Annotated in this window: 171 protein-coding genes and 6 tRNA genes (1 of these 177 running past the window's edge); 95 read left to right on the forward strand and 82 right to left on the reverse strand. The window is 44.6% G+C overall.

What is annotated here, in order from left to right; genetic code table 11:
* Positions 1-217 precede the first annotated feature (217 nt).
* The 5 genes from FKX85_RS08940 to FKX85_RS08960 all read left to right on the forward strand — a co-directional run bounded on the left by FKX85_RS08940 (position 218) and on the right by FKX85_RS08960 (position 6,521).
* Positions 218-1,483 carry a 3-deoxy-D-manno-octulosonic acid transferase gene (locus FKX85_RS08940; RefSeq protein ID WP_141614399.1) on the forward strand — a complete coding sequence of 422 codons (1,266 nt, stop codon included), beginning with the start codon at positions 218-220 and terminating at the stop codon, positions 1,481-1,483.
* Positions 1,462-2,391 (forward strand): ribosome small subunit-dependent GTPase A, encoded by a 930-nt coding sequence (gene rsgA / locus FKX85_RS08945; RefSeq protein WP_141614400.1) that lies wholly within the window; start codon positions 1,462-1,464, stop codon positions 2,389-2,391. The genes FKX85_RS08940 and rsgA overlap by 22 nt, the downstream gene beginning before the upstream one ends.
* Positions 2,392-2,514: 123 nt before the next feature.
* Positions 2,515-3,018 (forward strand): phosphoribosyltransferase family protein, encoded by a 504-nt coding sequence (locus FKX85_RS08950; RefSeq protein ID WP_141614401.1) that lies wholly within the window; start codon positions 2,515-2,517, stop codon positions 3,016-3,018.
* A gap of 85 nt (positions 3,019-3,103) precedes the next feature.
* Positions 3,104-3,925, forward strand: coding sequence for a 3-methyl-2-oxobutanoate hydroxymethyltransferase (gene panB, locus FKX85_RS08955; protein WP_141614402.1), 822 nt, complete (start codon positions 3,104-3,106; stop codon positions 3,923-3,925).
* 352 nt (positions 3,926-4,277) lie between these two features.
* On the forward strand, positions 4,278-6,521 hold the full coding sequence (locus tag FKX85_RS08960) for an NADP-dependent isocitrate dehydrogenase (RefSeq protein ID WP_141614403.1): 2,244 nt from the start codon (positions 4,278-4,280) through the stop codon (positions 6,519-6,521).
* Positions 6,522-6,594: 73 nt separating this feature from the next.
* Here FKX85_RS08960 and FKX85_RS08965 read toward each other — a convergent pair whose 3' ends face one another.
* From FKX85_RS08965 to FKX85_RS08980, 4 genes are all read right to left on the reverse strand, one after another.
* Positions 6,595-7,353 (reverse strand): 3-keto-disaccharide hydrolase, encoded by a 759-nt coding sequence (locus tag FKX85_RS08965; protein WP_141614404.1) that lies wholly within the window; start codon positions 7,351-7,353, stop codon positions 6,595-6,597.
* Between the two features lie 53 nt (positions 7,354-7,406).
* The gene (locus tag FKX85_RS08970) at positions 7,407-7,832 is read right to left on the reverse strand and encodes a c-type cytochrome (protein WP_141614405.1); all 426 of its coding nucleotides are present in this window, start codon (positions 7,830-7,832) and stop codon (positions 7,407-7,409) included.
* Between the two features lie 27 nt (positions 7,833-7,859).
* Positions 7,860-8,912 (reverse strand): sugar phosphate isomerase/epimerase family protein, encoded by a 1,053-nt coding sequence (locus FKX85_RS08975; RefSeq protein ID WP_141614406.1) that lies wholly within the window; start codon positions 8,910-8,912, stop codon positions 7,860-7,862.
* A 189-nt stretch (positions 8,913-9,101) separates the two neighbouring features.
* Positions 9,102-10,271 (reverse strand): Gfo/Idh/MocA family protein, encoded by a 1,170-nt coding sequence (locus FKX85_RS08980; protein ID WP_141614407.1) that lies wholly within the window; start codon positions 10,269-10,271, stop codon positions 9,102-9,104.
* A 282-nt stretch (positions 10,272-10,553) separates the two neighbouring features.
* On the opposite strand from FKX85_RS08980, the gene FKX85_RS08985 reads away from it, so the two are divergent.
* The 5 genes from FKX85_RS08985 to FKX85_RS09005 all read left to right on the forward strand — a co-directional run bounded on the left by FKX85_RS08985 (position 10,554) and on the right by FKX85_RS09005 (position 15,924).
* The gene (locus tag FKX85_RS08985; protein WP_141614408.1) at positions 10,554-11,786 is read left to right on the forward strand and encodes a nucleoside permease; all 1,233 of its coding nucleotides are present in this window, start codon (positions 10,554-10,556) and stop codon (positions 11,784-11,786) included.
* Positions 11,787-11,829: 43 nt separating this feature from the next.
* On the forward strand, positions 11,830-12,663 hold the full coding sequence (locus FKX85_RS08990) for a hydroxypyruvate isomerase family protein (protein ID WP_394345012.1): 834 nt from the start codon (positions 11,830-11,832) through the stop codon (positions 12,661-12,663).
* Positions 12,664-12,698: 35 nt separating this feature from the next.
* Positions 12,699-14,378 (forward strand): GMC oxidoreductase, encoded by a 1,680-nt coding sequence (locus FKX85_RS08995; protein ID WP_141614410.1) that lies wholly within the window; start codon positions 12,699-12,701, stop codon positions 14,376-14,378.
* Between the two features lie 18 nt (positions 14,379-14,396).
* Positions 14,397-14,948: a gluconate 2-dehydrogenase subunit 3 family protein gene (locus FKX85_RS09000; RefSeq protein WP_141614411.1), complete on the forward strand. Its 552-nt coding sequence runs from the start codon at positions 14,397-14,399 to the stop codon at positions 14,946-14,948.
* A gap of 67 nt (positions 14,949-15,015) precedes the next feature.
* Positions 15,016-15,924, forward strand: a complete 909-nt coding sequence (locus FKX85_RS09005; protein ID WP_141614412.1) for a sugar phosphate isomerase/epimerase family protein — start codon at positions 15,016-15,018, stop codon at positions 15,922-15,924.
* Positions 15,925-16,464: 540 nt separating this feature from the next.
* On the opposite strand, the gene FKX85_RS09010 is transcribed toward FKX85_RS09005, so the two are convergent.
* On the reverse strand, positions 16,465-17,079 hold the full coding sequence (locus FKX85_RS09010; protein WP_317130677.1) for an SH3 domain-containing protein: 615 nt from the start codon (positions 17,077-17,079) through the stop codon (positions 16,465-16,467).
* A 294-nt stretch (positions 17,080-17,373) separates the two neighbouring features.
* Between FKX85_RS09010 and FKX85_RS09015 the strand changes: the two genes are divergently transcribed.
* The 4 genes from FKX85_RS09015 to FKX85_RS09030 all read left to right on the forward strand — a co-directional run bounded on the left by FKX85_RS09015 (position 17,374) and on the right by FKX85_RS09030 (position 17,914).
* Positions 17,374-17,446, forward strand: a tRNA-Lys gene (locus FKX85_RS09015).
* A gap of 135 nt (positions 17,447-17,581) precedes the next feature.
* Positions 17,582-17,656, forward strand: a tRNA-Pro gene (locus tag FKX85_RS09020).
* A gap of 28 nt (positions 17,657-17,684) precedes the next feature.
* A tRNA-Arg gene (locus FKX85_RS09025) sits at positions 17,685-17,758 on the forward strand.
* Positions 17,759-17,841: 83 nt separating this feature from the next.
* A tRNA-Lys gene (locus tag FKX85_RS09030) sits at positions 17,842-17,914 on the forward strand.
* A gap of 628 nt (positions 17,915-18,542) precedes the next feature.
* Here FKX85_RS09030 and FKX85_RS09035 read toward each other — a convergent pair.
* From FKX85_RS09035 to FKX85_RS09055, 5 genes are all read right to left on the reverse strand, one after another.
* Positions 18,543-19,415, reverse strand: coding sequence for a glycoside hydrolase family 16 protein (locus FKX85_RS09035; protein ID WP_141614414.1), 873 nt, complete (start codon positions 19,413-19,415; stop codon positions 18,543-18,545).
* Between the two features lie 13 nt (positions 19,416-19,428).
* Positions 19,429-20,781, reverse strand: a complete 1,353-nt coding sequence (locus tag FKX85_RS09040; RefSeq protein WP_141614415.1) for a glycoside hydrolase family 5 protein — start codon at positions 20,779-20,781, stop codon at positions 19,429-19,431.
* Positions 20,782-20,848: 67 nt separating this feature from the next.
* Positions 20,849-22,372, reverse strand: coding sequence for a RagB/SusD family nutrient uptake outer membrane protein (locus tag FKX85_RS09045; protein ID WP_141614416.1), 1,524 nt, complete (start codon positions 22,370-22,372; stop codon positions 20,849-20,851).
* A gap of 21 nt (positions 22,373-22,393) precedes the next feature.
* Positions 22,394-25,504 (reverse strand): SusC/RagA family TonB-linked outer membrane protein, encoded by a 3,111-nt coding sequence (locus FKX85_RS09050; RefSeq protein ID WP_141614417.1) that lies wholly within the window; start codon positions 25,502-25,504, stop codon positions 22,394-22,396.
* Between the two features lie 208 nt (positions 25,505-25,712).
* Complete coding sequence (locus tag FKX85_RS09055; RefSeq protein ID WP_141614418.1) at positions 25,713-28,643, reverse strand: triple tyrosine motif-containing protein; 2,931 nt, start codon at positions 28,641-28,643, stop codon at positions 25,713-25,715.
* 862 nt (positions 28,644-29,505) lie between these two features.
* On the opposite strand from FKX85_RS09055, the gene FKX85_RS09060 reads away from it, so the two are divergent.
* A complete protein-coding gene (locus FKX85_RS09060) occupies positions 29,506-30,435 on the forward strand; it encodes a M20/M25/M40 family metallo-hydrolase (RefSeq protein WP_229239809.1) in 930 nt (309 codons plus the stop codon).
* Between the two features lie 67 nt (positions 30,436-30,502).
* Here the strand turns inward: FKX85_RS09060 and FKX85_RS09065 are convergent, their stop codons facing one another.
* The 3 genes from FKX85_RS09065 to FKX85_RS09075 are packed head-to-tail and all read right to left on the reverse strand — an operon-like array spanning position 30,503 to position 34,504.
* Complete coding sequence (locus tag FKX85_RS09065; RefSeq protein ID WP_141614420.1) at positions 30,503-31,258, reverse strand: SDR family NAD(P)-dependent oxidoreductase; 756 nt, start codon at positions 31,256-31,258, stop codon at positions 30,503-30,505.
* 10 nt (positions 31,259-31,268) lie between these two features.
* A complete protein-coding gene (locus tag FKX85_RS09070; protein WP_141614421.1) occupies positions 31,269-33,431 on the reverse strand; it encodes an alpha-glucuronidase family glycosyl hydrolase in 2,163 nt (720 codons plus the stop codon).
* A 35-nt stretch (positions 33,432-33,466) separates the two neighbouring features.
* Positions 33,467-34,504 (reverse strand): LacI family DNA-binding transcriptional regulator, encoded by a 1,038-nt coding sequence (locus FKX85_RS09075; RefSeq protein ID WP_141614422.1) that lies wholly within the window; start codon positions 34,502-34,504, stop codon positions 33,467-33,469.
* A 474-nt stretch (positions 34,505-34,978) separates the two neighbouring features.
* Between FKX85_RS09075 and FKX85_RS09080 the strand changes: the two genes are divergently transcribed.
* From FKX85_RS09080 to FKX85_RS09110, 7 genes are all read left to right on the forward strand, one after another.
* The gene (locus FKX85_RS09080; RefSeq protein ID WP_141614423.1) at positions 34,979-37,042 is read left to right on the forward strand and encodes a glycoside hydrolase family 2 protein; all 2,064 of its coding nucleotides are present in this window, start codon (positions 34,979-34,981) and stop codon (positions 37,040-37,042) included.
* 61 nt (positions 37,043-37,103) lie between these two features.
* Positions 37,104-38,270: a mannonate dehydratase gene (gene uxuA / locus FKX85_RS09085; RefSeq protein WP_141614424.1), complete on the forward strand. Its 1,167-nt coding sequence runs from the start codon at positions 37,104-37,106 to the stop codon at positions 38,268-38,270.
* A gap of 88 nt (positions 38,271-38,358) precedes the next feature.
* Positions 38,359-41,277, forward strand: coding sequence for a glycosyl hydrolase 115 family protein (locus FKX85_RS09090; RefSeq protein WP_141614425.1), 2,919 nt, complete (start codon positions 38,359-38,361; stop codon positions 41,275-41,277).
* Positions 41,278-41,378: 101 nt separating this feature from the next.
* On the forward strand, positions 41,379-43,331 hold the full coding sequence (locus FKX85_RS09095; RefSeq protein ID WP_141614426.1) for a sialate O-acetylesterase: 1,953 nt from the start codon (positions 41,379-41,381) through the stop codon (positions 43,329-43,331).
* A gap of 551 nt (positions 43,332-43,882) precedes the next feature.
* Positions 43,883-45,526, forward strand: coding sequence for a sodium/sugar symporter (locus FKX85_RS09100; RefSeq protein ID WP_141614427.1), 1,644 nt, complete (start codon positions 43,883-43,885; stop codon positions 45,524-45,526).
* 199 nt (positions 45,527-45,725) lie between these two features.
* Positions 45,726-46,421, forward strand: a complete 696-nt coding sequence (locus FKX85_RS09105) for a formylglycine-generating enzyme family protein (RefSeq protein WP_210416920.1) — start codon at positions 45,726-45,728, stop codon at positions 46,419-46,421.
* Positions 46,422-46,548: 127 nt separating this feature from the next.
* Positions 46,549-47,310: an NERD domain-containing protein gene (locus tag FKX85_RS09110; RefSeq protein WP_141614428.1), complete on the forward strand. Its 762-nt coding sequence runs from the start codon at positions 46,549-46,551 to the stop codon at positions 47,308-47,310.
* Between the two features lie 265 nt (positions 47,311-47,575).
* Here FKX85_RS09110 and FKX85_RS09115 read toward each other — a convergent pair whose 3' ends face one another.
* On the reverse strand, positions 47,576-48,415 hold the full coding sequence (locus tag FKX85_RS09115) for an AraC family transcriptional regulator (protein ID WP_141614429.1): 840 nt from the start codon (positions 48,413-48,415) through the stop codon (positions 47,576-47,578).
* A gap of 494 nt (positions 48,416-48,909) precedes the next feature.
* Here FKX85_RS09115 and FKX85_RS09120 point away from each other — a divergent pair, with 494 nt between their 5' ends.
* Positions 48,910-50,403: a xylulokinase gene (locus FKX85_RS09120; protein ID WP_141614430.1), complete on the forward strand. Its 1,494-nt coding sequence runs from the start codon at positions 48,910-48,912 to the stop codon at positions 50,401-50,403.
* 118 nt (positions 50,404-50,521) lie between these two features.
* Positions 50,522-51,835, forward strand: coding sequence for a xylose isomerase (gene xylA, locus FKX85_RS09125; protein WP_141614431.1), 1,314 nt, complete (start codon positions 50,522-50,524; stop codon positions 51,833-51,835).
* A 427-nt stretch (positions 51,836-52,262) separates the two neighbouring features.
* Here xylA and FKX85_RS09130 read toward each other — a convergent pair whose 3' ends face one another.
* From FKX85_RS09130 to FKX85_RS09160, 7 genes are all read right to left on the reverse strand, one after another.
* The gene (locus tag FKX85_RS09130) at positions 52,263-52,523 is read right to left on the reverse strand and encodes a hypothetical protein (RefSeq protein WP_210416921.1); all 261 of its coding nucleotides are present in this window, start codon (positions 52,521-52,523) and stop codon (positions 52,263-52,265) included.
* Between the two features lie 216 nt (positions 52,524-52,739).
* Complete coding sequence (locus FKX85_RS09135; RefSeq protein WP_229239810.1) at positions 52,740-53,867, reverse strand: glycoside hydrolase family 43 protein; 1,128 nt, start codon at positions 53,865-53,867, stop codon at positions 52,740-52,742.
* Positions 53,868-54,423: 556 nt separating this feature from the next.
* Entirely contained in the window at positions 54,424-55,926 is a 1,503-nt protein-coding gene (araA, locus tag FKX85_RS09140; RefSeq protein ID WP_141614433.1) for an L-arabinose isomerase, read from the reverse strand.
* 35 nt (positions 55,927-55,961) lie between these two features.
* The gene (locus tag FKX85_RS09145) at positions 55,962-57,836 is read right to left on the reverse strand and encodes a sodium/sugar symporter (protein ID WP_141614434.1); all 1,875 of its coding nucleotides are present in this window, start codon (positions 57,834-57,836) and stop codon (positions 55,962-55,964) included.
* A 114-nt stretch (positions 57,837-57,950) separates the two neighbouring features.
* A complete protein-coding gene (locus tag FKX85_RS09150) occupies positions 57,951-58,664 on the reverse strand; it encodes an NUDIX hydrolase (RefSeq protein ID WP_141614435.1) in 714 nt (237 codons plus the stop codon).
* Between the two features lie 321 nt (positions 58,665-58,985).
* The gene (locus FKX85_RS09155) at positions 58,986-59,426 is read right to left on the reverse strand and encodes a VOC family protein (RefSeq protein ID WP_141614436.1); all 441 of its coding nucleotides are present in this window, start codon (positions 59,424-59,426) and stop codon (positions 58,986-58,988) included.
* A gap of 63 nt (positions 59,427-59,489) precedes the next feature.
* Entirely contained in the window at positions 59,490-61,169 is a 1,680-nt protein-coding gene (locus tag FKX85_RS09160) for a S41 family peptidase (RefSeq protein WP_394345002.1), read from the reverse strand.
* A 165-nt stretch (positions 61,170-61,334) separates the two neighbouring features.
* Between FKX85_RS09160 and FKX85_RS09165 the strand changes: the two genes are divergently transcribed.
* Genes FKX85_RS09165 through FKX85_RS09180 form a run of 4 tightly spaced genes read left to right on the forward strand, consistent with a single transcriptional unit; the run spans position 61,335 to position 63,916 of the window.
* On the forward strand, positions 61,335-62,093 hold the full coding sequence (locus tag FKX85_RS09165) for a hemerythrin domain-containing protein (protein ID WP_141614437.1): 759 nt from the start codon (positions 61,335-61,337) through the stop codon (positions 62,091-62,093).
* On the forward strand, positions 62,094-62,507 hold the full coding sequence (ruvX, locus tag FKX85_RS09170) for a Holliday junction resolvase RuvX (protein WP_141614438.1): 414 nt from the start codon (positions 62,094-62,096) through the stop codon (positions 62,505-62,507). It abuts the gene before it with no gap.
* Positions 62,504-63,058, forward strand: coding sequence for a peptide deformylase (gene def / locus FKX85_RS09175; RefSeq protein WP_141614439.1), 555 nt, complete (start codon positions 62,504-62,506; stop codon positions 63,056-63,058). Before ruvX ends, def begins: the two co-directional genes overlap by 4 nt.
* 57 nt (positions 63,059-63,115) lie before the next feature.
* Positions 63,116-63,916, forward strand: coding sequence for an amidohydrolase (locus FKX85_RS09180; protein WP_141614440.1), 801 nt, complete (start codon positions 63,116-63,118; stop codon positions 63,914-63,916).
* Positions 63,917-64,170: 254 nt separating this feature from the next.
* Here FKX85_RS09180 and FKX85_RS09185 read toward each other — a convergent pair whose 3' ends face one another.
* Positions 64,171-66,297 carry a T9SS type A sorting domain-containing protein gene (locus FKX85_RS09185; RefSeq protein WP_141614441.1) on the reverse strand — a complete coding sequence of 709 codons (2,127 nt, stop codon included), beginning with the start codon at positions 66,295-66,297 and terminating at the stop codon, positions 64,171-64,173.
* A gap of 228 nt (positions 66,298-66,525) precedes the next feature.
* Between FKX85_RS09185 and FKX85_RS09190 the strand changes: the two genes are divergently transcribed.
* The 5 genes from FKX85_RS09190 (at position 66,526) to FKX85_RS21900 (ending at position 70,331) form a co-directional block, all read left to right on the forward strand.
* Positions 66,526-67,821 (forward strand): UDP-N-acetylmuramoyl-tripeptide--D-alanyl-D-alanine ligase, encoded by a 1,296-nt coding sequence (locus FKX85_RS09190; RefSeq protein ID WP_141614442.1) that lies wholly within the window; start codon positions 66,526-66,528, stop codon positions 67,819-67,821.
* A gap of 446 nt (positions 67,822-68,267) precedes the next feature.
* Positions 68,268-68,510, forward strand: coding sequence for a hypothetical protein (locus FKX85_RS09195; protein WP_141614443.1), 243 nt, complete (start codon positions 68,268-68,270; stop codon positions 68,508-68,510).
* A gap of 244 nt (positions 68,511-68,754) precedes the next feature.
* A complete protein-coding gene (locus FKX85_RS09200) occupies positions 68,755-69,492 on the forward strand; it encodes a helix-turn-helix domain-containing protein (RefSeq protein WP_229239811.1) in 738 nt (245 codons plus the stop codon).
* A 113-nt stretch (positions 69,493-69,605) separates the two neighbouring features.
* Complete coding sequence (locus FKX85_RS09205) at positions 69,606-69,968, forward strand: cupin domain-containing protein (protein WP_141614445.1); 363 nt, start codon at positions 69,606-69,608, stop codon at positions 69,966-69,968.
* Positions 69,969-70,052: 84 nt separating this feature from the next.
* Positions 70,053-70,331, forward strand: coding sequence for a HepT-like ribonuclease domain-containing protein (locus FKX85_RS21900; RefSeq protein ID WP_394345013.1), 279 nt, complete (start codon positions 70,053-70,055; stop codon positions 70,329-70,331).
* A gap of 181 nt (positions 70,332-70,512) precedes the next feature.
* Here the strand turns inward: FKX85_RS21900 and FKX85_RS09215 are convergent, their stop codons facing one another.
* The 12 genes from FKX85_RS09215 to nirB all read right to left on the reverse strand — a co-directional run bounded on the left by FKX85_RS09215 (position 70,513) and on the right by nirB (position 84,422).
* Complete coding sequence (locus FKX85_RS09215; protein WP_141614446.1) at positions 70,513-71,700, reverse strand: molybdopterin molybdotransferase MoeA; 1,188 nt, start codon at positions 71,698-71,700, stop codon at positions 70,513-70,515.
* Between the two features lie 128 nt (positions 71,701-71,828).
* Positions 71,829-72,911 (reverse strand): HesA/MoeB/ThiF family protein, encoded by a 1,083-nt coding sequence (locus tag FKX85_RS09220; protein WP_141614447.1) that lies wholly within the window; start codon positions 72,909-72,911, stop codon positions 71,829-71,831.
* On the reverse strand, positions 72,911-73,507 hold the full coding sequence (locus tag FKX85_RS09225) for an NTP transferase domain-containing protein (protein WP_141614448.1): 597 nt from the start codon (positions 73,505-73,507) through the stop codon (positions 72,911-72,913). Before FKX85_RS09225 ends, FKX85_RS09220 begins: the two co-directional genes overlap by 1 nt.
* Positions 73,491-73,967 carry a cyclic pyranopterin monophosphate synthase MoaC gene (moaC, locus tag FKX85_RS09230; protein WP_141614449.1) on the reverse strand — a complete coding sequence of 159 codons (477 nt, stop codon included), beginning with the start codon at positions 73,965-73,967 and terminating at the stop codon, positions 73,491-73,493. Before moaC ends, FKX85_RS09225 begins: the two co-directional genes overlap by 17 nt.
* Entirely contained in the window at positions 73,964-74,941 is a 978-nt protein-coding gene (gene moaA / locus FKX85_RS09235; RefSeq protein ID WP_141614450.1) for a GTP 3',8-cyclase MoaA, read from the reverse strand. Before moaA ends, moaC begins: the two co-directional genes overlap by 4 nt.
* A 10-nt stretch (positions 74,942-74,951) precedes the next feature.
* A complete protein-coding gene (locus FKX85_RS09240; protein WP_141614451.1) occupies positions 74,952-75,368 on the reverse strand; it encodes a molybdenum cofactor biosynthesis protein MoaE in 417 nt (138 codons plus the stop codon).
* 9 nt (positions 75,369-75,377) lie between these two features.
* A complete protein-coding gene (locus FKX85_RS09245; RefSeq protein ID WP_141614452.1) occupies positions 75,378-75,617 on the reverse strand; it encodes a MoaD/ThiS family protein in 240 nt (79 codons plus the stop codon).
* A 271-nt stretch (positions 75,618-75,888) separates the two neighbouring features.
* Entirely contained in the window at positions 75,889-76,569 is a 681-nt protein-coding gene (locus FKX85_RS09250; protein WP_141614453.1) for a response regulator transcription factor, read from the reverse strand.
* A 20-nt stretch (positions 76,570-76,589) separates the two neighbouring features.
* Positions 76,590-78,404 carry a sensor histidine kinase gene (locus tag FKX85_RS09255; protein WP_168196240.1) on the reverse strand — a complete coding sequence of 605 codons (1,815 nt, stop codon included), beginning with the start codon at positions 78,402-78,404 and terminating at the stop codon, positions 76,590-76,592.
* 64 nt (positions 78,405-78,468) lie between these two features.
* Positions 78,469-80,358, reverse strand: a complete 1,890-nt coding sequence (locus tag FKX85_RS09260) for a DUF4153 domain-containing protein (RefSeq protein ID WP_141614454.1) — start codon at positions 80,356-80,358, stop codon at positions 78,469-78,471.
* A gap of 1,095 nt (positions 80,359-81,453) precedes the next feature.
* Entirely contained in the window at positions 81,454-81,831 is a 378-nt protein-coding gene (nirD, locus tag FKX85_RS09265) for a nitrite reductase small subunit NirD (protein WP_141614455.1), read from the reverse strand.
* A 95-nt stretch (positions 81,832-81,926) separates the two neighbouring features.
* Positions 81,927-84,422 carry a nitrite reductase large subunit NirB gene (gene nirB / locus FKX85_RS09270; protein ID WP_141614456.1) on the reverse strand — a complete coding sequence of 832 codons (2,496 nt, stop codon included), beginning with the start codon at positions 84,420-84,422 and terminating at the stop codon, positions 81,927-81,929.
* A 154-nt stretch (positions 84,423-84,576) separates the two neighbouring features.
* Between nirB and cobA the strand changes: the two genes are divergently transcribed.
* On the forward strand, positions 84,577-85,344 hold the full coding sequence (cobA, locus tag FKX85_RS09275; protein ID WP_141614457.1) for a uroporphyrinogen-III C-methyltransferase: 768 nt from the start codon (positions 84,577-84,579) through the stop codon (positions 85,342-85,344).
* 136 nt (positions 85,345-85,480) lie between these two features.
* Here the strand turns inward: cobA and FKX85_RS09280 are convergent, their stop codons facing one another.
* On the reverse strand, positions 85,481-86,638 hold the full coding sequence (locus FKX85_RS09280; protein WP_141614458.1) for a DUF4221 family protein: 1,158 nt from the start codon (positions 86,636-86,638) through the stop codon (positions 85,481-85,483).
* A gap of 294 nt (positions 86,639-86,932) precedes the next feature.
* Between FKX85_RS09280 and FKX85_RS09285 the strand changes: the two genes are divergently transcribed.
* From FKX85_RS09285 to FKX85_RS09295, 3 genes are all read left to right on the forward strand, one after another.
* Complete coding sequence (locus FKX85_RS09285) at positions 86,933-87,523, forward strand: DUF4202 domain-containing protein (RefSeq protein WP_141614459.1); 591 nt, start codon at positions 86,933-86,935, stop codon at positions 87,521-87,523.
* A gap of 441 nt (positions 87,524-87,964) precedes the next feature.
* On the forward strand, positions 87,965-91,579 hold the full coding sequence (locus FKX85_RS09290) for a DUF1592 domain-containing protein (protein ID WP_229239812.1): 3,615 nt from the start codon (positions 87,965-87,967) through the stop codon (positions 91,577-91,579).
* A 116-nt stretch (positions 91,580-91,695) separates the two neighbouring features.
* The gene (locus FKX85_RS09295) at positions 91,696-93,048 is read left to right on the forward strand and encodes a DUF1552 domain-containing protein (protein ID WP_141614461.1); all 1,353 of its coding nucleotides are present in this window, start codon (positions 91,696-91,698) and stop codon (positions 93,046-93,048) included.
* A 67-nt stretch (positions 93,049-93,115) separates the two neighbouring features.
* On the opposite strand, the gene FKX85_RS09300 is transcribed toward FKX85_RS09295, so the two are convergent.
* From FKX85_RS09300 to FKX85_RS09310, 3 genes are all read right to left on the reverse strand, one after another.
* On the reverse strand, positions 93,116-93,856 hold the full coding sequence (locus tag FKX85_RS09300) for a GNAT family N-acetyltransferase (protein WP_141614462.1): 741 nt from the start codon (positions 93,854-93,856) through the stop codon (positions 93,116-93,118).
* Positions 93,857-93,858: 2 nt separating this feature from the next.
* Positions 93,859-94,308, reverse strand: a complete 450-nt coding sequence (locus tag FKX85_RS09305) for a DMT family transporter (RefSeq protein WP_141614463.1) — start codon at positions 94,306-94,308, stop codon at positions 93,859-93,861.
* Positions 94,309-94,371: 63 nt separating this feature from the next.
* On the reverse strand, positions 94,372-94,968 hold the full coding sequence (locus tag FKX85_RS09310) for a Crp/Fnr family transcriptional regulator (protein WP_141614464.1): 597 nt from the start codon (positions 94,966-94,968) through the stop codon (positions 94,372-94,374).
* A gap of 202 nt (positions 94,969-95,170) precedes the next feature.
* Between FKX85_RS09310 and FKX85_RS09315 the strand changes: the two genes are divergently transcribed.
* The 4 genes from FKX85_RS09315 to FKX85_RS09330 all read left to right on the forward strand — a co-directional run bounded on the left by FKX85_RS09315 (position 95,171) and on the right by FKX85_RS09330 (position 103,574).
* On the forward strand, positions 95,171-95,836 hold the full coding sequence (locus FKX85_RS09315) for a GIN domain-containing protein (RefSeq protein WP_141614465.1): 666 nt from the start codon (positions 95,171-95,173) through the stop codon (positions 95,834-95,836).
* A gap of 140 nt (positions 95,837-95,976) precedes the next feature.
* Positions 95,977-96,636 (forward strand): ROK family protein, encoded by a 660-nt coding sequence (locus FKX85_RS09320; protein ID WP_141614466.1) that lies wholly within the window; start codon positions 95,977-95,979, stop codon positions 96,634-96,636.
* A gap of 1,003 nt (positions 96,637-97,639) precedes the next feature.
* A complete protein-coding gene (locus FKX85_RS09325) occupies positions 97,640-100,903 on the forward strand; it encodes a PKD domain-containing protein (RefSeq protein WP_141614467.1) in 3,264 nt (1,087 codons plus the stop codon).
* Positions 100,904-100,955: 52 nt separating this feature from the next.
* Positions 100,956-103,574, forward strand: a complete 2,619-nt coding sequence (locus tag FKX85_RS09330; RefSeq protein WP_141614468.1) for a PKD domain-containing protein — start codon at positions 100,956-100,958, stop codon at positions 103,572-103,574.
* Between the two features lies 1 nt (position 103,575).
* Here FKX85_RS09330 and FKX85_RS09335 read toward each other — a convergent pair whose 3' ends face one another.
* From FKX85_RS09335 to FKX85_RS09350, 4 genes are all read right to left on the reverse strand, one after another.
* Positions 103,576-103,971 (reverse strand): DUF7009 family protein, encoded by a 396-nt coding sequence (locus FKX85_RS09335; RefSeq protein ID WP_141614469.1) that lies wholly within the window; start codon positions 103,969-103,971, stop codon positions 103,576-103,578.
* A gap of 9 nt (positions 103,972-103,980) precedes the next feature.
* The gene (locus FKX85_RS09340) at positions 103,981-105,414 is read right to left on the reverse strand and encodes a rubredoxin (protein WP_141614470.1); all 1,434 of its coding nucleotides are present in this window, start codon (positions 105,412-105,414) and stop codon (positions 103,981-103,983) included.
* 200 nt (positions 105,415-105,614) lie between these two features.
* Positions 105,615-109,136 (reverse strand): nitrate reductase, encoded by a 3,522-nt coding sequence (locus FKX85_RS09345; protein WP_141614471.1) that lies wholly within the window; start codon positions 109,134-109,136, stop codon positions 105,615-105,617.
* 18 nt (positions 109,137-109,154) lie between these two features.
* Positions 109,155-110,510, reverse strand: a complete 1,356-nt coding sequence (locus tag FKX85_RS09350) for an MFS transporter (protein ID WP_141614472.1) — start codon at positions 110,508-110,510, stop codon at positions 109,155-109,157.
* 824 nt (positions 110,511-111,334) lie between these two features.
* On the opposite strand from FKX85_RS09350, the gene FKX85_RS09355 reads away from it, so the two are divergent.
* Positions 111,335-112,015: a DUF2461 domain-containing protein gene (locus tag FKX85_RS09355; protein ID WP_141614473.1), complete on the forward strand. Its 681-nt coding sequence runs from the start codon at positions 111,335-111,337 to the stop codon at positions 112,013-112,015.
* 150 nt (positions 112,016-112,165) lie between these two features.
* On the opposite strand, the gene FKX85_RS09360 is transcribed toward FKX85_RS09355, so the two are convergent.
* The 3 genes from FKX85_RS09360 to FKX85_RS09370 are packed head-to-tail and all read right to left on the reverse strand — an operon-like array spanning position 112,166 to position 113,733.
* Positions 112,166-112,990: a Cof-type HAD-IIB family hydrolase gene (locus FKX85_RS09360; protein WP_141614474.1), complete on the reverse strand. Its 825-nt coding sequence runs from the start codon at positions 112,988-112,990 to the stop codon at positions 112,166-112,168.
* A 3-nt stretch (positions 112,991-112,993) separates the two neighbouring features.
* On the reverse strand, positions 112,994-113,263 hold the full coding sequence (locus FKX85_RS09365) for a hypothetical protein (protein WP_141614475.1): 270 nt from the start codon (positions 113,261-113,263) through the stop codon (positions 112,994-112,996).
* A 38-nt stretch (positions 113,264-113,301) separates the two neighbouring features.
* Positions 113,302-113,733 carry a hypothetical protein gene (locus FKX85_RS09370; protein WP_141614476.1) on the reverse strand — a complete coding sequence of 144 codons (432 nt, stop codon included), beginning with the start codon at positions 113,731-113,733 and terminating at the stop codon, positions 113,302-113,304.
* A 331-nt stretch (positions 113,734-114,064) separates the two neighbouring features.
* Here FKX85_RS09370 and FKX85_RS09375 point away from each other — a divergent pair, with 331 nt between their 5' ends.
* Both FKX85_RS09375 and FKX85_RS09380 read left to right on the forward strand, forming a co-directional pair.
* Positions 114,065-116,212, forward strand: a complete 2,148-nt coding sequence (locus FKX85_RS09375; protein ID WP_141614477.1) for an FUSC family membrane protein — start codon at positions 114,065-114,067, stop codon at positions 116,210-116,212.
* Positions 116,213-116,331: 119 nt separating this feature from the next.
* On the forward strand, positions 116,332-117,438 hold the full coding sequence (locus tag FKX85_RS09380) for a Gfo/Idh/MocA family protein (RefSeq protein WP_141614478.1): 1,107 nt from the start codon (positions 116,332-116,334) through the stop codon (positions 117,436-117,438).
* Between the two features lie 68 nt (positions 117,439-117,506).
* Here the strand turns inward: FKX85_RS09380 and FKX85_RS09385 are convergent, their stop codons facing one another.
* The 5 genes from FKX85_RS09385 to FKX85_RS09405 form a co-directional block, all read right to left on the reverse strand.
* Positions 117,507-118,763 carry a hypothetical protein gene (locus tag FKX85_RS09385; RefSeq protein WP_141614479.1) on the reverse strand — a complete coding sequence of 419 codons (1,257 nt, stop codon included), beginning with the start codon at positions 118,761-118,763 and terminating at the stop codon, positions 117,507-117,509.
* Between the two features lie 37 nt (positions 118,764-118,800).
* Positions 118,801-120,240 (reverse strand): SusD/RagB family nutrient-binding outer membrane lipoprotein, encoded by a 1,440-nt coding sequence (locus FKX85_RS09390; protein ID WP_141614480.1) that lies wholly within the window; start codon positions 120,238-120,240, stop codon positions 118,801-118,803.
* 20 nt (positions 120,241-120,260) lie between these two features.
* Positions 120,261-123,764 (reverse strand): SusC/RagA family TonB-linked outer membrane protein, encoded by a 3,504-nt coding sequence (locus FKX85_RS09395; protein ID WP_141614481.1) that lies wholly within the window; start codon positions 123,762-123,764, stop codon positions 120,261-120,263.
* A gap of 72 nt (positions 123,765-123,836) precedes the next feature.
* The gene (locus FKX85_RS09400) at positions 123,837-124,772 is read right to left on the reverse strand and encodes a FecR family protein (RefSeq protein ID WP_141614482.1); all 936 of its coding nucleotides are present in this window, start codon (positions 124,770-124,772) and stop codon (positions 123,837-123,839) included.
* A 97-nt stretch (positions 124,773-124,869) separates the two neighbouring features.
* Positions 124,870-125,451: an RNA polymerase sigma factor gene (locus tag FKX85_RS09405; protein WP_141614483.1), complete on the reverse strand. Its 582-nt coding sequence runs from the start codon at positions 125,449-125,451 to the stop codon at positions 124,870-124,872.
* Between the two features lie 1,323 nt (positions 125,452-126,774).
* Here FKX85_RS09405 and FKX85_RS09410 point away from each other — a divergent pair.
* The 4 genes from FKX85_RS09410 (at position 126,775) to katG (ending at position 129,891) form a co-directional block, all read left to right on the forward strand.
* Positions 126,775-126,851: transfer RNA gene (locus FKX85_RS09410), tRNA-Ala, on the forward strand.
* Between the two features lie 40 nt (positions 126,852-126,891).
* A complete protein-coding gene (locus FKX85_RS09415) occupies positions 126,892-127,155 on the forward strand; it encodes a GIY-YIG nuclease family protein (RefSeq protein WP_141614484.1) in 264 nt (87 codons plus the stop codon).
* A tRNA-Pro gene (locus FKX85_RS09420) sits at positions 127,137-127,207 on the forward strand. Before FKX85_RS09415 ends, FKX85_RS09420 begins: the two co-directional genes overlap by 19 nt.
* A 461-nt stretch (positions 127,208-127,668) precedes the next feature.
* The gene (gene katG / locus FKX85_RS09425; protein ID WP_394345014.1) at positions 127,669-129,891 is read left to right on the forward strand and encodes a catalase/peroxidase HPI; all 2,223 of its coding nucleotides are present in this window, start codon (positions 127,669-127,671) and stop codon (positions 129,889-129,891) included.
* 236 nt (positions 129,892-130,127) lie between these two features.
* Here katG and FKX85_RS09430 read toward each other — a convergent pair whose 3' ends face one another.
* Together FKX85_RS09430 and FKX85_RS09435 are read right to left on the reverse strand one after the other, a co-directional pair.
* Entirely contained in the window at positions 130,128-130,550 is a 423-nt protein-coding gene (locus FKX85_RS09430; protein WP_141614486.1) for a DUF2141 domain-containing protein, read from the reverse strand.
* 13 nt (positions 130,551-130,563) lie between these two features.
* Positions 130,564-131,793, reverse strand: a complete 1,230-nt coding sequence (locus tag FKX85_RS09435) for a hypothetical protein (RefSeq protein ID WP_229239813.1) — start codon at positions 131,791-131,793, stop codon at positions 130,564-130,566.
* Positions 131,794-132,060: 267 nt separating this feature from the next.
* Here FKX85_RS09435 and FKX85_RS09440 point away from each other — a divergent pair, with 267 nt between their 5' ends.
* The 4 genes from FKX85_RS09440 to FKX85_RS09455 are packed head-to-tail and all read left to right on the forward strand — an operon-like array spanning position 132,061 to position 136,153.
* The gene (locus tag FKX85_RS09440) at positions 132,061-133,338 is read left to right on the forward strand and encodes a DUF4270 family protein (RefSeq protein WP_141614488.1); all 1,278 of its coding nucleotides are present in this window, start codon (positions 132,061-132,063) and stop codon (positions 133,336-133,338) included.
* A 15-nt stretch (positions 133,339-133,353) separates the two neighbouring features.
* The gene (locus FKX85_RS09445) at positions 133,354-134,334 is read left to right on the forward strand and encodes a Kelch repeat-containing protein (protein ID WP_394345003.1); all 981 of its coding nucleotides are present in this window, start codon (positions 133,354-133,356) and stop codon (positions 134,332-134,334) included.
* 17 nt (positions 134,335-134,351) lie between these two features.
* Positions 134,352-135,413 carry a sensor histidine kinase gene (locus tag FKX85_RS09450; RefSeq protein ID WP_141614490.1) on the forward strand — a complete coding sequence of 354 codons (1,062 nt, stop codon included), beginning with the start codon at positions 134,352-134,354 and terminating at the stop codon, positions 135,411-135,413.
* Complete coding sequence (locus FKX85_RS09455) at positions 135,410-136,153, forward strand: LytR/AlgR family response regulator transcription factor (RefSeq protein ID WP_141614491.1); 744 nt, start codon at positions 135,410-135,412, stop codon at positions 136,151-136,153. Before FKX85_RS09450 ends, FKX85_RS09455 begins: the two co-directional genes overlap by 4 nt.
* A 174-nt stretch (positions 136,154-136,327) precedes the next feature.
* Here the strand turns inward: FKX85_RS09455 and recR are convergent, their stop codons facing one another.
* Both recR and FKX85_RS09465 read right to left on the reverse strand, forming a co-directional pair.
* Positions 136,328-136,948, reverse strand: coding sequence for a recombination mediator RecR (recR, locus tag FKX85_RS09460; RefSeq protein WP_141614492.1), 621 nt, complete (start codon positions 136,946-136,948; stop codon positions 136,328-136,330).
* A 13-nt stretch (positions 136,949-136,961) separates the two neighbouring features.
* Entirely contained in the window at positions 136,962-137,255 is a 294-nt protein-coding gene (locus FKX85_RS09465; RefSeq protein ID WP_141614493.1) for an ATP-dependent Clp protease adaptor ClpS, read from the reverse strand.
* 54 nt (positions 137,256-137,309) lie between these two features.
* On the opposite strand from FKX85_RS09465, the gene FKX85_RS09470 reads away from it, so the two are divergent.
* Positions 137,310-138,776, forward strand: coding sequence for a sodium:solute symporter (locus FKX85_RS09470; protein ID WP_141614494.1), 1,467 nt, complete (start codon positions 137,310-137,312; stop codon positions 138,774-138,776).
* 61 nt (positions 138,777-138,837) lie between these two features.
* On the opposite strand, the gene FKX85_RS09475 is transcribed toward FKX85_RS09470, so the two are convergent.
* The 3 genes from FKX85_RS09475 to FKX85_RS09485 all read right to left on the reverse strand — a co-directional run bounded on the left by FKX85_RS09475 (position 138,838) and on the right by FKX85_RS09485 (position 140,963).
* Entirely contained in the window at positions 138,838-139,206 is a 369-nt protein-coding gene (locus FKX85_RS09475) for a helix-turn-helix domain-containing protein (RefSeq protein WP_141614495.1), read from the reverse strand.
* A 550-nt stretch (positions 139,207-139,756) separates the two neighbouring features.
* Positions 139,757-140,095 (reverse strand): MGMT family protein, encoded by a 339-nt coding sequence (locus FKX85_RS09480; protein WP_141614496.1) that lies wholly within the window; start codon positions 140,093-140,095, stop codon positions 139,757-139,759.
* Entirely contained in the window at positions 140,085-140,963 is an 879-nt protein-coding gene (locus FKX85_RS09485) for a mechanosensitive ion channel family protein (protein ID WP_141614497.1), read from the reverse strand. The genes FKX85_RS09480 and FKX85_RS09485 overlap by 11 nt, the downstream gene beginning before the upstream one ends.
* Positions 140,964-141,051: 88 nt before the next feature.
* Between FKX85_RS09485 and FKX85_RS09490 the strand changes: the two genes are divergently transcribed.
* The 3 genes from FKX85_RS09490 to FKX85_RS09500 are packed head-to-tail and all read left to right on the forward strand — an operon-like array spanning position 141,052 to position 142,926.
* Positions 141,052-141,732 (forward strand): SDR family NAD(P)-dependent oxidoreductase, encoded by a 681-nt coding sequence (locus FKX85_RS09490; RefSeq protein WP_141614498.1) that lies wholly within the window; start codon positions 141,052-141,054, stop codon positions 141,730-141,732.
* Positions 141,733-141,744: 12 nt separating this feature from the next.
* Positions 141,745-142,440: a head GIN domain-containing protein gene (locus FKX85_RS09495; protein ID WP_141614499.1), complete on the forward strand. Its 696-nt coding sequence runs from the start codon at positions 141,745-141,747 to the stop codon at positions 142,438-142,440.
* Between the two features lie 12 nt (positions 142,441-142,452).
* Complete coding sequence (locus tag FKX85_RS09500; protein WP_141614500.1) at positions 142,453-142,926, forward strand: nuclear transport factor 2 family protein; 474 nt, start codon at positions 142,453-142,455, stop codon at positions 142,924-142,926.
* A gap of 81 nt (positions 142,927-143,007) precedes the next feature.
* Here FKX85_RS09500 and FKX85_RS09505 read toward each other — a convergent pair whose 3' ends face one another.
* Positions 143,008-143,205, reverse strand: coding sequence for a hypothetical protein (locus FKX85_RS09505; RefSeq protein ID WP_141614501.1), 198 nt, complete (start codon positions 143,203-143,205; stop codon positions 143,008-143,010).
* 59 nt (positions 143,206-143,264) lie between these two features.
* On the opposite strand from FKX85_RS09505, the gene FKX85_RS09510 reads away from it, so the two are divergent.
* Complete coding sequence (locus FKX85_RS09510) at positions 143,265-143,717, forward strand: hypothetical protein (protein ID WP_141614502.1); 453 nt, start codon at positions 143,265-143,267, stop codon at positions 143,715-143,717.
* An 8-nt stretch (positions 143,718-143,725) separates the two neighbouring features.
* On the opposite strand, the gene FKX85_RS09515 is transcribed toward FKX85_RS09510, so the two are convergent.
* Positions 143,726-144,055 (reverse strand): META domain-containing protein, encoded by a 330-nt coding sequence (locus tag FKX85_RS09515; protein WP_229239814.1) that lies wholly within the window; start codon positions 144,053-144,055, stop codon positions 143,726-143,728.
* 400 nt (positions 144,056-144,455) lie between these two features.
* Here FKX85_RS09515 and FKX85_RS21770 point away from each other — a divergent pair, with 400 nt between their 5' ends.
* The 7 genes from FKX85_RS21770 (at position 144,456) to FKX85_RS09545 (ending at position 151,599) form a co-directional block, all read left to right on the forward strand.
* Positions 144,456-144,581: a hypothetical protein gene (locus FKX85_RS21770; RefSeq protein WP_262711630.1), complete on the forward strand. Its 126-nt coding sequence runs from the start codon at positions 144,456-144,458 to the stop codon at positions 144,579-144,581.
* 94 nt (positions 144,582-144,675) lie between these two features.
* Positions 144,676-147,123, forward strand: coding sequence for a bifunctional aspartate kinase/homoserine dehydrogenase I (gene thrA, locus FKX85_RS09520; protein ID WP_141614504.1), 2,448 nt, complete (start codon positions 144,676-144,678; stop codon positions 147,121-147,123).
* Positions 147,120-148,055: a homoserine kinase gene (locus tag FKX85_RS09525; protein ID WP_141614505.1), complete on the forward strand. Its 936-nt coding sequence runs from the start codon at positions 147,120-147,122 to the stop codon at positions 148,053-148,055. Before thrA ends, FKX85_RS09525 begins: the two co-directional genes overlap by 4 nt.
* Position 148,056: 1 nt before the next feature.
* Entirely contained in the window at positions 148,057-149,346 is a 1,290-nt protein-coding gene (gene thrC / locus FKX85_RS09530; RefSeq protein WP_141614506.1) for a threonine synthase, read from the forward strand.
* Between the two features lie 253 nt (positions 149,347-149,599).
* A complete protein-coding gene (locus FKX85_RS09535; RefSeq protein WP_141614507.1) occupies positions 149,600-149,788 on the forward strand; it encodes a hypothetical protein in 189 nt (62 codons plus the stop codon).
* Positions 149,781-151,169: a hypothetical protein gene (locus FKX85_RS09540; protein ID WP_141614508.1), complete on the forward strand. Its 1,389-nt coding sequence runs from the start codon at positions 149,781-149,783 to the stop codon at positions 151,167-151,169. The genes FKX85_RS09535 and FKX85_RS09540 overlap by 8 nt, the downstream gene beginning before the upstream one ends.
* A 19-nt stretch (positions 151,170-151,188) precedes the next feature.
* Positions 151,189-151,599 carry a hypothetical protein gene (locus FKX85_RS09545; protein WP_141614509.1) on the forward strand — a complete coding sequence of 137 codons (411 nt, stop codon included), beginning with the start codon at positions 151,189-151,191 and terminating at the stop codon, positions 151,597-151,599.
* A gap of 229 nt (positions 151,600-151,828) precedes the next feature.
* Here the strand turns inward: FKX85_RS09545 and FKX85_RS09550 are convergent, their stop codons facing one another.
* Both FKX85_RS09550 and FKX85_RS09555 read right to left on the reverse strand, forming a co-directional pair.
* Entirely contained in the window at positions 151,829-153,673 is a 1,845-nt protein-coding gene (locus FKX85_RS09550) for a M56 family metallopeptidase (RefSeq protein WP_141614510.1), read from the reverse strand.
* Entirely contained in the window at positions 153,673-154,047 is a 375-nt protein-coding gene (locus tag FKX85_RS09555; RefSeq protein WP_141614511.1) for a BlaI/MecI/CopY family transcriptional regulator, read from the reverse strand. Before FKX85_RS09555 ends, FKX85_RS09550 begins: the two co-directional genes overlap by 1 nt.
* 318 nt (positions 154,048-154,365) lie before the next feature.
* Between FKX85_RS09555 and FKX85_RS09560 the strand changes: the two genes are divergently transcribed.
* Both FKX85_RS09560 and FKX85_RS09565 read left to right on the forward strand, forming a co-directional pair.
* Positions 154,366-155,127, forward strand: a complete 762-nt coding sequence (locus tag FKX85_RS09560) for an NRDE family protein (RefSeq protein ID WP_141614512.1) — start codon at positions 154,366-154,368, stop codon at positions 155,125-155,127.
* Positions 155,128-155,221: 94 nt separating this feature from the next.
* Positions 155,222-156,202 carry a YpdA family putative bacillithiol disulfide reductase gene (locus tag FKX85_RS09565; RefSeq protein WP_141614513.1) on the forward strand — a complete coding sequence of 327 codons (981 nt, stop codon included), beginning with the start codon at positions 155,222-155,224 and terminating at the stop codon, positions 156,200-156,202.
* A 4-nt stretch (positions 156,203-156,206) separates the two neighbouring features.
* Here FKX85_RS09565 and FKX85_RS09570 read toward each other — a convergent pair whose 3' ends face one another.
* The gene (locus FKX85_RS09570; RefSeq protein ID WP_229239815.1) at positions 156,207-157,487 is read right to left on the reverse strand and encodes a sensor histidine kinase; all 1,281 of its coding nucleotides are present in this window, start codon (positions 157,485-157,487) and stop codon (positions 156,207-156,209) included.
* Between the two features lie 157 nt (positions 157,488-157,644).
* Positions 157,645-159,282 carry an adenine deaminase gene (gene ade / locus FKX85_RS09575; protein WP_141614515.1) on the reverse strand — a complete coding sequence of 546 codons (1,638 nt, stop codon included), beginning with the start codon at positions 159,280-159,282 and terminating at the stop codon, positions 157,645-157,647.
* A gap of 185 nt (positions 159,283-159,467) precedes the next feature.
* On the opposite strand from ade, the gene cmk reads away from it, so the two are divergent.
* The 8 genes from cmk to FKX85_RS09615 all read left to right on the forward strand — a co-directional run bounded on the left by cmk (position 159,468) and on the right by FKX85_RS09615 (position 166,533).
* Entirely contained in the window at positions 159,468-160,151 is a 684-nt protein-coding gene (gene cmk / locus FKX85_RS09580; protein ID WP_141614516.1) for a (d)CMP kinase, read from the forward strand.
* A gap of 6 nt (positions 160,152-160,157) precedes the next feature.
* On the forward strand, positions 160,158-161,054 hold the full coding sequence (locus FKX85_RS09585; protein ID WP_141614517.1) for a 4-hydroxy-3-methylbut-2-enyl diphosphate reductase: 897 nt from the start codon (positions 160,158-160,160) through the stop codon (positions 161,052-161,054).
* A gap of 127 nt (positions 161,055-161,181) precedes the next feature.
* A complete protein-coding gene (locus FKX85_RS09590; RefSeq protein ID WP_141614518.1) occupies positions 161,182-162,546 on the forward strand; it encodes a Na(+)-translocating NADH-quinone reductase subunit A in 1,365 nt (454 codons plus the stop codon).
* 5 nt (positions 162,547-162,551) lie between these two features.
* Complete coding sequence (locus tag FKX85_RS09595) at positions 162,552-163,754, forward strand: NADH:ubiquinone reductase (Na(+)-transporting) subunit B (protein ID WP_141614519.1); 1,203 nt, start codon at positions 162,552-162,554, stop codon at positions 163,752-163,754.
* The gene (nqrC, locus tag FKX85_RS09600; protein WP_141614520.1) at positions 163,741-164,490 is read left to right on the forward strand and encodes an NADH:ubiquinone reductase (Na(+)-transporting) subunit C; all 750 of its coding nucleotides are present in this window, start codon (positions 163,741-163,743) and stop codon (positions 164,488-164,490) included. The genes FKX85_RS09595 and nqrC overlap by 14 nt, the downstream gene beginning before the upstream one ends.
* A 46-nt stretch (positions 164,491-164,536) precedes the next feature.
* Positions 164,537-165,220, forward strand: a complete 684-nt coding sequence (locus FKX85_RS09605) for an NADH:ubiquinone reductase (Na(+)-transporting) subunit D (RefSeq protein WP_141614521.1) — start codon at positions 164,537-164,539, stop codon at positions 165,218-165,220.
* A gap of 14 nt (positions 165,221-165,234) precedes the next feature.
* Positions 165,235-165,846 carry an NADH:ubiquinone reductase (Na(+)-transporting) subunit E gene (gene nqrE, locus FKX85_RS09610; RefSeq protein ID WP_015265830.1) on the forward strand — a complete coding sequence of 204 codons (612 nt, stop codon included), beginning with the start codon at positions 165,235-165,237 and terminating at the stop codon, positions 165,844-165,846.
* Positions 165,847-165,966: 120 nt separating this feature from the next.
* The gene (locus FKX85_RS09615; RefSeq protein ID WP_141614522.1) at positions 165,967-166,533 is read left to right on the forward strand and encodes a DUF502 domain-containing protein; all 567 of its coding nucleotides are present in this window, start codon (positions 165,967-165,969) and stop codon (positions 166,531-166,533) included.
* Between the two features lie 344 nt (positions 166,534-166,877).
* Here FKX85_RS09615 and trxA read toward each other — a convergent pair whose 3' ends face one another.
* Positions 166,878-167,198 (reverse strand): thioredoxin, encoded by a 321-nt coding sequence (gene trxA / locus FKX85_RS09620; protein WP_137402371.1) that lies wholly within the window; start codon positions 167,196-167,198, stop codon positions 166,878-166,880.
* A gap of 117 nt (positions 167,199-167,315) precedes the next feature.
* On the reverse strand, positions 167,316-171,602 hold the full coding sequence (gene dnaE / locus FKX85_RS09625; protein WP_141614523.1) for a DNA polymerase III subunit alpha: 4,287 nt from the start codon (positions 171,600-171,602) through the stop codon (positions 167,316-167,318).
* Positions 171,603-172,250: 648 nt separating this feature from the next.
* On the opposite strand from dnaE, the gene FKX85_RS09630 reads away from it, so the two are divergent.
* Positions 172,251-174,419: a bifunctional alpha,alpha-trehalose-phosphate synthase (UDP-forming)/trehalose-phosphatase gene (locus tag FKX85_RS09630; protein ID WP_141614524.1), complete on the forward strand. Its 2,169-nt coding sequence runs from the start codon at positions 172,251-172,253 to the stop codon at positions 174,417-174,419.
* A 1,247-nt stretch (positions 174,420-175,666) separates the two neighbouring features.
* Positions 175,667-176,749: a 6-bladed beta-propeller gene (locus FKX85_RS09635; protein ID WP_141614525.1), complete on the forward strand. Its 1,083-nt coding sequence runs from the start codon at positions 175,667-175,669 to the stop codon at positions 176,747-176,749.
* 8 nt (positions 176,750-176,757) lie between these two features.
* On the opposite strand, the gene FKX85_RS09640 is transcribed toward FKX85_RS09635, so the two are convergent.
* From FKX85_RS09640 to hflK, 9 genes are all read right to left on the reverse strand, one after another.
* The gene (locus FKX85_RS09640; protein WP_141614526.1) at positions 176,758-180,870 is read right to left on the reverse strand and encodes an AAA family ATPase; all 4,113 of its coding nucleotides are present in this window, start codon (positions 180,868-180,870) and stop codon (positions 176,758-176,760) included.
* Positions 180,871-180,978: 108 nt separating this feature from the next.
* The gene (locus FKX85_RS09645; RefSeq protein ID WP_141614527.1) at positions 180,979-182,415 is read right to left on the reverse strand and encodes a sodium:solute symporter; all 1,437 of its coding nucleotides are present in this window, start codon (positions 182,413-182,415) and stop codon (positions 180,979-180,981) included.
* Positions 182,416-182,486: 71 nt separating this feature from the next.
* A complete protein-coding gene (locus tag FKX85_RS09650; RefSeq protein WP_141614528.1) occupies positions 182,487-184,034 on the reverse strand; it encodes a glycoside hydrolase family 10 protein in 1,548 nt (515 codons plus the stop codon).
* A 7-nt stretch (positions 184,035-184,041) separates the two neighbouring features.
* Positions 184,042-184,866: an N-acetylmuramic acid 6-phosphate etherase gene (murQ, locus tag FKX85_RS09655; protein ID WP_141614529.1), complete on the reverse strand. Its 825-nt coding sequence runs from the start codon at positions 184,864-184,866 to the stop codon at positions 184,042-184,044.
* Between the two features lie 4 nt (positions 184,867-184,870).
* Entirely contained in the window at positions 184,871-185,731 is an 861-nt protein-coding gene (locus FKX85_RS09660; protein ID WP_141614530.1) for a BadF/BadG/BcrA/BcrD ATPase family protein, read from the reverse strand.
* 133 nt (positions 185,732-185,864) lie between these two features.
* Positions 185,865-186,758: an N-acetylmuramoyl-L-alanine amidase gene (locus FKX85_RS09665; RefSeq protein WP_141614531.1), complete on the reverse strand. Its 894-nt coding sequence runs from the start codon at positions 186,756-186,758 to the stop codon at positions 185,865-185,867.
* Between the two features lie 494 nt (positions 186,759-187,252).
* Entirely contained in the window at positions 187,253-187,888 is a 636-nt protein-coding gene (locus FKX85_RS09670) for a response regulator (RefSeq protein WP_141614532.1), read from the reverse strand.
* A 389-nt stretch (positions 187,889-188,277) separates the two neighbouring features.
* Positions 188,278-189,216 (reverse strand): protease modulator HflC, encoded by a 939-nt coding sequence (hflC, locus tag FKX85_RS09675; protein WP_141614533.1) that lies wholly within the window; start codon positions 189,214-189,216, stop codon positions 188,278-188,280.
* On the reverse strand, positions 189,213-190,190 hold the full coding sequence (hflK, locus tag FKX85_RS09680; RefSeq protein WP_141614534.1) for an FtsH protease activity modulator HflK: 978 nt from the start codon (positions 190,188-190,190) through the stop codon (positions 189,213-189,215). Before hflK ends, hflC begins: the two co-directional genes overlap by 4 nt.
* A gap of 322 nt (positions 190,191-190,512) precedes the next feature.
* Here hflK and FKX85_RS09685 point away from each other — a divergent pair, with 322 nt between their 5' ends.
* The 8 genes from FKX85_RS09685 to FKX85_RS09720 all read left to right on the forward strand — a co-directional run bounded on the left by FKX85_RS09685 (position 190,513) and on the right by FKX85_RS09720 (position 205,952).
* Entirely contained in the window at positions 190,513-193,761 is a 3,249-nt protein-coding gene (locus FKX85_RS09685; protein ID WP_229239816.1) for a SusC/RagA family TonB-linked outer membrane protein, read from the forward strand.
* 11 nt (positions 193,762-193,772) lie between these two features.
* Positions 193,773-195,476: a RagB/SusD family nutrient uptake outer membrane protein gene (locus FKX85_RS09690; protein ID WP_141614536.1), complete on the forward strand. Its 1,704-nt coding sequence runs from the start codon at positions 193,773-193,775 to the stop codon at positions 195,474-195,476.
* A 389-nt stretch (positions 195,477-195,865) separates the two neighbouring features.
* The gene (locus FKX85_RS09695) at positions 195,866-196,237 is read left to right on the forward strand and encodes a hypothetical protein (protein WP_141614537.1); all 372 of its coding nucleotides are present in this window, start codon (positions 195,866-195,868) and stop codon (positions 196,235-196,237) included.
* Between the two features lie 394 nt (positions 196,238-196,631).
* A complete protein-coding gene (locus FKX85_RS09700; protein ID WP_229239817.1) occupies positions 196,632-197,438 on the forward strand; it encodes a polysaccharide deacetylase family protein in 807 nt (268 codons plus the stop codon).
* Positions 197,439-197,445: 7 nt separating this feature from the next.
* Complete coding sequence (locus tag FKX85_RS09705; RefSeq protein WP_141614538.1) at positions 197,446-199,230, forward strand: glycoside hydrolase family 9 protein; 1,785 nt, start codon at positions 197,446-197,448, stop codon at positions 199,228-199,230.
* 225 nt (positions 199,231-199,455) lie between these two features.
* The gene (locus FKX85_RS09710; RefSeq protein ID WP_141614539.1) at positions 199,456-202,425 is read left to right on the forward strand and encodes a glycoside hydrolase family 3 N-terminal domain-containing protein; all 2,970 of its coding nucleotides are present in this window, start codon (positions 199,456-199,458) and stop codon (positions 202,423-202,425) included.
* 341 nt (positions 202,426-202,766) lie between these two features.
* Positions 202,767-204,602 carry an outer membrane protein assembly factor BamB family protein gene (locus FKX85_RS09715; protein WP_141614540.1) on the forward strand — a complete coding sequence of 612 codons (1,836 nt, stop codon included), beginning with the start codon at positions 202,767-202,769 and terminating at the stop codon, positions 204,600-204,602.
* A gap of 54 nt (positions 204,603-204,656) precedes the next feature.
* On the forward strand, positions 204,657-205,952 hold the full coding sequence (locus FKX85_RS09720; protein WP_141614541.1) for an exo-beta-N-acetylmuramidase NamZ family protein: 1,296 nt from the start codon (positions 204,657-204,659) through the stop codon (positions 205,950-205,952).
* A 1,369-nt stretch (positions 205,953-207,321) separates the two neighbouring features.
* Here the strand turns inward: FKX85_RS09720 and FKX85_RS09725 are convergent.
* From FKX85_RS09725 to FKX85_RS09745, 5 genes are all read right to left on the reverse strand, one after another.
* Positions 207,322-207,906 (reverse strand): serine O-acetyltransferase, encoded by a 585-nt coding sequence (locus tag FKX85_RS09725; protein ID WP_141614542.1) that lies wholly within the window; start codon positions 207,904-207,906, stop codon positions 207,322-207,324.
* Between the two features lie 76 nt (positions 207,907-207,982).
* Positions 207,983-209,773: a glycoside hydrolase family 15 protein gene (locus FKX85_RS09730; protein ID WP_141614543.1), complete on the reverse strand. Its 1,791-nt coding sequence runs from the start codon at positions 209,771-209,773 to the stop codon at positions 207,983-207,985.
* Between the two features lie 389 nt (positions 209,774-210,162).
* Complete coding sequence (gene rsmG, locus FKX85_RS09735) at positions 210,163-210,807, reverse strand: 16S rRNA (guanine(527)-N(7))-methyltransferase RsmG (RefSeq protein ID WP_141614544.1); 645 nt, start codon at positions 210,805-210,807, stop codon at positions 210,163-210,165.
* A 107-nt stretch (positions 210,808-210,914) separates the two neighbouring features.
* Positions 210,915-211,526, reverse strand: a complete 612-nt coding sequence (locus tag FKX85_RS09740) for an RNA polymerase sigma factor (RefSeq protein WP_141614545.1) — start codon at positions 211,524-211,526, stop codon at positions 210,915-210,917.
* The gene (locus tag FKX85_RS09745; protein ID WP_141614546.1) at positions 211,517-212,647 is read right to left on the reverse strand and encodes a glycosyltransferase; all 1,131 of its coding nucleotides are present in this window, start codon (positions 212,645-212,647) and stop codon (positions 211,517-211,519) included. Before FKX85_RS09745 ends, FKX85_RS09740 begins: the two co-directional genes overlap by 10 nt.
* 133 nt (positions 212,648-212,780) lie before the next feature.
* On the opposite strand from FKX85_RS09745, the gene tgt reads away from it, so the two are divergent.
* From tgt to FKX85_RS09760, 3 genes are all read left to right on the forward strand, one after another.
* Positions 212,781-213,911 (forward strand): tRNA guanosine(34) transglycosylase Tgt, encoded by a 1,131-nt coding sequence (gene tgt / locus FKX85_RS09750; RefSeq protein ID WP_141614547.1) that lies wholly within the window; start codon positions 212,781-212,783, stop codon positions 213,909-213,911.
* A complete protein-coding gene (locus FKX85_RS09755) occupies positions 213,911-214,984 on the forward strand; it encodes an LptF/LptG family permease (protein ID WP_210416931.1) in 1,074 nt (357 codons plus the stop codon). The genes tgt and FKX85_RS09755 overlap by 1 nt, the downstream gene beginning before the upstream one ends.
* A gap of 233 nt (positions 214,985-215,217) precedes the next feature.
* Positions 215,218-216,453, forward strand: coding sequence for an IS4 family transposase (locus FKX85_RS09760; RefSeq protein WP_262711632.1), 1,236 nt, complete (start codon positions 215,218-215,220; stop codon positions 216,451-216,453).
* An 80-nt stretch (positions 216,454-216,533) separates the two neighbouring features.
* On the opposite strand, the gene ispE is transcribed toward FKX85_RS09760, so the two are convergent.
* Positions 216,534-217,340 carry a 4-(cytidine 5'-diphospho)-2-C-methyl-D-erythritol kinase gene (gene ispE, locus FKX85_RS09765; RefSeq protein WP_141614549.1) on the reverse strand — a complete coding sequence of 269 codons (807 nt, stop codon included), beginning with the start codon at positions 217,338-217,340 and terminating at the stop codon, positions 216,534-216,536.
* Between the two features lie 654 nt (positions 217,341-217,994).
* Here ispE and ilvD point away from each other — a divergent pair.
* From ilvD to leuB, 8 genes are all read left to right on the forward strand, one after another.
* Positions 217,995-219,677, forward strand: a complete 1,683-nt coding sequence (gene ilvD, locus FKX85_RS09770) for a dihydroxy-acid dehydratase (protein ID WP_141614550.1) — start codon at positions 217,995-217,997, stop codon at positions 219,675-219,677.
* Positions 219,678-219,730: 53 nt separating this feature from the next.
* A complete protein-coding gene (gene ilvB, locus FKX85_RS09775; RefSeq protein WP_141614551.1) occupies positions 219,731-221,425 on the forward strand; it encodes a biosynthetic-type acetolactate synthase large subunit in 1,695 nt (564 codons plus the stop codon).
* A gap of 66 nt (positions 221,426-221,491) precedes the next feature.
* Complete coding sequence (ilvN, locus tag FKX85_RS09780; protein ID WP_015265869.1) at positions 221,492-221,995, forward strand: acetolactate synthase small subunit; 504 nt, start codon at positions 221,492-221,494, stop codon at positions 221,993-221,995.
* Between the two features lie 11 nt (positions 221,996-222,006).
* Positions 222,007-223,050 carry a ketol-acid reductoisomerase gene (gene ilvC / locus FKX85_RS09785; RefSeq protein ID WP_141614552.1) on the forward strand — a complete coding sequence of 348 codons (1,044 nt, stop codon included), beginning with the start codon at positions 222,007-222,009 and terminating at the stop codon, positions 223,048-223,050.
* 163 nt (positions 223,051-223,213) lie between these two features.
* Positions 223,214-224,611: a 3-isopropylmalate dehydratase large subunit gene (leuC, locus tag FKX85_RS09790; RefSeq protein WP_141614553.1), complete on the forward strand. Its 1,398-nt coding sequence runs from the start codon at positions 223,214-223,216 to the stop codon at positions 224,609-224,611.
* A gap of 18 nt (positions 224,612-224,629) precedes the next feature.
* Positions 224,630-225,223: a 3-isopropylmalate dehydratase small subunit gene (gene leuD, locus FKX85_RS09795; RefSeq protein ID WP_141614554.1), complete on the forward strand. Its 594-nt coding sequence runs from the start codon at positions 224,630-224,632 to the stop codon at positions 225,221-225,223.
* A gap of 102 nt (positions 225,224-225,325) precedes the next feature.
* Positions 225,326-226,909, forward strand: a complete 1,584-nt coding sequence (locus FKX85_RS09800) for an alpha-isopropylmalate synthase regulatory domain-containing protein (protein ID WP_141614555.1) — start codon at positions 225,326-225,328, stop codon at positions 226,907-226,909.
* A complete protein-coding gene (gene leuB, locus FKX85_RS09805; protein ID WP_141614556.1) occupies positions 226,878-227,945 on the forward strand; it encodes a 3-isopropylmalate dehydrogenase in 1,068 nt (355 codons plus the stop codon). The genes FKX85_RS09800 and leuB overlap by 32 nt, the downstream gene beginning before the upstream one ends.
* 801 nt (positions 227,946-228,746) lie before the next feature.
* Here leuB and FKX85_RS09810 read toward each other — a convergent pair.
* On the reverse strand, positions 228,747-229,562 hold the full coding sequence (locus FKX85_RS09810; protein ID WP_141614557.1) for an enoyl-ACP reductase FabI: 816 nt from the start codon (positions 229,560-229,562) through the stop codon (positions 228,747-228,749).
* A gap of 836 nt (positions 229,563-230,398) precedes the next feature.
* Positions 230,399-230,686, reverse strand: the 3' portion of a protein-coding gene (gene recN, locus FKX85_RS09825) for a DNA repair protein RecN (protein WP_141614558.1). The gene runs 1,365 nt beyond the window's last position; only the last 288 of its 1,653 coding nucleotides appear in the window; its start codon lies beyond the right edge, outside the window; it ends in the stop codon at positions 230,399-230,401.

Consider the following 230,686-nt stretch of genomic DNA (forward strand, 5'->3'; position numbering starts at 1 on the left):
ATTGAGTTTTTAACTCAACACCACCAACTGAAGTTATTTTTCGCACATGATTTGACGTTAAGCACAGAGGAGCATAGAATACGATTGGTGTGAATACATTAAATACGGATGTCAGTATCCGTGATATTTCCAATGTAGGGAACTAGTGGCATATCCGCTTGATCAGAAAACTTCCGTCCATATAAGGTCGTTTACCTGCTTCTTGCTATTTTTGGGCATGAAGGTGATATATGATTTTTCGGTTTGGGCCTTTTCCGGAATGCTAAGGTTGGCCAGTGGCGGGGATTCGAAATTGGCCCGGCTGGTGAAGGGCAGAAGGCCTGTGTTCGATGAGGTGGCCGCTTTTAGGGCGAAGTTCCCTGGGAAAGTGGCGTGGTTTCATGTGGCCTCTTTGGGGGAATATGAACAGGCCAAGCCAGTAATAGCTAAATTGAAGAAGGAGCAACCTCCGCTGGCCATTTTGGTGACTTTTTTCAGTCCCAGTGGTTATGAAAATGTCATCAAGAAGCCCCAGCAGAACGTCGATGGCGTGACCTATTTGCCTTTTGACACGCAGGGAAATGCGCGGCAGTTTTTGGAAGTAGTAAAGCCGTCAGTGGTGTTTTTTGTGAAATATGACCTATGGGCCAATTTCATCTTTGAAGCCAAGAAAAGGGATGTGCCTTTATTTCTGTTTTCAGCTTCACTGCGGAAGGAGCAAGTTTACTTTCAATTTTATGGAGGGTTTTTCAGAAAGGTACTCAAGTGTTTTGATCATATATATACCCAGAATCACCAGACGCAGCAATTGCTACAGGAAATAGGCATTTCCCAGACTACCGTGACTGGTGATACCCGTTATGACAATGTCCAGGCCATTAGTCGGTCTCCCAATAAGTTTCCGGAAATCGAAGCACTTTTTACGGACAAAAAGGTGATGGTGGTAGGGAGTGCCTGGCAGGAAGACATGGAAGTGATCTTGCCTTTTGTGAATAGCCATGTTGATTATCATTACATCATCGCACCACATAATATTGATGCGGGGCAAATAGCCGGCTGGCAAAAGCAAATCAAACACAAATCACTCAAATATTCTGAGTTGGCCGAAAATCCCTCAGCAGGAGTCAACGTGCTTTTTATCGATAATATTGGCATGCTGTCCTCTCTTTACCAGTACGCCAAGGTCGCTTATGTAGGCGGCGCATTTGGCAAAGGCCTGCATAATATTTTGGAACCCTTGGCTTTTTATATTCCTGTCTTTTTTGGCAAGCTCAAGAAGGTTAATAAATTTCCGGAAGCTGGGATTAGCCAGCAATACGGCTGTGGCTTTGAGGTGGGAAATGCCGAAGCATTTGAAAAAATAGTCTTAGCTTTGGAGGAGCAGGAAGCTTACACAAAGGCTGTGAATGCGGCGGAGAAACTGGTCACAGATAACCTTGGCAGCGCGGATAAAATCATCAAAGGGGTATTAAATAACGTCCAATGGAACAAAAAGGAAGGGTAATAAAGTCCACGGGCAGTTGGTATGAAGTAGAAACAGATTCCGGGCTGGTGAAAGCTCGCTTGAGGGGCAAGTTTAAGCAGGACGACCTGAAGCTTACCAATCCCATTGCGGTGGGCGACTTTGTGTTGTTGGCCAAAGAGGAAAACCAAGAGAGTGCGGTGATTTCAAGCATACTGCCCCGGGAAAACTATATCATTCGAAAGTCCACTAGGAAGAACAATTTTTCGCATATTTTGGCTTCCAATATTGATCAGGCTTTTTTGGTGGTGACGCTGAAGCAGCCTCGGACTTCATTGGGTTTTATCGATCGGTTTATTGTCAGTACGGAGAGCTTCAGGATTCCTACTACGATTGTGGTAAACAAGATGGATCTTGTAAAAAAAGAAAAGGATAAAGAATTTCTTCAGGATATCCATGAGATTTATGAGCCGTTAGGTTACCCAGTGTTGGAGATATCGACCCTCAGTGACGAAGGGCTCCAAGGGAAGTTTCTGCCCAGTCTGGAAGGCAAGGCCACCTTGCTCAGTGGGCATTCCGGTGTGGGGAAATCCTCCCTGCTGAATAAGGTCGTCCCTGAAGCATTACAGTCCACCAAGGAGATTTCTACTTTCACCTCAAAAGGGGTGCATACCACTACGTTTGCAGAAATGTTCCCATTGGCAGGTGGAGGATACCTGATCGATACTCCTGGGATCAAGGAGTTTGGGATTTTGGATATTGACGACCAGGAGCTCTCACATTATTTTGTGGAGATGAGAAAATACCTTGGGCAATGCAAGTACAATAATTGCAAGCACATCAATGAACCTGGATGCAAGGTCTTAGAAGTGTTGGAAGAAGGATATATCCATCCATACAGGTATGACAGTTACGTTAAGATTTTAAATGAGGAAGATACTTTCAGGTAAGGGTAAGGCTCCTGTTTCCATTTAGGTGAAAATCCTAAATCTTTCAATTTTCAAATGCTTAATCTTTGAATCCATTTCCAATTGCAGTATTTTTCGCAGGCAAAAACGATTGATAAGATCATCATGAGTGAGATAAAGACATTAGTACTGAATCATAAGCAAATCCACCAAAAGATCGTCCGCATCGCCTATGAAATATATGAAAGGAATGCCGGAGAACAGGAGCTGGTTTTTGCAGGTGTGACGGGAATGGGCAGTGTTCTGGCGGGTATTTTGGCGGAGAAAGTCAGGGAGATTTCTAGTTTGGAAATACAGCAGGTGGAAGTTTCCTTGGATAAGTTTACCAAAAAACAACCAGCAATAAACGTCAATCCTGAAGTGGACCTGACGGATAAGTGCCTGCTGATCGTGGATGATGTGCTGAACTCTGGTCGCACGCTTACCTATGTAATGGAGCCTTTTGTGAAATATGCCGTAAAGAAGATCGAAATAGCCGTTTTAGTAAACAGAAGCCATAAAAAATTCCCTGTTTCTGCAGATTATACAGGTTATGAACTGGCTACGACGCTAAGCGAGAATATTGAGGTGCACTTGGATGACCATGATTCCACTGTTTACCTACAATAGTAATAGTCAGCCTGGCCATTGCCCTAAGGCAATTTGCTCAATACTACATACCCAATACTAAAACATTACTTTATACCCAGCGACCATGTCCGTACATCAATCCTCCAATATCAAGAGAATCACGACCCACGTCTTGCAGGAAATGAAGACGCGCGGTGAAAAAATATCCATGCTGACCGCTTATGATTTTTCCATGGCAGGGATTTTGGATGCAGCGGGTCTTGACATCATACTGGTGGGCGATTCTGCTTCCAATGTAATGGCTGGTCACGAAACTACACTGCCTATTACGCTGGATCAGATGATCTATCATGCTTCATCTGTGGTACGCGCAGTAAAACGGGCATTGGTAGTGGTGGACATTCCCTTTGGTTCGTATCAGGGTAATTCCTCAGAGGCACTTCGCTCAGCGATCAGGATCATGAAAGAATCTGGAGCGCATGCGGTGAAGGTGGAAGGAGGGGCCGAGATCAAGGAGTCTGTCGTGCGGATATTGAGTGCCGGTGTGCCAGTGATGGGGCATTTGGGGCTTACGCCACAATCCATTTATAAGTTTGGTACCTATACGGTCAGGGCAAAAGAAGACGACGAAGCAGCTAAATTGATCGCTGATGCCAAGGTGCTGGAGGAGTGTGGCTGCTTTGCGATCACACTGGAGAAGATTCCTGCACAGCTCGCCAAAAAAGTGGCTGAAACCGTGTCCATTCCCGTGATCGGTATTGGAGCGGGGCCTTATGTGGATGGTCAAGTGCTGGTCGTGCACGACATGTTGGGGATTACGCAGGAATTCAAGCCGCGGTTTTTACGGCAATATGCAGATCTAAGGAACATTATGACAGAAGCTGTGGAGGGCTATATCAAAGATGTCAAATCCAAAGATTTCCCTAATGATAAAGAGAGCTATTAAAAGTGCAAGGCATTAAGTATAATGTAAGTGGTCCAAGTCTAAAGATTTGGACCACTTTATTTTAGTTTAAAATATCATGTATAATATATAGGGAGGGGATTTATGGTGAATGGGAAAGTATTATTCCGTAAATCAAAATGAAGTTTTGTCCGGTGTGCCGGGCTGTCATGCTTACAACTTGCTGTGATCCTGTATATTCACATACAAACCTTTGAATACGCGATATTTTGCGTAATTTAGCGGCAAAATCAAGTGCTTAGGCATTTAAGAGAGAATTTATTGTTTAGCTAAATACAGCAAGGTTGACGAGCAAATTGCGCGAGTCTTGTTGTGTCCAAATTTTAAAATAGAAATGACCACTACAAAAACACCGAAGATCCTTTATACGCTGACCGACGAGGCACCAGCTTTGGCGACCTATTCTTTGTTGCCGATCATCAAATCATTTACAGATTCAGCTGGTGTGGTAGTAGAGACCAGGGATATCTCCCTTTCCGGCAGGATCATCGCCAATTTTCCAGAATACCTGAAAGAGGATCAGCGCATTGGTGACGCCTTGGCAGAGTTGGGTCAAATCGCCAAAACACCTGAGGCGAATATTGTGAAGTTGCCCAATATCAGTGCGTCTATTCCACAGCTGAAAGCAGCGATCAAGGAATTGCAGGGAAAAGGATATGCGTTGCCTGACTACCCTGATGAGCCCAAAGACCAAGAAGAAAAAGGTGTAAAAGCCAAGTACGATAAAATCAAGGGCAGTGCGGTAAACCCTGTTTTGAGGGAAGGGAATTCTGATCGCAGGGCTCCGCAGGCCGTGAAGCAGTTTGCACGGAACAATCCCCACAGCATGGGAGAATGGAGTGCCGATTCAAAATCCCACGTGGCCAGCATGTCAGAGGGAGACTTCTATGGCAGTGAGCAATCATTGACCATGCCGGAAGCAGGAACAGTAAAAATCCAACTTGAAGCAAATGATGGCTCGGTAACCGTGCTCAAGGAAGGACTAGCACTTCAAGAAGGGGAGGTAATCGACTCTTCGGTCATGAGTGTCAAAAAACTACAAGCATTCTTGGCAGAGCAAAAAGAAGACGCCAAAGCCAAGGGCATTTTGTTTTCACTGCACATGAAGGCGACCATGATGAAGGTGTCTGATCCGATCATTTTTGGCCATGCGGTGAAAGTGTTTTTCGCCCCTGTTTTTGAAAAACACGCGGCCACGATCAAAGAACTTGGCGTGGACGTAAACAACGGTTTTGGGGATTTGGTAGGAGCATTGGACAAGCTTCCTGCTGATAAGCGCCAAGAAATCGAAGCAGATATCGAAGCATGTTTGGCTGATAGCCCGGACTTGGCAATGGTCAATTCCCACAAAGGTATCACGAATCTTCATGTGCCAAGTGATGTGATCATCGATGCATCCATGCCGGCCATGATCCGTACTTCTGGCCAGATGTGGAACAAGAATGATGCACTTCAAGATACCAAAGCGATTATTCCAGACCGCTCTTATGCGGGAGTTTATCAGGAGACGATTGATTTCTGTAAGAAACACGGTGCATTTGATCCTACTACCATGGGAAGTGTACCGAATGTGGGTTTGATGGCTCAGAAAGCGGAGGAGTATGGTTCTCACGATAAAACATTCGAAGCAGCAGCCGATGGGGCGATTAAAGTGCTGAATGCAGCAGGGGAGACCTTGATGGAACACAAGGTAGAGAAAGGTGATATCTTCAGAATGTGCCAGACCAAAGATGCGCCAATCCAAGACTGGGTAAAATTGGCCGTGAACCGTGCCAGATCCAGTAAAATCCCAGCCATATTCTGGTTGGATGAAAACAGGGCGCATGATGCTCAGTTAATTCAGAAAGTAAATAGCTACTTACCTCAGCATGATACAGCGGGATTGGATATCCGTATTCTTTCTCCCGTAGAAGCTACCCGATTCTCATTGGAGCGTATCAAAGAAGGTAAAGACACCATCTCTGTAACCGGTAATGTCCTACGGGATTACTTGACCGATCTTTTCCCTATCTTAGAACTGGGAACTTCTGCAAAGATGCTTTCCATTGTGCCATTGATGAATGGTGGAGGATTGTTTGAAACAGGTGCAGGAGGATCTGCGCCAAAGCATGTTCAGCAGTTTGTGGAAGAAGGACACTTGCGATGGGATTCCTTGGGTGAATTTTTGGCTCTGGCCGTGTCATTGGAGCATCTTGGTGAGACTTTTGATAACAATAGGGCGATTGTACTGGGCAAGACCTTGGATACTGCGACCGGCAAATTCCTGGAAAATGGAAAATCGCCTTCTCGTAAAGTCAATGAGCTTGACAACCGCGGAAGCCATTTCTACCTGGCCATGTATTGGGCGGAAGCGCTTGCCAAGCAAGATGACGATGCCGCCCTGAAGGAAATCTTTACCAAAGTGGCCAAAGCCATGGAAGAAAAAGAAGACCAGGTCATCGCAGAACTTAACGGTGCACAGGGAAGTGCTGTGGATATCGGTGGCTACTTCAAGCCGGAGGAAGATAAAACTTCCAAGGCCATGCGACCAAGCGAGACCTTGAATGGGATTTTGGAAATGATCGTGGCAAGTGTTTAAAACCTGGCATGATATATTTAACAAAAAAAGGGCTCCATTTTGGAGCCCTTTTTTTATCAAATAGCAGAATGTTTTACAGCTCCTTGATCATGATATTTTTAAACCAGATATTGTTTCCGTGATCTTGTAGGGCGATTTTTCCTTCTTGGTACTGGCCAAAGCCCTCGGTGTTTTTGAACTTGCTGTTGGCAATAAGCGCTTTCCAGCTGTCGTCCCATAAGGTGGTTTCTACCGTCGTTACGCCGTTCAGTTTAAAGGTCAGTTTGCCTTGGTTTATGATGATTTCGGAAGTGTTCCACTCCCCGACAGGATTCTCGGCTTCCTCTGTGGCTTTGATCAGGTCGTAAAGATCCCCCGTACGGTGTTTTTCGATTTTACCGTCCGGATGGCCGTCGTTATCCAGCAACTGGTATTCTGGGCCTGTATTCCAAGGATACTTGTACTCATCTAATTCCTGCACCAAGAACATGATACCGCTGTTGCCGTTTTCGGAAATCTTCCAATCCAGTTTCAAGTGGAAGTTGTCATATACTTTTTCAGTAACAATGTCTCCACCGCCATTTACTTGCCAGTTTTCTTTATTGGAAGCATCCAGGAAGAGTACACCGTCTTCTACTTTCCAAGCAGGACCTACTGTCTCTTTATTGTAATTGGTCCATCCATCTAGGTTTTGGCCATTGAAGAGCTTGGTCCATTCTTCTTCTGTGGTTGTTTCAGCTTTTACAGTGACTTCTTCTTTGACCGATTCGCTTTCAGTGTCACCCTTTTCAGCAGAACCGCAAGCTGTGGCCATAAGACCGAGTGCGGATAGGGATAATATGACTTTTTTCATAGAAATTGAGTTATAAAAAGAGGGCTGTTAAAAGCCCTCTTTAAGGTTTAGGGTTATTTCTTGAGCAATAAGATATATTTGATCATTTTTTTTGCATCGTCTTCAGAAAGGCCAGGGTGAGCAGGCATAGGCACTTGTCCCCAGACGCCATTATTGCCTTCAACGACTCTTTTGGCAAGGGTTTCGATGTTTTCATCAGTACTTTCGTATTTTTCAGCTACATCTTTATAGGCCGGACCTACGATTTTTCTTTCTACCATATGGCAGCTAGGGCAATCTGACTCTTTGACCAAAGCGAGGCCATCCACATAATCAGGATTGTCTTTGTGCATTTCGTCAAAGCTCATGTCCTTTTTTGGGGCTGCAGTCTCGGTCGTAGTGGTTGTCTCTTCTGATTTAGTGTCTGACCCGCCGCCGCATGCGTAGGCCATTCCTGCAAGTGCGATGACACCTACGCTGGCTAATTTACTTAAGTTCATTGGTTCTATAGGTTTGTTTGTATTTAATTAAATTCCTAGCACTTTTTTGTTGAGCGCATCATCAGTGCCTGCTGAGGCAAAATCATCAAAGGTTTTTTCTGTCACCCTGATGATTTTTTCACTGATGAATTTAGCTCCTTCGATGGCTCCTGCCTCAGGATGCTTGATGGCACATTCCCATTCCAAAACTGCCCAGCCATCAAAGCCATATTGGGACAATTTACTGAATATAGCATTGAAATCCACTTGGCCATCTCCCAGCGAGCGGAACCTTCCTGCTCTATTGATCCAGCTTTGGTAACCACCATAGACCCCTTGTTTTCCCGTAGGATTAAACTCCGCGTCTTTGACATGGAACATCTTGATCCTGTCATGGTAGAAATCAATAAACTGCACATAATCCAAGCACTGCAATACAAAGTGGCTTGGGTCATAAAGGATATTGGCCCTGGGGTGATGGTTTACTTTTTCGAGAAACATCTCAAAAGTGACGCCATCGTGCAGGTCCTCTCCGGGATGCAGTTCGTAGCATAAATCTACACCATTTTTGTCAAATTCATCGAGAATAGGAGTCCACCTTTTGGCCAATTCCTCAAAACCTGCATCTACCAATCCCGCCGGACGTTGGGGCCAGGGGTAAACGGTGTGCCACATTAAAGCACCACTGAATGTGCCATGCTTGGTGAGTCCCAGGTTTTTGGATGCTTTTGCAGCATACATGAGTTGCTGGGTAGCCCATGCTGATTTGCCTTCGAGGTCTCCCTTGAGTTCCTCAGGAGCGAAGGCATCAAACAATTCATTATATGCAGGATTGACGGCTACGAGCTGCCCTTGCAAATGGGTGCTAAGTTCCGAAATAACTACACCTGCAGTTTCTGCCGTTTTTTTGATCTCATCCGCATAGTCTTGGTCCTCGGCAGCTTTTTTTAAATCCATGAACCTGCCGTCCCACGAAGGTATCTGAACAGCCTTGTAACCTATGCTTGCTGCCCATTCACAAATGCTTTTGAGACTGTTAAACGGTGCTTGGTCATCTGCAAATTGCGCTAAAAACAGCGCCGGGCCTTTGATGGTCTTCATACGATAGGGTTTTTTTAAGTTTATTAAATTAATCGTTTTAGCAAATGAAATGAGAATGCAAAATACATTCTTTCATGCTATTCTTTAAATATTTCGATGGCTTTTTATTACCAATGTTCCACAAAGGAGTCATTTTAGGGCTGAACGGTAGTCGCTCTTTCTTGTTTTTTAAGGAAAGGCTAGAATAGCCTAAACCTCAAATTTTGTCCATTTTTGATCAGACTGGCCGCTTTTTACGACTTGCTCGATAAAGGCCATGCCTCTGACACCATCTTCTGTACCTGGGAAATCCAGCCATTCCTTTTCTGGTGTTTGACCTTTAAGTTTGGCCATAAGGGTTTTGGCAAAATTGTTATAATGATTGGCAAAAGCCTCCAGGTAACCTTCAGGGTGGCCTGCGGGAGTTCTGGTGTTGGCCAGGGCATAGCTGGAAAGATACGGTACGTTACCTCCTGCCCGATAGATTTGGTCGGGTTGTTCAGGATGGCGGACGATCAGGGAGTTGGCATCTTCTTGTTGCCATTCCAGCCCGGCTTTATCACCATAAACCCTGATTTTAAGGTTGTTTTCGGCGCCTGTGGCCACTTGGCTGGCCATAAGGACTCCAGAGGCACCGTTGTCAAATTTCAGCAAAACGATGCCGTCATCATCCAAGGTTCGTCCTGGCAAGGAGGTGTTCAGGTCAGCGCAAAGTCTGTCGAGTTTCAGTCCACTGACATATTCAGCAAGGTTCATGGCGTGCGTGCCAATGTCTCCCATGCAGCCCGCTACGCCACTTTTTTTAGGGTCTGTCCTCCAAGCCGCTTGTTTGTTTTCTTCTTCTGAAAAATTGGTCCATAGCCATCCTTGCGGATATTCCACATATACTTTTCTGATCTTTCCCAACGTGCCATTTGCAATGAGCTGCCGGGCTTCTTTCACCATTGGATAGCCTGTGTAGGTATGAGTGAGACAAAAAAGCATGCCGGTTTCCTGAATGACCTTGTCCAGCTGCTTGGCTTCATCCAGTGTGAGGGTCATGGGTTTGTCCAAGACTACATGAAAGCCATTTTGGAGGGCCTTGATGGTAGGGTCAAAGTGGACATGGTTTGGCGTGACGATGCTCACAAAGTCTATTCTTGCTTCCTCAGGAAGTTGCTTTTCCTTTTCAAACATCTCATCATAGGACTGGTATACCCGCTTGCTGTCCAGAAAGAGCTCCTTTCCGGCCTGCTCGGATTTTTCAGGTTTGCTGCTGAATGCTCCCGCTACCAGTTCTATTTGCCCGTCAATGTTAGCTGCGATCCGATGTACAGCTCCGATAAAGGAGCCAGGACCGCCGCCTATCATACCCATTCGGAGTTTACGATGGTTCATCATTATGCTTGGATTTTATACTTTTTAGAGATTTGATACAATAATGTGTTTTCAGCCTTACCGGCTCAGGATGGGCCGGATTGGCCACTAAAATAAATGATAAAGTGCAATATACTAATGTGAATAGCAATGATTGTTAAAACGGAACTGCTATACTTACATCTTTGTCTCGGCAAAAATAAAATTAAGCGAAAAACACTAAAATTTAAATTATTATTTAAGTAGTTTGGCTTTTTCTTTTTAAGTTGGGAATTAAAATAAAAATAAAAAAACCTATTAAAACCTATGAATTTCAATACGAAGTTTAAACTGTCCTTTATGATGTTCCTCGAATTTTTCATTTGGGGAGGTTGGTTTGTCACTTTGGGATTATTTCTTGGCAAGAACCTGGGGACAAATGGAGCACAGGATGCAGCTGTGTTTTCGACACAATCACTGGGGGCGATTATCGCTCCTTTTGTCATTGGACTGATCGCGGACAAATACTTTAATGCAGAGCGGATTTTAGGTGTCTTGCATCTGATCGGTGCAGTGCTGATGTTTCAGATGTTCAATGCGCAGGACTTTGAATCCTTTTACCCATATGTGTTTGCTTATATGGTAGCCTATATGCCTACGTTGGCATTGGTGAATTCTGTGTCCTTTAATCAAATGACCAATCCTGAAAAGGAATTCGGTGTCATTCGCGTTTGGGGGACAATCGGGTGGATTGTGGCTGGTTTGGTGATCAGTTTGGTGTTTGCCTGGGATTCTACGGAAAATGCAGCCGCAGGTATGTTGAAATATACGTTCTTGATGACTTGTATCGCATCGCTTGTGTTGGGGATTTACAGCTTTATGCTTCCTAAGACACCACCAAAAATTGCCAAAGGGGAGAAGAAATCCATATCCGAGATATTGGGATTGGATGCTTTTACCTTACTGAAGGACAGAAATTACCTGGTCTTCTTTTTGTCTTCGGTACTGATTTGTATTCCACTTGCATTTTACTACCAAAACGCCAGTAAGTTTTTTGGTGAAATCGGCATGACTAATCTTACCAGTAAAATGGCCTTGGGACAAGGTAGTGAAGTACTCTTTATGCTTTTGCTTCCTATATTCTTTGGGAAATTCGGAGTGAAGAAGACACTGTTAGTGGGAATGTTTGCTTGGGTTGTCCGTTACGCCCTATTTGCATTTGGAAATGTGGGAGAGCTTTCATTTATGCTTTTGACAGGGATAGCACTTCACGGGATTTGTTATGACTTTTTCTTTGTCTCTGGTCAAATTTATACGGATTCCAAAGCAGGAGAGAAGTTCAAGAGTGCTGCACAGGGCATGATTACATTGGCCACCTATGGTGTGGGGATGCTGATTGGCTTCTGGGTGGCCGGTTGGGCATACGACGCTTATGCTATTGGTGAAAAGGCCCATGATTGGGAGACCATCTGGCTGATTCCTTCAGGTATTGCGGTGTTGGTTGCACTGATTTTTGCCGTCGCATTTAAGAAACAGAACCCCAAACCAGTAGAAGCCTAATTAGTTCGTGGATATGAAGCAGCGTAGATCAGCTTTAAAAAAAATGATTGTAGGGTCTGCAGCAATCAGCAGCTTGCCCTACTTACATCTAAATGCAAAAAATAAAGACATGTTGAAAGGAAATATAAACCATTCCGTGTGCCGGTGGACGTATGGCCATTTGTCACTGGATGAATTATGTGTACTGATCAAAGATATTGGATTTAGTGCCATCGATTTGATGGGACCAAATGACTGGCCTACTGCTCAAAAACATGGTGTTTACAGCTCCATGTGCAATGGTGCAGAGATCAGCCTTGAGGAAGGCTTTAACCATACCGAATACCATGATACCCTGATAAAGAATTATACCGAAATGATTCCGCTAGTGGCAAAAAACGGTTATAAAAACCTGATCTGCTTTAGTGGAAACAGAAATGGTATGGATGATGAAACCGGCCTGCAAAACAGTGTGAAGGGATTGCAGAAATTGTTGCCTTTGGCAGAAAAGCATGGGGTTACCCTGACCATGGAACTGCTGAACAGTAAGGTCGATCACCCGGATTATATGTGTGATAAGAGCGTGTGGGGTGTAGAACTGTGCAAGCGACTGGACAGTGGAAATTTCAATCTTCTTTATGATATTTACCACATGCAAATCGATGAAGGAGATGTAATCCGTACGATTGGAGAAAATCACCAATACTATGGGCATTATCATACAGCGGGGAATCCAGGTAGAAATGAAATCGATGATACCCAGGAGTTAAACTATCCCGCGATCATTAAAGCCATTGCGAAAACAGGCTTTAAAGGGTATATTGCTCAGGAATTTATTCCTAAGGCCGATGACAAGGCCGCGTCACTCAGAGAGGCCATTGCCTTATGTGACATATAAACCAGAATAACCTAATACAAACCTATAGATGAATTATGGCAAATCAAGAGTATGATGCAATTGTCGTCGGCTCGGGAATTAGCGGCGGTTGGGCTGCTAAGGAGTTGACAGAGAAAGGGCTCAAGGTTTTGCTGCTTGAACGAGGGCAAAACGTAGAGCACGTAAAAGATTATAAGAATGCGACCTTGCCGCCATGGGAAATACCCCATAGAGGAAGAGCGACTACTGAAATGATCGAAAACCACCCCAACCTAAAACGTGATTATGTACTGAACGAATTGGTGCTGGACTGGTGGGCGCATGAAGATACTTCTCCTTATGTGGAAGAAAAACCCTTTACTTGGTTCAGAGGCTACCAGGTGGGGGGCAGGTCACTGCTTTGGGGGAGACAGAGTTACCGCTGGTCAGATCTGGATTTTGAAGCCAACCTAAAGGAAGGCATTGCCGTGGATTGGCCTATCAGGTATAAGGATATTGCTCCTTGGTATGACTATGTTGAGAAATTTGCTGGGATTGCAGGGAGCCGTGATGGTCTTGATGTATTGCCCGACGGGCAGTTCATGCCGCCTTTTGCAATGAACTGTGTGGAGAAGGACGTGAAGGAGCGGATAGCAAAAAGCTTCGAAGGAAAGCGTCACCTGATCAATTCCAGAGTGGCCAATATTACCGAGCCACTTCCTGGGAGACCTGGTTGTCAGGCAAGGAACAAGTGTTGGTTGGGTTGTCCTTTTGGTGGATATTTCAGTACCCAAGCATCCACATTACCTGCAGCCATGGCCACAGGAAACCTTACTTTGAGACCGTATTCAATTGTTCACCGTGTAGTGTACGATAAAGATACTAAGAAAGCTACCGGGGTAGAGGTGGTAGATGCCGAAACCATGGAGACCGTCGAGTACAAGTCCAAGATTGTATTCCTTTGTGCATCGGCACTTAATTCAGCGCATATATTGATGCGTTCAGCCACTGATATATGGCCGGAAGGACTGGGCAGTAGCTCTGGTGAGCTCGGTCATAATGTGATGGACCATCATTTTAGACTGGGGGCCAGTGGGACGGTAGAAGGCTATGATGATAAATATTACTTTGGCAGAAGACCGGGTGGGATTTATATCCCGAGGTACCGAAATGTAGGAGACGATAAGCGGGACTATGTGCGCGGATTTGGCTATCAGGGAGGTGCCAGTAGAAGTGGATGGGGCAGAAATGTCGCTGAAATGAATATCGGTGGCCCGCTTAAGGAAGCCCTTACTGAGCCAGGACCATGGAGTATGGGGATGATGGCCTTTGGCGAGATTCTTCCGTACCATGAAAATACGATCAAGATAAGCAAAGATGTGAAGGACAAGTGGGGGATGTATGCGCTGGTAATGAATGCTGAGATCAAAGATAACGAGGAGAAAATGCGTAAGGACATGATGAACGATGCAGCAGAAATGCTAGAAGCAGCCGGTGTCAAGAATATCCATACGTATGATTCCGGATATACCTTTGGGCAAGGCATCCATGAGATGGGAGCCGCCCGAATGGGAAGGGATCCCAAATCCTCTGTCCTGAATGGTAATAACCAGGTATGGGATGCCAAAAATGTGTTTGTGACTGATGGGGCTGCGATGACTTCTGCCGCTGCAGTAAATCCGTCACTGACCTATATGGCGTTGACGGCCCGAGCAGCAGATTTTGCAGTGAAGGAGCTCAAAAAAGGAAATCTTTAACCCAAAACGACACAAATTATGGCAATGAACAGAAGAGATGCGCTGAAGAGCTTTGTGCTTATGATGGGCGGTACCATGGTCGGTGCCAATGCGCTACTTACCGGATGTACGCCTGATAAGCAGATAGAAGGCCTGGACTTTAGCCCAGAGGAAATCGCCTTTCTCGATGAAATCGGCGATACCATTATCCCGACCACCGATACCCCTGGGGCCAAAGCGGTTGGGATTGGGTCCTTTATGGTAATGATGGTAAAGGATACATATTGGGAAGAAGAGCAAAAGCAGTTTGTGGATGGCTTAAACAGCCTCAGGAAGGGCTTCAAAGAGGAAGTAGGAAAAGACTTTATGGATGCCACACAAGAAGAGAGAACTGCTTTCCTCAATAAACTGAATGCAGCGTCCAAAGATGATGATGGGCCGAAGTATTTTAATATGCTAAAAGACCTCACCGTGCTGGGGTATTTTACTTCCGAAATTGGTGCTTCCCAAGCGTTGAATTACGTGGAAGTTCCTGGGAAGTGGGAGCCATGCATCGACTACAAAAAAGGGGATAAAGCATACGCTATTTAAGTCCTGCAAACGGAACAACGTCTTTGCGCTGTTCCGTTTTTTTATAATCACTAATCAAAACCTTATTATGAACAAAAGAAGGAAGTTTTTAAAGCTGGGAGCAGCTTTTACTGCGGGATCATTTTTGCCATTGCAGTTTTGTTCTTCTCCCAAAAGTGGAAGTGAAACTACCGTTGTAGAGGAAGCGGTAAAAGAATCCGTTAAGGAAAAGTTGGAAAGCTTCGGTATCCAATTGTACTCCGTAAAAGGAGATATGGCAGAGAACGCCCAAGAAGCCATTAAGAAAATAGCAGGATATGGCTATAATCAGATCGAAGGGTTTGATGGCGGTAAAGGGATCTTTTGGGGAATGAAAAATACGGAGTTCAAGTCGTTTACGGCGGACTTGGGATTGGATTTTGTGGCTTCCCATGCCAATGTTTTTGAGAACACAGAAAAGCTGGCTGCCGAAGCTGGCGAGATTGGTATGAAATACCTTATTGCTCCATATGTAGGCGCTCAAAAATCCATGGAGGAGTGGAAAAAGATGGCAGATAGCTTTAATAAAGTAGGAGAAATATGTAAGTCAAATGGGCTGCGGTTTGCTTACCATAATCATGGTTATACGTTTGAAGCGTTGGAAGGCCAAATGCCACAAGACTTTTTGCTGGAAAATACAGACCCTGAATTGGTAGATTTTGAGCTTGATATCTATTGGGCCGTGGCAGCAGGGGCGGATCCACAGGCGTATTTCGAGAAATATAAAAACCGTTTTAGGCTCTGCCATGTGAAAGATCGTGAAAAAGGAGCACCAGCTGGAGAACATAATGCTTCCACGGTGCTTGGTACGGGTACTATTGATTATGGCAAAGTCCTGAGAACAGCAAAGGATAATGGTATGGAGTATTTTATTGTCGAGCAGGAGAAATTCTCTGGAGTCACACCAATGGAGGCTGCTGAAAAAAATGCCACATACCTGAAAGGACTGGAAATTTGACCATCCGGCCAGTTGAAGAATTGAAAAGGCAGCTCATAAGGGTTGCCTTTTTTTGTGTGCTATACGAGTAAGTTGATAAAGGATGGCGCCCTGCTGAGACTGCTGGAATTGAATAGATATTACGATGATGGTATAAACTGCCGCTACGGACGGTTTAAGGCTAAAGGCCTTCGAAAATCCCCTTTATAAAGAAAAACGTTATGCTTGTGGTGAGGTGGGGCTGCCGGAAATCAACAAAACGATTTGCGGGCCCTTGTACAGAGGGGTTGAGGTCTATTTGGGAAATTGCCTGCGCTAACGCAAGTAGAGGCTCCTGAGGCTTCGTAAGAGGTCGATGCTTACCTGTTAGCATATGAGCTCGGTCTCAAACTTGGAGAATAGTATCAATTGCTGCCCAAGGAGCATGTGCCTGATAGAATAGCATTTTTAACTGTTCCTTTGCAGCCGGAGTTCCTATTGGCAAAGAGATTAAAAAGACCAAAGAAGGAACCTTAATGATTGGACATTTTAAGGCTTTTGATCCATTGGCTTTTTAGTTTTTTAGAGCTTTGATACGGCATTCTTTTTTACATAGGCATCTTGCCCTTCCCATTCAATTCGATACCACATGTCTTCCGAAGACTTGATAATTACCCTGTGTCCAGGATTGACCTTGTCGATGAATTTCCCCGCGGCGGTAGGCTGTCCCATGATGATGGTTGGGCTTTCTTTGATGATCCCTGACTGGGGAGCTATAAGGAGGTTGTTGCTCAGGAATGCAAGGATGATGATGATGGCGGAGGGAATCATGTATTTTGGCTGTCGGGTCTTGTGTTTTACAAAGACAAGGATCAATGAAATGACCAATAACAAAGCAAAAGTTCCCGTGATGGGCTGTTGGTAATCGGTGAGAAACTTGAAGAATTGCGCTCTGTCAGAAATGGTGTATCCCTTCAGGTCGGGTTGATCGGTGAGCGACTTGATTTTACTGATTACTTTTTGGGAAGGATTGTGGTCATAGTATTTTGAGAGATACAGTGAGGCGTCTTCGTAGTTTCCCATGCCTTCGGTGATGTAAGCCATTTTAAGAAGCATGGCTGGAGAGTATGCTTCTTCATTTTGAAGGAGGTCAGTATAGTGACTGTAGGCCTCTTGATAGCTTTTGGCATTAAACAAAGAATCTGCTAAAATAAGCTTGTCGTTATTTGCCTGACAATTAATACTTTGCAGGATAACGAATAAAAAGACTGAAAATTTTATAATAAAGTTTCGTTTGATGTTTGGCATTTTTAAAATAGTCTCTTAAATTTGCAGTCCAATTACGACAAAGATATAACAAAAAGCAAGTCGAAATTGACAAAAAAGCAAAAACCAAAAGAGGTTTTTAAGATTTGAAAAAAGCATAATCCCTTATATAGAACGCATCGAGATAGCAGTGCATTACACACTATTTAAGGGAAAAGAAAATATGATTCCGTAGCTCAGCTGGTAGAGCAATACACTTTTAATGTATGGGTCCTGGGTTCGAGCCCCAGCGGGATCACATTGCTTGTCCGACTAGGAGAGCAGTTTTATGCTGTTGCGATACGACTCGTCAACTCCCGATTTAGGATCGGGAAGTTTGGATGTTCGAATTCGCAAAAGAGAGTTGTTCCAAATGAGGAATAGGGAAAAGTCACGGGGTGTAGCGTAGCCCGGTCATCGCGCCTGCTTTGGGAGCAGGAGGTCGCAGGTTCGAATCCTGCCACCCCGACTATCACTACTTTGAAATATAAGTATAAGGTCCTGTAGCTCAACTGGATAGAGCAACTGCCTTCTAAGCAGTAGGTTAAAGGTTCGAGTCCTTTCAGGATCACAAGAAGCGGAAAGCAATTTCCGCTTATTTATTGAATGATTATGCTGTTCTTAAAAGAAGAACTAAAGGTAAATAAAATAAATGATTCCGTAGCTCAGCTGGTAGAGCAATACACTTTTAATGTATGGGTCCTGGGTTCGAGCCCCAGCGGGATCACTTAAAGCCTGACTTTCGAGTCGGGCTTTTTGCGTTTATATGGGCTTGTGAAAACGTAGAGGCTGTGCGTGGCGCATGCGGAATAGTGGATCAAACGAAAAAGTTGGGGGGATTAGGGTTGGTTTCGATAGCACGCAGATGATGCAGGTTAATAAGATTTACGCTGATTTTTTTTGCTGGAGCACACATTCTTATTGGTAAAATAAAGAAATGCTTACCAAAACCACCTAAAAATCCCTCGTATTTCAGAAAGATTGCTTGATCCGAATCAAAGTGGTACAGAAAAGCTGGGGCTAAGTGTAGGCGTTTTTTTAAAACGAAGCACTGATCATGCTGATTTTCGCAGATTAGTATTACTGCTATCAAGGCTCGAAGGAATTTATTTCTTAAGATAAAGATATCAGTGTTTCATCACCGCAGAATTGAGTACTGTAGCGACCTGCGGATTGCATAGCTCCTGGTAGAAATATTTTTTAGCCTATCTACGCCACGGTGTACGAGTGTTGATACCTGCAATTGTTTCATAATCAGCCGTAAATATCCAATTCACGTAGGTAGGGTATAATAAAAACCCCTCACTCCATAGAAGAATGAGGGGCTGAAAGAGGGGGGAGAAAATAATGTCCGGTTATTTTTCAATCATCCTGTACACCCTTACGTAATCAATACTGAAAGAGGCAGGAAAGGCTTCTTGATCCACTCCCTCTGCACCTCCCCAGTCACCTCCTACGGCAAGGTTAAGAAGTACATGAAAGGGCTTGTCAAAGGGCCAGGAAGCGTACCCTTTTCCGTCATTGGTGAAAGTGAAGAGCAATGCATCGTCGATGTACCCTCTGATGGCGTATGGCGTCCAGTCTACCCGGTAGGTATGGTAAGCTTTACTGACATGTTCTACCTTGCGGTTTTTGCCTACTTGGGTGCCCATTTTATGGTTAAAGGCCTCCGTATGTACGGTGATGTGGACAGTGCCTTGGTCATACCCTACGTGCTCCATGATGTCGATTTCTCCAGATGCTGGCCATCCACCATATTCCCAATCGGTGGGGAGCATCCAGATTGCTGGCCAGGTGCCTTTTCCTTTTGGCAGACGGGCTTTAACTTCGATTCGACCATAAAGAAAATCACCCTTGCCTTTACTGACCAATCTAGCAGAGGTAAAATCGTTGGCTTCTTTGGCTTCGTTTTTTGCCGTAATGGTCAATACGCCATTTCCGACCTTGGCATTTTCTAAGTCTTCGGTATAGAATTGGAGTTCGTTGTTGCCCCAGCCGTGTCCACCGGTGTCATAGCCCCACTTTTCAGGATCAGGATACCCGTCATAGTCAAATTCATCCTGCCAAATCGGTGTGTTTTCAAATTCCCACCCGAGGTCTGTTGGTGGTGATGGTGCAGGGATGTTGGGGGCAGGGCCTTCTGACTGGCCAGAACAGGCAGTAGGGAAGAATCCCATCACCAAGAGAGCCAATGGGGGGTGAAATAGGTCTGATAGTATTTTTTTCATAAATCAATAGCTTTTAAGGTGTCGGGGCGACAGTTTGAATGGTTTTGGTATTCGGGATTGTATTGCTGAACTGGATGTTTTTTAGGACTTTCTGCATTACTGATATGCCTTCTGTCAGATAAGGTGGCTGGATCCTTCTCAGCGCAGCATTTTCGTTTTTGTCAAATCGCTTATACGTCCAGTGGCACCAACCGATATTCGCCTCTTCCATTTTTTCGATATTTTGCTTCAGCCAGGCGTTGTTGTTTTCTCCAGTTTCGCCTACCCATACAGGTACTTGATGTCGGTCTCTGAAAGCGGTTAAGTTGACGATCCTGTTAATTTGATTTGGATTAGGGTCCAGTATGGTATCTTCCTCGGCTGGTATCCAGTAGCGATGGGCATTGTAGATCAGGTTTTCTGGATGGGCAAAAGTGGATGGTTCCATAAGGTCATAATTGTTCCCCCAACCATTGCCTTCCACCATGATCAAATGGCTGTCTTCCATTTCCCTGATCGTCGTGATAAGACGGTCAAATAAGGCATGGATGGGGCCGTTTGAAGGGACGTTATTAGGCTCGTTGATCAGGTCGTACCATGCAATTCTATTGTCATCAATGTATTTTCCGGAAAGCATTTTCCAAAGTTCCACTGTAACCTCTTGATAGATGTGTCGTCCTTGTTCATCTTTTCTGTTCCAAAGGTCATTTTTGACCAAAATGTCGGCGATATTGGCGTCAGTACCTTGGCCTCCTGGGGCGGCATGTAGGTCTAAAATTACATACATGCCATTGGCTTCACACCAGCCCAAAAGCTTGTCCAGGATTTGAATGCCTTCAAGTTCGCCAGGATGGGCAAACAAGCTGCCTTCATCCAGCCATTTGGAAAGTCCATTGATATAATTGTTTAGTTGGGTGGTGTCTATGATCGCCTTATTCCTCATTGATCGTTGAGTGGAGGTGAGAAACAGCTCATAGTGCATGGGGATTCTAATCGCGTTGAACCCAAGTGAGGCAATATTATCAATGTCTTTCTTGGTGATGAATTTATCCCGCCATTCTTGGTAAAAGGCTTCCACTTCTTCCATGGATAGTCCTTGGTCGTAAAGGGCCTTTTTCATCTGCCATTGCGTGCCGATTTTGCTTCCTTTTGGATTGAGCATATAGCCTTCCTGAAGCAGCCAGCCTCCTAAGCCGATAGCTCTCAATATCACTTCCTCTCCCTGCTCGTTGACGACTTTCGTTTTGTCCGCAGAAAGTTTGCTCATTGAGCTGTCCGGCAAGTGGGACGTGGTATTGTGGCTATTGTTCCCGGAAGTGCATCCGGGAAACAATAAAATACCACAAATACTCAACAATAGAAATAATAGGTTGGATAGTTTGGTCATTATAATAGGTTTTTGGGAAAGCCCCCATGCCTGGAATAGCAGGTCAAGAGGGCCGTTGGGCATAGGGTTATTTTGTGCCTCCGTATTCTTGGTTTTGCTCGATAAGTGTATTGTCAAGTTCGAGTAATGGGATGGGGAGGATCTCATGTTTTCCAGCCATAAAACCACGGTCGGACAGGACGTCTGCTGCCAATCCATTTCGGATGAGGTCAAACCATCTGTGCCCTTCTCCTGCGAGTTCGATTCTTCGTTCGTTCAGGATATTTTCCAGGGTGGCAGGTATAGGGGAAAGCCCTACTCTCGCACGAATAGCATCCACCAGTTGCTGGGCACGTCCAGCATCTCCGCCTCCTCTTACGAGGGCTTCGGCTTCTAGCAGGTAGGTGTCTGCTAACCTGATTTCATACATGTTTTGGCGGAAATTAAGTTCCATGACTCCACCACCAGTGGAGCGATCCGCTTCTCTTCCTGCGAATTTTTTCAGGAAATATCCCGTATTCATATAGCCTTTTTCATAGGTTACCGCCCCGGCTTTTTCGAGGCTGTCCAGATTGGCTACTGTGGCATAGGATCGAGGATCACCTTGGATGGTGCTGAAGAAGTTTTCCGTAAAGGGCAAGAAGCTCCAGCCGGAAACAAAGTCAGGAGCATCCGGGCTGATGGCGTTGTATCCCCTTGGGCCGACCATGATGTTGAGTACGTTGCCTTCTGTGCAGCTTACGCATCCCCATTCGCCATTGGATTGGCTGGTGAAGTTGATTTCAAATATGGATTCGCTGTTGAACTTATTGTCAACCACCCACAAGTCGGCAAATTTGTCCAGCAGCTTATATCCATATTGACTGGTCTCTCCCGGAATGCCGTTGACAGCTGCAAATTCCTGTGCAGCCAAATCAAACTTTTCCTGACGGAGATATACTTTTCCAAGCAGTGCCCTGGCCATGCCGATCGTGGCTCTTCCTGCTTCGGTGGCCATGTCCACTGTGGTTGGTAGCGTTTGAATGGCGGCTTTAAGGTCGCTTTCTATTAGCTGGTACACCGCTGAAGGGTCAGCTTGTGGTACATCATACATCTCACTGGTAGGGACAGGTGATGTCAGCAACGGAATGTTTTCAAATAGCCTCACCAGATCAAAGTAGAAATAGGCCCTTAGAAATTGTGTTTCGGCAGCATACCTTGCCTTTAGGCTTTCGTCCATAGGAATTTCAGGGAGCTTCTGCAGCAATACATTGGCCCTGAATACACCAGAGAAACCTTTACGCCATAATTCACTCTGGGGGCCAGTAGCGGGGTCAAGGGTGTAGTTTGACCAAACCTGCAAGGCGGTAATGTCCGTGGGGCCTCCTCCGCCAGCATAGTGGTCATCGGAAGCAGCGTTTAAAGTATTTTGCTTAGTGACAAAGCCATTGCCTGTCCATCCCACTACATCGTAAACAGCTACCAGTCCATTATAAGCTTCTTGTTGGTTTTGGTAGTAGTTGGCTTCGAGATTGGTGCCTTTTGGCTGGATTTCCAGAAAGGAATCAGCGCAGGCCCCTAAGGTAAGTAGGGCGACCGCTGAGGCGATAATATTGGTTTTATATAATTTCATGATTGATCGTATTTTGGGTTTTTAAAAGCCGATTTGAACACCTAACATGTAAGATCTTGCCTGAGGATAGATGCCCCGGTCGATACTCATCACACCACCGCCAATCTCAGGGTCGTATCCAGTGTACTTCGTGAACGTGGCGAGGTTTTCGCTCATGACGTAGATCCGTGCGCGGTTCATACCTGCTTTTTGGGTGATGCTTTTAGGAAGTGTATAGCCCAATTGAAGGGTTTTGATCCGGAAGTAGTCACCATCTTCAAGGTAAAAATCAGAAGGGTTGTTGAAATTTTTGTTTGGATCACCTTCTACGATCCTCGGGTGGTCATTGGAGGTGCCTGGGCCTGTCCAGCGGTCCAGGACTTCCGTTTGCCAGTTGGCATTGCCTATGTCCAGCCGTCTTAAGCCTTGGAAGATCTTATTTCCCGCTACACCTTGACCAAAGAATACCAGGTCAAAATTATTCCATTGGACACTGGCAGTGAAGCCGTAGGACCAAGTTGGGGTGGGGTTGCCGATAAAAGTACGGTCGGCTTCCGTTATTTGGCCATCCTCGTCCAGGTCTGCCCAGATAAAGTCCCCAGGCTGGGCGTCGGGCTGGATCATTTCGCCGTCTCCATTGGTGTAGTTTTCGACATCTTCCACAGTTTGGAAAATGCCTTGTGTTTGGAATCCGTAGAAGGAATTCATGGATTGGCCCACTGCTGTACGGGTGATGGGATAGGAGCTTGCCTGGAAGCTTTGCCCTCCAGAAAGGTAAGAGATCTCCGTCCCTAGATTGGTCACTTCGTTTTGCAGGTAAGAAACATTTCCGTTTAGGGAGAGCTCCACCTCACCCAGTAGCTTTCTGTATCCTAATTCCAATTCTACCCCTGTGTTTTCCATGTCAGCAATATTGGCTGCGGGGTTGGAAATGGCTCCGACATACCCTGGTATCCTGGGGTTTTGAAGTATGCCTTTGGTGACTTTTTTATACCAGTCAAAGGTGATGTTAAAGTCACCGAAAAGGGTTGCTTCAAAGCCAATATTGGCCTGGCTGGTCTCTTCCCACTTTAGGTCAGGATTGGAGGGGGCATTAGGACTGTAACCAATGGCGTAACTTCCTGTATTGCCAATGGTGTAGTTTCTCCCGCTTCCTATAGTGGAAAGGAAGGCAAAGTCACCAATGTTGTCATTCCCTACGATGCCGTAGCCGCCTCGAACTTTCAGAAAGTCCACTACGGCGTTGGTAGGCCAGAAGGCTTCTTGGGAAACGACCCATCCTGCAGAGAAGGAAGGGAATATGCCGTAGCGGTTGTTTGGGCCAAATCGAGAGGAACCGTCTCTCCTTACCAATGCCTCCAAAAGGTATTTTTCCGCATAATTGTAGTTGGCCCGTGCAAACAGTGAGCTTACCGTATGCCCAGCTCCTTCTGAGCCGTCTGCACTTCGCTGGTCATTGGGGACTTTGAAGTTCAGGGACGCATCGTCAAAGTTATCTGCAGGGACATTGAAGAACGTTACGCTAGTGCTCCGGCCTCGATTGTCCAGGTAGGCACCTTGTCCCAGGAGTATCGTGAAGTTGTGCTTGTCAATCGACTTGGTGTAGGAAATGGTGTTTTCCAAGTTCCAATCGAATCTTCTGTTTTGGCCACGGGTAAAATTGGTTTGGTTAGAAACATTGGTAGCGTTCAAATAGAAGATAGGCGTAAACGATTCGCTTCCCCAATAGGAGAGTTTTGCACCTAAAGTCGATCGCAGTTTCAGTCCTTTGATCGGTTCTGCTTCTGCATAAACATTGCCAACAAAATTGTCTGACCAGCTATAGTTGCCCAGGCGTGTTTGGGTGTAGGCAAGGGGGTTGGTCATTTCCTGTGCGACGATGGTAGAGATTCCATAAGGCCTTCCCATGGCATCCCGGATCACTGGATTGGTGCTGTATGGCGGCTGATTGGCAGCAGTGGGATCAGTGATGACCACAGGCGTGATCGGATCCAGGTTGATCGCAGAGCTTAGTGGTCCGCCGAATTCACTGTTGGTGTTGCCCAGTCCGATGGACTTGTCATGTGCATAGCCAAGGTTCTGGCCCACTTTCAGCCACTTGGCAAGTTGATGCTCTGAGTTCAAGCGGAAATTGGTTCTTTTGTACCTGGAAATGTCACTGGCGACGATGCCTTCTTGGTCCAGATAGCCAAATGAGGCATAAAAAGTGGATTTTTCATTTCCTCCGCTGATGCTTAATTCATGGTTTTGCCGTTTGGCACTGTTGTTAAAGATCAGGTCCTGCCAATCCGTGCCCTTACCATAGCTTTCCGGGTCGGCGAATGGCGCGGTATTACCGGCATTGGTAGCGGCTTCATTTCTGATCATGGCGTATTGGCTCGCATCGAGCAGGCCCAGCTTTTGTGCTGGTGCCGAGGTGCCATAGAAGCCATTATAGTTGACGCGCATTTTTCCGGCTTCACCTTTTTTGGTGGTGACCAGGATCACACCTGCTGCTGCCCTAGCTCCATAGATGGCTTGTGAAGCGGCATCTTTCAGTACTTCAATGGATTCGATATCGGATTGATTTAAGTATCCAATGCCGCCATTGTCGACCACGACGCCATCGACTACCCATAGCGGGTCGTTATTGCCAAAGGTCGTGAGCCCTCGGACTCTAACAGTAGCACCAGCGCCAGGTTGGCCGGAGCTGGAGGCAATGGTGAGCCCTGAGGTCCGTCCTTGGAGTGCCTGTTCCACTCGGTTGATAGGCATGCTCTCCAGGTCACTGGCTTTTACACTGGAGATGGCACCGGTAACGACACTTTTTTTCTGGACTCCATATCCTACGACGACGACTTCTTCGAGCGCACTGAGATTTTCTTCCAGTTGGACGTTAAGGGTGGTTTGGTTGCTGATAGTGATTTTTTGGGGCTCCATGCCCAGGAGGCTGAAGACCAATACATTGCCTTGGGATGCTTGGATGGTATAATTTCCATCTACACCTGTAATGGTTCCGGTGCCGGAACCTTCGATCATTACTGCTACACCGGGGAGTGGCTCCCCGTCACTTTTGAGTGTTACGTTACCTGTGATCTCATTGTTTTGCGCATGACTTAGCATGGGCAGGAGGAGAAGACAGGAAATGAAGAAAATAGTAATTCTTCTTTCCATAGGTTTTTGGGTTAGGTTATTTTGATTTTAATTAACTGATTTTTAAGGCCTGATTTTTAGACCAAAATCTTTGGTCAAAGATAGGTAGGGACTGAGGTGTCAGTGAAATTAATCACCCCTACATAGCCCCTACAGGAAATTAAAAAATAGCCTTTATGATCATTTTGAGCCACTACATGTGTACTACACTTGGCTTATCAGTAAAAGATTATGGTTTTGGGAGGTTGGTAGTGTCTGTCTGGTCGGACCCACTAGTGGTCTGGATTAGAAAATCAAATAAGTTGGTATCCGGGGAAAGTTGAAGTTTTTTACGTAGACGGTACCTGCCTACCTCCACCGCTTTAGGTGAGATGCTGAGCAATTGGGCGATTTCTTTGGAGGAAAGGTTCATCTTCAGAAAAGCGCAAATCTTGAGCTCGTTTGGTGTCAGTTCTGGGTATTTTTCCTTTAAGGTGCTTAAAAAATTAGAGTGGACATGGTCAAAGTGCATCGAGAAACGATCCCAGTCACTATCGCTTCGTTCCACTTCGCTGATCAGCTTTAGAAGACGTTTGAAATCGGTAGATTCATTTTCCAGCTTATGGTTTTTTCCCAATACCATAAGTTCTTCTTTGATTTTTGTGAGGACCTTGCCTCGCTGGACCAAGTGCATGGTGGTGGAGGCCAGTTCTTGGTTTTTATAATTGATGTCCGCCTGAAGCTTTTCGTTTTTTAGGTTTACGATTTCTTTTTCATTTCTGTCCAGCTCAAGCTGGTGGAAATGCTTAAGGTGAGATTGCTCTTTCAAGTGCTTTTTCTTTTGCCATTTAAGAATAAGATAAATGGCACCGCTTAATATAAGCAGGTAAACACAGTAGCTCCAGAAGGAATTGTACCAAGCTGGTAGGACCGTAAAGTGATAGGTGTTGATTGGAGATTCATTGCCCAGGTTATTCCTTGATTTTACCTTGAAGGAATAATTGCCTGCGGGCAAGTTGGTATAGTCTTTTTCGCTTTTACTGCTCCATGCGGACCAAGATCGGTCAAAGCCCTCCAGCATATAGCTGTATTCTAAGTTGCTAAACTGACCAAAGATTGTACTCGAGTATTCAAAGTGGAAGGAGTTCCATGAATACGGTAGAGACGGCTCATCCGGAGATTGGGAGGGCAGGGTTGGCTTGTGCCCTCCAAAGAGCACACTGTCTTTCTTTCCAAATAAGGTTACCTTACCGATAAGGACATCGGGTTGGGTGATGTTTTTGCGATACTTGTCATAATTGATGTGAAAGAATCCTTTATTGGCACCTATAAAGATGTTTTGCCGGTCTAAGGGGTAGATGCTTTCGTGCCCACCGACGACTTTTCCTGATAGTTCCGGAAGGTGGGTGATCGTAAACGGGGTGTCGTTATGGGGCTGGTTAAAATCAATGACACTTACATTCTTGTTGGAGACATACCAAATATTCCCTTCGCGATCTTCTTTCAGGTGCTGTATGCTGACGCCTTTTAGGTTTCGGTTGACGATGTTGGATGGGATAAACAGGTCTTGCTGCTCATTATATTCGTAAATGCCATCTTCTGTGGCCACTACGATCCTGTTCTTGATTCGGAAGATATAATTGTATAGATCCGATGGAAGTCCGTTTTTAGCGGTATAGATCTTAGTAGCGGAGATCCGGGATTGGTCAGCTGAAAGGTCAAGCCTGAAGATCCCACGGTAGGGGTGGGAACCCCATATACGATTGTTTTGGTAGTCCATTACCATGAACCGCAGTGATTCCGACAGCCCATTTAGATGCTGATGGTGTCCGAAAGCCCCCGATTCATAATCAATATTGTATAACCCAGTGTAGGTTCCAATAAATACTTTGTTGGAGGGAAGAATAGGAGAGGCAGGCTGGAAAAGCCAAGTGCCCGGAGCGGGATATACCTGAAAGGCAGTGGTGTTTTCGATAAAGAAAGCACCTTCTTCATGGGCCATAAGCAAATGGTCATTGATGGTTTGTAGGTTCCATACCTGGCCTGTGCTGGACTTGACAGTAGAAAACCTGCCCTTGCTGAAACTGAGGTCATCCTCTTTTTCCGTGAAATCAAATTGGTATAGCCCGTCAGCCGTGCCGATATATAAATGGTCTTGGTGGTAAGCAGCAGCATAGCCCGTGACCCTTTTATTTTTGTCCGGATGGATTTGTTTGATGGCTCCATTGATTGCGATATAGTCAATGCCGTCATCCAGGCCTAGCCAGAGACCTTTGTTTCTATCCACAAAAATACTGCGGACATTATTGGTTTGCATGCCTTCCCTGTAGGAGTAGTGTTGAACCAATTTGCCTGAGTTATCCATGATCAGTAGCCCTGAAGATTTGGTTCCCAGCCCGATCCATCGGTCATTGATTCGGGAAATGCAATTGAGGCGTTGGCTGGTCAGTAAAGAGTCGAAGTTAGTTTTTAGTTTGGTGATTTTTCTGTTTTGGATTAAGAATAGTCCGCGATCGGGCGAAGAAACCAAAAGGGAATCTTCCCCGGCTTTGATGATTCCATTGATGTCAGGAAGGTCGGAAGTGGCTTTGTCGAGGACAGGTTGCCAGACCTCCCCATTAAACCTGAGCAATCCATGGCCTTCTTCATGGGCATATACCTGTCCATCAGCAGCGCCTAAATATTTCCATTCTGTGTTTGACTTATAAACTCGGATGCTATTTCCTTTATAGTGTAGGATTTTAGTAAACTCCATGAAGTACACCTCGTCATTATGGACCACGATGTTCCATATGTCTGCAAAATCCCTGTCCTCTTCAGGGATAAGGTTCTTGAGAGAGGTGAATTGGAGTGTTCCATTGGCTTGTGGAGAGAAATAGCCAATGTCGTCTTGTCCACCTACGAATATTCTCCCGTCCTTGTCCAACTTTACCGACCTGATGATGGTTTGATTAGGGAGTTGGTGGAGGTTCCAGTAGCGGCCGTTAAAAGTGAGCAGCCCTTCATTGTTTCCAAAGTACAGGATCCCTTCTTTATCCTGGGCGGTAGACCAATTTTGGAGTCCAGCTTGGTAGGCCAGGTTGTTATAATTGATGATGTTGGGAGCGGCCAATTGTCGCTGTCCCAGGCTGTAATGGCCTAGCATCATCAATAAAACTATGGACAGTAAAGCACTTCGCATCGACTAATTTTAGGTTTTGTGGAATTATTATAAACCTAATAATAGTAAAATATTTAAGATAAACGGGGAATTATCCGTAGAAGTCTACTAGATGGATAGTGTAAATTACTCAGCGGTAAATAGGAGGCAAGCCTTTGAATCAGGGGAAGAGACCTTGCCACGGCTTTTTAGTTTAATTTCGGGAATAGGGCTTTTGATATACAAAATCTTCCTTAAATTATGTCATGGTTTATCTAAACTTTACTTTCAATGCCTGTTAACTTGAGGAGGATTATTGTGGGACTGAAGGAAGATCTGACTACCTGGGGCTATGCCGGTATTTACAGCCAAAAAAATGTTTCATGAAATCAATTTAATCATGAAAATAGCCTTCTTACATTCTTTTTGTTCCAGTGATTTTCATGTTGAGAAGCGATACAGATGGTGAGCTGTAAAATCCGTCGCCAAGGAAGTGTGTTCGTATATTTGGAGTATTGAATTTGCGCAGGTAGTTGATTTTGTACGGGGAGGGATTGGCGGATTTTTTTTGAAGCTAATGTTTGTGATAAGGGAATAATTACTCTAAACAGGTGGTTTGTTCGTTTTTCTGTATTAAAAAAGAGTGTTTGTTATGGGTAATTTGTGTTTTGATAAATTTTTCGTTAAAAAATTTGGATATGTTGGTTGGATATATTTAATCTTGCAGAAAGTTTAAGCAGCGCCTTGAGTTAGACGATAGCACGAGTCATCCAATAGTTAAGAGTAACTTTTCTGCTTTGGGCCTCGTTTTTACTTTTATTATTGACGAGACACACCACATAAAATTATTAAAGTGAGGAGATTATTTATTAATACCATAGTTTGTGCAGTTTATAGCTGTTTTATGGGATGTACGGTAGCAGCCCAAATAAGCGATACCAGAATTACGGAGGATGAGATTGAGCAACATTTGACGTTTTTAACATCATCCAAAACAAAAGGCAGATATCCAGGTACTGCCGGAAACCGTAGAGTAGTAAAGTATATTAGGTCTGAATTTGAGCAATATGGTCTTAAAAGTTTCAATGGAGACTATCTACAGAAATTTAATGCCAAGCTAAGGACTGCTGATGGAGAGGAGTCCAGCAAGGAGGTGAAGACATGGAATGTGGTAGGTTATATTGAAGGCAATGATAATCATTACAAAAAGGAGTATATCGTGATCGGTGCCCATTATGATCATTTGGGGTATGGCGGCCCTTCTTCAAAGAAGCCAGGGAGTGAGGAGATTCATCCTGGTGCCGATGACAATGCCAGCGGAGTTTCTGCCTTATTGGAAATTGCTGAAAAGATGGCAAGAAATAGGTATATGCTGGATAGGAGTGTGATATTTGTTTCTTTTGGAGCAGAAGAACAAGGCCTTTTGGGATCCAAATATTTTGTGGAGCATCTTCCTGTGGATAAGGAGAAAGTAAAACTCATGATCAATATGGATATGATCGGCAGGTTAAATACCGAGAAGCAAATCTATATGGGCGGAGCCGGGACTTTTCCTGGTGGGGTTAAACTCATGAAAGAACTGGGGATTCAGATGGGGTTAAACCCTGTCGTGCATGCTGGCGAAGTAGGTGGATCTGATCACGTTTCTTTTTACAAAGAAGGGATATCAGTTGTAGGCCTTCATACCGGTGGACATTCAGAGTACCATCGTCCCGAAGACACCATGGATTTGATCAATATTGGTGGGGAAAGGACAATTGCGGAGTATATTTACAAGGTGTTGATACGTGTAGTCAATGAAAATTATGAGCTGACTTTTATTAATCAGGATTAGGATGGTCCAAGGCAGCAAAAAATCCCAAAGGCTTAAAAGTGCCTTTGGGATTTTTTTGTTAGAATCGTCAAAAACCAATAGAATTACCCCCGTCCACAGGCAGTACTGTTCCTGTGACATAACTAGCACTTTCTGAGGCGAGGTAATAAACAGCGTCGGCAATATGTTCCGGGTTGCCGAGCGCTCCCATGGGAGTTCTGGAGAGTACTTTCTGTTTTCTTTCAGGGTCTCCGTTGAGGGCCTTGGCAGACATTTCTGTGGCGATAAATCCCGGTGCCACACAATTTACCCTGATGCCCAACGGCGAGAGCTCTACCGCCATGGCTTTGGTCATGCCTTCGATGGCAGATTTGGATGCGGTATAGGCGATGACTTTTGGGATGCCATATTGGGATGCCATTGAGCTGATATTGACGATTGTTCCGCTTTTTTGACTGGTCATGATCTTGGCTACTTCCCTGCTCAGCGAAAATACAGCCGATACATTTGTGGTGATGATTTGTTGAAATTCCTCGTCGGTGACTTCCATAAATGGCTTTTTCATATTGATGCCGGCATTGTTGACCAAAATGTCAATTTTCCCATGATCAGCTATGATGGAGCGGATCAATTCCGGGATATTTTTCAGATCGTTTAAGTCAAAAGCATAGTAATGGCAATTAGGACCAAGTTCTTCTTGGGCTTTCACCAGTTTGGTCCTGTTTCTGCCGATAATGATGGTTTTGATACTGTTGTCACAGAGCTTTTTGGCAGTGGCCATTCCAAGCCCTGACGCGCCACCAGTGACGATGGCTACTGGTCTGTTTGTTTTTGAAATGTTCATTTGTTTGTTCTTATATGCCCGGTACGAATAGGGGCTTGTAATTTTGGAAATGGTCTAAGGGAAATTCAGGTTGTGGCACTCCTTCTGGAAGCGGTTTTTGGGAAAACTGCTGGAAATATAGCAGGCAGGCGTCTTTCCACCATATCGCTTCGTTGTGCTGTATTTGGAGAAAAGTAAGTACTTGGTCATAGCGCTGGTCGTCCACATGGTTTTTGATGGATTCCCAGTCAGCAAGCATGCTTTGGGTCTGATCGACGCCCTTTTGGTAATGGAGCGCAATTTCATTCCATAGCGCATTACCTGATTTCATCTTATAATCCCATGGGAGGTGGTGAAACCATAAAAGGTATTTTTCCGGGCAAGTGTTCAGGTCACCATACTGCTGCTGGATTTCAGGTGCGTATTGCGACAGGGCATTGCTTCCAGATGCTGTCCGGTCAAAACCGATGCCGTCAGGCCCTGCTTGGTGGTAATAGGTGGAGGTCCAGTCATCACGGTGTTTGTCGGTGACCCAAGGGCCGGGGCCATAGTGATGGCTCCATCCCATGATATGATGGAGTCCAAGTGGGGTCATGTAATTGACCGCGGCTTCGTGGGATTGAAGCATAATGCGCTTGCCTTTGGTGACCAGTTCTTCGTCATTGCCAAAGGTCATCCTTAACCATTCTTGCGCAATGGTGGAGGCATCTTCATCTGGATTCCATGCTAATTTCCCAAAGGCGTACCAGTTGGCTTGACCAAACTGATGCCCCGTCCAGTTGCGGTCTGTGCCGATATTGGAGACACCGGCCATTCCTGAAAGTGAGTGGTTGTCAAGGCTTCCGTCCACTACTTTTGCCACGGTGGACCCTGGCCCTTTTGCATACGTGTCTGTGCCCAATACCTCTTCGAACAGCGAACCGAGAAACACCAAATGCGTGCCTTGTCCAAGGTACTCTTGGGTGATTTGGAATTCCATCATCAATGGTGTCTTGGGCATGGCGCCAAAGAGAGGGTGAAAAGGTTCGCGAGGCTGGAAATCGATGGCTCCATTTTTTACCTGCACCAGGACGTTGTCCTCAAATTCCCCGTCAAGTGGTTTGAATTCATTATAAGCTTGCTTGGCACGGTCATCAGGGGTTTCATTGTTGTAGACAAAAGCCCTCCACATCACGATTCCTTGGTGGGGTTGAAGTGCTTTGGCCAGCATGTTGGCTCCTTCAGCTTGGGTTAGGCCGTAGTTTTGTGGTCCCGGTTGTCCTTCCGAGTCGGCTTTGACAAGGAATCCGCCAAAATCAGGAATGTAATCATAGATTTCATTGACCTTTTTGTTCCACCATTTCTGCACATCGGGATTCAGTGGGTCTGCCGTATCGAGCCCTCCGGTTTCGATAGGGGCGCTAAAACGAGCGGTGAGGTACACTTTGATGCCATAAGGGCGGAAAGTATCGGCCAGGGCAGCGACTTTTTTAAGAAAATATGGGGTGAGGACCTGGGCGTTTGCATTTACGTTGGTCAGGACTGTTCCGTTGATGCCAATAGAGGCATTGGCACGGGCATAGTCAATGTATTGCGGTTTGATGTAATCGGGGAGTCGGTGCCAGTCCCAGATCGAAGCGCCAGCATATCCGCGTTCCACAGTCCTGTCGGGATTGTCCCAATGATTGAGCACCCTGATCTTGGTTTTTGGTATGGAAATGATGTCCAGTGAGGAAATGTCTTGATGTGTCTGCAGGAGCTTTAGGAAATCAAACGTTCCGTAGAGCAAGGCCTGATCGGTATTTCCGGTTATCCATAAGGTGTTTTCACCATTGTATTGGATGCTCTGGATGATAAATCCTTCAGCGTCAAGGTTGCTCCAGGTTTCTTCGGCCACTCTTGCGCTGAGGTCAGGGAGTTGCCCGCGAGTGCCGATAATGAGGGTGGTTTCTGGATCTGGAGAGTTGGAGAATTCCGGAGATGTACCTAGCATCTTTCCAAGTGCAAGATGGAGTTCTTCTTGGATGATTTCGGATGTGGCACTTTGTCCGGGAAGGGTGATGAATTGTACCTGCTTTTGGTAAGTGGATAGGTGTTCGGCGTTTTGTAAGGGACGGTATTGCAGCCAGAGGTTATAGCCGTCATTGGCTAAGCAAGTGTGGTGAACAATGCACAGAAGTGCCAAAACGAAAAGTAGGGTAAAAGACCTTTTCATACTATCCGGGTTTTATGGTTTTTGGGTTTTGTTGGTCAGGCTTCGCTTTTCTTTTTTAGCGAAGAGTCCCTAATGATCAGTTCGGACCTCAGGGTAATCGTATTCGTGTTTTGCAAAACACCCTCAGTGCTGTCGCTGAGGTGGTTGATCAGGTTTTTCATGGCTACTTCCCCCATTTCATATCCAGGGTAATGGGTAGTGGTGAGGTTGGGTTCTATTAGTCTGGAAATCATGTCATTATTGAAGCCTACTACGGCAATGTCTTCAGGAATAGCGATGCCTGCTTGTTTTAGAGAGCGAATACAGCTAGCAGCACAGGCGTCGTTGGAGACAAAGAGTCCGTCAGGCATCGGTTTCATGGCCAGTATTTTATTGGCAATATCTTCTCCGGCTTCCTCGTTGAGATCAGAATGAATGACATTGTCCTGGGAAAAGGGGATGTCATGATCCATTAGGGCGTACTTGTATCCTTTGAGCCTTTCGTCGTACACGTTGATCTTAAGGTTGCCCAAGACATGTACGATATTCTTGCAGCCTTGCTGGATAAGGTGCTTGGTGGCGTTATAGCCTGCTTGTCTGTTATCTATGATTACACCTGTACAGCCTGGTTTTGATGCTATCCTGTCAAAGAACATGACGGGTATTCCTTTTTCCATAAAGGGCTGGAAGTGTTCGGTTTTTTCCGTATTCCCTGCCAAGGAAACCAATAAGCCGTCCACGCGGCTATTGAACATGGACCTGGCATTGGCCCTTTCCTTTTCGTAAGATTCCAATGACTGGCTGATGATCAGGTTAAAGCCGGCCTCATTGGCTGACTTTTCCATGCCTGCCAGTACGGATGACTGGAAGGAGCTGTTCAGTCGTGGGACAATGATACCAATGTTATTGGTACTTTTCCTTCTCAGGTTGGAAGCGAAGACATTGGAGCGGTATCCCATTTTGTCTGCTGCTTCGAAGATCCGTTGTTTGGTTTTGGCATTGACGGCTGGATGGTCGTTCAGTGCCCTGCTGACAGTGGTAGGTGATACGCCAAGGTCTTTGGCAATGTCGTATATAGTGATTTCCTTGTTCATATTGGCAGAATTCTTTCGCTTGATGAATTTGTAATTCGATGCAATCGGTTGCTTTATTTTAGGGTTTCCTCTCTAACTACGATAATTTGCTGTGCTAAAGTAGTCCGATTTCCTTTTTAGAGGGGTTGATCATTGTCGCATTTATGGAGGGTTAGTCATGCTTGTACTTGGTACCCATGATATGCTGGGTCGAATATAGGATATATTTTTGATTTATGGAACCGATTGTATTAACGGAGTATATCGATTTATGAGTTGGCTGGATGGATATAATCCATTATAGTTGTAAATTTTGTGTATAGATTTGTTTGTGTGTAATAAGCTGTAAATCATATTTTTATATGTTTTTTTGTTTTTTGATGATATAATCAGATAGGTAAAATTTATGAAATCGATTGCAATAAATTCGGAAAATGTTGAGATTGGGGTGATAATGGTGTTATTTTGTTAAGAACAATAATTAAAAAAAATCATATGTTTAGAAGTCTACTAACAATATTAATTGGTGTTACCTTGTTCATAGCGATTGTTTTACCTGGCCTGTCCCAAGAGTTTTTGGCTGACCGTTCACACCGTAAACTGAAAAACTGGCAATTCGTTAAGGCAGACTTGTCCCAGGAGCCTGAAAAAAATTGGAGACTTTTTGAATGGGAGGAAGTGAAAGTGCCGCATACCTGGAATGATAAGGATGTGCTGACGGAAGGTTTAAAGTCTTATCATGGTGTAGGGACTTATGAGCACCGCCTCAAGGTGGGTGACCAGGATAAGGGAAAGAGACACTTTATCCGGTTTGAAGGAGTGAGTTTATATGCTGAAGTATATGTTAACCGACAGCTTGTAGGAAAGCATAGAGGCGGTTATTCTGCTTTTTGTGTGGAAGTGACAGATCAATTGCAGTATGGAAAAGAAAATCTGTTAGTTGTAAAAGTGGACAATGTCCCGAGCATTGATATGGCTCCGCCATCTGAGCAGTTGTTCCCTCTTTATGGCGGGATTTACCGACCGGTCACTTATTTTACGACACCTAATGTATGTGTATCCCCAATGGACTATGCCTCTAGCGGAGTGTATGTCCAGCAGCAGGACGTAAATGAAAGTCGGGCAAGTTTACAAGTTGAGGCATTGGTGTCTGCCGGAAAGCAATTGAACCCTGGAAAGTATGATCTTGAGGTTTCTTTTTATGATGCTTCTGGGAACGAGGTTGGTAAAACGAAAGAAAGCTTAAGCATTGAAGGCGAAGGACAGAATTCAAGCAGACTTTCGCTGGACATAGAAAACCCCCGGCTTTGGAATGGAAAGAAAGATCCTTATCTCTATACCTGTTCAGTAGTGGTATTGCATAATGGGCAAAGAATTGATGAAGTCCGGGAAAAGATCGGGTTGAGGTATTTTGAAGTGGATGAAAAAAAAGGTTTTATGCTGAATGGAAGCTCATATCCACTTTATGGGGTGTGTAGGCATCAGGAAATAGCGGGGTATGGACCGGCATTAAGTCCGGAACAGCACGAAAGGGATGTAGAATTGATCAATGAACTTGGTGCCACTACTGTGCGGTTGGCCCACTACCAGCAGTCGGATTATTTGTATGACCTTCTCAGTCAATCCGGCATAGTAATATGGGCGGAGATTCCCAATACACCTACTTACCAAGCCGAAAACCGATTATTTATGGAGAGTTGTGAACAGCAACTGAAAGAATTGATCAAACAGAATTATAATAAAGCAGGGATATTTACCTGGGGGATGTACAATGAAACAAGGGTGACACAAAAGGATCTCCAAGTGCTCCATTCGCTTGCCAAGTCATTGGACCCGGGGCGGCTTACGGTGTTTGCTGACAATATTAGACCGGCGGATGTTCATCAGGTGACCGATCTGGCAGCATGGAATCTATACTTTGGCTGGTATGGCAAAGCTGGTGATTGGAGCGGCTATGAGAAATGGGCGCGTAACGCTTGGGAGAGTAAAGGTGTGAAAATGGCCATCAGTGAATATGGAGCCGGTGGATCAATAAGCCAACAAGCAGAATATTTTGAGAAGCCTGATCCCACAGGACAATTTTTCCCGGAACAATACCAAGCATTTTATCATGAGAATGTCTGGAAAAATATTAAAGACCTTGACTTTATCTGGGGAAAATACATTTGGAATATGTTTGATTTTAGCTGGACAAAAGTCAATAGAGGCGATCGGGCTTTTATCAATCATAAGGGATTGATAACCCACGACCGTGAGGTGAAAAAAGATGCATTTTATTTTTATAAGGCCAACTGGTCAGATGAACCAGTCCTTCATATTGCCAATCGGAGATTGGTGGATCGTGAGCATCAGAATACTTCTGTAAAAGTATATTCAAACTTGGACAAAGTAGTACTCTATCTGAACGGTAAGAAAGTTTCTTCCCAAAAGGTGGAGTCTGATATACAAGTAATTACTTGGGATGGTATTCGGCTATCAGAAGGTGAAAATACCATTGATGTAATTGGATACAAGGGGAAAGAGCAGTTTGTTGACCAATGTACGTGGAATTTTAATTAAATGTAGATTGAGCTATTAACTGATCAGTTTATGAAACCTATACCAACAAGAGACTATTATTATGGGATTGATCCAATCATGGCGATGGTACGGGCCCAATGACCCGGTGAGTTTACTGGATATCAAGCAAGCGGGAGCCACGGGGGTGGTGTCTGCTTTGCACCAGATTCCGCATGGTGATGAATGGCCCATTCAGCTTATCCAAGAGCGAAAAGAGGTAATTCAAAAGACTGGCCTGACATGGTCAATAGTAGAAAGTGTACCGGTGCATGAGGCCATAAAAACCAGGAATGAGCATGCCGAGTTTTACCTGGAAAACTACCGGAAAACCCTGCGGAACTTGTCCAAGTGTGGTGTCAAAACAGTCTGCTATAACTTTATGCCCGTGCTGGACTGGACACGGACAGCCTTGGAGTGGCCACTGGAAAATGGAGCAAAGGCACTGTATTTGGACTGGATAGATCTTGCGGTATTTGATTTGAAAATCTTGGGCAGAAAAGATGGAGAAACATTTTATAAGCCGGAAATCCTTGCCCAAGTAGAAACAAGGCATGCCACGATGTCCAAAGAAAAAATGGAAGCATTGACGGAAATTATCCTAATGGGTGTGCCTACTGAAGGTGGGGTAACCTTGGAGGCCTTGGAGGAAAGCATTGGGATTTATGGTGAAATAGGTAAACAAGGACTCCAAAAGAACCTGACCTATTTCTTGGAGAGCATAGCCGATGTTTGTGAGGAGGAAGGTATTCAGATGACCATTCACCCTGATGATCCACCTTTTCCGATTTTGGGATTGCCGCGTATTGCTTCCAGCAGGGAGGATTTGGAGTACATCATCCGGGCAGTGGATAGACCTTTCAATGGGATCTGTTTCTGTACAGGTTCACTGGGAGCAGGTGTTCATAATGACTTGCCAGCTATCTTGGATGCCATCGGCGATCGCGTTTACTTTGCCCATCTGAGGAATGTGAAAAAAGATGCCTTGGGCAATTTTCATGAATCCGATCACCTGGATGGCGATGTAGATATGTGTGCTGTTATGGAGCGATTGGTCAAACTCAATGCACAGCGAAACATCCCTATTCCTTTCCGTCCAGACCATGGACATCAGATGCTGGACGATTTACAGAAAGAGACCAATCCGGGATATTCTGCGATCGGTCGGCTTAAGGGACTGGCCGAACTTCGCGGTCTGGAACGGGGGATCGAAGCGAGCTTCTCTGATTAGAACAAAGCAGTACCAGGTTTCAAGATTTAAGTATCAAGAGGTAAAGAACCCCTTCCAATCACGGAAATCCACTTAAAAATAACCATTAATGAACATTATAAAACACATCTTCCTTTTTACACTATTAGCCAGTCTTTTTTTTGTCTGTAGTCAGGTTTTTGCCAGGCAGTCAAACGACGTAGTTTCCAAACATGCTGGAGCAGGACGTTTCCCTTTGGTGGCAGATGCTGCTACTGCCTTGGTGGTGGACGATGAAATCGAAAAGAGCGTCTTGATAGCCACTGAAAATTTCCAAAAAGATGTCCATGCTGTCACGGGGAAAACTCCCGATCTGCTAAAAAAAGTTGCCTTGGCCGGGCATGCTCAAGTGGTGGTGATTGGTGTAGTGGGAGAAAGCTCCATACTGAAAAAACTGGAGAAAGCTGGCAAACTGGACCTAAGTGCCCTTAAAGGAAAGTGGGAGGTGTTTCACCGACAAGTGGTCCAGCAGCCCTTTCCGGGCGTAGATGAAGCATTAGTCATTGCGGGAAGTGATCCGCGAGGTGCTATTTTTGGCATATATGAGCTTTCTGAGCAGATAGGAGTCAGTCCGTGGAATTGGTGGGCCGATGTGCCTGTAAAGCATCTTGAAGAATTGCATGTAGGCAAGCAGCCATTTACCAGTAAAGAGCCTTCTGCCAAATACCGAGGAATATTCCTCAATGATGAGGATTGGGGGCTTCAGCCTTGGGCTGCCAAGACCTTTGAGCCGGAGACCGGAGACATTGGCCCAAAAACCTATGCCAAAATTTTTGAGCTTTTGCTACGGCTAAAAGCCAACTTTATTTGGCCGGCCATGCATCCAAGCACCAAAGCATTTTTCCATTATCCAGGCAATGCCCAGATGGCGAAGAGTTATGGTGTTGTCATTGGTACTTCTCATGCTGAGCCCATGCTTCGCAATAATGTCGATGAATGGGATCATGACCGATTAGGGGAGTTTAATTATTCCATTAACCGGGACCAAGTTTACAAATACTGGGACCAACGGGTTGAGGAGAGCCAAGGCATCGATGCTGTGTACACCGTCGGTATGAGAGGCGTGCATGACAGTGGAATGGAAGGTGCAGGCAGTACCGAAGAGGCTGCGAAGATATTGGAAAAAGTCATCCAAGACCAACGTGGAATGCTCGAAAAGCATATTGCGGCTGATGCAGCGACGGTTCCGCAGGCCTTTACTGCGTATAAGGAAGTGTTGGGGATTTATGATGCAGGGCTGGATTTGCCGACGGACATTACCTTGGTCTGGCCAGATGATAATTACGGTTATATTCGTCGGCTCAGTGATGCCAATGAGCGGCGGCGAGCAGGCGGATCAGGTGTATATTACCATGCCTCTTATTGGGGAAGGCCACATGATTACCTATGGCTAAGCTCTACACATCCCGCCCTGATCAGGGAGGAGATGATGAAAGCTTACCGCCTGGAGGCCCGGGATATTTGGGTGATCAATGTGGGAGATATCAAGCCGTTGGAATATAACATCCAGTTGTTTTTGGATATGGCTTATGATGTAAGGCCTTTCGAACAGCCAGCCTATGTCAAAGAGCACTTGACAGCTTGGCATAAAGGTATTTTTGGAGAGCAGGGAAAGGCCATAGCAGAAGTGAAATGGAAGTATTACCAGCTGGGCTTTGAGCGCCGGCCTGAATTTATGGGCTGGAGCCAAACCGAGCCTACTACACCTGTATTCGAAAGTGCCTATCATCCCTTTGTCGCTGGAGATGAAGTAGAAAGAAGGATCGACGCTTATCAAGCGATAGAGACGGATTTGCAGGAAATCAAATCCAATATGGACGAGGAGTATTTTCCTGCATTTTACCAGTTGGCTTATTACCCGGTGAGGGGAGCTTCCCTGATGAATCAGAAATTTCTCTATCGCCAAAAAGCATTGAGTTACCAAAAGGAAGGAAGGTTATCGGCAGCTGATTACGCTGCTAAGAGCCGTGTCGCTTATGATGAAATTGTGGAAGAAACGGCCTTTTATAACCAGCAGCTCCTTAATGGCAAATGGAATCATATGATGGACCATGCGCCCAGAGGGCTGCCCGTATACCAAGATCCTGAAATTGTCCTTGCAGAACGTAAGCCAGTTGAACATTCGGTCGGGATAAGTCTGGAGCGAGGAGGAATTGTCCAAGGTAAACTTCCCGTGTTCAATAATATGACCAAAAGAAAACATTTCTTTGACCTGTACCTGAAAAGTGAAGCAGAAGCCTCTTGGCAGGTAGTTTCCAAACCTGATTATATCCTTCTGAACCAATCTTCAGGAGTATTGGTGCCAACTGGCCAAAAGGAGACCAGGATTTGGGTGGAGATAGATTGGTCAAAAGTTTCCCGGTCGGAATCGAAGGTGACCGGAGAAATTCACCTTGAGGTGGATGGCCAAGCTGAATCCGTTCCGGTGGAGTTGAACAATATGGAAGAGGCCAAGGATGTCAGATTTGTCGCTGATAACGGGCAAGTGATTATGTATGCTGAAAATTACAGCCATAAAAATACCAATGGCCGACAAAGCTGGCAGCTAGTCGAGGGACTGGGCCATAGCGGGGCAGTGATGGGGACTTCACCTCTCAAGCAACCTAGCGTGAAAGGGGATTTTGAAGCCCAAGCTTCTTTGATCTTTGAATTTTATTTGGATCAAAGGGCGGACGAAGTGTCCATTGATTTTCAGGCCTTGCCTACCCATCCATTGACCAAAGAAAACGGCCTTAGACTAGGGTATTCTGTAAATGGCGCCGCTGTTCAGGTGTTGAACTTTGAGACGCATGGAAGGAGCGAAGAGTGGAAACAAAACGTCCTCCGCAATGCAGCCATCAAAACAGCACAGCATATTTCCCTAAAGGAAGGAATCAATACCCTGGAGTTGTTTTGGGTAGATCCCGGCGTGCTACTGGACATAATCAGAATAAAAACCTGTTCTTCTTTGGAAGAAGGATACGGCCTTTTACCTGAAACAAAGAAATAACATGTACGCTTTGGTCAAAGTCTACCTACTTTTGACCAAATTTATAATAAGTCTTTGGCCCCTGGATATCGAAAGTAACATGACGATAAGTTCTTTAAACCATGATTTTAACCATAAACCGATCATCTCTACTTATTGCCTTGATAGTGATGCTGACAGGTGCTTTGCAGGCCAAAGTAAGGCTTCCGCATTTAATCAGTGATGGGATGGTGCTGCAGCGTGACCAGCCTATCCGAATGTGGGGATGGGCCGATGCTGGCGAAAAAGTTACGGTTCGGTTTAGTGGGCAAAAAAAAGAAACCAAGGCCACTGAAGGTGGTGAGTGGGAGGTGTCTTTCCCCTCGATGAAGGAGGGAGGCCCTTACACTGTGCAGATGAATGGGGAGAATTCGATTATATTGGAGGATGTTTATATTGGAGATGTGTGGGCTTGTTCAGGCCAATCCAATATGGAGTTGACCATGGCGCGTGTGCAGCCGATGTTTCCCTGGGAATTTGAGCAAGAGGCCAGGCCCGCCATCAGGTATTTTGATGTGCCGGATGCCTATGATTTTTCCCATTTGCAAATGGACACCCCTGGAGGGGAATGGATCCAAGTAGACAAGGAGCATATCAGCCAATTTTCGGCGGTGGCCTATTTTTTTGCAAAACGGCTGAATGAGAAATACGATGTGCCGATTGGTCTGATCAATGCCAGTGTTGGTGGTTCACCCATTCAGTCTTGGATCAGAAAGGAGGAGCTGAAGCGGTTTCCAGAGGACTTTGCAGAAGTAGAAAAATTCAGGAATCCCGACTTGATCAAGCAAATCGAAAAACAAGACCGAGAACGCATTAGCACTTGGCAAAAAGCCGTGTGGCAGAAGGATAAAGGCTACGCCCAGCCAGCTGCGCCGTGGTCTTCATCGGATGTAGAGCCCGATGACTGGGGAGAAATGGAACGCTTGACGCTATTGCCCTTAAAAGATGATCGGGCCGTAAATGGCGTTTATTGGTTCAGAAAGGAATTTGAGCTCGATGATCCCCAGGTCAGTTCGCTTTCTGCTAAGCTGCTTATGGGAACGATGATCGATAGTGATTCGACCTATGTCAATGGCCAATTGGTAGGCTCGACAGGCTATCGCTATCCTCCACGGCGCTATAACGTGCCAGCGGGAGTGTTGCGGCAGGGGAAGAACGTGTTAGCGGTAAGGCTGATAAGTGAACGCGGTCAGGGAGGTTTTGTGGAGGAGAAGCCCTATCAATTGGAAGTGGGCGACCAGGTCATCGATTTGAAGTGTGATTGGCATTATCAGCTTGGCGCATCCATGCCAGCGCTGCCAGGGCAGACCTTTGTACGATGGAAACCGCTAGGGCTGTATCAGGCGATGATGGCTCCCGTGCAGCAGTTTCCGGTCAAGGGCGTGATCTGGTACCAAGGGGAATCCAATACCGGAAATCCCTCGATCTATGCTGAGCAAATGAAAGCGTTGATCAATGGCTGGCGCAAGGCCTGGGATTGTAAAGACCTGCCCTTTCTTTATGTGCAGTTACCCAATTTTATGGAGGTTTCCGAATCGCCCCAAGAAAGCAACTGGGCCGTTCTCCGGGAAAAACAGCGAACGGTGGCGAAGGATGTGTCTCACACTGGCATGGCCGTGGCCATCGATGCTGGTGAAGCCAATGACATCCATCCGCTGGACAAAAAGACCATTGGCGACCGATTGGCACTTCTGGCCTTTGCCTTGGCTTATGGTGAAAAGGACGGGCCGTTTTCTGGCCCTTCCCTGGAAAGGGGCAAAGTCCAAGAAGAGGTGATTGAGCTTACTTTTGAGACGGCAGGCAGTAGATTGGAAACGTCTGATGGCCGTGCCCCCAAAGGGTTTGCTGTGGCAGGAGAGGACGGAGATTTCCATTGGGCGGATGCCCGGATCGAAGGAGAAAAAGTGATCTTGTCCAGTCCAATGGTGAAGAGTCCCAAGACAGCTCGGTATGCCTGGGCAGATAACCCCGAAAGGGCTAATCTGGTCAATACGGAGGGACTGCCGGCCTCACCGTTTGAAATTTCGGTAGAATAGCGTAAGAAAAAGTATCAGTTCTTCCCTGGCAGGGGAGGTCAGGTGGGGTGTTTTGGTGCAAAAAGGCGCCACAATGGGCAGGGAAATCGCTTTTCAAAAAAAAATGTTGTATAAATCACAATTTCTAATTCGTCGGAATGACAAAGGCATTGTTAGAATGGCGTAGCTAGTGGAATAAGCCGTCTCTCATCTAAAAGCGATTTTCCAGTCACAATGGGCCAGTTTTGTGCTAGACAGGACTCTAATACTAGCTCAGTGCGGTTGAATACAAATAGTGTGGCAAGGGATGACTGCTTTGAGGTATACAGGTGAGTAAAATTCACCAAAGAAGGGGGGCAGAAGAACAGGTAAATGTGGTTGTGTGAAATTGAAGGATTTTTTATAGTCGATGGTGATAGCAGAAGTGGACAAGAGGACTTCCCTTAAAAATCTAGTCGATTTGACGGATTTTTAAGATTCTCCTGAAAGTGGAATGACAATACTTTGCAAAAAAAGCAATAACTTAAGCGCTAATTTGAAACGAATAAAAACCATTTAACCTATTACACAAAATGACCTTTAACACATTAGACCTTGTTGTCTTTGTGGCCTACTGTCTTTTGATCATCACGATGGGTATCGTCGTGTCGAGAGAAAAGAAGGGTCACGTGAAGGATTCCAAAGATTACTTCCTGGCAAGTAAAGCTTTGCCGTGGTGGGCTGTAGGTGCATCCTTGATCGCCTCGAACATTTCCGCCGAACAGTTTATCGGAATGTCAGGTTCAGGCTTTGCGCTGGGACTGGCGATTTCTACATATGAATGGATGGCTGCGGCCACGCTTTTGGTGGTGGCGATATTTTTCCTGCCGATTTACCTGAAGGAAGGGATTTACACCATGCCCCAATTCCTGAACAGGCGGTATGATGGCCGGGTACGAACTGTAATGGCTATTTTCTGGCTGTTGATCTATGTATTTGTAAACCTGACCTCTGTCCTGTATCTGGGGGCATTGAGCTTGGAGACCATCATGGGTGTCCCATTGACCTATGGTATTATGGGACTGGCCCTGTTTGCGATGGTGTACTCCATCTATGGAGGCCTTAAAGCGGTTGCTTGGACCGATGTGGTACAAGTGGTGTTCCTCGTAGCCGGTGGACTGGCGACAACCTACTTGGCCCTTAGCCTGGTAGGCGATGGCGATGTGTGGGAAGGGATTGGTATCTTAAGGAAAGCCGCGCCTGCACATTTTAGTATGATTATCGAAAGGGGTGAAATGATGATCCCTGATGGTTCTGGCGGCAGCAGAGATGCTTACCTTGACTTGCCCGGTCTGAGCGTCCTGATCGGTGGGATGTGGATCGTCAATCTCAACTATTGGGGATGTAACCAGTATATTACGCAGCGGGCACTGGCCGCAAAAAGCCTTGGTGAAGCCCAAACCGGGATGGTATTTGCCGGTTTCTTGAAGCTATTGATGCCACTGATCGTGGTGATCCCTGGTATCGCAGCGTATGTGATCGTACAGAAGGGTGCTGATGCCAGCTTTATTGAGTCCATGACAGATCCTGTGACGGGATTGGCCAAGTCCGATAGAGCGTATCCTACCTTGCTTCACTTGTTGCCTCCGGGCTTAAAAGGCTTGGCATTTGCGGCCTTGACAGCGGCGATCGTTTCTTCACTGGCCTCCATGGCCAACAGTACCTCAACAATCTTTACCATTGATATCTATAAGGAATTTTTCAACAAAAATGTCTCCGAAGGCAATCAGGTGAACATCGGTAGGATCACAGCGGTGGTGGCCTTCGTGATAGCGGCGATCGTGGCACCGCAGCTGAGACAGCTGGACCAGGCCTTTCAGTATATCCAGGAATATACCGGGTTTGTGTCACCAGGGGTGTTTGCGATCTTTATCTTTGGCTTCTTCTGGAAGAAAACCACCTCCAATGCAGCCCTGACTGCGGCGGTGCTGACTATTCCGTTGTCAGCGCTATTTAAGTTCATTACGCCAAACTTACCGTTTATTGACCGGATGGGAGTGGTGTTCTTGGTACTTGCGGCACTGATCATCGGCATCAGCTTGTACGAAGGCAAAGGCAAAGACAGCCAAAAAGCCATCGAAGTGGACGCAGAACTGTTCTCCACTAGCACCAAGTTCAAAGTGGGAGCCGTACTGATTTGCGGCATCATCGTGGCGCTTTACAGCGTGTTCTGGTAATACACAATTTATAGCGAATGAAGAGAAACGGAGTGAAGCAATCCCGTCTTGCATATCCTGCATAGATTGGGAGTTGCCTTCGCTCCGTTTTTTTAATAAATTAGAATCCTTTCAAACTTCCTTATGGTTTGAAAGGAAATCCCTTCTCAATTATTTACTTAGCATACCCGTATCCGTTAGCTGTTATTAAAAAGACAACGTGAAAACGATAAACGATAAAATAGATAAAAAAGCAATTGACGAGTTGTTTGTGTCCATTCCAACCGGGACTGTAGTTTTGAGAGACGACCGAACAAAAGAAAGGTGGTCGGTCGGCATTAATAGCTTCGAACTCTCTAAATTCCCAATAACCCAGGAATTATATAAATCGGTAACTGATCAGGATCCTTCTTCATTCAAAGGGGACAGATTACCGGTCGAAACAGTTTCTTGGGCCGAAGCAGTTATTTTTTGTAATGGGCTATCTGAATTTTTAGGAAGAGACAAATACTATGCTATAGATGTATCAGCTGAAAAAGTGACCTTTAATTCAAAGGCAAATGGATTTCGATTACCAACAGAAGCTGAATGGCAATATGCTTGCCAAGCGGGAAGGAAAGACATCAGATATGGGGAACTGAAAGAAATTGCCTGGTTTAAAGATAACTCCAGTAATCAACCGCAAGAGGTTGGACAAAAGAAGCCTAACCGATGGGGACTCTATGATATGTTGGGGAATGTTTGGGAGTGGTGTTCAGATAGCTATGATGAGACTGTTTACGGAACTTACCGCGTTTTTCGTGGTGGAGGATGGTGTGACCAAGAAAGGAGTGTAATGGCTACAACGAGAAGAAGAAGTCATCCTTTCTCGTTTAAAATAGACGATTTGGGTTTCAGAATAGCAACTAACTCGTAAAAGAATATGATCTTTAAGGTTTTGAATCCAGTACGTAAGGATGAAAGTGTTTCTGGAAAGTCTGCTCATTATCAGATGGTAGGATTGGCAATAGGTTTAATATTGATAGGAATGAGTATGATATAATATGGATGCCGTTATTTTAAGCTGTTTAATATTGCTGTTGTATTTGTTTTATTTTTTCCTTTGGAAGAGGATTGTTGCAAAGGCGAAAGGAGCCGTGGGTGAATATAAAGTATCTCTGAAACTAAGAAGGCTTAAAAAGGGAAAATACTTGGTTTTAAATGACCTCTTGATAAAAAATGGTCATTCAACCACACAAATTGATCATGTCGTGATTAGTAGAAATGGGATATTTGTCATTGAAACCAAAAATTATAAAGGATGGATTCACGGACATCAAAATTCCGAATACTGGACTCAGACCATTTATAAATATAAGACAAAACTTAGTAATCCGATTAAGCAAAACTGGGTGCATGTCCATGCTTTAAAAAAAACACTTTCTGATTATAAAAGTATTCATTACTATCCCATAGTTGTCTTTACTGGGGACTGTGAGTTGAAAAATATCACTTCAGAACTGCCTATTATTTACCTAAGTGAACTTCTTAGATTTATCAAGCGGCAAAACGAAACAACATGTTTGTCATATCATCAGATGAGGTTGATTAGGGATAGGTTGAATCAACTTAATCTAAAAGATAGGAAGGAAGTTAGGGGGCATACAAAATATGTAAGAAGACGCTCTAGTGAGCGAAGAAAGAAAATCGCGTCAAAAATCTGTCCCAATTGTAATAGTCAGTTAGTTTTAAAAAAAGGTTCTTATGGCAAGTTCTATGGATGTCCAAACTTTCCAAACTGTAGGTTTACGGCGGCTTACCAATAGATATGGCATTTATGTAGCAAGACGTGTTGGATCAATTTATTTGGGATGAGGCTGTCTCATAATTTGAATTGACCATTTTACCTCCAAATTATATTTTACTCACTTCTTTGTGTCATTTTGTGCTTCAGGTAAAAAAGTAACCAAAACCCCACCGCTGTGTAGATTTTGGATTAAAATTCAAGCCCTACCGCACACGAGAAAACTCCTGCTTTACGAACAGCTTTAACTAGTTCTGTGCCTTCTGTATTTTGCGTGAGCAATTGATCTACGACCGATAGATCTCCGCCCGATACGCCGAGGGCGTTATGCCTTTTACTTCTTTGAATTGGCGGTTAAAATTGGTAATGTTGCGGTACCCGCATTCATGGAAGATCTGGGAGATAAATACATTTTTGTCCTTGAGGAGCTTACAGGCGTGGGCGATACGGATCTCTTTTAGGAACCCGGAGTAGGACTTTTTGGTATTGAGCTTAAAGAAGCGGCGGAAATTGGAAGTGCTCATTTTGGCCATGGCGGCTACTTCGTCTACCTTGATGTTTTGATGGAAATGGTTGAAGGTGTATTCCAGCACTTCATCGATGATGCCTTTGGAATCAAAAGAGTCGATAGGCTCATTGGTCAGGGTGGTATTTTGGGTCTTTGTGCCGATGGTATGAAGGGCATGCAGCAGGATGCCGATATGCTCAAAACCTTCTGTAGTGACCAGCTGTTGGATTTTTTTAACGAGCTCCGGCTGTGAGCTATAATCCACAGCCATGCCCTGATTCAGTTTAATCAGCTTTCTCACTTCTGCTAATTCCGGCATTTTCAAAAACGTGTGCCCAAAAATGCGCTGATCAAACTGGATGACCACTACTGAACAGAAAAGATCCTTATGGGCCTTTCGAAACCAATGGGGGACATTTGATCCGATGTAAAAGAGGTCCCCGGTAGAAAATTCCCCGACAAAATCCCCGATGATGGCTGTGCCAAAACCTTCTTGGATATACAGCACTTCATTTTCCACATGCCTGTGCCAGGGAGTTTCGAACAGTGGCGTGCTCAGGGTAATGGAAACGAATGACTTGAATTCCTGCCGGGGAAGCTTCTGGACAATTGGTCTCATTTTGTGGGAGGTTTTGTTATCTTCCAAAATTAATAAATGATACTCTTTGCTTATGATTTTGATCAAAGAGTATTACAATTTAGTCGAATAATGTTAGTAGGTAGCGTCTTTTTGATCGAAATTTGTCGTAATCAGTATTCAGTAACCCGTGTCCGGTGGCCAGTAATCGGTGATTGGTAGCCGAATGGCGAAGGCCGAAAGTCAATCCCGGTGCTACCTGGACGTAACTGTGGACAACTGTTGGCGGTGGACCGTGGTCTGTCGAGGCTGTGTGAAAACTTGTCATTTCGACAGTAGTGCCTGTCCCGACTTCCATCGGGAAGAAATCTCATTAATTTCGTAAACACTGATAATCAAGTGTTTGAGTTTGTTCCTGTCGTCAGAATAGCCTGCTCCGCATGACTATCGGGGACACACGATGCCGAGTTTTACACATGCTGAGCCGACTGTGGACCTAATAACTAATAACTCAATAACCAATAACAAAGTAACCAATGCGACGATTATTAATCGGATACGATATAGGTAGCTCTTCGGTGAAGGCGACATTGCTGGATGCGGATACAGGCAAGGTGATCGCAGCAGAAGGCCGGCCCAAAGTAGAAATGCCCATCGATTCTCCTCGGCCCGACTGGGCAGAACAAGACCCGATGATGTGGTGGAAGTATGTGAAGGAAACGACTAAAAGTATCCTTCATGCCGGAGGAGTCAAGTCCGGGGAAGTCAAGGGCATCGGGATTTCCTACCAAATGCACGGGTTGGTGATGGTGGACAAAGACCAGGAGGTCATCAGGCCATCGATCATCTGGTGTGACAGCAGGGCCGTGGCTACCGGTAATAAGGCTTTCGAAGAATTAGGGAGTGATTTTTGCCTTTCACACTTACTTAACTCACCGGGTAATTTTACCGCTTCCAAACTGAAATGGGTGAAGGACCATGAGCCTGGCAATTATGAGAAAATCCATAAAGTGATGCTTCCTGGAGATTTTATTGCCATGAAATTGACCGGGGAGATATTTACCTCTGAATCTGGTCTTTCTGAAGGTGTCTTTTGGGATTTTAAAGAAAACCAGTTGAGCCAAGACTTGCTGGATCACTATGGGATAGATAGCGATTTATTGGCCATGGCGATCCCTTCTTTTGCTGAGGGGGGCAAAGTGAATGCGGCTGCGGCTGCGGCTCTTGGTATTGATGAAGGAGTACCCGTGACTTATAGGGCCGGGGATCAGCCGAACAATGCATTTTCCCTGAACGTGCTGGAAGCCGGAGAACTGGCCACGACAGCAGGAACGTCTGGAACTGTTTATGGCGTAAGCAAAGCGCCCGTCTATGATCCGCAGTCTCGGGTGAATACTTTCCTGCATGTCAACCACCTTGCGGGTAATCCCCATTATGGCGTATTATTGTGTGTCAGTGGCACAGGAATACTCAATAGCTGGCTCAAGAACATGTTGGGTGGTGAATCCATTGGCTATGAATCCATGAACGAGCTGGCCGCAGAAGTGCCTTTGGGTGCAGAGGGGTTGAGCTTTATCCCTTTTGGAAATGGTGCCGAACGCATCATGGAAAACAAGACGATCGGTGCACACCTTAGTGGACTGAATTTACTGAAGCATGATAAACGGCATGTACTCCGGGCCGGTCAGGAGGGGATTGTGAGTGCCCTGACCTTTGGGTTTAACATCATGAAAAATATGGGGTTGACGCTTGGCACGGTAAAGGCCGGAAGAGCCAACATGTTTCTCAGTCCGTTGTTCAGGGAGGCCTTTGTCAATATGAACGAGGTAAACTTGGAGTTTTACGATACCGATGGTTCTCAAGGAGCTGCGCGAGGGGCAGGAGTAGGAGCAGGCATCTACGCCAGCCCAAAAGAAGCCTTTAGGGGCCTTGAAAAGGTAGCCTCCTTCGAGCCTGATCCGAAGCTGGTAAGTGCCTACAAAGAGGTCTACGAACACTGGGAAGCAAGCTTGGCCAAAGTGAAGGGGTGATCAGTGTTCAGTAATCAGTGTCGGATGGATAATAATCACCTTTCGTCCAGATAGTTATCCGGATCAGAGTCCAAATAACCAATAACTCAATAACCAGTAACAAATAACTAAATATATTATGTCAAAAAGCTATTTCCCAGGAATAGAAAAAATCAAATTTGAGGGAAGGGGTTCCAAGAATCCTTTCGCTTTCAGGTTTTATGATGAGAACAAAGTAGTGGCCGGAAAGACCATGAAGGAACACTTTAAGTTTGCAATTGCTTATTGGCACTCTTTTAATGCCACAGGTGATGATCCTTTTGGTCCGGGCACCAAGACCTTTGAGTGGGACCAATCAGAAGATGCCCTTCAGCGGGCCAAGGACAAGATGGATGCAGCCTTTGAGTTCATCACAAAGATAGGCGCTCCATACTACTGTTTCCATGATGTGGATTTAATCGATGAGGGAGCAACTATCGAAGAATACGAAAGCCGGATGAAGGCCATCACGGAGTATGCGAAGCAAAAACAGGAAGAAACGGGAATCAAGTTGCTTTGGGGAACGGCCAATGTTTTCAGCAACCCGCGCTACATGAACGGAGCGTCCACCAACCCGGATTTTAATGTGGTTTCCTGGGCGGCCACACAAGTGAAAAATTCCATCGATGCCACCATTGCCCTGGGGGGTGAAAACTACGTGTTCTGGGGTGGTCGTGAGGGCTACATGAGCTTGCTCAATACCGATATGAAACGTGAAACGGAGCATTTGGCGAAATTTTTGACCATGGCCCGTGACTATGGCCGTAAGCAGGGTTTCAAAGGAAACTTCCTTATCGAACCCAAGCCGATGGAGCCGACCAAGCACCAATACGATTATGATTCGGCCACTGTGGTGGGCTTTTTGAGACACTACGGTCTGGACAAGGATTTCAAACTGAACATCGAGGTAAACCATGCTACGCTGGCCGGACACACTTTCCAGCATGAGCTGCAGGTGGCCGCGGATGCAGGTCTTCTGGGCAGCATTGATGCCAACCGAGGTGATTACCAAAATGGCTGGGATACCGATCAGTTTGCCCTGAACCTACAGGAGCTGACCGAGTCGCTTTTGGTGATCCTGGAAGCAGGAGGGCTGCAAGGTGGAGGCGTTAATTTCGATGCGAAACTGAGAAGAAACTCCACTGACCTGGATGACCTGTTCCATGCGCATATTGGCAGTATGGATGCCTTTGCCAGGGCGTTGTTGATCGCCAATGATATCCTGGAACAATCCGAATACAAGACCTTGAGGAAAAAGCGCTATGCTTCTTTTGATAGTGGCAAGGGCAAGGAATTTGAAGAGGGCAAGTTGACGCTAGAGGACTTGAGGGCACATGCCATCGCTACTGGTGAGCCAGCAAGTACGAGCGGTAAGCAGGAAATGTACGAGAATATCTTGAACCAGTATATTTGATGTGGGGTGATGGATGCCCGGTGTCCGATCGGGCTGTGTAAAAACTTCATTTCGACGGTAGGGCCTGTCCCGACTTCCATCGGGAAGAAATCTCACTAATCAGGTATTTGAGGTTTTTCCTGTCGTCAGTATGACAACCGATTTTGAGTTTTTACACAGTCTCCGATGTCTTTGGCAGGGATTGAGTGTAGTAGGCCGTCGGCGGTATTCAGTGATCAGTAGTCGGTGTCGGGATTTGTCCGTTACGGTGGATTCCATTGGGGTAATCCCCTCAGCTAATACTTTTTTAGAGTAGATTACCGTGATAAACCGAATAAAAGTAAAGTCTCCCCGCTTACCGTAAGCGGGGAGACTTTCTCATTCTGAAGGGGAGAAGGATAGTTTTGCTATGGACTCAGCTTTTCCATAGAGAGGCACGGTACACATCTTAGCTATCAAAGAAATCATGTGAAGAGGCTGCTACATTCATCACCTCAATTTCGGGAAGGCCTTCCAGACCACTGTCATCCCGTTGCTTTTGGAAAGACAGGAATGATGGAACCTGAAGCAATTGTTTTTGTATATGCTCATTTTTGTAGTGTGAGAGGTGAACAAATGTTCTTCCATCTTCACACAAATAAGATACATAGTTAAAAATCCCGGTGTCCATTTTTTTGAAATCAGACATAAAGGATTTAATGTTCTCCATGTTCTGTTGAACAAAACCTGGGTTTACAGTGTATGTTACTTTTACGACGATCATTTTTAATTTTATAAGATAAGGTTAAGTAAATTCATTTCAACTATATGACCAATGCATAGCAGAAACGTGACAAGGTCATGGAAATATTTTTGCCTTTGCGCAGTTTTTGGCTGGAAGTCCGCATACTTCGACCAAATCTTCCAATCTTATAATTTTTTAATTTCACAATTCTTCCACCGGTGTAATGGTTGCGATGGTGCCGTCAGGTTTATGGGTGAGTTTGGCCATTTTGATGTTTCTCAGGTGGGTTTTGCCGGACAGTTGGGTGTCATGGTAAAAGATATACCATTGGTCTTCCACTTTCACAATGGAGTGATGGTTGGTCCAGCCCTGTACCGGCTTTAAGATGACCCCCTGGTAGGTAAACGGGCCGTAAGGATTGTCTCCGGTAGCATAAGCGATATTATGGGTGTCACCGGTAGAGTAGGAAAAATAGTAAGTTTCCCCGAGCTTGTGCAGCCAGGCAGCCTCGAAGAAACGCTTTTCATGATCGCCGGCCTTGATAGGTTCACCTTCCTGGTCCAGGATCAATATGTCTTTCGGTGCCTCGCCAAATTGCAGCATGTCATCGCTGAGTTTGGCCACTTGGGGAGCGATGGCCGGCTCATCATCAGCGGGTTCGTCGGCAAAAGGGCTGTCCCCAGTGGAAAGGTATTTCCCCGTGCGCCATTTTTGCAATTGGCCACCCCAGATACCTCCCCAATAAATGTAGTGAGTTCCGTCAGTATCTTCAAATACCGCAGGATCAATGCTGAAGCTGTCTTTGATCGGCTCGGGCTGTGCCTTAAACGGGCCTGTGGGATTGTCGGCGACGGCTACCCCCAGCCTGAAAATGTCTTCCCGGTCTTTTGCCGGAAAGTAGAGGTAATAGTTGCCGTCTTTTTCTGCGGCATCCGGAGCCCACATTTGCCTTTTTGCCCAGGGAACATCCTTGATGTCCAGTACTTTTCCATGGTCCCGGATAGCCGATTCAGGACTTTCCATTGAATAGACATGGTAATCCATCATGTTGAAATGGGCTCCGGAGTCATCTTCCTTCACAGTAGTTTCTACATCATGAGAAGGATAGACATAGATATTTCCTTCAAATACATGAGCGGATGGATCTGCTGTAAAATGATCGGTACTCAAGGGTTCGGAGAGGTATTGAACACTGTCTTGGCCTGCGGTTTTTGTCGTGTCACCAGAGGTGGTTTGCTCGTATGAAGTCTTGGTTTGGCAGTGGGAAAAAAGTACCATCATTCCTCCGAAGATAAGGGCTGATTTTAGGTTGTTGTGAAGCTGGTTCATACTGGTTATGCTAGGTTTTGTTTCTATCAACAATTACTGGCGTCCGACTAAATTTCAAATATGATCAAAAACTGTCTTTAAATAGAAATTTGAAGGTTTTTATTCCAATCCCAAAAATGACCCCCCTCCCCTAAAGGGAGCTTTAGAAAGTCCCCTTTAGGGGAGGGGGCAAAACAGTTGATTTTTTTAATATGACGATTGTTTTCTCGGACTCCGGTAATCAAAAATAACAAATAAAATGAATATATGGAATTTTCATGAAATCGGTTGTATTTTGAAATAGTGCCAAAGCCAAGACTTTAGACCGGAGACTGAAAACGGATCCGTGCAGGGGGAGAAGGTGAACTGTGCAGGTTGTGTGAAAACTTGTTGTTTCGACAGCATAGCCTGCCCCGCATGACTATCGGAGACAAACGATTTCGAGTTTTTGCGCAGTCTCCGTGGACAGTGAACCTTGGAGTACCAGGTACAGTGAGCGATAATAACTAACCCAATACCCAAAAAAAGGCAGCTCCACAGGGAGCTGCCTTTTGGTTAGCGTAATGCTTATCTGTATTTATTTTTGATTGAAATGGTAGTAAGCATCACTCCATCTCAACTCGTTTTGGATTCCTCTTAAAGTAGTGTCTTGGTCGATATTGACACTTTCGATGCCGGCCATTACGGCGAAGTCATTCAAATGCTCGGTGGTAAGGTTTTGGCTGAAGCAAGTGTGGTGTGCACCTCCTGCCAAGATCCATGCAGCACATCCGGTCTTCATATTCGGCAGAGGCTTCCACATTACCCTTGCTACGGGGAGCTTGGGAAGGTCCTTGAGTGGTTTTACCGCTTCCACTTCATTGACAATAAGCCTGAAGCGATTGCCCATGTCCACGATGGAAGCATTTAGGCCATTGCCACCTGCGCCGTTGAATACGAGCCTAACCGGATCTTCTTTGCCGCCAATACCCAATGGGTGCACTTCACATGAAATTTTCTCAGAGGTAAGTGTTGGGTCCACTTCCAGCATATGGGAGCCCAGTACCAAGCTATTGTTTGGGTCGAAGTGGTAAGTGTAATCTTCCATAAAGGCATTGCCACCTTCCAGCCCGCTGCCCATTACTTTCATGGCGCGTACCAAAGCTGCGGTTTTCCAGTCTCCTTCACCGGCATACGCATAACCGTCCGCCATCAGTCGTTGGGTGGCGATACCTGGCAATTGCTTCATACCATAAAGGTCCTCGAAGGTGTTGGAGAAACCTTTAAATCCGCCTTCTTCCAAAAACGCGCGCATGCCCAATTCGATTTTGGCAGCGTCCACCAGGGATTGACGTTTGGTACCATTGGCCTGAAGGTCCTCAGAAAGTGTATAAGTCGCTTCGTACTCTTTGATCAAGGCTTTTAGATCACTTTCGGAGACAGCCTCGATTTTGGTAACCAGGTCTCCTACAGCGTAGGTGTTGACAGAAAATCCAAATTTCAATTCTGCTTCTACCTTGTCACCGTCCGTTACGGCTACAAAGCGCATGTTGTCTCCAAATCGGGCAAACTTGGCTCCTTGCCAGTCATGCCATCCGCTGGCTGCTCTGGCCCAAACGTCGATCTGGGAATGTACTTCCTCATCCTTCCAGTGACCTACGACTACTTTACGCTTTACTTTCATGCGGGCAGTCATAAAGCCAAATTCACGGTCTCCATGCGCACTTTGGTTAAGGTTCATGAAATCCATGTCGATGGAGTTCCAAGGGATGTCTTGGTTGTATTGGGTATGCAAGTGGAGCATGGGCTTTTGAAGGATTTTAAGGCCATTGATCCACATTTTTGCAGGGGAAAAGGTATGCATCCAAGTGATTATCCCGATGCAATTGGGGGCATTATTGGCTTCCTGAACGGCAGCATAAATTTCTTCCGTGGTCGTTACGATCGGCTTGAAGACGGTTGTGACTGAGATTTTTTTGGACTTATTCAGTTCTTCAGCGATGATTTGGGCATGTTCGGTCACCTGCTGAAGGGCTTCCGGCCCGTACAGATGCTGGCTTCCGGTAATGAACCAAACCTCGTTTTCTTTCAGATTTTTCATATCTCTTTCTTACTTATTTGTTTTATTGTTTTGCATTACATCCAGAAGAAGTAGTAGAGCAGCCCGACGATCAGGATAATGCCGGCAGCGCCAATATTAAATGGCGTTACGGTATGGAAGAGTGACGGGTCGGTGTTGAAGGATTTCGGATCGGCAGTTTCCATCTTAACATTGGTATAAAGAATGGTGCCCAGCATAAGAAAAAGTGCTGCCATCATGAAGATCGATTCGATTCCCATGTGGGCGTAGCTGCTGTATAGCCCAAACCCTAATGCGGCACAAACTATCCCGAGAATGATAAAGAAATAGCTGGATGCGATCGTTTTGGCAGCCTGCTTTCCGGCTTTATGGTCTGGATTGACAAATTTCTTTTTCTCGGCAAAGCTGATGAGTGATGCGATAAAGCAAAGGATGATAAATACATATCCCATTCTCAATAAGAATGGCATTTCAGGATAAAACACCTTAAAGATGATACCTGCTGGGATCGTCGCAATGGCGGTCCAAAGTGCAGCACTTGCTGTGGCCTGTCGCCAGATGAGTCCCATGCCAAATACGACTACGACACCCGGGTAAATGTATCCTGTGTACTCTTGGATGTATTGGAAAACCTGATCTAAGGAGGCCAGCTGTGGAGCCACTAACATGGCAATGGCCAAGGCTACCACGGCCACGATTCTACCTGTTTTCACCAATTGACGGTTATTGGCATCCGGCTTAAAGTATACCTTATAGATGTCCATGGTGAAGATAGTAGAGGTACTATTGATCATGGAGGCCAGGGACGAAACGATGGCTGCTGCCAATGCTGCAAAAGCCAGTCCCCTGATGCCGTTAGGGATGAAGTTTCTCAAAAGCCAAGGATAAGCTTCATCGGATTTTTGGATGGTGCCGATCTGCTCGACAGGCATATTGAGAATGGCTGAGAGTTGCTCAGGGCTATAATCATTTATCAACACATAAGCGGCAATACCGGGAATCACTACGATGATCGGCATCAGGAGCTTAAGATAACCGGCAAAGAGAAGGCCTTTTTTGGCTTCTTCAATACTTTTTGCGGCAAGACCTTTTTGGATAATGTACTGGTTAAAACCCCAGTAGCCCAAATTGGTCAACCACATCCCCCCCAAGATGACGGCAAGTCCAGGCAGGTCCTGGAAAGCATCCCTGGTGCCTCCGACGCCATCGGGCACCATGACCCTCCCTTGCGGCATGATCATGACAAAGTGGTCTTTTGCTTCGTTGTAAAGATTACTCATGCCGGCAATGGCTCCTTCACCCATTCCTACTGCTTCCAGTGCAAGGAACGTGGTGATCAATCCACCGGCGACCAGGATAATGACCTGTACCACATCTGTCCAGGCTACGGCCTCCAGGCCACCATAAATGGAATAAATCCCCGAGAAAATCAACAGGCCAATAATGCCGTATTGAAGGGGGATGCCCATGATCTTATCCAGTGCCAGTGCACCGAGGTAACTTACAGAGGTAAGGTTTACAAAAACGTATACCAGCAGCCAAAACACGGCAAAGGCAGTGCTTACCCCTTTGTTAAATCGTTCGCTAAGGAACTGTGGCATGGTATATACACCGTGCTTCAGAAAAATAGGAAGGAAGTACTTTGCTACTACGATAAGGGCTATCGCAGCGATCCACTCATAGGCGGATATTCCCAGTCCAATGGCGAAACCGGATCCAGATGTGCCTATAAAGTGTTCTGCCGAAATATTGGCGGCGATGAGCGAGGCACCGACAGCCCACCAAGTAAGTGATTTATCTGCCAGGAAATATTCCTGGGCTGTTTTTTCCAAGCCTTTCTTTGACCTGGAAACCCATAGCCCGACCGATACGATGGCCAACGCGTAAATGACGAAAATGACATAATCCAATGTCGAAAAACCTGCAGTCATAATTTGATATTGAGGGTTTATGTTGACTTTACTGCTTGGGCAGTATTCGCATAAATTGATTTAAGTGTCATATTTACACCTAAAAAATCAGAAAAAAAAATAATGAGTAAAAAATTACTCATTAGCGGTGGGGATTTCATTCCTGGGAATAAAATTCAACACCGTTTGAAACTGATTTTTATATTTGCTTTCATCGATGCTGTAATAGAAGGCCCCTTTTTTAGAACTGGTCTTGTCCTTGTCATTTTCCTTGATCAGCATATTGGTAGAAAGCACCTTTCTGGTGAAATTCCGTTTATCGATTTTGGTTTCATAAAGGCTTTCGTACATGGCCTGAAGATGAGGTAGGGTGAATTTTTTTGGCAAGAGCTCAAAAAGAATGGGGTGGAGGGCTGCTTTGTATCGCAGCCGGCTTTTGGCCATTTCCACCATTTCCTCATGATCAAATATCAGGTGCGGAAGCTCATTCATGGAAAACCAATGGGCATGAAATTTATCACTGATCTGTTGTTCGTATTTGTGGATGTCGATAAGGGCCACATAGGCTACAGCGATGGTGCGCTCCACAGGATCCCTGTCCGGCCTGCTAAAGGTATGCATCTGCTCCATATATACATCTTCCAATCCTGTAAGCTTCTTCAAAATCCTATTGGCAGCTTGGTCAAGGGATTCGTCAAACTGAAGGAACCCTCCCATTAAGCTCCACTTTTCCTTTTCAGGAGCAAAGCCACGCTGGATAAGCAAAAGTTTATAATCTGAGCCATCAAAGCCAAAAATGATACAGTCGATGGCGGTCAGGATTCTGGTCTGATTGGAATATTTGATCATGTTTTACAATTAGTAACAGGTCTGTTTGGGAATAAAAAGCTAATAAGTATGCTTTTTACCATGATTTTAATTGGGGCTCGTAAAACTAACTATAATTTTTAGTATTTGCCAAATTTGGGCATTAGTGCCCAGGAGTATCGCTTTTAAAGCGCAGATGCTGTCATTTATCCTAAGTTGCTGAAATTTTCATCTTCATATTAGGAGGGATCTCTTTTCAAATTAGCATAGTGTAAGGGATTCCTCGTTTCTCGGACAATTCGTTTTCATAATATGGACATCTCCTTTTTAACGAATGGAGAATCTAAAACCAGTTTCCCCGTATTAGTGTTCATCATTGACTTCTATCCAGTAGCCATTCGGGTCTTGGATATAGATTTGGCGAATGCCATCGGGGCGGATGTTTACCTTGTTCTTTTCACCCGGCCAATCTTCGAAGGAAATGTTGTGCTTTTTAAGTTTTTCGATAAATCCGTCCAAATCTTCCATGCTAAAACACAGGTGGTTGATTTTATTGATGGTGGGCTCCTCCCACGGTTGTTGCTCGATAAGGTGAAGCTGGCTATCGCCAATGTTATACCACACGTGCAACCCGTCCTTAAAAGGTTCTTCAATTTCCTGGAGTGCTAAAAAGTCTCCATAAAATTCAGCACTTGCTTTTAGATCTTGGACATAAACGGCAATGTGGTTCAATTTTGTTTGACTATAGGTACTCATGCTAATGCAGAATAATAATATGGTAAGTAAGGTGAATGTTTTTTTCATGCTATTTTGGGGATAGTATGGGCTAAAAATAAGAAAAAGCGGGGACATGCCCCGCTTTTTGGTTTATTCTGTTGTCACGGCTTCTTTTGAAAAAGCCAGCTGCTCGGCTTCCTCAAAGAGCTTGATGCCTTGCTGATAGATTTCATTGACATCATTGATCACTTTGTAGAATGCATTGTCATCGAAAATATTACGCCCCATATGTGCTTTTAGGAGTGTCTGGAGGTAAGACTTGGATTTTTCGTAATCCTTTTCGTCAAATTTCACCTTGTTTTTTTCTCCAATGGCAATTAATTTTTTTAATGCCTTGTCAGAAAATTCGAAATCATTGTAATAGGTTTCAAAGTTCATGTTTTCGAATTTGCCTTTATTATCTTCCAAATAGTCCATGATAAATTCCCTGTGCGAATCTGAACTGAACAACCTGCCAACATAACTGCTGCTCATGGTGGTGTCCATTGGGACAAAATAGTCCGGCATAATACCGCCGCCGCCATACACAGTTCTTCCTTTCACGGTTTGGTATTTAAGTGAATCATTGAAATGGACGCTGTCGGCACTGAAAAACTCTCCGTGCTCATACCTGTTGATCCAGTCCATGTTGTATTCGTTGGGATCATCTCCGTAGGGTTTTTGGATAGAACGGCCAGACGGCGTGTAATATCTGGCGATGGTCAATCGCAGCTCGGCACCATCTGAAAGATCGATTGGCATTTGTACCAAGCCTTTTCCAAATGACCTTCTGCCGACGATCAGTGCGCGGTCATTGTCCTGGAGGGCTCCTGCTACAATTTCCGAAGCCGAAGCACTACCTTCGTTGATCAGCACCACAACAGAGCCGTCTTCAAATTCGCCTGGACGCATGGCGAATGCCTTTTGATTATAACGGCTAACTTTTCCTTTTTGGGAAACGATCATGGCATTGTCCGTAAGGATCTCGTCGGCGATGTTAATAGCAGCTCCCATATATCCTCCTGGGTTACCTTGGAGGTCAAGGACTAGCTTGCTCATTCCTTCAGCTTTCAGCGTTTCGATCGCTTCTTTAAATTCATCATAGGTAGTGGCTGCGAAACGGGTGATCTTGATGTAGCCTGTGTCATCACTGATCATATAGGAAGCGTTGATGCTGTGTTGTGGGATTTTATCCCTAGTGATAGCATAATCGATCAGCTCTTTATGGTTCTTCCTTTTGATGCCGACATTGACCACAGAACCTTTTGGCCCTCTGAGCAAGTCAAAGACATCCCGGTTGGTCACACCGGTGCCTGCTACGGTTTCGCCATCTACTGTGATGATTTGATCGCCTGATTGGATGCCCAGTTTTTCGGAAGGCCCTCCTGTTAGGGGTGCTACCACGTAGATGGTATCTCTAAGAATACCAAATTCTACACCTATGCCATCAAACTCTCCATCCAGTTGGCTTTGGGCCAGTTGGGCATCTTCTGCAGGGATATAGCTGGAATGGGGATCAAGTTCTTCCAGCATCTTTTCGATGCCATGTTCTACCAGTTTGGTGGTATTGACTGTGTCCACATAGTCTCTATCGATATAGGTGATGATTTCCTGTAATTTATAGAGAGCTGCTTTCAGATCATTCTGGTCTGTTTTCGGCTCCGCAAAAGTGGCTCCGATCCAGATGCCTGCAGAAATAGCCAAGGCCAGGATGATAGGCAGCCTGATTTGCGATTTGGTGTTTTTTGATGGTTTCACATCAGGTTGTGAAGTGTTTTTTTCTTCGCTCACGATATCCTCTTTTATGATTTTTAGAAAAGGTTCAGTCTACGACTGATTTTCAAATATACAATTTAACATGATTTTCCACTATTTCGTTTTAATAAACGGAAGAAAATCAATTTAGGTAAGCTCAATTCCTTTTTTTAGCTGAAAAAATTTTACTTTTGTTCTTACATGTCAGGTGAATCTAACATACAGAAACGATCAATTGAGGAATTAGTTAAGGAAAACTATGTCTTTGCTGGTGTTTTGCATTATTTTGGTATCAGTTTTTACAAGTATGAATGCCAGTCCCTTGAGGAAGTTTGCCGTAAGTTCAGGGTAAATCCACAGCAGCTCATCAGTGAGCTCGAGGTATGGGCTTGGAGAAAGGAGCCCAGTCATGAAGAACTTTACTTGCGGCCGATTGAAGTACTGGTGGAATACCTGAAAAATAAACACCACTTTTTTCTCAGACACCAATTGCCGTTCCTGTCCAATATTATTTCAGGAGTGAAATTACCTCCGGAATATGTAGGTCTATTGGCAGATTTGCGTTTGATGTTTCCTCTTTTTGTGGATGATTTTATCCATCACATCCATGAGGAGGAGAGCACTGTTTTTAACTCGATCAAGGTCTTACAAGAAATTGAAAACGGCCATTACCGGTTAGAAGAAGCGGTGAAAATCCTTAGCAGACCATCCATTCAGGGAATGGCCCATGAGCACGAGGCACATGATGATGAGATGGAAGGTATCCGTAAGCTTACCAATGGATATAAGCTAGAGGATGGAGCGCCGACTGCCATTAAAGTTTTGTACCACGAAATGCAATGTTTCGAGAAGGAATTAATCATCCATGCCAGAATCGAGAATGACCTGCTTTTCCCCAAGGCGGTAGAGCTGGAAAAGGAAGTCAAACGCAAAATTATCAAGACCATAAAACTGAATTAAATGGGTAGGGTATTAGCGATTGACTTGGGAACAAAAAGGACCGGTTTAGCAGTTACAGATTTACTGAAGATTACGGCCAATCCGCTGGAGACGATCCGTACGGTGGATTTGGACAAGTACCTGAAGGATTATGTACAAAAGGAAGAGGTAGAGGCCATCGTAGTGGGGTTTCCAAAATCCATGGATGGCAGTGATACCAACATGACCCAGCCCACAATTCGGCTCAAGGACCGATTGGCCAAAACATACCCTGAACTAGAAATAGTGTTGGTGGATGAGCGGTTTACCTCCAAAATGGCTATGCAGAGTATGATCGCCATGGGCAGTAAAAAGAAAGACAGAAGAGAAAAGGCTGGCAACCTGGATAAGATTAGTGCTGCCATTATACTACAAACTTATTTAGACCAACTATGATATATCCGATTATAGCATACGGAAATCCCATACTAAAGAAAGAAGCAGAGGAGATCAACGAAGGAGAAGACATCAATGAACTTATTTCGGATATGTTCGATACGATGGACAATGCGAATGGTGTTGGATTGGCAGCACCCCAAATCAACAAGGGTATCCGCTTGTTTGTGATCGATAGCGCTCTAATGCTGGATGAAGACAGTGATGAAAAAGGCTTCCGTAAGGTATTTATCAACCCTATTATATTGGATGAGTATGGTGATGATTATAGCTTTGAGGAAGGCTGCTTGAGCATCCCTGATGTAAGGGCAGAGATTACCCGTCCGGAGACCTTGACCATTGAGTATTTTGATGAAAACTGGAACCTGAAGGAGGAGGAGTTTTCGGGAATGACCGCCCGTGTCATACAGCATGAGTACGATCACCTTGAAGGAATTCTCTTCGTGGATTATATCAAAGGCCTCAAAAAAAGATTGGTAAAAAGCAAGCTGATAGATGTGAGCAAAGGCAAGGTGCCTACTGAATATAGCATGATTTATCCAACGAGATAGCATAAAGAACCGCAAAAAAAGTAGGTCTTAGATATGCTTTTTTTGTATCTAGTGGTTATGGAAAACCTAAACGTAGCACTTATCCAAACAGACCTGTACTGGCAGGACCGGGAAGCCAACTTGGCGATGTTGGAGGAGAAAATTTGGCCGCTTCAGGGAAAGGTAGACCTGATTGTTTTACCAGAAATGTTTCCGACTGGATTTTCCATGGAAGCTGAAAAGCTGGCGGAGCCAATGAACTTTACTACTACCAAATGGCTACAGCAGATGGCCTCCCAAACCAAGGCAGTGGTGACAGGCAGTGTGATCATCAAGGAAGGAAGGGATTTTTATAATCGTTTGCTCTGGGTACGCCCTGATGGTGAAGTGCTCTGTTATGACAAGCGGCACCTGTTTAGGATGGCCGACGAGGATCATCATTATAGCATGGGGAAAAACCGAGAAATATTTTCCCTTAAAGGCTGGAAGATCCTTCCCCAGGTATGCTATGATCTTAGGTTCCCCGTTTGGTCCAGAAACACCTCAGACAAAAATGGCCAGATGGAATATGACATGGCTTTTTATATTGCTTCTTGGCCGGCGGCAAGAGTTAGTGCTTGGGACGTTTTGCTCAAGGCAAGGGCAGTGGAAAACCTCTGCTATACCATGGGAGTCAACAGGGTAGGGGAAGACGGTAACGGGGTTGCTTATTCTGGGCATTCCGGTCTATATGATTTTAAAGGCGGTTCGATTGCATTCTCCAGTGAAATAGAAGAAGTGCTTTTGGTGACATTGGATGCCGAAGCACTGGTGCATTACCGAGAGAAATTCCCCGCTTGGATGGATGCCGATCAGTTTGAGATTAAGCAGCAAAATTGATTTTGACCCGGATGTGTCTTTTTTTAAAGTTGAAAGTTGTTGTACCTACGGCACAAGGGAGTCACATTATGACGGGGGCGGTTACCAAGCTTACCCACCTACGGAGGGCCATGCCTTAGGCATGATTGGTATTGGCGGCTAACATGGAAATCTCCCATGAGCCACGCTATGGGCATGCACCAATGAAGATAAGGAGACCAAAGCTGGGATACTGGTAGAATTAATTTTTTCCGGATACCCAAGGAAGAAACCAATTACTCTACGATCAATTTTTTTGTGGTGTCTTTGCCCGTGTTTGAGGTGAACTGAACATAGTACATTCCACTGGCCAATGTCCTCATGTCCATTTCGGCACGTACATTTGCTTCTATATTGAATTCTTCCACCAGAATCTGCCCCAGGGAATTGAAGATCCTGGCTTTTCCGGACTCGTTACTGACCAGATAGACAGGGCCATTGCTGGGGTTAGGGTAAAGATTGACCTGAAGCTGGCCATCTACAGGAGGGTCAATACCATTGGAAATATCCTCCAGAAACTGCAGTCCTCCGCCATTGTTCCCCAGTATCAAATGGGTTTTGCCGCCAAACGCCTCTGGTACCGTGGCGATCCATGTGTTGCGTCCCAGTCGAGTGGCTGTCATGTTTCCATTTGGCAAGGTCAAGAGTTCTGTCTGGGGGCTATTGGAATGGATGAAATCCGGGAGGTAGCTGAGAATGCCTCGCTGGTCTACGGTATATAGGCCAAGACTGCCATTTGCAGCGACGGATTTCACTGCTAAATTTCGGCGGGAAGGATTATCCGAAAAGCCTAAATATTCCTCATTTAACAACTCAAAAGTGGGCACTTCTTCAAAATTTACCCTGTAGCGGAGCAATTCGCCTGTTTGGCGTGCCAGCAGCATAAAGTCTTCACTATTGTATTGGTAAAAATCAAAAGAGTCATTTGGCCGAAGGGTGATATTGGGGATACTAATGGATGTCAATTCATCTGCAGCAGTCCCGCTTCTCCCCAAAAGCAGGTTTCTGTTCAGCACAAAGTCCACGATATTCACTCCGGAGACAAGAACATAGGCTTGTTGGCTGCTGGAGGTATATTCGATGTATTGCAGGTCTGTCAGTCCAAGCGTAGAAAGATCAAGGTAGTCCGTGGTGCTGAGGCTCATGGATTCACTGTTCCAAGCGTAGTGAAAAGCTTGTCCTACCGGCTGCCCATCTTGGATTGTATTTGCCGTGACAATGAGTTGGCCAGCGGAATTGTTACCTTTAAAAAAAGGTCTGGTGTTTTCTCCCAGATCGACCATGTCTTCCTGTAAAAAGGCTGATGTATGGAGCGGGGGAGTACTGTTTTCCGAGAGTTGGTAGATACTTTGTGAAAAGTCAATTCCCGCCGTAAGAGTAGTCTGTGAACTGTTTAAGGAAATCAAGAGATGGTCAGAGAGGAATTGTCCGACTTGAAAGACAGGGAATTCAGGAAGGTTACCAAACCCCGGTAAAGAGGTGCTAAAACTGGTGAATAGTGGCTCGGTATTACTGCCTTGATTAGGGAGGTAATAAAGTGTACTGCACTCATCCTGTCCCATTACAAGGTCTAGAATACCATCATCGTTAAAATCCTTTAGCAGGATGCTATGGCCTCCGGAATGTTGGATGGCGTTGTTTTCTTGGTTTGGGGGGAGTTTTCTGGAGATCGGGTTGCCATCGCAGGTTCGCCCAAAGGAAAAATTTCCACATCCACAGAATTCGAAATTTCCCCAGCGAACCTTCGCATTGGCATAACCATCGATGCCTGCCACACCGTTTCGCTCTATGCTGGTGTTTTGATAATACTCTAGGTAGTCACCTGCTGCGAAATTGAAGGTCACCACATCCAAATCCCCATCTCCATCCACGTCTTGAATGGCGGGGACATCAAGGTTATTGGCCTGGAAGTTGGAGCCGTTTTCCAATTTCAGGAAATTTTCTGCAACTTCCCATGTGGGAAAGGATTGGCCTTGGGAAGTGGTGTTTCGATAGGCTTTTATTCCGAAGGCCGTGCTAGTGAAAAGATCCTTTTTGCCATCACCATCAAAATCTGCCAATACCAAAAAACCACTCACGTCTTCTGGAAAAAAATGGTGCATGTAAGGCAAATGGGTGTAACCTTCTTCATGTTGTTCGAATACCTTGATATTTCGGGAATTGATGTCCCAAATGATCAGTTCTTCATCGCCATTGCCATTGATGTCCATGGATTGGATCTGTGCAGCATTGATGCCTCCGGCAAAGCCCATGGGCAGGACTTTTCCATTTTGGGTCACTTCTTTTTCTGTAAAGCGGTAGGCTTTTTGTCCCTGGCTGGAAAAAGTAATCAGTAACAGAACAAAAGGTAAAAGGTGTTTCATCAATAAATGAAGGTTATCAATTATGGTAAAGATGGAAAAACTTTAGTTTCGCGTCTAAAATTAAACGAACAATCTTGCATAAAGATGTCATGGAATCGTTTATTTTGGGTAAAAATTGATTGGGGGATCTTTTGGGGAGTTAATGGTAAAGCGTCTGCATATTCCACAAATTCTTATACATTGATCTATTCGAATTATCTGATAAATTAGTTTAGCATACCATAACAAATGTATAGCATAGCATCTTTGTACACCATTTATAAGAAGTCAAGTGGAGTAAGTACTGATACCCGTAAAATAGGAGAAGGCGACCTTTTTTTTGCCTTGAAAGGGCCAAACTTTAATGCCAATTCCTTTGCCGCCAAGGCGCTTGAAATGGGGGCTTCTGCTGTGGTGATCGATGAGGAGGCATTTGAAGTAGAAGGCGATGATCGCTATGTGTTAGTAAAAAATGTGCTGGAAGCCTTACAAAAATTAGCCAATTATCACCGTAAACAACTGGATATTCCTTTTCTGGCCATCACAGGGAGTAATGGTAAAACCACCACCAAGGAATTGGTCAATGCAGTGCTAAGTAAGAAATTCAAGACCTATGCCACGGTGGGCAATCTCAATAACCACATCGGCGTACCATTGACTTTGCTGGCCATGGATGAGCAGACTGAAATGGGAATCGTGGAAATGGGCGCAAATAAAATCGGGGATATCGCCGAACTTTGTGAAATAGCCGAACCTACACACGGACTGATCACGAATATCGGAAGGGCTCATCTGGAAGGCTTCGGAGGTTATGAAGGAGTACTAAGGGCGAAAACGGAGCTGTATCAATATCTGATCAGCCGTAAAGGTAAAATCTTCGTCAACAGTCAAAATCCCGTATTGGCCAATATGATCAAGCGGATGGACGATCCGGTGACGTATCCGGCAAAAGGTGACTTCTTCCACTGTGAACTGCTGGAGGCCAATCCTTTTGTGAATTTCCGAACAGCAGATCGGACGGAATATAAAACCAAAATGTTGGGTGCATACAATTTCGAAAATATAGCCACGGCATTGACGGTAGGGAAGTTTTTTGGGTTGGCCGAAAAGGTGGCCGCGGAAGCAGTGAGCCAATATGTGCCCGGCAATATGCGCTCTCAATTGATCGAAAAGCGCAGTAACCTGATCGTACTGGATGCCTACAATGCCAATCCGAGCAGTATGGAGCAGGCCATCCGGACTTTTGGCAGGATGACTGGAAAGCCCCACAAAATGGTCATCCTCGGTGACATGTACGAATTGGGCGATAATGCGGCCGAGGAGCACAAGAAGCTTGGGGAATGGGTCAGTGAATACGATATTGAGAAAGTGTGCTTTACCGGGGAGCTGACTCAAAATGCGCTTCTCAAAGCTCCTAGAGCCCTGTATTTTCCCGATCCCTTCAGTCTGCGTAATTGGCTGGCCGATTCCCAATTGGAAGACCATCTGATCCTGATCAAGGGGAGCAGGGGAATGAAGCTGGAAGGCTTGGTGGAGTTTATTTAGGTGGAGTGAAGGTTTTAAATGTTGGAATGTTTTGAAAAGAGCGTCATTGCGAACGTAGTGAAGCAATCGCGTCATTATGTTAGGAAGTACAAGATGAATATAACCGGAATGACCTTAAGTCTTGAGATCCCGGAGGTTTTGGATTTAATTAATGTATATTACTGGCATCCGAGAAAACAATCGTCAAATTGAAAAAAAATCAACTGTTTTTACCCCTAAGTCCCCTTTAGAGGATTTAGGGGTTATTTTAGGGATTGGAATAAAAAACCTCAAATTTCTATTTAAAGACAGTTCTTGATCATATTTGAAATTTAGTCTGACGCAAGTAAATTTATATGATCATGACTGATAAGAAGGACCCCGAATATGGAGTGGATTCAAGATATAGATCAAGCAGAGATCGTAAAAAAGGTGCTTAAGCACTGTTGAAGGTACGGTTAAATCGCATGAAGAAAGTTTCTGTTGCCCAGATCAAACGTGCCAAGTTGATTCAGCTGAAATTGAAAATACAAGATTTCCTTTCTAAATGCCACCTTGACAAGCAAAATTGTTTCTCAGCGTTTTTGGAAATATATTTAGATGCGGTTTATGACAAAAGACTCAGTTTTGCAAAGGATATGAATGTTTCTCCTGTGATCCTAAGGCAGATTACCCACCATCACAGAGAGCCAAATGAAGCGTTTATCTGAAAATTGCTGGTCCACTCTGGACAGCTTTATAAGGAGGTAAGTGAACTTCCCCAGGAATTATGGTATCAGGTCTATTTCCATGAAAAGATTTGTGCAGCTATGACCAAAGAAGACGAGTGGAGGCCTGAACTGGAAGGATATGTTCATGGAAGTACAGCGGTAATGAAATGACATAAGACCTGACGGAATTTGCATGGTTAACGTTCAAAAAATTGAATCGATATCAGATTTTAACCCCAAGAGGGTGAAAAAATATTTCTTTTTGTGGTGCAGCGAAGGGGAAGTATCCATTTCAGTAGATCATAAAGAGCTTGTGCTCAGGAAGAATCAAGTTCTTACCATCACCTCGGGACAATACCACTGTTTCAGAAGGATCGGCGAAGCAAAAGGTTATATGCTTGATTTTACGCTTGATTACATTTGCAAGACCGAGAAAGATATTGAGCTGATCTTTCAGAACAGTCTTTTCTGCCATTTTGATTATAATGAGTTGATCTCTATCAACAACCCTTCGGAAATTGAGCAAGAACTTCGTAAAATCGAAGTTGAACTCAAAGAGCAACCTTTTCAATATCTCGAATCTGTTCATTCCCGTATTGAATTGTTGTTGTTTGAAGTAAATCGATCGAAAATGGCCAACGGAGGGGAGATTTGGAAACCGGAAGCACTTTTTCTGAGGTTTCTGGAGGTTGTGCGAAATAACTTTGAGCAAAATTTTACGCTAAAAGAAATAGCCCTTCGGTTGCAGACTACCGAAAGGAAATTAAATGAACTGGCCAAACTGCACGCAGGAAAAACGGCCCAAAATGTCATTTACGGATTGGTGATTTCCGAAGCTAAACGCATCCTTCAATATCAGGATAAAAGCATCAAGGAAGTGGCCTTTATGCTGGGATTTCAGGATCAGTACTATTTTTCCAAATTTTTCAAACACCACACCGAAATGTCACCTTCTGAGTTTCAGAGCAAATTTAAGAACTGAAATCTACATCAAAACCTCAGGATTTTCCATTTTTTAGACGCTCGCTGAGCCTCATCTTTGTTATATCCAAACCTTAACAATAAACAGATTATTAATCCATAAACTTAGGGAAAATGAATATCAAAGATTACATCACAAGCAGCGAAAACCTGGAATGGAAACCATTAATCGAGCATGGAGTACATTACCAAGGGGTATCAGTTAAATCACTGTATTTTGATCGTGCCACCAACCGCTCAAAAGCGATCTTGTTAAAATTCGAGAAAGGTGCTTCTTACCCCTATCACAGTCATCCTGCCGGAGAGGAGATCTTGGTGCTGCAGGGCAGTTGTGAGATTTACGGGGAGACCTTGGGCCGGGGAGATTATTTATACACACCACCGAAGGGAGAACATGGTGTAAACTCCAAAAGTGGGTGCGTGCTTTTTTTGTCTGTGCCTGAAGAAATCGTTTTGCTTTCAGAAGATAATCACTAAGAAAAACTGATCGATCTGGATTAGCCAAGTAGTGGCTGTCTCATAAGTCGGAATTGATCAATCCATGTCAAGAATAGCAGGTACATTGTCGGATTAACCTTCGAAAAATTTAGGAGAGCCCATAAAACTGTTGATGCAGTTATTAGAAATTTTGAAATTATTGGTGAAGCTGCAAAGAATGTTTCCGAGGAAATCAAAGGCAAATATCCAGGTGTCCCTTGGCACGAAATGTATTTACTTAGAAACAAGGTTTCACATGAGTATTTTGGAATAGACTATGAGATTATTTGGCACATTGCTATCCATTCTCTTCCAGAAAACAAAGCTCAAATTGAAAAGATATTAAGCGAAGAAAATGATTAGGTTTGTTGTGTTAATTTAATCTGAGTTCGGGGGGAAACAGACTATTTGACGACGATTTTGTCCCCGATACATCGGGAAGGAGTCTATTAAGTGAACGTAAAAAGATTCTTCGCTTTACTCAGAATGACAAGCGTTTTCGTTTTTCTGTCATTGATACCCCGAACTGATGTTAATTTAAACACTATTTTACGCCCAAAAACGCCAACTGTTCACCAGCCATGAAATCACCGTCCCTTTGGGGAAGAAGCAGAAATCCATCCGTCTTTGTCAGACTGAACAAATCACCGGAGCCGTTGTGGCTGAAGGGGATTGCCTTGCCCGTTTCAGGATCCAGCTGTACCGAGACAAACCGGGAGAGGCTTGGGTTGCCAGGGATATCATTACCCAGTTCTTTTATTTCCAATATCAATGGAGTTCCCAATGAGGCATGTAGCCATTGTTGGAAATAAAAAAGGTGGTTGACATAAGTAGAAACCGGATTGCCGGGATAGGCAAAGACTTTAGTGTCTTTTTCTGGGTGATGCCCAAACCAAAAAGGCTTTCCCGGACGCTGGGCGACGCGATGAAAGAGTTTGTGTACTCCTAACTCGTCCAGTACATCCGGAATATGGTCAAATTTTCCTTTGGAAACTCCTCCACTCAAAAGCAATACATCAAAATCGTTGATCAAGGTGGTGAGCTTTTTCCTTAAGGCTTCTTTATTGTCGTTGATGTGATGCATTTTAGCCTGGATGCCTTCCATGGCCAGACTGGACCAAAGTGTGTAAATATTCGATTTTCGGATCTGGTGGGGCAGGGGCGTTTGGTCCACTTCCACGAGTTCGTCGCCAGTGGAAATAATGGCCACAGAAGGAAGTTTTGAAACGGACACATTTGCTTTTCCTACAGTAGCCAGTATGCCGATGTCGGCAGCGGTGATCAATTTTCCTTTCGAAATAATTTTTTGCCCTTTTTTGGAATCGCTACCACGGTAGTGAATGAAGCGTTTGGCAGCTTTCCCTAACCGGGGATGGGCATTTCCATCCTTGATTTCTATTTCTTCATATGGAATGATCGTGTCCGCACCAACAGGAAGAATCGCTCCAGTCATTACTTCCAGGCAATGTTTCGGAGTTTGCAGGGTCATCCGGGGAGTTCCAGCTGCCTGGATCCCCTGGATGGGATAGGAGGGCTTGAAGGAATTGTCTATATCTCCCAGCTGAATGGCGATGCCATCCATCATTATACGGTCAAAAGGAGGGGCATCTCGGTCAGTAAAAATATCTTCTGCCAAAAACCGACCGGTTGCCTCGGAAAGCTTTATTTCTTCTGTGCCGTAGGATTGCCGTTGGCTGAGGACTGACTTTAGTGCTTCGGTGATGGTGATCATGGGATAAATTTGGTGTTTTGGATGAAATGGGCTTGCAAATCTCCGCTTCCTTTATTTTTGGTCTGGAATGCAAATCCAGACTAACTTTACGAGACTATTATTATTCCTAGAGTGTGTGCCTAAGGAGGTTATTCCCAGCCTTCAGCTTCTAAAGCATTCATGCCTCCTTCTAAGTTGTAAATGATTTGTTCAGGGTGCAGTGATTGGAGCAATTGAGCGGCTTGAAGACTTCTCATGCCGGATTGACAGATCAAAATAACGGGCGCCTTTTCGTTGATTTCTTGGTGCCTTTCTGTTAGCTGGGCCAATGGGATGTTCAGTGCATTTTCAAGGTGGCCACTATCAAATTCCCCTTCATTCCTCACGTCGATGACTTGTGACTGCCTGTCCGTTTCCCGTTTTGTCCAAAACTCCTCGCAGGTTAAGCTGGTAACAGCTGTATCGGTGCTGCACATGGGCTGACCATAGCTGCTGTTGAGTGTTGTGATGGATTGGTTTTCGGGAACCGTGGACAACCCGACTTTAAGGTGAGTTTGGGCCAAGGTATCTATGATCAGTAATTTACCGCTCAGCGGTTCTCCGATTCCAGTCAAAACCTTGACGGCTTCCAATGCCTGGTAGGTGCCAATAAGGGCAGGAAGGATGCCCAGAACACCATTTTCATCACAATTCAAAACGGCCGAAGTATCTCCTGCCTCCGGAAACAAACAACGATAAGTCGGGCCATTTTGATAATTCATGACACTTACCTGGCCTTCAAAATCGTGTAGGGCACCATAAATGAATGGTTTGTCTAGGATGACACAGGCGTCGTTTACTAAATAGCGCGTGCCAAAATTGTCTGACGCATCTACGATCAAATCATAGTCAGCCAATTCCTGCAAAGCATTTTCGGGTGTCAAAAATTCACGGATATTGATAAAGCGTGTAGATGGATTCTGTCTCCGTAAGTGCTGTATAAGCACATCGGTTTTGTGTTTGCCCACATCATCAGGGGTGAACAGTGTTTGCCGTGCCAGGTTACTTTCGGCCACAGTGTCTTGATCCATGATGGCTAGCGTTCCCACGCCGACCCCGTTGAGGTATTGGGCCACGGGAGTTCCCAGTCCGCCTGCACCGATGATCAGCACACTGGATGCGGCGAGTTTTTCTTGGGATTTCTTTCCAAAACTTTTTAGCCGGATTTGCTTCTGATAGCGTATTTCGTTCATTAATTTTCTCCTATTCGTGATTTGGCCATTTCATAATCCTCCGGGAAATTGGCATTGAACAGTTCCAGGTCATTTTCAGGATAAATTAGGTGTACGTCTGAATTCATGAGGAATTTTCTGGGGCAGCTTTTTCCTGACTCATTCATAAACTTCTTGGCTTCGATCAGGCCTTTTGGTTCCCAGATGCCGATAAGTGGTTCAGGGAGTTTTGACTCGTGAGTGGCATAGACTGTGGCATTTTTTTGAGGCTGTCGTTGTCTTACCAGTGCCCTGAGGCTTTCTTCATGGATATGGGGAAGGTCCACTGCGACCACTAGCCATGCTTTATTTGGATGTTGGTGGTGAGCGGATAAAATCCCGTTGAGTGGGCCTTTAAATTGGTCTTCATCTACGATGTGATTTAGCCCTGAATTGATGATGTTCTCCTGGTCAGCCCTACAACTGATAAAAGTTTTTGGGCACAATTCCCTTAGGGTATGGTAAAGATAGGACCGGTGATTGGTGTGATAATATTGAAGCTCTCCCTTGTCCTGTCCCATTCGGCTGCTTTTGCCGCCTGCCAAAACAAGTCCGTACAAGTTATCTGTTGAATGCATTTTTTCCTCCTTCTTTGGCCATTAATTTGGTTTCCGTAATACTGATGTCGTGGGTAAGTGCCTTGCACATATCATATATGGTAAGTGCCGCCACGCTGGCAGCGGTCAGGGCCTCCATTTCCACGCCGGTTTTTCCTTCACATTTTACCGTGGCCGTGATCTCCAGTTGCTTATTACCCGGGGTAATGTCCAGCTGGATTTTGTTCAAGGCCAATGGATGGCAAAGTGGAATCAAGTCCGAAGTTTTCTTGGCGGCCATGGTGCCGGCGATGATGGCTGTTTGTATGATACTGCCCTTTTTGCCCAGAAAGTTATCTTTGGAGAGGCGATCAAATACCGCTTCTGGAAAAACAACGATCGATTGGGCAGTGGCCGTTCGTTTGGTGACGGATTTTTCGGAAACATCTACCATTTTGGCATTTCCATCACTGTCGACATGGGAGAGTTTTGAGTCTTTCATCCTCCGATTAGTGTCATTGATTTTTTTGTTTCGGATTGGTTTTCGGCCTCAAATCCGTCTTTAAACCGCGCTTGCATGGCAGTATAAATGCTAAACTTCAGGCCATTTATATGATCGCTTTCGCGTATAAGTGCTCTCAGGTCAATGGTCTCGGTGGCATAGAGGCATGTTTGCATTTCACCTTTGGCCGTAACCCTTACCCGGTTACAAGTGCCACAGAATGTTCTGGAGTAAGAGGGGATTACACCAAATGTCCCTTTGCTGCCCTTAAGCTGATAGTTTAGGGAAGTGGAGCTTGGAGGAGCGGGAAGCTTTTGGATTGGCCCAAAATGAGCCTTGATATGTTCCAGGATCGCTATATAATCCCACTTTAGGGAAGTAGGGCCGCTGGATTGACCATTAAAGGGCATTTCTTCCAGAAAACGAACGGAAAGGGAGTGATGTTGTACGTATTTTACAAAAGGAATGATGTCTTCGGTATTTTTACCGTCCATGACCACACAGTTGAGTTTTACATCAAAGCCCTCATCGATCATTTGCTGGACATTGGCCATGACAATATCATATTGGTCTCTTCGGGTAATCTCATTAAAACGAGCTTTGTCAAGGCTGTCAAAACTGATGTTGATTTTGGTTATGCCAAGGTTTTTGAGACGAGGGATGTGGGGGCCGATCAAGGTGGCATTGGTGGTAATGGAAATTTCCTGAAGCCCATCTAGCATGGCCAGCTTATCCAAAAAATCCATCAGCCCTTTACGGACAAATGGCTCACCGCCCGTGATACGGATTTTATCCACGCCCATTTCCACAAAGGACTGCGATAGCAGCAGCAGCTCTTCCCAACTGAGCAGTTCATTTTTATGAGCAAATTGCACGCCTTCTTCTGGCATGCAGTACTGACAGCGTAAGTTACAATTGTCTGTGACGGCTAGCCTCAGGTAGTTGATTTTTCTTCCGTGATTGTCAGTAAGCATATGGGATGATTTAGGGATGTGCATTGATCCAGGAGCTGTGGTCCTGGTAAGTTTCTTTTTTCCAGATGGGAACGACCTCTTTTAGCCGGTCTATCAGATGTCTGGAAGCTGAAAAGGCCGCATCGCGATGGGCTGATGAGGTGCCGATAAACACCACGGGGTCAGTGATCTTTTTTTCGCCAATGGCGTGGATTATGACTACTTTGTGGAGGGGCCATTTTTGACCAGCTTCCTGAGCCAGTTCTTCCATTTTCAATAACGCCATTTTTTCATAAGCTTCAAAAAAAAGATGGCTCACGTCCTTCTGGTTGTTCAAGTCCCGTACCGTGCCAATGAACGTGCAGATGCCACCACTTTTCGGATGTACCAAGTGCTGATATGCTTCGTTGATGTTGATGTCTGTTTCTATTGAGATGAGCCTTTCCATAGTTGACTTTTATCCTCCGCTTACTGGTGGTATCAACGCAACTTCGTCGTGTTTGTTTACCATTGTTTCTTCACTGGCATAAAATAGGTTCACTGATATTGCCAGCGAAGGGAGGTTGACCAGGTCTGGGTATTTTTGGAAAAGTAGGGATTTGAGGTCCTTTACTTTTACAAATGTTTCTTCCACTGGAAAATCGATCATGGCAGATCCTGTGATGTCCTTTGCTGCGCCGAATGTGTGAATTTTCATGTGCTTTATTGGTTTTGCCTCAATCAGATGGTGATTTGGATGTTAATACACGGACAGAATTCATAATACTTGCCGCCAATGTTACCTGCAAGGTACGAAAGAAAACTAGAAATACGTAATTTTACGTAGTTATAATTTTTTTAAGCAAAGCTTTAAGCAAGTTGCGAATTTAGGAAAAGAAGCAGGAAGCATTACAAAGGGTTTGCTTCCACTCTTAATTGGAGCAGGCGGCTAGGTTCTTTATTGGCTTTAGAAGGCAGCCTCCTTGTGCTTAGATGTTTCCAATATGCTGTTTTAGCCCAGGCTCGTCTTCCAGTTTTTTGAGAAGCTCTACCACGTTATTTACTTTCAGCTTTTTCATGATGTTGAAGCGATGGGTTTCGATGGTACGGATGCTTTTGCCTAGCTGCTCGGCAATTTCTTTATTACTGGTACCATCGGAGATCATTTTTAAGATCTGCTTTTCCCGTTTGGTGATGTCATAATCATTGGCGGGAGTGATACTTTTACTGGTTTTGTTATCCCTTACATTTAAGTAGCTTTTCACCAATACTTGACTAATATCACCACTAAAGTACTGCCCACCTTGGTGTATTGTTCGGATTGCTTTCATAAATTCGTCTTTGCTGGTGTCTTTCAGCAAATAGCCAGCGGCACCGCATTCGATGGATTGGAGGATGTAATCTTCATCGTCATGCATAGAAAGAATGAGGGATTTGGTGGCTTGCTGAGCGCTGGTCAACTTTCTGGTCGCGTCCAGCCCATTCATGACCGGCATGCGAATATCGATGATCAAGATGTCAGGTTTTGCTTCCTTTACTTTTTCCAGTGCCTCTTCTCCGTTGGAAGCTTCGCCAATCACTTCTACTTCACCTTCGTTTTCCAGGAGATTTTTGATGCCACTTCTTACCACCATATGGTCATCAGCCAATACTACTTTAATCTTTTCCATTCTACGTATGTTTTACTCAATTAGTCTAGGGGGACATTGATGCTGATCGTGGTCCCTTTTCCAATTTGGGATGAGATCGTGCATTGTCCATTGATAAAATTAGCTCTTTCCCGGATATTGAACAAGCCGTGTCCAGACGCTGATAAGTGTCCTTTCACTTCCAGTTTGTCCATCTCAAAGCCCTTGCCATCATCGGAAATGTCCACATTCAAAAACTGGGAATTGTGAGAAAGTATGATCTTTACCTCACTGGCTTCCGCGTATTTGATCGCGTTATTTACGGCCTCTTGGCAAATTCTGTACAGGTTGTTTTCTACCTTCCCCTCCAGTCGGCTTAGGAAACCGGTCTGGTTTTCGAAGGTCACCTGTAAGTCCGAAAGTTTAGTGATTTCTCGGCAAAACTTGTTGAGCACAGGTACGATGCCATAATCGGACAGGGCACTAGGGGTGAGGTTAAAGGAGATTCTTCTGACTTCCTTGATGACATTTTTCAGGAGGTCTTTGGAGGTCTTTAACTTTTCACGTTCATAATCAGACTTTACCGAGTGAATGCCTTCCAAGTTGAATTTCATGGCAGAAAGCAATTGGCCGATGCCGTCATGCATGTCACGGGAAATTCGCTTGCGTTCTTCTTCCTGACCTTCCAGGATCAGTGCAGACCGGAATTGCTGTTCCTTGACTTTTTTCTCGATCCGCTCTTTGTTGATTTCCTGGGAAATGGCTTCCGCTTCTTTTTTTTCAGTTTCATCAGTGGCGACGACCATGAGGGTTTCCACCTCCCCATCATCGCCCATGGTGGGGATGATGTTGATCTTGATCCAGACAAAATCCCCCATGTCATTGACGACTTTGATGTCTCCTGACCATGTTTTGCCAGAAAGTGTCATCATGCGGATGTTGTCAAGGTACCGTGAGTCATAGCCCTGGTCTTGCAGCCATTTGAAGATGTTTTTTGGAACTTCATCAAATTCCATGACGCTGGAGAATTTATCCGAAAAGTAAAAGAAGTCTCCTGTTGGTTTACTCTTCGCAAATACGGTGTAATCTTCCACGGCGACGTCTACTTCCAATAAGTCCTGATAGGCCTGTTCCAAAGAACTGTAGAGAGAACTAATCTCCAAGGTCATCTTATGGGCTTTTTGTTCGGATAGAAGCAGTTTTTTGAAGGTCTTTCTGATGGTCTTGGCTGATGGGATAAATATGAAGAAAATCTCAAATGAAATCACCCCAAGAGATAGGATCAATAGGAATATTTCGATGCTTTGTAGGTTGGTGACCTTGTCTTTGGCTTCGTCGTCATATTGGAAGACAATGCTGTCCATCCCGTTTAGAAAGGCTTGTTCATGATGGATTACGGTGTTGATGTCTTGGCCAAGGCTGTCCGCGGGAAGGGAGGGATCCAGCTCGAGTTTGTCGATGATTTGTTGTGCTGAATTGACCATGATGGCATGGTCTTTTTCGATACCTTCAAACAGCTCACGGATTGTTCTGCTGTTGTTGCCTTTTATGCCGAGTGAGCTATTTCCATATTGCAGGCCCTTATGAACTTCTTTCCATTCTTTCAGGGATGACTGGAGGCCGGTAAGGTATTCGTATTTTTTTGTGCTGCTTAAACTGTCTCCAAGTAATAGGACGTATTTACTGATTTGCTGACTGAGCATACGCTGCCTTCCGGAGAGATTGACCACCCTGGAGTCGTTTTTTTGTTCACTGATGAATTTCTGTACTAAAATCTGACTGAGGATAATACTCGTAGCGATAGCGCACAACGCTATTAAGTAGTACCTTACTAATTTTTCGAATTTGGGCCTTTCCGCTAAATGAGGGTTTTTCATACTTCCGATATTCAACGGCAAAGTACGTAAATACACTTAAAAATATAAGTAAAGCTTACTTTCTTTAGGGTATGGAGTCTCTTAATAATAAATTTCCGTCTAAGTAATCGAGTGTTATGGATGAATCGTTTTTAGTGGAAAACCTGATGGATTTGAGTTCAAGTTTGATTTTTAAGCCTTCTTTATCAGTGGTATAGGTCATGTCTGAGGCGTTGTGGATAGAATGGCTTGACAGGGAGTCGGTCTTATGATAAAGGGACAGTACCAAACTGCTGAGATTTATATCGGTGCGACGTTGGGTATTTGAAAGGGAAAGTCCATTTTTTTTGGCATTGAGGTGGATGCTGAAATTGGAATAGCCTGCCTGAAAAGAACTGGTGTCCTGATTATAAATGTGGAGGGGAGTAAAATAATCATATCCTCGAGTGTTTACGGCTTGGTGTGTGTTGTTATCAGCCTCGAGTGTGATAAGTGTGCCGGAGATAGTATTGGGGTTTTCAGGTATCCCCAACGTTTCCAGGTACAATGCAGCCGCGGTGGTTTTGCTCCATGTTGACTTGTCTTTATTGATGGCCCGCAGAATATGGTCCAAATCCTGCTCAAACCACATTTGCATTCCTTCCAGGCCGTGGTGATCTTGGAGGTATCGGGTGATCGAGTAAATCTCTTTGACCTGGTCATCCTCGATAGGTTTGATTAGCGGGGTTTCTTGCTTTGCCCTTAATTCGGGAAAATAGGATTGGTCCCAAATGATTTCCTGTGAGGCATGTTCCTCTTCCAGCAAATGATTGTCTCGCAAAAGTGCCTTTAATCTTCTATACTGGCTCCTTTCACTGACTGAAAATATCCCCCAAGGCCCAAAAGATGAAAATAGAAGCATGCATGCTAATGACAGCGGAATGAATTTGATGCTTTTGAAGCCAAGTAAAAAATAAACACAAGTCACGGTAAGCCACACGCCAAGCAGTACAATGAGGTACCTGTTGATCGTGATTCCATAATCCTCGATACGGATCCAGATAGCGATAAACAGCATGACCACTAAGGGAAGCAAAATAAAGTAATAAAGACGCGAAAAGCGACCTATCCAGTGTTCCTTTTCATTGTCCCGATAGGGGTATAGTAGTAAAACGGTCAAAATACCCCAAGTTGCTACTCCGATGATAAGGTAGGAAACGACGCCTTTTGGCCAGTCCCAGGCCATGAGGATCTTGATGCTGTATCCATAAAGAATCAGAAGGTAAAGCACTAAAAGACCCAAGAGAATATACTGACTGAAAATCTTTAAGCCTTTGGGATAATTTACTGCTTGGTCGATCTGGCTGAGTTCTGCGGGGATGCCGGCCAAAAAGAACCAAGTATTGAAAACCCCAATGATCAATATGAAGAGTTGCAGGTATATTTTGGGGTCAAAATTTACCTCAAAAAGTAAGTGCAGTGCAGCCATCGCTAGTACAATCCCTATATACAGCACCGAGGAAAACAGCAAGGATGTCAAAAACCGCAGAAATAAGGTTTTATTATAATTCCAGAATGCCAAGGTGTGGATGTTCTTCAGATAGGGAGAGAAGGAGACCATCAGATGGATGCAGACGCTGAAAATAGCATATCGGTAATAGGGCATTGCGGTGCTTTCTGTACTGTTGCCACCCGGGAGAGAGAAGTAGACCAATCCCAAGAAAATAATGCCCAGAACGTGGTTGATGTATGCAAAAGGCTTCGGCAACTTTTTCTTTTCGTTAAAGATGCCAATACAAAAAAACAAGGAAATGCCCAACGCAGCAGTAAGCATCAGATTGATAAAGGGGAAGGCATTGTCGAGCCATTTTTCGCTTTCTACGAGGTAATTCCCCACGGAAGCTGCCACAATTGCCGAAAAAAGGGACAGCGGAAATCGCTTGGCGACTCTCAGGGCATGGGTATTCAGATAACTTAACGAGGGGAAGTCAATCATATATTAGTGGATAAATCAGCTACACAATATAGACGAAAATATGATAAAAACAGTAAAAATGTTGAATGGGTCAGGGCAATCGCTTTTAAAAGAAATGTTGTATAAATCACAATTTCTAATTTCTGGCGTCCGACTAAATTTCAAATATGATCAAAAACTGTCTTATAAATAGAAATTTGATGGTGTTTATTCCAATCCCTAAAATGCCCCCATCCCCAAAAGGGGAGCTTTAGAAAGTCCCCTCTAGGGGATTTAGGGGTGAAAACAGTTGATTTTTTTCAATTTGACGATTGTTTTCTCGGACTCCAGTAATTTCTAATTCGTTGTCGTTCCGACATGAGGAGGGGCTCAAATTTAAGTAAGAGATTCCTTCCCGATGTATCGGGATCGGAATAGCCTGCCCCGGTATCGGGGACAAAGCCATGGTTAGATTGGAATGGCGTAGCTAGTGGGATATGCAATTTCTCTCTCATCTAAAAGCGATTTCTCTGTTAAATGGGGCTTGAAAAATGTAATTTTTTTGTTCCTTTTTTGACCTGAAGAAAAAAAGGAACAAAAGTGATGAGGTGAAAATCATGCTGGAATTTAACAAGCAAACAAAAATATTTGCACACAGTAAACCATATAGAACCAATTTTTTATATAATCTCTGGTACAAGAACGAGGAGACTTTAATTACTGGCAAATAAGAGAATAGTCACGTTGTTGTTCCAATTGCAATTGTGGATGACCAAGCAATATTTCTGAGGGGTGAGGGATTTCCAGGTGGTTTTGGCAAGCATATTTCTATTTAATTTAGCAATAGGAGTGCGTGCTCCAACATAGAAAAATTAGCGCAAATCTTATTGATCTGCACCATCTGCGTGCTGTCGAAACCAACCCTAATCCCCTCCCAACTTTTTCGTTTGATCCATTGTGGATCAAACAGATCCCTGCTGGTCAATAAAAAAGCAGGGTCCATCAACCAAACCCTGCTTTAGTAAAACGAAAATAGGTCTACTACTAATTGTTGTATTGGATGTCGAGTTGACGGAATGATTTATTCCATAACCTTCCTTTCAACTTTTCATCACCTAAACCTTCTGACTTCGCACCTTATTCTTCAAAGCCTATGTAAACGAAGTCCCCTTCAACTTTGACGGGGTAGGTCGCTATGTCACAGGTGTCTCCATTGATATTTTTGCCGGTTTTGAGGGAAAAGCTCTTTTTATGGAATGGGCAAGCTACCTTAGGCTCTCCTTCTGCGGATCCGATCATGCCACGGCTAAGGATCATCTGCATTTTGTGGGGACAAAGGTTCTGGCAGGCATACCATTCATTTCTCCTGGAGAAGTTAAAGATGGCAATCTGGAGGTCTTTGTATTTCACACAGGCACCTCCGTTTTCTGGAAATGCACTCACAGGAGCCGCCTTGAACCAAGTGGTGACCTTGGTGGTATCAGTGGTTTTGTATTTTTCCAATTCAGGTAACATAACTTCTTGTATTTATGGTAGATTGGTGGCATTGACAATTCTGAAGAAGGGCTGTCAATAGTCTAATGTCTTGGGACTTTTGTCTTGTATCTTGTTTATCCCCAGGATGCAGGGATTTTCTGGCCTCTCATTTCTTTCCATTTTAGGCTAGGATCTTCCTCTTCAGCGTTGGCAAAATGTTTGAACTTGGCCCTAAGCTTCGGATTGTTGACTACCTCTTTCCATTCACATGCATAAGTGTCGATCATGAAGGCCATTTCTTTTTCCAGCTCTTCTCCGATGCCCAAAGAGTCATTCACCACGACATCACGTACATAGTCCATACTACCCTCGAGCTTGTTGAGCCAGGTGGCCGTTCTGGTAAGCGGTTCTGCGGTACGGATATAAAACATCAAGAAACGGTCAATGTACTTAAGGCAAGTCTCACGGTCCACATCATTAATGAGCAGCTGCGCATGCTGGGGTTTGGAGCCTCCGTTCCCACAGATGTAGAGGTTCCAGCCCTTTTCGGTGGCGATGATGCCAAAGTCCTTGCTTTGTGCCTCGGCACATTCCCGGATACATCCTGACACGGCACCTTTCAGTTTGTGTGGAGAACGTAGTCCGCGGTAACGCTCTTCCACTTCAATGGCAAAGGACACGGAATCTTGGACACCATAACGGCACCAAGTGCTGCCCACGCAGCTTTTGACCGTTCGGAGGGATTTGCCGTAAGCGTGGCCACTTTCGAAGCCTGCATTGATCAGCTCCTCCCAGATGTCAGGAAGCTGGTCCACTCTGGCGCCAAACAGGTCGATGCGTTGACCTCCGGTGATTTTGGTATAGAGGCTGTATCGTTTGGCTACATCCCCGAGTACGATGAGTTTTTCAGGGGTGATTTCTCCACCGGGAATTCTCGGGACAACCGAATACGTGCCTCCTTTCTGGATATTGGCCAGATAACGGTCATTGGTGTCCTGAATGGTGTCCTGTTTGGTAATGAGTTCGTTCCATGTACTGGCGAGGATAGAAGCGATTGCTGGCTTACATACCTCGCAGCCGTCTCCTTGTCCAAACTGATCTAAGAGTTCATTATAGGTTTTGATGTCTTTTACCTTTACGATATCCAGCAGTTCTTGGCGACTGTAGTCAAAATGTTCGCAAAGGACATTTTTGACTGCTTTGCCCATGGATTTAAGCTGATGCTTCAGCAGGTCATTGACCATTGGCATACATCCGCCACAGCCGGTTCCAGCTTTAGTGCAGGACTTGATTTCGTCTACTTTGGTGATGCCATCGTTTTCGATCAAGTTGCAGATGGTACCTTTGGTGACATTTTCACATGAGCAAACTTGCGCTTCTTCGGGAAGGCTTTCCACTCCAGCGCCGGCAGCTTCTTTACCGCCCCTGGCACCGAGGATGAGGTCTTCAGGCTCTGGCGGCAGCGGCATTTTGTTCTGGGTCATTTGCAGCAGGATGTTATAGGCAGAAGCATCACCGACGAGGATGCCGCCAAGCAGGCGTTTACCGTCCATCGATACGTTGATACGCTTATATATTCCGCTGTTTTTATTTTCGTATACAATAGGTTTGGAAGGTTCGAATTCACCAAATGGATCCCCAAAACTGCCCACATCTACTCCGATCAGTTTCAACTTGGTGGACATGTCAAAGCCCATAAATGGCTTTACTTCTGTATGGGTGAGTTGGTTGACCACTTGAGCGGCCATTTCATAGCCCGGGGCTACCAATCCATACACCATGTTTTGGTAGGAGGCTGCTTCACCTATGGCAAAAATGTCAGTGTCGTCGGTTTGCAAAAACTCGTTGACCACGATCCCGCCCCGTGGGGCAGTGGTCAGTCCTGAGTCTTTGGCCAGTTCATCCCTTGGCTTGATCCCGGCGGAGATGATCAGCATTTCAGTGTTCAGGTTGGTATTGTCAGCGAAGCTCATTCCGGTGATTTTTCCATTACCGGTGATTTTCTTGGTGTTTTTGCTCAGGTGGATTTTAATGCCCAGCTCTTCCAGTTTGGACTGCAAGGTGGCCGATCCGGCATTGTCCAGCTGCCGTGGCATTAGTCGTGGAGCAAATTCAATCACGTGGGCGTTCAGTCCCATATCTATGACAGCCTTAGCTGCTTCCAAACCTAATAGACCACCTCCTATGACAGCGGCGGATTTCACCTTCTTGGAATAGTCGATGATAGCATCGAGGTCTTCCAGCGTTCGGTAAACAAATACACCTTTCTTATCCACACCATCGATAGGAGGGACAAATGCCGCTGATCCAGTAGCCAAAATCAACTTATCATAGTCGTAATCATGGCCGGTGTGAGAAATGACCTTTTTGGTATCCCTGTCGATTTTTACAATCATCTCGTTGGTGTGCAAGTTGACATTGTTTTCATCATACCAAGACCGTGGTGCCATCATCAGGTCATCCGCTGTGGAATCTGTGAAATAAGCACTGAGGTGTACCCTGTCATATGCCGGCCATGGTTCCTCACCAAAGACCGTTATCTCAAAATCTCCTTCGGTAGCCTGTGCACGAAGTTTTTCACAAAACTTGTAGCCTACCATTCCATTTCCGATTACTACTATCTTTGTCATATGATTGCTGGTTTTAGGTTTGGCTTCTTTCTAAGTAGTTTGACTGATTTACTGACTAATCACAGTGGCTAAATTATAAATTTATTTTTATAATACGTAAAAATACGTAAAAAAATTACTTAAATTTGTCTTATTGACTAAGTATAAACACGCTATGAATACTTTAAATAAGAAGCTTTCCATTGTAGGTGCCGGTCCCGGAGATCGCGATTTGATTACCTTAAAGGGCATTAAAGCCCTTGAATCTGCCGATGTGGTACTGTATGATGCGCTTGCCAATGAGGCCTTGTTAGAATATGCGCCAGAAACAGCAATTAAGGTGTATGTGGGTAAGCGCGCAGGAATGCATTACCGCCAACAGCAGGAAATAAACCATATGATCGTCAATTACGCAGAAACCTGCGGACATGTGGTCCGGCTAAAGGGCGGAGATCCCTACGTATTTGGCCGTGGACATGAGGAGTTGGAGTATGCTGCACAGCACGGGATACCTACCGACTACGTACCTGGCATAAGTAGTGCGATGGCCGTACCGGGCCTGGGAGGAATACCGCTGACCAAGCGTGGTGTCAATGAAAGCTTTTGGGTGGTGACGGGCACTTTGAAGGATCATTCCACGGCCAGGGATTTGAGCTTTGCTGCGCAATCTTCTGCTACAGCCATTATTCTGATGGGCATGAAGAAGTTGCCTGAAATTGTGGCCCTGTTTGAGCAATATCGGGGTGCTGAAGAAGCCGTGGCGATCATTCAGGATGGCAGTAAGGAAACAGAGCGGTCCATCATTGGAGATCTTGGAAGCGTGTTGGCCTTGCAGCAAAAAGAACAACTTACCGCTCCTGCCATTATTGTTATCGGTGAGGTGGTAAAGGAAAAGGGCAAGGCATTAGGGCATTTTTTGGCGGAGAAAGCATTGGTGGAATAGTCATAAATAGAGCAAAGAAGAAAGAAAGAGTGTCGACTAAATTCAGAGCATGGCTAGTGGTTATGTTGCTCATCCAGATTTCCAGTCAATTCTCTTCAGGAAAGTGCAAAATCAATTCGTGATATGAGAGCCGGTATTAAGATCCGCTTGGATAGTTAAATTCAATCCTAACAAAAGCCATTTCGTCATTCTCTTTGTTAAGAATCCATAGTTTGCCGTCCCTGGCAAAATAATGGGTAATGGGGCGGTTAAATTCCGGGATCAGGCTTTCATTTATCACGTTGAATTCGTTATCAAAAATGGTCAAATAGGCGTTTACGGATTTGATTTCGGGTGTCAGACTTTCTCTCTCTGATTTTGATTTAAACTCGGACTGAAAAGAAAACCGATAATATTGTTCATTTTTCTGGTCATAGACCAATGGACCGAACCGGATTTGTTCGTTCATTTTCTCAAATACCTCAAAAAGCTGTTCAGTGCTTTCAAACATGTTCCCAAGTTCGGTGCTTACTTCATTTGGCGTTAATTGACCCGAGTAATCTACTTCTGTGATCTTTTTTGAAATACTGTCGTACCAATAGATTTCATTGGTGAATTGATGGGAGAGGATTGGAGTGTTGTTTTCTATCGAAAGAAAAATTTGGGGGCGCAAATAGGAGTTGTCTTCCGAGATCAATGAATATTTTTTGATTTTCCCTTCTGGATCTATATCGAATCTGACGATACTGTCATTTTTTAAGTCAAAAAGGGCCAGCTCAGCTGTATTGGCGGCTTTTAGCCCCTCCTCTCTGACCAGTGTCAGTAGCTTTATAGTGCCATGATCTACAAACAGCTTTTGGCGACATTTTTCAGTATCGCTGAGAACCTCGCCTTTCCAGGAGTGGTCTCTGAGATTGATGTTTTTAAGTACCTTTCCTTTTAGGTCAAAGACTTTTGCTTTACTCAAGTCATCCGAAATCAACAGCCGGTCATGGCCAAAAAACTGAAAACTGGTAAGGCTAGTGCCAGTGCCGTTAGGTCCTTCTTTCTGAAAAGGTACTTTACTGACCAATTCCCGTTTGTCCAGATGAATTTTCTCCAGATGATTGTCGAAGTGGTTAAAGTTGTAGAGAAAAGGTTGGTCAGGTACGATTGCTGAATAAAATAAGCTGTAATCAACATCCAAAATCTCTCCTTTGGCATCAATGAACACTGTGTCCATTGAGTAGGTTGTTGGGTTAGGGCTAGAATCGGTTTTGTGTTGTTTACAGGCACTGGCAAGTAGTATCAATAACCAAAAGTGCGTTAATCTCATGGTAAAAGTAAGGTTTGAGTTAAAAGAATTTCTTGCTTTAAGGTAGCTTTTAAACAGTAATATAAAAAGCCAATTAACTACATTTTAAATAAAATTAAGAAGAAATAATCATGTTTCAGGTATAGCAGAGCATTGCATATGCTCATTTCCGGAAGACTACATTTCAAATACGGGCTTATGAATGGAATAATTAATGCAGCATCTTTCCGTTTTCCAATCTTTCAATCTCTAAACCTTCCAACTCTCCGAAAAACCTCCTAAATTGGCTCTTAAGAGCAAACAATCACCGAAAAAATGGCTGGAAATAAATTTGAAAATACCATCGCGGCATTTGATGCGATCAATGCGGAGGATCCTCATATGGAAATTGTAAAAGGGAAGGAAATGCCCAAAGAGCTGTTGTATGGGCACAGGATGACAGGAATGTTGCTGGATTTTATGCCGGATGCATCTGAAACACTACGGTTAGCGGCCAGGTGCCAGCATATCAAGCGCTGGGAAATTCCACGTGAGGATTATCCAATGGACCGAAAAGGCTATCTGATGTGGAGGACAAAACTGAAAAAATTCCATGGGGAATTGGCCGGTCAGCTCATGAAAGAACACGGCTATGGTGAAGCAGCTATTCAAGAGGTGGATGACCTGCTCAATAAGAGAAGGCTCAAGACAGACCCGACGGTGCAGGTCCTGGAGGATGTGGTGTGTTTGGTGTTTTTGAAATATTACTTTGATGACTTTATCGCAAAGCATCGTGATGAGGAAGAAAAACTTGTGGACATCGTCCAGAAAACCTGGAAAAAGATGTCAGAGAAAGGCCATAAAGCAGCCTTGGCCATGGAACATTCAGAGGAGGCCTTGGGCATTGTGCAGAAAGCATTGGCATAAATTCGGTGGGATTGGAATTGATAACAGGGATTTGAAATCCCTGTTATCGGGTATTGGGGTTCGGGATTTTCTAATCCAGAACAGCACCATTTTGTACCGTCAAATTCCTAACCACTCTGTCTAAAAGATTCGATAAGCAATTTCAGCACTGCTGACGGAAAACTTCTTTCGTTTGATGCCCCGTCCTTTTCGATTTTTTGTTGAGTGATTAAGTGGTTGGTGGCTAATGTTTTACTGTTTTCACTACTTGTCCTGATATTATTTTTGCCCATTCAGGGAATATCTTGATCCTTTGGATAAATTTTATTGATTCATTTGGTAATTTTTGATATTATTAAAAGAGATGATTAATTATTTCGAATTATGGCTGTTAAGATTGTGCAAATTCGAAAGTTAATTGAATACTGTTTTTTCGAGAGGCAATACTTAAAATAACCAAGCGTGTTGAAGAATACCATTCATAAGGCAATAACCCAGGGGCTTTCCATTGCAGGCGGAATAGGCTTATCGTTAGTAGTGGTGGCGATCGCTACAATTCCGATCCAAGAAGCCCATTGGAGTTTAGCTTTTATAGGAAAGCTCCACCCTTTGCTGGTACACTTGCCTATTGGGGTGTTCTTGGCAATGGTGGCCTTGGAGTTTGCCAACCTTTTTATTCCAGAAAAAACACTTGGTCCTGCTTGTGGGGCGCTGTTATGGTTGGCGGTGATTTCTGGGATTCCTACTGTTGTGGTAGGGGCGCTTCTGGCAGGCACTGGAGGTTATGGCAGTGACACGTTGATACTGCATAAATGGCTCGGTGTAGCCACTGCATTGGCGAGTATTTGGCTGTTGGTATTCAGAGGTCGGCAGCAACCGAACGGAAAAGTCGACATTCCTTATTTGGCAGGATTGATATTTTCCACGGTTCTCCTTAGTGCTACCGGCCATTTTGGAGGAACATTGACACACGGAACCGGTTTTTTGACAGAAGATCTTCCTGATGATGTAAAGGCATTTTTTGGCGATGATCCCTATGCTATGGATGGGTTGGCCATGATGGAAAGTAGCGAGATAGACAAGACCTTGAGCCAATTGGAGTATACCAAAGACATCAATCCCATTACGGCCAGCTATTGCGAAAGCTGCCATGGTGAAGAGAAGCAAAAGGGAGGCTTGCGGTTGGATAAAATTGATCCGGATATGGTGAAGGGGCATGATGCCGAGACCTGGCGGGCCATGCTGAATATGGTGAACTCCGGTGAAATGCCGCCCAAAGAGGAAAAGCAACTTTCCGATGAAGAGCGGAGGGTATTGGTAGACTGGATCACAGCATCCATCCAGCGGGCAGTAGCGCTCCGCAAAGCCGATCAGGAACCTGTCATCCGTCGACTTACGAAAGACCAATATTCCAATACCCTGAACGATTTGCTAAAGGTCGATGTGCGGTTTGGAGATGTCTTGCCGGATGACGCGAAGTCGGAAATGGGTTTTAGCAATAATGGCCAAGTGCTGGGAGTATCTCCTTTGCAGGTGGATTATTATAAGAAAATAGCCCGTGAAGCACTGGACAAGGCCATTGCACCAGCAAAGAAACCTGAACCTACCCATTATCGTGTCACTTTTGGCAAAGGCATAGGAAAAGGCAAGACTGCTGCCATGATCGGAGGCTATCAGAGTGCTCCCGTTAATTCGGAAGACTTTATCGTGGAGATTTTGGATAAAAACGGAAGGCCAAAACATCCGACAGATAGTGCCGGAAAGGCTCAGCTGGAAGAAATAAAAAGAAATATTGGCGTAGGGATGCGAGGATCCCACGCTGATCGCTATCAAGTGGTGGATAAGGGGATCATGCTCTATTCTGCTGTGCCGCACAAGGAAGTAACCCCAAAATCCTGGCAAGGGCCATCACCAAACTTGAAACTACTGTTCAGGAGGCATTTTCCCGAGGAAGGCGACTTTGTTTTCAGGGTAAAAGCCTCAAGAGGATACCAATGGAATGTCCAAAAAGAAGGATTCATTGGGCTGAGGGATGATCAGCCGGCCGAAAAACTGGGCGAAACCATAGAGCTGAAAGCTGATGCGGCCAAAAACCGTCAAAATTTAATCAAGCAAGGGGAATGGTTGGTGGCGAAGGAACTGACCATGCCTTCCAGTGGCGAGTTTACCTTTATGGCTCCTCGGGACGGTTATTATCAAGTGGATTATGAACACCCCTATATCGGTGTGGAGGGAATGCCTTCCGTGGAACTAAAACTGGATGAGCACAAGCTGCAGGAGCGTTTTCATTTTGATGAAAAAATGAAAGATGAGCCTGCCATGACTACGCCGTTGACCTTGGCTTACCTTAAGGCAGGGGAGCATAAACTGATGATTGGAGGAAAGTTCTTTACGGGCTTCAGTAAGCTGATCGTGACGCCATTTCCCAAGGAGCATCCCGTGGCTGTACAGCTGACCAATGAGGCCGAAAAGAGCCGTGCAAAATATGATCAGGACATTCCGGTCATTCGGAGTTTTGCTGGCGAGCGGACAGATGATGGCATGGATTACCAGACCTTTGATACATTCAGGAATGTCAGCAATGAAGCGGGCAAATGGAAGGAGTATACTTTTAAAGGGAGGCTGGAGAATTTGCCCATTCCTGTGATCGATACCGTAGAGACCGAAATCCTTGCCAATATCATGATATTGGGGCTTTGGAACGACTATTTGGTAAAAGACAATGAAGACTCAGGGCCACCCTTGCTGATCAACCAGTTGGAGTTTGAGGCTCCTTATTACCCGCAGTGGCCACCTGCCAGCCATGAAGCGATTTTCTTTGATTCACCAAAAAAACATGATAAAGCAGCCTATACAAAAGAAATTCTAGCAAGCTTCCTGACCCGGGCTTACCGTCGACCAGTGGAGGAAGAGGAGTTAAAACGATATCTGGGATTTTGGGAAAGTATAAGAGGTGATTATCAGCGGTATGAAGACCAGGTCAAAGAAGTGTTGATCGCAGCACTTTGTTCTCCCAATTTTCTCTATCTGGCCGAGCCGGAAGAAGAAACTGAAGAGGAAGATAGAGAATACTTCTTGGCTTCACGTCTTTCATATTTTCTCTGGAATGCAGCACCTGATGAAGAATTGATCGAGTTGGCAGAGGAAGAGGACCTGCATAAGGACCGGTACCTGAAAAAACAGGTAAACAGGATGATAGAAGATGACCGGATATGGAGCATGGTAAGGCGTTTTTCGAACGAATGGCTGCGAGTGGACCGCCATGAGGCCATGAGTACCAATGTGAGTGCCTATCCTGATTTCACGCGTTTTGTGAAGAAGGACATGACAGAAGAGACTTATCACTTTATGCACTATGTGCTCCAACAGGACCTGAGTATTATGAACCTGATAGAGTCCGATTTTGCTATGCTCAACCAAAATCTAGCAGAGTTTTATGGTGTTGGAGGGGTGAAAGGAAATCAGTTCAGACCAGTTACGGTTACTCCTGACATGCATCGTGGAGGCTTGCTGTCGCAGGGGGCCTTCCTTAACGGACACTCTGATGGCAGCCAAGCCCATGCTATAAAAAGGGCGGTTTGGGTCAGGGGTAAAATCCTAGGTGATGAGCCACCACCACCGCCACCAAATGTTCCGGCACTAGATCCAGAGACACCTGGATTCGAAGAGCTAACCCTTAAAGAGCAGTTATTCGTCCACAGGGATAAACCAGCCTGTATGGATTGCCATAAGAAAATCGATCCATATGGTATCGCCTTCGAAAACTATAATGCCGTGGGGAGATTTGAGACTGTAGCTTCCAATGGGAATAAAATAGACGCCAAATCAGAGCTGCCCAATGGAGAGGTGGTCAATGGAATTGATGAAATAAAATCGTATATTCTAAACATGAAGCAGGATACATTTACCCGCTCCTTGGTGAAACATATGTTTTCTTACGCCTTGGGCAGGGATGTGACCTTCGTGGATGAAAGGGAGATAGAGAAGATTGTAAGTGAAGTTAGGGAGGACAATTATAGCTTCCGGTCAGTGGTGGAGAATATCGTGATGAGCGACTCGTTTAAGGGCGAGTTTTGATGAGCGGTGCCGGGTGCCGGTCGATTGTAATTGGCACGATTTCTATGGTCATGGATGATCTAATATCCACCCCAAACAGTAACTAAATAACCCAATAACTAAATAACCAAAACATCATGGGAAAGAAATCATGGGAACTCGATAGAAGGACTTTCTTAAAAGGTCTGGGGGTAGCTTGCATGTTGCCATATATGGAGGCAATGGGTGGCCCAATGCGTAAACTGGGCTCATTGAGCGAAGCGCCAAAACGACTTTGCTTTGTGTACTTTCCCAATGGAGTAGGACTTCCTCCAGCGTCCAATCCCCACCATAAATTTTGGAATTGGTTTCCATTAGGACAGGGTGAAGACTACAAGTTTACCAATACACTTTCACCTCTGGAGCGACATCGAAAGGAAATTACCATAATGGGTGGGCTAAGCCATCCTAAAAGCCGGCATTTACTGGGCCATTTGGCAGGCGATACTTGGTTGACAGGAGGGGATCTGCGTGGCAGTCAATATAACAATAGCATTTCTGTGGACCAGGTAGCCGTACAGTATTTGGCCAAGCATACACGATATCCTTATTTGGCACTTTCGTCAGATGGTGGTATTGGGTATAAATCGAGGGTTTCCACCCTTTCATTTGATCCAAACGGTCGACCGATCCCTTCCGAGCATCGCCATCGGGAGATTTTTGAGCGGTATTTTGCACCGGGAGGTGGAGAGACTTCGCAGTTAAGAAAAAAGAGCTTACAGCAAGAGCAAAAGATTGTAGATCTGGTCTTGGAAGATAGCAAGCGACTTGAGAAAAGGTTAGGTAAGAATGACCAAATGAAGTTGGATGAATATATGACATCGCTCAATTCGGTGGAGGAACAGATCAAACGAAACGAAAAGTGGCTGAACGTCCCAATGAAGGAATTCAGTGCTGATCACATCAACCTAAATCCAAATGCCTCCGTGGATCCTGATAGCTATATCAAATCCTCCTTTGATCTAATGGTGCTGGGCATGCAGACAGATATTACTCGGGTCATGACCTATATGATGGCACGTGAGGACGGAATGGGCTTTGGGGAGAATTACCCGAAATTGGCACTTGGGCTCAATAAAGGCCATCATGCCATCAGCCACGATAAGTCGAAAAACCATTGGCAAGAGTGGGGGAGCTATGACCAATGGCTGGCCAAGCAGTACGCTTACTTCCTGGACAAAATGAAGACCACCGAGGATGAATATGGCCCACTTCTGGACAATACCTTAGTGCTGTATGGAAGTGCCTGTAGTAGCACCCATGATGCTATCAATTATCCATTGGTGCTGGCCGGCGGTAAAAATATGGGCGTCAAACACGGAACCTATACCGACTTTAACGAGGAATATCCCATGTCCAATCTGTTTGTGAGCATGCTGAATACGATGGGGATCCCGGTGGAGAGCTTTTCAGATAGTACGGGCAAGTTGAAGTCCGACATTTTCGGGTAAGGTTTAGGGATTGAAAGGTTGAATATTCTTGAATAACTGAATGAGTACATTCCATAAGACAAATAAGCTATTGTTTTAGGTGAAAATTTCTCATGATGAATTCACTAGTAAATCCAAGCTTTTCATACATGGGTTTTGCCATGGCGGAAGCTTGAAGCGTGACCAAGCGGGCTTTTCTGGAAATAGCCTTGTTGAGTGCCCAGTACATCGCTTTTTTTGCCAATCCTTTTCCTCTCATGGCCGGAATGATTCCCAAGCTATGGATGCCCAGCACTCCGTCGGTTTGATGTAACAGTAGGGTGCCTACATTTTCATTTTGATAGACAAGGTGATAGTATTCGATTTTATCGGCAGTTTTTTCCAGTGTCTCCACGCTGATACAATAGCCAAAGGCAAGTTGGAAATTAACCGACCAGCCCTCCATATTTGTTGCCGAAGAGATCCTTTGAACGGTGAGTTGATCGTCGGCAGGGAATGTTTTGTTTGGGGTGAAGGACATGCCCCATTGCATGGATTTTTCTGAGATACCATATGGAGCGAGTAAGGAAAAGATGTTTTCACCATCTCCCAAAGTGGTGTCAAAAAAGGAGAACGTCATAGGGTCTTGATGAACAGCTAGCAAAGGTGGAATTTTCGCTGGTGCAGTGCTGTTGCTGATTTGTGTTAGCCAAAGCCTATTGGGCCATTGGGACCTAGGGATGTAACAGTAAGCATAGTCATCTTGTTCAAAATAGCTTTGAAAAGCTTCACTTCCTGTTTTCCAAAGGTCGGTCAGGTTGTGGATGTTTGCTGAAATACGCTGATTCATGATTACTTGGAGTTGATTAAAATGATGCTGAGGATCAGGGAAATAATTCCTATGATTTTCTTTGTGGTTATTACTTCTAAGGGGAGATTTAGCCACCCAAACCTACCGGCAATCACCGAAAATATCAATTGGCCACATAGTCCCATGGTGATCATTTTGAAAATGCCCAGCTGTGGGATGGTGTAGAAATATAAGGAAATGCCCACTACACTGAACAATCCGCCGATTCCCCATAAATACCAAGGAATATGTTGCAGGTTGATCTGGGTGGGGATTTCTTTTTCAGTAGCCAACACAAAAACAGTAGCAAAGAGCACACTAAATACAGAGCTGGCCAGTACTGCGTAAAGTGGTTGCTTTAAAAAAGCCCCCAGTTGGGCATTAAATCCCGCTTGGATGGCCAGCGACACACCACCTGTAAATGCCATGAGGTATATTATTATTGTTTTCATGGCTCAAAGATGGGATGGAGAAGGATAGCATTCCTTTACATATGTTGAGCATTGGAAGTTTAGTTAACATTCTTTTAATGTTTTTCGTATCCTGCTCAGCTGAGTGGGGGTAATACCCAAGTGTGAAGCGATGTAATTGAGGGGGATGCGTTTGTCCAAATGGGGATGTCTGTTCAATAGCTCCTGATACCGTTCACTTGCATTTTGCATGACAATGGCCACTTCCCGTTTCTCTTTGTCGATCACCCAGTTTTTTTCCAGGTAGGAGATGTAAAAGTTCTTTAGGTCATCATTTTTCCAGATCAGGTGACGATAGGTTTCAAAATCAATACTGATGGCCGTCGTTTTTTCTATCGCTTCAAGAGCAAAACGGGAAGGCTGTTTGGTAAGAGAAGAAACAGTGGATCCCACAAAGTCTTTCTCCAAAAATATGTTCTTGTGATAGGTATTGCCTTCTTCATCCAGAAAGTAAGAAACTACAGCCCCTTCAATAATGATATAAATCTTCCTGGCAACACTGCCTACATTCAAAAGTTTTTCATGTCTTTGGAATGTTTCCAGGTTGCTGGCTGAGTAAAGTTTATCGAGTGAGCGGCTACTTAGCGTGGAATAGCCGGTAAATACCTCCCTAAGGAAGCTTGCTAAATCAGTTTGCAACATTTTTTGAGTGATTTTTCCTCTTTTAAAGTTCGCACAATTCACCAAAAACCGTTAAAACCTCCATGTAAAAAACAAGATTTTTTCGCATCCTTATCAGGGTAAGCTTTTCTTTAGGTGTCTATCTATTATTAATGTCACCTATCCAAGATGCAATATCGCAGTCTGATAGTGGTCATTGACTTTATGATAATTTTAAAAAAAGATGAAACGTAACACAATTTATTCAGTACTTATATCGGCAGTATTGTTTTCCGCCTGCACAGATAGTAACCTTTGCATTAAAGGAGATGGAGAAGTAAAAGAGTATGAACTCGAAGTAGATGAATTTGATGAAGTAGCCCTTAGCGGCCCGATAGATCTAACACTCGTTCAAGGGGAAATACGATCGTTAAAAATTCTGGCAGAAAGCCAGCTGATGGATGTTTTGGAGCATGAAGTGCGTGGAAGAGAGCTTATAGTGGGCTTCAGGGATAGGATCAAATGCCTGAAAAGTACAAAAGGAGTCCGTGTAATAGCCACCGTGCCGGATATTCATAAAATCAGCATCGACGGAGACAGTGAAATCGAAAATGTCGGCAATCTAGATCTGGCAGATTTGACCATAGAATGCCACGGTGTTGGCGAAGTAGCGCTTACCGGCCGAGTGGAACGGCAATTCTATATGGTTGATGGAAAAATAGAGGTGGAGAATTTTGGGCTTGAGTCAGCGGAGACTACCATTGATGTAAACGGTAAAGGGGAGTTTGAAGTGAACTGCACCGAAACCATGTATATCGATGTCAACGGCAAAGCTGAAGTAGACTACAAAGGCCATCCCAGAATATATCAAGATGTCAATGGCTTGCTGGATCTGGATGATGCCAATTAAATGCCTATTGAAATTCTTCTACCAGTAGTTTTTCTTAACGACCATCCCTTCCAGTGTCAGGAGATAACAATTTTTGAGAAAAATCATTCAAAATTGTTCTTGACTGTAGTTTTTTCACGGGACTTATTAACTTTGGTTTTATGAAAGTACTGGTAATTGATATTGGGGGTTCAAACATCAAGATATTGGCTACCGGGGCGGATGATCGGATCAAGATTCCCTCCGGTAGTGATTTTTCACCCGAAGAAATGATCCCATTGGTAAAGAAGCATGCCTCCAAGTGGGAATATGATCATGTATCGATTGGTTTTCCGGGGATTGTTAAAAACAGCGATATACTTACAGAACCTGTCAATCTGGGACATGGCTGGGAAACGTATGATTTTGAAGCCGCTTTTGGTTGCCCTATCAAGATCATTAATGATGCTGCCATGCAAGCGTTGGGGAGCTATGAAGGAAAGAAAATGCTTTTTATGGGGTTAGGGACTGGCTTGGGTACCGCTATGGTAATCAATAACGTTGTTATTCCTATGGAAGCCGCTCATTTGCCTTATCGCAAGGCTACTTTTGAAGCCTACTTGGGTAAAGCCTATTTTTTCAAAAAAGGCGCAAAAAAATGGGAGAAACATGTCCACAAAGCAGTAGAGTACTTCTTTAGGGCTTTTCAGCCGGATGAAATCGTACTTGGTGGGGGCAATTCCAAAGAACTGAAGAATATCCCTGATAGATGTCGCCTGGGCTCCAATAAGCATGCATTTAAAGGAGGATTTAGGCTTTGGGAAGAAGATTTTAGGGTATAGCTGTTTACCTGTCTTTTTAGTAAACATGGGTGGTTTTTCCATTTGATTTCGTGGATGTGTTTTGGGGCTAGTTCACTCCGAAGGTGTCCGTTATCCGTTTTTTTAACCAGTCAAACGCACCTCCAAACTGACTGATTTTCTCGCACTTTCAGGCCTCACTATGATTTCTAATGCGTAAATCGGGTTCAATACTATTTAGTTGAGGGGGGTAGATGGTGTCAGGGTGATGTTTTTAAATTATTTCAGGTTCTATATGATTTGCTGTGGTTAAGTAGAGCGGTAGCGGGCTATGGGGGTCGAAGAAACTCGTAGACGGACGGATTCGTTACTCCTGTTCCTGATGCAGTCGATAATCATACATTCTTTCCTTGCCCGTGGTCAGTACCTACGGCACTGTTAGGATACTGTATTCTCTTTCTGTTACCAAGCTAACGCACCTAGCGGAGCATGACTGTTGACACTTCTGTCCGCTAAATATAATAAGGCGGGTGTCCTGGCTAATGCCGTTAGGCAATAAAGCTTGGTAAAATCAGGTTGCCTCTAGGCCCTTTGTGCCCTGGGAACAAGCTTGTTTTTCTGATCTATCCGATTAAGAGAGACATGTCCATGGATAATTTACACAAAGTATTCCATTTAGAACCAGTGAAACCAACTACATACTAACTAAACGACATTGAATTTGGGTTTGAGAAGAACCTTGGAGATTCCTGCGATTACCCATGTATTCTCTTTGCAGTTTTTGGAAGTGTTTAGGCGCTATGGAATTCACCAATTTTAGACACCATGCTTCATCATGTTGCGAGCTCAATTTGGTGGTAATAATGACTTGCTTGCTTATGAGTTGTTAAGTGCTTTTTTGATCTATTTTTGAAATAAAATCAGGTAAAATAGCCGTGAGGTAATATTTTTTGATTCATTCTTCCCTAAAACCTTAGGGGGTGATTTGGGAAATGAAAAAATACATTACTTTTGAAACGGAGTCGATTTTTAAGATGATTTCACCATGAAGAAACTACTACCTTTTGATTCTTATTACAATAGCATTATTTTCAAGTTAATAGCGGGGGAATCCCTTGGCCAAAATTTGCTGGGATTCCCATCCATATTCTCCGTTTTCAAATCAAAAAAACAATTAGGAGCATTTTCAGGCAAAGCCAAAAGAGCGGATCGACCACGCACTAATCGTCCAACGCCTCAGTTTATGAGGGTTTTAATTTTATTAGGACTTTTTTTCACACTGGCATATTCAGCAAGAGGGCAGAACTCTACCTTGGGAAAGGAGTTTTGGGTAGGCTTTATGGAAAATGATTTTACTGAGGCAGCCGTTCTTGTTATTACAGCAGATGAGCAAGCGTCCGGAGCGATAGAGTATTTAGGACAGACCGCTTTTTTCGATCTCCAAAAAGGAGAGCAATATGTACTAAGAATAAACCCTTATGAGGCGAATGTAATACATGAAACCTCCGAAGAAATAGAAAATAAAGGGGTCTATATTACCTCGAGTGGTAGAGTAGCGGTTCATGCATTCAATGAACAGCAATATTCGGCAGATGGAACAGTGGTATTGCCGGTAAAGACTCTAGGAAAGGAGTACTTTGTTACTTCTTATTACGAGGAAGGAAATGGCCCTGGTACATTGCTGATAGTGGCCATAGAAGATAATACCAAGATAGAGATCACCACTCCGGTAAATACACTCAATGGCAAGCAAGCAAATATACCTTTCTCCATCACGCTGGATCGTGGCCAAAGTTATCAGGTCAAAGCGTTTGGAGACCTGACAGGGGCCTATGTGAAAGTCTTGGGAGATAAGGTGGGAGATTGTGGAAAAATAGCAGTCTTTGGAGGGAATTTGTGTACGACCATCGGTGACTGTCTGGCATGTGACCATCTTTTTCAGCAGACTTACCCCATTAGCACCTGGGGTACCAGTTATATACATGTGGGGCTCAAGGATAGAACATCGGGTGAATTGGTTAGGATATTGGCATCAGAGGACGGGACAGATGTAATCGTGGCTGGAGAAAATAAAGGTAAAATAGGAAGGGGAGAATCAATGACGTTCGATTTGGAGCCGGATAAATCATGCAAAATAGAGACCTCTAACCCCTCATCTGTTACGGTTTTTTCCAAGGGGGCGTATTGCAATAGTATAGAGGATGAGGACTTATTCCATAACGGGGATCCGTTTATGATTACATACAGCCCCAGCGATCAATTTTTGAAGGACTTGGTGTTCAATTCCATGAAATTGCCTGTCATTGAGAATCATTATGTTAATATCGTAGTAAAGTCAGGGACTCAAGGGCAAACGAGACTGGATGGAAATTCGATTAGTGGTGAGTTTTCCCCGTTACCTGGAGATGGTGATTTTCAGATAGCAAGGGTGAGCATAGCAGAGGGAGCCCATCATCTGGAAAATCCAGAGGGGTTTGCAGCGTATGCGTATGGATTTGGGAGGACAGAATCCTACGGTTATGCCGCTGGTGCAGCATTGGATAATTTGAATTTGGATTTCTCCTCTAGTTATGAATTTGATGTCACCGGCGAAAAAGTGGCCTGTCTTAATCAGGAAGGGGCTTGGACGGCGAATATCTCCGATCCTTTGTATAAGTATATTGTATGGGATTTTGGCGATGGTACTGATTTGCAGTATGGCCGTGAAGTCTTCCATACCTTTTCGGATCCCGGAAAATACATCGTTAGTGTTACGGCATCAAAAAGCCCTAATTCTTGTGATGATATTGAGGAGGCTTCCTTGGAAGTAGCCGTTTTGGAATCAAAAGCTACGCTTGAAGGAGAGGTGAATGTCTGTCCAGATGTAGAGGAAATCATGTATCGGTTAACTGATAAACAGCACATTGCCCAGTCGGAATTTGAAGCTATAGGTGGAGAGATCATAGAGAATTATGGTGATTCTATTTTGGTAAAGTGGGGCAAGGGAGATCCCAAAGCTAAGCTTATTTTTAAGCCATTTTCTGAAAATGGCTGCCCTGGAGAGCAGATAGAACTGGAAATTATATTAGATCAGGATTTGAGGGCTTTTCAGCCGATTGGCCCAGAAGAGGTATGCTTTGACCCCAATTTCTCACAGGCCTACTCGGCGGATCCCATCATACAGGGAAGGATATACGAATGGGAGATCATGGGAGGGAAAATATCCTCAGGGCAGGGAACAGGTCAAGTGGAAGTGATATGGGATAAATCAGGAATAGAAGGCGTGATAGGCTATACTGTTTTCAGCGATGCAAATAAGGTCTGTTCTGGAAATTCACCTGTGGCAAAGGTGAAAATAACCGATGAACTGGCCAGTCCTCTTGTGACGAATGTGGCTTGTTTTGGAGAATCATCAGGAAAAATCAAATTGGATATTTTGGGAGGTAATCCTCCTTATAACTTTGAATGGAAGCATGATCCATCACTTAGTGGAGCGGTTGCTGACAACCTTCCTGCTGGCACCTATTCGGTATTGATCACGGATAATTTAGGCTGTAGCCAGTTGGTCAATGGGATTGAAGTAGAAGGGCCGGCATTGCTTGAGGTCAATAAACCGGAAGTATCACCTACTACTTGTCTAGGAAGAGATGACGGCATGGTTCGGATATCCATAAGTGGAGGAGTCTCGCCCTATCACCTTACGCATAATGGCCTTCGGGATTTCGAAGAGGAAATCACCCTTTATGACTTGGCCAAAGGTTCTTACAGCATTGAGGTTTTCGACCAGAATGGCTGTTTGGTAACAGTGGATTTTGAGATTACTTCACCACCAATCCTCGAAGCGGAAGTGCGATTGGTCAAACCTGCCTGTCCTGGGGGACAAAATGGAGCGTTAGTGGTGGATACAGAAGGGATTATAGGTGCCCAAAATTTTTACTGGTCAAGTAGTAGTGGGCAGACGACTGCTTTGGCGACTGATTTGGAGAAGGGAGCGTATGAAGTGGGGTTTAGAGATGTCTACAATTGTATTTATGTGGGTAGAGGGGTGGTAGAGGAGAATGCTCCTGAGTTCCGGATGCCCACAGGATTTGATCCAAGGCAAGTGCCGGGAGTTTATTCGGGCGTGTCCAATTGCGAAGTTGACTTTGATATATGGATTTATAACCGATGGGGGGAGCTGATATATTTTGGGGATACAGGTTGGGATGGTAAGATGAATGGTAAGAGTGCGCCTGTCGGCTCCTATGCTTATATGGTAAGGTATTATTATACCCTGGAGGGGACAGATCATGTAATCGATAAAGATGGTGCTTTTATGCTAGTGCGTTAAGCTGTGGGCAGGAAATTTCTTCATTGTTAGCAATATATTGAATACTTAAACTATGCTCAAGTCCAAATTTGTATTTGCTCTTCTACTATTTATCTCGGTTGAGAACGTTTTTGCCCAAAACTCCACCATAGGCAAGGAATTTTGGCTGGGGTTTATGGAAAATTTTGGAACAGAGGAGGGGTTGAGCACTGAAGCGGTGGTCATCATCACTGCCGATGAGCGTACTTCAGGCACTATCAATTACCTGGGGCGTACCACTTCGTTTGATTTGGAAAAAAGTGAGCAATTTATTCTTCGCATCAATAGCGATGAACTGGATTTATTTCACAGGAACTCCGGGAGAGTCGAAAACAAAGGGGTTTATATTTCAGCTTCAGGAAATATAGCGGTTCATGCTTTTAATGAAATGCTCAGGACAGCGGATGGGACAGTCGTTCTGCCTGTATCGGTTTTGGGAAGGGACTATTACATAACAACCCACAAAGAAGTGACGCCATTTGAAAGCACCTTGTTGGTGGTGGCCATAGAAGATAATACCGAAATCGAAATCACTCCTGCTGTAAATACCATAAACGGAAAGACGGCAGGCGAACCCTTTACTGTCATCCTTAATAGGGGACAGAGCTATCAGGTTAAAGCGGATGGTGACCTTACCGGTTCCCGGGCACGCGTGGTGGGAGGAGAAGCCGAAAACTGTAAAAAGATCGCTGCATTTGGAGGGAGCAAGTGTACTTGGGTGGGGAATTGTGAAGCTTGTGATGTGTTATACCAGCAAGCTTATGCTGTTAGCTCTTGGGGAAAGCGTTTTGTGCATATAGCGTTAAAGGAGCGTACATCAGGAGAATTGGTAAAGGTATTGGCTTCTGAGGATGGTACTATGGTTAGTGTAGACGGAGTACCTAAAGGAACGATTAACAAAGGGAAATTTATGACGCTTAATTTTACGTCAGGCCAGTCGGCTAAGATAGAAACTACCAAACCGGCATCTGTTACCATGTTTTCCAAAGGTGTGGGATGTAACGATCCCGACATTCCATCCCTGTCGGGAATTGGAGATCCATTTATGATCACCTATAGTCCGAGTGAGCAATTTCTAAAGGAACTTAGCTTTAACTCTATCCAGTTGCCATCCATCAGTAACCACTATGTGAATATCGTTGTCAAGTCTGGAAGCCAGGGGGATACACGGCTCGATGGCCGAAACATAGGGGGGGCATTCAGTCCGTTGCCAGGGGATCAGGATTTTCAAATTGCCCAGATTAATGTTTCAGAAGGAGTCCACAGGTTGGTCAATCCCGATGGGTTTGCAGCTTATGTATATGGTTTTGGATTTAGAGAGTCGTATGGTTTTGCCGCGGGGGCATCTTTGGACAATTTAAATGTCGATATAGAATCAGCGTATTCCTTTGCGGTGGAAGGAGAAAAAGTTGCTTGTCTCGGTCAGGAGGGGATTTGGCGTGTGATCGCCGGGAATCCAAATTTCAATTATTTTCTGTGGGATTTCGGGGATGGAAGTCCTGCGCTGCAAGGCAAAGAAGTTACTCATCAATTTGATGCCCCCGGAACATACCGCATCACAGTAAGTGCTTCCAGTGGTGCCAATTCATGTGATGGTATCGAGGAAGCTACTTTTGAGGTGGAAGTCGTGGAGTCAATAGCAAACCTGACAGGAAATAGTATGGTGTGTCCTGAAGTAGAAGAGGTGATGTATTACATAGAGGAGAAAGAACACTTGGAAGAAGCAACGTTTCAGGCCATCGGTGGAGAAGTATTGGAAAACTACGGAGATTCAGTTCTGGTCAGATGGGGAAAGGAAAATGCTGATGCCAAGCTAGTCATGAACCCATATTCAGAAAACGGTTGTCCTGGCAAAGCGGTAGAATTCAACGTAAATATCACTTCCAGTCTAATGGCGACTGCTCCCGTGGGACAAACAAACATATGTTTCGACCCAGAAGTGCCGCATATTTATTTTGTGGAAAACCCTGTCAAAGGGAGGAAGTATGAATGGGAGATAGAGGCAGGGGATATTGTTTCAGGCCAGGGAAGTCCAGAAGTGGAAATAGTCTGGAACGAACCAGGAGTAATTGGGGAAGTGGGATATACTGTTTATGGCCCAGAGGGCAATACGTGTTCAGGTGTGTCACCAAAAATCGCAGTTTCAGTGGCCGAGGAGCTAGCAGAAGTTTTTGTGACGGATGTGGATTGCGCAGGTAATGAAACGGGCGAAATCCAAATTAGATTGGCTAAAAGTCCATCACTGCACACATTTATCTGGAATCATGATCCAGCATTGAATGAGCCAATAGCCGAAAACCTCGGGGCAGGGTCATATTCCGTTATCATTATTGACCAAAATGGCTGTAGCCAATCCATAGAAACGATAGCTGTAAAAGAGCATGCGCCAGAGGTCAGGATGCCAACAGGTTTTGCACCGGGACAGCCTCCACATGTTTATCAAGGTGTTTCAGCTTGCGAATTCAGCTTTGAATTATGGGTGTATAATCGATGGGGATCGTTGATGTATTATGGAAAAGAAGGCTGGGATGGTAGATTTAATGATAAGCTTGCACCCATTGGGACGTACGCCTACATTCTCCGGTATAACTATCCATTATATGATAAGACATACTCCAATGAGATAGAAGGGGTTTTTACCCTTGTAAGATAAGCTATTGGCACTTTTGATAATCTTCCGGTGATTTTGGATTAGGGAAATTATCACTTTCGTCCTCATCGGGACGTTTGTGTAAGCATTGGAAATCCTTTTCGATGAGGATAAGGTTTTCATGTATATCTCCCTGGTGCTGGACATGCTTGATGCTGATCTCTTCCGTGGAGGCCCAATCAAGAGCCAACTCTTCCGGAATGATGACTTTTAAGTGCGATTCTACAAAAAACGCTTTGACATCATCGGCTGAATCGTCCAGAATCAGGCTATAGCTGAGTCCTGTTTCCGAATTCCCTAGTTGCAGGTGTTCAGTGACTGATTTGCCAGCAGCGACTTCCTGGACTTCCGTTTGGGTAAGCCGTAATCGAATGGAATTGTTATTGATGCGCAGTTTCATGAGCCAATTTTATTTATTGATAAGCTTAAAAGCGGATTTTGGGCTTTCACAGACCGAACAGCAATAGCTGCTTGGAAGTTTCATGAAAGAAGTACCAGCAGGGACCTCGGCTTCTTCGTCCCCATACTTTTCATCGTAAATGGTCAGGCAATTGGAGCATTGGTATTTTCTGTGCGGACGCTGAGTTTTTTCTTTTTCAGCCTCTCCACTTTCTTCTTGGCTTTTTTGTGCCTCCAGTTGATCGTAATATTTGTAGCTGAGCTCGATCAGTAGTGGGGGGATGGTGTCTAGGGGTACTTTTTTGGCATAATAGAAATATTCCGATAGGTTAGGGTTAAAGTCCCTGGAGTATTGGATGTTAAAGGTGTCAGGTTCAGATTCCTTTTCTTTTTTGGCTTTTTCGATGGCTACTGAAGTGAACAGGGCCATATGCTTGGTTTTGACAGAAAAGCTCAATCCGTAAGTACTGATATCCTGTTTGTCCAGTGCCCTGACCAGGTAATTTTTAATATCCAGTGCTTCCTCATCCAATACAGGCAAGTGCCAGTTGAGTTCCAGGGAGCTATGGCGGATATTAATCCCAAATTTGCCCAATAGCTTCTCCCAGCTTAATCGGTCTTTTTCGGCAATTCCCCTGACAATGATCGATTTCCAGGGTGTGAGCGAAATTTTCCCGATGTTGGTGTCAATGCACAGCTGGCAAAGCGCTTTGAGGAAATTGATCGTAAACTTGTTGTTTCGCCAATAAAGGCCTAGCCAGTATTTTCCTCCTACGATGCGGTTCATGCCTTCATAATAAGGAGAGGTGGCTTCAGGATAGTCCAGTTCCTGTTCCAGCGTGCTGGTGTTGGGAGCGGTGATACTTTTGGCCTTTTCGTAGATTTCGGGATATTTTAGGCCACTTTGGACAGGATTGATCTCCTCGATGACCTTGGCCATGCGTGCAAGGTCGTATCCATAGATAAGGTCGGGCGCACACCAGGGTTTGGCATCGATTTCCGAAAACCTCAGGTGTAAGTACCAATAATTGTCAAAAGAAGAAGCAACAAAATTGATGTTGCCGGTAAATAGTGGCACCAAGCTCTGTACAGGATCGGTGATATTGATCTTTAACTTGGGCAAGTAGTCAAACGTGTCCAGGATATAGTGGTAGGTATGGGAAGCCAGCCAGTGGGTGGTAGGCATTACGTCCAAGGCCGTATAAGACGTTACGATGTTATGGAATTCTTCTCCATCAGTATCGTAAGCTGTATTGATGGCATTGAAGGTTTCTTCCAATGTCTTCAGGTTTTTGTCCTTTACGGGAAAAAGAAGGTCTTGCCTGGAGCCCAGGTGGATATAGTTGGTGCCAAGTTCATTGGCCGTGTTGATGGTCTTCAGGAAATCACCAGGTGAGATAATGCCACCTTTTACAAATACCCTTACTAAGTCCGCTTTTTGCATTTTTTGATTACTTTATGCTATTGTAAAGTTAAGGTTTTAAAAGGAAAGATCGCCCCTATGGCTTCTAGCATTTACCTGATTTAGGGAGTTAGAGCACATTGGGTGGTTGGTTTTAAGGGGAGGCAAAAGTGAACATGATGAACAAAAGTGGTCGTTTTTCAAAGGATCCACACAGGGAGTTCATCATGCCTACTTGATGCTTATGCCTTTACCAGTGCCGGCAGTGCTGATTCCAGGATACTTTTCACTTCTGGTTTACAACTTCCGCAGCCCAGACCTGCTCCAGTCTGCTGACAAAGCTGCCTGAATTCATGACAGCCGCTCTGAATGGCTTTGGAGATATTGCCTGTACCGACATTGCCACAGGAGCAGACCATTTCTCCGATCATTTCCTCTTTGGTAGAGTTGCCTCTGAGGAGCTCTTGTCGTTTTTTGGATAATTCTGTCCTTTCTTCGATCAGGCTTTTGAATTCCGGAAACTCGGATTTGTCTCCCATCAGGATGGCGCCCACCAATCGGTCTTGATGCACGATACATTTTTTATAGTAGGTCTGAGCCGTGTCGATCAGGAGGATTTCTTCATATCCCTCTCCATTGGCCGGAACCTCCGGGATCCCAATAGAGCAAAGGTCCAATTCGGCAAATTTAAGAATGTTCATCGGAATGGAACCTTTGTAGAGGCTGAGCAGGTCGCCGGTGATAAAGCGCGCAGCAATATCGGCTTGCATTTCGGCCGCAGCGGTGATGCCGTTCAGTTTGCCTTTGTGCTCAGCGATTTCGCCCATGGCAAAGATGGAAGGATCACTCGTTTGAAGATAATCGTTGACTTTGATGCCCCGCCCACAGGTGAGTCCTGCAGATTTTGCCAGCTCCATGTTGGGCCTGGTGCCGATAGCCAGTACCACTGCGTTGCAATGGATCTCCTGGCCACTTTTGAGGCGGACATTGACCGCTTTGTTGGCTTCATGGCTGTCGAGATGGGCGATTTGGTTGTTCATATAGAGCTTAACGCCCATTTCCTCTATTCGCTCACGCAATAATGAACTGGCCATGGGATCCAGTTGCCGTTCCATTAGTCTGGAACCAAGTTGGACAATGGTCACGCCGACATTGATTTCCCGTAAGGCCGCAGCGAGTTCCAGTCCGAGCAAACCTCCCCCGGCGATCAGTACATCTCCTTCGTAATTGAGGTATTCTTTGAGTTTGTCCGCATCATGACGGCTTCTCATAGTGAAGGTACCCGGCAAATGCATCGGCATATCCGGTGGGATAAATGCCCTGCTGCCCGTAGCCAAGATCAAGGTGTCGTAGTGATGAACCCGGCCTTTTTCATCAGTGACGGTTTTATTGGATCGGTCAATGGATTCTATGCCGTTTTCCACATACAGCTGGATGTCCAGCTTTTCCATTTCCGATAGAGACTTGAATTTTAGCAAGTCTTCCCAGACCTTGTGTCGATTGACATAGTCGGGTAGGAGTACGCGGTTGTAGAAGGGATGCTTTTCTTTGGAAAAGACGTGGATATCGTCGTTTTGATTGAATTCCCTATAGGTGTTGATAAAGCGGTAAGCGGCAGCTCCGGCACCCACAACCACGATCTTTTGCCTTGGTTTGACGTACTTGGCCACTTGAACTGTCGAAAACTTAAAATCAGGCTGCTTCGATACCGGGTCAATGCCATTTCCGGTGAGGTTGTTGGTACGTGGAAAATCATTTTGCAATATTTTCCCCCAGTGCATCGGAAGGAATACCACACCTTTTTTTATTTTAGTTGTAACCTGGGCGTGGACGCGTACTTCACCACGTTTACCGGAGATCAATACCGTTTCGCCATCGTTGATGTTTCTGGAAGCGGCATCTTCGGGGTGGATTTCGAGAAATGGACTGGGAATATGCTTGTTCAGCTTGGCCACTTTGCCTGTTCTGGTCATCGTGTGCCACTGGTCCCGGATCCTTCCCGTGGTGAGAATCAAGGGATAATCCTCTGAAAGGAGTTCTGTTTTGTTTCTCGGTCCATTGGCAAGGATTTGAGCCCGTCCGTTTGGTGTATAGAATTTTTTGTCAGTAAACAGCCGGACGGTTCCGCCTTTGTTTTTGTCTGTAAAAGGCCACTGGACGGTTCCGTTGGATTTAAGGTAGTCATAATCCAGGCCGGAAATATCAATATTGGTGCCTTTGGTCAGCTGGCAGTATTCTGCATAAACCTCCGCCATACTGGGAAAATCAAAGCCACTATAATTCATTTTTTTTGCAAAACGGAGCAGGATTTCTGCGTCCGGTAATGCTTCTCCGGGGGCGTCGGTAAACTTGTTCAGGTAACTGATGCGACGTTCGGAGTTTGTCATAGTGCCCTCTTTTTCGCCCCATCCGGCAGCCGGCAGGACAAGGTCAGCATGGGGAATGGCTTCTGCCTTGGCTGAAATGTCCTGAACCACTACAAATTTCGCTTTTTTCATGGCTGCTTCCACACGACGGGCATCCGGCATGCTGACCAAAGGATTGGTGCAGATGATCCACAGCGCCTTGATGGAGCCATCTTCGAGGCCTTCAAAGATTTGTGTGGCCGTTTTTCCTGGTTGATCTGGTAAGCTGTCCACACCCCAGAAGTCAGCGACTTCCTGTCGGTGTTCAGGATTGAGCAGGTTGCGGTGAGAAGCCAATAAAGTAGCCATCCCTCCTACTTCACGACCGCCCATTGCGTTGGGTTGTCCTGTAAGACTAAAGGGGCCTGAGCCGGGTTTTCCGATGTGTCCCGTAATGAGGTTCAGGTCGATCAGGGCAAGGTTTTTATTGACTCCTTCAGCACTTTGGTTGAGGCCCATGGCCCAAAGTGAAAGAAAACCTTTGGCATCGCCGATGTAACTGGCAGCGAGCTGGATATCTTCTGCAGGGACTCCGCAGGTGGCTGCGGCTGATTCCAAGGTAGTTTCCATTACCAGTTCTTTGTAAGCGTCGAAGCCATCTGAATGGTTTTGGATGAAGTCCATATCAATGTCCCCGTTTTCGATCAAGCACCTGCCAATGGCCAAATAAAGCGTTTCGTCAGTGCCCGGATTGAGCTGAAGGTGAAGGTCTGCCAGTGAGCAGCTCTGTGTCACACGGGGATCCACGACAATGATTTTAGTGTCTGGGTTTTCTTCCTTGTGCTTTTCTACCCTTCTCCAGAGAATGGGATGGCACCAAGCGGGGTTGGCACCAGCCACCAAGAAACAATCTGCTAATTCGATGTCTTCATAGGCAATAGGGACACTGTCCTCGCCCAGTGTTTTGATATATCCCATAACCGCCGAGCTCATGCAAAGCCGGGAGTTGGTGTCGATATTATTGGTCTTCAGATAGCCTTTGGTGAGCTTATTGACCAGGTAATATTCTTCGGTAAGACACTGACCGGAGACATAGAAAGCTACAGCATCCGGTCCGTGTTTTTTGATGATTGACTTGAAAACCGCCGCCGCACGATTAAGGCCTGTGTCCCAGTCCACTCTTTCGAGCGGATGGGATTTGCCCCAGCGCATTTGTGGGTACTGCAGTCGGTCAGATTTGTCTTCGACCACGTAATGAAGGTTCATGCCCTTAGAGCATAGCATTCCGCGGTTTACGGGGTGATTAGGATCGCCTTCGACAGTGGTCCTTCCTTTATTGTCTTTGTTGACAATGATCCCGCAACCTACTCCGCAGTAAGAACAAGTACTTTTATAGCTTTCAGGTTTAGCCGTTGACATGGGATAGATGAGTTTACGTTAGCTTTTTACGTATTCAGGCTGAAGGTCTTTTTCGGAAAGAGATGCATCCATTTCGGTTTTGGCAGCTTTTTCATCTTCAGAAGAAAACCTTACCAATAGGGATACTGCACTGATGGCCGTTACGGAGATTCCCAGAATGGTCAGGGCTTCACCGTAAGAAACCCCTTCCATCTTAAAAAGAAACCCTGCAAAAACCGCCCCGGCATTGCCACCAGCGCCTACGATTCCAGAGATGGTGCCGATGGCTTTTTTATTGACAAATGGTACGACAGAGAACGTTGCTCCTTCTGCCATTTGGACAAAAAGGCTGAAAAGGATCATGGTGCCTATGGCCAGGGGCAGTACTGTCATCTGTGCAAATAGGGTAAGCGCAAGTCCTTCAATTAGCAATACAGCTCCCAAGAATCCTACGCGGCCTTTCAGTCCCCATTTGATGCCGGCTTTGTCCCCAAACATGCCGCCCACAGAGCGGGCAAAAAGGTTCATCAATCCAAATAATCCGGCAATCAGTCCGGCAGTTTTAAGGTCAAGCTTAAAGAAGTCGTGATAGTAAATGGCCGCGACATTATTAATGGTAAGCTCAATACCGAAACAAGCACCATAGATCAGGAACAGGGCCCATACCCGATGGTCAGAAATGGCTGCTTTGAATGCACCTTGGCCGTCTGCTTTTTTCTTTTTCTTATAATCAAGGTCTGCTTTGCTCAAATCACTGATATTCCCTTCTGGGAAGTCGGTAGTCCACTTGTAATAAGCAATTCCCGTGAAAATCATCGCAATACCTGGGATGACCATGGCATACCTCCAAGCTTGGGCATCGAGGTACCCAAGTGATAGGAAAAGTCCGAAGATCAAGGGCATGACCATCTGGGTCACACCACCCCCCATATTGCCCCATCCGGCTGAAGTGGCATTGGCAGTACCCACGACATTTGGTGCAAACATCACAGAAGTGTGGTACTGGGTGATGACAAAGGATGATCCAATCACTCCAATTGCCAGCCGGAAAAGTAAAAAGGATTCATAGCTATTACTGAGTCCGATAAGCATCACTGGAATGGAACCCAAAATCAAAAGGTAGGTATACGTGATTCTTGGCCCAATACGATCGACTAGCCAGCCGATCATTAGCCTGGCAATGACGGTGATCGAAACTGAAGCGATAATGATGTTACCAATCTGAGACTTGGTGAGGTCCAGTTCGTCCCGGACAATGGTCATCAGTGGCGCGACACCGAACCAGCCAAAGAAACATAAAAAGAAGGCAAACCAAGAAAGGTGAAATGCCCTCATTTGTGGGGTTTTAAAATCCAACAGTCTAATGGATGTGGCTTTTTTAACGGCTTGTTTCATGACATTTTTGGTTAATGGTTGGACATCTGGTTTGGATTGGTCGTTTAGGTTTCTTGTTAAGGAGGAATCCGAACCGGTCGATCCGGATTCCATTCCTAAGCAGAGAACTATTTATCTTTAGAGCAGATGGATAGTCAGGCAAAAGGGAGAAGTAAGCCAACCTGGCGAGGAAGCACCGTTTTATATTCCCTCATCGCTGAGAAGACTGGCTCCGCACGGGGTTGGGTTTGCCTCATCGCTTCTCTTTGTTCAACCTGAACATCTACTAAAACTTATTTAAATGATGGTAATAATCCGTGATTTGTGTTTGACATTTTTACGTATAATTACGTTGATGAAATCTAATCGGCTACTGGGGCTATTGCAGATGACTAAAACTACGTTATTGAAGTCAACAGCACATAGAAAGGTATTATGACGCATTCCTTTTACTATTTATAATACCTTGTCTATGTGTTTAGCTGTTAATGGATTAGTGTTTTACTGAACTACTAACAAATGCTAAGGTAAGTAATAATTTTATAAATACGTATAAGTACGTAAAAATAATTACGTAAAATTAGATGTTTTACGTAATTAATCTGATTTCGGGGTTGTTTTTACCCGGTTTCTACGTGTTTTACAGTGATGGGGAGGATTTTGGTCTGATGTGATACGGGGAAAAAGAATATAGCTTAAATTGTAAGCGCGTTATTGTGAGATCGAATTGACCGTGCAATGATGGAGGCGGCATTAAAGATCAAATCGATAAACTGGAAGTTAGAAACTATTCTATGGTCTAGTGCCATTTAGATATACAATCAACAAGAGTCAAATCAATAAGCATGAACAAGGATACGTTAGAATTTTTATCGGATTTAACTGAAAACAACAATAAGGAATGGATGGATGCCAACCGGGATTGGTATCAAGAAACCAGAAAGGGATTTTTAGGGACCGTAGGGGATTTGCTTGAGGAGCTGAAAAAAAGGCAGCCTGGTTTGGAAGGTCTTCGGCCAAAAGACTGCATTTTCCGGCAAAACCGGGATATCCGTTTCAGTGCCAACAAAGCACCTTATAAAAACAACATGGGAGCATACTTTTCTCCAGGCGGTAAAAAGTCCGTTGGACCGGGCTACTATTTGCACATCCAGCCCAGGGAGTGCTTTTTGGCTGGTGGAATCTGGATGCCCGCAGCAGAACAGTTGAAGAAAATACGCCAGGAAATCGACTATTCAGGAGCAGAGCTGGAAAAGATCATAAAGGCCCCTTCATTTAAATCTGCCTTTGGAGATATTCATGGCGAACGGCTGAAAACATCTCCGCGGGATTATAGTACCGATCATCCACATATCGACCTGCTACGACTGAAGAGTTTTGTGGTGACCCATCCATTGACAGACCAGGAAGTGTTGTCAGATGGCTTGGTGGAGACTTGTCTTGGTTATTATTCCAAGATGGATGAATTTCATGCCTTCCTTGCCCAGGCAGTGGATGATGCAGATGGAGGGGAAGGCATTATTTGAGAAAGGAGTTTATGGCAAAGACAAGTAGTGAGATATGAGGCTTGAGCACAATGTTCCTTCCCGCGTCAGAGACGGCGGGACAACGCTAAGACGTGGTAGTACCGGTTCTCTGCCCCGGGACGATTAACATTGAGCTTACCCGATTTTTAGTTATAGCAGGTATTTTTCGATCATCATGGCCACACCATCTTCCTTGTTGCCAGCGGTGATTTCGTTGGCTACGGCCTTTACCTCATCGCGGGCATTTCCGACGGCCACTCCATGGCCTGCGGCTTTAAGCATTTCGATGTCATTATAATTGTCACCAAAAGCAATGACCTCAGAAAGAGCGATGTTGTATTTTTTTGCCAGCAGCTGTTCCAATGCACTGGCTTTGGATATGGATTTTGGGGCGATTTCGATGTAGGTATCCTTGGAGCGGTAGAGGTGGAGGGCTTCATTTTTCTGATCTTCCAATGCCTTGAACAGCCCATCTATTTCTTCGGCTGGCCCCATGCACATGACCTTATGTGCTCCTGCCTGTCTGGATTCCCAATCCGGCATTACATGCTGCCACTTTTTGATGATTGGTTTTACCTTGGTGCTGGTGATTTCCCGTTGCGTCCAAAAGTCATCCTTGGGCGCATACCATTCATCTTCATGGTAAACACTGACATGGATATCGGTGCCCACGGAAAGCTGCTGGATGTGATGACAGATATCCAGAGGGATCTTCACGGTATCCAATCGTTCAATTTCATCTTCACGGCCATTAAAATGAATAATATAGCCGCCGTTATAGCATATCATGGGGTTTTGGAGCCTGTTCATGTCAGCTTGCAGGTGTCGCATTGCACTTGGCATTCTGGAGGAAGCCAAAATAACGGGGAAATCCGCTGGAAGCTGGGCGATGGCATCAATGGTTCTGGCCGAAATTTCTCTGTTTTTATCCAATAATGTACCGTCAATGTCGGTACAAAGCGCTTTGAATTGCATGAGTTAATTTAAAGAATCAAAATTTTCGAAAGATAAGAAACTGAACCCGATTATGCCCACGAAAAGAAACGTTAGTACCACTGTAATGGCATGTAAAATCAAGGCTGCTTTGGCATAATTTGCTTTGGTGGTAGGGGTGGTTTTGTCCACGGTCCATACGATCAGCATGATGAACCCAATGACAGGAAGTACGGAAATAAGTAAGGTTATGATCCAGTCACCCACAGACATGGGGGTGTTTTTAGCTGCTTGAGGCGGTAATTGATAGTCCATAATAATTTTAATTTAATGGTTGGGGTTAATTGACAATACTAATTGGAGCTTGTAGTTTCTTTGGTCAAGCTGGCCACCTCAAAGAGGTATTGGCTTTGGTAAATGGCCTTAAAGGGATCGTTCTCATCCGTTTTGATAATAAAAACTTCGATATTTTGGTAATCTTTACTGTCTGAGGCTTCAATAAATACCTTGGCGCACTTTCGTGCAATGTTCGCTTCGTTTTTGTATAATTCCGGAAGAGTGCCATCATAGAGCCTAAGTTCAATTTTACTGCTGTCACTGTTGTAATCTTTGTGAAAACTGGACTCCACTCTTCCAAATCCCCCGACAGCCCTGACTTCTTCGGTGCCTTTGAAGAAGTCACTACTGGCAATCCATTCGATCAGCTTTTCAGGATTGCAACTACAGCTGCTGAGAAAAAAACAGCCGCACAATATCATCCAGTAGGATGTTTTTAATGGTCTCATAGTTGAAAGTTCTTTTCAAATTTAACCTAAAATAGGGGAAGTCAAAATTTAATTTTACAGAACAAGAATACTTATGTGGTAAAAGCTATCGAAAAGAAAGGGGACCCTTTGGTATGATCGGTTTAAAAAAAACTGTATAGGTGTGAAGAAAATGAATCAGTTCGCTTGGAGGACCAACGGGGCCAATTCATTGTTATGACCGTTGATTTTCATGGATACTTTGGGCTAAGGCTTCACATGTGTCGGAATGATGGTGATATGGACAATAACTGGATTGGCAAGGATGCTTATTTGCATTTCCTTTTTTAACTTGGCTGAATAAACTTTTACAATGGCTTTTTTCAAACCTATAGAATTAAAGAGTTTTATTTTAGGTCAATATTTCACTGATGGGGTGAAAATGACACTTGGTGTATTGTTGCCAGCTGTTGTATTTTCCTTATTGGGTGATTTTAGGACAGGGATCAGTATTTCACTTGGCGCTTTTTTGGTGAGCATTTCTGATAGTACCGGTCCCTTGGAGCATCGAAGGACAGGGATGTTGGCGAGCTGCGGCTTTGTTTTTTTGAGTGCCTTGGTGACGGGTGTGCTGAATAAATATCCCATGTTGATGGGGATTGAGATTGCAGTATTTTGTTTTGTGTTTGCGATGTTTACCGTGTATGGAACCCGGGCCGCCTCTGTCGGAGCGGGAGCACTCCTGGGAATGGCCATTTCGATGGATCCACATAAGACAGCATCTGCCTTTTGGCTGTATGCATTGATGGTTTTGACAGGTGGGATTTGGTATACTTTACTGAGTTTGTCGATTATGCAGATCAGGCCTTACAGGGTGGCCCAGCAGGCCTTGGGGGAAAGTGTGCTGAAGGTGGCGGCGTTCTTACGTCAGAAGGCCGCCTTTTATTCTACCGATACCGATGTGGAGACCAACTACCGGAGGCTGGCCGCTGTGCAGGTGGAGGTCAATGAGCATCAGGACAGTGTTCGTGAGCTGCTCTACAAAACACGAATAAAAGTAGGAGAATCCATTAGCTCGGGGCAATTGCTACTGGTGATTTTTGTGGATATGGTGGATATTTTTGAACAAATGATGGCTTCCCATTATGATTACAAAAGACTTCGGGAATTGTATGGGCAATACCGGGTATTGCATGATTTTAGGGGAGGGATTCAGCTGGTGGCAGAAGAGCTTTCCCGACTGGGCTATGCCCTGATCAATAATGAAAAGCCCAAGCTTCCTCATTATCCCGTGGATTTTTTGGAAGGGATCAGGGAGGAAATAGAGGCCTTGGAAAAATCGGGGGTAAAATGCCTGATGCTTCGGAAGATTTATGCCAATCTGGCTTCTATTACTGCGCGGGTGGATGATATTTATAATTACTTCTATGAAGACAAGCTGACCTTTATTTCCCAGACGCGTGAGCAGAGCCTTTCCAAATTTGTAGGGCATCAAAGTTTCTCCTTGAAGTTTATCATCGATAATTTATCTTTTGAATCAAATGTTTTTCGACATGCGCTTCGGCTGGCAGTGACGTGTTTGTTGGGGTATTTGATTTCCCTTCAGCTATCCCTGGGAAACCACAGCTATTGGGTGGTATTGACGATATTGGTGATTTTGAGACCGGGATTTAGCTTGACCAAGCGGAGGAATACACAGCGGATTTTTGGGACGCTGATAGGTGGGCTAACTGGAGTGCTTATTCTGTACCTAGTGCCGGATTTCACCGTGAGGTTCGTTTTCTTGGTCTTGTTTATGGTGTTGGCGTATAGCTTTCTCAGAATCAGGTATTTTTTGGCGGTGGTGTTTATGACACCATTTATATTTATCGTGTATGCGTTTTTGTATCCTGACTCCAATTTTCTGATCGTCAGGGAACGGGTCATTGATACGGTGCTGGGGTCTGGCTTGGCTTACCTGGCGAGTAATTTTTTCCTTCCCAGCTGGGAATACACAGGGTTTAAGCAAATGTCTACAAAGGTGCTGAACGCTAATTTAGAGTACTTCGCCATGATCATCGGTAGGTTTGATGCAGGAGCCTTTGATGAAGTGGCCTATCGGCTGGCGAGAAGAAAGGTGTACCTTCAGTCGGCCAATTTATCTGCTGCTTTTCAGCGAATGCTGGATGAGCCTAAGAGCAAACAGAAAAACAAGCAGGACTTGCACCAATTTGTGGTGCTAAACCATATTCTGTCCTCCTACTTTTCCACGCTTTCTTCCAGTTTGGTGCGTTCTGATGTGGTTTTATCCTCCCATGAGCAGATCGTAAAGATCAAGCGGATCCGTAACTATTTGCTCAGGAGTGTGGAGAATTTGGGAGGAAAAGGAGAGGTCCTTGATTTTACGGTGCTGGAGCATGAAGATCGCTTGTTGAAACTAACTGATTCGGCAGAAACCTCCTTATTGTCCGAGCAATTGCAGCTGATCCAAAAGACTTGTTCGGACTTGGAAAAGCTCAGTAGAAAGATGACTGCGTACTAATGGACAGGAGATGGAGGGATTCCTGCTGGTTTTTGCGTGAAGGCAGCTTGGATGATAGTCACAAGGTGATTTCTGACTTTTAGGGATTTCAGTTATATTGGAAAAAATAACCTAGACTAATGATGAAGATCCTTCTGATAAATGTTGTGTTCGTTTTTGCGCTCCTGTTTTCTTCTGTTCTCCAAGCCCAAGAAACGGTGAAGTTTGCCATGGTGGGGCTCTCGCACGGGCATAGTCCGTGGTTTTTTGAATGGGGTAAAAGCGAAGAGATGGAATTGGTAGGTGTTTATGAGCCAGATGAATCCCTTTCACAAGCGTTTTGCCAGCGGTATGATTTGGAGGAAACACTGTTGTATACAGACCTGCAAAGAATGTTAGAAGAAACCCAGCCCGATGGCATACTGGTATTTGGGGCCATAGTGGACCATCTCGAGGCGGTGAAGGTGGCAGCTCCATTGGGAATCCATGTGATGGTAGAAAAGCCACTGGCCACTACTTTGGAAGGTGCCCGGGAAATGGCACAATTGGCCAGGGAAAATTCCATCCACTTATTGACAGATTATGAAACCTCCTGGTATCCGGCCACCGAGCAGGCCTATCGTTTTTTCGATGAGCAGGAAGCAGATTTTGGGCAGATAAGAAAGATGGTGTTTCACCATGGCCATGAAGGGCCCAAGGAAATTGGGGTAGGGCCTGAGTTTTTGGAATGGCTGACCGATCCGGTGAAAAATGGAGGAGGTGCCGTGGTCGACTTTGGCTGCTACGGTGCCAACATCATGACCTACCTGATGCATGGTGAGAAACCACTGGCCGTGACCGCTGTCACGCGGACATATAAACCAGAGACCTATCCGGAAGTAGATGACGAGGCCACTATCATTGTTGATTACATGAGTAGTCAAGGGATCATCCAAGCCTCGTGGAACTGGCCATTCAACAGGAAGGATATGGAGATTTATGGCGAAAAAGGCTATGTGATTACCAAGGATGATGAGCAGCTTCGCTACAGGATCAAGGGGAGCGAAGAAAGTCAAATGAAAGCAGTTGCCACGAAAGTGGACATCGAAACCAATCCGTTTGAGTATTTTCGACAGGTGATCGCGGGTGAACGGGTGCCGGATGGATTTAGCCCATATACCCTGGAGAACAATTTACAGGTAATGGAGATTTTAGATGCTGCAAGGAGATCAGCGGAAAGGGGAGAGCGAGTGGTCTTGCAGGAATGAAGTGTTTCTTCCAAAATCCCCCGTCTTAGGAAACGTTGGAAGAAACACATCTAAACCATTACTAGTGATTAATCGTAATCTGCATACCGTACGGCAAAGACACAGCGATTATCTTGGCCATATTTGGAGGTTTCGTATTCTGTTACATTCCATAAGTATCCAGAGCCTTGTTCATAATACAGGTCCTCAGCACCATGTGGCCATCGGTACCGGGAACCATTTGCAGCCCCGTCATGGTACCGTACAAGCCTGGCTGTCGAGCCTTGGTAGGAGCTCTTGCCCGTTGCCGTCATAAGGGTGGTGGTGCCATTTCTATAAACTCCCTGCATATTGTATACAGGGCCATTATTTCCGGTGGCATTGTCTTTTGGTATGACTACTTCCACTGGAGAACTGGAAGGGATCTCACCTTGGCCATTGAGTAAAAAACCGTGTATGGTAGGGGTTGAGGAACTGGATGAAGACAGGTATTGTCCTGTCCATAACCTTGGGTTAGAAGCGCTGTCCTCTCCCAAAGCAACACAAGAATATGGTTCGGCGTTAGGGATGTTGTAATAGCCGGTTTGAGGTAAAATGTACCTGTAATTAAAGGCCCGCAACGTTCCGTCAGTTTCCTCACCCAAGCGTGACTTTGACGCGTCTCCTGAGACTTCTACGATTTTGTTCAGGTCAAAAACCCTTATGCCGAGCTGGGTAGAGGCTACGTAAAGTTTTTCATCATAATAGGCCACTCCACCAGCATGTACCCGCACAGGGCCAAATTCACCAAGCTGCGTATATTGATTTGATGGATTATAAAAGGGATTGTTGATGTCCTGTACCAATAGGATATGCCGGTACTTGATATCGTCCATGTCGGTGATGTCCACTAGGGAAACCCGGGCTCCTTTGTGTTGGTTTTCAATACCAGAAATCTGCGATGGCCCCACAGCGTACCAAGATACCAACAGAAACCTCCTTCCGCTCCATTGGAAACCAGTGATGCCTTGAGGTCTCCAGTCTTCCGTTTGCTGATCCCCTGGATTCCACTTGAAGCCGGTGACTTGTCTGTCGGCAGGGATATTGAACCCATATACCGAATTGTAGCCGCTAGTGGTGGCGGTACGGTTTAGGTTCAGTGTAGCAGGTGTCCCAAATCCGTGCGACGCCAAGCTGGACACAAAGTTGCTTTCATCGGTATAGCTGCTGTTAATGGTCGTGGTGGTCGAGCTAATGGAATGAAGTGGTTCCGTGGAGGGGCCTTCAGTGACATCGATGAATTCATTATCGTTGCACGAAGAAGCAAGAATTAGACTGCACGCTAGGATAAAGTGTTTGATTTTCATGGTTTTACTGTTTTGGTTTGGTGGAGGTTTTTTGGGGTTAGTTTTCTTTTTCCCACCATACTTTTACATTGATTTCGTCTCCACCCATTCGGTTGACCGCTTCCTGATAGTTTTGGAAGTTGCTATTGGCTTCGTCTATGGGGTAGTAAAATCGGGAGGGCATTTCGCCGTCGTTTAGCATGGAAGCTGATGTGGGGAGTTCGGGGAATCCCGTTCTTCGTTGCTCAAACCAGGCTTGGTAATCGGTAAAGAACAGGTCATAGTATTTTTGGAGTAGAATACGCTCCAAGCTTCCGTCAAACGTAACAAACGGATTGTCAAAGTACCCTTCAGGAACTTCCTGGCTCCACATCTCGATGGCCGCCCTTACCGCATTTTCATAGTGTTTTTGGGCATCAGCGGTATAGCCTCTTTGGGCCATTTCGGCTTTGATAAACTCCACTTCAGCATAGCTCAGGATGGGGATGATGAGTGGCGCTTCTGCCAAACTTCTTTTCACACCTGACGCCGTAGCGATGCTGTCGGGCAAAGGATTCTCGACAAAGTCCGTGGGTTGTCCGATATAGCCATAATCTTCTCCTTCCAGCCCCTTGGCTGTGCCGGCAAAAACACCGATTCTAGGATCTTGGAAGTTGTTCAGGTTATCGATAAAAAACTCCGTGTAATACCGGAATACACCAAAATCCTGCGGTCTGTCCCAAGGAGAAAGGGTAGGTGCCACACCATCCAAATGCAGTACCGCACCGTCCTCACTTGAGGAAAAGACAGGATAGGTCTCCGGGTTATTGATCATTTCGGTTATTTTGTCAAAAGCTCCGGTTTCGGATCTGTTGGACACCCGGAGCAGCAGCCTCAGGTGGAGGGAATTGGTGAATTTTTGCCATTTCTGCACATCGTTTTGGTACAGGATATCGCTGACATAGGGCATTCCCTGTTCTTCGTCATAGATGCTGTTGGCATATTCCAGGTCAGCCAGCAACTGCGAATAGATGGCTTCCTGGGTAGAAAATTCAGGATACCATACATTCTCTTCCGCCTGCAGGGCGTTGGCCATCGGCACATCGCCAAAGCAATCGGTCAGGACAGAATAGGCATAAGCCTTTAAGGTCAGGGCAATGGCTTCATAATTGGGAAGTCCATCGCGAACCGCAGCTTCTTCCATTTCAGTGATATTGCTGAGATTGGTATAGTAATTATTCCAAGTGGAGGCGCCGATGTTCTGGTCAAAGTCATAGAAGAAAGGCGAATTGTTAAAGTCATCGGTTTGCAGGAACATTTGCATCAGTGGAGCGGTGATACTGCGCATTTGTTTCGCATTCTGACTGGCCAAGCTGTATAGGACAGGATTCAGCGTGCTTCCTGCCGTGATTTTACTTAGGTTGTTGGGGTCGGTATTGGTTTCTTCAAAATCTTTTGAGCAGGAACTGGCCCACACACAAAATGAAGTAACAAATAAAGCATATATGTATTTTTTCATGACTATTGTTTTAGTGTTGATTAAAATCCGATGACGACATTCACTCCGTATTCGTTAGGGACAGGCATTTGTCCCACTTCCACGCCGGGGTGCATATTGGTGCCTCCGGCAAATCCGGCCACTTCTGGATCGTATATCGGAAAGTCCGAGAGGACGGCAAGGTTCCTGCCGTATACCGAAAGCCGCATTTCGTTCAGTGGCGTTTTGGAAAGGAATTTTTCAGAGAAGTCATAGGAAAGGGTAACTTCCCTCAGCTTTATAAATGATGCATCAAAACTATTTGCTTCCGTATTGGCAAGTGGATACATCAGGTTGTAATAATTGGCAATGGAGATCGGGGTGGTGTTTTCGGAATAAGTTCCGTCGCCATTGTCCACGACACCTTTGCCGACGAGCTCTCCTTCTTCCCGGCCCACAAGGGTGTGGTCCAGTTTGCCCTGTTGGGTAAGCTTATGGTGGGTATGTGAGTAAATGGTTCCCCCGTATTTGGCGTCAATGACTGCGTTGATGCGGAAGTTTTTGTATTGGAAGGAATTGATGAAACCAGCGACCCATTTCGGTTGGGTATCTCCGATGTAAATGATATCATCGGTCATTTCCGGTGCACCGTTTTCATCAAAGATAATTTCACCTTCCGGACTTCTTTTATAGCCTCTACCGTAAAGTGCGGCTGGTGATCCTCCCTCCACGGCGACGAGCTTTGCGCCAGATGAGCTTAGCATTTCGAACCTGCCACCTTCAGCATTTTCATGTAGTGACATGACGGTGCCTTTGTTCTTGGCCCATGTGAGGGTAGTGTTCCATTTGAAGTGCTTGTTTTTGACCGGGGTACCATTGAGCATGACCTCAATTCCGCGGTTACGCACCTCGCCGGCATTGATCGTTACACTTCTGTAGCCTGAGGAATAGGGCAGTGGCGCATTGAATATTTGGTTTTTACTGTTGTTTTGGTAAACGGCCACATCCAATTTCAGCCTGCTTTGGAGCATTCTGAAGTCGATTCCAAACTCTTTACTTGTAGTAATCTCTGGTTTGAAATCCGTATTGTAAAGGGAAGTTGGTGCCAAGGCCGAACCAGGGAAGTCAGAGCGTCGGTAGTATTTGTCCGTGCTGTAGCGGTTGCCATATTTTCCTGCTCCACCCACTTGGGCTACAGAAGCCCTCAGTTTGGCAAAAGTAATGCTACTTGGCATACTGAAAATTTCACTCAGGATAATACCTGAACTTGCCGATGGGAAGAAATATGACTGGTTGTGTTTGGGCAAGATACTGTTCCAGTCATTACGTCCGGTAATATCAAGGAACACTTTGTCTTTCCAGCCCAAGGTCACCATGCCATACAAACTGTTGACTTTGTTATAGCCGTCAAATTTGCTGGTAAATAGCTGTGAGCCGTTTACTAAGTTATATTCGCCCGGAATCTCGAGCCCTTCTGCCCAGGAGTCTTGGCGTAGATAGCGATAGTCCATCCTGTTTCCGCCGAGGTTAGCAGTGACTTCCCAATCATCAAATGTGTCGGAGTAGCTCAGTAAAAAGTCGGTGTTTACCTCTTGCTTAAACACGTTTGTTTTGCGGTAATACCCACGGGCATACCGGTTGATATCATAAGGCCTTTCTTGGTCCATGTTTTTGTCATACATGTTCAGGGCACCGCGGAGCATGAGGTTGACCTTAGGGTGTAGTTCGATGTCCATTTTAAAATTCCCCGTAATGGCATATTGATCGAGGCTGTTTTGGATCTCATACACCATGGCGTAAGGGTTGTCGATGTAGCTACTGTAGGGACGGATCATTTCCACCTGCTCCTGGCCTTCTTTCCATATGGGCTCGTACCAGGCGAGGTCCACATTTGGATTTTGGAAAATCATAAAATAGGCAATGGAGTGATTGTTGTATCCTTGACCGGGAAGGTTGTCGCTGGTGCGGTTTCTGTAGTCCACCACCGAGCTGAGTTTGATGCGGTCGGTTACTTGGTAGTTTCCGTTTACCGAAAGTGACAATTGCTCAAAACCTGTGTTAGGCATGATCCAGTCATTTTTAGAGTGGGTCACTGAGCCTCGCATAGAACCTTTTTCATCTCCTCCTTGGATAGAAATGTTTGTGGTTTGCGTGACACCGGTTTGCCAAAAGTCCTTACGGTTGTTTTCATAAGGTCTCCATAACTGCCTTTCGGGAGATTGCCCTTCCACGGTGGGATCATACTGGTAATAATATTGTCCGTCAAATTTAGGCCCAAAGGCGCTACTACTGCCTGCTGTGCTATTGCCATCTTCAGAGGCTCCATAGCTGTAGTAGAGGCGGTCATTATAAGGAACAGGATTGCCATTTTCGTCGGTAGCAGGTTTTAGGTATCCTCCTTTTCCACTGCCTTGGCCATATTCGTATTGCCAATCTGGCCATCGTTGGATATTGTCAAATTTGGTGTTGCTGCTGACGGTGACACCCAATCCTTTTTGGCCTTTGCCGGATTTGGTGGTGATGATGACGGCGCCATTGGCCGCTTGGTAGCCGTAGAGGGCCGAAGCCGCTGGGCCTTTTAGTACCGAAACGCTCTCGATGTCATCAGGATTAAGGTCAGAGATGGCGTTGCCATAATCTACTGGAGTGTCATTGCTGGCACTTCCACCCATATAGCCGTTCGATGGTCCGGAACCGGGATGTTCATTTTGGATAGGTACTCCGTCAATGACGATCAGTGCGCCGTTATTGCCAGGATCCAGGGAGCTGTTTCCTCTCAAAATAATCTGTTGGGAACCGACCGGGCCGCCAAGTCCATTGATTTGAAGGCCAGGGACCTTTCCGCGGAGGGCTTCTGACCAGTTGTTGGGACGGGCATCGGTAAGCTGCCTGGAGTCAATGGTTTGCTGGGCATAGCCGAGTTTCTTTTCTTCCCTTTTCATGCCTAAGGCCGTCACGACCACTTCATCCAGGGCATTGACATTTTCCTCAAGAATGATGGTCAGGTCGCCGGCTTTCTGTACAGGTACCTGCTGGGTTTTATATCCCAGATAAGAAACGATTAACGTCACCGGGAAGGATTCGATTTCCATATTGAATTCCCCGCTGGCATCGGTGACCCCTCCTTTGGAGGTTCCTTGGATGAGAAGGGTTACGCCGGGAAGAACTTCTCCTGAAATATCGGTGACTTTTCCTGTCAGCGTTTGCCGGGTTGGTCCGGAGGGTAAGACCGTGATGGTTTGGTTAGTGGCTTCGAATGAAAGCCCCGCCTCTTGCCCGATTTTGTTTAGGATTTCCATTAAAGGTTCATTGGTAAACCGGAAAGAGAACAATGATGCATCTTGGCTTACCTTTTCGTCAAATACGAAATAGAATGCTGTTTTTCGCTCGATTTCGGAAAGTATCTGAGTGACTTTAGCATCTTCCAGCGATAGTGATAACCGGACCTTTGAGAGCTTGTTTCCTTCTGTGGAGGAATGTGCTTGAACTGCCATGAGGAATAAACTGAGCAAAAGAAGCCCCGCTTTTCGGTTCAGAGCAGCTAAAAATTGTAGTGGTGTTTTCATTTTTAACTGAAATTAACTTGGTTGAGTTTATGTAAATAATTTTCTTTTCTGACTGGCATTAGGTGTGTCGGTTTATTTTTCTTTTATGTAAATGGTATGTGTATCTTGGTACTCAAAGGAAACCTGCTTGAGCAAGGCGATGCTTTTTAAAATGTTCCCTGGCGTTTCATCCTTAAATTTCCCGGTGATGCGCTCCTCTTTCAATTCATCTGATTCAAATATGAGATCCAGCCCAAAGCGGTTTTCGAGAATTTCGGCCGTTTCGCCAAACGTGGTGTTTTTGAGGATGATCATTTTGGTCCAGGCGATAGGTTGCTGGACCTCGAATGTGGAAATTGCCGATAACTGGGAAGAGGAAGCGGTGACCTGCTGGTTTTTGGTCAGTAGCACTTTTTCTTTCGGATGACTTTGTGGATTTACCTGAACCTTACCGCTGATCACGCTGACGGTGGTGGCTTCGGCTGTTGTTGCGTCCACATCAAAAGAGGTTCCCAATACTTTTACATTTGTATTTTTGGTACGCACTGAGAAAGTTCTTGCTATATCCCGTTGAACATCGAATAAAGCCCTGCCTTCCAGTCTGACATCCCTGCTATTTCCAAATTTATTAGGATAGGTAAGGCGGCTATTTTCAGCCAGCGTGACGATACTGCCGTCTTTGAGGAGGATGTCCTTTTGCTCGCCCATGGCTGTAGAGACAGTGATGGTTCGGGTGTCGGTGAGGTGCTTTATGGTGATTCCCATGACTAAAATGAGGGTGAAAGCAGCGACAATCCTAAAGAGAGGCCAGATAGGCTTGGTGCTGGTCTTTTTCTCCTCTGGTAGTTTTGATAAAATAGCTTGGAAAAGCTGTAGTCCCTTTTCATCTGAGGTCATGCTTGCGACCTCTTCTGCCGAGGTACGGTGCTGCATATTGTCGTAGAATTTTTCAATTAATTTTACTTCGCTTTCAGAAGCGGTACCCTGCCGGTGTTTTGCCACCAGCTTCAAGAATTCTTCTCTTTTCAAAATGTGCTCTTTAAGGGATAGTGTGGAAAAGGAGCAGCACACGGAGTCGAAAAAGTGAACTTAAAGGTTTCTTAATTCTCTAACTGATAAGGTTACATTACAGTAATCTTAGGATAATAAAAAGTGAGAAGTAGCTGGTTTCTCGAAGGCTGGAGCGAAGTAGTCTTAATGCATTGCTAATGTGGCTTTCCACGGTTCGCTTTGAAATTTTCAGTTCTTCGGCAATTTCACTGTTGGATTTGTTTTTCATCCGGCTGAGAACAAAGACCTCGCGGCATTTGCCGGAAAGTTGATTGATGTGAGCGGTGATGACTTCTTCCAGTTCGAGGTATTCCATGTCGGTTTTTTCACTTTCTGGATTACCGAGAAGCTTTAGCTCTTCGTCATGGACAACGTCAAACTTTAGTTTCTTGATGTGCGCGGACAGCTTGTACTTAATGGCCTTAAACAGGTAGCTTTCTAGGTGGAGGATGGTCGTCTCTTTATTGTTTTGCCAAAGGCTGATAAAAAGTTCCTGTACACAATCTTCACAAACTCCTTCATCTCTATAGACACTATACGCATAAGCGTATAGCCGTTTCCAGTACCGGTCATAGATGACTTGGAAAGCTGTATTTTCGCCTTGTTTCAGTCGTGACAAGAGTTGGGAATCAGAAATGCTGTTAAGGGGTTGTTTCATAGTTTTGCCTCCAAAGAGCAAAGTAAGGGAATGTTAAAAAATAAAGTCCAGATATAGTTTTAAGTTTAGGTTATCCAAATATGAACTTCGATTGCCTGTTTATATGCCGTGCCCCATTTTTTTTTAAGTATTGAAGGAAGTGTAAAAAAAAGACCACCAAAAAGCATGAAAATCTTGTTTCAATAAAAAGCCCATCCTATATTTGTGGCCTTGTTAAGGGGGATTAGCTCAGTTGGCTAGAGCGTCCCGACAGATGTCGGGAAGTTCATCGGATTGAGTTTGTTTAAGAACAATAGAAGATGGGATCAGGTTTTCACTTCTTGATATAGGGAAAGAGGACCAAGGCTCAACCATTTTCGTTGAATGATAAAGATTGGGGGATTAGCTCAGTTGGCTAGAGCGTCCCGACAGATGTCGGGAAGTTCATCGGATTGAGTTTGTTTAAGAACAATAGAAGATGGGATCAGGTTTTCACTTCTTGATATAGGGAAAGAGTACCAAGGCTCAGCCATTTTCGTTGAATGATAAAGATTGGGGGATTAGCTCAGTTGGCTAGAGCGTCCCGACAGATGTCGGGAAGTTCATCGGATTGAGTTTGTTTAAGAACAATAGAAGATGGGGTCAGGTTTTCACTTCTTGATATAGGGAAAGAGTACCAAGGCTCAACCATTTTCGTTGAATGATAAAGATTGGGGGATTAGCTCAGTTGGCTAGAGCGTCCCGACAGATGTCGGGAAGTTCATCGGATTGAGTTTGTTTAAGAACAATAGAAGATGGGATCAGGTTTTCACTTCTTGATATAGGGAAAGAGTACCAAGGCTTAACCATTTTCGTTGAATGATAAAGATTGGGGGATTAGCTCAGTTGGCTAGAGCGTCCCGACAGATGTCGGGAAGTTCATCGGATTGAGTTTGTTTAAGAACAATAGAAGATGGGATCAGGTTTTCACTTCTTGATATAGGGAAAGAGTACCAAGGCTTAACCATTTTCGTTGAATGATAAAGATTGGGGGATTAGCTCAGTTGGCTAGAGCGTCCCGACAGATGTCGGGAAGTTCATCGGATTGAGTTTGTTTAAGAACAATAGAAGATGGGGTCAGGTTTTCACTTCTTGATATAGGGAAAGAGTACCAAGGCTCAACCATTTTCGTTGAATGATAAAGATTGGGGGATTAGCTCAGTTGGCTAGAGCGTCCCGACAGATGTCGGGAAGTTCATCGGATTGAGTTTGTTTAAGAACAATAGAAGATGGGGTCAGGTTTTTACTTTCTGATATAGGGAAAGAGTACCAAGGCTCAACCATTTTCGTTGAATGATAAAGATTGGGGGATTAGCTCAGTTGGCTAGAGCGCTACACTGGCAGTGTAGAGGTCATCGGTTCGAATCCGATATTCTCCACCAAAAGCTTGCAGCAATGCAAGCTTTTTTTATTTTGTAAAATATGTACTTTGTATATATTCTATATTCTTCTCAGACCTGTAGATATTATATAGGGAGCTGTAAGGATATCCGAGGTCGTCTTGCTCATCATAATAGAGGGCTTACACCGTCAACAAAAGGCGGTGCTCCTAATTGGGAAGTCCGTTATTTGGAAGATTGTCAAGATCGAACGGAAGCACTGAAACGAGAGCGGGAGATCAAGCGAAAGAAGAGCAGGAAATATATTGAGTGGTTGATTGAGTCCTCAGGTGGCTCAGTTGGCTAGAGCGTCCCGACGGATGTCGGGAAGGTCATCGGTTCGAATCCGATATTTTCCACACAACTGGAATGGAGCGATTTTTTCGCTCCATTTTTTATTTTTTATTTTTTTTCTCTGTAAACTATTATAAATCAAATAGATATAATCAACTAAAGAATTAATCCTTTCGGTTCGAGAATGGTTTTTTGAAAAGCACCGTTTTTCGGGAAATATCGAACCAATTAGCCTCTGTTTTGGCTGGAGATTACCATTTTTATATAGCGAACCGAGCTCTGAGAGCCGTTTTAGGGCTTTTTTTACGTAATCTCTATGGTTCGATCATCCAGTTGGCTTGACTTATGGAGGCACATGGGTCAGGGATGTTTAATAGATTTTTTCTATCGTATTATAAAAATTATCAATTTATGTTATTGGGATAATATCCGTTTTACTCCGTAATGTTGTAATACAATCTTAACATTAAACTAACAAGTAATGAAAAAGACACTACCTTTTATAGGCATTATGGTATGGGGGCTGATGGCTACTTCATGCGATCAACGTTCACCTGATGAAAATGTATCTGCCGATGGACATTCCGGGGCTACCAAAAAGGTAAAGGCTGCCCAGAATGAAGATTGGTGGCCTAACCGGTTGGATTTGAGCATGCTTAGACAGCATTCTTCTTTGTCTGATCCCATGGAGAAGGACTTCAGCTACATCCAGGCGTTTAACAGTCTGGAATATGACTCCCTGAAAAGCGATATCAGAAAGGTCCTTACGGACTCTCAGGAATGGTGGCCGGCGGATTTCGGACATTATGGTGGCTTGTTTATCAGGATGGCCTGGCACAGTGCCGGTACCTATCGTACGGGGGATGGCCGCGGAGGATCCCGAGCGGGACAGCAGCGCTTTGCCCCCCTGAACAGCTGGCCGGACAATGCAAACCTCGACAAAGCCAGGCGTTTGCTTTGGCCAATAAAGCAAAAATATGGCCGTAAGATTTCATGGGCCGATTTGATGGTACTTACCGGCAACGTAGCGCTCGAAGATATGGGGTTTGAAACATTTGGTTTCGCCGGTGGCCGGGTGGATACCTATGAACCGGAAACGGATGTGTACTGGGGAGCGGAAAAAAAATGGTTGGGTGACGAGGAACGTTACTCTGGAGACAGGGAGCTGGAAGATCCATTGGCCGCGGTGCAGATGGGGTTGATTTATGTCAATCCAGAAGGGCCAAATGGAAATCCCGACCCTTTATTGGCGGCAGATGATATCCGCGCCACCTTTGGAAGAATGGGTATGAATGAAGAAGAGACCGTGGCTTTGATTGCCGGAGGACATACCTTGGGTAAAGCCCATGGGGCCGGTCCTGCCAGTCATGTGGGGGATGATCCGGAGGCAGCAGGTATAGAGCAGCAGGGATTTGGATGGAAAAGTGATTATAAATCCGGAAAAGGTGCCGATGCCATTACTTCAGGACTGGAGGTAACCTGGACACCTACGCCGACCCAGTGGAGCCATTTGTTCTTTGTCAGTTTATTTGAAAATGAGTGGGAGCTGACCAAGAGTCCTGCAGGAGCCCATCAGTGGGTAGCAAAGGATTCGGATATGACCGTGCCGGATGCATTTGATCAAACAAAAAGGCATAAGCCTACCATGTTCACCACGGACCTTTCGCTAAGGTTCGATCCGAGTTTCGAAAAGATTTCCAGGAAATTCTATGAAGACCCTGAAGCATTCAATAAGGCTTTTGCGAGGGCCTGGTTTAAGCTTACCCATAGGGATATGGGGCCAAGGACTACTTACCTGGGACCTGAGGCACCTGACGAAGATTTGATTTGGCAAGATCCAATACCTGCTGTCAACCACCCATTAATTGATAACAGCGATATCGCCAAGTTAAAGGCTGACTTGCTAAACTCAGGACTGACTTTAAGGGAAATGACTATCACAGCATGGGCTTCAGCGTCCACTTACAGAGGTTCTGATCGAAGGGGAGGTGCCAACGGTGCGCGTATTCGGTTGTCCCCGCAAAAGGATTGGGAAGTCAATAATCCTGAGCAATTGACTAAAGTGTTGGAGGTCTATGAAAAGATCCAAACAGCATATAACACTTCCCATGCGCCGAAAAAAGTGTCGATGGCCGACCTGATTGTACTGGCGGGAGATGCTGCCATCGAACAGGCTGCCTCCAATGCCGGGGTCAAGGTGGCCGTTCCATTTGTGCCAGGAAGGATGGATGCAGTGCAAGAGCAAACGGATGTGGAATCATTTGCAGTGTTGGAGCCAATGGCAGATGGTTTTAGGAATTATTTAAAAACTCAATATACGCTTTCCACCGAGGAGCTTTTGGTGGATAAAGCACAACTACTGACCTTGACGGCTCCAGAGATGACCGTGTTGGTTGGGGGAATGCGTTCCCTAAATGCCAATTTCGATGGCAGTGAACACGGGATCTTTACGAAAAACAAAGAAGCCTTGAGTAATGATTTTTTTGTCCACCTGTTGGATATGCGGACGGAATGGGCACCAGTGGATGATGCCAAGGAGGTGTTTGAAGGGAAAGACCGAAATACCGGAGAGGTCCAGTATACTGCTACACGAGCAGATTTGATATTTGGTTCCAATTCCGAACTCAGGGCTTTGGCAGAAGTATATGCTGCCAAGGATGCCAAGGAGAAATTCATCAGAGATTTTGTTGCAGCTTGGGATAAGGTGATGAAGCTGGACAGGTTTGATCTGATTTACCCGGAAAATTAACCGATTTCGGAGCCATTTATAATATGAAAGGGATATAATCATCCGGCCAATCTGCTACGGATAGCTATCCGTAGCAGATTGGCCGGTCTGTTTTTCCAGTGGTTGTTAAGTTGGGTTTTGATTTTATTGGAACATTAGATCTCAAGGTCACTGGAGGCGGATTTATGAGATGAACAGAAGGTGCCCGGTGATAAACCGTTAGCGATTTTGGCCCTGAAAAATAATATTCATGATAATCAATAACATAAATGTAGCTTGACATGCTGTAATCCTCTTGATAAATGGATGATATGTAAGGACGGGCCAGCGGATTTTAGCTCGCAAGAGAACTGACCGGAAAATGCAAAGCCTTCCTTGGGAACGCCAAAAAAGGAATAGTCCAACTTTCCATTTCCATTGCTGTCGTGTAATACTGCAATCATGTAATTCCCTTCAGGAAGCGCATCTAACCTGATGGGCAGCTGGTTTTCGTTTGCTGCTACTGTTTTTTCGAAAATTGGCTCCATTATTTCAGATGCCATGGTGTTTTCATCGAACACCTGTATTTTTACATTCCCTCCCAGCTCCATATCAAGGTTGTCGACAGATATGATCGTATATGCGTATTCCAAATGATTTGGCTGCACTAAATACACCAGTAGTAGATAAAGTAAATTCATTTTTTATAATCCATTATTTGTAAACTGGTTTTTGGAACCAGACGTCAGCAATGTTGAAATTAAGGGTGATGCCATGGGTGGTTTCTTTGGAAAGTTGGGAAACGTCACCTTTCTGCTGGTATTGATAGGAAAGATTGATTCGGGTAAATCCTTGAATGGGAACACCAAGGCCAAGGCTAGCTCCTTTGACATTGATCGGTACACCACCTGATTTGATATACCCGGTGTCATAAAATAATCCGGCAGAAAAATTCATCCTGTCCAGCAACTTATAACTATAGAAATTGGGCATCAATTCAGCACCTACACTTAACCTGTGGCTATTGGTGTAGTTTTCCCATGCCGGGGAAAACATCTTATAGCTGTAGTCGGCGGCAATAAGCCACTTTTTACTTTGGTAGGCCAGCCCGCCTTTTAGCGAGGTCCCTAACTTGGTGATCTCCTCAATACTTGATGTTTCATAAAGGACCGAATCGGTTTCATTAAGATAGGCCATCGACGTGGTGCTGGTTTTTAGCCTGGCAGGGAATTCATAAGAAAGGCCTATGTTTACTTGCTTATCACCTCTTTTAAAGGCTACATATTGCAGCCCGGCATCCAGTCCATACCCATTATAATTGTCCCGGTCGTTCATGGTGAAACCTGCCACGGACCCGCTGGTCACTTCGTCCGTATCATAGTACTTTTCGTGGTTGATATGACCAAAAGCAAAATATGGCCTCACACCTAATGTCAGTCTTGGGGTAACATCGAAGGCAAAGTTGGCAAAGGCCTTGTTGATATTGCCGTAACCATTGATGGCCTTGTCAAAAGGTGTATCAAAACCGGCAAAGTAGGTCTTTTTCACAAAACTGTAATCCACACTGGCGATGGGCATGATCCCCAAGCTAAGAGCCGATTTCCGGGATGTCCTGAACCAAAAAGATACCAAGCTAAGATTGGTCCTGTTGATGGTAATTTCCTCAGAGGAGGTCTGGATATTCATTAACCTATAATCCACCTGCGCATCGGCCATAAAATTATATGCCGTAACACTGGTGCCGTTGGCAGGGTTGAGGTAATTCAGGAAATAAGGCGACCGGGCTGCCACACCGCTCCCCGATAATCTTGCCGCTTGGCCAAAATTGCTTTCTGATAATAAACCTACCCCATAGGAAGAATAAAGTGAGCCGTCGCCCCTTTGGGCCAACAGCTCACCCTGAAAAATCAGAAAACAAACACTACAACAAAGTATCCTTAGCATGGCATGCATAATTTGAAATTTTCATGCAAGGTAGTTTCAGCAGGATCCCTATTTCCGATTTATAGACCAACACCTTGAATTTCACGACGAGTATGTGTTTTAGAATAAAAATCACTGTCCATTCAGCGGAAATGAATATTTGGCACATATAGAGCACATGTGCTGTTTCATCGACAAAAAACACCTGCAAATCTATTTTTTCGACATTCCCCACCGCTTTATGGTTGCTTTGTAGCCAATAAAAAAGTCCTCACCTGGGGATAATATATGATAAAAGACAAACCATTATTCCATTTACTGTCACTTCTCGTCCTGTCGGGCTGTTTTCAAAACGACACGCTTACAGAATCACAAATGGTCGTGGATAGCGATGAACTGGAACTTCGGCTGATCGAATATACCGATGTGGACCTGTTCACTTATTTTAATGATTCGCTGGTGACCAATTCCATCAGTTCGTTTATGCTTGGCCATCATGAGGATGATATAAGGGGGCAAATCCATGCCGAACCCTATTTGCAGTTTGGGCTAAGTTCCGGAACTACCATTGAGGAAGAAGGTAGACTGGATTCGACGGTCCTGGTACTGTTTTACGAGGAGTACCACTATGATACGCTGCCGGCTTTTGATGTGGCGGTTTATGAATTGACCGAAGAACTCGAAGCAGATGACAATGGCGATATCTACAGCTACCAGACTTTCGGCCATACCGACCAGCCTATGGCATTCGTCCCCTCCAGGGTCGTTCCCCACAAAGACTCCCTGACCATCACCTTACCGGCAGACTTTGGTGAACGCTTTTTCGAACTGGGAAAAGACCATGACGGTCCCTTCGCTTCCACCGAAAACCTGGAAGAGGTATTTAAGGGGCTTATGCTGAGCACCGAGGATAACAGTGCCCTCATGAGCTTTTCAGAGGATTCCTATATTGGATTCTATTACCGTATTCCCAGCGACCTGGACGAAGGGGCCAAGGTACTGAAGCTTACCGTCGCTGCCGGCAGTCAACAATATACGCATTTGGGCATCGATCGCAGTTCGTTATTTTATGTGTCACCAGACGCCTACGAAAATATCCCAAGGGAAAAATCCGGAGATGTGGTCATGGCAGACCTTATCCTGGGGGCCTCCATCCGCTTGGAACTTCCCAATATCCATGAGCTGCTGGAGCTGGCGGATGATTATTATATCACCACCGCCAGCCTTAGACTTCCCTTAAAGCCAGATACCTACAATCAGTATTTCAATACTCCCTTGACGACGATAAACATCAGTATTGTCGACAAAAAGAACCTGATTATTCAGCAAATAGGAAGCACTGCTATAACCTCCTGGGACGAGCAATTTCAGGAAAAGACGTTTTATGAAGTCCCCATAAAACCGTTCATCGACTATAAACTCTCCAAGGGAATAAACAATCAGGATGCGTTGTGGATCAGCGTACCTGCATCCACGGGCACCATAGAGACCAGTGGACTTATCCTTTCGGATATTTCCGGGGAACAAAAAATAAAAATAGACATAACATATCTTCCATTAAATTAAAAAAAAATGTGCAAAGTGAAATTAGTAAACTTCCTCCTCGCTCTTTTAGGACTACTGGGCACGGTGTCTTGTGCCGGTGATGAAGAGGAAACATCAGAAGGAAACTGGGTCAGAAGATCGTATTTCGATGGGGATAGCAGGTCCAATGCCGCGGCTTTTTCCATAGGTGACCGTGCCTTCATCATGGGCGGCTATACAGGCGATGAATATTTGAATGATTTCTGGGAATATAATCCGGCTGGGGACTATTGGGAACGAAGAGGTGATTTCCCGGGTACCGCAAGAAGCAATGCAGTAGCCTTTTCCATTGATGGTAAAGGCTATATCGGGACAGGCTATGACGGAACGGACAGGCTAAAGGATTTTTGGGAATACGATCCCGACACGGACACATGGACGGAAGTGGCCTCTTTTGGTGGCACGGCACGTTACGATGCAGTGGGTTTTTCACTTACGGGAAAAGGTTATATTGGGACGGGCTATGACGGCAGCGAACAGAAAGATTTCTGGCAATATGACCCAGCGACGGATTCCTGGGAGCAGATCATCAGCATGGGTGGAGCCAAAAGGCAGGGAGCAACGGCTTTTGTTATCGATGACATTGCGTATGTTTGCACAGGACTCAACAATGGTTCCTACGAATTTGACCTGTGGGCTTTGGACGGTAATACTTTGGAGTGGACCAAAAAAGAAGACTTGGACTATGACGATGATTATTTGATCTATCGATCCAATGGAAGTTCCTTTACCATCGGCGGTTACGGATATATCACCGTTGGGAGCAGGGGATCCATAATCGGCAGCACTTGGGAGTACGATCCGTCCACCGATACCTGGGCAGAGAAAACCGATTACGAAGGCACTTTCCGAACCGGTGCTTCAGCGTTTTCTGTCAATGGGGAAAGGGCCTACGTGCTGCTTGGAAAGAGCTCCAGCCTTCGGTTTGATGATATCTGGGAGCTGGAACCCTTTGTGGACTATGATGAAGAGGACTGACCTATTATGACTGAATAATGTTAGAAGTACGGCGAAAAAACACATTAAAGGTGATCATTCACCTGTTGGTACTGGGGATCATTATGTCCCCGGCACTTTCCTTTTTGACAGATGACAATGTCCGGTCCGTTTCGCTGTTTTATTTCAGTATCACCAATGTCGGCCTCCTTCTTTTTTATCTCATCAATGTAATATGGCTTATCCCAAAATTCATCCTAAATAGCAAATACCTTCAGTATGCATGTTTCTTCCTGCTCTTTATGGCGGTTTTTGTGTGTTTGAACCATTACTTCAGGGATATTCCTCCGGAAATGTTTCCTAAGCACCATTCAAATGAAATGAGGGAATTTAAGAAGCCTCCCGTAAATTTCCATTTCTTCATGCCTTCCCTGATCCGTTTTTTGATGATTATGGGACTGGGGACCAGTATAGAGCTGATATTGCAGTTTGAAAGAGAGAAAAAGAAATATGAAGAACTGGAGAAACAAAAGATCATCAACGAGTTAAACTTTCTTAAAAATCAGCTAAACCCTCACTTTCTGTTTAATGCTTTGAACAATATTTATTCTCTTGCAAGAAAAAAATCGGAAGACACTACCCCGGCAATCCTGTTGCTTTCCGATATGTTGCGGTATGTCCTTTATGAATCGGGAAAGGATAAGGTAACACTGGGGCAGGAAGTCGACTTTATCAAGAATTATGTGAGTTTGGAAAAGCTAAAGTACCATCCGGAAATTGCTCCCAAGATCAACTGCTCGTTCTCAATCGAAAACGAGCAGTATCCTATTGAACCTCTGCTCTTTGTCACCTTGATCGAAAATGCCTTTAAACATGGTATCAGTTATTTGGCCCCCTCTTTCATCATGATTTCCATAAAAGAAAACCATAAGGAAATCTTGCTCTCCGTCATTAACAGTGTAGGGGCTCAAAAAGACGGTGTCTTCACGAATACCAACACCGAGGGAGTGGGCATTACCAATTTGCGAAAACGGATGCAACTCCTCTATCCAGGAAAACACAGCTTCAAACAAGTGTATGAAAACAGCACCTTCAAAAGTTTTTTGACCATCCGGAAATGAATATCAACTGTATCATCATAGATGACGAAACACTGGCATTGGATATTTTGGAAGATTATATTTCCAAAATACCCATGCTCACTTTGCAGGGGAAGTTTAATTCAGCCATTCAGGCCATGGACTGTATCATGCGCAATAAAGTAGACCTTATATTTTTGGACATCAATATGCCCGACATCAATGGCATTAAGTTTTACGAAGGCCTGCCCCATAAACCAAAGGTAATCTTTACCACTGCTTATAGTGAATATGCAGTTAAGGGGTTTGAAATCAATGCGGTGGACTATTTACTGAAACCCATCAGTTTTGACCGGTTTTTTCAAGCAGTGAGCAAAATATTCAATAACACGGATATGGCAAAGGAGCGGAATCCAAAGCAGCTTGAGGAGTCAATGGCCATTAAGGACCATAGCAGTTTTATTTTTGCCAAAGTGGAGCATAGTACCGTAAAGATCAATCTTCGCGACATTTCCTGTTTTGAGGGATTTAAGGACTATGTGAAAATCCACTTGATCAATGAAAGCAAACCTATCCTGACATTAAACTCCATTAAGCATTATGAAATGAGCCTGTTTTCCAAAGGGTTTATCCGCATCCATAAATCTTATGTCGTTTCTGTTGACCAAATTGAAAACATTAGCCGGAACAAGGTAAAACTTTACAACAAAGACCTATTCATTACCATTGGGGAATCCTATCGGGATTTTTTCTATGAGCTGGTGGTGAGAAAGAACCTTTAGGAATAACATGGCTACTTTTTCGAAAACACTATATAGTACCCTTCAGGATAAATGCTACACCATAACTAATGCTCATTGTCAAATATATCGCTTCTTTTAACAGTGAAATCTGCAGTTTCTGTGAATAACTTTTATCGGGGGAGTAGCTGCCGATAATTAAAGATATTCGGAAAATTAATCAGCAGAATAGTTTACCCGGGTAAGGATACTTCTTCCCAGGGTGACTTCGTCGGTGTACTCCAATTCCCCACCGATAGGGATACCGCGGGCGATGGTACTTACTTTGGTACCTTTTTCTTTGAGTTTTCGGGTGATGTAAAAAGCAGTAGTGTCACCTTCCATCGTGGAGGGCAGAGCCAGGATGACTTCCGAAACAGGATCTCCGGCGTGGGGATGATCGATCCGATGTAACAATGATTCGATTTTAAGCTCCTCAGGACCGATTCCCTGGATGGGGGATATCACTCCTCCAAGTACATGGTAGAGGCCATTGTATTGGGAGGTATTTTCGATAGCAAGAACGTCTGGGATGTCTTCTACGACGCAGATAAGGCTTCGGTCACGCCGTGCGCCCTGGCATACGCTACAGATTTTCTGGTCGGAGATGTTATGGCATAGGTGACAGTAGGAGGTCCCTTTCCGGAGCTTGGAGATTGCTTCGGTGAGGTTGTCGGAAACGGCCTCTGGTTGCTTTAGCAAATGGAGGGCAAGACGTAAGGCTGTTTTCTTGCCTATGCCGGGTAACCTGCTGATCTCATTGACCGCATCTTCGATGAGTTTGGAGGGAAAGTTCACCGGATAAAGGGGATTAAACGATGACAGCCTGGATACCTGCGTCCAGAATAGACTGGCACATCGGCTTCAATTGCTTCATGCTGCCTTTTTTGACAGCGCATTTGCCTTTGTAGTGGATGATCATGGTGCACTGTTCGGCCTGCTCCTGGGAATGTTTGCAAACTTTGATCAATACTTTGGCCACATGGTCAAAGGTGTTGATGTCATCGTTAAATACCACCAGGTCATGCTCTTCCGTGTCTACAACATCTTCCAGCAAGATTTCCACTTCCTCTTCTACAGTATGTTCTAATGGTTGCATGCTCATTTTGCAAAGTTAATAATTATAAACAAATTAGCAGCCTTTATGATATAGCATACTATGGATTCAAATTTAATACTCCTCGTCATAACATCCTATTTTCTGTTGTTGTTCATTATTTCTTATTTTACTTCCAGAAAAGTATCGCAGGAGACATTTTTCACGGGAGACCGGGAATCACCTTGGTTCTTGGTGGCTTTCGGGATGATCGGTGCGTCACTGTCCGGGGTGACTTTTATCAGCGTGCCGGGAGAAGTGGGGAATACCAATTTTTATTATTTTCAAGTCGTATTAGGCTATACGGTGGGCTATTTGACGATTGCAAAGGTGCTGCTGCCACTGTATTATCGGATGAATTTAGTGTCAATTTATGCCTATTTGGAGGATCGATTTGGGTTTTGGTCGTATAAGACTGGTGCTTTTTTCTTTATCCTTTCCAGGACATTGGGCTCTTCCATTAGGGTGTTTTTGGTGGCAGGGGTGCTGCAGTTGATCTTGTTTGATGATTGGGGGATACCATTTTGGGTGTCGGTGCTGATTACTGTTTCCCTGATTTGGCTGTATACCCATCGGGGAGGGATCAAGACCGTGGTATGGACCGATACGCTGCAGACCCTGTTCATGCTATTGGCAGTAGGTACGAGTATTTACTTGGTGGGAAAAGACCTTGGCATCAGTGGAGTGGGAGGGCTTGTTGGCCGTGTTTTTGTCGATTCCCGATCGGAGATTTTCAACTGGGACTGGCAGGCGGGAACCAATTTCTTCAAGCAGTTTGCCAGTGGGGCATTTATTACTATTGTGATGACAGGGCTGGACCAGGACATGATGCAGAAAAACCTTACCTGTAGAAACATCGGTGATGCGCAGAAGAACATGTTTTGGTTTACCATCATCTTGGTGTTTGTAAACCTATGCTTTTTAGTCCTTGGGGTTTTGCTGTACCATTACTGCGAAGTTAACAATATCACCCTTCCGGTGAGGACAGATGATCTTTATCCCATGCTGGCAACGGAGCATTTCAGTGTATTTGCCGGGACGGTTTTTGTATTGGGGATTATTGCTGCGGCTTACTCCAGTGCAGACTCCACCTTGACCGCATTGACGACCTCATTCTGCTACGATTTTCTGGATATCGAGCGGAACTATACCAGGGTTCGCCAACAGGCAATCCGTAAAAAAGTCCACTTGGTCTTTACTGGGGTGATGTTTTTGGTGATCCTTCTATTTAGGTGGATCAATGACCAAAGCGTGATCAATACCGTTTTTGTGATTGCAGGCTATACATATGGGCCACTACTGGGGCTGTACAGCTTCGGGTTGTTTACCAAGCGGGTAGTAAAAGATAAAGCGGTGCCATGGATAGCTGTCATAGCACCATTTTTAACCTTTATTTTGAGCTTAAATTCAAAAAAATGGCTTTTCGGTTATGAATTTGGGTTTGAAGTACTCATTCTGAATGGAGGGGTGATGTTTTTAGGCTTGTTGATTTTTAGCCAGAAGAAAGGAGGCTGGCCCGAAACAAGGTGATACGTCCCGCTTCACATCAAAATGATGATAGCCGGATGGTTCTGAGCCTGCCTCCTTCTGATTAAACTTCTCCGTGTTCGATTAAGGTATTAAGCCTTTTTAGACGTTTCAATTGATTCTCTAACGTGTCCAGAGATCCATCTAGTGATACCATGACGGAGAAATTGTTCCCCTGTATTGCGCTTCCATTGATGTGCTTGCGCTTGATGCTGGGGGTGCCGTTTACCAGTTCTTGGATTTGTACATCGTATAACTCGGAGAGTTTGATTGCATCGTCCATTTTTAGATTTGAACGACCCTGTTCGTATCTTGAGTAAGCGGTGTAGTCTTTTTTACCAAGGTAGTCAGCGATGTATTCTTGGGTAAATCCCCTAAGGACACGGTATTTTCTGAGGTTTTCGGCAATGTGTTGTTTTAGTTCCTTTTCCATATTTGTGATATTTTTCTAGGTAAGAGGTGTGTGTGTTAATTTATACTTTACATTGATTCACAATTGGACCAGTGGTCTTATACATGTTGCTGAAATCCGTATGATCCCAGCTGGTCAAATCAACTTGTTTATCAGGCCCGAACAAATGATTTTTAATTACTTGTGTGGTAAGCAATGTTATCTGATCAGATAATGAACTGTTATAAAACTCATGGTTTCGTGAATTTCAGTATGGTATAAATGTAAATAAACCAGTGCGTTGTGGGCAAAAATAGAGCTACGCACATGTACGCAACAGTTAAAAAAAATGTAAAAATGGTTTTTTGTACCTTTTTTAGGGTTATTTATACGCTAAATTGAGCTTTTTATTGCTCATTTATATGGAGGTCTGCGAATAAGCGGAGTAAAAAAAGAGTGATGGATACCATAACCTCTAGTATTCACTATAAAAATGGTGATATATACATTTCGTTAACACATTTCCTGTCTGTGTATATGATCCTTGGCTACTAATAATGATGAGGGAGTTTTTGGTGTCCTGCTTAAAATATTATAATTCCAATTCCTTATTGGGGTCCCAGAAAACAGTTTGAAAATCCATCACTTGATCATTATTGATGGTGATCCCTTCTGATTCCAGGGTGGTTTGCATTTTTTCGGGTGGTGAGAAATGAAACTTTCCAGTAAGGAGACCTTTGCTATTGACCACCCGGTGGGCAGGGACATCATTCATGGTGTGGGCGGCATTCATGGCATATCCGACCGTTCTGGCGCCACTTTTTGCACCGAGATAATTGGCGATGGCACCATAGGAGGTTACCCGGCCTTTCGGGATCAGGCGCACCACCTGGTATACCATGTCAAAGAAATTTTCTTTATCAGTTTTCACGGGCTATTTCGATGATGGTTTGGTTGATTTGTCTTCTGATTTCTTTTTCAAGGGGTTTATTGGCCACGGCCATTAAAAACTGGCATTTAAGCAAGACCGTTTGGTGTTTTATTTCTATTGTTTTTAGTGTAAAGCTATTTTTCACAACAGACTTGTCAAAGGAAAGCACGGCCATTTTAAGTTTTTCCTCTATTTGGGAAATCTCGAAGGTCGGTTTGAGGCTCATTTCAAACTCAAATGTCAGCTTTTTGTTATGCTGTCTGGAGTAATTGATCACCTGGGAGGTCAGTATCATCGCATTGGGAATCATGACCGTGTCTGCTTCCTCGTTGACCAGGACCATGTTGAGCAGGGTTACATCCTGTATTTTGCCTTGCTGTTCTCCTATTTTGACGTTATCGCCCAGACTAAGCTGGTCGGAGAACATGATGATGAGTCCGTTTATCATGTTGGTGATATAGTCCTTGGAGAGCAAGGCGATGGCGGCAGCCACGATGGTGATACTAGTGAAGAATTCTTTGGGGTCGATTCCCAGTAGAAACATCATGGAAATGACCAGTACCACGACGTTGAGGATGCCTGCGATATGGTTAATACCCAGGACAAAGTTACTTTTGAAGGGATCCTGGCCTTTTTTTCGTAGGTAAAAGCGAACGGTGATCAGCCTGCCCAGTGAGATGATAATATGGCTGGTGAGCAAAAATACGGCTGCTTTAAGGACGTTGTCGATAATAGAAATGTACGGTAGTAATTTCTTCGAAAGGTCGTCGGAAAACCAAAGCAGCAGGATGAACGTGATCACTTTGAAGAGAAAAAGGATCCTTTTGTGCTTTTCACGCTCCTTGATCTCGGATTTGTCAGTAGTCATGTGGTTTTCGGAAATAAAGTCTTAATTTTAACGATACTGTTTTTTTATCAATACTAGTCAAAATTGCTAACATAACCATACAACTAATATGAATAGGAATATCATTATTACAGGAGCAGCAGGGAATTTGGGGAGTGCCGTAGTGGATAAGTTTAAACGCGAAGGATTTAAGGTAATTGCTACTGTGGCACCGGGAAAAGGCGAAGAATTGGAGGAGGCCAATGATATCTATGAGCTGGACGTGACAGATGAAGAGAAGGTGGCAGAGTTTGCAAAGGAATATACCGTTCAGTACGGTTCTGATTTGGAAGCCGTTGCGATGCTTGTCGGAGGGTTTTCAATGGGGGATCTCGCTGAAACATCCAAGGCAGATGTGGAAAAGATGCTGCAATTGAACTTTTTTAGTGCCTATAACATGGCAAAGGCCTTTTTGCCAGTGTTGAAGAAGACGGGGAAAGGAACATTTTTATTTGTGGGTGCAAAGCCTGCTTTACATCTCGCGGAAGGAAAATCTACTGTGGCATACACTTTGAGTAAGAGTTTGGTGGTCAATCTGTCCGAGCTGGTGGCCGCTGAAACAGAGGGTACCGAAATCAGGTCACATGTGTTTGTGCCAAGCATTATCGATACTCCTCCTAATCGGGAGGCCATGCCGGACCAAGACTCCTCCAAGTGGGTTCGCCCGGATGAAATCGCAGAAGCGATGCATTATGCAGCGACAAATCCATCTTTGAGACAGACGACCTTTAAACTATATGGAAGCGTATAACCTAAAGAAAGAATGAAGAATACCTTGAAATGTATGTTGGCTGCCTTTTTGGTGCTGGCAGTAAGTATGGTCTCCGCACAGACCAATGACGAAGTAAGAAGCCTTTCTATTTTCAATGGAGTGGAAGTTTCCAATTCCATCGAAGCGGAGCTTATTAAGGGTGATAAGTATCAGGTGGAGATATTTGCATCAGGAACAGAAGTTTCCAATGTAGTGACAGAAGTGGAGGACAGACAGTTGCAGGTGAAAATGGGCAAAGGGAATTTTGGTTCTACCAGTGTAAGAGTGACCATTACATATGCTGGAGACCTCGATAAGGTGCAGTCCAGTACCAGTGCCAAAGTCTTTGTGAAAGATGTACTGGATAGCAAGTCATTAATGCTGAGAGCGGAGACGAGCAGCTATATCGAAACCAAAGTTAACGTCTCTAAGTTGAGCTTGGAAGGGACTACCAATGCGAAGATTTTTGTGGAAGGATCTGCAGAGGACTTAAACCTGGGGGCCTATACCAAGGCAGACATCAGTGGTGAGAAACTTCAGGTAAAAAATGCCGAGGTAAAGACCAATACCGCTGCAAAATCCATTATCAGCGTAAGTGAGTCTATAAAAGGTTCTGCAGGTACAGCAGGTAAAGTCCTGTATATCGGAGATCCGGATTTAGTGGATGTAAAAACCAATACTGGTGGTGATATTTCAAGAAAAGAATAGTGGAATAACGATATGAAGACATTAAAGATCACTTTGATGACCCTGCTTGTTTTGGCGGGGTTTTCTTTTGCTACCTGTAAGGCACAGGGGACTGTTGGAGCGGATTTGGAGGTGAAAGCCACTATTGAGGCGCTATTCAAAGGCCTTAAAGAGAAGGGTCCGGAAGCGATCAAAGCAGCCTTTACCGAAAGTGCGTTACTGGAGACCGTGAAGACAGATGCTCAGGCCAATTCCGTGGAGCGGGTATCGGTAGAGGGCTTTGTTAATAGCATTGCTGCCATTCCGCCAGAGATGAAAATAGAAGAAAGGCTTTTGGATTATGAGATAAAAACAGAAGGGGCAATGGCTTCGGCTTGGACACCGTATGAGTTTTATATTAATGGAAAATTGTCGCATTGTGGGGTGAATTCCTTTCAGCTGGTGAAGCTGGGCGGGAAGTGGAAAATCGTATATATCATCGATACCCGCAGAAAGGAAGGTTGCTAGCTGCATTGGGTAGATTCTAGGGACTCATGCCTTATCAAGAGGAGGCTTGTCAAAGTAGTTGGGTGTATGGGGAATTGTGTGTTAACCTTTCCATTTCTTTTTAAGGGCTACTGCGGCGATGATAGCGATTTCGAGTACCACAAAGGCTACGGCGAAAATAATCTGGGCTTGATCGCTTTTAATACTACTTTTGAAGAGAATGAAAAGTAAGAAAACCGCGATGGCGGCGATAAAACCGTTTTTGATGCTCATGTCCCAAAGAAACGAAAAAATGACCACGATGGGAAGTCTTTTAACCAAATAACCATCCGCATCTGATTGTTACTAAAATGTTGAAAATGTCACTTACCAAAAAAGAAGTATACCAAGTACTGCATACATTGCTGGCAGAAAAGCAAAAAGAGATCGTATCCAGCATTGAGCAGCTCAAGCAGTCAGCTGCTGAGGATACTAAAAGCAGTGCTGGTGATAAGTATGAAACAGGCAGGGAAATGGTCCGTCAGGAGATCAATAAGGCAGAACTCATGCATAGCGAGTATTGCGTGCAGATGGATCTATTAAGAAGCATCGATCCTAATGAAGAGCATGAAAAAGTGAGGCCGGGCAGCTTGGTGAGCACTGATCGTGCAGTGATGTTTATTGCTATTGGTTTTGGTAAAATCGAGGTAAACGGACAAGTGGTGTTTGTGATTTCTCCCCAAGCGCCACTTGCCCGATTGATGATGGATAAAGCCACTGGAGAGTCATTGACTTTTAATGGGGCTACCCAGCAGTTGGTCCAAGTAAGTTGATACCGTCCTTATTTGCCTTGTGGAATCAAGGTCATCAATTCAGAGGCTCCGTCCAATAGCGTGAGTTTGTCCTTGCCCACTTTGAAGTTGGATACATTTTTTAGCGCATCCAAAAACTGGTTTTCACCATTTCCGGGGCACGCTTTTTTGGTCATGGCCCCAGGGGTCAAATTGATGTTGGTCCCGTTAAGTTCATAGCCGCCGCTGAATGAGTTGCAGCCAGTAGAGCCTGTAAGCTTGCCGTCATCGGTAAATCCCAAAGATGGCAGTCCGCCGCTGAACATGTCCAGACCACCTCCCATCAAAGAAGAGAGGACCCAGTTGTTTCCAGTGAGCATTTGGAGTGGGTTTAGATTAGAAACGGAACTGCAAGAACTAAAGCCTAAGAATAGGAAAAGCAATAGAGTGGATAATTTCAACTGTTTCATAGAAAAATAATTAAAAGGGTTGACGATTTATTGTTCAGGTGAAAAGTTAAAAAATAAACAGCACTTTCTTTCGATTATTTGGTGTTAATTTCTCTATTTATTGTAGAATTTAAATAATTCATGCGCTTAAAAATGATTTATGTGCCTAATAAAGTACCGCATTGGGCAGGAAAGATTAGGTAAAGTTCTGTCGCGACGGTGATGTTGTTTTGCTAAAGTTTTAATAAATGAAACTTTATATTGAGGATTTGTTAACAAAAAATTTGGCATAATAGAAATTTGTGATTAAGATTGTCCCATCAATAAGCAAATGATGTTTAGCACAGTCAAAAACCATATCGTCATCGAACGCTCTTTTACACTTGAGCCAGTGGACTGCGCCACTTTTTTTACCATCATTACCACTACCATTTTTACCACCACCATTACGGGGTAATCCCGTGTCTATCTATTATATTGCCGCTAATTCCGGTCCGCTTTCAGCGGACGTATAAATCCATTAACAAGCCATTAAAAAAATACTCATTTTCATGAAAATCATAAAATTCGGAGGATCATCCATCGCAAATTATGAGAACATCCAAAAGGTGTTTTCCATAGTGGAGCAGAAGTCAGGAAAGGAAGCGTTTGCCCTGGTGTTTTCAGCTTTTGGTGGAGTCACTGAACAATTGCTACAATGTGCCAATATCGCCCAGCAAAGTGAGGAAAGTTACCATACCATCCTTCAGGAACTTGAAAAAAGGCACTTAGAGATTGCCAAGAAGCTAGTGCCGGTGCAGCAGCAATCCACCGCACTGACATTTGTGAAGGTCCGATTCAATGAATTGGGCGACTTGTTCCACGGGATCTACTTGATAAAAGAATGTTCTAATAGGACAATGGACTATGTCCTCAGCTTTGGAGAGCGGCTGTCCAATTTTATTTTGGCAGCAGGCCTTCAGGCCAAAGGTATATCCACCACCTATGTGGATGCCCGTGACCTGGTAAAAACAGATGGTCGGTTTGGTCATGCCAAGGTGAATTTTAAAAGCACCAATAAGCTGATCCAAAGTTATTTTGAAAAGCACGAGGGGATCAAGGTGATCACCGGTTTTATTGGCTCCACCGATAAGGGTGAAACCACCACAGTGGGCAGAAGTGGGTCCGATTATACAGCATCTATTTTTGCCGCGGCGCTTGGAGCGGAGCAGGTAGAGATATGGACGGATGTTTCCGGTGTGATGACGGCAGATCCAAGATTAGTGTATACCGCATTTACGATTCCTCAGCTGAGCTATAACGAGGCCATGGAACTTTCGCACTTTGGGGCAAAAGTAGTGTTCCCGGCGACCATGCAGCCGGCCATGAAGGAGGATATTCCGATATACATCAAAAATACGTTTAAGCCTGAGGAAGAAGGCACACGGATCAGCAAAGAGTCAGGAGAGGGGAAAATCATCAAGGGAATTTCCTCTATGGACAATATCTCGATCCTCAACGTACAGGGACCAGGATTGGTAGAGGTCGTAGGGGTGAGCCAGCGTTTCTTCGGCACTTTGGCCAACAATGGCATCAATATCATCCTGATCAGTCAGGCTTCTTCTGAGCATAGCATTTGTGTGGCGATTGCTTCAAAGGATGCCAGTCGAGCCAAGTCTGTGATCGAGGAGGAGTTCAGGTACGAAATCCAAAGTGGTGAGATGGCCGAGATCGAGGTGGTTCCTGATATGGCGGTCATCGCCGTGGTGGGCGAAAATATGCAGCATAACCCAGGTGCCAGTGGACGGATGTTCCAGGCGTTGGGCAGAAATAATGTCAATGTGGCCGCCATCGCCCAGGGAAGCTCCGAACTAAATATCTCGGCAGTGATCACGCAGGCAGACTTGCAAAAAGCCCTGAATGCATTGCATGAGGCATTCTTCCTGTCCGATTACAAGGTCCTCCATGTCTTTTTGGTAGGAGTGGGCTTGATAGGCAAGGCTTTGACCAAAATGATCAACAACCAGCTTGGAAAGCTGCAAGAGGAAAATATGCTGGACATCCAAATCCATGGAATGGCCAATTCCCGCTATATGAAGTTCCATGAAGATGGTTTTGATCTGGCGACAGTGGGGCCACCGGATGAAAATGATGAGCCGATGGACATGGGTAAGTTTATTGGCACGATGACAGAGATGAATTTTTCCAATTCTGTTTTTGTAGACTGTACCGCCAGTCAGGATGTAGCGGATATCTATGAGCAAATCCTTGATTCCAAAGTAGGTATCGTAACCCCAAATAAGAAAGCCAACTCGGGTCCTTTGGATACCTATAAGAAACTTAAAAAATTGGCTGGCCAACGTGGCGTAAGGTTTTTCTATGAGACCAATGTGGCCGCTGGTCTGCCGGTGATCAATACCCTGCAGGACTTGATGTTAAGTGGCGATCATGTGCACCGCATCGAAGCCGTGCTGAGTGGGTCGATGAACTATATATTCAGCGAACTGGAAAAAGGCATGCCGTTCAGCGAAGTGGTGGCCCAGGCCAAAGAAAAAGGCTATACCGAGCCAGATCCAAGGGATGATTTGAGCGGTATGGATGTGGCGCGCAAAATCCTGATCCTTGGTCGTGAAGCCGGGCAGGACCTGCACTTTGAAGATGTGGATATCCAGAGTATGGTACCGGAGGATTGTGAGGATGCGGCTTCTGTCCCGGAGTTTTTCGAGAAGTTGCAAAAGCATGACGGTCATTTCCAGCAGCTCTTGGATGAAGCCAAAGCCAAAGGTGAAAAGCTCCGTTTTATGGCGACTTTAGAGAATGGAAAGGCCAAAGTAGGGCTGAATTCCCTGGATAGTGAGCATCCGTTCTATACCCTTAAGGGCAGTGATAACATGATATTGTTTACCACAGAGCGCTATAATGACTTCCCAATGATCGTAAGAGGTCCTGGGGCAGGTGCAGATGTGACTGCAGCCGGGGTATTTGCCGATATTATCAGGCTAGGAAATTATTCAAGATGAAAAAAGTAACTGCTTTTGCCCCCGCTACGGTGGCCAACGTTTCTTGTGGATTTGATATTTTGGGCTTTGCTGTAGAGGAAATGGGGGACAAGGTCACTGTTTCCTTGGCAGATGAGCCGGGAGTGCGTGTTGTTAAGATAGAAGGTGATGGCGGGAGGCTACCGTTTGATGTAGACAAAAATACTTGCGGAGTCGCCTTAAAGGCTTTTTCGGCCGCCATAGATTATAAAGGTGGATTGGAAGTAGAACTGTACAAGGGCTTGCCACTTGGTAGCGGTATGGGATCAAGTGCCGCCAGTTCTGTCGCCGCTTTGGAGGCCGCCAATCAATTACTAGGTAATCCGCTGGATAAAAAGGCTTTGCTGCCCTTTGCCATGAAGGCAGAAGGAGTAGCCTGTGGTGCAGAGCACGCCGATAATGTGGCCCCATCGCTGTTGGGAGGATTTGTGCTGATCAGGAGTTATCATCCCTTGGATGTGACCAAGCTTCACGTCCCAAAAGGCTTGTACTGCACCCTGGTGCATCCACATTTGGAGTTAAATACTGCGGATTCCAGGAGTGTACTGCGGCACCAGGTGCCACTAAAAGATGCTATTATCCAATCCGGAAATATTGCCGGGCTGGTAGCGGGACTTTATCAGGAAGATATGGGCCTGATCAGCAGGTCGCTACAGGACGTGATTGCCGAGCCTTCCAGGTCTGTTTTGATCCCTTGTTTTGATGAAATAAAAACTGCTATTAAGGAAATAGGAGCGTTAGGTGCAGGGATTTCAGGTTCCGGGCCTACGACCTTTATCCTTGCTCCCAGCAGGGAAATTGCCGAAAAGGCCAGTGAGATTTGCCAAGAAGTATTTGATAAAATAGGACTGGAAGTAGACCTGTATGTTTCAGCTGTAAACACCAAGGGGACCTACGTCATCAATAAAGCATAACATGAAATTCTACAGTACAAATAATAAAAGCCACAAGGTTTCCCTAAAAGAAGCGGTCATCAAAGGTCTGGCGCCTGATCAAGGGCTATATATGCCAGAGCAGATTCCACCATTGTCTGCTGATTTTATTGCTCAATTGCCCAATCTTTCCTTTCAGGAGATTGGCTATGAGGTGATAGGTGCCTTGTTTGGTGAAGACCTTAGCAGTGATCATATCAAGGAACTGGTCAATCACACATTGACATTTGATGCTCCCTTGGTAAAGGTAGAGGATGGCGTTTATACATTGGAGCTGTTTCATGGGCCTACCCTGGCTTTTAAGGATTTTGGAGCGCGTTTTTGTTCCAAATTGATGAACCTTTTGGTAAGCAATGAAAAGGTGAGGGTATTGGTAGCGACTTCAGGTGACACTGGAAGTGCCGTGGCCAATGGTTTTTACAAAGTGCCGAATGTCGAGGTGATTATTTTGTACCCCTCGGGCAAAGTAAGTACGCTTCAGGAGAAACAGTTTACGACCTTGGGAGAGAATATCACGGCCCTTGAGGTGGACGGAGTTTTTGATGACTGTCAGCAAATGGTAAAACAGGCCTTTCTGGACAAGGACTTGAATGCAAGAATGCTGCTGACATCTGCCAATTCCATTAATATTGCCCGATGGATCCCGCAGTGCCTGTATTATTTCTATGCGTATAGCAGATTGCCGAAGGGACAGGGGAAGGTGGTTTTTTCGGTACCTAGTGGAAATTTTGGAAACATTGCTGCAGGAATGCTTGCTGAGCGAATGGGCTTGCCGATCGACCATTTTGTGGCAGCTACCAATGTCAATAAAATCGTTCCGGATTTTCTAAAAGGCGTTCCTTTCCGGCCAAGACCATCCTTGCAAACCATCAGCAACAGCATGGATGTGGGCAATCCCAGTAATTTTTACCGTTTGCTGGACCTGTATGGCGATGAGTCCAACCTCAAAGAACGGGTAAAAGGATACTTCTTTGATGATGCCACGACCAGAGAGGCCATGGCTGAGGTAAAAGCAGCTACGGGCTATTTGATGGAGCCACATGGTGCAGTGGCATATTTGGGATTGAAGACATTCCGGGAAGAGCATGGAGGTTATACCGGCGTGTTTTTGGAGACAGCCCATCCTGGTAAGTTTGGGGATGTCGTGGAAGCCGTGCATCAGCAAAAGGTGGAACTGCCCGAGCGCTTGGCCGCATTCTTTAAAGGCCAGAAAAAGTCCCAACTCATAGCCAATGATTATGAGGAGTTTAAAGACTATTTGCTGTCAAAGTAGTAAGCCGAAGGTATTAAGGAGTGGCTTTCGGTTGCTGTTCCGGATTTGTCCGTCACCACGACAAATCCGGAACAGCAACAATGAATACAGGGTTAGTGCGATCTAAGCTTCAAACTTAGACGAGCAGATGACCAACGATACTTTTTAAGTATATTTTACCATTAATTAGGTGATTTTTGCTCTGTTGTGAAAGGGGTTGAATGTTTATTTTTGGAGAGTATATATTGTTTATTGATGTTTAACTCTCTTTTTTATGAAAAATTCACCAAAACAGATTCCAAGAGCAGTATTATTGTTTGTTTTGCCCTTGGGACTGGTGATGTCCTGTCAGGAGGAAATCCCTCCGGAAAATACAGCACCTGATACGGCCGGACCTGTGGGGAACGGGTATGCAATGAGGACATCAACTGGAAAATCCCTATTCGGTGGAGAATATGCGTAAAGCTTATGAAAACCTGAAAATCGCAGACCCCAATGGCCGGATGGCCAGTGAGGATATCAGCATTACCGCCACCCACTTGTATCTCAGGTTCATACCAAAGAACGAAAAAGAGCTGGATATCCTGAACAGTGATTCGACCTTGGTGCTTTATTCTTATCCGCTGGACTATGAGATTCCTGAAGGGGGCGAATATTACCGTGATCCCGAAGTGCCGGAAGGACAGCCTACCTACCAGTATTGCGCGGTACCTGTGGACAAGGAGCTCACGGAAGGGGTGGAGTATGAAGTGCTGGAAGAACTGTATATCCCCGAAGAGCTTCCCGCTTCCCCGGGAGCCAGACAACTTATCGAAGTGTCGATCGACGCGCTGGTGGATGAAGCCCTTAGGATTACGGGGAACCTGGAGGAGAAAGATAAGCGGGACAATCCGGCAGTGCAAAGAAAAAAGTGGCGTCCGGCAGGAAGGATCACCCTATACGATAAAGAGCTGGGCGGATATGTCGGCGTACATGGAGTAGAGGTGCGTGCCAGAAGGTGGTTTACCACACATAAGGGTTATACAAGTTCAAACGGTTACTATTCATGTGATGGGACATTCAAGAGAAGGGCCAATTACAGTCTCAGGTGGGAGCGATATGATTTTGAGATCAGGAGCGGGGATAAACCGGGCAGTGAAACGGCCGAGGTAAACGGTCCCAAGATCACCGAGGACTGGAACCTTAATATATCGGCTTCATCGGACCATTGGATGTACGCATTGGTTTTTCAGGCGAGCCATGATTATTATTACGGAAACCGACTGGGGCTAAAAAGTCCCCCAACCAACTCTTTTTGGAAAACGAAAGTGAAAATAGCGGCCTACAACAGAAGAAATGAAGGAGCCAGTGGCCGGCATTGCAAAGATTGCAGGTTTTTGGGACTGTCCTCCAGAATCAAGATATGGGAAAATACAGATGAAAGTTCCAGGATATATGCTACTACACTCCATGAGCTGGCACATGCCTCGCACTGGGAGTTGCGGAAGAATAACTGGAACAACAATACTGATGATAAGGTACAGGAAAGCTGGGCACGTGGTGTGCAGTGGGCATTGGGAAGGCTGAGGTATCCGAATTATAAGGGAAGAGAAAGAAGTTTTGATGATTATACGTTAGTAGTTGCAGATATGAATGATGATGTTGATAGTAATAACACAAACTATGGCTTTGGGTACCTGTTTGGTGAAACTCAAGATCAAGTATCTGGCTACACTATCAAACAGATAGAAGACGTATTAAGTTATACATCAACATGGAATGATTGGAAGAATAATATTAAAAACCGTTACACAAATGGACCAGAAAATAACTTGGATGCACTGTTTGCGGCATATAATAAGTAGGATGTGGATATATAAGTCTATGAATAGAATAAAATGGCTCATCTTGTTAGCTTGTATAACTAACTGCAATGGTATTTCTGATTATGACTGGAAAACTACCACTAAGATTACTTTTATCAACGAAACATCTGAAATAATATCAGTGGTAGGAGGAGGGGATTGTAAGGAATCGGACATATTACCAAATAGTACGCAGCAGTATGTGCATAAACAACTTCAATCGGGAAATTCAAAACGGGATAAACCAAACTTAAATAACTTAAGTGTATTTATCCCATGTAGTTTTTTTTATGGAGATACCGGAAAATGTGAAACAGATGTAAATACGGTAGAGGAGTGGGAGGATCTTAAACAAACCGGAGAATTAGAGTTCGAGTTTACCTTTAGGTTTACTGAGGAGAAGAAAGAAAAGGCAGAAGAGTGCAATTAATGGAATTGAAGTAAACTCCATTTCCCTTTATTGGGCTGAGAGCCCGAAAAGTTTGCTTTAAGATTAGAAAAAAAGGCAGCTGCAATTTCCTTCAGGAGCTGCAGCGGCTTTTTCATTATTGGCTAATTGTATTAAAAGCAAAATTGATCAGGGCTCGATGGATGCTCCGGCCTTCCCTCTTTGTTCTTTCCTCTAACATCTTATGTCTGACATCTATTGTCTCCCGTAATTACTCTTGTTGCTGTTGCTTCAGCTTTTCCTGTCGCTCCAGTTGTCGCTCTTGCCAGGCTTCCATTTTGGCTTCGAATTCTTTGATCTTGGGCTCGCTTGCTTTTTCCCAAGCTTCTATTTTTTGCTCGTATTCTTCCATTTTGGGCTCATAGGCGGTTTCCCATTCGCTTTGTTTGGCTTCCATTTCTTTGCTCCAAGCTTCCATTTTGGCTTCCCATTCCTCCATTTTGGATTCATGTTGTGCTTCCCATTCCTTCATCTTTTCCTCGTAGATTTCAGTTTTGGCTTCCATTTTATCCTGAACCTCTTCTAGCTGGGCCTGTAGAACTTTGCGTTTCTGCTGAGCTTCCTCCGAATCTTCTCCATCAAGCTGGCTAAGTTTGATGGACAGGTTGGCCAGTTCCATGGCTTCTTCTGTAATGTCCAGCTGGAATGCCGGCATGGGAGGCACGAAGTTCATGCCTTCAAATGGTGGCACAGCAGGAACAGGGGGAACCTCAAAATCCATATCGGGCATGGGGCTTAGCTCCAGTACAGGCATCGGATCATCTACAGGAGCTGGTGTGTTTTTATGTGCTTTAGCCTTTGGTGCCGGCGTGGTGTCTGTGCCGTAAGCATAATGGTAGGCGTAGGTCTTAGTTGTGTTTTTAACTATTTCAGGGGTGTTTTCTGCCTCATTGCACGGTTCTATTACTTGGCAAGGTAGGGATACCTTTTTATAGGTGGATTTATGCTCGATTTTGGTGAGTAAATAATTGTCCGAAAATATATTTTCTTTAGCAGGGATGGCTCCCATTACCAGGGAGGCACTTACCATTAGTGAGATTAGCATGGTCAATGTAATTAAGGGTGAGATTTTTTCCTTGTTTTGTTCTTTTCCCAAGATTCGCTTGATCCTGTTGAGAAAGGAATGCTGGTTTCCAGTGGCGGCCAGGGCCATCTCTGGAGTAGCGGTTTGTGCTTGTTCTGCCACCTCGGCTAAACCGCGTGCCAGTTCTCCGGGAGAATATCCCAGTGAAAGTACCAAGTCATCGCAAGCATGTTCGCGATCTGTATCAATCATTTCATTGATCCACCAAAAACATGGATGGAAAAAGAAAAACACTTCCATGGTGCGCTGGAGTATGTTGACGAGATAATCGTACCGTTTGATATGGGCAAGCTCATGGGCGATGATGGCCTCCAGCTGACGCGGAGGGGTGCAGAAGAGGAGACCCGCCGGGATAAGGATGACAGGTTTCAAAAATCCATAGGTCACCGGGACATGGATGAGTTCGCTTTTTAGTACCTTAACTCCTCTGTAGAATCCCATTGCGGCAATCATCCCGTTAACTTTTTTGATCAACGGGTCAGGCACTGATTGACGGTGTTTCTTATTCAGGCTTCTTAAGTCAAGTAGACCTCCTGACAGCTTGAAAATATAGAACAAAGCTCCCAACAGCCACAGATTTACCAAGGCAGGCAAATAATGCTCCAGTCCTGGTAACCAAGTTTGGTCAAGAACGCTGCTATCGGTGGGGGAGGTATGAGCGGTTATCTCATACCTGGGAGTGGCCACCTGCAGGTTTTTGGTGTCTGCGATTGACATGCTTATGGATGCTGTAGCTCCTGTAGGAGAGGGTGTTTCCAAAACCATGGAAAAGGTGATCCCACTTGCCACAGCGATCATCAGCATGGCTCCCAGTCCTGCCCAATAGCGAATATTGGAGGCTTTATGAGGGATTGACCTGAGGCCGGCCCAGAGCAACAGGCTGACAAGGACAACCTGCCATATGGAGTGGATCAGTGTCCAGCCTATGGCTTGCAGGTAGGATTCATGGATAAAGTCGTTGATGAAGTCCATTATTGTTGGTTTTCTAGTTCATTGAGCAATTTTCTTATTTCATCGATTTCTTCCTGGGAAGGATTGCTTTGACCAAGCGCCTTCATGACGAGCTTCTTGGTTGAGCCACCAAAAGTTGTAGCCATAAAACTGCTGAGCAGGGAATTTTGGGTCTCACTTTCCGTGATGGCAGGCATATAGATATGACTTCTGCCCTGTTCTGTTCTCCTGAGAAGTTTTTTGGCATACATGATCTGCATAATCTTCAGTGTAGTAGTGTAGCCGGTTTCTTTCGTTTTTGAAAGCTCTTCGTGAATTTCCCGAACACTTGCTTGTTGGCGCTCCCAAAGGATGGAGAGAATCTCAAGTTCCGAGTCTGTAGGTTTGTATTTCATTATTGAATTACGATTGTCTTCGTAGTAAAGATATACGACGCTTTTCGTAATTCAAATTTTTTCTACGATAAAGTTCGTATTTAAATGTTAAAAGGGGTTAAAATGGCTGTAATTGAATGAGTTGTGTTGGTTTCGGTGAACTTTGGATGCCATGGTTGGGTTAATTGTTCAGTTGAAGCTAAGCCTGTTGATAGTTGATAGTAATTTAAAATTAAATGGTTAGTTCACGTAAGAGTATCCAACTCATTATGAAAAGTAGGAAGTTGTTTATTCACCCTAAGGCCGGAAGTTACCGGCCTTTTTTTTATCTTGGGGACTATGTGTTTGATTACGTTTAACTGGCAAGGCCACCACCGCTATCGGTTGATATTGGTGGCAAGTAGAGATGAGTTTTTTGGGCGCCCAACGGAACGATTGCATCAGTGGGAAAGCGGCATATATGCAGGAAAAGACCTGAAAGGGGGTGGCGCCTGGATGGGGGCACATCCCGTCGGAAAGTTCGCTGCATTGACCAATTTTAGGGATTTCAGGAATGTAAAGGAAAATCCCATCAGCAGGGGCAAGTTGGTGACTGGATTCCTGGAGGGCAGGCAGTCTCCGGAGGAGTACCTTGCAGACGTGGAGAAATACAAGGATCAATATGACGGCTTTAATCTGTTGGTGGCAGAGCAGGATGATTTTTACTATTATTCTAATTATGCCGAGCGCGCCAGGAAAATCCCCATAGGTATTCATGGCTTGAGCAACGGTCTACTGGATGAACCGTGGAAGAAGGTGGTAGATGCTAAATCAAGAATGAAAGCGTTTCTGGAAAAGGATGAACTTTCATTGGAAACGTTGGTGGGTTTGCACCTGTCTACCGAGGAAGACAAGCTTGGTAATTTGCCCGATACAGGAATTGAGCCAGCAGTGGAGCAATCCCTTTCAGCGGCATTTATCCGGGATATCCAAGGCTATGGAACGGTAAGTGTCACGGCAATGCTCTGGAGCTATGATGGAGAGGTAAATGTCCTGGAGAAGCAGGTGAGGAGGAATGGTGTTTTTGCAGGGGAGGAGATGGTTTCTTTTACTATGGAATGATATTTACTTGTTTTCATTTTCTTTTACTACCAACTTTAAAGTGAATTTTGCCCTCTGGGCGAACCATCGGCAGTAAAATCTGTTGTATATTATTATGAAAAAGATTGATGTTTTGATAGTCGGGGCAGGTCCTATTGGGCTTGCCTGTGGGATAGAAGCTGAGAAAAACAAGCTAGATTACGTGATCCTTGAAAAGGGAACCCTGGTCAACTCCATCTATAACTATCCCGTAAACATGACCTTCTTTTCTACCTCCGAGAAGTTGGAAATGGGAGGTATTCCATTTATGTCGGTCAATAAGCAGCCCACTCGGCCTGAGGCGTTGGAATATTATCGGCGCATCGTAAAACACTTCAATTTGAATATCCAATTATATGAAGGCGTTAAGAGCGTAGAGCGACAATCAGACGGGAGGTTTTTAGTATACTCAGTAAAAGGAGTCTATCTTACCGATAAGATTGTCCTGTCAACGGGCTTTTATGATATCCCCAATAAACTGAATGTGCCGGGAGAGGAATTGCAGAAAGTGACCCATTATTATAAAGAACCTTGGCCATATATAGGCCAGAAGGTGATTGTGGTCGGAGGTGGCAACTCTGGTGTGGATGTGGCCCTGGAAACCTGGAGAAAAGGTGCGGAGGTAACGATGGTGCTAAAAGAGCCGACGGTGGACCAGAACGTGAAGTATTGGGTCTTGCCTGACATCGAAAACCGTATCAAGGAAGGCTCGATCGGTGCATACTTTAGCAGTTCCATTAAGGAAATACGCGAGCATGAAGTGGTGATCGATACACCAGAGGGGGAAAAGACCATAGCGAATGATTTTGTCCTCGCCATGACCGGATATCGTCCAAACTTCGAGCTACTGGACCAGCTTGGTGTGGCGCTAACGCTGGATGAAAAGCGAAGACCGTGCTTCGATGGCAATCAAGAATCCAACATCCCTGGGCTTTATTTGGCAGGAGTGGTGTGTGGAGGACTGAATACCCGGGAGTTCTTCATTGAGAATACCATCGTGCATGCCAAGGCTATTTTTACCGATATTATGAAGAAAAGAAAGCAATTGGTGAAGTAGGCTGCTATTTCGTTTTAGGACGATTGGTTTTTGGTAGAGAGTGTGTTCTGGGGAGTGTTAAGGTGAAAACACTGCCTCTCCCTAGCTCGCTTTCCACTTTAAGTGAACCACCGATCTTTTTGGCGTTTTCGTTACTAATATATAAGCCAACCCCCGTCCCTTTCTCCATTGATGTGCCGCTTGTGGATTCAAACTTCATGTTAAAAAGTCTATGAAGGTGTTCTTTGGAGATGCCTTTCCCTGTGTCTGCGATGGTGATGATAAATTCCTCTTCAGTGGTATGGTAGGAAAAAAGAATCTCACCTCCCTCAGAAGTGAACTTAATAGCGTTTTGAAGGAGGTTTCTGACGATAAGCATCAGCCTATCAAAGTCCGTGAAAATCGTCGCATCGCCATCGAATTGGGTTTCGAGTGTAATGTTTTTTTGGCGAGCCATGCCTTTATAGATCAAGAGCATTGAATTACAATGCTCTTTTAAATTCACACTTCGGAATTTAGGGGAAGCATTTTTTAATTCCAGAGTAGCCCATTCCAGTATTTCTTCTGACATTTTTTGGGCATTGCTAGCGATGATGTAAAGCTCTTTCAGTACTGCCTCTGTTTCTTCTTTTTCCAATTCCCCTTCATTAATCATCTCCAGGATTTTGGTGATGGAGAGCAAGGGGTTTTTTAGATCATGGGAGATCAGGGCAATGATCTTGTTTTTTTGTTCATTGGCACTGGACAATTCACTGACCACCTTTTTGAGCGCCGCGCCTTTTTGCTCACTTTCGAGTTTTTGATTTTGGTAGTTCCATTTAAGGGCGGTGATGATCGCAATGATGCCAAGGATGCAGGCAAAATAAGTGATGGAATGGTCAATGAACTGCAGGTATGGGGAAGGGTAGTTATTGGCAATCAGATCAGGGTGATAGATAGCAATATAGAAAAGGCTAAGATAGAAAATGAAGTTGTAAATGCCCCAAAACCAATAGGTTTTGATTTGCGTCACCGTAAGAATTACAATGTGGATCATTAAGAAAATATAAAAGGTAGGCCCTTCGATACCTGCATTGTTAAAAAAGTTAATGGCAAGGATAGGATAGCCTAGCAAAGAGAGCAGGTTGATCCCCCAGCTGAAATTTTGTCTGGACTTACCCATAAGGTAAAAAGCCAGCACTATTGCAGAAGTCACCAAAAGAATAAGGCTCAGCAGGTAATGCCCAAGGATCAAGTTGAATACAATCATTGCCTTGAGGTAGATCACGATGATTAGCGCTGCGGAATTGAAAATCTTAGTTTCCATTTTCTGGGCAGGCTTCATGGATGTGAATTTATTCCAGAGATTTCTGAGCTTTTGAATCAATTTAACTAAAATATGTTGGTGAAATTGTAAATTGAATACAAGCAATTGTATTCAGTAATATACACGGTTTTATTGAAATAGTTAAATGATCGGTGAGTTAATTTTCAGGAAAAAAGGGTGAAGTAAACTGGAAGGTGGTGCCGTCAAAAAGTCCTTTATCGCTTAATTTTAGGGATGGAATAACCAGTAATGCCATAAAACTTAAGGTCATAAAAGGGGAATCCAGTTTGGACCCCATTTTTTTTGCCATTCGGTCTATTTTGGTGTAAGCTTTGGCCACTTCATACCCGTCTTCTGCAGACATGATGCCCGCAACAGGCAAGGGCAGCACGATGCTTTCGGTAGTAGAAACAGCCGAAATGCCACCTTTTTCCCTAATGATCATGTTGACGGCTTTTGCAATTGATCCATCGTCCGTGCCCACGGCCAGGATGTTGTGCGAATCGTGGCCTACTGAGGAAGCGATAGCCCCTTCCCTGAGCCCAAAGTTTTTGATAAAAGCCATTGAAGGAGCCGCATCTTGATACCGGTTGACCACGGTGAATTTTAAAATATCATCGGCTATATTGGCTTCGGCAAAACCATCATTTACCTGAACAGCTTCAGTACGTTCGTTAGTGATTAATTGGCCGTCCATGGCTTCAATGACCCTGGCATGGGGAGAGGAGGCTTTGATCCTGAATTCTTCTGGTTTTTTTAGGGAAGTATTGAAATTGTTAATGGGGCTGCTAGGTACCGAAGTGATGAGGGACTGCCCATTTTCGGCTACCTTTTCTCCCTTAATATAAGTGGCGGCCACTTTAAAGTCCGTCAGGTTTTTGCAGATGATAAAGTCTGCAGGATCGCCAGGCCGTAATTGGCCTACCTCCATGCGATAGTGTGTGATGGGATTAATACAAGCTGCCTTAAGTACGTTGAACAAGTCTTTTCCTTTGCCCACCGCTCTTGTAGCCAGCTGATTGACATGGCCTATCACCAAATTGTCCGGATGTTTATCATCGGAGCAAAACATCATGCTATCTGCATGGTCATCGATAAGATCAATCAGCGCATCGAAGTTTTTAGCGGCACTTCCTTCTCGAATGATGATTTTCATGCCATGTTGGAGTTTTGCCAGGGCTTCCTCTTTGGTAAAGCATTCGTGATCAGTGGAGATGCCGGCTGAAATGTACCTTGCAGCATCGTCTCCCATCAGGCCAGGCGCATGGCCATCGACGGGTTTTTGGTGTTTCGCTGCAATGGTTATTTTTTCCATTACCGCCGGATCCCGGTTGAGCACTCCGGGCCAATTCATCATTTCTGCAAGATAGGCGACTTCCTTTAGGCTTAGGAGCTCATCGATGTCACTGGCCGTGATTTCTCCACCGGCTGTTTCAAATGGGGTAGCGGGAACACAAGAGGGAGCACCAAAGTAAAAGTTGAAGTTTACTTTTTTACCATTTTCTATCATATAATCCACCCCATCTTTGCCACAGACATTTGCGATTTCATGAGGGTCGGAGACTGTGGCTACAGTGCCGTGGACCACCGCCAGTCGCGCAAATTCAGAAGGTATCAGCATGGAGGATTCCACATGGACATGGGCATCTATAAATCCGGGCATTAAGAAAATATCGGGAGCGCTGTTGATAGGGATAATGGAGGTGATTTTTCCGTCTTCAACGGAGACCTTGGCAGGTGAGATTTTTCGCTCTGGGATATTAACTACCTGGCCTTTAATAGAAAAAGTACTCATTTTTAACACTTGTTTTAGGTGGAATAATTCTAAATATAGGGAATTTGCATGAAATTTTTGGACTCAGTGGGTTATGAGGCTGCTTCCTAGGATAATGGGCTCATTAGTCCTTGATAATCCATAATTATCCACCCAAAAACTTTATATTTGCACCATAAAAGAGTTTAGTACAGTGAATTTTTGAAATGAAGAAAATTGTAATTGCCATTGATGGCTTTTCAGGCTGTGGTAAAAGTAGCACAGCCAAGCAAGTGGCCAAGAAATTAGGCTATACTTATATAGATTCTGGAGCCATGTATCGGGCAGCTACCCTGCATTTCATCAACAAGTTCACTGAACTGACTAACCCAAAAGATATCCGACGAGCGTTGGATAGTTTGGAGATTGCCTTTCATCAAAATGAGGCGAGCGATCACCAAGACACCTACCTGAACGGGCTGAATGTGGAGAAGAAAATCAGGAGTATGGAAGTTTCCGAAAAAGTCAGCGAGATAAGTAAGATCAAAGAAGTCCGACACGAACTGGTAGCACAGCAACAACGTTTGGGAAAGCACAAAGGAGTGGTGATGGACGGAAGGGATATTGGTACGGTGGTGTTTCCTGGGGCGGAATTAAAAGTGTTTATGACCGCAGATACCAAGATCAGGGCAGAAAGGAGGCAGAAGGAGCTGCTGGAAAGAGGCGAATTGGTCGAGCTGGATAAAATCATCCATAACCTTGAGGAAAGGGACAGGATAGATTCCAGCCGTTCAGAAAGCCCGCTCAAAAAAGCAGATGATGCTGTAGAAATCGATACAAGTTTATTGGATTTTGAAGAGCAGATTGATCAAATCACGGATTTGGCCAAGAAGAAAATTGAAGAAAACTAACAAGAAATGCAGGTAACGATAGACAAAAACTCGGGCTATTGCTTTGGGGTGGAGTTTGCCATCAAGATGGCAGAGGATGAGATGGAGGATGGTGGTCATCTGTACTGCCTAGGGGATATTGTCCATAATGACATGGAGGTAAAACGGCTGAGTGATAAGGGACTGGTGGTGATCAATCGCGATGAACTCAAGGAGCTGAAAGACTGTAAAGTCCTGATCAGGGCGCACGGTGAGCCCCCCGAAACCTACAAATTGGCCATCGAAAATAATATTGAACTGATCGATGCTTCATGCCCTGTCGTACTGAAACTCCAACATCGGGTGAAGACGGCATTTGATAAAATAGAGAAAAAGGAAGGCCAGATTGTCATTTATGGCAAAAAAGGCCATGCCGAGGTCATCGGGCTTACCGGCCAAACCCTGGAGAAGGCCATTGTGGTGATGGCGGATGAAGATTTGGAAAAGATCGATTTCAGCAAGCCAGTGACCCTGTTTAGCCAGACCACTAAAAGCACAAAGGGCTTTTATGCCCTGAAGGCCAAGATCGAAGAAAAAATGGCGGCCGCGAACCAATCCCTGGAGGAAATTGACTTTACCGCCAATGATTCCATTTGCCGTCAGGTGTCCAACCGGGAACCGCAATTGACACGGTTTGCCAGTGAAAATGATGTAATTGTTTTCGTGGCAGGCAAAAAAAGTTCCAATGGCAGGGCTTTATACCAAGTTTGTAAGGCCCAAAACCCAAGGAGTTATTTTGTGGAAAATGAGGGAGAAATAGATCCAGAATGGTTTGCCAGCGGTGATAAAGTGGGGATTTGTGGTGCTACATCCACGCCCATGTGGCTTATGGAGCAAGTGATGGCTTACATCAACTCACTGGACCAGCCCGTAGCACAGGTCTGAAAGTGGAGATAAAATTAAAAAAGACCAAGTGCCGCCTGTAAATATTCGGCCAATTAGCTTCTAATAACTAATGTATTTTATTAGATTTGAGGCGTTTTTCAAAGGACCATATAGTTTCAAATAAAATATGTCAAAACTAGTTAAGCTTAAGAAGGGATTTGATATTAAGCTGGAGGGAAAGGCAGAAAAGAAAACTGAAGCTTTCCAGCCGGCTCAGACCTTCGCGATTAAGCCTACAGACTTTGTAGGTATGCAGCGTCCAAAAGTTACCGTCAAAGAAGGGGATACCGTAAAAGCGGGCACGCCAATTCTCTTTGACAAAAAGCTTGAATCCGTTCTTTATGCAGCTCCCGTTTCAGGAGAGATTGTTGAGATCAAAAGAGGTGAAAAAAGAAAACTGTTAGAGATCAAAATCATGGCTGACAAAGAAATCAGCTATGAGGAATTTGATAAGTTTTCTGAGTCAGATCTCAAAAGCCTCACAAAAGAGCAAGCGATTGGTGCTCTCCTAAAAGGTGGTGTATGGCCGCAAATCATCCAACGTCCCTATGGGATCGTAGCCAATCCGGAAGATGACCCTAAAGCGATCTTTATCTCAGGATTTGATTCCCACCCACTCGCACCTGATTATGGTGTACTTCTGAAAGGACAGGAAAAATACTTCCAAGCAGGCCTAAACATCCTCAAAAAGCTCACTTCCGGAAAAGTTCACCTTAACCTGGACCAAGATTCCGAGGTGTCGCCAGTATATGCTGGTGTTCAAGGTGTAGAAGTGAATAAGTTTTCGGGGCCACATCCAGCAGGAAATGTAGGTGTGCAGATTCATCACCTGGATCCTATCAACAAAGGGGAAATAGCTTGGACGATCAACCCTTATGGAGTGGTTCAAGCCGGGAAGCTCTTTCTGGAAGGGATTTATGATACTTCCAAAGTTATCGCTATCACAGGTTCTGAGGCTATTAAGACCGTTTACACAAAAACCTATCAAGGTGCTTGTGTGGATAAGCTGGTAGCAGACAACACCAAGTCTGACCATTTTAGAGTAGTTTCCGGAAATGTGCTTACTGGAGAAAAAATCAATCACGATGGGTATTTGGGGTACTATGACCACCAAATCACCTTACTCCCTGAAGGCGACTATTATGAGTTTATGGGCTGGGCCAAGCCGACCAGTAGTAAATTGAGTTTCCACCGTGCACTGGGCTTATTGTCTTTCCTTTCACCAAATAAAGAATATGCATTGGATACCAATGCACGAGGTGAGGAAAGGGCATTTGTGCAGACAGGGGTATTTGAGCAGGTCACTCCTATGGACATTTTCCCAGTCTACCTTCTGAAGGCCATTATGGCAGAGGATTTCGATGAAATGGAAGAGTTGGGGATTTATGAAATAATCGAGGAAGATTTGGCACTGTGCGAGTTTATCGACGTGTCAAAACATCCCGTTCAAGACATTGTCAGAAAAGGAATAGAACTAATTCAATATAGTTAATCAATATGAAGTTTCTACGTGATCTGTTAGATAAACAGAAACCCCTCTTTCAAAAGGGAGGTAAATTTGAGAATTTATATTACTTGTATGAGGCAGGAGAGACATTTATGTTTTCTCCAAACCATACAACGGGTATAAAAGGTGCTCAGGTGAAAGATGCCATTGATCTGAAGCGTATGATGATCACCGTGGTGATAGCACTTTTGCCTTGTCTGCTATTTGGGATCTATAATGTGGGCGAGCAGCACTACCTGGCAGTAGGAGAAGCTGTTGGCTTTGGTGAAAAGTTCTTGCTGGGTTTGAAATTGGTGCTGCCAATTGTTATTGTTGCTTATGCCGCAGGAGGGATTGCAGAGGCAGTATTTGCTGTGATCCGGAAACACCCAATCAATGAAGGCTTTTTGGTTACAGGAATGTTAATTCCGCTTGTGGTACCCGCGAGTATGCCGCTTTGGCAAGTAGCCTTGGCAACAGTCTTTGCCGTAGTGATTGCCAAAGAAGTCTTTGGTGGAACAGGAATGAATATCCTGAATGTAGCCATGACGGCCAGGGCGTTCTTGTACTTTGCTTATCCGGCTCAGATCTCAGGTGACCAGGTTTGGACCTACTTGGGTGAGAAGACTGCAGTAGATGGATTCTCAGGAGCGACAGCACTTTCTGTTGCCTATAACGCAGGCCAAAGTGGTGAGGCTGTTACCGGTGCCCTTGCTTCCCATAATTCAGCCATTGGCGATCAGCTGTACAGCTTTGCCAATATGTTCTTTGGTTTTATCCCCGGATCTATCGGTGAGACATCTGCCTTGATGTGCTTGATCGGTGCCTTGATCCTGATTGCTACAGGCGTAGGGAGCTGGAAAATCATCGTGAGTGGTTTTGCAGGTACTTATATCATGGGATTGATCATGAATGCCTTTGCAGCCAATGAATTTATGGCTATGCCGGCACACTATCACTTGGTTATGGGCGGTGTAGCTTTTGGTATCGTATTTATGGCTACGGATCCTGTTTCTGCGGCGCAGACGGAAAGAGGAAAGTGGCTTTATGGTCTGCTGATTGGCTTCTTGACCGTAATCATTCGGGTGACCAATCCCGCATATCCAGAGGGCATTATGTTGGCAGTTCTATTAATGAACGTCTTTGCTCCACTTATTGATTATTATGTTGTGAAAGCAAACAAGAAAAGGAGGTTACAACGTGCAACAGTCTAATACATATATCATTACATTCTCGGTAATCCTTACCGTAGTGCTCGGTTTTTTACTTTCAGGTACTTCCCAGCTATTGGGGCCTATCCAGAAGGAAGCCGTTGCGCTGGATAATAAGAAGCAAATTTTAGGTGCCGTAATGGATGCTGAAAAAATTGCTGCCATGAAACCCCAAGAGGTCAATGAATACTATGAGAATACCATTTCTGCAAAAGTGGTAAATATCAAAGGGGAAGAAGTGACTGAACAGGAAGGAGCCGAAGTAACAGCAGAAACGGTGGATGTGGCCAAAAACTATAAAAAGCCAGCTGAAGAGCGACTTTACCCTGTTTATATTTATCATGAAGAAGGCAGTGAGGACAAAGTGGTCGCTTATATCCTACCGCTGTATGGAGCAGGATTATGGGATTCCATATGGGGGTATCTGGCATTGCAGACAGACTTGAATACCATAGAGGGTGTGACATTTTCCCATGCTGGGGAGACACCGGGCCTAGGGGCTAGAATTACTTCAACTGATGTACAACAAAGGTATCATGGAAAGGAGATTTTTGGTGAAGGCGGAGAATTACAAGCCGTAAGTATGCAGAAAGGTGAAGGGAAGGATTATTCAGCAGAGCCACATAAGGTGGATGGTATGTCCGGAGCTACCATTACCGGTGATGGAGTGAACAAAATGCTGAAAAACTATTTGGGATACTATCAGTCTTACATGGACAAAGTAAAAGGTAATTCCTAATTGGTTGGCTTTAAAAATATTGTAGAACGTCTCAACATAATTTGATATGAGTACAGAAACAGCAGAAAAGACAGAAATCAAAAAGCCCGCAGAGGCCTTTCTGTCGAAGCGAAGAAAAAAATTGATTTCTGATCCGCTGGTAGATGATAACCCGATTACCATTCAGGTATTGGGGATTTGTTCTGCATTAGCGGTGACCACACAGATGAAGCCTACTTTGGTAATGGCACTTTCTGTGATCTTTGTGATCGTGATGTCTAACTTGACCATCTCAATCATGAGAAACACCATTCCTACTCGTGTTCGGATCATTGTGCAGTTGGCGGTAGTAGCTACCTTGGTGACGTTGGTGAATGAAATTCTGAAAGCATTTGCCTATGATATGTACAAGGAATTGTCTGTATTCGTAGGCTTGATCATTACCAACTGTATCGTAATGGGACGTCTAGAGGCATTTGCTTTAGGCAATAAGCCTTATGACTCCGTATTGGATGGATTTGGTAGTGCGCTGGGGTATTCTTGGATCATTCTTACGGTAGCTTTCTTTAGGGAACTGTGGGGATCAGGTTCAGTATTCGGTATCCCTGTTTTTGATACCATTTCGTCTTGGTTCGGAGGGGATTTCTCCTTGGCCACCAATGGTTTGATGGTGAGCCCGGTAGGTGCCTTTATCATCCTTGGATTGATTATCTGGGTACAGCGTACCAAGACAGGATATGTAGAACATTAAAATATTGCTAAGAGATGGAATTATTTAGCTTGGGAATCCGGTCAATCTTTATTGACAATATGGTATTTGCTTACTTTTTGGGAATGTGCTCATTCTTGGCCGTTTCTAAAAAGGTAAGTACAGCCTTAGGTCTTGGTGCTGCCGTAATCTTTGTATTGACGATTACGGTACCTTTGAACTGGCTTTTGAATGAATTTGTACTGAAAGAGGGAGCATTGTCCTTTCTTGGTGAATCTTTTGCCACTATTGACCTGACCTTTTTGAGGTTTATTATGTTCATCGCTATTATCGCAGCGATGGTGCAATTGGTGGAAATGGTAGTGGAGAAGTTTGCGCCAGCTTTGTATGGTGCACTGGGGATCTTCCTTCCGCTTATTGCCGTAAACTGTGCCATCTTGGGTGGGTCACTTTTTATGGCACAAAGGGATTATACCCTTGCTGAAGCAGGTGTGTATGGATTCGGTTCCGGTACAGGGTTTTTCCTTGCGATCGTAGCGCTGGCTGCCATTCGTGAAAAGTTGAAATACTCTAACGTGCCAAATGGTCTTAAAGGTCTCGGTATCACGATGTTGATTACCGGGTTGATGGGCATTGCCTTTATGTCATTTATGGGGATTGATCTGTAAGACACCCAGAAAAATAAAAATAGTGAAGAGCCCTGCCTTATTGGTAGGGCTTTTTTATTGCCAATACTAATTTAAGATACTACTTTTATGGTTTGTTGTGAGTATCAAACCATTATCATTATGTCATTTACCTCTAAGCGTATCGTTAATTATTTCTTTAAAGGGTTGCTTTTTGTGACTCCCTTGGTACTGACGGTATATATAATTTATTATATCGTTCAGTTTTTAGATAATTTGCTGCCGGTACCTGTTCCGGGCCTGGGGATCTTGATTGTTTTAGGCCTAATTACCTTTGTTGGTTATTTGGCCAATATATTCATAACCAAACCCATTTTTGAGTTGATCGAAAGGTGGTTATTTAGAATTCCTTTGGTCAATATTCTCTATACCAGTATCAAGGATTTGATGTCTGCTTTTGTGGGGGACAAAAAGAAATTTAACACCCCTGTAATTGTAAAGCTCTCTGAGCATGTTAGTCGTTTGGGATTTATTACCCAAGAGGATTTGTCTGTGATTGATGAGGAGGACTTGGTGGCCATTTACCTTCCTCATTCTTATAACTTTAGTGGCAATTGCTTTTTAGTGCCCAAGACTAATGTTCGGGTATTGAAAGGGATAAATAGTGCTGATGTAATGAAGTTTATTGTTTCGGGTGGCGTTTCTGAATTAAGCAGAGCTAAAAAGTAGCAATCAGAAAGATGGGCGCAATGTAGTTGTATTAGAAGAAACACAAGTGATGCGGATTAGGCATATTGTCTCAGATCCTTTCATTTTGGATTAGGCTATATTCTTGGGGGATGGTTTGGGCTAATAATATAGGAACATAGGGTACATACAGTAGGGGTGAATTCCCCTTGTCAACTTATTAAAAACTTCCCGACAGTAGGCAGAATCCCAATGCATAATGCGGGTTGAATTGTATTTGTCCCAACTTTTCCGCTTGATCCGTTAATAATCAAGCCCCCTTTCTACAATATTGATTAAAAAAAGGCTCCCGTTAAGGAGCCTTTTTGTTGGAGTTATATGCTTTTTTAGATTTGAGCTTCTAGTTTTTGAGCAAGCACTGCTTTAGGTACGGCACCTACTTGTTTGTCCACCACTTCGCCGTTTTTGAAGAAGAGAAGTGTAGGAATACTCCTGATGCCAAACTTAGAGGCTACAGCAGGGTTTGCATCTACATCGACTTTACCTATCACCGCTTTTCCGTCATATTCGCCAGCAATTTCTTCTACTACTGGCCCGATCATTTTACAAGGCCCACACCACTCAGCCCAGAAATCTACTAGGATAGGTTGGTCTGATTTGATGATTTCCTCAAAGTTTGCGTCGGTAATTTCAATTGCTTTTGCCATTTTATTATTTGTTTTAAGTTTCAATTTTCCTCAAATATAATATTCTAAAGTATTTTAGGTTTTATTTAGTTCCTTAATGAGGGAAATATTTTGTCAAGTGCCTTAGTATTTGCAGCATTAAATGATTTTGTATTGTACTTCCGGGATGTCTTCCAATTCTTTAATCATGTCTTGAGAAGGGTCTATCAGAAACTTGGTGGACCTTAGGTCCACTGCAATTCGCTCCTTGACATCGGTGACATTGATAAAGAGTTTGGCTTCTCCTTTGTACTTGGAAGTAATGGCTTCCAATCTTTCCATTAAGTCCAGGGTAAGGTCGTCGAGGCTAATGTTTAGGCGCAAGCCTTTGACCATTCTGCCTCGAACCTCATTTAGTAGCATGATGTTGCCTATTTTAAATTCCAGTTCGTCCGGGTTCCAGCGTTTGCCTTGAACACTTCCAGTGAAGTATAAGAACCATCCAGTCATGAAATACTCTTTGTATTTGATGTAATCTTCACCAAATAGAAAGAAGGTATGGCCCCCGTTATAATCCTCTAGGGTCAATGTACCGAAGGGATTGCCGTTTTTGGTGGTACGATGGGCAAAGGATGTTACTACTCCAGCTGCTTTGATTTCACCTTTGGCTTTCAGGACATCGGTATTGGAGAATTCCGATAAGGGCGTATTGGTAAAAGAATCAAACTCTACCTTAAACTGATCCAAGGGGTGCCCAGAGATGTAAAGTCCGACTACTTCCTTCTCGATGTTTAGTTGCTGCAATTGGCTGAAAGGCTCTATAGGGGTAATGCTTGGCATGGGGACCTCCATTCCTGAACCTCCTCCGAAAAGGGATACTTGCGAGCTTTCAGCTTCCTGGGCCTTCTTTTGGGCATATTTTACTGCTTTTTCGATGAGCGTGGCATCATTTTCGGAAGCTTCCAGGTATTGCCGTCTGTGATGATCAGGGAAACAGTCAAAACCTCCGGCCATGGCCAGTGATTCCAGCGTTTTTTTATTGACCGACCGTAGGTTTATGCGCTGGGTAAAATCAAATATGTTTTTATAGGGGCCATTTTCTGCCCGTTCTTCGATTACTGAGTGAACAGCCGCACCACCCGCACCTTTAATGGCCGCTAAACCAAATCGAATTTGTCCTTCTTGGTTTACCGTAAAGCCATCTTTGGACTCATTGACATCAGGCCCCAGTACTTCTATCCCCATGCGTTTACATTCTTCCATGAAAAAGGTGACCTGGGTGATGTCATTCATGTTGTTGCTCAGCACGGAAGCCATGTATTCGGCAGGGTAATGTGCTTTGAGATAGGCTGTTTGATACGCTATCCATGCATAACAGGTGGAGTGGGACTTGTTAAAGGCATAAGAGGCAAAGGCTTCCCAGTCCTTCCATATCTTTTCTAGCTTGGTTTTGTCGTGGCCCTTTTCAGCGGCTTGGTTGACAAATTTAGGCTTCATTTTGTCCAGGACGTCACGGAGCTTTTTACCCATGGCCTTACGCAGGACATCTGCCTCGCCTTTGGTAAAACCTGCCAGTTTTTGGGAAAGTAACATCACCTGTTCCTGATACACTGTAATCCCATAAGTCTCCTGAAGATATTCCTCCATATCGTCCAGATCGTAAGCAATGGGTTCCAGCCCGTGCTTTCTTTTAATAAAGCTGGGGATGTATTCCAAAGGTCCCGGACGATAGAGCGCATTCATGGCAATCAAGTCGGCAAATACCGTGGGTTTCAGCTCACGCATGTATTTCTGCATGCCAGGGGATTCATATTGAAATATCCCTACCGTTTCACCACGCTGAAAGAGCTCATAAGTTTCTGTATCATCAATGGGGAAGTTTTCCGGATCCAGCTCCACATCATGACGCTCCTTGACGATGCGAATGGCGTCTTTGATCAGCGTGAGGGTTTTCAGGCCAAGAAAGTCCATTTTCAGCAGGCCTGCATTTTCCACCACGGAGTTGTCAAATTGTGTGCAGTACATGTCCGAGTCTTTGGCAAGTGCTACAGGGACAAAATTGGTAATGTCATCCGGAGTGATGATGACCCCACAGGCGTGGATGCCTGTGTTTCGTACGGATCCTTCCAGTATCTTTGCCTGGTTGATGGTCTTGGACAGGTCGTCGTTGCCCTTGGAGATGTTGATCAGCTCGTAGGCCTTATCGATGTTCTCTGAGTTGTTTTTGAGCTTGTCGGCGAGTTTGGCCCGGTCATTGGCCAGGCTAAAGAGGGCTTTCAGCTTGATGTCTGGGACCAATTTGGCCAGGCGATCTGCGTCTGACAATGGCAGGTCAAGTGCCCTCGCTGTATCGCGAATGGCCGATTTGGCCGCCATGGTACCGTAAGTGATGATCTGTGCCACCTGATTGGCACCATATTTTTCGATTACATAATCGATTACTTTTTGACGACCGTGGTCATCAAAGTCAATATCAATATCGGGAAGTGAAACCCTGTCCGGGTTTAGGAATCTCTCAAAAAGGAGGTCATATGCGACTGGATCCACATTGGTAATGCCGATGCAGTAGGCGACTGCAGAGCCGGCGGCAGACCCCCTGCCAGGCCCTACGGATACACCCATTTCCCGGGCGGCCGTGGTAAAATCCTGCACGATCAGGAAATACCCCGGATACCCGGTGTTCGCAATAATAGAGAGCTCAAAATCCAGCCGTTCCCTGATTTCTTCAGTGATCTCAGGATAGCGTTTCTTGGCTCCTTCGTAGGTAAGGTGGCGCAAATAGGCGTTTTCGCCACGCTTGCCGCCGTCTTCATCATCTTGTGGGTCTTGAAACCGTTCTGGAATATTGAACTTGGGCAGCAAAACTTCCCTTGCCAGTTTGTAGGCCTCTACTTTTTCGATGATTTCATTAGTACATTCGATGGCTTCAGGGAGATCAGCAAAGAGCTTTTTCATCTCCTCGGGCGTTTTGATATAGAACTCTTCGTTGGGGAAGCCGTAGCGGAATTCCCGGCCTTTTTTGCCAATGTACTTTTTCGGCTTGTCGACTTTCTCACCGTCTTTGACACAGAGGAGAATGTCGTGCGCCTTGGCGTCATTCTTGGTGTTATAGTAGGTGTTGTTGGCGGCAAAATACTTGACGTTGTACTTTTGGGCGAATCGAAGCAGGACTTCGTTTACTTTTTCCTCTTCCGGGATTCCGTGACGGTTCAATTCCACGTAAAAATCCTCTCCAAACTGCTCCTTCCACCATAAAAAGGCTTCTTCAGCTTGGGTCTCACCGACATTCAGGATAAGGAAAGGAATCTCCCCCCAAAGTCCGCCAGTGGTGGCAATGATATCTCCTTTGTACTGAACCAGGAGTTCCTTATCGATCCTGGGGACATAATAAAAACCTTGGGTGTAGGCAAATGAGGCCAATTTGGCTAAGTTGTGATAGCCCGTCTTGTTTTTGGCAAGCAACACCGCCTGGAAGCCATCGTCCTTTTGGGACTTGTTTTGATGTTCCCGACAAATGTTAAACTCACAACCCACCACTGGCTTGATGTCATTTGACATAGCTTCTTTCACAAAATGGAAAGCAGCCATCATATTGCCATGGTCAGTCATGGCAATGGCCGGCATGTTGAATTCCTTGGCCCTGGCCACCATAGCAGGGATTTCTGAGGTAGCCTGCAGGATGGAGTATTGCGTATGGACATGGAGGTGACTGAATGGGATGTCTACCAAGTCACTGATATCCGCTTTTCGCGCTTGCTTGATGATATCTTGGGCAGCTTCCTTTTGTTGGTCCTTGGCAGCGGCAAAGTTGGCAGCGTCGAGTTTTGGCGGTTCATAAATGACCTCTTCTACTGCAATGCCTTCTTCTGGAGCCTGTACTTTGGCGGTGATCAGTCCAAAGAAACACTTCGCTGTGGCGTCTACGTCATAAGCAGCATCGTGGGCGTCCTCGAATCCCGCACCAAAGAGTTTTTGATGGAGTTCTGTTAGCGTTGGCCATTTGTATTTGCCTCCTTTCCCTCCAGGAATGGCGCAGAAATTAGTGGATATGTCCTTGGTGTCCAATTCCTGCTTTTCAAGCAACTGCATTGGCAGGTCCACTCTCAAAAATTCCGCACCACAGACATTGATGTCAAAACCAATATTGTGGCCGACCAGGTAGTTGGCTTTTTCTACATCTTTGTGGAAAATCTCCAATACCTCCTTCAGGTCATGGCCTTCTTTTAATGCACGGTCTGTGGAGATTCCATGGACTTTTTCGGCATTGTAAGGAATGGTGAAGCCTTCGGGTTTGACAATGTAGTTTTGATGGGAAATCAGTTTGCCCCGCTCATCGTGGAGTTGCCAAGCCAGCTGGACCAGCCGTGGCCAGTTGTCCAAATCGGTGATGGGGGCATTGTAATTTCTCGGTAAACCAGTGGTTTCGGTATCAAAAATAATGTACATAGGAACTCCTTGGATTTTTAGGATTTGGGGAATCTAAATTAAGCTTAAACTTTTGAATCTGCCAGTGTCATGACGGTAATTGTCCCAGTATTTTCGGGAGTTGGAGGATTGGGAAATTTGAAGATTGAAGAATTGTTGGCAAGACTGATCTTAAGGCTTTAATTGCCAGGGCAAACACATTTACCAAGCATGAGCAAAATTAATGGTTTTATGAATAACAGGCCTAATTGCCGATCCTCAAACCTGTCTCCTGATCTATCCGCCCAAATGGGACATCTCCGTGGATCATAATGGGTAAATATTCAGGATGGTATTTTTTTACAACTGTCCCATAATCCTGGTATGTGTAGAATTTTCTGATGAAAAAAATGGGAGAAGTAGATGTTGAGCATGTGATGCTGGCCAAGAAAACCATGCAAGAAATGTCAACTTATTGAAAATTTGTCTTTAACGGGTTGAAGGCAAATCATATCAACCTAAAATAGGTGTTAATTTCAGGCTTTTTGGGAGTGTTTGCCACGTAGTTTACTTTTTTGTTTTCAAGATTTTTGTTATATTGAAGTGTAAAAATTCAGACATATATTTTGTCAGAATCACACCAAAATACAGTTTGTCTTCTCTTCTTTTTAAGGAAACCACTAAATAATTATGGGAAAAACAATTATTGTCTCTAACAGGTTGCCTGTTAGTTTACGGCATAAGAACGGGAAATTTGAATTCAAACCTAGTGCTGGAGGGCTGGCCACTGGTCTGGGATCTATTTATAAGGAAGGAGAGAATATCTGGATTGGCTGGCCAGGCAATGACGTGGAAGATCCGGAGCAACGGGCAGAGATCATCATTGAGCTACATGAGCTGAAGATGGCGCCAGTTTTTTTGAGCAGGGAAGATATAGAACAGTTTTATGAGGGCTTTAGTAACGAGACCCTATGGCCGGCATTCCACTATTTTACCCAGAATATCAATTACGATGAGCATCACTGGGAAGCTTATGTGAGGGTAAACAAAATGTTTTGTGAAGCGATCCTAAAGAAAGCAGGCCCTGACGATACCATTTGGGTGCATGATTACCAGCTGTTGCTTTTGCCCCAAATGCTGCGCGAAAAGCTGCCCAATGCCACTATCGCCTTTTTTCAGCATATTCCTTTTCCCTCTTATGAGGTGATAAGGATGTTGCCGTGGAGACATGAGATATTATCGGGTATGTGTGGTGCTGACCTGATCGGTTTCCATACATATGATGATATGCGACACTTTCTGAGTGCAGTGGGCAGGATCATGGGCTTGTCCAATGAAAGTGGCTATATCCAAGCTGAAAACCGCCTCATCAATGTGGACAGTTTCCCAATGGGCATCGATTATGATAAGTTTGCCAATTCGGCCAAGTCCCGAAAGACCCAAAATATCGCAAAGAAATATTTGGAATTGCTCGGAGATCAGAAACTCTTGCTCTCGATTGACAGGTTGGATTATTCCAAGGGGATTCCAAAACGGATCAAGGCTTTTGACAGGTTTCTGGAAGAGAATCCTGAGTACCATGGTAAGGTATCCATGATCATGGTGGTGGTGCCTTCACGTGACAAGGTGAAATCCTACCAAAGGTTAAAGGAAGATATTGACACCCTGGTGGGAAGGATCAACAGTGATTATTCAACCCTTAACTGGGTGCCGATTCATTATTTCTATAGGAGTTTTCCATTTGAGGAATTGACGGCCTTCTATGCCATGTCGGATATAGCGCTGGTAACGCCACTCAGGGATGGGATGAACCTAGTGTGCAAGGAATTTGTAGCCAGTAAAGTGAACAAGAAGGGGGTGTTGATCCTTTCTGAGATGGCCGGTGCCAGCAAGGAGCTTCAGGATGCCATTTTGGTAAATCCGAATAACAACAAAGGAGTAGCGGAGGCGATCAAGCAGGCCATTACCATGCCCGAAAAGGAACAGCGCGCCCGAATCGTTTCCATGCAGGAAACGATCCAGCGCTATGATGTATTCCAGTGGGTGAGAGTTTTTATGGATCGCTTACAATATGTGAAGCAGAAGCAACTGGACCTCCAATCCAAAGAAGTGGATGCTGAGGTAATCAGTGAGTTGCACGAGCATTTTAAAAAAGCGAAGAAGCCCATTTTATTCTTAGATTATGATGGTACTTTGGTTGGATTTAAGGGCAAACCAGAAGAGGCAAGCCCTGATGAGGAGTTGAAAAGCCTGGTAGGAAAGCTGACCAAAAAATCCCAAGTGGTCATTATCAGTGGCAGGGACAAGGAAACGTTGGGCAAATGGTTTAAAGGACAAAAAGTGGATATTATTGCCGAACATGGTGTTTGGTTGAAGATCAATGGCGGAAAAGATTGGGAACTGTATGCCGAAATTGACGACCATTGGAAGCCAGATATCAGGTCGGTGATGGAATATTACGTTCAACGTACCCCGGGGGCACATATTGAAGAAAAGCATCATTCCTTGGTATGGCACTACCGAAAGGTAGAGAGCGGCTTGGGTGACCTCAGAATGCGGGAACTGTTCAGCCACTTGAAATACATGGCCAGAGGACATAACCTGCAAGTGTTGGAAGGAAACAAGGTGCTTGAAATAAAGCGTCCTGATATCAATAAGGGAAGAGCTGCTACTGCTTTCATGAAGGGAAATAGCTATGATTTTATTTTGGCAATTGGGGACGATTGGACAGATGAAGATACATTCCAAGCGATGCCTGATGGAGCATTCAGCATCCGTGTGGGCTACAGCTATACCAAGGCCAATTACAATATCAAGAGTCCGAAGGAAGTAAGGTACCTGCTGAACAAGCTGACTTAAAGGGCTTAAAATGGAAGATGTTAGCTATAAGAAGTCTGGTATTTCCAAATGGCAGCCGATAGGTACAGCGTGTCATTAAAATATGCTTACTGTATTAAGCAATATATTGTTATTGTTGCTTATTATAGTAAGCATATTCTTCTCCATTCTTAATTCCATCTACTGCACCTATCTGATCAGAAAGGGATCAAGCAATATTTCTGGGGGCGGGAGAAGATTTATATTCATTTGGTATGTCGCCACGAAGTCGCCAAGACACGAAGTGTTTTGTAGGCGGATTCCAAATTTCATGGAAAACAAACAGCTTTGGGTCTTAGACTCTTTGTGGCAAAAAAACAAAAAAGAAATCCTATTAAAATAAAGGGATTCATGCCCTCAACTTTTTCGCTTGCCTCCTTTTTAGCACATTTTGAGGACCAAGCAATATTTCTGGAAGATGAGAGATTTCCAGGTGGTTTTGGTAAGCATATTTCTCTTTAATGTAGCAATAGGAATGTGTAGATTATAAAATCAGTATAAATCCGACATTGCGAATGCAGAGCAATGGAGTGAAGCAATCTCGTTTTCTTAATACGGGATTGCCACGTTCCCGATAGCTCGGGACAGGCTATACTTCCTCGCAAGGATGGTATTTTAAATCGCGTTTATTATAAAAAATCAGCGTAAATCTTATTAATCTGCATCATCTGCGTGCAATCGAAACCAACCCTAATCCCCACCAGCTTTTCCGCTTGATCCTCAGAAAGGCCTGTCTGGCCGTCCATAGCCGTTAGGCTAACGTATGCAAGGTATAGAACTGTTTATCCTTATTTGTGTCTGTGCTATTTATGTGGGGCATATGGGGATTTCCCCTTAGGGATCCGCCTCAGCGGAAAAATCCCGAACGGCAAAAAAATAACAAAGATCAGAAGGTGAAGATTACGCTGGAATTTAGCAAACAACAAAAAAATAGCTGCCACAGTAAATCATAGAGAACGTATTCTCAGGTTAACATATTTTTTCGTTATACGTTTATTTGTTTTGTACTGGCGTCCGAGAAAACAATCGTCAAATTGAAAAAATGAACTGTTTACACCCCTAAATCCCTAAAGGGGGACTTTCTAAAGCTCCCCTCTAGGGGATGGGGGCATTTTAGGAATTGGAATAAAAAAACCTCCATTTTCTATTTAAAGACAGTTTTTGATCATATTTGAAATTTAGGCGAACGCCAATATTTGTTTTATAACTAAATTTTTAAATTCAATTTTATGAAACTTAACGTAATCTTACTTTTGTTGGCCAGTGTTTTTCTTTTTCAATGCCAACAGGGAGGTGAGACAGCACTGGATATGCCTGTCATTCATATTGATCATGATAAAAAGGAAGTGGTTCAGCTGGATGATTTTGTCAATGATTACAGAGAAATTCCTTTGGAAATGACCCGGAATAGCACCATCAAGTACATCAATGATATTGCTGTTTCTAATGAGCATCTTTATATTGATGATGTTAAGAATGGGGTTTTGCAGTTTGATATGGAAGGTAAATTCATTAAAACCATTGGTAAAAAGGCTGATGAAGGTCCTGAGACCTATGTCCAACCAACTTCCATAGCGTTTGATGAGGATGAAAACGCGGTGGTAATTGCTGACACTTATCGCTTCAAATTATACAAGTTCAATCTGGAGGGAAAGCTGATAGATGAGTCTGAAAAATTACCTGCTGCTCCTTTTTTTGTTAAAACCTCCAAGGAAGGATATTGGGCAGTAGCGGAAAAGTTTAGCAATGATGGCGACAAGAGATATTATTTAGAAGCTGAGATTTATAGATTCAATGATGATTTTAAAATCACAGGAAGGTTTACTGCCGATCATTTAAAGCTTCATGGAGCCTGGGGGGGAGCAAGAAGGCAGCCATCTCTACTGTTTTATTCGGAATACGATTCTCTAGATTATTTCTACAACCCTGTCTTGCTCCCTCCTCGTGCTTATTCTGGGAAATTTGTTCGCGATACGCTATATCAAGTAAAAGAAGACCGTCTTCTGCCAAAAGTAAGGTTTGAATTTTCCAGAGAGGCCTGGGATGGAGAAAAGAAGGTCTATCACCTTAGGAAGGTGATGGCTCATAACAACTATTATTTGGTGACATATGATTACAGGAGTACTCCTTATTTGTTTATTTATGATAGAACCACTGAGGAAGGGAAAGTTGTCAAAGAGGGCTTTAGTGTCCCTGGTCTTGAAGAAGAATACATGCCTCACTCAAAATCCAATGGACAACTGTATTTGATTGTCCAACATCCCCCGAAGCCTGGTGAAGTCGAACCAAATCCTTCCATTATTCTCTTTTGAGGCTTTTGTTATGATTGACCTAATGGAATATCAATAACAGCCAAGAAGCCTTTACCTGGCTGACTTTCGATATCAAACGTGCCATTGAGCATCTGTACTTTGGCTGCTATGCCCAGTAGCCCAAAACCGCTGGAGATTTTTTGTTGGTCCATGCCCGCACCATTGTCTTCGACGGTGATGTTTAGTGAATCCCCGTGATTGATGAGCTGTAAATGCAGATGGGAGGCATGTGCATGTTTCAGTGTGTTTTGGACGAGCTCTTGACAGATGCGGTAGATGGTGAGTTCTTTTTGCTCTGGTAATCGCTCCTCCATACCCAGGATTTGCAGCTCTCCTCGCATTTTGCCACTCGCATTGATTTGTTCCACTAAGGTTTGTAATGCAGAAGGTAGCCCAAAGCGCCTCAGTGATACCGGGGACATATTGTGCGCTATCCGTCTTACTTCTTCGATGGCTTCATCCATTTTTTGGAGCGTGTCATTTTGGCTTTTGGTTGGGGTAGATTGTAGGGTTTGTAAGCCTTGCAGTTGGATTTTTATGGTAGAAAGCAGCGATCCCAGGCTGTCATGCAGTTCACCTGCGATGCGCTTTCGTTCGTCTTCCTGGGTCTGGATCAAGTCTTTGAGGTGGTTGTTTTTTTGCTGTTCAATAAAGGAAACAAGCTGCTTTTTTTCTTCGATCTCTTTTCGGATCTCCTTGTTGAGCAAGAGCGTTTTCTCATGGGTTCGGGCATTTTCTATGATCATTCCTCCCTGGTTGGCAATAATGCGAATCCACCTGACCAAGTCTTCGCAAAAGTGATCTTGGGTATGACTGTTTTCCAGATAGATTACCATGGACAGGTAGCCATTGATGTTTATCGGTAGGATCAGGAATGATTTCACGCCGCTATTTTTTAGCGCTGCTATTTCAGAAAAGGTACTTTCTCTTTCCAGGTCATTCACGATGAGCGGTGCCTGAGTACGGTGGCACATGAGCATCAATCCTGAAGGAAGGGGAGCGGTATGGTCGCTTTTGGGAAGGAGGCTAAGGTGCTTTTGGTCCAGCACATCACCATTGTTTTCGATCCACTCAATGCCGGTTCTGTCAGTACCGGAAATCCTCATTAAAAGTACCATCAGCTTTTTGGATAATGGATCCAATTCCAGGTCGCCACTCAACTCCCTCAGTACGGTTTCGATATTGGGCTGGAGATCCTTGGAGCGATCATTCAGCAGTACCTGGTATTGTTGGTTCAATTGTTTTTCCTTTGCATACCCCTCCCAATCCTTGTAAGCATTGATGGATTGCCTTAGGTGCTTGATGGCCGCATCCTTTTCTGATTGGTCCAGCAGGTATTTGGCAAGCAACTCGTTTGCCAGGCCAAGATCGTAATGGTTTTTTCCGGCCTTTTGGATGGCCTTTTGGTATTGTTCGGTAATCCGATCATTTTGATGACCGTTTATTCTTGCCCACTCAGCATTGAGCAGCCAGTAGGTCGCCGCATAGTTTTCGGGAGCATGACGGTACCAAAGATCACAAGCTGTTCGAATTTCTTTTAGTTCTTCAAGGTGGTTTGCAGCTTCACTAGGCGGTAGGTTATGCCAATTTTGGCTAACCGAAAGGAACAATAGGACTAAATTGGCTGGTACCAGCGGGGAACCCTCCTGAAGTTTTCGGTTTGCATTGGCTTCCCTGGCACAGCGGGCTGCCTGTTCGTAATGCCCAAAAAGAAAATAGTACCTCGCCCAGACATGATTACGGTAAAATCGTTCTTCCTGGATGGTCAGCTTTGCGGCCAGCCAGCTGGGTTGTTGTCTGGGTATCGAAAAAAATGAACGTTCTCCTGACAGGTACCGAATAAGGCTTTTTTGGTAGTGGGTGATGTAATAGGTAAGCTCCATGCCGGGATAGGATTCCTCAAAGGTGAAATCCAACAAGGATCCGAGAGGATATCCTGAAAGAAAATGGAGATTGAAAAGGTGGGTTTTTAGAATATACAGGCCAATGAGGTCCCCTGCTTTTCTTCCAGCTTCCATACCTTCCATCAACAAGGAGACACTTTTATCAAAGGACTTTTTCCAGGGTTGGATATAAAACGCAAACACCCCAAAAACCCGGCATCGATACTGCATGTCTTGAAGGTTTTGGTTGATTTGAAGCCCTTTAGAGCCTAGCAGATAGCCGTGGTCGATATTTCCTGCGATGATGTTCATTCTTCCATAACTCACATAGCCAATGGCCTTCACGCCTTCATCTTCGCTGTTTTTGGATCGGCTAATAATCTGTAAGGCTGCCCAGATCATTAAAGTGTCGGCCGTATGGTGCAGTGCCATACCGCCGACATACAGCAGTTTTAGAATGAAGTGTTGATGGATAGTAGGGGCTATAGAACGGCTACCCTGTGGTGCAGAGATAGCGATCTCCTGTTTTAGTTGGTCAATGGCGGCTTGGAGATTGGCCTCTTCAGCGGGGAGGGTAAGCCCAAGCTCAGAAAGTGCCTCCCGGAGGATGGAAACCACTTTTCGGTATCTTCCAAGATGATTGTTAATGGTGATTTTAAGGATATAGCTTTCGGCTCTTTTTGCTGGATCAAGCAACCTTTCCAGTAAATGGTCAAGGTGGATTTCGGCCAGATCATATTCGCCAAGGTAATATTCCACTTTTGCCCTTTCCATATTGGTTTTCCAATAGAGGTCTTTGACCTTTTCCCAAGGAAGGGCTTTGAAGAGATCGGAACTGATTTTCAGAAATTGCCTGGCTTGCTCATAACCATTGTCCTGTTTTTGCAGCTTGCCTACCTCGAGATTGAGCTTGGCACAAAGCAGCGTATCTCCTTTTTCTTTGACCAGGTCAAGTGACTGGTTGAGGTGCTGGGCGGCCAGGACTTTTTCAGTACTGCTGAGGTTGGCCAAATCTTTTCGGAGGATGTCTTTGCCAATGAGATAGTGGAGATTGGCTTTTTCAGTAAGAGGAATGCCTTCATAGATCACTTCGCCAATATACGTTTCGGAAAAACGAAAATCACCTTCCTGTAAAGTGAGCAGGCCAATCTCCAGGGCTTCTTGAAGGCTGTTCTGAAGAAGATTTTCATTATTATCGAATAAGGAAAGGAGCACTTGCCGGTTATAGTTCCCAATGCAGGAAAGCCAGGTCAATAAGCTAAGCGTGGGGCTACCGAGTGCTTTTAACCGATCCCAAAGAATTTCACGGGCATTTTGGCCTTTAAAGCGATCCTGGATTTGAGAGATATCCCCAGACCATATGCCCTGCTTTAACGTGATCAATTTTCCTGCTTTAAGGCTTTCGGCCAATACCTGCATATAACTTGGATTTCCTTCACACAGGCTGTGAAACAAGGTGTGAAGATCAGGGGAAAGGGGGGCGCCCAAAATTTCCTCAAGGAAGAAGTGGGTCTGCTCAGTGCGCAACCTGTGTAATGGGATGATTTCCAGTTTTTTGGTCTCAAAATTCAACCATTCCATTAACTGGTTTACCCTGAGAATGTCTGTCTTTGATTCCCTGCTGGCACCGATTAGCCGCAATTGTTCTGGGGATAAACGAAGTAAAAGATAGTGCAGTAGGTTGACGCTGGAACCATCCATCCATTGCATGTTATCGATGAAAATCAACAACGGTTTGCCCAGAAAATCACTCAGGAAACTAAAAAGCATGCTAAAAAGCGAGTATAGTTGGTTTTCTACTTTTGGTGTAGGCGACGTGGGCGGAATGGTGTCTTTCTCAATCAGCAAGGTCAGCTCAGGAATATAATCAAAAAGGAGCGGAAAATGCTCGCCAAGCTTCTTTTTGAGTTGAACAGAAAAGGATTCAAACTGGTCGGGGGCCATTTCCTTGTATACTTTTCGCAAAAACTCCCCAATCCCTGTTTTTATCCCTGCATAGGGTATGTTACGCTGTTGCTGAAGGTGGCTGATAGGAACTAACAAGTAGTCATTTCTATATCTATTCAAGTATTGTTCTATCAAATGGGTTTTTCCCACTCCTGAGGGCCCCGTGATGATAAGTCCGCACGGGGAGGATAGGTTGGTTTGTTTGGTGTGTTTGATGAAGTCATCCAGCTTTCTAGAGAGCTCCGGGTGGTGGGGGATGAGTGAGATGGACGAAGCAGCTGGATAAGGCATGGCAAGAACAATGATTAATTATATTGTAAAATCAACATTACTAAATTATACCTGTGTTTAGTATTTTTTATGGTACATCAAGTTTTTTTACAACTCAAGTTAATCCTTTTACTTTTTCATCGCCAGTAATAGGCCTAAATATGTCAGTGCGCCATTGACCAGGAGGATTTCAAAACCAAATTGGTAGCCACCAAACCACTGGGCCGAATTGCGGTCCAAGATGTAACAAATTACAGGAGAGGCAAGGCAAATGGCCGGTACCCACTTGTCCTTAACGGCCAGTTTGTTGGACAGACCAAAGGTGAACAATCCCAACAGCGGGCCATAGGTAAAGCCCGCAGCCTTGAAGACCGCGCTTACCACACTACTGTTGTTGAGAAGGTCAAATACGATAATAACCACAAAGATCAATGCAGTAAACCCGATATGGACTTTTAGGCGAGTGGCCTTTTGATTGAGGTGTATTTTTGATGGTAACTTCAGCACATCCACACAAAAGGACGTAGTCAGTGCTGTCAAGGCCGAATCAGCACTTGAAAAAGCAGCCGCTATAATTCCAAGCAGAAAGGTAATACCTGCCAATGTACCAAAATGATCCAATGCAAGGATAGGGTAAAGCTCATCAGTGCTTTCCGGAATGGCAATGTTGTTCTGGGCGGCAAAATAATACAGCAGTACGCCCAGTGACAGAAAAAACAGGTTGGAGATAAAGAAGCTGATCGAAAACCATAAAATGTTCTTTTTTGCCTCCTTTTGGTCTTTACAGGTGAGGTTTTTCTGCATGACATTTTGGTCCAGGCCGTTCATGGTAATGGTGATGAACACCCCGGCAAAGAACATTTTGAAGAAGTTTTTATTGGACAAAGGATCCCATTCAAAAACTGTCGAGAGCGGGCTTTCTTTGATGACACTGGTGATCTCGCCCATGCTCAGGTCAAGCTGCTGGCAGATGATCACAATACTGATGATCACGGCCAGTAGCAGAAAGGTCGTCTGTAAAGTGTCTGTCCATACGATGGTCTTGATGCCGCCTCTGTATGTGTATATCCAGATCAGCGTCGCTGTGGTCAGTACTGTGACAAAAAAGGGTATGTTATACGCATCAAAAAAAGCAATCTGTAATACAGTAGCAGCTAAAAACAGCCGGAAGGATGCCCCGATTGTTTGAGAAACCAAGAAGATCACTGAACCTGAAAGGTAAGCCTTCGGGCCAAAACGGTCCCTGAGGTATTCATAAATGCTGATCAGGTTGAGTTTATAAAAGAGTGGGATCAATATCATGGCAATAACCGCGTATCCCACCATATTGCCCATTACGAATTGCAGATAATTCCATGAAGAATTGCCGACTTCACCAGGAACGGAAATAAAAGTCACACCAGATAGTGAGGCACCTACCATCCCAAAAGCCACCAAATACCAGGGAGACTGCCTGTTGGCTGTATAAAAAGTCAACTCATCTGTTTTCCTCGAGGTCAGGTAGCTGATCAATAGAAGCAACAAGAAGTAGGATGAAATGACGATGAATACTAGGCTTTGGCTCATGGGAATGCTTTATATGTTTTGATTTATCACGTCCTGAATCGAGTTGAAACTTTTTCTTTGTTCTTGTCTCTTTATTCTCCTATTACCTGCTTTCTTTTGCCTTTGGTGCCAACGGTGATAATTGGAGATGGCTTGCTTTCATTGTGAAGCCGGTTCACAGCGGTGATATAATAGTGGTACGTACTCCGTTTCTGAATGGTATTGTCTTTCCAGCTTTGCTGTGCGTATGGAGACTTGGGTACTTTGGCGATGATCTGCGCCGAATTATTGGTGTCCAAGGTCCCTTCCTTTTCGAATCGGTAAATTACAAAATAACTTGCATCTTCTTTTAGGCTTGCCTGCCAATTCAGGGTGATTCCAGTGTCAGGGCTGCCTGTTGCCATGATGTGATGAGGAGCAGTTGGTGCAGATTGGCTGATCCAGGGCATGATGGGAGGCAGGGAGGGATGGGGATAAACTTTTTCCAGTTGGGAGTTGAGGTTCTCCTTGTTTTGGACAATGGTCTTGGCACTGAAGAACATGCTGCCTTTTACGATGGGGAAGGTCCTGTTAAACTGGATTTGATTGACCACTTCATTTTTGTCTTTCCAGCCTTTTTGGCCGACCCGGTAAATTCCCTGGCCAATGTAAACATGCCGTCCATAACTGTTGTCTGCCCACCATTTGACCAAGGTCTTATATTCTGCCAGTTCAAAGCCGATGTGCCAATAAACCTGTGGCGCGACATAATCGATCCACCCTTCTTTTAACCATTTACGGACATCAGCATAAAGGTCGTCGTAGTTGGTTTGCCCTGCTTTGGTGGCAGATCCTCTGGGATCCACATCGGCGTTACGCCATACCCCAAACGGGCTGATACCGAATTTTACAAAGGGTTTTTCTGCTTTGATCCTCTTGGAGAGTTCTTCGACAAAGTAGTCCACATTATACCTTCTCCATTCGCCAATATCCGTAAATCGGTTGCCATATTGGGAAAAAGAATCGCTGTCTGGAAATTCTTCCCCCGCTATTTTATAAGGATAAAAATAGTCGTCAAAATGTACTGCATCAAGGTCGTAATGCTTGACCACTTCTATGATGGACCGAAGTACATATTCCTGCGCTTCTGGAATGCCGGGGTCGTAATACCATTTTCCCCCATACTGCACAAACCATTCTGGATGCTTCACCAAGGGGTGCCCGGCAGAAGGAACAAAACCGGAACTGTTGGAAGCCCTGTAGGGATTGAACCAAGCATGGAATTCCATATTTCTTTTCTTGGCCTCATCGATCATAAATGCCAGTGGATTGTAATAGGGTACAGGTGGTCGCGCCTGTGCCCCCGTGAGATAAGCGGACCAAGGTTCAAAACTGGAAGGGTAGAAAGTGTCGGCTGTAGGGCGGATCTGCATGACGATGGCATTCATCCCGGCAGCAGCAAGGGTGTCCAGAAGGTTGACATATTCTTCTTTTTGCTCAGCAGCAGAAAGTCCAGGTTGGCTTGGCCAGTCGATGTTGTTGACCGTAGCGATCCAGGCCGCTCTTAGCTCTCGCTTAGGAGATTCTTGGGCCATCGCCGATACACAGATCAGCAAACTAATCAGTGCGAGTGCAGCTGTTTGTTTCCAAGTAAATATCATGATCGGTTTAGGTTTTTTGATAAGCTTCAATGGCTTTTTTTACAGAACCATGAGAAGTCAATAGGTTTAACGCAGTTTCTTGATCCAGGCCGGGGATTTCACCAAGGATCATCCGGATGCCTCTTTTAACCAGCTTTTGGTTGCTGAGTTGCATATTGATCATCTTGTTGCCTTTTACCTTGCCGAGCAAAATCATCAGACTGGTGCTGATCATGTTCAGGACGAGCTTTTGGGCAGTTCCGGATTTCATCCGGGTACTTCCTGTCACAAATTCAGGCCCGACCTCCACTTCAATGGGATGGTCCGCTTTGGTCGATATCAGGGCATTGGTATTACAGGCAATGCTTCCTGTCAATATCCCATGGGCTTTTGCTGTCTGCAAACCTCCCAGTACGTATGGGGTTTTGCCGGAAGCAGCGATGCCGATGAGGACGTCATTTTCGGTGATGTGCTGAGTTTTTAGGTCAGTCCAGGCTTGGTAGAGGTCGTCTTCCGCTCCTTCCACGGCTTGGCGAATGGCCTTGTCTCCACCGGCAATCAGCCCACAGACCAGCTCTGGTGATGCGCCATAAGTAGGTGGTATTTCGGATGCATCCAAGATTCCCAGTCTTCCGGAAGTGCCGGCACCGATATAGAAAAGCCTCCCCCCTTTGGCCATTTTGTCGGCGGTAGCCGTGACCAGTTTTTCAATTTGCGGAATGGCTGCTTGTACGGCAGTTGCTACTTTTTGGTCTTCTTGATTAATGTTTGCCAGGAGTTCACGGGCATTCATCTTTTCTAAGTCCTCATAAAGAGAGGAAGTTTCTGTAGTGAGAGAATTGAGCTCAGACATGATCTTATTTGATTGCGGGTACCGTTTGGCAATGGTATTTTACCAGTCCCTTCATAGGGTGTTGGACGATTTTATTGATTTCTAATCCGTATTCAGCAGCAGTACTGCGAAGAAAATCGCTGAAATGATAAGCGATGGATCCAGTGAAGGTGATGGCTTCGGAGAGGGACTTCTCATCGTAAGCCAATACATAGTATTCAAAGAATTTTCTGAAGTTGTCCTTAAGAATCTTCTCACAGGCCTTATGGTGTGCGTATTTCAACAGGAAAGGCGTAAATGAGGCCAGATAGCGATTTGCTTGCGGCTTATTGTAAATTTTATCCAGCATTTGCCGAAGGTCCATGGGGTAGGTGGCATGGAAGTCATCGATGATTTCACCGTCTATTCTTTGTTGAAGAATCAGGGCGATCAAATCTTTGCAGAGCACCGTTCCGCTGCCCCAGTCGGCCAGGATGTATCCCAAAGAAGGAACATTGCCGATAATTTCCTGACCATCATACACGCAAGAGTTGGCCCCTGTTCCCAAGATGCAGGTAATGCCTTTCTGGTCTTGCAGCAAGCTTCTGGCCGCACCGAGAATATCGCCATAGACTTCGGTAGGGTATTTCACGGGAAGGACGGATTCAATTGCGGATTTCACCTGGGCCACCTTGGCAGCAAGACCACATCCTGCACCATAAAATATGACTTTTTCCGCTTGTCGGGCAACAGGAAGCACTTCTTTTTCAATTACCCCGGCAATTTCTCTTTCTGTTAAAAAGTAAGGATTTAACCCTTTGCACTGTACAGAATCAATGGTGTTTCCCTCTTCATCTACCAATCTCCAGTCGGTTTTGGTAGATCCACTATCCGCAATTAATAGCATATTTATCAGTTTAATTTGACAATACGGGTGACTGATCCTATTTCAGGTAATCACTACTGATTACAAAGATGTTGGTATTTGCTCCTTAAGGCATCCCTGAAAATAGGGATTTGACATAATCACTGGATTATCGTTACAGGTATTTTTTGTAGAGGTTGTGCAGGATCCTAATGTCATTATTATTGAGGCCGGCTTCAATATCCTTCTGGATAAAATGAAGTTTAAAGGCGCGGATGGCAGCATCCAGGTCACTTACATCATATCCGATGATTTTCAAGGCTTCCTTTGGCTTAAACGAAGTTGGGACAGGTTCCAGCATAACCGTCTCGGTTTTATAGTTTATTTCATCTGTTGGCACGGCGATGTCCATAAGCAAAAAATCATCATACCAAATGCCAAAGCCTTCTTCAGCAAGTTTTTTCCATGGGAAATGGGCACTGGGATCCACTTTTCTGGAAGGGGCAATGTCGGCATGCCCAATGAAGTTGGCCGTCGGGATGTTATACCCTTCCTTCAATCTTTTTAAAAGCTTCAGCAGGCTTTCTATTTGGGCCTCAGCAAAAGGTTCACGGCCGTTATTGTCCAGTTCTATACCGATGGAGGAGGAGTTCAGGTCGGTGTCATGGCCCCACATGCCTTTTCCTGCATGCCAGGATCTCAGGTAGTCATTGAGCATTTGGACCACGGCACCATCCCTGCCGATGACATAGTGGGAGCTGACCTGGCTATGTGGGACGGTAAAAGTGTGAATAGTCTGAGCCAGGGAATCTTGGGCGGTATGGTGGATGATGACAAAGTTAGGCTTTCTGATACTAAAGTTGGTAGTGCCTACCCAGAGGTCGTTGAGGCGAGTGGTGTCCGAAACGTCCTGTTTTACTGCTGGTGTGGCGGTGATTTTCTCCACTTGCGCTTCTACCTGCTTTTTATGGGCCTTATTGACATTCGCATAGGGTTTTGGACTGCACGAAAATAGCAGCATTCCTAGCGTGGAAAGCAGAAAAAGTGCTTGGCATTTACTGTAATTCATAAAAGGGGGGCTAAGTGAGTAATGAATATACAAATATTGTAAAAAAAAGCAGGTATTGACTCACCGAAATCAGGGATTTGATGGATAGTGTCTAGATATGAGTATTGAGACATCCCTCCTCGCCGCGGCGGGGAGGATAGGTGGGGTAGATTGGAGCAGGCAAGCACAATTCGTTATGGATGGTTACAGCTCTCGTTATAGCAAAAGTCCGGAGGAGTTTGAAAGGAATTGGTCTAAAATTCCATCTATGGAAAGATCAGTTATTACGATGTTTGACAATGAAAACCAATGATTAATCCGGTCAACACTAATCAGGGATGTGCACGAAAACACGATGACCGTTTCCAAAAGGCCTTTTCAGCACAACCAGGACAACAAACAATAAAAGGGATAATTGAGATGTGGCAGATATCATGTGCCAATGGGGCTTTCTAATGCGACGACTTTCTCATGGGGATGCCTTCGGCGCAGTGTCACACAATCTTCCAATTCATTTAACTGATCAGTCTTCTTTTGTAAGCGTTATTGACCAGTTCAGCGGTGTTTTTGGCTTGTAATTTATACAGGAGATTTTTGCGGTGGGTTTCTACGGTATTTTTACTGATAAAGAGCTTATCACCGATTTCCTGAGTGGTGAGGCCATTGGCAATACAACCCAGGACTTCCATTTCCCTTTCAGAGAGCTTTTCATAGAATTGGGTTTTGCCAGGATGCTTCATGAAGCTCGTGAGCAGGGTTTTGCTGACCTCTTCTCCCAGATAAGTGCCTCCTGAATGCAGGGTTTGGATGGCTTCTACCAAGTCGTTTTTACCTGTATTTTTAAGGATGTATCCTTGGGCGCCGGTTTTTAGCATATCAGAGATGAAGTGCCGGTCATTATGCATACTCAGCCCCAGGACTTTTAGTGCTTTATGGCATTTTAACAATTGCTTGGTGGCCTCTACCCCGTCCATCACGGGCATGTTGATGTCCATGATGACAATGTCCACTGGCTGATCCACACAATAATCCAATGCCTCTTTGCCGTTCAAAGCTTCACCCACCACCTTGATGCCCGGTATGTCACAGAGCATGGCTTTCAGCCCATCTATAAACATGCGGTGGTCATCCGCTATCAATACATTGATCATGGCAAAGTAAATTAAGGTAAATGTTTCTGGCTATTTGTGACAAATAATTAACATTAATTTACGATTTTTTAAAATAGAATTTACATTAGTGGTAGGTTGATAAATGCTGTAAAAGAGTGATTTCTACCTAAAAACCTGCTTTAGGTATGTTTTGAGGCCTATATTAATTATTGCCTTAAATTGGTAAAAAATGAAAAAATCACTGTTTTCAGGGATAAGGCATTTAGGTGAGATCAATCATATGAAAAAAACAAAAACCTTTAATTGATCTGGAGCTGAAGAAGCGGATTAATCAGATGTCAGATGCTGGCCCTTCGGCTCTGCTCAGGAACCTGCATCTGACACCCTTTATTTATGTTATGTCTCTGTCACTCGATATATCTCCCCACTTAATCAAGTCTGTTCAGATACCGGAAGAATTCAGTATCGGTGGACAGGATGATACTGGTGTTTTCATCGAGGGATTTTTCGAAGCTTTCCATGGTCCGGAGGAATTTATATAGATCCACCGCTTGTCTATTTTGATTATAAGCAGAGGCATAAATGGCCGTGGCTTCGGCATCTGCGCGGCCTTTGATCTCTTCGGCTTCACGAAAGGCTTCGGATTGTATCTTGGCCAAGTCCCTTTCTTTGTTTCCTTGGATTTTACGGGCTTCCCCTTGGCCCTCGGAGCGGAACTGGTCAGCGATCCGGTTTCTTTCGCTGATCATTCTATCATACACCCTGTCTCGTACTTCGTTTACATAATTCATGCGTTTGAATTTAAAATCCAATACCCTAACCCCGAGATCTGATGTCCGTTCATTGGCTTTGGACAGGACGATATCCTCGATTTTTTCCCGGCCTACGGAGATGTCTTCCAGGACTTCCAGCTCTTCCATAAATTGCGCCGTTACTTCCGGGTTCCGGTTGGAAGAGCGCACGACCTCCAGCAGGTCATGATTGGCGATGGCATTGCGGGTTTCTCCATCCAAGATATCATCGAGTCTGGATTGTGCTGATCTTTCATCCTTCAGACGGATAAAGAACTGTAGTGGATTGGTGATTTCCCAGCGGGCGTATGTGTCCACAAAGATAAATTTTTTGTCCCTGGTCGGTACCTGGTTACGGTCACCGTCCCATTCTAGGTATCGTTTATCAAAGAACTGCACCTTTTGCAAAAAGGGTACTTTGAAGTTGATGCCAGGCGTGGTACGCGGTTCCCCTACAGGTTTGCCAAATTGGGTTACGATGGACTGTTGGGTTTCATCCATGATAAATACGGTGCCATTGACGGCAATAAGAAATATAATTCCCAATACTATGTATATAATAATTTGCTTTTTCATTTCTCTGTTCCTCCTTTTTTGTTCAGGTTTAATAGCGGCAAGACATTGTTGCCTTTTTCATCCACGATAACCTTGTTGCCCAGTTTGGGTAGTACTTTTTCCATGGTTTCTAAATAAATCCGCTGCTTGGTCACCTCGGGAGCCTTACTATACGCCTCAAAAAGGGAGTTAAAACGATCCGCCTCCCCTTCGGCCCGGTTGACCCGGTTCAGGGCAAAAGCCTCCGCCAATTCGATTGTTTCCTGTGCCACTCCACGCGCTCTTGGGATCACACGGTTATATTCAGCCTCGGCCTGATTGATAAGGGTTTCCCTTTCCTGCTGGGCTTCATTGACCGCGTTGAAGGAAGGTTTTACTGGATCGGGTGGATTGACATCTTGTAGGACCACCTGATCCACCCGGATACCGTTTTCATATTCATTGCAAAGTTCCTGAAGGAGTTGCTCCACACTGCTGGCGACCTCTTGCCTTCCCACTGTGAGTACTTCATTGACCGTCCTGTTACCTACGATTTTTCGCATGGCGGCCTCGGACATGTCTCGTAGTGTTTTGTCCGCATTTCTTACTTTAAAGAGATACTTGTACGAGTCAACGATCCTATACTGTACGACCCATTCCACATCGGTCAGATTTAGGTCTCCGGTAAGCATAGTGGATTCGCCCTGATAGCCTTCCTTTACATAGTCTGACCGCTGTCCCGATGAAGTGGTACGAAACCCAAATTCCTGTTTGAGCTGCCGTTGTACTGGGATTTTATACATCTTTTCGATACCAAAAGGCAAAGTGAAATTAAGTCCGGGCTGTACCGTACGGTTAAACTTCCCCATTTGAATGACCACGCCTTCTTCTTCAGGCCCCACGGTATGGATGGCACTGAATGCTGCGATAATGATCACTAAACCCAAGATTATTTTTCTCAGGTTCCTTTTGATCATGTCGGGATCAATGTTGATGTTGAAATTTCTGTTGCTCATGAGTAGTATTTGTTTTTAAGCTGATGAAGGATCAATCTTCAAAAAATTATCCGAACGAGCACGGTGATAGTCACAAAATGTACGGTTTTTTTTAATGAAGCCTATTTAGCCCGGTTTTGGGAGGGTTCTTATAGTAGTGATTTTGGAATATCCCTGTTTTCAGGGATGGAATAAGCTGGTTTTTTAGGAAAATTTGACCAAAGAAAATAAGAAAAGAATAATGGTGGGCAATTGACAGTAAACCCAAATGGAGTAAACTCCCCGCTTTTATTCGGCTCTTAGCGAAAATCAATTCACTTAACTATTATCTAAAATGTCAAACATGAAAAAACTTTTACGCTGTTTCTTAGGAGCGGTATGTTTTCTCCTGTTCCATTTTCAAGTACTTGCCCAGGCCGTGAATGTATCCGGTACGGTGACAAGTGCCGATGATGGAGGGACTTTACCTGGAGCAAGTATCTTGGTGAAGGGGACCACCAGGGGTGTTACCACTGATGTGGACGGGAACTACCAGATCCAAGCTGAAAAAGGCGAAATTCTGGTCTTCAGCTTTATCGGAATGATCGCCCAAGAACGGGAGGTGGGTGACCAAAACTCCATCAATGTGGCCTTGGAGACCGAGGCCAAATCGCTCGATGAGGTGGTAGTGGTCGGCTACGGTACGCAGAAGCGAAGTGACCTTACAGGCGCGGTGTCCACGGTGGATACCAAGGTGCTCGAATCACGTCCTATTACCGATGTTGGAAGGGGCCTGCAGGGGACCACACCTGGATTGACGATTACCACTCCAAGTGGTCAGATTGGCCAAAATCCACAGATGAGGTTACGGGGCATGACAGGTACATTGAGCAATTCAGGAGGGGCCCAGCCGTTGATCCTGGTGGATAATGTGGAGGTGCCGAACCTACAGCTGATCAATCCTGAAGATATTGAGTCTATTTCAGTTCTTAAGGATGCAGCATCGGCTTCTATCTATGGATCAAGAGGTGCTTGGGGGGTGATCCTGATCACCACCAAAAGCGGTAAGAAAGGGGAAGCGCCCAAAGTGAGCTATTCCAATAACTTCTCTTGGGCGACACCTACTACGACTCCAGAAGTAGCTTCTGCGGCAGATGGTGCAGAAATGGCCCTTATTGCTATTTCCAGAAGAGACCCTTCCCGAGATTATATTTCAGCTATCGGTATGAGGATAGACAGAGAGTCCATTGACCGGATCAGGGATTGGGATGCGCAGTATGGGGGAATGGACCTAGGAAATGAAATGGTATATGGACGGGATTTTGAAGAGAGAGACGGGGCATTGTATTTCTATCGGTCTTGGGATGCTGGTGATATGTTTATGCGGGATTGGACACCCCAGCAAAAACATGATGTCTCCGTGTCCGGTGGCAGTGAAAAAACCAGCTACCGACTAGGGGTAGGTTATTTGGGTCAGAATGGTGTACTTAAAGTAAATCCGGATCAATTTAATCGTTACTCTGTCGACTTAAATGTCAATACTTCCGTAACGGATTGGATGGATGTACGCGGAAAGGTGCTGTACAGTAAGACCAAATTGACCAAGCCTTTTTACTTTTCCAGTGACACCTATGATCCATGGTATTATCTCTTCAGATGGCCAAAGATCTATCCGTATGGAACCTATGAAGGCGAGCCGTTTAGAAGTGCACTTACAGAGGTACAGCAAGCCAAAATGAACGAGGAGAACACCTCGCTGAGCAGGATCAATCTCGGTACTACAATCCGCCCAGTAAAAGGACTGAGCATAGATGCCAATTATACCTATGATGGTAATAATTACCATGAACATCGTACCGGGGGAGTTGTTTCTGGATATAACTTTTGGGCTGGCCCCACTTTGGAAGCAGGTCCCTATACCAGTGCTTCTTACAATAGGGTAGAATATCGATCTTCCTGGAGCAATCGAAATGTAGGAAAACTGTTTGGTACTTATGAAAAACAGTTGGGAGACCATGCATTGAAGTTTATGCTTGGTGGAGATATAGAAGCCTATGAATATTGGTACCAAAGTTCCCAACGAAGGGACTTGATGGACTTGGACAAAGGAGAACTGGCTTTGGCCACAGGTGAGCAGTTTGTAGGAGGGGATAGGAATCAGTGGTCAACTGTTGGTGCTTTTGCCAGGGCAAACTACAATTACCAGGGCAAGTATTTTCTAGAGCTAAATGGAAGATATGACGGATCATCGAGGCTGTCTCCGACCAAACAGTGGGCCTTCTTCCCTTCTATGTCTGCTGGATACGTAGTGACTGAGGAGCCATTTATGGAATCAGTCACCGATGTGATGTCCTTCTTAAAGTTAAGGGCCTCATGGGGAGCCATTGGTAACCAGAATGCCTATTTGAGTGATATTTATAGGATCATGAGTTCTTATTCTTCAGGGTGGTTGATCGGTTCGGACAACCAATTGACCACAGGTACTCCCGGTGCCATTCCGACTTCCTTGACTTGGGAAACAGTGACCACATTGGACGTTGGTTTTGATACCCGTTTTTTTCAGGACAAACTAGGGATCACCTTTGATTGGTACCGTAGGACTACCAGTGACATGCACAGTGCCGGTGAAGTATTGCCGTCCAGTTATGGAACCGGTGCTCCAAAACAGAACTTTGGTGAGTTACAGACCACAGGATGGGAGCTGGCAGTAGATTATAGCCATTCCTTCTCTAACGGATTTAATCTATTTGCAACGGCTGTGGTTTCTGATTTTAAGGAGAAAGTCACAGAATATGCGGATAATACCAGTGTTTACTCCAACAGGCCAGGAAGGATGATAGGAGAGATTTGGGGATACGAAACCGATCGTTTGTTTACCGAGGACGATTTCGTGAAGGATGCCAATGGAGAATTTGTGTTGGATAATGGTAAATACGTCATGCAGGAAGGTATTGCCAACCAAGATGTATTCGAAGAAGGGTGGTTTTTCTTTGGTCCTGGGGATGTAAAATACAAGGACCTTAATGGTGATGGAGAAATTAATTTTGGGGCAAATACCGTGGATGACCATGGGGACCTCAAGGTGATCGGAAACTCCACCCCTAGGTACCAGTATGGCTTTAGGTTAGGAGGTGATTATAAAGGGATAGACTTTAGCTTCTTCGTCCAAGGTGTCGGAAAAAGGGATTTTTGGGCAAATGGTCCTATATTTATCCCGGGTTATCGGCCAGCTGAAGCGTGGTACCAGCACCAGCTGGATTATTGGACTCCCGATAATCCGGACGCGTTCTACCCAACACCCTCGGATGCTGGTCAGCAACAGTCTCCTACCAATTTCAGACCCCAATCCAGGTATCTGTTAGACCTGTCCTATACCAGGTTGAAAAACGTCACTATAGGTTATTCCTTGCCTACTTCATTGATCAGTAGACTGAACATTGATAAGGTTAGGGTTTACTTCAGTGGGGAGAATTTGTTCGAGATTGATAAACTGGACCTACCGGTGGATCCTGAGGTAGATTATACCAATGCGGGCTTAAATGACCCAAATACCTTTGGTAGGGTGTACCCTTACAGCAGAACCCTTTCTTTCGGTTTACAGCTAACCTTATAATTGACTGCATTATGAAAACGAAAATATTAGCAATTGCAATAAGTTTGGTCACGTTGGTGGGGTGCGAAGAGTTCCTTGATAAACCACCCTTGGATCAATTGACAGATGAGACATACTGGACCAGTGAGAATAATGTACGTACTTTCTCCTGGGGTTTTTACACAGCTTATTTTGGAGGATATGGCTCAGGGTACGCTTGGGGTAAATTCTTTGCGGGCCAAAGCCTTAACGATGATTTTGCACCAACAAATCCAGCTCAATTTAGGCAAAATGTACCGGCAACCCTTGGAAGTTGGTCATTTGCCTGGGTGAGGAAAGCCAATATTTACCTTGAAAAAATCCAGACAGTGCCCATGGATGAGGAAGCGATCAACCATTGGTCCGGGGTGGCCCGGTTTTTCAGGGCCATGGAATACCATGACTTGGTAAAGCAGTTTGGAGATGTGCCCTGGTACGATCACGAATTGGATGAAACCAATGAAGACGATCTTTATAGGCCACGGGATCCAAGGGACTTTGTGATGGACCGGGTGATGGAAGACCTGCAGTTTGCAGCAGAGAATGTACGGCAGAATGATGGTGATCCGGGACTGACAGTAAATAGAGATGTGGTCTTGGCGTTTATGTCAAGGATTATGCTTTATGAAGGCACTTGGCAAAAGTACCATGAGGGCAACACAGAAAAAGCCCAAGTTTATCTGGAAGCCGCCAAGTGGGCCGCAAATGAACTGATCAGTGCCGGAAATTATTCTTTGGGAGATTATCGGACGGTGTTCAACTCCCTCAACTTGGCTGGTAATCCGGAAGTGATCCTTTACCGGCACTATGAGCAGGGATTGATCACCCATGCACTAAACAGCTACAATAACAAAGAACCCCAGTCCGGTGTGTCAAAAGACGCTGTTGAGAGCTACCTTGCCAGTGATGGTTTGCCGATCAGTTTATCCCCTTTGTACCAAGGTGACCGAGGCATAGAAAATATCATGGCCAATCGGGATGGAAGGATTTATGGCACCTTGGTGTCCGATGAGTTGAGGCTGAATGGCGTGATTTCCTATTTTTCGACATCAGGCTATTCCATACTTAAATTCCTCAATGAAGAGATAAAAGACCTGCCTGAAGGAAGTTCTAACCTTAATTATACCGATTCTCCGGTAATGCGCTATGGTGAAGTGCTGATGAACTATGCTGAGGCAGCTGTAGAACTGGCCACTGTAGGAGGCCCGGCTTTGACACAAGCTGATTTGGATATGTCCATCAATGTACTCCGGGACCGTCCAGGAGTAGGAATACCTCATTTGACACTTGTGGGCAATGAGCCAGGTGTGAATGGGGTGGCTTATGATGATCCTGAGCGGGATCCTGATGTGCCTTCTTTGATTTGGGAAATAAGAAGGGAGCGCAGGATTGAACTGATGATGGAAGGCTTTCGGTTGGATGACCTGAAGCGTTGGGAAAAGCTGGAATACAGCGATACCGAAGCCAACGAGGATATCAACCGCGGTGCTTGGATCGCCAAGGCAGATTACCCTGACCTACAAAGCAGTGTGACGCTAACTGATGGTGAGACAGGCTATATCATTCCTGCTACAGCAGCGGCATCCCAAAGAAGGTTTGAAGATCCCAAAGTGTATTTGGATCCTATCCCCTTGGATCAAATCACTTTGTATGAGCAGCATGGGGTGACCTTGGATCAAAATCCTGGCTGGGAGTAACCTTGGAGAGGTAAGTACAATGTATCAAGTATGTTTGTTCCTCCCTGCCGCGGCAGGGAGGTTAGGTGGATCGTAGCAAAGAGAAAATGCAGATAGCAAAAATGTAAGGCTGAGTCGGGAGACTCAGTCTTTGTGCTCCCGCGGCAGAGACGGCGGGACAACGCTAAGACGTGATTGTACCGGGGCTCGGTTCTCTGCCCCGATACTAAGAAACATTGAGTCCCTGCCTGGGCACAGACCCCGTCATAACAAAGGAAAGCACAAAGTATCAAGTATGTTGTGCTTGGTGCAGGTGTTAGCTTATCGGCACGTCATTGCTTCACTTTGCTGGTCATTGCCTCGATGGGAAAGGGGGGAACTGGAAAAATAATTTTAAACTAAACTTAGAAATGATGAAAAAAATAGGTTTGATTATAATGTTTACCTGTATAATAGCACTGGGTCATGATATAGCGGAGGCTAAAAGCCCACAAAAAGTTGATATGGTCCAAATGGGCAGTACTTGGTATGGTTGGTTTTTATATGATGCGGGAAGTGAAGAAATACAAGTCAATGTAGTTTATGATGAGGCATTTGGAATTACCAGTGTTTCATTAAGCGGAAGTCAATATTATGCTGTTACATCCTACACGGGCACGGGATCAATTTATCACAATTCCGAAATAGATTTGGTTGTCAATAACCTTGTTGTTTACTATACGATAAACGGAGCGCCTTCTGGACCAATTACCTATTCAGGTGAATTGGAACATGATTATTAAAGATGCAGGGGCACACCCCCGCATCTTTATAGTGTTTAGCTTGCCTGGTTGCAAGGCCGGTCTCTGACTCAATATCAGTTCGGCTAATAAGGTGCCGGGTTGGGAGTAATAGGGAAGTACAACGTATTTAGTATGTTGTGCTGGGGCAAAGCCCCAGTACTTAAGTATCACTTGAGTCTCTGGCTAAGCTACAAAATGGAGAACCATTGCGAAAGGAACGATAGTGGAGTGGGGCAATCTTGATTTTCAAACAGCAAGATTGCTTCCTCCTTTCAGTCGTCGCAATGACGATACATGGATGGCACTTTACACTATTCATTGAGTTGAATGTTTGTTTGGTATGCCCTTCTTTTGGTTATGAAAAGAGGGGCATTTTTAGGATTTTTATCCAAATATGTTGCTTAATCGAGATATAAATTATCATAAAATCCGGCTAGGTGTTGGTGTGCTGTGGATGATTTTGATGCAGTTCCAGGCATTTGGGCAAAACCATGATCCCTATACGCTGTCTGAAGGAGCCATTATCAGGGGAAATCCTGATAATAAGCAATTGGCACTGATATTTACAGGCCATCATTATGCCGAAGGAGGAAGCTATATACTGCGGACATTGTCTCGTTATGGAATCAAAGCATCGTTTTTCTTTACCGGGAGTTTTTACAGAAATGAAGATTTCCGGCAGTTGATCCTGGATATTAAGGAAGACGGACATTACCTGGGAGCCCATTCTGATAAGCACTTGCTGTATTGTGATTGGGATAACCGGGACAGTCTGTTGGTCAGCAAGGAGATATTTGAAGAGGATTTAAAAGGCAATTATGCGGAAATGGCAAAATGGGGAATTGAAAAGGCAGATACCAGGTATTTCCTACCGCCTTATGAATGGTACAATGAGAAGATCAGTCAATGGACGAGGGGATTTGGCCTACAATTAATTAACTTCACTCCTGGCACCCGTTCCAATGCGGATTATACAGACCCTTCCATGGCCAATTACGTAAGCAGTGAAGAAATCATTCATAGTATTTTGGATTATGAAGCCAAAGCAGACCTGAACGGTTTTTTGCTGTTACTGCATATCGGTGCAGGGCCGGAAAGAAAGGATAAATTTCATGAGAAATTACCTGAACTAATTGAAGCATTGCAAACAGAAAATTACCGGTTTACTACCGTTGACCAATTACTTAACACCACCAATTGACTAATCCATGATATTGATTTTACTTTACTTGGCAAGTTTTTTACATCCATTGGAAATTTCATCCCTGGTTCAAGATGAGGCGGTTTATTTTCGTGTCAATCAACTGGGGTATTTACCCGGGGATAGCAAAGTGGCGGTCGCTTTCAGTAAAAAGCCCATCCTGGGGAAAGTACAGTTGATCAACGAAACAAGTGGGGAAGTGGTGCTGGAAATCAAAGCTAAAAAAGACAAAACAGATCCTTGGGGTGATTTTGACCATTATTATTCCATAGATTTTTCAGAAGTGGCCAAGGAAGGCAGCTATAAGCTTCAAACCAAAAAATCCAATATCAGTTCTGATTCCTTCAGGATCGGAAAGGATGTGTATACCCACCAGCAGGAAACCTTGCTGGAATTTATGCGGCAGCAGCGGTGCGGCTATAATCCCACATTGGATATGGTCTGTCACCAGCGGGACGGGCGGTCATTTTTTGGACCGATGCCAGACAGTACTTTTGTAGATGTCAGTGGAGGTTGGCACGACGCAGGTGACCAATTGAAATACTTGATCACTTCCAGTTATGCCACAGCCCATATGCTCCTGGCCTATGAAATGTATCCGGACCGCTTTCAGGATAAGGTAAATGCATTGGGCCAAACCGGGGAAAATGGTCTTCCCGATATCCTGGACGAAGCAAAGTGGGGGTTGGACTGGATCCTGAAAATGCATCCTGAACCAGACCAGCTTTTTCATCAAGTGGCCGATGACCGTGACCATAAGGGATACAAAATCCCGGATCGGGACAATTCCGACTACGGATGGGGAGAAAACAGCTACCGACCGGCCTATTTTGCCACCGGAGAACCGCAAGGGCTTCGGCAGTATAAGAGTGAAGCGACAGGAGTGGCTAACATTGCCGGAAGAAGTGCAGCGGCGATGGCCCTGGCGGCAAGGGTTTGGCGGATGAAGGATCCTGCTTTTGCAGAAAAGTGCCAAAAGGCGGCCGTCAGTTTGTACGCCCTGGGCAGGGAAAAAGAAGGTTATCAGCAGGGCAACTCTTACAGTGCCCCTTACCGCTACAATGAATCCACCTGGGCAGATGATATGGAATGGGGTGCAGCAGAGCTCTTTAAGACCACGGGCCAAAAGGAATACCTGGAGCAGGCCAAAAGCTATGCGTTGAAGAGCAATACCGCAGACTCCTGGACCATGGTGGATTCCACAGATCATTATCGGCTTTATCCATTTATCAATATGGGACATTATGTCCTCCATGATCTGGTGGGCGAAGATTTTCAGAAACAATTGGAAAGCTATTACCTGGACGGCATACGCTACACCCTCAAGCGGGCCAACAAAAATCCTTTTAAGGTAGGCGTACCTTTTATTTGGTGTTCCAATAACCTGATGACCGGGCTGATCACCCAGATGATATTATATGAAAAGATGAGCGGGGACCAGCAGTACAGCGGATACCTGGCCAGTCAGCGGGATTGGCTGTTTGGCAGAAATCCCTGGGGGACGTCCATGTTCACCGGATTGCCCGCCAATGGAGAATATCCTGAGTCGGTACACACGAGCTTATATGTTTTGTTAGGGTTGAAGGTCCCGGGAGGATTGGTAGATGGACCAGTTTATACGTCCATTTACAATAATCTTCTCGGGCTTCATTTGCAGGAATCGGATGAATTTGCCGAATTTCAGAACGAGAAAGTGGTATACCATGATGATTCGGGAGATTACAGTACCAATGAACCCACAATGGACGGTACTGCCGGAGCGATTCTGATGATGACGCATTGGAGCAAGTGAGATTGGAAGATTTTAAGTTTGGAAAGTTGAAAAATTGGCAGGTTAAGCGGGGTCGTTTGTCATCCCGACAAAGGGAGGGGGCTCTTTCGGTAATCCTTACAGGAAGAGATCCCTCGTTACCTCGGGAGGACAATTTAAACACGTCATCCCGAGCACCTGCCTTGCCGGTAGGCAGGGAGTCGAGGGATAGACATTGAATAAGAAAAAGATTAAACATAATAAACAATGAAATACCATTTATTAAAGAGCGGGTTGCTGAGTTTACTGTTGCTGGCGGGAATTGGAAAGGCCGAGGCGCAGACGGATTCCCCGGAGACCGGTGTCCCTTTTTTACGGGCTGAAAGCACTTGGGCGGATTCCGTTTTTAAAACCCTGAGTCCGGGGGAGCGAATCGCCCAGCTCATTATGATTCCGGTCTATTCCAACCGGGACCGAAGCTATGAGGATTCCATAGCGCAGCTAGTGGAGCAGTACAAAGTGGGTGGTCTGATCTTTTTTCAGGGAGGCCCGGGCAGACAGGCGAGCATGACCAATCGTTACCAGCGGATCAGCGATGTGCCACTGATGGTTTCCATTGATGCGGAATGGGGCCTTGGAATGCGACTGGACAGCACTATGAGTTTTCCTTATCAAATGGCTCTCGGAGGCATTGAGGATGAAGTGCTGATTTATAAAATGGGCAAGGAGATCGCCCGACAATGTAAGCGGATAGGTGTCAATGTCAATTTTGCCCCTGTTGTGGACATCAATAATAATGCAAACAACCCCGTGATCGGCTTCCGGTCATTTGGAGAAGAAAAGGAAAATGTCACCGCTAAGGCGATGGCCTATATGAAAGGGATGCAGGATGAGCATGTACTGGCCAATGCCAAGCATTTTCCAGGCCATGGGGATACGGATGTGGATTCCCATGTCGGCTTACCATTGATCAGCTTTTCACGTGAGCGGTTGGAAAATACAGAGCTTTATCCATTCAAAGAACTGATGGATAATGGCCTTGGCAGTGTGATGGTGGCACATATGAGTATTCCTGTGCTGGATGATACGCCTAATCTTGCTTCGACACTTTCCAAACCCATCGTAACGGATTTGCTTAAGGGAGAGATGGGGTATGAAGGATTGGTATTTACCGATGCGCTGAACATGCAAGGAGTGGCCAAGTTCTATCCTCCGGGGATCGTAGATGTCAAAGCCTTATTGGCGGGAAATGATATGCTGCTTAATACCATGGATGTAAAAACCACCATACAGGAGGTTAAGAAAGCCATTCAAAATGGAGAAATCACCCAGGAAGAGGTGGACAGGCGTGTGATGAAAGTACTGAAGGCAAAGGACTGGCAGGGCTTAAGTGACTATACACCGGTCTCCATGGAGCATATCCATGAAGATTTGAATACTTCCGAAGCCCGCTATCTGAACAGACAATTGGTGGAGGCTTCCATTACTTTGCTGAGAAATGAAAAGGAAATCTTGCCCATAAAGAATCTTGCTGAAGAAAAGCCGGCATATGTAGCACTTGGTGCTGAGGAGGAAACCGCTTTTCAGAAGGGGCTAAACAGGTATGTTGAGGCTGATCAATTCTTCGTACCGAAAGAAACTTCTTTATCCAAGCTGGAAGACCTGCTGGAGGAACTTCAGGATTATTCCAAAGTCATTGTTGGTGTTCATAATTTAGGCCTGAAAGCAAGTGTGAAGAATTTTGGGATTACCGCCGAAATGAATGTTTTCCTGAAGGAATTGATCCATACGAAGTCTACGGTGGTGGCCGTATTTGGTAATGTATACAGTTTGGATAAGCTGGAGGATCTGGAGAAGGCTTCTGCGGTGATCGCTGCTTATCAGGAGTCCGAGCTGACCCAGGATGTGGCCTCACAGCTTGTTTTCGGAGGAGTGGGAGCCAAAGGGAAATTACCTGTCACCATTAATCGTCATTTTAAGACCGGTGATGGACTTGTCACAAAAGAGGGTTTTCGTTTTTCCTATGTAGAGCCCGAAGCGGTGGGAATTGCCGAACAGGATTTGGATGGTATTCAAACGTTGGTGGAGCAGGCCATACATGAAAAGGCTATTCCCGGTGCGTCGGTGTTGGTGGCTAAAGATGGTAAAGTGTTTTACCAAAAAGCATTTGGCTACCATACCTATGAAAAGGAAGTTCCTGTACAGATTACCGATTTATATGACCTGGCTTCTGTGACGAAAATCAGTACTGCGCTTGCCGCGCTGATGGAATTGCGTGGGGATGGTAAATTTGATGAAAACAAGACCTTAGGTACTTACCTGCCCATGGCCAGAGGAACCAATAAAGAAGATTTAGTCTATCGGGACATTCTGACCCATCAGGCAGGATTGACTTCCTGGATTGCCTTTTGGAAAAGCACGGTAAGAAAAAATGGCTCGTTCAAATGGTTTACGTTCAAGGACCTACCAAGCAAACGTTTTCCAATAAAAGTGGCTGATCATCTTTATATCCATCGCCACTATGCCGATAAGATCTACAAGGAAATCATGAAGTCCCCTGTTAGCGCAGAAAAGAAATATGTCTACAGTGACCTTTCCTTTATCCTGGCTCCTAAAGTGGTGGAGAGTGTGACTGGACAAGGTTTTGTCGACTACCTGAATGAGACCATTTATGATCATTTGGGAGCTAGTACCTTGACCTTTAATCCTTATAAGCAATATCCCTTGGACAGAATCGTGCCTACAGAATATGATAGTTTGTTTAGGCGCCAGTTGCTGCACGGAACGGTGCACGATGAAGGAGCATCGATGCTTGGAGGAATCAGTGGACACGCAGGGCTTTTCGGCAATTCCAATGACCTGGCCAAGCTGATGCAGCTTTACCTGAATGATGGTGAGTATGCCGGAGAAACGTTGATCAAAGGGAATACCGTGAGTGAATTTGGTAAATGCCAGTTTTGCCCGGGCAATTACCGGGCACTGGGTTTTGACCGTCCGAGGAAGCCAGGTGATCCTGAAGGGAATTCAGCGCCCAGTGCCCCTGCCAGTAGCTTTGGCCATACGGGATTTACGGGAACCTATGCCTGGGTGGATCCGGAAAATAAATTGGTTTATATCTTCCTGTCCAACAGGGTACATACTACCCGGGAAAACACAAAGTTATATCAACTCAATACCCGTACCAATGTGCTGGAAGAGGTGTATCAGGCGATGAAGGGAGTAATGAGTATTGAGTAATGAGCATGTCAAGTGCAAGAGGGAAGTATTATGATTATGAGAGAGCAAAATATTAAGAGGAATAATAGCAGAAATAGATACGGCCTGCACTAACTCCGTAGGGCTTGTCTAGCACTAGATAGAGTAAAATCCACCGCGGCGGACATGGGTGAAATCCATGAAAATAGATGAAGTAAAGCAGTTTGGTATTAGCGGCGATGACTGCACCATTTACATTTCCTTTTCGCTAATACCCATGGCAAGTAATTACAAATCTCGAATGGTTTGGTTTCTATCAGTGTTGTAGGGACGTATCGACCATTTGCTAAATAACTTAATAACCAATAACCATTAACTAAACTATGAAAAATTTACTGGCATTGCTTCTGGTGATGCAGTTCGGGGTTGTCTTTGGCCAAAACTTCAAGTTTGCCTTTGTGACGGACACCCATATTGGTTCGCCCAATGGCGCTGCAGAGGAGGATTTGGAGAGAACTGTGGAGGATATTAATGCGCAAAATAACCTGGAATTTGTACTGCTCACCGGAGATATTACGGAGATGGGTACGGATGAAGAAATAGCGCGCGCAAAGGAAATTATTACCAAACTGAAAATTCCATTTTATGTGATACCCGGTAATCATGATACCGGCTGGTCAGCATCGGGCGGGGTGAGTTTTATCAAGGCGTTTGGTTATGATAAGTTTGTGTTTGAGCATGAAGGGTACAAGTTTATCGGGACAGCTTCAGGGCCCTACGTCCGCATGTCTGATGGACATATCCCTAGGGATGCAGTGGTGTGGATGGATTCTGTTTTGGCAGCAACACCCAAAGACCAGCGCATCATCAATGTGAACCATTATCCACTGGACAATAGCCTGGATAACTGGTTCGAACTCACTGATCGGCTGAAGGAATACAACACCCAGTTTTCCATCTGTGGGCACGGACATCGGAATAAACCATATGATTTTGAAGGTATTCCCGGTATCATGGGAAGGTCCAACCTGAGAGCCAAAGATCAAGTGGGAGGATACAATATAGTAGAAATAAAAAATGACAAGGCGTATTTTTCAGAGAGAACCCCGGGTGAAGGCACTGCCGCTCCCTGGCGGAAAGTTGTGCTGGGAAGAAGGGATTATCAGGACAAAGAGGCTTACCAAAGACCTGATTTCAGTATAAACGAAACCTATGACCAGGTAAAAAGCAAATGGAGCTATCACTCCAATGCCAACGTGATCTCTACCCCCGTGGAAGCAAAGGGAAAAGTGGTTTTCGGGAACAGCCTGGGTAAAGTAGAAGCACTGTCCAGTCAAACTGGAGAAGTGCTCTGGGATTTTCAGACAGGTGCAGGAATATTTTCTTCTCCAGCGGTTTATGATGATTTGGTGATTTTGGGATCAGGTGATGGGAATATCTATGCATTGGACTTGAGCAACGGCGAGCTGGTATGGAAGACGCCAACAGGGGCTTCAGTTTTGGGCTCTCCCATTGTGAAGGAAGGGGTTGTTTATATTGGTGGCAGTGATGGGAAATTTCGTTCCCTTAATGCTAAAAACGGAAAGGTGATTTGGGAGTATGAAGGAGTAGAAGGCCCTGTCGTGAGTAATCCATTGCTTTATAAGGATATGGTCATTTTCGGGGCTTGGGACAAGCACCTGTATGCCTTGGATATTGAAGACGGAGAGTTGGCCTGGAAGTGGGACAATGGCTCTGCCAACCGGATGTATTCACCGGCCATGTGTATTCCTGTAGCAAATGATGGGGTAGTCTATATAGTAGCCCCAGACCGGTACATCACCGCTCTGGATGCTGTCGGCGGCACCACATTGTGGAGAAGTAATGAAGCTACAGTAAGGGAGTCCATAGGAATGTCAGCAGACGGGAAATGGGTATATGGTAAAACGATGAACGATGAAATTGTGGCTTTTGAGGCAGGAAAAGAAACAGCCAAACTTGCCTGGCGGATGGACTGCGGGTTTGGCTATGAGCATGTGCCGTCGATGTTGGTAGAGAAAAGTGGCGCGGTTTACTTTGGTACTAAAAACAGTACGGTTTACAGTATCAATCCTGAAACCAGGAAAATCAATTGGGCCCATAAAATCGATAATTCCATGGCCAATACGGTGAACGTGATTGATGATCATTCCCTGATTGTAGCGACGATGGACGGAAAGGTGGAGTCATTGGAGTTTTAGAAATGAAGGTTGGAAGATTAAAAAGTTGTAAAGTAAAGTTTTAAAAGTGAAATCATGATCAAAAATAACGTGCTAAATCCGGTGATCCTGTTTATAGCAGTAATCATCATCGGCAATGCCTGTCAAAACAAATCAGGTAGAGAACAGGCGAAAGAGATTACTTCGGAAAAGCCAGAAAGGGTACTAATCGGAGCGGAAAGGCTGTTTGATGCAGAATTCTTCCCCTTGGTGAAAGGAAAAAAAGTGGCTTTGGTGACCAATCATACGGGTTTGCTGCCCGATGGCAGCCATATAGTGGATGTGCTGCACAAAAATGAAGAAGTGGATTTGAAACTGCTTTTTGGTCCTGAACATGGGATCCGAGGTGATGAAGATACGCATGTAGCCGACGGCAAGGATAAAGATACCGGACTGCCGGTGGTTTCCCTGTATGGGGAAGTAAGAAAGCCGACACCGGAAATGCTGGAAGGTATTGACATCGTCCTTTTTGATATCCAGGATGTGGGGGCGCGGTTTTACACATATATCGCCACCATGAACCATGTGCTGGAAGCTGCTGCTGAGCAAGGGATTCCATATGTGGTACTGGACAGGCCAAACGCTATAGGAGGAATCTATGTGGATGGTCCCGTGGGGGATAAACAAGAAGAACAGGTAATAGGGGTAGACCAGTTGCCCGTAGTACATGGAATGACCGTAGGGGAACTGGCACACATGTTTAATGAAGAGCGTAAGCTGGCAGGAATGCAGCAGGCTGATTTGACGGTGGTGAAGATGAAGCACTATGAGCGGGATATGTGGTATGATGAAACTGGACTGCCTTGGATAAAGCCATCCCCTAATATGCTTACGCTGACCACTGCGACGCTGTATCCCATGACCTGCCTCTTGGAAGGAACCAATATATCAGAAGCCAGAGGAACACTGCATCCGTTTGAACATATAGGTGCGCCGTGGATTGATGGGGAATCGTTAAGTGATAAACTAACTGCTTATGGATTAGAAGGAGTGACTTTTGAGCCAAGCAAGTATGTGCCCGGAAAGGTGGTAGATGGTATAGAGATTTATCCGCCAAAATTTATGGGTGATACGTGTAACAGTGCCATGATTAACATTACGGCGAGAAATAAGTTTGAATCGGCCAAAGCAGCAGTATATATGTTGGATGCGCTTTTTAAACAGTATCCGGATAAGTTGGAATGGAAGGGAAAAAGAATGGATGGCTTGTGGAAGACTGCAGCGGTGAGGCAGCAGATATTGGAAGGCAAATCACCAGAGGCAATCATTCAAGAATGGCAGGAAGGATTGCTTTATTTTAATGAACGAAGATCGGTGTATCTTATGTATTAAAAGGTTAACCTTTAGCATTATCAAATTAAAAACCATGCGCTATTCCGCATGGTTTTTTTCTTTTTGATCTATATGGAATACTGTGGGTAAATTAACCAAGGGACTCTCCCACTTGTGCGGATAGATCAGGGAAATAGTTTTGTTCCTACGGCACAAAGCCCTCTCAAGGCAACCTGATTTTACCAAGCTTAAATGCCTAGCTGCATTGGCCAGGACTCCCTTCTCACTATTTTAGCCGGCAGAAGTGTCAGCAGGGATGCTCCTTAGGAGCATTGGCTTGGGTAACAGATATTGGATACAGATTCTAACAGTGCCGTATTTACTGACCATGGGCAAGGAAAACATATATGATTATTGACTGCATCAGGAGCATGGGTACCCCATTCATCAGTCCACGCGATTCTTTGATTTCCATAGTCCGCCAGCACTCAGTTTACCCATCGTAAATCATATAGAACCAATAATTTATTCTTTACTATGAATTGATCCGACAGATGGAATAGTGAAACTATGGATCAAGCGGAAAAGCTGGGGGGGATTAGGGTTAGTTTCGATTGCACGCAGATGATGCAGATTAATAAGATTTACGCTGATTTTTTATAATAAACGCGATTTAAAATACACAATTCATTGCGAGGAAGTATAGCCTGTCCCGAGCTATCGGGAACGTGGCAATCCCGTATTAAGAAAACGAGATTGCTTCACTCCGTTGCTCTGCATTCGTAATGACGGATTTATACTGATTTTATAATCTACACATTCCTATTGCTAAATTAAAGAGAAATATGCTTACCAAAACCACCTGGAAATCTCTCATCTTCCAGAAATACTGCATGGTCCTCAAAATGTGCTAAAAAGGAGGCAAGCGAAAAAGTTGAGGGCATGAATCCCTTTATTTTATTAGGATTTCTTTTTTGTTTTTTTGCCACAAAGATTCTAAGACCCAAAGCTGTTTGTTTTCCATGAAATTTGGAATCCGCCTACAAAACACTTCGTGTCTTGGCGGCTTCGTGGCGACATACCAAATGAATATAAATCTTCTCCCGCCCCCAGAAATATTGCTTGATCTGAAACTATGGCTTTACCCTGAAACTATGGCTTTACCCTGAAACTATGGCTTTACCCCGAAAATATGCATTAGCCTATCTGTTGCGACCTGAAATTACTTCAAAATCAGCCGCTACGCTTTAGTTTTCGGTTTTACCTGGCTACTAAATTCTTAATGCATAATTCGAGTTAAAATAGAGTCGGAAGGGGGTAAAAAAGCCGTATTGGATATTCCAATGATCTGGATATCGTTTTTTTTGGAAAGTAGAAATGTATTGTTCTCAGTAGGGGATAGCTAGCCAGGAAACCATTTCTGTTTACATCAGGCTAGGTTATTATCTGCTAACCAATCAGACTTATTCTCTTTAAGTATTTTGGCAGGGATACCTCCGATAACACAATTTTGGTCAGTAAATGATTTGTTGACCACCGCATTGGCGCCTATGGTGCAGGAATCTCCAATTTGGATATCTCCAAAAAGCTTAGCTCCTGGCCCGATATATACATTTTTTCCGATCTTTGGAGCTTCAGGAGACCCTGCGCTTGCTCCAATATTGACACAGGCATGTATGCGGCAGTTTTCACCTATTGTTGCATTCTTGCTTATGATGATTGTACCGTAATGCGGTAATGAAAGTCCCTTGGAACAAACATTGGCAGGGATAGTGAAGCCTAGTTTGACACCTAATGTCTTATACTTATAAAAATAGTAACCATATAGGATTTTTGAGAGCGGCTTGTTTTTGTTGTTTTTGTGGTATTCACACTTTCTGAGGGTCACAATGAACTTCCAGCGAGGATTGGATAGTTTGGCCACCAGACGATTTTTTACAGAATTGATTTTGATCCCCATGGATAGGGCGTCCTGCTTTATATAATCGTTGTAGTCATTTTTTGTCTTGATCATGTTGTTGGTGTGGATTCTAAAAGGCCCTTGAAAACTCAAGGGCACTTGGAAGTAATTTACGTATACTAATAGACCATTACAGGAAGTTTGGTTTATCCAGTTTTTGACCAATCCGGTAGGCTGCATTCATTAGCCCCACGTGGCTATAAGCTTGAGGGAAGTTGCCCCACTGGCTACCTGTTTTATGATCGACATCCTCTGAGAAGAGCTGAAGGTGGTTGCAGTATTTGGTGAGGGTCTCGAAGCCTTCCACCGCTTCATCTAGGCGATTCACACAGGCGAGTGCTTCGATGTACCAAAAAGCACAAATCAGAAATGTGGTCTCCGGCACGCCAAAATCATCCATGTGCTTATAGCGGTAAAACAGGTAATCTTTGGCCAAGAGATCCTTCTCAAGCATTTTCAAATGATTGTTAGCGCGCTCAATGTCATTGCCAAAATATCCCATGGTGATCAGCTGTAAGGTGCTGGCATCCATGTTTTTGGTGCCAATGGCTTGCGAATAGGCTTTCATTTCAGGGACATAGCATGCCTCTATTTTTTCGATCGACTGTAACCTGAGCTTTTCTGCCTTTTCTTTCATGGAGTCATCCTGAAGACGATCGGCGATTTTGATAGCAGCACATGATCCTGCCCAGTGGAAAATAAAGGTATAGCAGTGTTCCTGCGCCAAATTCCTGAACTCCCAAAGGCCTGCATCTTTCTCATTCATGGTCTCCTCTATTTTATCCAAGAGGTTATGGATAAAAGGTGCCGAGTGGCTTTTTTCAGATTCAATAAACCGTTTATCAGCATAAAGAGGTAAAAGACTTACCAATACCTGGCCGTAAAGGTCGTTTTGGATGTGTGTGTAGGCTTGATTGCCAAACCGCACGGGCTGGTTGTCAAGGTATCCTGATAGATCACTGAGCTCTTCTTCCAATAGTGCAGAACCGGTAATGGAATAGAGCGGTTGGTAGCGGCCATTGGCATTGGTGGGCAAGTTTTGGATGTATTCAAAATACCTTTCCAATTCTTGGAAGTGCCCAAGTGAGTTAAATACATTTAAGGTATAGTAGCTATCTCGGATCCAGCAGTAGCGATAGTCCCAGTTCCTGGTAGAACCAGGCGATTCCGGCAGACTGGTGGTGGAGGCCGCAATGATGGCTCCGGTATCTTCAAACTGGTGTATTTTAAGTGCAAGAGCAGATCTAACTACCAGTTTTTGGTAGAAGTGTGGTATACTGGTAGATTTGATCCATTCCCGCCAATACTGGGTGGTGGCTTGCAAAAAGCGTTCAGCGGTACTCTCCACAGGTGCTTCCAACGGTTGGCCATAGGTAAAAAACAAGTAAATGGGACGCTGCAACCTGAATGCCCGGTCTTCCATGATGTAGTTTACCGAACAATTTGCGGTAAGTCGTACTTCTTGTTCAGCACCCAAAAATTCAATATGGTTGCTGTTCATGCTAGGCCGGAGTTTCTTTTTTCCTCTATTGGTGACCGGCTTACAGTTGATTTTGATCTTTGGTTCACCTGAGATGGGCTCGATTTTTCTGACCACCATCAGTGGTTTGTGGTAGCGTTCAAAATTCATGAATCGCGGGGCAAAATCCGTTACTGAGTAAGCCTCTTCGCCATTATCCAACATGACGGTGGTTTTAAGAATATTGGTGTTTTCAAGGTATTCTTGCTGGGTAGTAAAAGCACTGGATTCTGGTAAAATGCTGAATTCTCCTCCTTTTTCTCTATCCAGCATTCCTCCAAAAATGAAGTCACTGTCAAAGCGTGGAAAGCAGAGCCAGCTAATATTGGTGTTTTTTTCAATGTGGGCGATATAAGCACAGTTTCCGATCAGCCCTGTACCATAAAGATGTCTTTTTGTCATAAATTTTAGGTTGAATGGTGTAAAAAAGTAGGCAAGTTTGGGTTAGCGCTGAATATAGTAAAAAAATGAAAAGGTAAGAAGGTTGTGTGGTTGAAATGTTGTAAGACTTGAAAGTTGGCCATGTTCAATAACGCTTAATCGACGTCCAACTTCAGCCAGATAAATACATTGATTGTGCTATAGGTGACCATAAGGCTTAAGTTCCTGTTGGATCTTTGGGATATCGCCATAGCTAATTCCGACCATTTTTGCTTCATCAATTACCAAGGAACTTCTAATACATCTTATCGTTGGGAACTAGTAATAATCTAAAACAGTCTTTTCTTGATACTTACTGCCAACTATTTGTTATTTTATTCTTTGCTCTAGTGAATTACAGATACTGAATACTACCTTTTCCCTTCATAGGGTACATAAACTACTTTTTTGGTTTCAAAGAACTCTTCTTTGAAATAGTCATCAAGGTGATAAGTGACATAGGAGATGGGTAACTCTTCCATTTCTTCATCCACATCGCCACCTTTCAGGTAGAGGATGCCATTGGTAAACTCATTGAAATCTTCTTTTTTAAACTTACCTTTCACCCAAGGATAGAAATTGGCCATGCGCGTGACCGCTCTGCTGACGACAAAATCATATTTTCGCTGGAGTGATTCAGCTCTTGCTTGTTGCGCTTCCACATTGCTTAGCGTTAGGGCTTTAGCGATATCTTTTACCACGGTGATTTTCTTGCCGATGGAGTCAACAAGGTGAAAGTTCGTCCCAGGAAATAGAATGGCCAATGGGATGCCGGGAAAACCACCTCCTGTGCCAATGTCCAGCACCCAAGTGCCGGGTTCAAACTGCATGACTTTGGCAATTCCCAGAGAATGCAGAACATGGTGGAGGTAAAAAGCATCCATGTCTTTTCGGCTGATGACATTGATTTTCTGGTTCCATTCCCGATAGAGGTCTCCCAAAGCTGCGAATTGTTCCTTTTGCTTTTCGGAAAGTTCCGGAAAATAGGATAGTATCAGATCTAATTCCTGGTTCATATGTATTGTGGACGTAATTAAATTTACTGGCTTAAGGAGCTAGGTTTTGAAGGTGAAAAGAGAATGTATTGAAACCAATAGTTTCTTCCCTTTAAAAGCCAAAGCCTTTAAATGTATTTTTGCTTTCCTTGGGCAATTTCATAAAGGAGTTCACGTGAACGGTGCAGTTGAGCTTTTACCGTTCCCAGTGGTTTGTCCAGTTCTTGAGCAATTTCATCATAGGACAGTTCATCAAAATACCTCAACTTTACCAGTTTACGGTATTTCGCTGGAAGTTTGTCTACGAAAATACGTACCATTTCGATCCGTTGGGTTTTGATGAACTCATCCTGAGGGTTGTTGTCATCATCTTCCACGTCTATGTTGACCGAATTCCCACCGTCATCAGTGAGGGTATTGTTCAGGCTCATGGTCTTGAGCTTTTTCTTGCGGATAAAATCGATCGTATTATTCGTGGCGATCCGAAAAAGCCAAGTACTAAAGGTATAATCTTTCTTAAACTTGTGTAAATTTCTGAAGGCCTTGGCAAAAGCTTCCATGGTAAGATCCTCCGCATCATCAGCATCACGGATCATTTTTAAGATCATAAAATAAACCGCCTTTTTATAGCGCTTCATGAGCGTGGCGTAAGCTTGCTGGTCTTTTTGGTCTACAGCTTGGTCTATTAAGTCAAAATCTTCTAGTGCTTTATCTGAGAACCCTCTTTCGTTTATTTCCATCTAACTGTCTTTGATAGGTAACCTTTCGCCCCAATAATCCAAAAATAACTTAAATACATTAAATCGAAAAACATGGTCCATAACACTTTCTTCTGACCTTCGATTTTTTTAATGGCTCTATTGAATGTGGAAAACTGAAGCAATGCCCTTGTAAGTATTATACTGACAATAACGACAATTGGTTCCCACTTTTGCGTAATACTGATCAAAACTATGGATGTAGCCCAAAAAAACAAATGACTTATTGCATAAAGTCCAATTTTAGCTTTATCGGTGGCCTTATAGTATTTCCCCGCTTGATAGTGTCTTGTCTTCTGTATATAATATTCTTTAAAGGTCTTTTTGGGAATCGAGCGTGTAATGCCTTCGGGGTGGATGACCACCGCGGTGTTGTTCTTTTTGGCGTGTCGATTGACATAAAGGTCATCATCGCCACCGAGGATTTGCCAGAGGTTTTTAAAGGCTTTTTGATCCATGAAGTACTTTCGCCGGTAGGCCAGGTTACGTCCGACACCCATATATGGTGCGTTCCAAAGTGCAAAAGAAAAATATTGGATTGCGGTAAACCATGTTTCATATTGGATGAGGGCATTCAAAAAGCCCTTGGCCCTGTCATAGCCTCCATAGCCCAGTGAAAATGTCTTCTCAGCATTTCTAATGGGATGGGTCATTCGTCTGATCCAGTTTTCGGACACAGGAAGGCAGTCGGCATCGGTCAGCAAGAGAATATCGTATTTGGCGACTTTGATGCCTAAGGTAAGCGCATATTTTTTTGCCGTTACATGCTCAGGAGTGTATTCGATGGTGACGGTGCGGAGCATAGGGTATTCTTTCATCATCTGCTCCAGGAGAAGCCGTGTGTCATCATAGGACCTGTCATTAATGATCAGCACTTCGAAGGCAGGGTAATTTTGCTCGAAAAGCAATGGAATGAGCTTTCGGAGGTTATGTACTTCGTTATGTGCGGCAATCACAATGCTTACGCCTTCTTGGTTTTGGTCGGCTGTAGCACCACTTTGGTCATGATAAAAATAGCTTAATTTGCCGTAAATGAACAAAAAGTAGATTATTTGTATGAATGTAGCAGCTCCGAAAATGAGCCAGAGCAAATCGATGATCATGTGTCGTTTGGATTTCCTCACAAAGATAAAATCAAAAACAGCAACTCTTTTACCGATAAGCTTATATTTTTGTGGAGAAATAGATAACTAAATCAGCGCAAGGTCGTTTGACTTTGTCTGAAAAGCATGATTGATGAAATTCATTCTCGAAAATACAGACCAAAAGAGCAAAGCAAGGACGGGAGTGGTCAAAACTGACCATGGAGATATTCAGACGCCTATATTTATGCCGGTAGGTACCGCTGGTTCGGTAAAGGCGGTTCATCAGCGGGAACTTACCTATGACATCAAGGCCCAAATAATTTTGGGAAATACCTATCACCTGTATTTGCGTCCTGGCTTGGATGTGCTGGAAAAAGCAGGTGGGTTGCATAAGTTTAACGGCTGGAATAAGCCGATTCTTACCGATAGTGGTGGTTATCAGGTGTTTTCCTTGGCGGGTACACGGAAAATTACCGAGGAAGGAGTGTTGTTTAAGTCCCATATTGATGGCTCTAAACATAAATTCACGCCCGAAAATGTCATGGATATCCAGCGGAGTATTGGTGCGGATATTATCATGGCATTTGATGAGTGCACACCTTACCCGTGCGAATTTGGCTATGCCAGAAAATCCATGGAAATGACCCATCGTTGGCTGAAGCGGTGTATTGACCAAGTGGATAGCACTTCCGGAAAATACGGGTACAGCCAGGCATTATTCCCGATTGTGCAGGGAAGCGTTTACAAGGACCTGAGAAAACAATCAGCGGAATTTGTAGCGTCTTGTGGGCGTGATGGAAATGCCATTGGGGGATTGTCAGTGGGTGAGCCGGCCGAAATGATGTACGAAATGACCGAGCTGGTTACCGATATACTTCCCGGTGATAAGCCAAGATACCTTATGGGGGTGGGGACTCCTGCCAATATTCTGGAATGCATCGCCCTGGGAGTGGATATGTTTGACTGTGTCATGCCTACCCGTAATGCCCGAAATGGCATGCTTTTTACCTCCGAGGGATTCATGAACATGCGGAACGAAAAGTGGAAAGATGATTTTTCTCCCATTGATCCCAATATCAACAGTTATGTAAGTAGTTTCTATTCCAGGGCTTATCTTCGCCATCTTACCGTGAGCAAGGAGATTTTGGCCGCCCAAATAGCGAGTGTTCACAACCTTAGTTTTTACCTTTGGCTCGTAGATGAGGCAAGGGAAAAAATCAAGGCCGGAGAATTTGCGGTTTGGAAAGATGAGATGGTAAAAAAAGTAAGCAGACGGTTATGATAAAATTACTGGATAAACTGATCATTAAGGATTTTCTGAAAACCTACTTTTTTGTGGTGTTGATGCTGATCTTAATTGTATTGGTGTTGGACTTCACAGAGAAGAATGATGATTTTATCCGTAATAATGTGCCCACGGGGGAGATTATGAAGTACATGTTTAATTATGGCCTGTACCTCAATAACCTGCTGACGCCGATTACGGTGTTTATTTCAGTGATTTTTATTACTTCCCGCATGGCAGGAAGGACAGAAATAGTGGCCATACTGAGTAGTGGCGTGAGCTTTATGCGGATGTTAAGGCCTTTTTTGATCGGTGCTTCCATGATCGCATTGGCAAGTTTTCTGCTCAATGGCTGGGTGCTTCCGGGAGCCACTGCCGGGGTGTATAACTTTAAGATGGAGTACCTTGAGGATGATGCCCAATACAACTATCAAAATCTCCATGTAAAAGTGGCTCCTGACGTGTATGCGTACATCAGTAAATATTATACCGGGCCTAAAACAGGCTATACTTTTACACTGGAACATATCGAAGATGGTAAGCTGATCTCGAAGCTTTCTGCAGATCGTATCGTCTGGGATACTGCTGTCAATGCCTGGGAGGTTCGAAATTATAAAATCCGGACATTAGAGGATATGGGGGAAGGGTATCAAGTGGGAGAGGAAATGGATACGGTGCTTTCCATTACCCCTGCGGATTTTGACCTTCCGCCCAATCACCACGAAACTTTAGACCTGCCGGAGTTGAGCAGGCAAATAAAAGTCTTGGAAGATCGTGGTGCGGATAATGTGAATTTTTATAAGATAGAGCGTTATGTGCGATTTATGTCGCCTTTTGCAGCCATCATTCTGACCTTTATAGGGGTGATTGTCGCCTCCAAAAAAACGCGTGGTGGATCAGGGTTTAAGATAGCCTTGGGCTTCTTGTTGGCTTTTGTTTATATCATTTTGTTTTTATTGTCCAGGACATTTGCCGAAGCCGGTACACCTTATCCGATATTGGCAGTTTGGTCGCCCAATATCATCTTTGCCCTCACAGGGCTGGTGATGTATAAGACGATTCCACGGTAACGGATTGAGCGATCCATTGGAATACGAAGAGAGAAGTACGAGGTACGAAGTAGTAGCCAGCACAAGTAAGCAAGTTAAACCTGGATTATCAATGTCGTTTAGTTAAGGATTTTTTTTAATTTTTGGGTAAGAAAAGGGAGCGTAGTTTTTTTGAAAGAAATCTGACAACGAGAAAGTCCTTTTCCTTTTCGGAGGACTTTTTAAAACTATTAAAAAACAATATAGAAAATGGATTGACACGAGACAGGTTCCGTACGACTAACAAAGCATTTGTTCGCCAGCGGTGTTTGGGGTTTACTGATCTTATCTACTTTATGTTAGGTTTAGGTAAATCCAGTGTTCAGCAAGAGCTGGATGATTTTTTTTCGGATAAATTGGTCAGCTGTTCCAAAGGAGCTTTCAGTCAGCAGCGATCCAAACTAAACCCCAAGGTGTTTACCTGGCTGAATGGAAAACAATGTTCTTTTTATTATAATAAAGCCAGCCATGTCCGTAGATGGAAAGGTTTTCGGCTTATAGGTATTGACGGCAGTACTCTGCAGCTTCCTTACAGTAAAGAACTGGCAAAAGGTTTTGGCCAGTTCGAAACCCGGACTGAAAACGGCAGAAAAGTAGTCCTGGCCCGTGTTTCCCAAGCCTACGATGTACTCAATCAAATCAGCATAGATGCCAAAATCAAGCATTACAGGACAAGTGAACTTTCTCTCTGTGAAAGTCACCTTCCCTGTCTGGGGCAGGGAGACCTGCTTATAATGGATCGGGCCTATGCGGCCTTTTGGCTCATGTCCTCATTGGTTCAGCAACAAAAATCTTTTGTCATCAGGGTAAAGGCAAACAGGTGGAAACAGGCAAAGGCATTTTTAGCATCTACCCAAAAACAGCAGTTAATAGAGGTCTCCCCTTCCAAAGAGGCCATATACAGGTGTAAGGAAAGGAATATTTCTACTGAGGCACTCAAATTAAGACTGGTACGGGTACCGATTGAATCAGGAGAAGACCATATATTGGTAACCAACCTGGTTGACCATAAAAAGTACCCTGTCAAGGAAATCCGTGAGCTTTATAGGAAAAGATGGCCTGTTGAAGAGTCGTTCAAACTACTGAAAACCAGGGCGGAACTTGAAAACCTGAGCGGAAAGACGGCCAGGGCCGTTCTCCAAGATTTTAACAGCATCATTCTCAGGGCCAACTTGAGCAACATCCTCAGTAAAACACTTACCAAAAAAGGGGGTGACTACTGTAACAAAAAACGGAAAAATACTTATCAGATCAACAGAACCCAGGCTTATCGTAAAACCAAACCTATACTTGATCAACTGAACAAAGGGATCGACAAAATCATCGGAAAAATATCCGATTACGCTTTCAAACTATTGCTTCAGCTTGAAATAGTGCGGCCCAACAGGTCAGTTCCAAGAATAAAAAGGTATAGCGCTAGACCCAGCAATTTTATAACTTATAATCCTTAACTAAACGACATTGATATTTCAGGTTAAATAGTCCCGCGTCGGAAACGACGGGACAGCATGGATGGTTGTTCCGCTGTTAACTACATCTTTCCAACAAAAGTAAAGTAGCTCTCTGGCCATTTTCCAAGGGACGTTTCTTTATCAAAAAGTCCAAAAACAGTGGAGCCCGAACCAGACATGGCTGCATAAAAAGCACCTTTTTCGTAGAGTTTCTCTTTTATCTGCGCTATTTCTGGATGTTTCACAAGGATGCTGGCTTCAAAATCATTGACTAGCCGATCTTTCCATAGGCAGCGGTCAGCAATGATCTCTTTAAGGTCAAATTCAGGAAGTTTGGGCGTTACACCTGCATACGCTTCCTTCGTACCAATGTGGACGTTTGGATTGATCAGGATGATATGGCAGCCGTTTAGATCGATGTTGATATCTTCGAGGATTTCTCCTCTTCCGGTGGCTATCTTAGGGATGTTTTCGATAAAAAACGGGCAGTCGCTGCCGAGCTGGGCAGCATAGTCTTCCAGGAACCAGTCTTCCAGGTGAAGGTCAAACATGGTGTTCATCATGGAAATGGCAAATGCTGCATCTGCAGATCCTCCTCCAAGTCCTGCTCCCATAGGGATGGCTTTATGGAGGTGGAAGTGGACATGAGGTAGGTCATTAAAGTCCCTTCTCATAAGCTTAAAAGCCTTGAGGATCAGGTTGTCTTTCTCTGCGCCGGGAATAGGAAGCCCTGTGCTTTTAAAGGATGTTTTATCTGCAAAGGTAATTTCCAGGGCATCGTGGAGCGGAACAGGCACCATGCAGGTGGTAATATCATGATAACCATCCATCCTTTTGCCAGTGATGGATAAACCCAAGTTGATCTTTGCGTTTGGAAATAACACCATTTTTAAGATTTTAAAGCCTTCGGAGGTAAAGATAATAGGGAATGGAGAAAAAGTGTAGGTTAAACAGCACCAATTTCGTGTTTAGTAAAACCGTATGGTTGTTGAAAATAAATGACTCAAAACAGTTAGAAAGGGAGTATTAATTTTTGCGTTTTTTGCAAAGTGTCGCTATTGTGTCGGTGTTTAGTCTAAAAATATCCTTAAATATTGGTTTCACTGATCTATTTTCAGGTTTTTTTTAAGAAAAAATTAATTTTTTTGGAAATCAGAAGAAAATTTCGAAAATTGAAAAAATGTTTTTCTAATAAAACATAAAAAAGCGTATTGCATAAAAAAGCTACCTGAAACTGAAGTGTTTTGTTAGGTATGCAATAGTTTAATTTTTATTTCATTTTAAAAAAAGAAATAAAATATTGTAAGTCTCAAAATAGGGTTTTACTTTTGTTAAGCAATTAGAAAAGATCAAAGATAAGATACCACTAAACACACATAAAAGCATGTTCAGAATAGTCAGCGTCATTAACCTTATTGTCATTCTCATTTATAACTGTAAGTGAGGCGCTAGACTATTGTAAGACATCCATAAAGCAATAAAGTGCCTCATATCGTGAGGCACTTTTTTTTATAAGGAAATAACAGAAGATTGTATAAATAATGAGCGATTTGAAGAAATATAGTTGGGAAATCAGTGATAATGAAGAAAATCCAGCGGCAATGGCCATGCTATATGCGACTGGAATCACTGATAAAAAGATGAAGCAGCCTTTTGTAGGTGTGGCAAGCTGTGGGTATGAAAGTAACCCATGTAACATGCACCTTAACAGTTTTGCGGAGGACATTAAGGTCTCTACAAACCAAGCGGATCTTTCAGGCTTTATTTTTAATACCATTGGTATTTCCGATGGCCAGTCCATGGGGACTTCAGGGATGCGGTATAGTCTTCCTTCCAGGGAGGTGATTGCTGATTCCATAGAGTCATTCATTTTGGGGCATAGCTTTGATGGAGTAGTGACCATTCCAGGATGTGATAAGAACATGCCGGGTGTGGTGATGGGAATGCTTCGTGTAAATCGTCCAGGGATCATGGTCTTTGGAGGAACGATCAGATCTGGAAACTACAAGGGGGAGAAACTGAATATTGTTTCGGCTTTTGAAGCATATGGCAAGCGGATCAATGGGCAGATTTCTGATGAGGATTACATGGGGGTAATCAAAAATGCCTGTCCAGGTGCCGGCGCATGTGGCGGGATGTACACTGCAAATACAATGTCTTCGGCCATCGAAGCTATGGGATTATCGCTGCCTTTCAGTTCTTCCTATCCAGCTACTTCTAAAGAAAAGCGAGAGGAATGCAAAAACATCGGTAAATATATCAAGCAGCTGTTGGCACTGGATATCAAACCAAAGGATATCATCACCAAAAAGAGCTTGGAAAATGCCGTACGTGTTACCGTGGCACTTGGTGGTAGTACCAATGCGGCCCTTCACATCTTGGCGATTGCCAGAACAGCAGGAATTGATTTTACCCTCGAGGACTTTAAGCGAATCAATGCCGAGACTCCTGTGCTGGGTGATTTTAAGCCAAGTGGGAAATTCATGATGGAAGACCTTTATGAAATGGGCGGCTTACCAGCTTTCTTGAAATACTTCTTAAATGAAGGATTGCTTCATGGTGATTGCCTTACGGTAACGGGCAAAACCATGGCCGAGAACTTAGCTGACATAGAGCCAGTAAAAGCCTCCAAAGACAGTGTTATCCATCCTATAGAGGATCCAATCAAAGAATCTGGTCACTTGTGTGTGCTTCATGGTAACTTGGCACCCGAAGGGGCCGTGGCCAAAATTTCCGGAAAAGAAGGGAAGTCCTTCACTGGAACAGCCAAGGTGTTTGACGATGAGCCTTCTGCCAACGCGGCCATGAAAAACAAGGAGATCCAAAAAGGGGATGTGGTAGTCATCCGTTATGTGGGACCAAAAGGTGGGCCGGGAATGCCGGAAATGCTGAAGCCTACTTCCATTATCATTGGTGCGGGGCTGGGCTCGGACGTGGCACTGATCACTGACGGTCGATTTTCTGGCGGTACGCATGGATTTGTGGTAGGACACGTCACACCGGAGGCCTATCTGGGGGGACCGATCGGATTGATCGAGGATGGCGATAAGATCACCATCGACGCGGAGACATTGGAAATCAATGTGGACGTGAGCGAAGAGGCGTTTGCCGAACGGAAGAAAAACTGGAAAAACAAAGACTTGAGCCATCTCCAAGGAACGTTAAAGAAATATGTCCAATTGGTGTCTACAGCGTCTGAGGGTTGTGTTACTGACAAACAGTGAGGCAATAGACCAACCAACATAAGACTTAAACCTCAAATATAATTTAATTACACATGAAAGATTCGAGAATCAGAGGAGCTGAGATCGTGATCAAATCCCTGGTAGCTGAAAATTGTGATTACATTTTTGGTTATCCTGGAGGTGCCATCATGCCAGTATATGATGCACTCTATGATTACGCGGACCAAATCAAACATGTACTGACAAGACATGAGCAAGGAGCCATCCATGCCGCACAAGGGTATGCACGAGTCTCCGGTAAAGTCGGCGTCTGCATGGCTACTTCAGGGCCTGGAGCTACCAACCTAATCACAGGGATAGCTGATGCCCAGATTGATAGCACTCCTCTGGTCTGCATCACTGGCCAAGTGGCTTCACAGCTGTTAGGTACAGATGCTTTCCAGGAAACCGATGTAGTGGGATTCTCTATGCCGGGGACCAAGTGGAATATTCAGGTGAGGAAGGCGGAGGATATTGCCCCGGCCATTGCGAAAGGTTTTCATATAGCACGTTCAGGAAGGCCGGGACCGGTACTGATAGATATTACTAAGGATGCACAAAATGAGCTGTTCGAATTTAATTATGTGCCTTGTCTGGGAATCAGGTCTTACCGACCTTATCCCAAAGTAAAGGACAGTGAAATCGCCGCAGCTGCTGAAGTCATCAATGCCGCCAAGAAACCTTACTTGCTTTTTGGGCAAGGAGTTGTAATTGGTAAGGCTGAGGAAGAACTCAAGGCATTTTTGGATAAAACCGGGATTCCCGCAGCTTGTACCCTTCTAGGTTCAGGTGCACTTACAGAAGACCATCCCCAATATGTCGGCAAGCTAGGAATGCACGGTAACTATGCTCCCAATTTGCTGACCAACCAATGTGATGTACTGATCGCGGTGGGGATGCGTTTTGATGATCGGGTAACCGGTGATCTGAAGCGGTATGCCAAGCAGGCAAAGGTGGTCCACCTGGAGCTGGACAATGCAGAGATCAATAAGAATGTAAAGTGCGAAGTATCCGTGCTGGGAGATTGTAAAGAAAGCCTTCCCTTGCTTACCGAGAAGGTGAACCAAAATGCCCATGCAGCTTGGCTGAGCGAATTCAGGACGCTAGAGGAGAAAGAAAAGAGCGCTGTAGTTTCCCTTGATCTATTGCCTACCAAGACCGGACTTACCATGGGAGAGGTGATCCGCTATATCAACGATTACAAGAAAGACGATGCAATATTGGTGACTGACGTAGGGCAGCATCAGATGATTGCCTGGAGGTACTTTAAATTTAAGACCACAAGAACACAGGTGACCTCTGGTGGTTTGGGTACCATGGGCTTTAGTCTTCCAGCTGCACTGGGAGCGCAGCTTGCAGATGTAAACCGGCAGGTAATCTGTGTGGTGGGCGATGGAGGTATCCAGATGACCATTCAGGAACTAGGGACCATCATGCAGACCAAAGCACCGGTAAAGGTAGTCTTGCTGAACAATGACTTCCTCGGAATGGTACGACAGTGGCAACAGTTGTTCTTTGATAAGCGTTATTCATTCACTGAGCTGGATAATCCTGATTTTATCAAAATCGCTGAAGCCTATAATATGAAGGCCACCAAAGTGACCGAAAGGGATAACCTGAAGGATACGGTAGCAGAGATGATGGTTCATGAAGGCCCTTATTTTCTGGAAGTAGTGGTAGAGAAAGAAGACAACGTATTCCCGATGATCCCTACTGGATGTTCTGTGGAAGAAGTAAGGTTAAGCTGATCTGCCAAAATCCGGTCAGTAGAAGTAAGAGTCCAATACCCGTTTTAAGATACTAGATACTAAAATATGAATCGATATACTGTATCCCTTTTTACCGAAAATTTCATTGGTATCCTGAATAGAGTTACCTTGATCTTTACAAGAAGGGGAGTGAATATAGATGCCCTTACTGCTTCAGAAAGTAAGGAAGATGGTGTGCACAGGATTACTATTGAAGTGACCACTACGGAAGATCAGGTCATTCAGATCGTCAAGCAAACCGAGAAGATCATTGATGTGATCAAGTCGTTTTATTATAAGGATGACGAAGTGGTGTACCAGGAAATTGCCCTGTACAAAATACCGATCAGCAGTCTTGACCCGGGTTTGGAGAAAGTGATCAGGCAGTACAATGCCCGCATCATATCCGCCGAGAAAGAATTTGTGGTGATCGAAATGACCGGCCATAAAGAAGACACCAAGGCCCTACTGGAGATTTTAAAGGATTTCAACATCCTCGAATTTGCCAGATCAGGTAGGGTGGCCGTGGCCAAACCAATGGGAACAATTGAACAATATTTGAATAATTAAAATTAGAAACAATGAAACTGAAATTCGGAACAGTTGAAGAAGATGTAGTAACAAGAGAAGAATTCCCTCTTGAGAAAGCCAGAGAAGTGCTTAAAGACGAAGTGATTGCCGTACTCGGTTATGGTGTGCAAGGTCCCGGCCAAGCCCTAAACCTTAAAGACAACGGCTTTAATGTCATCGTCGGCCAACGTAAAAACTCCAAGACCTGGGACAAGGCTGTAGCCGATGGCTGGGTTCCTGGCGAAACGCTTTTTGAGCTGGAAGAGGCTTGTGAAAAAGGTACTATCCTTCAATTCTTACTTTCTGATGCAGGTCAAATTGCATTGTGGCCAACAGTTAAGAAGCACCTTGCTCCTGGAAAAGCCCTTTACTTTTCCCATGGTTTTGGAGTGACGTACAATGATCAAACAGGAATCGTGCCGCCAGAAGACGTAGACGTGATCTTGGTCGCTCCTAAAGGGTCTGGTACTTCCTTGAGAAGAATGTTTGTAGAAGGTAGAGGGTTGAACTCTTCTTTTGCAATCTATCAGGATGCCACTGGCAAAGCAAGAGAAAGAGTCATTGCACTTGGTATCGGCGTAGGTTCAGGATATTTGTTCGAAACCGACTTCTACAGAGAGGTGACTTCTGACCTTACTGGTGAAAGAGGTACCTTGATGGGTGCTATCCAGGGAATCTTTGCTGCCCAGTACGAAGTGTTGAGAGATAATGGTCACTCTCCATCTGAAGCATTTAACGAGACAGTGGAAGAGCTGACACAAAGCTTGATGCCACTCGTGGCTGAAAACGGCATGGACTGGATGTATGCCAACTGCTCTACGACTGCCCAAAGAGGTGCCCTTGATTGGTGGAAGCCTTTTAGAGATGCTTCCAAGCCAGTATTTGAGCAACTGTACAAAAGTGTAAAAGATGGCAAAGAAGCAGCTAAATCCATTGAATCAAACAGTAAAGCAGACTACAGAGAGAAGTTAGAAGTAGAGCTGAAAGAGCTAAGAGAGTCTGAAATGTGGAAGGCAGGTGCTACTGTTCGTAAGCTGAGACCAGAGAATAACTAATTTAAACTTGGCGGAAAGTCTAACAATGGGAATTAAAACTAACTCCTGTTGTGTTACTTATTATAGACTTTCCCGAAGGTGGACTTTTGGGAGGAATAGGTGAAAATTGGAGATGTTTTGTACCTGTTCCTCCCGAACTTTATGACGATTGACAACAGAAGCGATGGAAAAGAAAACATTATTTGACAAAGTATGGGACGAACACGTAGTCAAAACCGTTCCGGGTGGGCCTGATGTGTTTTTCATAGATAAGCATTTTATCCATGAAGTCACCAGTCCTGTGGCATTCCTTAACCTTGAAAACCGAGGTAACAATGTGCTCTTTCCCGAGCGCACGGTAGCCACTCCTGATCACAACGTACCGACCATCGATCAGGACAAAACCATTAAAGATAAGCTTTCCCGCATGCAGGTGGAAAAGCTGCGCGAAAATTGTAGCAAATACGGAATTGAACTGCACGACTTGGGGACAGACCACCATGGTATCGTGCACGTTATTGGCCCGGAATTGGGCATTACCCAGCCCGGTATGACCATTGTTTGTGGTGATAGCCATACTTCTACACACGGTGCTTTTGGGGCGATAGCCTTCGGAATCGGTACCAGTGAGGTGGAAATGGTATTTGCTTCGCAATGTATCATGCAGTCCAAGCCTAAACGTATGCGGATTACCGTAAACGGTGAGCCTGGAAAGGGAGTGACCTCTAAAGATATTATCCTTTACATCATCTCGAAAATCTCGGCCAGTGGCGGTACCGGATATTTTATCGAATATGCAGGTTCGGCCATTCAAAGCCTCAGCATGGAAGCAAGGATGACCATCTGTAACATGAGTATCGAGATGGGAGCCAGAGGTGGATTGATCGCACCCGATGAGGTGACTTTTGATTACCTAAAAGGAAAAGAACATGCCCCGAAAGGTGAAGATTGGGATAAAGCAGTAGCATACTGGAAATCCCTGAAAACCGACGAGGGTGCTGAATTTGATTTGGAATATACCTATGATGCCGAGGACATCGAGCCGATGATTACTTACGGCACCAATCCTGGTATGGGCATCAAGATTAAAGATATCATTCCTACCACTGAAGGTATGGAAGGAAGCAACAAAAAAACCTACCTGAAGTCATTGGATTACATGGGCTTTCAGCCTGGTGAGCCTATCAAAGGTAAAAAGATTGATTATGTCTTCGTGGGAAGCTGTACCAATGGCCGAATCGAGGATATCCGTGCAGTAGCGGAATTTGTGAAAGGAAAGAAAAAGGCGGAGAATATCACTGCTTGGATCGTGCCCGGTTCTAGAGAAGTGGAAAACCAAGCCATTGAAGAAGGGCTGGTAACTATCCTTGAAGAAGCAGGTTTCAAATTGCGACAGCCGGGCTGTTCTGCCTGTCTGGCCATGAACGACGATAAGATTCCTGCAGGTAAATACGCTGTGTCTACCTCCAATAGGAATTTTGAAGGCCGTCAGGGACCAGGAGCAAGGACCTTACTGGCGTCACCATTGACAGTAGCGGCTGTGGCCATTACCGGTGAAGTGGCAGATCCTCGTGAAGTTTAATTAAAAATCGATCTAAAAATGGCTTACGATAAGTTCAATTTATTAAAAAGTACTGTGGTTCCGTTGCCTACTGAGAATGTGGATACGGACCAAATCATCCCTGCAAGGTTTCTGAAAGCTACCGAAAGGAAAGGTTTCGGAGAAGGCTTGTTCAGGGATTGGAGATATGACAGCGAAGGAAATCCGAAAGCTGACTTTGTGCTGAATGACCCTACTTACTCCGGTAAAGTATTGGTAGCTGGTAAAAATTTCGGGTCAGGCTCCAGCCGCGAGCACGCTGCTTGGGCGATTTATGATTATGGATTTAGATGTGTAGTGTCCAGCTTCTTTGCAGATATCTTTAAAAACAACGCCCTGAACGTTGGTATTCTGCCGGTGACAATTACTCCGGAATTTTTGGATGAGATTTTCGCAGAAGTGGAGAAAGATCCTGCTACGGAAGTGGAAGTGGATATCGCCAAACAGACTATCACCCTTCTTAGTACAGGAAGTTCAGAATCTTTTGATATCAACTCTTACAAGAAACAAAACATGCAAAATGGTTTTGATGATATCGACTACTTGCTGAACATGAAAGATCAGATCGTTGAATTCGAAACAACGAGAAAATAACGAGTCTAGCAATGTTTATTCAAGCCATGGTGACCTATACCATGGCTTGAATACCTTATTCGTCTAGCTACTTGATACTCAATACTAGATACTAATATAATCATGCGTCTTGATAAGAAAATAGAAATCATGGATACCACACTGAGGGATGGTGAACAGACCTCAGGGGTGTCCTTTCTGCCTTCTGAAAAACTCCAGATAGCTAAATTGCTGCTGGAGGAGTTGAAGGTGGACAGGATCGAAGTGGCATCCGCAAGGGTTTCTGAGGGAGAGCTTGAGGGGGTAAAGAAAATTACGCATTGGGCTGCCGAAAAAGGATACTTGGACAAGGTAGAAGTCTTGGGGTTTGTGGATACACCGGCTTCGGTGGATTGGCTGACAGAAGCAGGAGCCAAAGTCCTTAACCTCCTAACCAAAGGTTCCCTTAACCACCTCACCCACCAGCTTAAGAAAACACCTGAACAACATTTTTCCGATATCCAAAAGTGCATTGCTTATGCTGACGAAAAGGATATTGCTGTGAATGTCTACCTGGAAGATTGGAGTAGCGGAATGCGCCACTCCAGGGATTATACCTTAAAGCTGATTGCTTTTTTAGCAGGACAAAAGGTGAAAAGGATCATGTTGCCGGATACTTTGGGGATTTTGAAGCCTTCCGAAGTAGCGGAATTTGTGGGGGTGGTAAGCAGTTCTTTTCCTGATGTGCACCTTGATTTTCATGCACACAATGACTATGACCTATCTGTGGCCAATGTCATGGAGGCCGTTGCCAATGGGGCTTCTGGCGTCCATACCACTGTAAATGGCCTTGGAGAGCGAGCAGGTAATGCTCCATTAGAGAGCATTGTGGCCACTATTACTGATTTTACAGGAGTCAAACTGAATGTCCAAGAAAATAAAATCTACCGTATCAGTAAATTGGTGGAGCAGTTTTCAGGGCTTCATATTCCTTCCAATAAGCCAGTGGTGGGAGAAAATGTCTTCACCCAGACAGCTGGTATCCATGCTGATGGGGATAATAAGAAAAATCTTTATTTCAACGATCTTTTACCTGAGCGATTTGGCCGTACCAGGAAATATGCCTTGGGCAAAACTTCGGGCAAAGCCAATATCCTCAAAAACCTGATGGAGCTGGGCATCGAACTGGAACCGGAAGAGTTGAGCAAGGTGACCCAAAAGATCATTGAGCTGGGAGATCGCAAGGAGCGCGTGACTACTGAGGACCTTCCTTATATCATTTCCGATGTGCTTCAGAATAACTCCATTAAGAAGGACATCAGCATCGAAGGGTATCACATGACCCATTCCAAGGGCCTCAAGCCTACCGTGCAGCTGAAGCTGAAATTTAATGACCAATTTTATGAGGCACATGCCTCAGGAAATGGCCAGTTTGATTCTTTTATGCTGGCATTGCACAAGATTTATAAATCACTCAATAAGAAGCTTCCCAAACTGACCGATTTCAGTGTGAGTATTCCTCCTGGGGGTAAAACGGATGCTTTTGTGGAAACCGTCATCACCTGGGAATACGGAAGGATTATCAAGACTAAAGGGCTGGACAGCGACCAGACCGTGGCTGCCATGATGGCCACCGAAAAAATGCTCAATATCATCGAACAAATCAATACAGGTAAACCAGAAAATAAAAATTTGTATGGAAATGAATATAGCGCTGCTACCAGGTGATGGTATCGGCCCTGAAGTGATCGAACAAGCGGTAAAAGTGGTCAAAGCCGTAGGAAAGAAATTTGGCCATACCATTACTTTTAAAGAAGCCGTAGTGGGGGCGGCAGCCATCGATGCCACTGGCAATCCTTATCCTGATGAGACTCATGAGGTATGTCTACAGGCGGACGCAGTATTGTTCGGTGCCATTGGAGATCCCAAATACGACAATGACCCCAAGGCAAAAGTAAGACCTGAACAAGGGCTGCTGGCCATGAGAAAGAAACTGGGGCTTTTTTCCAACGTACGACCTACATTCACTTTCCCTTCATTGATCCATAAGTCGCCTTTGAAGAAAGAGCGAATCGAAGGTACTGATTTTGTGTTCTTGAGAGAGTTGACAGGTGGTATTTACTTTGGTGAGCCTAGAGGCCGAAATGAGCAAGGTACCAAGGCTTTTGATACCAATGTGTACACCAAAGAAGAAATCACGCGATTGGCACGAATGGGCTTTGAGTTTGCCCAGAAGAGGAGAAAATTATTGACCTGTGTGGATAAAGCCAACGTATTGGCCACTTCCCGTCTGTGGAGAGAAACCGTACAGGAGCTGGAACCAGAATATCCAGATGTAAAAGTGGAGTATGAGTTTGTGGATGCCGTAGCCATGCGACTCATCCAGTGGCCAAAAGCCTATGATGTGTTGATTACCGAAAACCTCTTTGGTGATATCCTTACAGATGAGGCCAGTGTGATCAGTGGATCCATGGGGCTGATGCCTTCTGCTTCCTTGGGAAGCGATGTGAAGCTGTTTGAACCTATCCATGGTTCTTATCCCCAGGCTGCCGGAAAAGACATTGCCAATCCATTGGCGACAGTGCTTTCTGCTGCGATGATGTTTGAGTATGCTTTTGACTTGAAAGACGAAGCCAAGGCTATTTCTGACGTAGTTAACCTTTCACTGGCCGAAGGTGTGGTGACTGAAGATATCGCCGAAGAGAGCAAACCAAGCAAAACCTCTGAAGTAGGAGATTGGTTGGCTGAGCAGATTTTGAAGTAATTGAGATTTAGTTGATATGAATAGTTGAAGACGGAGCCTGATTTTGGGTTCCGTTTTTTTTAGCTGATATTTAAGCTGCTGATTAACAGTGATAAACAAGAGCGCTGTCGTAGCCATCTAAATTATATTGATGATTTATCATCGGGGGACTTGGATACGAATAAATGTTGGAATACTGGTATTTGAGATATGAATTGATTTTTGGTATTTCAAAAATATGATTATACGCTTTTCTGCCAGTTAAAGAATATTGGTTCTCTATGATTTACTATGGGTAAACTGAGCGCTAGCGGGCTATGGAGATCGAAGAATCGCGTGGACTGATGAATTGGGTGCTCATGTTCCTGATACAGTCGATAATGATATATGTTTTCCTTACCCATGGTCAGTACCTACGGCACTGTTAGGATGCTGTATCCAATTTCTGTTACCAAGCTAATGCTCCTAATGGCGCATCCCTGCTGACACTTCTGTCGGTAAAATAGTGAGGAGGGAGTCCTGGCCAATGCCGCTGGGCATTTAAGCCTGGTAAAATCAGGTTGCCTCCAGGGGGCTTTGTGCCGTAGGAACAAAACTATTCCCCTGATCTATCCGCACAAGAGGGACAGTCCCGTGGATAATTTACCCACAGTATTCAATATAGAACCTTAAAAAAAATAGATAAGAAAGATGAGGCTTACCCATTTTATAGACTTCAGGGATGAACATAGATCCGAGTACATTAATGAAATCTGTAAGGTAAAATAGTGCCTTAGCGACTTTTCGGCAGATCGTCGATAGCGCCAAGGCACCAAGGCTCCATTATTTATCGGAAAACTTTTCCATAATTTCTTCTGAAATACCCGTGCTCGAATATCCCCCATCGTGATAGAGGTTCTGCATGGTGACCATTCTGGTGAAGTCAGAGAATAACGAAACGATGTATTCTGCACAAGCTTCAGCAGATGCATTTCCTAATGGGGATACCGAGTCAGCAAAATTGTAGAAAGCATCAAATCCACCGATACCTGACCCTGCTGTCGTTACTGTTGGAGACTGGGAAATGGTGTTTACACGTACCTTTTTACTTTTACCGAATCGGTAACCAAAGCCCCTTGCAATACTTTCCAAAAGTGCTTTGGCGTCAGCCATGTCCGTATAAAAAGGGAATACACGCTGGGAAGCGATATAAGAAAGCCCTACGATCGATCCCCATTCGTTCATGAGGTCTTTTTTCTCTGCTACTTGCATCATTTTGTGAAAAGATATAGCAGAAACGTCATAGGACTTCATCGCCCAATCATAGTTCAGATCGCCGTAAGCTCGTCCTTTTCGGATATTGGGGGACATTCCTATGGAGTGCAATAGAAAGTCAAAGTTGCCTCCCAAGTATTCCTTGGCTTCATCATATAGTTTTTCAAGGTCCTCCACAGAAGTAGCGTCAGCTGGGATGACGATGGTGTCACATTCTTTTGCCAGTTCGTTGATGGCACCCATTCTCATGGCGATAGGGGCATTGGTGAGCACGAACTTAGCTCCCTGTTCCTTGGCTTTCAGTGCGGTTTTCCAGGCAATGGAGTTTTCGTCCAGTGCGCCGGTGATGATTCCTTTTTTTCCTTTCAGTAGGTTCTCAGGCATGATTTATCTTTAAATTGATTATTCTCTAATTGCTAAGTGGTAAAATTAATTAAATTTTCACCTTTTCTAACTGTATCTTGCTGAATATTGCCTTTTCAGGTGCTTCAAATTGAATCTAACGTACCAATGGGCTATTTGTCCGGGATAAACTGTAAGAGTTCTTCTAGCTCGTAATTTGAGAAGTTGTTTTTCGTGGATTTATCATAGATAGAAAGCAAATAAATGATGTCATTGTCAACAATAACATTGGTTATTGTTTCGCTCCACCTGACTTACCTTTACCTTTGGATTTGATGGCTAAGCGGATTTTGAAGCAATTTTTTCCAATGGAAGTTCCTTGTTGTGGGCGTTTTTTTAGTTTCTGGACCAGATCAAATAATTTGGATTTTTAGTGAAGGATATTTTTGATTAGTTTCTTAGTTTGACGTTCAAAAACTTCTATGGTTTTGACTTTATAGTTCATCAAGGAAGTCTTCTGCATCACGGGTTTGTTTTTCCCCTGAGCAAATGAGTTTCATTTCTTTTACAGCCTACCTGATTTCACTCATGAACTCAGCTTTGCTATCTGTAAGTTGCTTCGTTTTAACATAGGGCAAACCTTTGAGCACTTCCAGTAAGTGTAGGGCTTTGTAGTCCTGTATGTCTAATAAGACCTTCATGACTTTTTTAATAGCTGTCCATTTTTTCTTTTTGCTACACTAAAATAATGAAAAGAGTTCTGCAATGAAAGAAGATGTTTTTCCACAAACCATAACTTTTGGCAATTGCCTCAATAAGAGCTTTTAGATTCAGATTCTAAGACGTAGAATCCGGGTTAAACATCAAATTGAGTGGTCTTACTCTCCCAATAGGTCCATGGCACTTTGTACAGCACTTTCAGAAGGATTGGCTCCTGCGATCATTTTGGCAATTTCTGTTATTCGCTCTTCCTGGTTCAAGGCGCGGATTTTACTAATGGTTTTGGCCGCACTGTTGTCTTTGTACACGAAATAGTGCTTGTCCCCTTTTGCAGCGACCTGTGGAAGGTGACTGATAGAGATGACTTGGTGCCTTTTGGCAATTTCCTGCATCATCTTGACCATTTGGAGGGCTACTTCACCGGAGATTCCTGTGTCGATTTCATC

The sequence above is a fragment of the Echinicola soli genome (genome assembly GCF_006575665.1).
GTDB classification, from domain to species: Bacteria; Bacteroidota; Bacteroidia; order Cytophagales; family Cyclobacteriaceae; genus Echinicola; species Echinicola soli.

Excerpts from the sequence above, each read along its gene's own strand:
- FKX85_RS08940 (WP_141614399.1), top strand. The coding sequence starts at position 218 with ATGAAGGTGATATATGATTTTTCGGTTTGGGCCTTTTCCGGAATGCTA.
- rsgA (WP_141614400.1), top strand. The coding sequence starts at position 1,462 with ATGGAACAAAAAGGAAGGGTAATAAAGTCCACGGGCAGTTGGTATGAA.
- FKX85_RS08950 (WP_141614401.1), top strand. The coding sequence starts at position 2,515 with ATGAGTGAGATAAAGACATTAGTACTGAATCATAAGCAAATCCACCAA.
- panB (WP_141614402.1), top strand. The coding sequence starts at position 3,104 with ATGTCCGTACATCAATCCTCCAATATCAAGAGAATCACGACCCACGTC.
- FKX85_RS08960 (WP_141614403.1), top strand. The coding sequence starts at position 4,278 with ATGACCACTACAAAAACACCGAAGATCCTTTATACGCTGACCGACGAG.
- FKX85_RS08965 (WP_141614404.1), bottom strand. The coding sequence starts at position 7,353 with ATGAAAAAAGTCATATTATCCCTATCCGCACTCGGTCTTATGGCCACA.
- FKX85_RS08970 (WP_141614405.1), bottom strand. The coding sequence starts at position 7,832 with ATGAACTTAAGTAAATTAGCCAGCGTAGGTGTCATCGCACTTGCAGGA.
- FKX85_RS08975 (WP_141614406.1), bottom strand. The coding sequence starts at position 8,912 with ATGAAGACCATCAAAGGCCCGGCGCTGTTTTTAGCGCAATTTGCAGAT.
- FKX85_RS08980 (WP_141614407.1), bottom strand. The coding sequence starts at position 10,271 with ATGATGAACCATCGTAAACTCCGAATGGGTATGATAGGCGGCGGTCCT.
- FKX85_RS08985 (WP_141614408.1), top strand. The coding sequence starts at position 10,554 with ATGAATTTCAATACGAAGTTTAAACTGTCCTTTATGATGTTCCTCGAA.
- FKX85_RS08990 (WP_394345012.1), top strand. The coding sequence starts at position 11,830 with ATGATTGTAGGGTCTGCAGCAATCAGCAGCTTGCCCTACTTACATCTA.
- FKX85_RS08995 (WP_141614410.1), top strand. The coding sequence starts at position 12,699 with ATGGCAAATCAAGAGTATGATGCAATTGTCGTCGGCTCGGGAATTAGC.
- FKX85_RS09000 (WP_141614411.1), top strand. The coding sequence starts at position 14,397 with ATGGCAATGAACAGAAGAGATGCGCTGAAGAGCTTTGTGCTTATGATG.
- FKX85_RS09005 (WP_141614412.1), top strand. The coding sequence starts at position 15,016 with ATGAACAAAAGAAGGAAGTTTTTAAAGCTGGGAGCAGCTTTTACTGCG.
- FKX85_RS09035 (WP_141614414.1), bottom strand. The coding sequence starts at position 19,415 with ATGAAAAAAATACTATCAGACCTATTTCACCCCCCATTGGCTCTCTTG.
- FKX85_RS09040 (WP_141614415.1), bottom strand. The coding sequence starts at position 20,781 with ATGACCAAACTATCCAACCTATTATTTCTATTGTTGAGTATTTGTGGT.
- FKX85_RS09045 (WP_141614416.1), bottom strand. The coding sequence starts at position 22,372 with ATGAAATTATATAAAACCAATATTATCGCCTCAGCGGTCGCCCTACTT.
- FKX85_RS09050 (WP_141614417.1), bottom strand. The coding sequence starts at position 25,504 with ATGGAAAGAAGAATTACTATTTTCTTCATTTCCTGTCTTCTCCTCCTG.
- FKX85_RS09055 (WP_141614418.1), bottom strand. The coding sequence starts at position 28,643 with ATGCGAAGTGCTTTACTGTCCATAGTTTTATTGATGATGCTAGGCCAT.
- FKX85_RS09060 (WP_229239809.1), top strand. The coding sequence starts at position 29,506 with ATGGGATGTACGGTAGCAGCCCAAATAAGCGATACCAGAATTACGGAG.
- FKX85_RS09065 (WP_141614420.1), bottom strand. The coding sequence starts at position 31,258 with ATGAACATTTCAAAAACAAACAGACCAGTAGCCATCGTCACTGGTGGC.
- FKX85_RS09070 (WP_141614421.1), bottom strand. The coding sequence starts at position 33,431 with ATGAAAAGGTCTTTTACCCTACTTTTCGTTTTGGCACTTCTGTGCATT.
- FKX85_RS09075 (WP_141614422.1), bottom strand. The coding sequence starts at position 34,504 with ATGAACAAGGAAATCACTATATACGACATTGCCAAAGACCTTGGCGTA.
- FKX85_RS09080 (WP_141614423.1), top strand. The coding sequence starts at position 34,979 with ATGTTTAGAAGTCTACTAACAATATTAATTGGTGTTACCTTGTTCATA.
- uxuA (WP_141614424.1), top strand. The coding sequence starts at position 37,104 with ATGGGATTGATCCAATCATGGCGATGGTACGGGCCCAATGACCCGGTG.
- FKX85_RS09090 (WP_141614425.1), top strand. The coding sequence starts at position 38,359 with ATGAACATTATAAAACACATCTTCCTTTTTACACTATTAGCCAGTCTT.
- FKX85_RS09095 (WP_141614426.1), top strand. The coding sequence starts at position 41,379 with ATGATTTTAACCATAAACCGATCATCTCTACTTATTGCCTTGATAGTG.
- FKX85_RS09100 (WP_141614427.1), top strand. The coding sequence starts at position 43,883 with ATGACCTTTAACACATTAGACCTTGTTGTCTTTGTGGCCTACTGTCTT.
- FKX85_RS09110 (WP_141614428.1), top strand. The coding sequence starts at position 46,549 with ATGGATGCCGTTATTTTAAGCTGTTTAATATTGCTGTTGTATTTGTTT.
- FKX85_RS09115 (WP_141614429.1), bottom strand. The coding sequence starts at position 48,415 with ATGAGACCAATTGTCCAGAAGCTTCCCCGGCAGGAATTCAAGTCATTC.
- FKX85_RS09120 (WP_141614430.1), top strand. The coding sequence starts at position 48,910 with ATGCGACGATTATTAATCGGATACGATATAGGTAGCTCTTCGGTGAAG.
- xylA (WP_141614431.1), top strand. The coding sequence starts at position 50,522 with ATGTCAAAAAGCTATTTCCCAGGAATAGAAAAAATCAAATTTGAGGGA.
- FKX85_RS09130 (WP_210416921.1), bottom strand. The coding sequence starts at position 52,523 with ATGGAGAACATTAAATCCTTTATGTCTGATTTCAAAAAAATGGACACC.
- FKX85_RS09135 (WP_229239810.1), bottom strand. The coding sequence starts at position 53,867 with ATGAACCAGCTTCACAACAACCTAAAATCAGCCCTTATCTTCGGAGGA.
- araA (WP_141614433.1), bottom strand. The coding sequence starts at position 55,926 with ATGAAAAATCTGAAAGAAAACGAGGTTTGGTTCATTACCGGAAGCCAG.
- FKX85_RS09145 (WP_141614434.1), bottom strand. The coding sequence starts at position 57,836 with ATGACTGCAGGTTTTTCGACATTGGATTATGTCATTTTCGTCATTTAC.
- FKX85_RS09150 (WP_141614435.1), bottom strand. The coding sequence starts at position 58,664 with ATGATCAAATATTCCAATCAGACCAGAATCCTGACCGCCATCGACTGT.
- FKX85_RS09155 (WP_141614436.1), bottom strand. The coding sequence starts at position 59,426 with ATGAAAAAAACATTCACCTTACTTACCATATTATTATTCTGCATTAGC.
- FKX85_RS09165 (WP_141614437.1), top strand. The coding sequence starts at position 61,335 with ATGTCAGGTGAATCTAACATACAGAAACGATCAATTGAGGAATTAGTT.
- ruvX (WP_141614438.1), top strand. The coding sequence starts at position 62,094 with ATGGGTAGGGTATTAGCGATTGACTTGGGAACAAAAAGGACCGGTTTA.
- def (WP_141614439.1), top strand. The coding sequence starts at position 62,504 with ATGATATATCCGATTATAGCATACGGAAATCCCATACTAAAGAAAGAA.
- FKX85_RS09180 (WP_141614440.1), top strand. The coding sequence starts at position 63,116 with ATGGAAAACCTAAACGTAGCACTTATCCAAACAGACCTGTACTGGCAG.
- FKX85_RS09185 (WP_141614441.1), bottom strand. The coding sequence starts at position 66,297 with ATGAAACACCTTTTACCTTTTGTTCTGTTACTGATTACTTTTTCCAGC.
- FKX85_RS09190 (WP_141614442.1), top strand. The coding sequence starts at position 66,526 with ATGTATAGCATAGCATCTTTGTACACCATTTATAAGAAGTCAAGTGGA.
- FKX85_RS09195 (WP_141614443.1), top strand. The coding sequence starts at position 68,268 with ATGAAGAAAGTTTCTGTTGCCCAGATCAAACGTGCCAAGTTGATTCAG.
- FKX85_RS09205 (WP_141614445.1), top strand. The coding sequence starts at position 69,606 with ATGAATATCAAAGATTACATCACAAGCAGCGAAAACCTGGAATGGAAA.
- FKX85_RS09215 (WP_141614446.1), bottom strand. The coding sequence starts at position 71,700 with ATGATCACCATCACCGAAGCACTAAAGTCAGTCCTCAGCCAACGGCAA.
- FKX85_RS09220 (WP_141614447.1), bottom strand. The coding sequence starts at position 72,911 with ATGAACGAAATACGCTATCAGAAGCAAATCCGGCTAAAAAGTTTTGGA.
- FKX85_RS09225 (WP_141614448.1), bottom strand. The coding sequence starts at position 73,507 with ATGCATTCAACAGATAACTTGTACGGACTTGTTTTGGCAGGCGGCAAA.
- moaC (WP_141614449.1), bottom strand. The coding sequence starts at position 73,967 with ATGAAAGACTCAAAACTCTCCCATGTCGACAGTGATGGAAATGCCAAA.
- moaA (WP_141614450.1), bottom strand. The coding sequence starts at position 74,941 with ATGCTTACTGACAATCACGGAAGAAAAATCAACTACCTGAGGCTAGCC.
- FKX85_RS09240 (WP_141614451.1), bottom strand. The coding sequence starts at position 75,368 with ATGGAAAGGCTCATCTCAATAGAAACAGACATCAACATCAACGAAGCA.
- FKX85_RS09245 (WP_141614452.1), bottom strand. The coding sequence starts at position 75,617 with ATGAAAATTCACACATTCGGCGCAGCAAAGGACATCACAGGATCTGCC.
- FKX85_RS09250 (WP_141614453.1), bottom strand. The coding sequence starts at position 76,569 with ATGGAAAAGATTAAAGTAGTATTGGCTGATGACCATATGGTGGTAAGA.
- FKX85_RS09255 (WP_168196240.1), bottom strand. The coding sequence starts at position 78,404 with ATGAAAAACCCTCATTTAGCGGAAAGGCCCAAATTCGAAAAATTAGTA.
- FKX85_RS09260 (WP_141614454.1), bottom strand. The coding sequence starts at position 80,358 with ATGATTGACTTCCCCTCGTTAAGTTATCTGAATACCCATGCCCTGAGA.
- nirD (WP_141614455.1), bottom strand. The coding sequence starts at position 81,831 with ATGTTACCTGAATTGGAAAAATACAAAACCACTGATACCACCAAGGTC.
- nirB (WP_141614456.1), bottom strand. The coding sequence starts at position 84,422 with ATGACAAAGATAGTAGTAATCGGAAATGGAATGGTAGGCTACAAGTTT.
- cobA (WP_141614457.1), top strand. The coding sequence starts at position 84,577 with ATGAATACTTTAAATAAGAAGCTTTCCATTGTAGGTGCCGGTCCCGGA.
- FKX85_RS09280 (WP_141614458.1), bottom strand. The coding sequence starts at position 86,638 with ATGAGATTAACGCACTTTTGGTTATTGATACTACTTGCCAGTGCCTGT.
- FKX85_RS09285 (WP_141614459.1), top strand. The coding sequence starts at position 86,933 with ATGGCTGGAAATAAATTTGAAAATACCATCGCGGCATTTGATGCGATC.
- FKX85_RS09295 (WP_141614461.1), top strand. The coding sequence starts at position 91,696 with ATGGGAAAGAAATCATGGGAACTCGATAGAAGGACTTTCTTAAAAGGT.
- FKX85_RS09300 (WP_141614462.1), bottom strand. The coding sequence starts at position 93,856 with ATGAATCAGCGTATTTCAGCAAACATCCACAACCTGACCGACCTTTGG.
- FKX85_RS09305 (WP_141614463.1), bottom strand. The coding sequence starts at position 94,308 with ATGAAAACAATAATAATATACCTCATGGCATTTACAGGTGGTGTGTCG.
- FKX85_RS09310 (WP_141614464.1), bottom strand. The coding sequence starts at position 94,968 with ATGTTGCAAACTGATTTAGCAAGCTTCCTTAGGGAGGTATTTACCGGC.
- FKX85_RS09315 (WP_141614465.1), top strand. The coding sequence starts at position 95,171 with ATGAAACGTAACACAATTTATTCAGTACTTATATCGGCAGTATTGTTT.
- FKX85_RS09320 (WP_141614466.1), top strand. The coding sequence starts at position 95,977 with ATGAAAGTACTGGTAATTGATATTGGGGGTTCAAACATCAAGATATTG.
- FKX85_RS09325 (WP_141614467.1), top strand. The coding sequence starts at position 97,640 with ATGAAGAAACTACTACCTTTTGATTCTTATTACAATAGCATTATTTTC.
- FKX85_RS09330 (WP_141614468.1), top strand. The coding sequence starts at position 100,956 with ATGCTCAAGTCCAAATTTGTATTTGCTCTTCTACTATTTATCTCGGTT.
- FKX85_RS09335 (WP_141614469.1), bottom strand. The coding sequence starts at position 103,971 with ATGAAACTGCGCATCAATAACAATTCCATTCGATTACGGCTTACCCAA.
- FKX85_RS09340 (WP_141614470.1), bottom strand. The coding sequence starts at position 105,414 with ATGCAAAAAGCGGACTTAGTAAGGGTATTTGTAAAAGGTGGCATTATC.
- FKX85_RS09345 (WP_141614471.1), bottom strand. The coding sequence starts at position 109,136 with ATGTCAACGGCTAAACCTGAAAGCTATAAAAGTACTTGTTCTTACTGC.
- FKX85_RS09350 (WP_141614472.1), bottom strand. The coding sequence starts at position 110,510 with ATGAAACAAGCCGTTAAAAAAGCCACATCCATTAGACTGTTGGATTTT.
- FKX85_RS09355 (WP_141614473.1), top strand. The coding sequence starts at position 111,335 with ATGAACAAGGATACGTTAGAATTTTTATCGGATTTAACTGAAAACAAC.
- FKX85_RS09360 (WP_141614474.1), bottom strand. The coding sequence starts at position 112,990 with ATGCAATTCAAAGCGCTTTGTACCGACATTGACGGTACATTATTGGAT.
- FKX85_RS09365 (WP_141614475.1), bottom strand. The coding sequence starts at position 113,263 with ATGGACTATCAATTACCGCCTCAAGCAGCTAAAAACACCCCCATGTCT.
- FKX85_RS09370 (WP_141614476.1), bottom strand. The coding sequence starts at position 113,733 with ATGAGACCATTAAAAACATCCTACTGGATGATATTGTGCGGCTGTTTT.
- FKX85_RS09375 (WP_141614477.1), top strand. The coding sequence starts at position 114,065 with ATGGCTTTTTTCAAACCTATAGAATTAAAGAGTTTTATTTTAGGTCAA.
- FKX85_RS09380 (WP_141614478.1), top strand. The coding sequence starts at position 116,332 with ATGATGAAGATCCTTCTGATAAATGTTGTGTTCGTTTTTGCGCTCCTG.
- FKX85_RS09385 (WP_141614479.1), bottom strand. The coding sequence starts at position 118,763 with ATGAAAATCAAACACTTTATCCTAGCGTGCAGTCTAATTCTTGCTTCT.
- FKX85_RS09390 (WP_141614480.1), bottom strand. The coding sequence starts at position 120,240 with ATGAAAAAATACATATATGCTTTATTTGTTACTTCATTTTGTGTGTGG.
- FKX85_RS09395 (WP_141614481.1), bottom strand. The coding sequence starts at position 123,764 with ATGAAAACACCACTACAATTTTTAGCTGCTCTGAACCGAAAAGCGGGG.
- FKX85_RS09405 (WP_141614483.1), bottom strand. The coding sequence starts at position 125,451 with ATGAAACAACCCCTTAACAGCATTTCTGATTCCCAACTCTTGTCACGA.
- FKX85_RS09415 (WP_141614484.1), top strand. The coding sequence starts at position 126,892 with ATGTACTTTGTATATATTCTATATTCTTCTCAGACCTGTAGATATTAT.
- katG (WP_394345014.1), top strand. The coding sequence starts at position 127,669 with ATGGCTACTTCATGCGATCAACGTTCACCTGATGAAAATGTATCTGCC.
- FKX85_RS09430 (WP_141614486.1), bottom strand. The coding sequence starts at position 130,550 with ATGAATTTACTTTATCTACTACTGGTGTATTTAGTGCAGCCAAATCAT.
- FKX85_RS09435 (WP_229239813.1), bottom strand. The coding sequence starts at position 131,793 with ATGCTAAGGATACTTTGTTGTAGTGTTTGTTTTCTGATTTTTCAGGGT.
- FKX85_RS09440 (WP_141614488.1), top strand. The coding sequence starts at position 132,061 with ATGATAAAAGACAAACCATTATTCCATTTACTGTCACTTCTCGTCCTG.
- FKX85_RS09450 (WP_141614490.1), top strand. The coding sequence starts at position 134,352 with ATGTTAGAAGTACGGCGAAAAAACACATTAAAGGTGATCATTCACCTG.
- FKX85_RS09455 (WP_141614491.1), top strand. The coding sequence starts at position 135,410 with ATGAATATCAACTGTATCATCATAGATGACGAAACACTGGCATTGGAT.
- FKX85_RS09465 (WP_141614493.1), bottom strand. The coding sequence starts at position 137,255 with ATGAGCATGCAACCATTAGAACATACTGTAGAAGAGGAAGTGGAAATC.
- FKX85_RS09470 (WP_141614494.1), top strand. The coding sequence starts at position 137,310 with ATGGATTCAAATTTAATACTCCTCGTCATAACATCCTATTTTCTGTTG.
- FKX85_RS09475 (WP_141614495.1), bottom strand. The coding sequence starts at position 139,206 with ATGGAAAAGGAACTAAAACAACACATTGCCGAAAACCTCAGAAAATAC.
- FKX85_RS09485 (WP_141614497.1), bottom strand. The coding sequence starts at position 140,963 with ATGACTACTGACAAATCCGAGATCAAGGAGCGTGAAAAGCACAAAAGG.
- FKX85_RS09490 (WP_141614498.1), top strand. The coding sequence starts at position 141,052 with ATGAATAGGAATATCATTATTACAGGAGCAGCAGGGAATTTGGGGAGT.
- FKX85_RS09495 (WP_141614499.1), top strand. The coding sequence starts at position 141,745 with ATGAAGAATACCTTGAAATGTATGTTGGCTGCCTTTTTGGTGCTGGCA.
- FKX85_RS09500 (WP_141614500.1), top strand. The coding sequence starts at position 142,453 with ATGAAGACATTAAAGATCACTTTGATGACCCTGCTTGTTTTGGCGGGG.
- FKX85_RS09510 (WP_141614502.1), top strand. The coding sequence starts at position 143,265 with ATGTCACTTACCAAAAAAGAAGTATACCAAGTACTGCATACATTGCTG.
- FKX85_RS09515 (WP_229239814.1), bottom strand. The coding sequence starts at position 144,055 with ATGCTCACTGGAAACAACTGGGTCCTCTCTTCTTTGATGGGAGGTGGT.
- FKX85_RS21770 (WP_262711630.1), top strand. The coding sequence starts at position 144,456 with ATGATGTTTAGCACAGTCAAAAACCATATCGTCATCGAACGCTCTTTT.
- thrA (WP_141614504.1), top strand. The coding sequence starts at position 144,676 with ATGAAAATCATAAAATTCGGAGGATCATCCATCGCAAATTATGAGAAC.
- FKX85_RS09525 (WP_141614505.1), top strand. The coding sequence starts at position 147,120 with ATGAAAAAAGTAACTGCTTTTGCCCCCGCTACGGTGGCCAACGTTTCT.
- thrC (WP_141614506.1), top strand. The coding sequence starts at position 148,057 with ATGAAATTCTACAGTACAAATAATAAAAGCCACAAGGTTTCCCTAAAA.
- FKX85_RS09535 (WP_141614507.1), top strand. The coding sequence starts at position 149,600 with ATGAAAAATTCACCAAAACAGATTCCAAGAGCAGTATTATTGTTTGTT.
- FKX85_RS09540 (WP_141614508.1), top strand. The coding sequence starts at position 149,781 with ATGCGTAAAGCTTATGAAAACCTGAAAATCGCAGACCCCAATGGCCGG.
- FKX85_RS09545 (WP_141614509.1), top strand. The coding sequence starts at position 151,189 with ATGAATAGAATAAAATGGCTCATCTTGTTAGCTTGTATAACTAACTGC.
- FKX85_RS09550 (WP_141614510.1), bottom strand. The coding sequence starts at position 153,673 with ATGGACTTCATCAACGACTTTATCCATGAATCCTACCTGCAAGCCATA.
- FKX85_RS09555 (WP_141614511.1), bottom strand. The coding sequence starts at position 154,047 with ATGAAATACAAACCTACAGACTCGGAACTTGAGATTCTCTCCATCCTT.
- FKX85_RS09560 (WP_141614512.1), top strand. The coding sequence starts at position 154,366 with ATGTGTTTGATTACGTTTAACTGGCAAGGCCACCACCGCTATCGGTTG.
- FKX85_RS09565 (WP_141614513.1), top strand. The coding sequence starts at position 155,222 with ATGAAAAAGATTGATGTTTTGATAGTCGGGGCAGGTCCTATTGGGCTT.
- FKX85_RS09570 (WP_229239815.1), bottom strand. The coding sequence starts at position 157,487 with ATGGAAACTAAGATTTTCAATTCCGCAGCGCTAATCATCGTGATCTAC.
- ade (WP_141614515.1), bottom strand. The coding sequence starts at position 159,282 with ATGAGTACTTTTTCTATTAAAGGCCAGGTAGTTAATATCCCAGAGCGA.
- cmk (WP_141614516.1), top strand. The coding sequence starts at position 159,468 with ATGAAGAAAATTGTAATTGCCATTGATGGCTTTTCAGGCTGTGGTAAA.
- FKX85_RS09585 (WP_141614517.1), top strand. The coding sequence starts at position 160,158 with ATGCAGGTAACGATAGACAAAAACTCGGGCTATTGCTTTGGGGTGGAG.
- FKX85_RS09590 (WP_141614518.1), top strand. The coding sequence starts at position 161,182 with ATGTCAAAACTAGTTAAGCTTAAGAAGGGATTTGATATTAAGCTGGAG.
- FKX85_RS09595 (WP_141614519.1), top strand. The coding sequence starts at position 162,552 with ATGAAGTTTCTACGTGATCTGTTAGATAAACAGAAACCCCTCTTTCAA.
- FKX85_RS09605 (WP_141614521.1), top strand. The coding sequence starts at position 164,537 with ATGAGTACAGAAACAGCAGAAAAGACAGAAATCAAAAAGCCCGCAGAG.
- nqrE (WP_015265830.1), top strand. The coding sequence starts at position 165,235 with ATGGAATTATTTAGCTTGGGAATCCGGTCAATCTTTATTGACAATATG.
- FKX85_RS09615 (WP_141614522.1), top strand. The coding sequence starts at position 165,967 with ATGTCATTTACCTCTAAGCGTATCGTTAATTATTTCTTTAAAGGGTTG.
- trxA (WP_137402371.1), bottom strand. The coding sequence starts at position 167,198 with ATGGCAAAAGCAATTGAAATTACCGACGCAAACTTTGAGGAAATCATC.
- dnaE (WP_141614523.1), bottom strand. The coding sequence starts at position 171,602 with ATGTACATTATTTTTGATACCGAAACCACTGGTTTACCGAGAAATTAC.
- FKX85_RS09630 (WP_141614524.1), top strand. The coding sequence starts at position 172,251 with ATGGGAAAAACAATTATTGTCTCTAACAGGTTGCCTGTTAGTTTACGG.
- FKX85_RS09635 (WP_141614525.1), top strand. The coding sequence starts at position 175,667 with ATGAAACTTAACGTAATCTTACTTTTGTTGGCCAGTGTTTTTCTTTTT.
- FKX85_RS09640 (WP_141614526.1), bottom strand. The coding sequence starts at position 180,870 with ATGCCTTATCCAGCTGCTTCGTCCATCTCACTCATCCCCCACCACCCG.
- FKX85_RS09645 (WP_141614527.1), bottom strand. The coding sequence starts at position 182,415 with ATGAGCCAAAGCCTAGTATTCATCGTCATTTCATCCTACTTCTTGTTG.
- FKX85_RS09650 (WP_141614528.1), bottom strand. The coding sequence starts at position 184,034 with ATGATATTTACTTGGAAACAAACAGCTGCACTCGCACTGATTAGTTTG.
- murQ (WP_141614529.1), bottom strand. The coding sequence starts at position 184,866 with ATGTCTGAGCTCAATTCTCTCACTACAGAAACTTCCTCTCTTTATGAG.
- FKX85_RS09660 (WP_141614530.1), bottom strand. The coding sequence starts at position 185,731 with ATGCTATTAATTGCGGATAGTGGATCTACCAAAACCGACTGGAGATTG.
- FKX85_RS09665 (WP_141614531.1), bottom strand. The coding sequence starts at position 186,758 with ATGAATTACAGTAAATGCCAAGCACTTTTTCTGCTTTCCACGCTAGGA.
- FKX85_RS09670 (WP_141614532.1), bottom strand. The coding sequence starts at position 187,888 with ATGATCAATGTATTGATAGCGGATGACCACCGCATGTTTATAGATGGG.
- hflC (WP_141614533.1), bottom strand. The coding sequence starts at position 189,216 with ATGAAAAAGCAAATTATTATATACATAGTATTGGGAATTATATTTCTT.
- hflK (WP_141614534.1), bottom strand. The coding sequence starts at position 190,190 with ATGAGCAACAGAAATTTCAACATCAACATTGATCCCGACATGATCAAA.
- FKX85_RS09685 (WP_229239816.1), top strand. The coding sequence starts at position 190,513 with ATGAAAAAACTTTTACGCTGTTTCTTAGGAGCGGTATGTTTTCTCCTG.
- FKX85_RS09690 (WP_141614536.1), top strand. The coding sequence starts at position 193,773 with ATGAAAACGAAAATATTAGCAATTGCAATAAGTTTGGTCACGTTGGTG.
- FKX85_RS09695 (WP_141614537.1), top strand. The coding sequence starts at position 195,866 with ATGATGAAAAAAATAGGTTTGATTATAATGTTTACCTGTATAATAGCA.
- FKX85_RS09700 (WP_229239817.1), top strand. The coding sequence starts at position 196,632 with ATGTTGCTTAATCGAGATATAAATTATCATAAAATCCGGCTAGGTGTT.
- FKX85_RS09705 (WP_141614538.1), top strand. The coding sequence starts at position 197,446 with ATGATATTGATTTTACTTTACTTGGCAAGTTTTTTACATCCATTGGAA.
- FKX85_RS09710 (WP_141614539.1), top strand. The coding sequence starts at position 199,456 with ATGAAATACCATTTATTAAAGAGCGGGTTGCTGAGTTTACTGTTGCTG.
- FKX85_RS09715 (WP_141614540.1), top strand. The coding sequence starts at position 202,767 with ATGAAAAATTTACTGGCATTGCTTCTGGTGATGCAGTTCGGGGTTGTC.
- FKX85_RS09720 (WP_141614541.1), top strand. The coding sequence starts at position 204,657 with ATGATCAAAAATAACGTGCTAAATCCGGTGATCCTGTTTATAGCAGTA.
- FKX85_RS09725 (WP_141614542.1), bottom strand. The coding sequence starts at position 207,906 with ATGATCAAGACAAAAAATGACTACAACGATTATATAAAGCAGGACGCC.
- FKX85_RS09730 (WP_141614543.1), bottom strand. The coding sequence starts at position 209,773 with ATGACAAAAAGACATCTTTATGGTACAGGGCTGATCGGAAACTGTGCT.
- rsmG (WP_141614544.1), bottom strand. The coding sequence starts at position 210,807 with ATGAACCAGGAATTAGATCTGATACTATCCTATTTTCCGGAACTTTCC.
- FKX85_RS09740 (WP_141614545.1), bottom strand. The coding sequence starts at position 211,526 with ATGGAAATAAACGAAAGAGGGTTCTCAGATAAAGCACTAGAAGATTTT.
- FKX85_RS09745 (WP_141614546.1), bottom strand. The coding sequence starts at position 212,647 with ATGATCATCGATTTGCTCTGGCTCATTTTCGGAGCTGCTACATTCATA.
- tgt (WP_141614547.1), top strand. The coding sequence starts at position 212,781 with ATGAAATTCATTCTCGAAAATACAGACCAAAAGAGCAAAGCAAGGACG.
- ispE (WP_141614549.1), bottom strand. The coding sequence starts at position 217,340 with ATGGTGTTATTTCCAAACGCAAAGATCAACTTGGGTTTATCCATCACT.
- ilvD (WP_141614550.1), top strand. The coding sequence starts at position 217,995 with ATGAGCGATTTGAAGAAATATAGTTGGGAAATCAGTGATAATGAAGAA.
- ilvB (WP_141614551.1), top strand. The coding sequence starts at position 219,731 with ATGAAAGATTCGAGAATCAGAGGAGCTGAGATCGTGATCAAATCCCTG.
- ilvN (WP_015265869.1), top strand. The coding sequence starts at position 221,492 with ATGAATCGATATACTGTATCCCTTTTTACCGAAAATTTCATTGGTATC.
- ilvC (WP_141614552.1), top strand. The coding sequence starts at position 222,007 with ATGAAACTGAAATTCGGAACAGTTGAAGAAGATGTAGTAACAAGAGAA.
- leuC (WP_141614553.1), top strand. The coding sequence starts at position 223,214 with ATGGAAAAGAAAACATTATTTGACAAAGTATGGGACGAACACGTAGTC.
- leuD (WP_141614554.1), top strand. The coding sequence starts at position 224,630 with ATGGCTTACGATAAGTTCAATTTATTAAAAAGTACTGTGGTTCCGTTG.
- FKX85_RS09800 (WP_141614555.1), top strand. The coding sequence starts at position 225,326 with ATGCGTCTTGATAAGAAAATAGAAATCATGGATACCACACTGAGGGAT.
- leuB (WP_141614556.1), top strand. The coding sequence starts at position 226,878 with ATGGAAATGAATATAGCGCTGCTACCAGGTGATGGTATCGGCCCTGAA.
- FKX85_RS09810 (WP_141614557.1), bottom strand. The coding sequence starts at position 229,562 with ATGCCTGAGAACCTACTGAAAGGAAAAAAAGGAATCATCACCGGCGCA.